General features: G+C 66.5%; 225 protein-coding genes, 8 pseudogenes and 2 riboswitches (2 of these 235 cut by a window edge). Of the genes and pseudogenes, 108 read left to right on the forward strand and 125 right to left on the reverse strand.

Features of this window, described 5'->3' with window-relative positions:
* The 5 genes from I7X18_RS27500 to I7X18_RS27520 form a co-directional block, all read left to right on the forward strand.
* Positions 1-19 carry the 3' portion of a flavin reductase family protein gene (locus tag I7X18_RS27500; RefSeq protein WP_232375349.1) on the forward strand. It extends 383 nt beyond the left edge of the window, so 19 of the gene's 402 nt are visible here — the last part of the coding sequence; its start codon lies beyond the left edge, outside the window; the stop codon is at positions 17-19.
* Between the two features lie 50 nt (positions 20-69).
* Entirely contained in the window at positions 70-1572 is a 1503-nt protein-coding gene (locus I7X18_RS27505) for an MmgE/PrpD family protein (RefSeq protein ID WP_193045614.1), read from the forward strand.
* Between the two features lie 159 nt (positions 1573-1731).
* Positions 1732-2964, forward strand: a complete 1233-nt coding sequence (locus tag I7X18_RS27510) for an alpha-hydroxy acid oxidase (protein WP_193045613.1) — start codon at positions 1732-1734, stop codon at positions 2962-2964.
* Between the two features lie 32 nt (positions 2965-2996).
* Positions 2997-3890, forward strand: a complete 894-nt coding sequence (locus tag I7X18_RS27515; protein ID WP_193045612.1) for an alpha/beta fold hydrolase — start codon at positions 2997-2999, stop codon at positions 3888-3890.
* Positions 3887-4378 (forward strand): Lrp/AsnC family transcriptional regulator, encoded by a 492-nt coding sequence (locus tag I7X18_RS27520; protein ID WP_193045611.1) that lies wholly within the window; start codon positions 3887-3889, stop codon positions 4376-4378. Before I7X18_RS27515 ends, I7X18_RS27520 begins: the two co-directional genes overlap by 4 nt.
* A 58-nt stretch (positions 4379-4436) precedes the next feature.
* Here I7X18_RS27520 and I7X18_RS27525 read toward each other — a convergent pair whose 3' ends face one another.
* From I7X18_RS27525 to I7X18_RS27550, 6 genes are read right to left on the reverse strand one after another with little or no spacing between them, the layout of a single operon-like run.
* Positions 4437-5813, reverse strand: a complete 1377-nt coding sequence (locus tag I7X18_RS27525) for an MFS transporter (RefSeq protein WP_193045610.1) — start codon at positions 5811-5813, stop codon at positions 4437-4439.
* A complete protein-coding gene (locus tag I7X18_RS27530) occupies positions 5810-6883 on the reverse strand; it encodes an ABC transporter ATP-binding protein (RefSeq protein ID WP_193045609.1) in 1074 nt (357 codons plus the stop codon). Before I7X18_RS27530 ends, I7X18_RS27525 begins: the two co-directional genes overlap by 4 nt.
* A complete protein-coding gene (locus tag I7X18_RS27535; RefSeq protein WP_193045608.1) occupies positions 6880-7914 on the reverse strand; it encodes an ABC transporter ATP-binding protein in 1035 nt (344 codons plus the stop codon). Before I7X18_RS27535 ends, I7X18_RS27530 begins: the two co-directional genes overlap by 4 nt.
* Entirely contained in the window at positions 7911-8873 is a 963-nt protein-coding gene (locus I7X18_RS27540) for an ABC transporter permease (RefSeq protein ID WP_193045607.1), read from the reverse strand. The genes I7X18_RS27535 and I7X18_RS27540 overlap by 4 nt, the downstream gene beginning before the upstream one ends.
* A 3-nt stretch (positions 8874-8876) precedes the next feature.
* Positions 8877-9917, reverse strand: coding sequence for an ABC transporter permease (locus I7X18_RS27545; RefSeq protein ID WP_232375350.1), 1041 nt, complete (start codon positions 9915-9917; stop codon positions 8877-8879).
* A complete protein-coding gene (locus I7X18_RS27550; protein WP_193045606.1) occupies positions 9914-11548 on the reverse strand; it encodes an ABC transporter substrate-binding protein in 1635 nt (544 codons plus the stop codon). The genes I7X18_RS27545 and I7X18_RS27550 overlap by 4 nt, the downstream gene beginning before the upstream one ends.
* 366 nt (positions 11549-11914) lie before the next feature.
* Between I7X18_RS27550 and I7X18_RS27555 the strand changes: the two genes are divergently transcribed.
* From I7X18_RS27555 to I7X18_RS27570, 4 genes are all read left to right on the forward strand, one after another.
* A complete protein-coding gene (locus tag I7X18_RS27555; protein ID WP_193045605.1) occupies positions 11915-12751 on the forward strand; it encodes an SH3-like domain-containing protein in 837 nt (278 codons plus the stop codon).
* A gap of 68 nt (positions 12752-12819) precedes the next feature.
* Positions 12820-13482: a thiocyanate hydrolase subunit gamma gene (gene scnC, locus I7X18_RS27560; protein ID WP_226863442.1), complete on the forward strand. Its 663-nt coding sequence runs from the start codon at positions 12820-12822 to the stop codon at positions 13480-13482.
* A gap of 7 nt (positions 13483-13489) precedes the next feature.
* Positions 13490-13843, forward strand: a complete 354-nt coding sequence (locus I7X18_RS27565) for a thiocyanate hydrolase (RefSeq protein ID WP_193045603.1) — start codon at positions 13490-13492, stop codon at positions 13841-13843.
* Between the two features lie 61 nt (positions 13844-13904).
* Complete coding sequence (locus tag I7X18_RS27570) at positions 13905-16439, forward strand: DEAD/DEAH box helicase (protein WP_193045602.1); 2535 nt, start codon at positions 13905-13907, stop codon at positions 16437-16439.
* A 65-nt stretch (positions 16440-16504) separates the two neighbouring features.
* Here the strand turns inward: I7X18_RS27570 and I7X18_RS27575 are convergent, their stop codons facing one another.
* Positions 16505-17221, reverse strand: a complete 717-nt coding sequence (locus I7X18_RS27575) for an NUDIX hydrolase (RefSeq protein WP_193045601.1) — start codon at positions 17219-17221, stop codon at positions 16505-16507.
* An 18-nt stretch (positions 17222-17239) separates the two neighbouring features.
* A complete protein-coding gene (locus I7X18_RS27580; RefSeq protein ID WP_193045600.1) occupies positions 17240-18316 on the reverse strand; it encodes a threonine aldolase family protein in 1077 nt (358 codons plus the stop codon).
* Between the two features lie 58 nt (positions 18317-18374).
* On the opposite strand from I7X18_RS27580, the gene I7X18_RS27585 reads away from it, so the two are divergent.
* From I7X18_RS27585 to helR, 3 genes are all read left to right on the forward strand, one after another.
* A complete protein-coding gene (locus tag I7X18_RS27585) occupies positions 18375-18659 on the forward strand; it encodes an ArsR/SmtB family transcription factor (protein ID WP_193045599.1) in 285 nt (94 codons plus the stop codon).
* A complete protein-coding gene (locus tag I7X18_RS27590; protein ID WP_193045598.1) occupies positions 18656-19042 on the forward strand; it encodes a VOC family protein in 387 nt (128 codons plus the stop codon). Before I7X18_RS27585 ends, I7X18_RS27590 begins: the two co-directional genes overlap by 4 nt.
* A gap of 102 nt (positions 19043-19144) precedes the next feature.
* On the forward strand, positions 19145-21316 hold the full coding sequence (helR, locus tag I7X18_RS27595; RefSeq protein WP_193045597.1) for an RNA polymerase recycling motor ATPase HelR: 2172 nt from the start codon (positions 19145-19147) through the stop codon (positions 21314-21316).
* On the opposite strand, the gene I7X18_RS27600 is transcribed toward helR, so the two are convergent.
* Positions 21300-22127, reverse strand: a complete 828-nt coding sequence (locus I7X18_RS27600; RefSeq protein WP_193045596.1) for an SDR family oxidoreductase — start codon at positions 22125-22127, stop codon at positions 21300-21302. The two genes, helR and I7X18_RS27600, sit on opposite strands and share 17 nt — an antisense overlap.
* Before the next feature lie 121 nt (positions 22128-22248).
* On the opposite strand from I7X18_RS27600, the gene I7X18_RS27605 reads away from it, so the two are divergent.
* From I7X18_RS27605 to I7X18_RS27625, 5 genes are all read left to right on the forward strand, one after another.
* Complete coding sequence (locus I7X18_RS27605; RefSeq protein ID WP_193045595.1) at positions 22249-23166, forward strand: LysR family transcriptional regulator; 918 nt, start codon at positions 22249-22251, stop codon at positions 23164-23166.
* Between the two features lie 9 nt (positions 23167-23175).
* Complete coding sequence (locus tag I7X18_RS27610; protein ID WP_193045594.1) at positions 23176-23604, forward strand: hypothetical protein; 429 nt, start codon at positions 23176-23178, stop codon at positions 23602-23604.
* A 343-nt stretch (positions 23605-23947) separates the two neighbouring features.
* Positions 23948-25240, forward strand: coding sequence for an HNH endonuclease signature motif containing protein (locus I7X18_RS27615; protein ID WP_193045593.1), 1293 nt, complete (start codon positions 23948-23950; stop codon positions 25238-25240).
* 469 nt (positions 25241-25709) lie between these two features.
* The gene (locus tag I7X18_RS27620) at positions 25710-26639 is read left to right on the forward strand and encodes a serine hydrolase (RefSeq protein ID WP_193045592.1); all 930 of its coding nucleotides are present in this window, start codon (positions 25710-25712) and stop codon (positions 26637-26639) included.
* Positions 26640-26733: 94 nt separating this feature from the next.
* Positions 26734-27501 (forward strand): DUF1906 domain-containing protein, encoded by a 768-nt coding sequence (locus I7X18_RS27625; RefSeq protein WP_193045591.1) that lies wholly within the window; start codon positions 26734-26736, stop codon positions 27499-27501.
* A 6-nt stretch (positions 27502-27507) separates the two neighbouring features.
* Here I7X18_RS27625 and I7X18_RS27630 read toward each other — a convergent pair whose 3' ends face one another.
* Positions 27508-28611 carry a coiled-coil domain-containing protein gene (locus tag I7X18_RS27630; protein WP_193045907.1) on the reverse strand — a complete coding sequence of 368 codons (1104 nt, stop codon included), beginning with the start codon at positions 28609-28611 and terminating at the stop codon, positions 27508-27510.
* A gap of 99 nt (positions 28612-28710) precedes the next feature.
* Positions 28711-28914: pseudogene (locus I7X18_RS27635) on the reverse strand (FMN-binding glutamate synthase family protein); the annotation flags it as partial.
* A 109-nt stretch (positions 28915-29023) separates the two neighbouring features.
* On the opposite strand from I7X18_RS27635, the gene I7X18_RS27640 reads away from it, so the two are divergent.
* Complete coding sequence (locus tag I7X18_RS27640) at positions 29024-29494, forward strand: MarR family winged helix-turn-helix transcriptional regulator (protein WP_193045590.1); 471 nt, start codon at positions 29024-29026, stop codon at positions 29492-29494.
* 330 nt (positions 29495-29824) lie between these two features.
* A complete protein-coding gene (locus tag I7X18_RS27645; protein WP_193045589.1) occupies positions 29825-30652 on the forward strand; it encodes a CmcJ/NvfI family oxidoreductase in 828 nt (275 codons plus the stop codon).
* A 46-nt stretch (positions 30653-30698) separates the two neighbouring features.
* Here I7X18_RS27645 and I7X18_RS30185 read toward each other — a convergent pair.
* Both I7X18_RS30185 and I7X18_RS27655 read right to left on the reverse strand, forming a co-directional pair.
* A pseudogene (locus I7X18_RS30185) lies at positions 30699-31836 on the reverse strand (glutamate synthase-related protein); the annotation flags it as partial.
* Between the two features lie 12 nt (positions 31837-31848).
* Positions 31849-33003, reverse strand: a complete 1155-nt coding sequence (locus tag I7X18_RS27655) for a glycoside hydrolase 5 family protein (RefSeq protein ID WP_232375352.1) — start codon at positions 33001-33003, stop codon at positions 31849-31851.
* Positions 33004-33487: 484 nt separating this feature from the next.
* Here I7X18_RS27655 and I7X18_RS27660 point away from each other — a divergent pair, with 484 nt between their 5' ends.
* The 5 genes from I7X18_RS27660 to I7X18_RS27680 all read left to right on the forward strand — a co-directional run bounded on the left by I7X18_RS27660 (position 33488) and on the right by I7X18_RS27680 (position 40509).
* The gene (locus tag I7X18_RS27660) at positions 33488-34570 is read left to right on the forward strand and encodes a GGDEF domain-containing protein (RefSeq protein WP_193045587.1); all 1083 of its coding nucleotides are present in this window, start codon (positions 33488-33490) and stop codon (positions 34568-34570) included.
* A 117-nt stretch (positions 34571-34687) separates the two neighbouring features.
* The gene (locus tag I7X18_RS27665; RefSeq protein WP_193045586.1) at positions 34688-35779 is read left to right on the forward strand and encodes an acyl-CoA dehydrogenase family protein; all 1092 of its coding nucleotides are present in this window, start codon (positions 34688-34690) and stop codon (positions 35777-35779) included.
* Between the two features lie 3 nt (positions 35780-35782).
* Complete coding sequence (locus I7X18_RS27670; RefSeq protein WP_193045585.1) at positions 35783-36976, forward strand: acyl-CoA dehydrogenase family protein; 1194 nt, start codon at positions 35783-35785, stop codon at positions 36974-36976.
* Positions 36977-36979: 3 nt separating this feature from the next.
* Positions 36980-39382 (forward strand): CaiB/BaiF CoA-transferase family protein, encoded by a 2403-nt coding sequence (locus I7X18_RS27675; RefSeq protein ID WP_193045584.1) that lies wholly within the window; start codon positions 36980-36982, stop codon positions 39380-39382.
* 203 nt (positions 39383-39585) lie between these two features.
* Complete coding sequence (locus tag I7X18_RS27680) at positions 39586-40509, forward strand: LysR family transcriptional regulator (RefSeq protein ID WP_193045906.1); 924 nt, start codon at positions 39586-39588, stop codon at positions 40507-40509.
* A gap of 10 nt (positions 40510-40519) precedes the next feature.
* On the opposite strand, the gene I7X18_RS27685 is transcribed toward I7X18_RS27680, so the two are convergent.
* The 26 genes from I7X18_RS27685 to I7X18_RS27810 form a co-directional block, all read right to left on the reverse strand.
* On the reverse strand, positions 40520-41311 hold the full coding sequence (locus I7X18_RS27685; RefSeq protein ID WP_193045583.1) for an urease accessory protein UreD: 792 nt from the start codon (positions 41309-41311) through the stop codon (positions 40520-40522).
* Entirely contained in the window at positions 41308-41919 is a 612-nt protein-coding gene (ureG, locus tag I7X18_RS27690; protein WP_193045582.1) for an urease accessory protein UreG, read from the reverse strand. The genes I7X18_RS27685 and ureG overlap by 4 nt, the downstream gene beginning before the upstream one ends.
* Entirely contained in the window at positions 41916-43622 is a 1707-nt protein-coding gene (gene ureC, locus I7X18_RS27695) for an urease subunit alpha (protein WP_193045581.1), read from the reverse strand. Before ureC ends, ureG begins: the two co-directional genes overlap by 4 nt.
* Positions 43619-44284, reverse strand: a complete 666-nt coding sequence (gene ureB / locus I7X18_RS27700; protein ID WP_193045580.1) for an urease subunit beta — start codon at positions 44282-44284, stop codon at positions 43619-43621. Before ureB ends, ureC begins: the two co-directional genes overlap by 4 nt.
* Before the next feature lie 17 nt (positions 44285-44301).
* Positions 44302-44973, reverse strand: a complete 672-nt coding sequence (locus I7X18_RS27705; RefSeq protein WP_193045579.1) for an urease accessory protein UreF — start codon at positions 44971-44973, stop codon at positions 44302-44304.
* Positions 44970-45419 (reverse strand): urease accessory protein UreE, encoded by a 450-nt coding sequence (gene ureE / locus I7X18_RS27710; protein WP_193045578.1) that lies wholly within the window; start codon positions 45417-45419, stop codon positions 44970-44972. The genes I7X18_RS27705 and ureE overlap by 4 nt, the downstream gene beginning before the upstream one ends.
* 2 nt (positions 45420-45421) lie before the next feature.
* On the reverse strand, positions 45422-46828 hold the full coding sequence (locus I7X18_RS27715; RefSeq protein WP_193045577.1) for an amidase: 1407 nt from the start codon (positions 46826-46828) through the stop codon (positions 45422-45424).
* 26 nt (positions 46829-46854) lie between these two features.
* Positions 46855-47052 (reverse strand): hypothetical protein, encoded by a 198-nt coding sequence (locus I7X18_RS27720; RefSeq protein WP_193045576.1) that lies wholly within the window; start codon positions 47050-47052, stop codon positions 46855-46857.
* A gap of 26 nt (positions 47053-47078) precedes the next feature.
* On the reverse strand, positions 47079-48467 hold the full coding sequence (locus tag I7X18_RS27725; protein ID WP_193045575.1) for an amidase: 1389 nt from the start codon (positions 48465-48467) through the stop codon (positions 47079-47081).
* Between the two features lie 9 nt (positions 48468-48476).
* Entirely contained in the window at positions 48477-49283 is an 807-nt protein-coding gene (locus tag I7X18_RS27730; RefSeq protein WP_193045574.1) for an ATP-binding cassette domain-containing protein, read from the reverse strand.
* Entirely contained in the window at positions 49273-50178 is a 906-nt protein-coding gene (locus I7X18_RS27735) for an ABC transporter ATP-binding protein (protein ID WP_193045573.1), read from the reverse strand. Before I7X18_RS27735 ends, I7X18_RS27730 begins: the two co-directional genes overlap by 11 nt.
* Positions 50178-51125, reverse strand: a complete 948-nt coding sequence (locus I7X18_RS27740; RefSeq protein ID WP_193045572.1) for an ABC transporter permease — start codon at positions 51123-51125, stop codon at positions 50178-50180. Before I7X18_RS27740 ends, I7X18_RS27735 begins: the two co-directional genes overlap by 1 nt.
* On the reverse strand, positions 51122-52081 hold the full coding sequence (locus tag I7X18_RS27745) for an ABC transporter permease (protein ID WP_193045571.1): 960 nt from the start codon (positions 52079-52081) through the stop codon (positions 51122-51124). The genes I7X18_RS27740 and I7X18_RS27745 overlap by 4 nt, the downstream gene beginning before the upstream one ends.
* Positions 52078-53700 carry an ABC transporter substrate-binding protein gene (locus tag I7X18_RS27750; protein ID WP_226863307.1) on the reverse strand — a complete coding sequence of 541 codons (1623 nt, stop codon included), beginning with the start codon at positions 53698-53700 and terminating at the stop codon, positions 52078-52080. Before I7X18_RS27750 ends, I7X18_RS27745 begins: the two co-directional genes overlap by 4 nt.
* Positions 53701-53923: 223 nt before the next feature.
* A complete protein-coding gene (locus I7X18_RS27755; RefSeq protein WP_193045570.1) occupies positions 53924-54667 on the reverse strand; it encodes a response regulator transcription factor in 744 nt (247 codons plus the stop codon).
* Between the two features lie 92 nt (positions 54668-54759).
* Positions 54760-55533 carry a Rieske (2Fe-2S) protein gene (locus I7X18_RS27760; RefSeq protein ID WP_193045569.1) on the reverse strand — a complete coding sequence of 258 codons (774 nt, stop codon included), beginning with the start codon at positions 55531-55533 and terminating at the stop codon, positions 54760-54762.
* Positions 55533-57947: a N,N-dimethylformamidase beta subunit family domain-containing protein gene (locus tag I7X18_RS27765; RefSeq protein ID WP_232375353.1), complete on the reverse strand. Its 2415-nt coding sequence runs from the start codon at positions 57945-57947 to the stop codon at positions 55533-55535. The genes I7X18_RS27760 and I7X18_RS27765 overlap by 1 nt, the downstream gene beginning before the upstream one ends.
* Positions 57944-58384, reverse strand: coding sequence for a N,N-dimethylformamidase alpha subunit family protein (locus I7X18_RS27770; RefSeq protein ID WP_226863306.1), 441 nt, complete (start codon positions 58382-58384; stop codon positions 57944-57946). Before I7X18_RS27770 ends, I7X18_RS27765 begins: the two co-directional genes overlap by 4 nt.
* Positions 58385-58558: 174 nt before the next feature.
* Positions 58559-59161 (reverse strand): energy-coupling factor transporter transmembrane component T family protein, encoded by a 603-nt coding sequence (locus I7X18_RS27775; RefSeq protein WP_193045568.1) that lies wholly within the window; start codon positions 59159-59161, stop codon positions 58559-58561.
* The gene (locus tag I7X18_RS27780; protein WP_193045567.1) at positions 59158-59856 is read right to left on the reverse strand and encodes an energy-coupling factor ABC transporter ATP-binding protein; all 699 of its coding nucleotides are present in this window, start codon (positions 59854-59856) and stop codon (positions 59158-59160) included. The genes I7X18_RS27775 and I7X18_RS27780 overlap by 4 nt, the downstream gene beginning before the upstream one ends.
* Positions 59849-60487: a biotin transporter BioY gene (locus I7X18_RS27785; protein ID WP_193045566.1), complete on the reverse strand. Its 639-nt coding sequence runs from the start codon at positions 60485-60487 to the stop codon at positions 59849-59851. The genes I7X18_RS27780 and I7X18_RS27785 overlap by 8 nt, the downstream gene beginning before the upstream one ends.
* Before the next feature lie 21 nt (positions 60488-60508).
* Positions 60509-61366, reverse strand: coding sequence for a polysaccharide deacetylase family protein (locus I7X18_RS27790; protein WP_193045565.1), 858 nt, complete (start codon positions 61364-61366; stop codon positions 60509-60511).
* A complete protein-coding gene (gene speB / locus I7X18_RS27795; protein WP_193045564.1) occupies positions 61363-62343 on the reverse strand; it encodes an agmatinase in 981 nt (326 codons plus the stop codon). The genes I7X18_RS27790 and speB overlap by 4 nt, the downstream gene beginning before the upstream one ends.
* Positions 62340-63104 (reverse strand): SDR family NAD(P)-dependent oxidoreductase, encoded by a 765-nt coding sequence (locus tag I7X18_RS27800; protein ID WP_193045563.1) that lies wholly within the window; start codon positions 63102-63104, stop codon positions 62340-62342. Before I7X18_RS27800 ends, speB begins: the two co-directional genes overlap by 4 nt.
* Entirely contained in the window at positions 63101-63793 is a 693-nt protein-coding gene (locus I7X18_RS27805; protein WP_193045562.1) for an SDR family NAD(P)-dependent oxidoreductase, read from the reverse strand. Before I7X18_RS27805 ends, I7X18_RS27800 begins: the two co-directional genes overlap by 4 nt.
* Positions 63790-65256 (reverse strand): APC family permease, encoded by a 1467-nt coding sequence (locus tag I7X18_RS27810; protein WP_193045561.1) that lies wholly within the window; start codon positions 65254-65256, stop codon positions 63790-63792. The genes I7X18_RS27805 and I7X18_RS27810 overlap by 4 nt, the downstream gene beginning before the upstream one ends.
* Before the next feature lie 209 nt (positions 65257-65465).
* Here I7X18_RS27810 and I7X18_RS27815 point away from each other — a divergent pair, with 209 nt between their 5' ends.
* From I7X18_RS27815 to I7X18_RS27835, 5 genes are all read left to right on the forward strand, one after another.
* Entirely contained in the window at positions 65466-66809 is a 1344-nt protein-coding gene (locus I7X18_RS27815) for a PucR family transcriptional regulator (protein WP_226863429.1), read from the forward strand.
* A gap of 138 nt (positions 66810-66947) precedes the next feature.
* Entirely contained in the window at positions 66948-67787 is an 840-nt protein-coding gene (locus I7X18_RS27820) for an ABC transporter ATP-binding protein (RefSeq protein ID WP_193045560.1), read from the forward strand.
* Complete coding sequence (locus I7X18_RS27825) at positions 67784-68797, forward strand: aliphatic sulfonate ABC transporter substrate-binding protein (RefSeq protein WP_193045559.1); 1014 nt, start codon at positions 67784-67786, stop codon at positions 68795-68797. Before I7X18_RS27820 ends, I7X18_RS27825 begins: the two co-directional genes overlap by 4 nt.
* Before the next feature lie 136 nt (positions 68798-68933).
* Positions 68934-69569, forward strand: a complete 636-nt coding sequence (locus tag I7X18_RS27830; protein WP_404822799.1) for an ABC transporter permease — start codon at positions 68934-68936, stop codon at positions 69567-69569.
* A 37-nt stretch (positions 69570-69606) separates the two neighbouring features.
* The gene (locus I7X18_RS27835; protein ID WP_193045557.1) at positions 69607-71076 is read left to right on the forward strand and encodes an amidase; all 1470 of its coding nucleotides are present in this window, start codon (positions 69607-69609) and stop codon (positions 71074-71076) included.
* A gap of 7 nt (positions 71077-71083) precedes the next feature.
* Here the strand turns inward: I7X18_RS27835 and I7X18_RS27840 are convergent, their stop codons facing one another.
* Entirely contained in the window at positions 71084-71854 is a 771-nt protein-coding gene (locus I7X18_RS27840; protein ID WP_198730494.1) for a hypothetical protein, read from the reverse strand.
* Positions 71851-72057 (reverse strand): annotated as a pseudogene (locus I7X18_RS29765) (hypothetical protein); the annotation flags it as partial. The gene I7X18_RS27840 and the pseudogene I7X18_RS29765, both read right to left, overlap by 4 nt.
* A 555-nt stretch (positions 72058-72612) precedes the next feature.
* Between I7X18_RS29765 and I7X18_RS27850 the strand changes: the two are divergent.
* The 3 genes from I7X18_RS27850 (at position 72613) to I7X18_RS30190 (ending at position 75863) form a co-directional block, all read left to right on the forward strand.
* Entirely contained in the window at positions 72613-73707 is a 1095-nt protein-coding gene (locus I7X18_RS27850) for an NADH:flavin oxidoreductase (protein ID WP_193045555.1), read from the forward strand.
* Between the two features lie 39 nt (positions 73708-73746).
* On the forward strand, positions 73747-75300 hold the full coding sequence (locus tag I7X18_RS27855) for an FAD-dependent monooxygenase (RefSeq protein ID WP_193045554.1): 1554 nt from the start codon (positions 73747-73749) through the stop codon (positions 75298-75300).
* Positions 75301-75467: 167 nt separating this feature from the next.
* Complete coding sequence (locus tag I7X18_RS30190) at positions 75468-75863, forward strand: MmyB family transcriptional regulator (RefSeq protein ID WP_226863304.1); 396 nt, start codon at positions 75468-75470, stop codon at positions 75861-75863.
* On the opposite strand, the gene I7X18_RS27865 is transcribed toward I7X18_RS30190, so the two are convergent.
* Entirely contained in the window at positions 75770-76123 is a 354-nt protein-coding gene (locus tag I7X18_RS27865) for a Fe-S protein (protein ID WP_193045553.1), read from the reverse strand. The two genes, I7X18_RS30190 and I7X18_RS27865, sit on opposite strands and share 94 nt — an antisense overlap.
* 73 nt (positions 76124-76196) lie before the next feature.
* Positions 76197-77096: an SDR family oxidoreductase gene (locus I7X18_RS27870; protein WP_193045552.1), complete on the reverse strand. Its 900-nt coding sequence runs from the start codon at positions 77094-77096 to the stop codon at positions 76197-76199.
* 76 nt (positions 77097-77172) lie between these two features.
* Between I7X18_RS27870 and I7X18_RS27875 the strand changes: the two genes are divergently transcribed.
* Positions 77173-77736 carry a TetR family transcriptional regulator gene (locus tag I7X18_RS27875; RefSeq protein ID WP_193045551.1) on the forward strand — a complete coding sequence of 188 codons (564 nt, stop codon included), beginning with the start codon at positions 77173-77175 and terminating at the stop codon, positions 77734-77736.
* Positions 77737-77816: 80 nt separating this feature from the next.
* Here I7X18_RS27875 and I7X18_RS27880 read toward each other — a convergent pair whose 3' ends face one another.
* Complete coding sequence (locus I7X18_RS27880) at positions 77817-78170, reverse strand: VOC family protein (RefSeq protein WP_193045550.1); 354 nt, start codon at positions 78168-78170, stop codon at positions 77817-77819.
* Positions 78171-78415: 245 nt separating this feature from the next.
* On the opposite strand from I7X18_RS27880, the gene I7X18_RS27885 reads away from it, so the two are divergent.
* Positions 78416-78616 (forward strand): cupin domain-containing protein, encoded by a 201-nt coding sequence (locus tag I7X18_RS27885; RefSeq protein ID WP_198730496.1) that lies wholly within the window; start codon positions 78416-78418, stop codon positions 78614-78616.
* 11 nt (positions 78617-78627) lie between these two features.
* A complete protein-coding gene (locus I7X18_RS27890; protein ID WP_193045549.1) occupies positions 78628-79650 on the forward strand; it encodes a zinc-dependent alcohol dehydrogenase family protein in 1023 nt (340 codons plus the stop codon).
* Positions 79651-79662: 12 nt separating this feature from the next.
* Here I7X18_RS27890 and I7X18_RS27895 read toward each other — a convergent pair whose 3' ends face one another.
* The gene (locus I7X18_RS27895; RefSeq protein WP_193045548.1) at positions 79663-80292 is read right to left on the reverse strand and encodes a GNAT family N-acetyltransferase; all 630 of its coding nucleotides are present in this window, start codon (positions 80290-80292) and stop codon (positions 79663-79665) included.
* Between the two features lie 47 nt (positions 80293-80339).
* Between I7X18_RS27895 and I7X18_RS27900 the strand changes: the two genes are divergently transcribed.
* Positions 80340-80504, forward strand: coding sequence for a hypothetical protein (locus I7X18_RS27900; protein ID WP_193045547.1), 165 nt, complete (start codon positions 80340-80342; stop codon positions 80502-80504).
* Positions 80505-80538: 34 nt separating this feature from the next.
* Here I7X18_RS27900 and I7X18_RS27905 read toward each other — a convergent pair whose 3' ends face one another.
* Both I7X18_RS27905 and I7X18_RS27910 read right to left on the reverse strand, forming a co-directional pair.
* On the reverse strand, positions 80539-82203 hold the full coding sequence (locus tag I7X18_RS27905; protein ID WP_193045546.1) for an ABC-F family ATP-binding cassette domain-containing protein: 1665 nt from the start codon (positions 82201-82203) through the stop codon (positions 80539-80541).
* A 22-nt stretch (positions 82204-82225) separates the two neighbouring features.
* The gene (locus I7X18_RS27910; RefSeq protein WP_193045545.1) at positions 82226-83437 is read right to left on the reverse strand and encodes an MFS transporter; all 1212 of its coding nucleotides are present in this window, start codon (positions 83435-83437) and stop codon (positions 82226-82228) included.
* A 115-nt stretch (positions 83438-83552) separates the two neighbouring features.
* Here I7X18_RS27910 and I7X18_RS27915 point away from each other — a divergent pair, with 115 nt between their 5' ends.
* Together I7X18_RS27915 and I7X18_RS27920 are read left to right on the forward strand one after the other, a co-directional pair.
* Positions 83553-84119 carry a TetR/AcrR family transcriptional regulator gene (locus I7X18_RS27915; RefSeq protein ID WP_193045544.1) on the forward strand — a complete coding sequence of 189 codons (567 nt, stop codon included), beginning with the start codon at positions 83553-83555 and terminating at the stop codon, positions 84117-84119.
* 73 nt (positions 84120-84192) lie between these two features.
* On the forward strand, positions 84193-84864 hold the full coding sequence (locus I7X18_RS27920) for a cutinase family protein (RefSeq protein ID WP_404822788.1): 672 nt from the start codon (positions 84193-84195) through the stop codon (positions 84862-84864).
* Position 84865: 1 nt separating this feature from the next.
* On the opposite strand, the gene I7X18_RS27925 is transcribed toward I7X18_RS27920, so the two are convergent.
* The gene (locus tag I7X18_RS27925; RefSeq protein WP_404822787.1) at positions 84866-85828 is read right to left on the reverse strand and encodes a glycoside hydrolase family 6 protein; all 963 of its coding nucleotides are present in this window, start codon (positions 85826-85828) and stop codon (positions 84866-84868) included.
* A 74-nt stretch (positions 85829-85902) separates the two neighbouring features.
* Positions 85903-86907, reverse strand: coding sequence for a LacI family DNA-binding transcriptional regulator (locus tag I7X18_RS27930; protein WP_193045542.1), 1005 nt, complete (start codon positions 86905-86907; stop codon positions 85903-85905).
* 318 nt (positions 86908-87225) lie between these two features.
* Here I7X18_RS27930 and hisD point away from each other — a divergent pair, with 318 nt between their 5' ends.
* The 11 genes and pseudogenes from hisD (at position 87226) to I7X18_RS27985 (ending at position 97423) form a co-directional block, all read left to right on the forward strand.
* Positions 87226-88572 carry a histidinol dehydrogenase gene (gene hisD, locus I7X18_RS27935; protein WP_193045541.1) on the forward strand — a complete coding sequence of 449 codons (1347 nt, stop codon included), beginning with the start codon at positions 87226-87228 and terminating at the stop codon, positions 88570-88572.
* Between the two features lie 10 nt (positions 88573-88582).
* Positions 88583-89329: an SDR family NAD(P)-dependent oxidoreductase gene (locus I7X18_RS27940; protein ID WP_193045540.1), complete on the forward strand. Its 747-nt coding sequence runs from the start codon at positions 88583-88585 to the stop codon at positions 89327-89329.
* 88 nt (positions 89330-89417) lie between these two features.
* Entirely contained in the window at positions 89418-90788 is a 1371-nt protein-coding gene (locus tag I7X18_RS27945; protein WP_193045539.1) for an MFS transporter, read from the forward strand.
* Positions 90789-90850: 62 nt separating this feature from the next.
* A complete protein-coding gene (locus I7X18_RS27950) occupies positions 90851-91411 on the forward strand; it encodes a nucleoside/nucleotide kinase family protein (RefSeq protein ID WP_404822786.1) in 561 nt (186 codons plus the stop codon).
* A 46-nt stretch (positions 91412-91457) separates the two neighbouring features.
* Positions 91458-91569, forward strand: a riboswitch (TPP riboswitch).
* 98 nt (positions 91570-91667) lie between these two features.
* Positions 91668-92312, forward strand: coding sequence for an ECF transporter S component (locus I7X18_RS27955; protein WP_193045537.1), 645 nt, complete (start codon positions 91668-91670; stop codon positions 92310-92312).
* Positions 92309-93805 (forward strand): ABC transporter ATP-binding protein, encoded by a 1497-nt coding sequence (locus I7X18_RS27960; protein WP_193045536.1) that lies wholly within the window; start codon positions 92309-92311, stop codon positions 93803-93805. The genes I7X18_RS27955 and I7X18_RS27960 overlap by 4 nt, the downstream gene beginning before the upstream one ends.
* On the forward strand, positions 93802-94563 hold the full coding sequence (locus I7X18_RS27965) for an energy-coupling factor transporter transmembrane component T family protein (RefSeq protein ID WP_193045535.1): 762 nt from the start codon (positions 93802-93804) through the stop codon (positions 94561-94563). The genes I7X18_RS27960 and I7X18_RS27965 overlap by 4 nt, the downstream gene beginning before the upstream one ends.
* A 59-nt stretch (positions 94564-94622) precedes the next feature.
* Positions 94623-94713, forward strand: a riboswitch (glycine riboswitch).
* A gap of 196 nt (positions 94714-94909) precedes the next feature.
* Positions 94910-95098, forward strand: a pseudogene (locus tag I7X18_RS27970) (glycine cleavage system protein T); the annotation flags it as partial.
* An 80-nt stretch (positions 95099-95178) separates the two neighbouring features.
* Complete coding sequence (gene gcvH / locus I7X18_RS27975) at positions 95179-95580, forward strand: glycine cleavage system protein GcvH (RefSeq protein WP_193045534.1); 402 nt, start codon at positions 95179-95181, stop codon at positions 95578-95580.
* Positions 95577-95867, forward strand: a pseudogene (locus I7X18_RS27980) (serine hydroxymethyltransferase); the annotation flags it as partial. The gene gcvH and the pseudogene I7X18_RS27980, both read left to right, overlap by 4 nt.
* A gap of 152 nt (positions 95868-96019) precedes the next feature.
* Positions 96020-97423, forward strand: coding sequence for an L-serine ammonia-lyase (locus I7X18_RS27985; RefSeq protein WP_193045533.1), 1404 nt, complete (start codon positions 96020-96022; stop codon positions 97421-97423).
* Between the two features lie 135 nt (positions 97424-97558).
* Here I7X18_RS27985 and I7X18_RS27990 read toward each other — a convergent pair whose 3' ends face one another.
* The 4 genes from I7X18_RS27990 to I7X18_RS28005 all read right to left on the reverse strand — a co-directional run bounded on the left by I7X18_RS27990 (position 97559) and on the right by I7X18_RS28005 (position 100623).
* Positions 97559-98335, reverse strand: coding sequence for a class I SAM-dependent methyltransferase (locus tag I7X18_RS27990; RefSeq protein WP_193045532.1), 777 nt, complete (start codon positions 98333-98335; stop codon positions 97559-97561).
* Positions 98332-98853, reverse strand: a complete 522-nt coding sequence (locus tag I7X18_RS27995; RefSeq protein WP_226863302.1) for a molybdopterin-dependent oxidoreductase — start codon at positions 98851-98853, stop codon at positions 98332-98334. Before I7X18_RS27995 ends, I7X18_RS27990 begins: the two co-directional genes overlap by 4 nt.
* A gap of 254 nt (positions 98854-99107) precedes the next feature.
* Positions 99108-100286: an NAD(P)/FAD-dependent oxidoreductase gene (locus I7X18_RS28000; RefSeq protein WP_193045531.1), complete on the reverse strand. Its 1179-nt coding sequence runs from the start codon at positions 100284-100286 to the stop codon at positions 99108-99110.
* 25 nt (positions 100287-100311) lie between these two features.
* Positions 100312-100623 (reverse strand): cupin domain-containing protein, encoded by a 312-nt coding sequence (locus I7X18_RS28005; protein WP_226863301.1) that lies wholly within the window; start codon positions 100621-100623, stop codon positions 100312-100314.
* 347 nt (positions 100624-100970) lie between these two features.
* On the opposite strand from I7X18_RS28005, the gene I7X18_RS28010 reads away from it, so the two are divergent.
* The 6 genes from I7X18_RS28010 to I7X18_RS28035 all read left to right on the forward strand — a co-directional run bounded on the left by I7X18_RS28010 (position 100971) and on the right by I7X18_RS28035 (position 106873).
* Entirely contained in the window at positions 100971-101474 is a 504-nt protein-coding gene (locus tag I7X18_RS28010) for a helix-turn-helix domain-containing protein (RefSeq protein ID WP_193045529.1), read from the forward strand.
* Between the two features lie 65 nt (positions 101475-101539).
* Positions 101540-102652, forward strand: a complete 1113-nt coding sequence (locus tag I7X18_RS28015) for an ABC transporter substrate-binding protein (RefSeq protein ID WP_193045528.1) — start codon at positions 101540-101542, stop codon at positions 102650-102652.
* Positions 102653-102667: 15 nt separating this feature from the next.
* Positions 102668-103573 carry an ABC transporter permease gene (locus I7X18_RS28020; RefSeq protein ID WP_193045527.1) on the forward strand — a complete coding sequence of 302 codons (906 nt, stop codon included), beginning with the start codon at positions 102668-102670 and terminating at the stop codon, positions 103571-103573.
* Positions 103560-104360 (forward strand): ABC transporter permease, encoded by an 801-nt coding sequence (locus I7X18_RS28025; RefSeq protein WP_193045526.1) that lies wholly within the window; start codon positions 103560-103562, stop codon positions 104358-104360. The genes I7X18_RS28020 and I7X18_RS28025 overlap by 14 nt, the downstream gene beginning before the upstream one ends.
* On the forward strand, positions 104350-105435 hold the full coding sequence (locus I7X18_RS28030; RefSeq protein WP_193045525.1) for an ABC transporter ATP-binding protein: 1086 nt from the start codon (positions 104350-104352) through the stop codon (positions 105433-105435). The genes I7X18_RS28025 and I7X18_RS28030 overlap by 11 nt, the downstream gene beginning before the upstream one ends.
* 43 nt (positions 105436-105478) lie before the next feature.
* Positions 105479-106873: an NAD(P)/FAD-dependent oxidoreductase gene (locus I7X18_RS28035; protein WP_193045524.1), complete on the forward strand. Its 1395-nt coding sequence runs from the start codon at positions 105479-105481 to the stop codon at positions 106871-106873.
* Between the two features lie 28 nt (positions 106874-106901).
* On the opposite strand, the gene I7X18_RS28040 is transcribed toward I7X18_RS28035, so the two are convergent.
* From I7X18_RS28040 to I7X18_RS28050, 3 genes are read right to left on the reverse strand one after another with little or no spacing between them, the layout of a single operon-like run.
* Positions 106902-107756 (reverse strand): SDR family NAD(P)-dependent oxidoreductase, encoded by an 855-nt coding sequence (locus I7X18_RS28040; protein ID WP_193045523.1) that lies wholly within the window; start codon positions 107754-107756, stop codon positions 106902-106904.
* Complete coding sequence (locus I7X18_RS28045; protein ID WP_193045522.1) at positions 107746-107952, reverse strand: ferredoxin; 207 nt, start codon at positions 107950-107952, stop codon at positions 107746-107748. The genes I7X18_RS28040 and I7X18_RS28045 overlap by 11 nt, the downstream gene beginning before the upstream one ends.
* Positions 107949-109259 (reverse strand): cytochrome P450, encoded by a 1311-nt coding sequence (locus tag I7X18_RS28050; protein WP_193045521.1) that lies wholly within the window; start codon positions 109257-109259, stop codon positions 107949-107951. The genes I7X18_RS28045 and I7X18_RS28050 overlap by 4 nt, the downstream gene beginning before the upstream one ends.
* Before the next feature lie 129 nt (positions 109260-109388).
* On the opposite strand from I7X18_RS28050, the gene I7X18_RS28055 reads away from it, so the two are divergent.
* The gene (locus I7X18_RS28055; RefSeq protein WP_193045520.1) at positions 109389-109967 is read left to right on the forward strand and encodes a TetR/AcrR family transcriptional regulator; all 579 of its coding nucleotides are present in this window, start codon (positions 109389-109391) and stop codon (positions 109965-109967) included.
* Between the two features lie 78 nt (positions 109968-110045).
* Entirely contained in the window at positions 110046-110468 is a 423-nt protein-coding gene (locus I7X18_RS28060) for a nitroreductase family deazaflavin-dependent oxidoreductase (protein WP_193045519.1), read from the forward strand.
* Positions 110469-110533: 65 nt separating this feature from the next.
* On the opposite strand, the gene I7X18_RS28065 is transcribed toward I7X18_RS28060, so the two are convergent.
* A complete protein-coding gene (locus tag I7X18_RS28065; protein WP_193045518.1) occupies positions 110534-111508 on the reverse strand; it encodes an NmrA/HSCARG family protein in 975 nt (324 codons plus the stop codon).
* Between the two features lie 92 nt (positions 111509-111600).
* Between I7X18_RS28065 and I7X18_RS28070 the strand changes: the two genes are divergently transcribed.
* Positions 111601-112083 carry a MarR family winged helix-turn-helix transcriptional regulator gene (locus I7X18_RS28070; RefSeq protein ID WP_193045517.1) on the forward strand — a complete coding sequence of 161 codons (483 nt, stop codon included), beginning with the start codon at positions 111601-111603 and terminating at the stop codon, positions 112081-112083.
* A 6-nt stretch (positions 112084-112089) separates the two neighbouring features.
* On the opposite strand, the gene I7X18_RS28075 is transcribed toward I7X18_RS28070, so the two are convergent.
* Positions 112090-112950, reverse strand: coding sequence for an oxidoreductase (locus I7X18_RS28075; RefSeq protein ID WP_193045516.1), 861 nt, complete (start codon positions 112948-112950; stop codon positions 112090-112092).
* 88 nt (positions 112951-113038) lie between these two features.
* Between I7X18_RS28075 and I7X18_RS28080 the strand changes: the two genes are divergently transcribed.
* Positions 113039-113470, forward strand: a complete 432-nt coding sequence (locus tag I7X18_RS28080) for a MarR family winged helix-turn-helix transcriptional regulator (RefSeq protein WP_193045515.1) — start codon at positions 113039-113041, stop codon at positions 113468-113470.
* 15 nt (positions 113471-113485) lie between these two features.
* Here the strand turns inward: I7X18_RS28080 and I7X18_RS28085 are convergent, their stop codons facing one another.
* On the reverse strand, positions 113486-114670 hold the full coding sequence (locus tag I7X18_RS28085) for an osmoprotectant NAGGN system M42 family peptidase (protein ID WP_193045514.1): 1185 nt from the start codon (positions 114668-114670) through the stop codon (positions 113486-113488).
* Positions 114671-114889: 219 nt separating this feature from the next.
* Between I7X18_RS28085 and I7X18_RS28090 the strand changes: the two genes are divergently transcribed.
* Positions 114890-115921, forward strand: a complete 1032-nt coding sequence (locus I7X18_RS28090; protein ID WP_193045513.1) for a fused (3R)-hydroxyacyl-ACP dehydratase subunits HadA/HadB — start codon at positions 114890-114892, stop codon at positions 115919-115921.
* 126 nt (positions 115922-116047) lie between these two features.
* Positions 116048-116965 (forward strand): NADP-dependent oxidoreductase, encoded by a 918-nt coding sequence (locus tag I7X18_RS28095; protein WP_193045512.1) that lies wholly within the window; start codon positions 116048-116050, stop codon positions 116963-116965.
* Positions 116966-117018: 53 nt separating this feature from the next.
* Here the strand turns inward: I7X18_RS28095 and I7X18_RS28100 are convergent, their stop codons facing one another.
* The 3 genes from I7X18_RS28100 to I7X18_RS28110 all read right to left on the reverse strand — a co-directional run bounded on the left by I7X18_RS28100 (position 117019) and on the right by I7X18_RS28110 (position 120111).
* On the reverse strand, positions 117019-118266 hold the full coding sequence (locus tag I7X18_RS28100; RefSeq protein WP_193045899.1) for a DUF2252 domain-containing protein: 1248 nt from the start codon (positions 118264-118266) through the stop codon (positions 117019-117021).
* Between the two features lie 354 nt (positions 118267-118620).
* Positions 118621-119235 carry a TetR/AcrR family transcriptional regulator gene (locus tag I7X18_RS28105; protein ID WP_193045511.1) on the reverse strand — a complete coding sequence of 205 codons (615 nt, stop codon included), beginning with the start codon at positions 119233-119235 and terminating at the stop codon, positions 118621-118623.
* 24 nt (positions 119236-119259) lie between these two features.
* Positions 119260-120111, reverse strand: coding sequence for an oxidoreductase (locus I7X18_RS28110; protein ID WP_193045510.1), 852 nt, complete (start codon positions 120109-120111; stop codon positions 119260-119262).
* 120 nt (positions 120112-120231) lie between these two features.
* Between I7X18_RS28110 and I7X18_RS29900 the strand changes: the two genes are divergently transcribed.
* Positions 120232-120540 (forward strand): SDR family NAD(P)-dependent oxidoreductase, encoded by a 309-nt coding sequence (locus tag I7X18_RS29900; protein WP_226863420.1) that lies wholly within the window; start codon positions 120232-120234, stop codon positions 120538-120540.
* A 45-nt stretch (positions 120541-120585) separates the two neighbouring features.
* Here I7X18_RS29900 and I7X18_RS28120 read toward each other — a convergent pair whose 3' ends face one another.
* Positions 120586-121194, reverse strand: a complete 609-nt coding sequence (locus I7X18_RS28120) for a TetR/AcrR family transcriptional regulator (RefSeq protein WP_193045509.1) — start codon at positions 121192-121194, stop codon at positions 120586-120588.
* A 478-nt stretch (positions 121195-121672) separates the two neighbouring features.
* On the opposite strand from I7X18_RS28120, the gene I7X18_RS28125 reads away from it, so the two are divergent.
* Entirely contained in the window at positions 121673-122617 is a 945-nt protein-coding gene (locus I7X18_RS28125; protein ID WP_193045508.1) for an aromatic alcohol reductase, read from the forward strand.
* A gap of 38 nt (positions 122618-122655) precedes the next feature.
* On the opposite strand, the gene I7X18_RS28130 is transcribed toward I7X18_RS28125, so the two are convergent.
* The 3 genes from I7X18_RS28130 to I7X18_RS28140 form a co-directional block, all read right to left on the reverse strand.
* Positions 122656-123813 (reverse strand): alpha/beta hydrolase family protein, encoded by a 1158-nt coding sequence (locus tag I7X18_RS28130; RefSeq protein WP_193045507.1) that lies wholly within the window; start codon positions 123811-123813, stop codon positions 122656-122658.
* Entirely contained in the window at positions 123806-124600 is a 795-nt protein-coding gene (locus I7X18_RS28135; RefSeq protein WP_193045506.1) for an SDR family NAD(P)-dependent oxidoreductase, read from the reverse strand. Before I7X18_RS28135 ends, I7X18_RS28130 begins: the two co-directional genes overlap by 8 nt.
* A 194-nt stretch (positions 124601-124794) precedes the next feature.
* The gene (locus I7X18_RS28140; RefSeq protein WP_226863299.1) at positions 124795-125751 is read right to left on the reverse strand and encodes an N-acyl homoserine lactonase family protein; all 957 of its coding nucleotides are present in this window, start codon (positions 125749-125751) and stop codon (positions 124795-124797) included.
* Between the two features lie 208 nt (positions 125752-125959).
* On the opposite strand from I7X18_RS28140, the gene I7X18_RS28145 reads away from it, so the two are divergent.
* Together I7X18_RS28145 and I7X18_RS28150 are read left to right on the forward strand one after the other, a co-directional pair.
* Entirely contained in the window at positions 125960-126232 is a 273-nt protein-coding gene (locus tag I7X18_RS28145) for an SDR family oxidoreductase (RefSeq protein WP_193045505.1), read from the forward strand.
* 302 nt (positions 126233-126534) lie between these two features.
* Positions 126535-126981 (forward strand): cupin domain-containing protein, encoded by a 447-nt coding sequence (locus tag I7X18_RS28150; protein WP_193045896.1) that lies wholly within the window; start codon positions 126535-126537, stop codon positions 126979-126981.
* Between the two features lie 37 nt (positions 126982-127018).
* Here I7X18_RS28150 and I7X18_RS28155 read toward each other — a convergent pair whose 3' ends face one another.
* The 3 genes from I7X18_RS28155 to I7X18_RS30195 form a co-directional block, all read right to left on the reverse strand.
* Complete coding sequence (locus tag I7X18_RS28155) at positions 127019-127567, reverse strand: hypothetical protein (protein ID WP_193045504.1); 549 nt, start codon at positions 127565-127567, stop codon at positions 127019-127021.
* 56 nt (positions 127568-127623) lie between these two features.
* Positions 127624-128598 carry an aldo/keto reductase gene (locus I7X18_RS28160; protein ID WP_193045503.1) on the reverse strand — a complete coding sequence of 325 codons (975 nt, stop codon included), beginning with the start codon at positions 128596-128598 and terminating at the stop codon, positions 127624-127626.
* A gap of 202 nt (positions 128599-128800) precedes the next feature.
* Positions 128801-129025 carry an SDR family NAD(P)-dependent oxidoreductase gene (locus tag I7X18_RS30195; protein WP_193045502.1) on the reverse strand — a complete coding sequence of 75 codons (225 nt, stop codon included), beginning with the start codon at positions 129023-129025 and terminating at the stop codon, positions 128801-128803.
* A gap of 318 nt (positions 129026-129343) precedes the next feature.
* On the opposite strand from I7X18_RS30195, the gene I7X18_RS28170 reads away from it, so the two are divergent.
* Entirely contained in the window at positions 129344-129910 is a 567-nt protein-coding gene (locus tag I7X18_RS28170; RefSeq protein WP_193045501.1) for a dihydrofolate reductase family protein, read from the forward strand.
* A gap of 455 nt (positions 129911-130365) precedes the next feature.
* Here the strand turns inward: I7X18_RS28170 and I7X18_RS28180 are convergent, their stop codons facing one another.
* Positions 130366-131199, reverse strand: a complete 834-nt coding sequence (locus I7X18_RS28180) for an MOSC domain-containing protein (RefSeq protein ID WP_193045500.1) — start codon at positions 131197-131199, stop codon at positions 130366-130368.
* 69 nt (positions 131200-131268) lie between these two features.
* Positions 131269-132738: a UDP-N-acetylmuramoyl-L-alanyl-D-glutamate--2,6-diaminopimelate ligase gene (locus I7X18_RS28185; RefSeq protein WP_193045499.1), complete on the reverse strand. Its 1470-nt coding sequence runs from the start codon at positions 132736-132738 to the stop codon at positions 131269-131271.
* Positions 132739-132915: 177 nt separating this feature from the next.
* On the opposite strand from I7X18_RS28185, the gene I7X18_RS28190 reads away from it, so the two are divergent.
* On the forward strand, positions 132916-134547 hold the full coding sequence (locus tag I7X18_RS28190; protein ID WP_226863418.1) for an acetolactate synthase large subunit: 1632 nt from the start codon (positions 132916-132918) through the stop codon (positions 134545-134547).
* 22 nt (positions 134548-134569) lie between these two features.
* On the opposite strand, the gene I7X18_RS28195 is transcribed toward I7X18_RS28190, so the two are convergent.
* From I7X18_RS28195 to I7X18_RS28210, 4 genes are all read right to left on the reverse strand, one after another.
* Positions 134570-135403, reverse strand: a complete 834-nt coding sequence (locus I7X18_RS28195; RefSeq protein ID WP_193045497.1) for an NAD(P)H-binding protein — start codon at positions 135401-135403, stop codon at positions 134570-134572.
* A 190-nt stretch (positions 135404-135593) separates the two neighbouring features.
* Positions 135594-135821: a hypothetical protein gene (locus I7X18_RS28200; RefSeq protein ID WP_193045496.1), complete on the reverse strand. Its 228-nt coding sequence runs from the start codon at positions 135819-135821 to the stop codon at positions 135594-135596.
* A gap of 301 nt (positions 135822-136122) precedes the next feature.
* On the reverse strand, positions 136123-136560 hold the full coding sequence (locus I7X18_RS28205; RefSeq protein ID WP_193045495.1) for a hypothetical protein: 438 nt from the start codon (positions 136558-136560) through the stop codon (positions 136123-136125).
* Between the two features lie 54 nt (positions 136561-136614).
* Positions 136615-137199, reverse strand: a complete 585-nt coding sequence (locus I7X18_RS28210; protein ID WP_193045494.1) for a TetR/AcrR family transcriptional regulator — start codon at positions 137197-137199, stop codon at positions 136615-136617.
* Between the two features lie 88 nt (positions 137200-137287).
* Between I7X18_RS28210 and I7X18_RS28215 the strand changes: the two genes are divergently transcribed.
* The 5 genes from I7X18_RS28215 (at position 137288) to I7X18_RS28235 (ending at position 141420) form a co-directional block, all read left to right on the forward strand.
* Complete coding sequence (locus I7X18_RS28215; protein WP_198730497.1) at positions 137288-138334, forward strand: NAD(P)-dependent alcohol dehydrogenase; 1047 nt, start codon at positions 137288-137290, stop codon at positions 138332-138334.
* Between the two features lie 187 nt (positions 138335-138521).
* Positions 138522-139277 carry an SDR family NAD(P)-dependent oxidoreductase gene (locus tag I7X18_RS28220; RefSeq protein WP_193045493.1) on the forward strand — a complete coding sequence of 252 codons (756 nt, stop codon included), beginning with the start codon at positions 138522-138524 and terminating at the stop codon, positions 139275-139277.
* Positions 139278-139330: 53 nt separating this feature from the next.
* Positions 139331-140299 carry an SDR family NAD(P)-dependent oxidoreductase gene (locus tag I7X18_RS28225; RefSeq protein ID WP_193045492.1) on the forward strand — a complete coding sequence of 323 codons (969 nt, stop codon included), beginning with the start codon at positions 139331-139333 and terminating at the stop codon, positions 140297-140299.
* Complete coding sequence (locus tag I7X18_RS28230; RefSeq protein WP_232375355.1) at positions 140296-140967, forward strand: TetR/AcrR family transcriptional regulator; 672 nt, start codon at positions 140296-140298, stop codon at positions 140965-140967. The genes I7X18_RS28225 and I7X18_RS28230 overlap by 4 nt, the downstream gene beginning before the upstream one ends.
* 60 nt (positions 140968-141027) lie before the next feature.
* Entirely contained in the window at positions 141028-141420 is a 393-nt protein-coding gene (locus tag I7X18_RS28235; RefSeq protein WP_193045491.1) for an ester cyclase, read from the forward strand.
* Positions 141421-141527: 107 nt separating this feature from the next.
* On the opposite strand, the gene I7X18_RS28240 is transcribed toward I7X18_RS28235, so the two are convergent.
* Entirely contained in the window at positions 141528-142406 is an 879-nt protein-coding gene (locus tag I7X18_RS28240; protein ID WP_193045490.1) for an SDR family NAD(P)-dependent oxidoreductase, read from the reverse strand.
* A 124-nt stretch (positions 142407-142530) separates the two neighbouring features.
* Between I7X18_RS28240 and I7X18_RS28245 the strand changes: the two genes are divergently transcribed.
* Both I7X18_RS28245 and I7X18_RS28250 read left to right on the forward strand, forming a co-directional pair.
* The gene (locus tag I7X18_RS28245; RefSeq protein ID WP_193045489.1) at positions 142531-143079 is read left to right on the forward strand and encodes a TetR/AcrR family transcriptional regulator; all 549 of its coding nucleotides are present in this window, start codon (positions 142531-142533) and stop codon (positions 143077-143079) included.
* A gap of 75 nt (positions 143080-143154) precedes the next feature.
* A complete protein-coding gene (locus I7X18_RS28250) occupies positions 143155-144051 on the forward strand; it encodes an ATP-grasp fold amidoligase family protein (protein WP_193045488.1) in 897 nt (298 codons plus the stop codon).
* Between the two features lie 97 nt (positions 144052-144148).
* Here I7X18_RS28250 and I7X18_RS28255 read toward each other — a convergent pair whose 3' ends face one another.
* Complete coding sequence (locus tag I7X18_RS28255) at positions 144149-146035, reverse strand: hypothetical protein (protein ID WP_193045487.1); 1887 nt, start codon at positions 146033-146035, stop codon at positions 144149-144151.
* Positions 146036-146664: 629 nt separating this feature from the next.
* Here I7X18_RS28255 and I7X18_RS28260 point away from each other — a divergent pair.
* The 4 genes from I7X18_RS28260 to I7X18_RS28275 all read left to right on the forward strand — a co-directional run bounded on the left by I7X18_RS28260 (position 146665) and on the right by I7X18_RS28275 (position 151994).
* Positions 146665-148221, forward strand: a complete 1557-nt coding sequence (locus tag I7X18_RS28260; RefSeq protein ID WP_193045893.1) for a PucR family transcriptional regulator — start codon at positions 146665-146667, stop codon at positions 148219-148221.
* A 130-nt stretch (positions 148222-148351) separates the two neighbouring features.
* The gene (locus tag I7X18_RS28265; RefSeq protein WP_193045486.1) at positions 148352-149707 is read left to right on the forward strand and encodes a type III PLP-dependent enzyme domain-containing protein; all 1356 of its coding nucleotides are present in this window, start codon (positions 148352-148354) and stop codon (positions 149705-149707) included.
* 41 nt (positions 149708-149748) lie between these two features.
* Positions 149749-151140, forward strand: coding sequence for an amino acid permease (locus I7X18_RS28270; RefSeq protein WP_193045485.1), 1392 nt, complete (start codon positions 149749-149751; stop codon positions 151138-151140).
* Positions 151137-151994, forward strand: a complete 858-nt coding sequence (locus tag I7X18_RS28275) for a serine hydrolase (RefSeq protein WP_193045484.1) — start codon at positions 151137-151139, stop codon at positions 151992-151994. Before I7X18_RS28270 ends, I7X18_RS28275 begins: the two co-directional genes overlap by 4 nt.
* Positions 151995-152156: 162 nt before the next feature.
* On the opposite strand, the gene lerI is transcribed toward I7X18_RS28275, so the two are convergent.
* The 4 genes from lerI to I7X18_RS28295 form a co-directional block, all read right to left on the reverse strand.
* On the reverse strand, positions 152157-152948 hold the full coding sequence (lerI, locus tag I7X18_RS28280; RefSeq protein ID WP_269751285.1) for an L-erythrulose 1-phosphate isomerase: 792 nt from the start codon (positions 152946-152948) through the stop codon (positions 152157-152159).
* Positions 152941-153399: a ribose-5-phosphate isomerase gene (locus I7X18_RS28285; protein ID WP_193045483.1), complete on the reverse strand. Its 459-nt coding sequence runs from the start codon at positions 153397-153399 to the stop codon at positions 152941-152943. The genes lerI and I7X18_RS28285 overlap by 8 nt, the downstream gene beginning before the upstream one ends.
* 25 nt (positions 153400-153424) lie before the next feature.
* Positions 153425-155140 (reverse strand): L-erythrulose 1-kinase, encoded by a 1716-nt coding sequence (gene lerK / locus I7X18_RS28290; RefSeq protein ID WP_193045482.1) that lies wholly within the window; start codon positions 155138-155140, stop codon positions 153425-153427.
* 90 nt (positions 155141-155230) lie between these two features.
* Positions 155231-155944, reverse strand: a complete 714-nt coding sequence (locus I7X18_RS28295) for a GntR family transcriptional regulator (protein WP_232375357.1) — start codon at positions 155942-155944, stop codon at positions 155231-155233.
* Between the two features lie 190 nt (positions 155945-156134).
* Here I7X18_RS28295 and I7X18_RS28300 point away from each other — a divergent pair, with 190 nt between their 5' ends.
* The 3 genes from I7X18_RS28300 to I7X18_RS28310 all read left to right on the forward strand — a co-directional run bounded on the left by I7X18_RS28300 (position 156135) and on the right by I7X18_RS28310 (position 159508).
* Complete coding sequence (locus I7X18_RS28300; protein ID WP_193045481.1) at positions 156135-157055, forward strand: sugar phosphate isomerase/epimerase family protein; 921 nt, start codon at positions 156135-156137, stop codon at positions 157053-157055.
* 22 nt (positions 157056-157077) lie between these two features.
* On the forward strand, positions 157078-158040 hold the full coding sequence (locus I7X18_RS28305) for a 3-hydroxyacyl-CoA dehydrogenase family protein (RefSeq protein WP_193045480.1): 963 nt from the start codon (positions 157078-157080) through the stop codon (positions 158038-158040).
* A 67-nt stretch (positions 158041-158107) separates the two neighbouring features.
* Entirely contained in the window at positions 158108-159508 is a 1401-nt protein-coding gene (locus I7X18_RS28310) for a GntP family permease (RefSeq protein ID WP_193045479.1), read from the forward strand.
* 227 nt (positions 159509-159735) lie between these two features.
* Here the strand turns inward: I7X18_RS28310 and I7X18_RS28315 are convergent.
* Positions 159736-160845: pseudogene (locus I7X18_RS28315) on the reverse strand (GMC family oxidoreductase); the annotation flags it as partial.
* Between the two features lie 171 nt (positions 160846-161016).
* Here I7X18_RS28315 and I7X18_RS28320 point away from each other — a divergent pair.
* The 4 genes from I7X18_RS28320 (at position 161017) to I7X18_RS28335 (ending at position 165959) form a co-directional block, all read left to right on the forward strand.
* Positions 161017-161667, forward strand: coding sequence for an RNA polymerase sigma factor (locus tag I7X18_RS28320; protein ID WP_193045477.1), 651 nt, complete (start codon positions 161017-161019; stop codon positions 161665-161667).
* Positions 161668-161772: 105 nt separating this feature from the next.
* Positions 161773-162492 (forward strand): RNA polymerase sigma factor, encoded by a 720-nt coding sequence (locus I7X18_RS28325; protein ID WP_193045476.1) that lies wholly within the window; start codon positions 161773-161775, stop codon positions 162490-162492.
* Between the two features lie 532 nt (positions 162493-163024).
* The gene (locus I7X18_RS28330; RefSeq protein ID WP_193045475.1) at positions 163025-164623 is read left to right on the forward strand and encodes a class I adenylate-forming enzyme family protein; all 1599 of its coding nucleotides are present in this window, start codon (positions 163025-163027) and stop codon (positions 164621-164623) included.
* 43 nt (positions 164624-164666) lie between these two features.
* Positions 164667-165959, forward strand: coding sequence for an MFS transporter (locus I7X18_RS28335; RefSeq protein ID WP_193045474.1), 1293 nt, complete (start codon positions 164667-164669; stop codon positions 165957-165959).
* 31 nt (positions 165960-165990) lie between these two features.
* Here I7X18_RS28335 and I7X18_RS28340 read toward each other — a convergent pair whose 3' ends face one another.
* The 13 genes from I7X18_RS28340 to I7X18_RS28400 form a co-directional block, all read right to left on the reverse strand.
* A complete protein-coding gene (locus I7X18_RS28340) occupies positions 165991-167826 on the reverse strand; it encodes a sugar phosphate isomerase/epimerase and 4-hydroxyphenylpyruvate domain-containing protein (RefSeq protein ID WP_193045473.1) in 1836 nt (611 codons plus the stop codon).
* 5 nt (positions 167827-167831) lie between these two features.
* Positions 167832-168467 carry a 3-oxoacid CoA-transferase subunit B gene (locus tag I7X18_RS28345; RefSeq protein WP_193045890.1) on the reverse strand — a complete coding sequence of 212 codons (636 nt, stop codon included), beginning with the start codon at positions 168465-168467 and terminating at the stop codon, positions 167832-167834.
* A 65-nt stretch (positions 168468-168532) separates the two neighbouring features.
* A complete protein-coding gene (locus I7X18_RS28350; protein WP_193045472.1) occupies positions 168533-169222 on the reverse strand; it encodes a 3-oxoacid CoA-transferase subunit A in 690 nt (229 codons plus the stop codon).
* Positions 169219-170400: a bifunctional 3-oxoadipate enol-lactonase/4-carboxymuconolactone decarboxylase PcaDC gene (pcaDC, locus tag I7X18_RS28355; RefSeq protein WP_193045471.1), complete on the reverse strand. Its 1182-nt coding sequence runs from the start codon at positions 170398-170400 to the stop codon at positions 169219-169221. The genes I7X18_RS28350 and pcaDC overlap by 4 nt, the downstream gene beginning before the upstream one ends.
* Positions 170397-171602, reverse strand: coding sequence for a lyase family protein (locus I7X18_RS28360; RefSeq protein WP_193045470.1), 1206 nt, complete (start codon positions 171600-171602; stop codon positions 170397-170399). Before I7X18_RS28360 ends, pcaDC begins: the two co-directional genes overlap by 4 nt.
* Positions 171599-172165, reverse strand: a complete 567-nt coding sequence (gene pcaG, locus I7X18_RS28365; RefSeq protein WP_193045469.1) for a protocatechuate 3,4-dioxygenase subunit alpha — start codon at positions 172163-172165, stop codon at positions 171599-171601. The genes I7X18_RS28360 and pcaG overlap by 4 nt, the downstream gene beginning before the upstream one ends.
* On the reverse strand, positions 172162-172971 hold the full coding sequence (gene pcaH, locus I7X18_RS28370) for a protocatechuate 3,4-dioxygenase subunit beta (protein WP_193045468.1): 810 nt from the start codon (positions 172969-172971) through the stop codon (positions 172162-172164). Before pcaH ends, pcaG begins: the two co-directional genes overlap by 4 nt.
* A 20-nt stretch (positions 172972-172991) precedes the next feature.
* Positions 172992-174350, reverse strand: a complete 1359-nt coding sequence (locus I7X18_RS28375; protein ID WP_193045467.1) for an MFS transporter — start codon at positions 174348-174350, stop codon at positions 172992-172994.
* A gap of 47 nt (positions 174351-174397) precedes the next feature.
* Positions 174398-175291 carry a shikimate dehydrogenase gene (locus tag I7X18_RS28380; RefSeq protein WP_193045466.1) on the reverse strand — a complete coding sequence of 298 codons (894 nt, stop codon included), beginning with the start codon at positions 175289-175291 and terminating at the stop codon, positions 174398-174400.
* Between the two features lie 98 nt (positions 175292-175389).
* Complete coding sequence (locus I7X18_RS28385) at positions 175390-176031, reverse strand: TetR/AcrR family transcriptional regulator (protein ID WP_193045465.1); 642 nt, start codon at positions 176029-176031, stop codon at positions 175390-175392.
* Between the two features lie 59 nt (positions 176032-176090).
* Positions 176091-178469 carry a PEP/pyruvate-binding domain-containing protein gene (locus tag I7X18_RS28390; protein WP_193045464.1) on the reverse strand — a complete coding sequence of 793 codons (2379 nt, stop codon included), beginning with the start codon at positions 178467-178469 and terminating at the stop codon, positions 176091-176093.
* A 3-nt stretch (positions 178470-178472) separates the two neighbouring features.
* Positions 178473-179450: a TIGR03617 family F420-dependent LLM class oxidoreductase gene (locus I7X18_RS28395; protein ID WP_193045463.1), complete on the reverse strand. Its 978-nt coding sequence runs from the start codon at positions 179448-179450 to the stop codon at positions 178473-178475.
* A complete protein-coding gene (locus I7X18_RS28400) occupies positions 179447-180574 on the reverse strand; it encodes an Rv3169 family protein (protein ID WP_193045462.1) in 1128 nt (375 codons plus the stop codon). The genes I7X18_RS28395 and I7X18_RS28400 overlap by 4 nt, the downstream gene beginning before the upstream one ends.
* Before the next feature lie 40 nt (positions 180575-180614).
* Here I7X18_RS28400 and I7X18_RS28405 point away from each other — a divergent pair, with 40 nt between their 5' ends.
* Positions 180615-181256, forward strand: a complete 642-nt coding sequence (locus I7X18_RS28405) for a TetR-like C-terminal domain-containing protein (RefSeq protein WP_193045461.1) — start codon at positions 180615-180617, stop codon at positions 181254-181256.
* Positions 181257-181286: 30 nt separating this feature from the next.
* Here I7X18_RS28405 and I7X18_RS28410 read toward each other — a convergent pair whose 3' ends face one another.
* A complete protein-coding gene (locus I7X18_RS28410; RefSeq protein WP_193045460.1) occupies positions 181287-181877 on the reverse strand; it encodes a TetR/AcrR family transcriptional regulator in 591 nt (196 codons plus the stop codon).
* A gap of 116 nt (positions 181878-181993) precedes the next feature.
* On the opposite strand from I7X18_RS28410, the gene I7X18_RS28415 reads away from it, so the two are divergent.
* From I7X18_RS28415 to I7X18_RS28430, 4 genes are all read left to right on the forward strand, one after another.
* The gene (locus tag I7X18_RS28415; RefSeq protein WP_193045459.1) at positions 181994-182740 is read left to right on the forward strand and encodes an SDR family NAD(P)-dependent oxidoreductase; all 747 of its coding nucleotides are present in this window, start codon (positions 181994-181996) and stop codon (positions 182738-182740) included.
* Between the two features lie 55 nt (positions 182741-182795).
* Complete coding sequence (locus I7X18_RS28420; protein WP_232375358.1) at positions 182796-183875, forward strand: threonine/serine dehydratase; 1080 nt, start codon at positions 182796-182798, stop codon at positions 183873-183875.
* A 34-nt stretch (positions 183876-183909) separates the two neighbouring features.
* Positions 183910-184371 (forward strand): nuclear transport factor 2 family protein, encoded by a 462-nt coding sequence (locus I7X18_RS28425; protein ID WP_193045458.1) that lies wholly within the window; start codon positions 183910-183912, stop codon positions 184369-184371.
* A gap of 76 nt (positions 184372-184447) precedes the next feature.
* Entirely contained in the window at positions 184448-185230 is a 783-nt protein-coding gene (locus I7X18_RS28430) for an SDR family NAD(P)-dependent oxidoreductase (protein WP_193045457.1), read from the forward strand.
* A gap of 153 nt (positions 185231-185383) precedes the next feature.
* Here I7X18_RS28430 and I7X18_RS28435 read toward each other — a convergent pair whose 3' ends face one another.
* The 8 genes from I7X18_RS28435 to I7X18_RS28470 all read right to left on the reverse strand — a co-directional run bounded on the left by I7X18_RS28435 (position 185384) and on the right by I7X18_RS28470 (position 190958).
* Complete coding sequence (locus I7X18_RS28435; RefSeq protein ID WP_193045456.1) at positions 185384-186172, reverse strand: CbtA family protein; 789 nt, start codon at positions 186170-186172, stop codon at positions 185384-185386.
* A 22-nt stretch (positions 186173-186194) separates the two neighbouring features.
* Complete coding sequence (locus I7X18_RS28440; protein WP_193045455.1) at positions 186195-186404, reverse strand: CbtB domain-containing protein; 210 nt, start codon at positions 186402-186404, stop codon at positions 186195-186197.
* Between the two features lie 224 nt (positions 186405-186628).
* Entirely contained in the window at positions 186629-187099 is a 471-nt protein-coding gene (locus I7X18_RS28445; RefSeq protein WP_193045454.1) for a nitrile hydratase accessory protein, read from the reverse strand.
* Entirely contained in the window at positions 187096-187455 is a 360-nt protein-coding gene (locus I7X18_RS29905; RefSeq protein ID WP_193045453.1) for an SH3-like domain-containing protein, read from the reverse strand. Before I7X18_RS29905 ends, I7X18_RS28445 begins: the two co-directional genes overlap by 4 nt.
* A 1-nt stretch (position 187456) precedes the next feature.
* A complete protein-coding gene (locus tag I7X18_RS29910; RefSeq protein ID WP_193045452.1) occupies positions 187457-187771 on the reverse strand; it encodes an SH3-like domain-containing protein in 315 nt (104 codons plus the stop codon).
* Positions 187768-188394: a nitrile hydratase subunit alpha gene (gene nthA / locus I7X18_RS28460; protein WP_193045451.1), complete on the reverse strand. Its 627-nt coding sequence runs from the start codon at positions 188392-188394 to the stop codon at positions 187768-187770. The genes I7X18_RS29910 and nthA overlap by 4 nt, the downstream gene beginning before the upstream one ends.
* A gap of 28 nt (positions 188395-188422) precedes the next feature.
* On the reverse strand, positions 188423-190207 hold the full coding sequence (locus tag I7X18_RS28465) for a nitrilase-related carbon-nitrogen hydrolase (RefSeq protein ID WP_193045450.1): 1785 nt from the start codon (positions 190205-190207) through the stop codon (positions 188423-188425).
* 319 nt (positions 190208-190526) lie between these two features.
* Positions 190527-190958, reverse strand: coding sequence for a MarR family winged helix-turn-helix transcriptional regulator (locus I7X18_RS28470; protein WP_193045449.1), 432 nt, complete (start codon positions 190956-190958; stop codon positions 190527-190529).
* A 95-nt stretch (positions 190959-191053) separates the two neighbouring features.
* On the opposite strand from I7X18_RS28470, the gene I7X18_RS28475 reads away from it, so the two are divergent.
* Positions 191054-192142 (forward strand): substrate-binding domain-containing protein, encoded by a 1089-nt coding sequence (locus I7X18_RS28475; protein ID WP_198730498.1) that lies wholly within the window; start codon positions 191054-191056, stop codon positions 192140-192142.
* Positions 192143-192288: 146 nt separating this feature from the next.
* Here the strand turns inward: I7X18_RS28475 and I7X18_RS28480 are convergent, their stop codons facing one another.
* Positions 192289-192792 carry a TetR/AcrR family transcriptional regulator gene (locus tag I7X18_RS28480; protein ID WP_226863405.1) on the reverse strand — a complete coding sequence of 168 codons (504 nt, stop codon included), beginning with the start codon at positions 192790-192792 and terminating at the stop codon, positions 192289-192291.
* Positions 192720-193232 (reverse strand): hypothetical protein, encoded by a 513-nt coding sequence (locus tag I7X18_RS29780; protein ID WP_226863503.1) that lies wholly within the window; start codon positions 193230-193232, stop codon positions 192720-192722. The genes I7X18_RS28480 and I7X18_RS29780 overlap by 73 nt, the downstream gene beginning before the upstream one ends.
* A 77-nt stretch (positions 193233-193309) precedes the next feature.
* On the opposite strand from I7X18_RS29780, the gene I7X18_RS28490 reads away from it, so the two are divergent.
* Entirely contained in the window at positions 193310-193747 is a 438-nt protein-coding gene (locus I7X18_RS28490) for a PPOX class F420-dependent oxidoreductase (RefSeq protein ID WP_193045447.1), read from the forward strand.
* Between the two features lie 252 nt (positions 193748-193999).
* Here the strand turns inward: I7X18_RS28490 and I7X18_RS28495 are convergent, their stop codons facing one another.
* Positions 194000-194182, reverse strand: coding sequence for a nuclear transport factor 2 family protein (locus I7X18_RS28495; protein WP_198730499.1), 183 nt, complete (start codon positions 194180-194182; stop codon positions 194000-194002).
* Positions 194183-194411: 229 nt separating this feature from the next.
* Here I7X18_RS28495 and I7X18_RS28500 point away from each other — a divergent pair, with 229 nt between their 5' ends.
* The 3 genes from I7X18_RS28500 (at position 194412) to I7X18_RS28510 (ending at position 199047) form a co-directional block, all read left to right on the forward strand.
* Positions 194412-196445: a toprim domain-containing protein gene (locus I7X18_RS28500; RefSeq protein ID WP_193045446.1), complete on the forward strand. Its 2034-nt coding sequence runs from the start codon at positions 194412-194414 to the stop codon at positions 196443-196445.
* A 9-nt stretch (positions 196446-196454) separates the two neighbouring features.
* The gene (locus I7X18_RS28505) at positions 196455-198584 is read left to right on the forward strand and encodes a DNA gyrase subunit A (RefSeq protein WP_193045445.1); all 2130 of its coding nucleotides are present in this window, start codon (positions 196455-196457) and stop codon (positions 198582-198584) included.
* A gap of 271 nt (positions 198585-198855) precedes the next feature.
* Positions 198856-199047: a hypothetical protein gene (locus tag I7X18_RS28510; RefSeq protein WP_193045937.1), complete on the forward strand. Its 192-nt coding sequence runs from the start codon at positions 198856-198858 to the stop codon at positions 199045-199047.
* Positions 199048-199139: 92 nt separating this feature from the next.
* Here the strand turns inward: I7X18_RS28510 and I7X18_RS28515 are convergent, their stop codons facing one another.
* From I7X18_RS28515 to I7X18_RS28525, 3 genes are all read right to left on the reverse strand, one after another.
* Positions 199140-200069 (reverse strand): LysR family transcriptional regulator, encoded by a 930-nt coding sequence (locus I7X18_RS28515; protein WP_193045444.1) that lies wholly within the window; start codon positions 200067-200069, stop codon positions 199140-199142.
* A 161-nt stretch (positions 200070-200230) separates the two neighbouring features.
* Positions 200231-200665: a tautomerase family protein gene (locus I7X18_RS28520; RefSeq protein ID WP_193045443.1), complete on the reverse strand. Its 435-nt coding sequence runs from the start codon at positions 200663-200665 to the stop codon at positions 200231-200233.
* Positions 200666-200694: 29 nt separating this feature from the next.
* Positions 200695-201762, reverse strand: a complete 1068-nt coding sequence (locus I7X18_RS28525; RefSeq protein WP_193045442.1) for an alcohol dehydrogenase catalytic domain-containing protein — start codon at positions 201760-201762, stop codon at positions 200695-200697.
* 273 nt (positions 201763-202035) lie between these two features.
* Here I7X18_RS28525 and I7X18_RS28530 point away from each other — a divergent pair, with 273 nt between their 5' ends.
* Entirely contained in the window at positions 202036-202953 is a 918-nt protein-coding gene (locus I7X18_RS28530) for a LysR family transcriptional regulator (RefSeq protein ID WP_193045441.1), read from the forward strand.
* Positions 202954-202976: 23 nt separating this feature from the next.
* Here the strand turns inward: I7X18_RS28530 and I7X18_RS28535 are convergent, their stop codons facing one another.
* The 3 genes from I7X18_RS28535 to I7X18_RS28545 form a co-directional block, all read right to left on the reverse strand.
* Positions 202977-204155: an acyl-CoA dehydrogenase family protein gene (locus tag I7X18_RS28535; RefSeq protein ID WP_193045440.1), complete on the reverse strand. Its 1179-nt coding sequence runs from the start codon at positions 204153-204155 to the stop codon at positions 202977-202979.
* Positions 204156-204324: 169 nt separating this feature from the next.
* A complete protein-coding gene (locus I7X18_RS28540; RefSeq protein WP_193045439.1) occupies positions 204325-204822 on the reverse strand; it encodes a helix-turn-helix domain-containing protein in 498 nt (165 codons plus the stop codon).
* A gap of 423 nt (positions 204823-205245) precedes the next feature.
* Positions 205246-206277 carry an AraC family transcriptional regulator gene (locus tag I7X18_RS28545; protein ID WP_193045438.1) on the reverse strand — a complete coding sequence of 344 codons (1032 nt, stop codon included), beginning with the start codon at positions 206275-206277 and terminating at the stop codon, positions 205246-205248.
* 781 nt (positions 206278-207058) lie between these two features.
* On the opposite strand from I7X18_RS28545, the gene I7X18_RS28550 reads away from it, so the two are divergent.
* Both I7X18_RS28550 and I7X18_RS28555 read left to right on the forward strand, forming a co-directional pair.
* Positions 207059-207916, forward strand: coding sequence for an alpha/beta hydrolase (locus I7X18_RS28550; protein WP_232375360.1), 858 nt, complete (start codon positions 207059-207061; stop codon positions 207914-207916).
* A gap of 169 nt (positions 207917-208085) precedes the next feature.
* Complete coding sequence (locus tag I7X18_RS28555; protein ID WP_193045437.1) at positions 208086-208409, forward strand: EthD family reductase; 324 nt, start codon at positions 208086-208088, stop codon at positions 208407-208409.
* Positions 208410-208628: 219 nt separating this feature from the next.
* Here the strand turns inward: I7X18_RS28555 and I7X18_RS28560 are convergent, their stop codons facing one another.
* From I7X18_RS28560 to I7X18_RS28585, 6 genes and pseudogenes are all read right to left on the reverse strand, one after another.
* Positions 208629-209366 (reverse strand): SDR family NAD(P)-dependent oxidoreductase, encoded by a 738-nt coding sequence (locus I7X18_RS28560; protein WP_193045436.1) that lies wholly within the window; start codon positions 209364-209366, stop codon positions 208629-208631.
* 254 nt (positions 209367-209620) lie between these two features.
* Positions 209621-210028, reverse strand: a pseudogene (locus I7X18_RS28565) (YbhB/YbcL family Raf kinase inhibitor-like protein); the annotation flags it as partial.
* A 12-nt stretch (positions 210029-210040) separates the two neighbouring features.
* Entirely contained in the window at positions 210041-210382 is a 342-nt protein-coding gene (locus I7X18_RS30200) for a putative quinol monooxygenase (protein ID WP_193045435.1), read from the reverse strand.
* Positions 210382-211065 carry a type 1 glutamine amidotransferase domain-containing protein gene (locus I7X18_RS28575; RefSeq protein ID WP_198730500.1) on the reverse strand — a complete coding sequence of 228 codons (684 nt, stop codon included), beginning with the start codon at positions 211063-211065 and terminating at the stop codon, positions 210382-210384. Before I7X18_RS28575 ends, I7X18_RS30200 begins: the two co-directional genes overlap by 1 nt.
* 234 nt (positions 211066-211299) lie before the next feature.
* Entirely contained in the window at positions 211300-212001 is a 702-nt protein-coding gene (locus I7X18_RS28580) for an SDR family oxidoreductase (protein ID WP_332522607.1), read from the reverse strand.
* A gap of 99 nt (positions 212002-212100) precedes the next feature.
* On the reverse strand, positions 212101-212883 hold the full coding sequence (locus I7X18_RS28585) for a class I SAM-dependent methyltransferase (RefSeq protein ID WP_232375361.1): 783 nt from the start codon (positions 212881-212883) through the stop codon (positions 212101-212103).
* A gap of 239 nt (positions 212884-213122) precedes the next feature.
* Here I7X18_RS28585 and I7X18_RS29785 point away from each other — a divergent pair.
* A pseudogene (locus tag I7X18_RS29785) lies at positions 213123-213205 on the forward strand (TetR/AcrR family transcriptional regulator); the annotation flags it as partial.
* 35 nt (positions 213206-213240) lie between these two features.
* On the opposite strand, the gene I7X18_RS28590 reads toward I7X18_RS29785, so the two are convergent.
* Positions 213241-214392, reverse strand: coding sequence for an ROK family protein (locus I7X18_RS28590; protein WP_193045433.1), 1152 nt, complete (start codon positions 214390-214392; stop codon positions 213241-213243).
* Positions 214393-214490: 98 nt separating this feature from the next.
* Between I7X18_RS28590 and I7X18_RS28595 the strand changes: the two genes are divergently transcribed.
* Entirely contained in the window at positions 214491-215732 is a 1242-nt protein-coding gene (locus I7X18_RS28595; protein ID WP_193045432.1) for an MFS transporter, read from the forward strand.
* 21 nt (positions 215733-215753) lie between these two features.
* Here the strand turns inward: I7X18_RS28595 and I7X18_RS28600 are convergent, their stop codons facing one another.
* Positions 215754-216257 (reverse strand): MarR family winged helix-turn-helix transcriptional regulator, encoded by a 504-nt coding sequence (locus I7X18_RS28600; protein WP_193045431.1) that lies wholly within the window; start codon positions 216255-216257, stop codon positions 215754-215756.
* 83 nt (positions 216258-216340) lie between these two features.
* On the opposite strand from I7X18_RS28600, the gene I7X18_RS28605 reads away from it, so the two are divergent.
* The gene (locus tag I7X18_RS28605) at positions 216341-216985 is read left to right on the forward strand and encodes an FMN-dependent NADH-azoreductase (protein ID WP_193045430.1); all 645 of its coding nucleotides are present in this window, start codon (positions 216341-216343) and stop codon (positions 216983-216985) included.
* Positions 216986-217046: 61 nt separating this feature from the next.
* On the opposite strand, the gene I7X18_RS28610 is transcribed toward I7X18_RS28605, so the two are convergent.
* The 3 genes from I7X18_RS28610 to I7X18_RS28620 form a co-directional block, all read right to left on the reverse strand.
* Positions 217047-217685 (reverse strand): TetR-like C-terminal domain-containing protein, encoded by a 639-nt coding sequence (locus I7X18_RS28610; protein ID WP_193045429.1) that lies wholly within the window; start codon positions 217683-217685, stop codon positions 217047-217049.
* Positions 217682-219118 (reverse strand): MFS transporter, encoded by a 1437-nt coding sequence (locus I7X18_RS28615; protein WP_193045428.1) that lies wholly within the window; start codon positions 219116-219118, stop codon positions 217682-217684. Before I7X18_RS28615 ends, I7X18_RS28610 begins: the two co-directional genes overlap by 4 nt.
* A 477-nt stretch (positions 219119-219595) precedes the next feature.
* The gene (locus I7X18_RS28620; protein ID WP_232375362.1) at positions 219596-220621 is read right to left on the reverse strand and encodes a LacI family DNA-binding transcriptional regulator; all 1026 of its coding nucleotides are present in this window, start codon (positions 220619-220621) and stop codon (positions 219596-219598) included.
* A gap of 172 nt (positions 220622-220793) precedes the next feature.
* Here I7X18_RS28620 and I7X18_RS28625 point away from each other — a divergent pair, with 172 nt between their 5' ends.
* From I7X18_RS28625 to I7X18_RS28650, 6 genes are read left to right on the forward strand one after another with little or no spacing between them, the layout of a single operon-like run.
* Positions 220794-221792 (forward strand): ABC transporter substrate-binding protein, encoded by a 999-nt coding sequence (locus I7X18_RS28625; protein ID WP_193045426.1) that lies wholly within the window; start codon positions 220794-220796, stop codon positions 221790-221792.
* 11 nt (positions 221793-221803) lie between these two features.
* Positions 221804-222496: a M24 family metallopeptidase gene (locus I7X18_RS28630; protein ID WP_193045425.1), complete on the forward strand. Its 693-nt coding sequence runs from the start codon at positions 221804-221806 to the stop codon at positions 222494-222496.
* A 46-nt stretch (positions 222497-222542) separates the two neighbouring features.
* Positions 222543-223298 (forward strand): glutamine amidotransferase, encoded by a 756-nt coding sequence (locus tag I7X18_RS28635; RefSeq protein ID WP_193045424.1) that lies wholly within the window; start codon positions 222543-222545, stop codon positions 223296-223298.
* Positions 223295-224050, forward strand: coding sequence for an ABC transporter ATP-binding protein (locus I7X18_RS28640; protein WP_193045423.1), 756 nt, complete (start codon positions 223295-223297; stop codon positions 224048-224050). The genes I7X18_RS28635 and I7X18_RS28640 overlap by 4 nt, the downstream gene beginning before the upstream one ends.
* The gene (locus tag I7X18_RS28645; RefSeq protein ID WP_193045422.1) at positions 224050-224895 is read left to right on the forward strand and encodes an ABC transporter permease; all 846 of its coding nucleotides are present in this window, start codon (positions 224050-224052) and stop codon (positions 224893-224895) included. Before I7X18_RS28640 ends, I7X18_RS28645 begins: the two co-directional genes overlap by 1 nt.
* A gap of 14 nt (positions 224896-224909) precedes the next feature.
* Positions 224910-225107 (forward strand): hypothetical protein, encoded by a 198-nt coding sequence (locus tag I7X18_RS28650; protein WP_193045421.1) that lies wholly within the window; start codon positions 224910-224912, stop codon positions 225105-225107.
* Here the strand turns inward: I7X18_RS28650 and I7X18_RS28655 are convergent.
* Positions 225104-226180 carry a M20 family metallopeptidase gene (locus tag I7X18_RS28655; RefSeq protein WP_226863395.1) on the reverse strand — a complete coding sequence of 359 codons (1077 nt, stop codon included), beginning with the start codon at positions 226178-226180 and terminating at the stop codon, positions 225104-225106. The genes I7X18_RS28650 and I7X18_RS28655 overlap by 4 nt on opposite strands.
* A gap of 766 nt (positions 226181-226946) precedes the next feature.
* On the opposite strand from I7X18_RS28655, the gene I7X18_RS28660 reads away from it, so the two are divergent.
* A protein-coding gene (locus I7X18_RS28660; RefSeq protein ID WP_193045419.1) for a class I SAM-dependent methyltransferase crosses the window boundary here: on the forward strand, positions 226947-227634 show its 5' portion. Its footprint extends 155 nt past the window's final position; 688 of the gene's 843 nt are visible here — the first part of the coding sequence; the start codon lies at positions 226947-226949; its stop codon lies beyond the right edge, outside the window.

The following is a 227634-nucleotide window of genomic DNA, read 5'->3' on the forward strand; positions in this document are numbered from 1 at the left end:
TGATGACGATCGCACCTAGCCGCCGCTGCGGACCTTCGCCGAGCAGCCCCGACGACGCAGCGGTGACTCATGCGTGACCACGATGGACGCACCCGACGTAGCACCGAACACTCACCCCGTGAGGGCCACCTGGCCTGGAAGATCGCCGAACTGGCTGCAGACCCTGTGTCGGTGCCGGCCGCGACCCAGGCGATGGTCATCAACCGCATCATCGACAATGCCGCCGTTTCCGCCGCCTCGGTGACGCGACGCCCCGTGACGGTTGCGCGGGCCCAGGCGCGGGCACGCCGGAAGACGCCGGGCGCCGCAGTCTTCGGTGTCGAGGGAACATACTCACCGGAGTGGGCCGCCTGGGCCAATGGGGTTGCGGTGCACGACCTCGAACTCCACGACACGTTCCTGGCCGCCGACTTCACACACCCAGGTGACAACATTCCCGCCCTGGTGGCCGTGGCCCAGCAGACCGGACTCCGTGGCGCGGATCTGGTCCGAGGTATTGCGACCGCCTACGAAGCGCATATCAGCTTGGCCCGGGGAATCTCTCTGGGCGACAGAAACCTTGAGCATGTAGAACATGCGGGGCCCTCAGTTGTAGCGGGTCTGGGCACCATGCTGCGGCTGCCCCCCGAAATGATCTATGCCGCCATCGGGCACGCCGTGCACCTGACGACCGCCACCCCACAGTCCCGTGAAGGGCTGCTGTCTGGCTTGAAAGACCACGCCCCCGCAGCCGCCACCACGGTCGCGATCGAGGCCGTCGACCGGGCCATGCGCGGCGGGGGCTTCCCGGCCCCGATCGGGGAGGGTGAAGACGGCGCACCGGCCTGGCTGCTCGGCGGCCCCGACCCCAGCTATCAGGTGCCGCTGCCCGAACCGGGCGAACCGAAGCGGGCCATCCTGAACAGCTACGCCAGAGAGCATTCCGCCGCGTACCAGAGCCAAGCCCCGATCGACTTGGCTTTCCGTATGCGGGGACAGATCGGCGACCTCCGGGAGATCGAGTCCATCGTCTTGCACACCAGCCATCACACCCATGTGGTGATCGGCAGCGGGTCGGGAGACCCCGGCAAGTGGGATCCCGATGCGTCCCGGGAAACCCTGGATCACTCGGTGATGTACGCCTTCGCCGTGGCACTGCAGGACGGCGCCTGGCATCACGAAAGGTCATACCTTCCCGATCGGGCGCACCGGCCCGACACCATCGAGCTGTGGCGCAAGATCTCCACCGTCGAGGATCCCGCGTGGACCCGCCGCTACCACTCGTTCGATCCGGCTGACAAGGCCATCGGTGCGCGGGCGGAAATTACTTTGCGCAGCGGCGCGGTGATCGTCGATGAGCTCGCCGTCGCTCATGCACACCCGTTGGGCGCTCGTCCATTCGAGCGCAAACAGTACATCGCGAAGTTCACCGACCTCGCCGACGGCGTCATCGACAGGCGAGAACAGCAGCGCTTTTTGGACGTTGTGTCGTGCCTTGGAGACCTCAAGCGGGGGACGCTGGGCATGTTGAATCCGATTGTGGACCAGCGACTCTTGGACGAAGCGTCCACCATCTACGGAATTTCCCGGTGAGCGCGATCATCGCAAGTCCATCCCCGGTGGCCGAGAATCGCGTCACTCTCGCCTCCGCTCAACCCGTGAGTTCTCCGGCCCATCGGTCCCAAGGAAGCTCGCTGGGGCCCGGCGACGTTGCGCAGCTGCCCGAGCTGCCGAGACACTGAGGAGCTCCCCGTGCCCCACCGCCAGCTGCCTCGGCTTCGCGACGCGACGCCGTTGCTGCAGCTCCGCCGACCGGTGTTCAACCCCGTCGCGCGTCGGTTGTCGGCAGCGCTGACGATCGAGGATCTCAGGCGTATCGCGAAGCGCCGCACCCCGAAAGCGGCGTTCGATTACACCGACGGTGCTGCCGACGAAGAGCTGACGCTTGCGCGCGCACGGGAAGCCTTTCGCGACATCGAATTCCATCCGACGATTCTGCGCGACGTTGCCACGGTCGACACCTCCGTTGATGTGCTGGGCGGTCGTGCCGCGCTGCCGTTCGGTATCGCGCCGACCGGCTTCACCCGGCTCATGCACACTGACGGTGAGACTGCCGGCGCACGGGTCGCAGCCGAGGCTGGCATCCCGTTCTCGCTGTCCACTCTCGGCACCCGCTCGATTGAAGAGATTCATGCAATAAATCCACAGGGTCGCAACTGGTTTCAGCTGTACATGTGGAAGGACCGGGAGCGGTCGGCGGAGCTGTTGCAGCGGGCCTTGGCTGCGGGGTTCGACACATTGCTGGTGACCGTCGACGTGCCCGTCGCCGGCGCGCGACTGCGGGACACCCGCAACGGCATGTCGATCCCGCCCATGTTAACCGCGAGGACTGTGCTCGACGCGATACCGCGCCCACGATGGTGGTTCGACCTGCTGACGACCGAACCGCTGTCGTTCGCGTCGCTGGATCGCTGGTCGGGCACCGTGGCGTCGTACGTGCAATCAACCTTCGATCCCTCTGTCACGTTCGAGGATCTTGCGTGGATTAATCGCCACTGGCCGAACAAACTCGTGGTCAAAGGTGTTCAGACACTGGAAGACGCCAAGGCGTTGGTAAATCTTGGTGTGGACGGCATCGTGCTGTCGAACCACGGCGGCAGGCAACTCGATCGTGCACCGGTGCCGTTCCACCTGCTGCCGCAGGTGGCCCGTGAACTCGGAACCGACACCGAGATTCTCTTGGACTCCGGCATCATGTCCGGTGCCGACATCGTCGCAGCCGTCGCCTTGGGCGCCCGCTTCGCCCTCATCGGCCGTGCCTACCTGTACGGTCTGATGGCCGGCGGCGAGGCCGGGGTCCGGCGAACCGTCGAGATCCTCAGCGGCCAGATCACCCGCACCATGCAGTTGCTCGGGGTCACGTCGCTGAGCGAACTGACGCCACAGCACGTCACTCAGCTACAGCGAATGCGCCTGCGCCAGTGACTTTCTCAGAAACCAGTCGAACAGGAGAAGGCGTGGCAGACCGCGAGATCTGGCAAGTCAATGAGGTGGAGCTCGCCGTCCGGGCGGTCGGGCACGGACCCTTGGTGGTGCTGGCCCACGGTTTTCCTGACCTCGGAATCACCTGGAGGCTTCAGGTGGACACGCTGGTCGAAGCGGGATACCGGGTATTGGTGCCGGACCTGCCCGGCTATGGCGACAGCTCCAGACCCGCTACCCGGGCCGCGTATACGGCGTCGGCCATCGGTTTGGACCTCATCGGGTTGCTCGACCATGAGGGCGTCGCGCAGGCGCACATTGTCGGACACGACTGGGGTGCAGCGAGTGTATGGCCACTCGGCCTGACCCACGGCGACCGGCTTCTGTCGCTGACCGGTATCAGCGTGCCCTACGTGCGGCCGACTTCTGCGCCACCGATGTCCATGGTCCGATCCCGGTTGGGCGAAGATTTCTACCAGGTTCGGTTCCAGGACGACTCTGCCGCGGGACAACTCCAACAGGACGTGCGACACACCATCGCAGCGGCATACAGCGAACGCTTTCACAGCATGGGCAACAGCAACGACTCTGTGCGAGCGCCGGACTGGCTACCCCAGCCGATCTTCGAACGCTACGTCGCGACGTTCCGCGCCACCGGCTTCGATGGGGGTCTTGCCTACTACCGCAACATCGACGAGAACTGGCGCCAGGCTGTCGCACTCGGCGAACACCCAATCACCTGCCCGTCGCTATTCATCACCGGAAGCGCTGACCCCGTAGCAGAGTTCATGCGCGTCGAGGCCGGCGCGTCAGCCTTCGCCGATCTCCGGACAGTCGTCGTCGACGGCGCGGGCCACTGGGTCCACCAGGAGGCACCCGTCGACGTGAACCGCGCACTCCTGAAGCATCTCGAACGGGCGGTCTCGTGACCAAGAAAGTGCGCGTCGACGCGATCGACGCCAAGATCATCAAGGCCCTCAGCGATGACCCCCGGGCTACCGTCATCGCGTTGGCGGACACCACCAAGCTGTCACGCAATACCGTCCAGGCGCGCCTGACCAAGTTAGAGCACCAGGGTGGTGTACTCAGATCGTTCGAGCGCCGAGTCGACCCTGCCTCGCTCGGATACCCGCTTACTGCCTTCATCCTGACCCGGGTGACCCAGCGCAAGCTCGCGCAGATCGCGTCCGCCCTCCAGCAAGTTCCCGAAGTAGTCGAAGTGCACGGTCTAGGAGGAGTCACCGACATGTTGATCCACGTGGTGGCTCACGAGGCCGATGACCTGTACCGGGTGGCCGGCCGCATTCTCGATATCGACGGCGTGGAACAGACCACCACCTCGTTGGTGATGCGCAAGCTGATCGACTACCGGATCACACCGTTACTCAACGAGATCACCAGCGACGCCGGCAAGTAAGCGTCATTTGCCTGGAGGCGGAAAGGGTCTCGCAGATGATCGATGGCGCCGGCGTGACTCAGCGGGAAATGGACGGCGCGGGGAGGCCCCAGGCGTTGCCCTGCTCCCGGTCGAGCGGGGTGATCCCCTTGTTCTTCAGCGCGAAGATGTAGACCAGCAGGCTGACGCCGATCACCACCGTCACGTACACGATGAACAGACCGATGCGGTCGGCTGACTTCGCCCCCTGGTACAGCAGCGGCGCCGTTCCGCCGAAAGCCGAGTTCGCGAGCGCGTAACCCAATCCGACGCCCAGAGCGCGGATCTCGGCGGGGAACAACTCCGCCTTCACGATCGCGTTGACCGAGGTGTACCCGGTCAGGATGACGTAGCCGACGGCGGTCAGCGCGAACGCCGTCAGCGGCGAAGAGGTCTGCGGCAGGAACGTCAGGAGCACGTAGGTGTAGAGCACGCCGCCGACGCCGAAGAAGATCAGCAGGGGTTTTCGGCCGACCCGGTCGCTGAGCAACCCGCCCAGCGGTTGCAGCAGCATCAGGAAGATCAGGCCCAGCAGGTTGATCCACGTTCCGGTCAGCGCCCCTTCGGATCCGAAGGTCGACTTCACGATCGCGGGTGCGTTGATCGTGTACGTGTAGAACGCGACCGTGCCGCCCGCGGTGATGAGGAAGCACAGCAGCAGCGCACGCCAGTGCGTGGTGAACAGCGTCTTCATCGATCCGGCTTCGGGGTCCCTGCCCTCACGGATCGCCTCGAGGTGCTCGTCGCTGAGCGACTCGTCCATCGAGCGCCGCATCCACAGCACCACCAGTGCCGCGATCCCGCCGATGAAGAAGCCGATCCGCCATCCCCACGCACTCACGGCTTCGACATCGAGGACGCTCAGCGCGATGAGGAGGGTGAACTGCGCCAGCACGTGCCCACCCACCAGGGTGACGTATTGGAACGACGACAGGAAGCCGCGCCGGTGCGGGGTGGCGGCTTCGGACATGTAGGTCGCCGAGGTGCCGTACTCACCACCGGTGGCGAATCCCTGAAGGAGGCGGGCGAGGATGAGGATCACCGCCGCCCAGTAGCCGATGACCTCCCGCGTCGGCATGACGGCGACCAGGAATGAACACGACGACATCACGGTGATGCTGACCATCAACGCGGCCTTGCGCCCGCGGCGGTCGGCGAACCGGCCGAAGAACCAGGAGCCCACCGGCCGCATGATGAACGTCACCGCGAAGATGGCGTAGATGTACAGGGTGGAGTTCTCGTCGTCCTGGTCGAAGAACTGCGCCTCGAAGTACGTCGCGAAGACGGTATAGACGTAGACGTCGTACCACTCGACGAGGTTTCCCGCCGACCCCCTGACGGTGTTGAGGACCGCCCGCCGGGTGCTTGTCGGAGCCCGTGTCGGACCGGTCACGGACGGCGTCTCCCCATCGCTCATCCGGGGGACGATAACGGAATGTGTCGCCTGTCGCGACGGGTTGGCGGAGATCCCCCGGTCGGGGCGAGCGCGGTGGCCGCGTCGACGTTGCGCGGGTGGTGGCAGGCCGCCAGGTGCCCGGTGCCATGGTCCAGCAGGGCGGGCTCGTCGACGGTGCAGACGTCGGTGGCGAACTGGCACCGAGTGTGGAAGTGGCAGCCGGGCGGCGGGTCGCTCGGGCTCGGGACGTCACCCTCGAGCACGATGCGCTCGCGGGCGGTGTTGCGCCGCGGATCCGGAATCGGGACCGCCGACAGCAGAGCGTTCGAGTACGGGTGCACGGGGGCGCGATACAGATCGCCCGCGTCCGCGCTCTCCACCACCTTGCCGAGGTACATGACCGCGACCCGGTCGGAGACGTGGCGGACCACACCCAGGTCGTGGGCGACGAACAGATAGGACAGCCCGAATTCGTCCTGCAGATCCTCCATGAGGTTGACGATCTGCGCCTGCACCGAGACGTCGAGGGCCGAGACCGGCTCGTCGGCGATGATCAGCTTGGGTTTGAGCGCCAGGGCGCGCGCGATGCCGATGCGTTGGCGCTGCCCGCCGGAGAACTCGTGCGGAAACCGGTTGTAGTGCTCGGCCTGCAGACCGACCCGGTCGAGCAGATCCTGCACCCGGCGCTTCACCTCGGCACCGCTGGCAAGGCCGTGCATTTCGATTGGGTCGCCGATGATCTGGCCGATGCGCCGCCGCGGATTCAGCGACGCGAACGGATCCTGGAAGATCATCTGCATCTGGCGGCGCACCGGCCCTAGCGCGCGCCGGGAGCGGCCCACGAGTTCCTCACCGGCGAACCGCACCGAACCCGACGTCGGGGCGGTCAGTTGCAGGATGGCCCGGCACAGAGTCGATTTCCCGCAGCCTGATTCGCCGACCAGCCCGACCGTCTCCCCCTCACGCAGCGTCAGGCTGACACCGTCGACGGCGCGGACCCGGCCGACCTCCCGGTCGAACACCACGCCCGATTTGATCGGGAAGTGTTTGACCAGATCGGTGACTTCCAGCAGCGGATCACCCTTGCTCACCGGTTCACCTTGCTTCCCAATCCGATTCGTCCGTCGACCTCGCGCAGTTCGGACTTGTGCACCGGGGTGAGCCAGCACCGGTCCAGGTGTGTGCCGGCCTCCGATGCCCTGGCCTCCAGCGGCGGGATCTCGGCGCACTTGTCGAACGCATGCGGGCAGCGCGGGGCGAAGCGACACCCGGTCGGAGGGTCGAGCAGTGACGGCGGCAGCCCGGCGATCTGCGCGAGCCGTTCGGGCCGTGGCTGATCCAGGCGCGCCAGCGAGCCGAGCAGCCCCCAGGTGTACGGATGCTGCGGGTTGTAGAAGATGTCGTCGAGCGTGCCGTCCTCGACGATCTGCCCGGCGTACATCACGAGCACCCGGTCGGCGACCTCGGCGACGACACCCAGATCGTGGGTGATCAGCACGACCGCCAGCTGCCGCTCACGGTTGAACTGGTCGATGAGCCGAAGGATCTGCGCCTGCACGGTGACGTCGAGTGCGGTGGTGGGTTCGTCGGCGATGAGCACCTCGGGCTCCAGCGACAGCGCCATCGCGATCATGACGCGTTGGCGCATCCCCCCGGAGAACTCGTGCGGGTACTGACCGACCCGCCGTTCCGGGCTGGGGATCCCGACCAGCCGCAGCAGGTCGACGGCCTGGGCGAGCGCGTCCTTCTCGGAGATGTCGCGGTGGGCCCGGATCATCTCGGTCATCTGGTCACCGACCCGGTAGACCGGGTTGAGCGACGTCATCGGATCCTGGAACACCATGGCCATGTGCTCGCCGCGGATCCCACGCAGCTCGTCGTCGGAGAGGCCGGTGATCTCCCGGTCGCCGAACCGCACGGACCCCTCGATGGTGGTGTTGGGTGCGCGTGTCAGACCGATCAGCGTCTGAGCGGTGACGCTCTTCCCCGAACCCGATTCACCGACGATGGCCAGGATCTCCCCGGGCGACAACTCGAACGAGGCGCCGTCGACGGCCCGCACCACACCGTCTTCGGTGGCAAAGCTGACGCGTAGATCGCTGACCGCGAGGATCGGGTTCATGCCGGTGCCGCCTCTCCCAATCGGATTCGTGGATCGAGGACGGCGTAGAACGTGTCGACGATCGTGTTGAACAGCACGATGAAGAACGCGCCGAACATCGTCACTCCCATCAGTGGAGGCAGGTCGAGGGCACCGATCGCCTGCCCGGCGTAGAGGCCGACACCGTTGAGGTTGAACACCGTCTCGGTGAGGATGGCGCCGCCGCCGACCACCGCACCGAAGTCCAGGCCGAAGAGGGTGACCACCGGGATCATGGAGTTGCGCAACACATGCCGGACCCGGACCTGTCGCTCACTGAGCCCCTTGGCCCGCGCAGTACGCACGTAGTCCTCGTTCATCGCGTCGAGCATGTTGGAGCGCAACACCCGGCTGTAGAACCCCACGTAGAGCACCGCGAGGGTGATCCACGGCAGGATCAGGTGATACAGCCAGTCCAGCGGATCCCTGGTGAGCGGGATGTATCCGCTCGTCGGGAAGAGCTGGGCCTTGAAACTCAAGTAGTACAGCAGGATTGCGGCCAGCCAGAACACCGGCATCGAGATGCCGACCAGCGCCAGGATCGTCAGCGCGCGGTCGGTGATCTTCCCCGCGTGCACCGCGCTCAGGTAGCCGAAAGCCACTGCCAGGACCATCCACAGAACTGCGGCGCCGATGCACAGCGAGAGGGTCGCCGGCACACCCTTCCAGATCTGTTCGACGACATTCTGTGAGCTCGCGTACGAGGTGAGCTCACCGGTGAAGATCTGCTTCATCATCGCCAGGTACTGCACGGGCAGCGGTTGATCGAGCCCCAGGTCGGCGCTCACGCGGGCGATGAGTTCGGGGTTGGCGTTCTTGCCTGCGATCCGCGCGGCCGGATCGGAGTTCGGGATCACGTTGAAGATCAGGAACACCACCACCGAGATGGCGAACAGCACCGCGATCATCCCGATCACGCGGCGGGCGATGAATCTGGCCACGGCCTAGTGCTCCATCCGCAGCTTCGCCCGCGGATCCAGGGCGTCCCGCAGACCGTCACCGAACACGTTGAGCGCCAACACCGTCAGCATGATCATCAATCCGGGCACGATCGTCAGATGCGGTGCGGTGTAGATCGTCTGGTAGCCGTCGGCGATCATCGTCCCCCATGACGCGTTGGGTGCGCGCACCCCGGCGCCGAGGAACGACAGCGCCGACTCCAGCAGCATGTTGTTGGCGATGTTGAGCGTGAAGAAGACGATGATCGTCGATGCCACGTTGGGCAGCAGTTCGGTGTACATGATGCGGATCGGTCCTTTGCCCTGGGCGACAGCGGCCTCGACGAACTCCTTCTCGCGCAGCGCGAGGATCTCGCCGCGGATCGGCCGCGCCATATAGGGGACGTAGACCAACCCGATGATCAGGATCGGGATCCACAGCGAATCACCGGCGATCTGCGCCGGTCCGATCTTGAGCCCGCCCACGGCGAGCGCCGTGCCCAGCGCGATGCCGAGGAGCAGCACCGGGAACGCCCAGACGACATCCATGACCCGCGACAGCACGGCGTCCAGCCACCCGCGGTAGTACCCGCACAGCAGCCCCACGAGAACGGCCAGCACCGTGGTGAAAAGCGCTGCGACGACGCCGATGTAGATCGAGGTGCGCCCGCCGTACATCAACCGCACCATCACGTCGCGGCCGTTCTGGTCGGCGCCGAGCAGATACTGTCCGCGCAGGCCCGGGCTGATCGGGGTGCCGTCCGGCGAGACGACACTGACCTCCTGTCCGTCCACCAGGATCTTGTCGGTGATGTGGTTCTGGTTCGGTCCGGTGTGCGCGACGTGGTCCGCCCACAGCGGCGCGGCCAGACAGAACACCACGATCAGGACGAACAGCACCCCGAAGGCCAGCGCCATCTTGTTGCGCCGCAGCCGCAGCCACGCCAGATACCACGGGCTGCGTCCCCGAATCCGGGCTGCGGGCACCCCAGCCGGCAGCGGTGGGTCGGCGAGGACCTCCACCTCACCGGCAGGAACAGTCGTCACTTCAGCGCGAACGAGCTGTAGTCCTGGTGGAACAGCAGGTGGTGATAGCTCTTGTCGAAGTCCATCCGCTCCGACAGGAATGTGGTGAACTCCTCGTTGCCGTAGGGCGCCCACACCGCCTGTTCCATGTAAGCCCGGTCCAATGCGGCGTACTGGTTCTCGACGTCATCCGAAAGCTGCTCCTGGAGAAGCTCGTTCATCTTGGCGTCCAACTCCGGCAGGTTGACCCGCGAGTAGTTGTTGCCGTTGGTCGGCAAGATGCTCGCACCGTTGAGCAGCGGGCGGAAGAAGTCGTCGGGGTGCGGAAAATCCTGGAACCAGTTGCCGAAACCGGTGTCGAGGTCCGGTGTCGACTGGTTACCGATCGTCGTGAAGTACACGTCACCGGCGATGACCTTCAACGTGGCATTGAAACCCAGTTGGTTGAGGACGTCGTGGTAGTACTCACCGATACGCTTGCGGTCGGGCTCGTCGTTGGTCCAGACGGTGATGTCCCGGTCGACCGGATTGGCCTCGGCGATCAGCTGTCTGGCCTTGTTCATATCCGGTCCCGGATAGAGCTTGTACTCCTGGTAGCCGGGCATCCCCGGCGGCAGGATCTGCTGGGTCGGATGCATACGGCCACCGAAGATGCGGTTGAGCGCCTCCGGGTCGATGGCGTAGTTGATCGCCTGACGCACCCGCAGGTCGCTGAACGGGGCCACCTGGTTGTTCATCCAGAAGTAGTAGGTGTCGATGGATTCCTCCATCCGGAAGCGGTCGGAGAACCGGGACTTCACCTCGGCCAGCCGGTCGGCGTCGGGCGGATCGGTCATGAAGTCGATGGTGTTCTGCTCGACACCGGTCACCTGCGCGCTGTTGCTCTTGTTCTGGGTGATGGTGATCTTGTCCACCCCGGCGTCGGCGACCTCGGTCGCGCCGGCGTCCTTGACGGTCTGGAACTGCGGATTGCGCTCCAGCGTCATGGTCTGGGGCGCTTCGACGCTGGTGATCATGAACGGTCCGCTGGACGGCGGCGGATTGTTGGTGGCGTCCTGGTCCAGCGGCGTGCTCGGCGACACCGGCGCTGCGAAGGACAGCCCGAGGACCTTCTCGAAAGTGCCGTTGGGCTCGGTGAGCGCGATCGTGATGTCACCGGTGGCGTCGTCCGTGGTGATCCCACTGATCGTGTCGGCCCTGTCGTCGGCGTACTCGGCGGTGCCGACAATGGGCCCGAAGAACACCGAGCCACCCGAATCGGCCTTGAACAGGCGCTGGATCGCGTAGGTGAAGTCGGAGGCCTTGATCGGCGTGCCGTCGGAGTACTTCATCCCGGACCGCAGCTTGAGCTTGTAGGTCTTGCCGTCGGGCGAGACCTCGGGCATGTCCTGCGCCAGGCCGGGCACCACCTCCGTGCCCTCTTCGCCCTCGACGTGCTTGTACGTGAGCAGCGGCACGTACGTGTTGTACATGACTTCCCAGCCCTCCACCGTGTAGGACAGCTGGGGATCGATGTAGTCGGGGAACGAGGTCATCGACACGTTGATGTCGCCGCCGCCGCCGGAGCCGCCGCCGCTGTCGTCACCTCCGCAGGCCGTCACGCCCGACGCCGCCAGCACTGCGACGGTCAACAGCGTCGCCAACTTCTTCATATCGCTCCCGTGGGCCGTTCGGATTGGATCGTTTCAATCTGTCATTTTTTTCGACTAGGGAGCATCTTGCGGGAAAATTGTCGGTTGGCAAGTCGAGGCTCACAGGGAGTTCGCAGCCAAGCAGTTTCAGCAACGCGACACATCGCCCGGGTGCGCGTTCGTGACCAGGTGGCGGTTTCAGGGCGAATTTTCCGCCGTGCGGTCACGAACGCGAGCGGGCGACCGCTCAAATCCGTTGCCGGAGAGCCGATGTCCAGAAACGGATTACACCGCTTGTCGGCGTGGCTCAGAATAACTGTTGACGCGCGGCGCGCAGTCGCTCACCGTCGCCCGACCCGCACATCCCGCGCCACAAGGGGAACATCCGTGAGTACATCAGCCCAGCGCGTAGCGCAGTTGGATCTCGTCGCACGGCTCAAGTCGGCGTATCCCGAACTCCCGGACGCCCCGACACCCGATCAGCTCGACCACGGACGCATCACGGCGTATCTCAAACCCGTGCATGACGTCGGCGGTGAACCCGACGCACCGCACGACTTCCTGAACAAACAGGAAGAAGCGTGGGAGGAAGCCATCTACGTCACCTGCGAGGTGCTGGGGTGGCGCGGCATCTGGTTGTCGGAGGAGCGGCGCCGAATCGGCAATGTCGACGTCGGACGGGCGCAATACCTCGGCCTGCCCTACTACGGGCGCTGGGCCCTGGCGGTCGCCCGGGTGCTGGTGGAGAAACACCACATCGGCCTCAGCGAGCTGTTCGAGCGCATGGCCGAGGTCAAGGGGCGCTACGCCGGCGGTCTCGACGGCCAGAAGCCCCAGGCGCAGCCGAAATGCGAGGGCGACGGCGCCGAGGTTCCGCGCAACAAAAACCACCAACGCGCGGTCGGCAAAGGCGATCCGCAGGTCTACGCGGGACTCGCCCCGCCGGCGAAGTTCGCCGTCGGCGACAAGGTCCGCGTCCGCGAACTGCCCGTGCTGTTCTACACCCGCACCCCCGAATACGCCCGCGGCGCCACCGGGGTGATCGCAGAGGTCTCCTACGAGAGCCCGGCCGCCGAAGACGAGACCTGGGACCGCGAGGTGACCCCGGAGTGGTTCTACATCGTGCGCTTCACCCAGTCCGAGTTGTGGCACGGCTACACCGGCACCGCGACCGACACCCTGCAGACCGAAGTGCCCGAGCGCTGGCTCGAAGCGGCGCACTGAACGCGAAGGACACCACCGTGAGCCACGACCACCCCCACGACCACGACCATGACCGGACCGTCAAACCGATGGTCGACGAGATCACCGACTTCGAGGTGCTCGAGATCGCGTTGCGGGAACTGTGCATCGAGAAGGGCATCTTCACCAGCGAGGACCACCGGCGCTTCACCGAGTACGCCGAACAGATCGGCCCCACGCCCGCCGCCCGTCTCGTCGCGCGGGCATGGTCGGACCCCGACTTCAACGAACTGGCGCTGCGCGAACCGATGACCGCCAGCAAGGAGGTCGGTGTCGACTGGCTCGAACCGACCGGCTTCGGCACACCCAGCGATTTCACCGCGTTCGAGATCCTCGCCGACACCCCGACCCTGCATCACGTCATCGTGTGCGCCCTGTGCTCCTGCTATCCGCGGCCCATTCTCGGCAACTCACCGGAGTGGTACCGCACCCCCAACTACCGCAGACGTATGGTCCGCTGGCCGCGTCAGGTGCTCGCCGAGTTCGGGCTTTACCTGCCCGACGACGTCGACGTCCGCGTACAGGACTCGAATCAGAAGCACCGTTTCATGGTGATGCCGATGCGTCCCGACGGCACCGACGGCTGGACCGAGGACCAACTCGCCGAGATCGTCACGCGCGATTGCCTGATCGGTGTCGCTCTGCCCAGGCCGGGCGTCACCACCAACGTCATCGTCGAGACCCGCCCTGCCGTCCACCCGATCGGTGGCTGAGGCCGCCATGCCCGCCGATCAGCCGATCGAGACCCTGTCGCGCATCGTCGAACGCGGTCAGGTGTGGCCGCACATGGCCGCCAAGTACGGTGTCGAGAATCCGGTGCCGCCGTGGAAGACCAGCCTCGACGGCCTCTGCGACGCACTGGACCACGGCGGCTGCGCCTCGGCGGACGTCCCGACCTTCAAGGAGCGCCGCGACGAGGAGGACGAACTGTCCGCAACGGTCTACGCCGGCCTCCCCTACCCCGAGAACCAGCTCGTCTCGCTGGCGCATTCGCTGCTCGTGCGCGGCGTCATCGACGAAGCCGAACTGCGGCAGCGCCTCGCCGATATCCGGGAGCGACTCGAAGCCACCTGACGGCGGCGATCACCCGGTCAGGCAGGCTGGACACTGTGCTGGCAACCCACCCCGACGCCCGATGACCGTGCCGCTGCTCGATGATCCGAGTGATCTGTCCTCCCTGCGCGCGCGAGGCACCGACCCCGACGAGCTCTTCAGCGCCTTCGCCGCATGGGCCGAGGCCGCCGGCACCACGCTGTATCCGGCGCAGGAGGAGGCGCTGATCGAGCTGGTCAGCGGGGCGAACGTCATCCTGGCGACGCCGACCGGTTCGGGGAAGTCCCTGGTGGCGACCGGCGCGCAGTACGCAGCGCTGGCGGCCGGACGGCGCAGCTACTACACCGCGCCGATCAAGGCGCTGGTCAGTGAGAAATTCTTCGCCCTGTGCGGGCTGTTCGGCGCGGAGAACGTCGGCATGCTCACCGGCGACGCCGCGGTGAACGCGGGCGCGCCGATCATCGCCTGCACCGCCGAGGTGCTCGCCAACATCGCGCTGCGCGAAGGCGGCGAATCGAACACAGCCAACGACATGATCGTGATGGACGAGTTCCACTTCTACGGCGACCCCGACCGCGGCTGGGCGTGGCAGGTGCCGCTGCTGGAACTACCCTGCGCGCAGTTCCTGCTGATGTCGGCCACGCTCGGCGACGTCACATTCCTGCGCGAGGACCTCACCCGGCGCACCGGCAGGCCGACGGCGTTGGTGGCCCACGCCGACCGTCCGGTTCCGCTGTTCTACTCGTATGCGACCACCGCGATGCACGAGACGATCGCCGACCTGCTCGAGACGAAGCAGGCGCCGATCTACGTCGTCCACTTCACCCAGGCCTCCGCACTGGAGCGGGCCCAGGCGCTGATGAGCATCAACGTGAGCACCAAGGCCGAGAAGGCGGCGATCGCGGATCTGATCGGGGCGTTCCGGTTCTCGTCGGCGTTCGGCACCACGCTGTCGCGGTTGGTGCGCCACGGTATCGGCGTGCACCACGCCGGCATGCTGCCCAAGTACCGGCGCCTCGTCGAACAACTCGCCCAGGCCGGCCTGCTGAAGGTCATCTGCGGCACCGACACCCTCGGCGTCGGCATCAACGTGCCGATCCGGACCGTCGTGTTCTCCGCCCTGTCGAAGTACGACGGCACGCGCACCCGGTTGCTCAACGCCCGGGAGTTCCACCAGATCGCCGGGCGGGCCGGGCGTGCGGGTTACGACACCGCGGGCACCGTCGTCGTGCAGGCCCCCGATCACGAGGTGGAGAACCTCAAACAGTTCGCCAAGGTCGCCGACGATCCGAAGAAGCGCCGGAAGCTGGTGCGGCGCAAGGTTCCCGAGGGCATGGTGCCGTGGAGTGAGTCGACCATGACACGGTTGGTGGAGGCCGTCCCGGAGCCGTTGCACAGCAACATGCGGGTGTCGACGGCGATGATCCTCGATGTCGTCGCCAGACCCGGCGATCCGTTCGAGGCGATGCGCCGGCTACTCACCGACAACCACGAACCCCGCAAACGCCAGCTGCAGCTCATCCGTGAGGCGGTCGGCATCGCCCGCTCGCTGCTGCAGGCCGGCATCATCGAACGGGTCGACACCCCCGACGGCAGACGCTACCGGCTGACCGTCGACCTGCCGCGGGACTTCGCCCTCAACCAGCCGTTGTCCACGTTCGCGCTCGCCGCCATTGAAGTGCTCGACACCGCGTCGGAAACGTATGCGCTGGACGTCGTTTCGGTCATCGAGGCCACGCTGGAGGATCCGCGCCAGATCCTGGCGGCACAACTGAAGAAGGCCAGGGGTGAAGCCGTGGCCGCGATGAAGGCCGAGGGCATCGAATACGACGAGCGCATCGAACTCCTCGACGACGTCACGTACCCCAAACCCCTCGAGGAGCTGCTCGAGCACACCTACGAGGTGTACCTGCAGAGCAACCCGTGGGCCGCCGACGGGCAGCTGTCCCCGAAGTCGGTGGTGCGCGAGATGTGGGAGCGCGCCTTCACGTTCCGCGAATACGTCAGCGTCTACGGGCTCACCCGCTCCGAGGGTGCGGTGCTGCGGTATCTGTCCGACGCGTTCAAGGCGCTGCGGTCCGGCGTGCCGGCCGCGGCCCGCACCGAGGAGGTCACCGACATCGTCGAGTGGCTCGGTGAGCTTGTGCGCCAAGTGGATTCGAGCCTTCTTGACGAATGGGAGCAGCTCACCAGCCCCGATCAGCCACTCGATCAACCGGTGGCGGTGCCTGCGCGCCCGCGCCCCCTCACCGGCAACGAACGCGCGTTCACCGCGATGGTCCGCAACGCGCTGTTCCGCCGGGTCGAACTGTTCGCCCGGCGCAACTGGACCGGCCTCGGCGAGCTGGACTCCGCGGCGGGGTGGACCGCGCAGCGCTGGGCGGAGGTCGGGGAGGAATACTTCGCCGAACACGACGACGTGGGCACCGGCGCCGACGCCCGCGGGCCCGCGCTGTTGATCGTCGACCGGCAACCCGGTGTATGGCGGGTGCGCCAGATCCTCGACGACCCGGCGGGCGACCACGACTGGGGTTTCGAGGTGGAGGTGGATCTGGAGGCGTCCGACGAGGAGGGCGTCGCGGTCCTGCACCTCACCGACGCGGGCCGCCTCGACTGACGTCGAAACTGCTGTGAGATCGCGAAATCTGGCGAAACCGTGACCTGGCAGCAGTCTCGGCGACGTTACTTCCAGGCGAACACCGGCTGCTCGAACTCGTCGACGCGGTCGGGGCGGCCTTCGAGGGCCAGCCACCGCAGCTGCAGCAGGACCGCACCCGTCGGCGCGTGGATCAGGTCGTTGCCCAACGGGATCTGCACCACCGGGCGCGGGCTCTCCGGGATGGTGACGAACCGCGGTGATTCGTCGCGCTGAAGCTGGTGCAGTCCGACCCGGTACACCGCCACCACCTCCGCCGGTGCCGGCCGCAGGTCCAGCCGGCCACCACCCCACACGACCACGGGCGTGATGACGTACCCGGAACGGGTCGGATAGTCGTCGAGCAGACCGAGTACCGCCGAATCCGGCAACGCGACGCCGACCTCCTCGTCCAGTTCGCGCAGCGCGGCCTCGATCACGGTCTCCCCCGGGTCGATCCTGCCGCCGGGCAGCGCCCACTGAGCAGCATGCGACGAGAGCCGGGAAGCCCTGCGGCACAGCAGGAACGCCGCACCTCCCGAGACGTCGGTCATCCGGCCGTCCAGCCCTGCCTCCATCGGCCGGCCGTCGATCCAGTCGTCGACGGGCGCCGGGTCCACCCGGTCCTCACCGAGCTCGGAGTCGACGAGCACGACCGCCACCGCTGCGTGCTTCTTCGTCGGATCCGTCACGGTGCGGCGGTCGTGATGCGCCAGGTGTGACCGGATGCGCTCGCGCAGCGCCTCGTCGTAGGTGATCGTCACCGTCCCACCGTACGGGCGTCAGCCGCGCCCGAGTTCCTTGCGGACGACGGCGACGAAGGCGTCGACGTCGGCCTCGGTGGTATCCCACGAGGTCATCCAGCGCACCTCGCCCCGGGCCCGGTCCCAGTCGTAGAAGCGCACCTGCTCGCGGATGCGGTCCGCGACGGCGGCGGGCAGCGTCGCGAAGATCGCGTTCGCGGCGGTGTCCTGGGTGAACGCCAGACCCGGCAGTGTGCCGTCTGCGATGCCGTCCTCGAGTGCCGAGCGCAACCGCGCGGCCATCGCGTTCGCGTGCGCCGCACTGCGCAGGCCGAGGTCGTTGTCGAAGAGGGCCAGCAGCTGCGCCGAGGCGAACCGCATCTTGCTGGTCAGTTGCATCGTCAGCTTGCGCAGGTAGGTCAGCCCGGTGGCGCGCTCCGGGGCGAGGACGACGACGGCCTCCACGCCGAGCAGGCCGTTCTTGGTGCCGCCGAGGCTGAGCACGTCCACTCCGGCGTCGGTGGTGAACTCGCGGAACGGCACGCCGAGCGCGGCAGCCGCGTTCCACAGCCGGGAGCCGTCCATGTGGACGGCCATGCCGTGGCCGTGGGCGAGTTCGGAGATCGCGCGCACGTCGGCGGGACGGTACAGCGTGCCCAACTCAGTGGTCTGCGTGATGCTCACGGCGAGCGGCTGGGCCCGGTGCTCGTTGCCCCAGCCCCACGCCTGCTGGGCGATCAGCTCGCCCGTGAGCTTGCCGTCCGGCGCGGGGACCGTGAGCAGCTTGATGCCCGTCACCCGCTCGGGCGCGCCGGCCTCGTCGGTGTTGATGTGGGCGGTCGACGCCGCGACGACCGCACCCCAGCGCGGCAAGACGCTGGTGAGCGAGATGACGTTGGCTCCCGTGCCGTTGAACACCGGGAACACCTCGGCCCGTTCGCCGAAGTGGTCGCGGATGACGTCGCGCAGCCGTGCGGTGTAGGCGTCCTCCCCATAGGCGACCTGGTGTCCTCCGTTCGCCGCGGTGAGCGCACTGATCACCTCGGGGTGCACTCCGGCGTAGTTGTCGCTGGCGAAGCCGCGCCAGTCGGGGTCGTGCAGTGCAGAGATCGTCACCGGGTAATCCTTCCACCGGCATTGACATGCAAGCAGGTACTTGCCTATCGTGACCGGCGTGGGTGACGTCTTCAAGGCCCTGGCCGATCCCACACGCCGGACGATTCTCGACGAACTGGCCGACCGGAACGGGCAGACGCTGTTCGAGATCTGCGCGCGCCTGACCACCAAACACGGGCTCGGCTCGTCGCGGCAGGCGATCTCGCAGCACCTCGATGTCCTCGAGGATGCGGGCCTGGTCGAGACCAGGCGCGAAGGCCGGTACAAGTTCCACGACCTCAACACCACGCCGCTCGAACCGATCGTCGAGCGGTGGCTGACGAAGAAGGGGAAATCCCGATGAGAATCACCCTGGCGAGCGTCCTCGTTGACGACCAGGACAAGGCGCTGCGGTTCTACACCGAGGCACTCGGTTTCGCACCGAAGCACGACATCCCGATGGGCCCGGCCCGGTGGATCACCGTGGTGTCCCCCGACGACCCCGACGGCACCGAGCTTCTCCTCGAACCCGACGGCCATCCGGCGGTCAAACCGTTCAAGGAGGCGCTCGTCGCCGACGGCATCCCGTACACCTCGTTCGCGGTGGACGACGTCGCGGCCGAATTCGAGCGGCTGCGCGCCCTGGGCGTGCGATTCACCCAGGAACCCACGGACATGGGGCCGGTGACCACGGCGGTGCTCGACGACACCTGCGGAAACCTGATCCAGATCGCCCACCAGAAATAGCGTTGCCGACCAGTCTATAGGGCGGGTGGGGACTTGCGGCAAGGCCGGGGTCATCCCCCAAAATGGCTGCCTCCGGCCGGAATTGAAGGTGGTGAGGTGGTCATGACGTGCTACGAGGACGAGCTGCGCTCCGAGCGCGACTACGTGACCGGGCTCTACACCCGGCTGGACACCGAACGCGCACGCGCGAAGGAGCGGTACGCCGCCGCGCTGCGGGGCGACGGCACGCTGGTCGAACGCGACGCCGAGGTCCGTGCGCTGGCCAAGGAGATGCAACGCCTCGACGTGGCCGACGACGGGTTGTGCTTCGGGCGGCTGGACGCGGTGTCCGGTGAGCGGCTCTACATCGGCCGCATCGGCATCTTCGACCGGGACAACGATTTCGAACCGCTGCTGCTCGACTGGCGGGCGCCGTTGGCGCGCGCGTTCTACGTCGCCACGGCCGCCCATCCGGAAGACATGCGCCGGCGCCGCCAGTTCCACACCCGTGGCCGGCGGGTGCTCGACTTCACCGACGAGGTCTTCGGCCGCCCGAGCGGCGACGAACGCGGTGGGGAGTCGGCGCTGCTCGCCGCGGTCAACGCACCACGCGGTGAGGGTATGCGGGACATCGTCGCGACGATCCAGGCCGAACAGGACGCGATCATCCGGCACGACCACACCGGGGTGATGGTGATCGAGGGCGGTCCGGGCACCGGCAAGACGGTGGTCGCCCTGCACCGTGTCGCCTATCTGCTGTACACGCAGCGCGCCCGCATCGAGCGCCACGGTGTGCTGGTGATCGGTCCCAACCCCGCGTTCCTCAACCACATCAGCCGGGTCCTCCCGTCGCTCGGGGAAACGAACGTCGTGTTCATGACCACCGGTGACCTGGTGCCGGGGCTGGCCGTCACCGCCGAGGACAGCGCCGCCGAGCTGAAGGGTTCGCTGAAGATCCTGGACGTGCTGTCCGCGGCCGTCGCCGACCGCGAGCGAGTGCCCGAGCAGCCGCTGGTGATCGAACTGCCCGACGTCACCGTTCAGATCGACGTCGACACGGCCAAGTGGGCGGTCGAGGAGGCCCGCGGAAGCGGGCTGCCACACAACTACGCGCGCAAGGTCTTTCGCGAGACCGTCGAATGGGTGCTCACGGAGCGCGCCGTCTCGCGGATCGGCCGGGGCTGGTTGTCGCGCTCGGACAAGGGCGCGTGGGAGGAGCTGCGTGCCGATGTGCTCGAAGACCTCGAGGACAGCGCGCAGTACATGGCGGCGCTCGACGAGCTGTGGCCGGTGCTCACCCCGCAGACCCTGCTGGCCGAACTGTACGAATCGCGGGAACGCCTGCAGGCGGCCGGCGCCGACGAGAGGTTGTGGCGCGCCGACGGCGCCGCGTGGACGGTGTCGGACGTGCCGTTGCTCGACGAACTGGTCGATCTGCTGGGCCGCGACACAGCGGCCGACATCGCCGCCGCGAAGGCGTGGGAGGACGAAGCCGACTATGCCGAGGGCGTTCTCGAATCCATGGTGGCCCACGAGGATCTGATGGACGACGAAGATGTACTCCTCGCCACGGATCTCCTGCACGGTGAGGACCTCGCGGACCGCTTCACCGAGCGGGACAACCGCGAGCTCTCCGAACGCGCTGCGGCAGACCGGGAGTGGACCTACCGCCATGTCGTGGTGGACGAGGCGCAGGAACTGTCCGAGATGGACTGGCGGGTACTGATGCGGCGCTGCCCGAGCAAGTCCTTCACTGTCGTCGGTGATCTCGCGCAGCGTCGCTCGCCCGCGGGGGCGCGGTCCTGGGCCGCGATGCTCGAACCGTACGTCCCAGGCCGCTGGGTCTACCGTTCGCTGTCGGTCAACTACCGCACCCCCGCGGAGATCATGTCCGTTGCCGCCGCGGTGCTTGCCGAATTCGCTCCCGATGTGGAGCCGCCCGAGTCCGTGCGGTCCACCGGGGTGGCGCCGTGGCGCCGGCAGGTCTCCCCGGGTGAGTTGGCCTCTGCGATCGAGGAATTCGTCCGCACCGAAGCCGACCGGGACGGTACGTGCGTCGTGATCGGACCGCCGGATGTGCCGGGCGCGGTGGCGGCGGCGGACGTCAAGGGCTTGGAGTTCGACGCGGTCCTGCTGGTGGAGCCGGAGCGGATCTTCGCCGACGGCCCGCGCGGCGCTTCCGAACTCTACGTCGCGCTCACCCGCGCCACCCAGCGTCTCGGCGTGCTGCACTGTGGCCCGCTACCGTCCGCACTGGCCGGGCTGAGCGAGCCGTCAATCACGCTTCAGCCGTAGGGAAGTCGGCTGTCGCCGCATCGGCGCGCTGCGAGGAGATCTCGGCCAGCCTGCCGATGAGCGTCTCGGTCATCAATGTCCAGGCGTCGGATCCGAGGACGAGGCGCCGCGGGGAGTCGTCGGAGTCGGCGGCGCGCAGGATCGCCGCAACCGCGCGCTCGGGGCTGACAATCATCTCCTCCTCGGGCGTCGGGGCAGCGTCGGCAGGTCCTCCCTGATAGGGCGGGCTGGGCGGAACGCGGTCGGCCGCATCGAAGAAGCCCGTGCGCACGACTCCGGGCTCGACGAGTGTGGTGCGGATCCCGAAGGGGGCTATCTCGGTGGACAGCGCGTCGAAGAAGCCTTCGATGCCCCATTTCGTCACGTGATAGAGCGAGAAGCCCGGGAAGGTGAGCTGTCCGCCCATACTCGACATCTGCATCAGCAGGCCGCCGCCCTGCGCGCGCAGATGTGGTGTGACCGCCCGCGCGAGTTGGATCGAGCCGGTCAGATTCGTCGCGATCATCTGGTCGATCTGTTCGTCGCTCAGGTCCTCGGCGGTGCCGAAGACGCCGTAACCCGCGTTGGAGACGATGACGTCGATGCGGTCGTGCGCGCCGAACGCCTCGTCGACGACCGCGCGGACCGCGGCGCTGTCGGTGACGTCGAGCGCCCGCCGCCACAGCCGGTCGCCGTGGCGCTGTGCCAGGTCGTCGAGCTGCTCCGGTCGCCGCAGTGTGGCCGCGACGCGGTCTCCCCGGGCGAGGAGTTGTTCGGCCAGCTCCCGCCCCATTCCCCGCGAGGCGCCAGTGATGAGCCAGGTCTTCGTCATGTCGAACCCTTCTGTCGTGTGCTTCCGAGGGGTACAACTCGTCAACCGGGCGGAAGGATCCATGTGTGTAATGAGGGTTTCGGACATCATCCATGCGAGTCACGTATGCCTAGAGTGGGTCATGGCCGAAGTGACACTGGACGGGCTGCGGGTCTGCCGTGAGGTGGCGCTGCTGGGATCGTTCACGGCCGCCGCGCATTCACTCGGCTACTCCCAGCCCGCCGTCTCCCGCCAGGTGGCAGCCATGGAGTCGGCGCTCGGTCAGCGGCTCTTCGTCCGCGACGTGCGAGGAGTGAGGGTTACGCCCGCCGGTTCGATGCTCGTCGAACATGCCGCGGGCATCCTCGGCGGACTGACGGCGATGCAGCGAGATCTGCACGCCCTCGGAGACCGGCTCGGCGGACGTGTGTCCGTCGGCGCCTTCCCCGCCGCGATGTCGGTCCTGCTCCCCCGCACCGTCGCACTGTTGGCCGTCGAACATCCCGGCCTCGTGGTGGCGCTGACCGAAGCGTCGACACCCGCGCTGCTGCGCGACCTGCGCGGGGACCGGCTCGACGTCGCGGTCATCGGCGCAGGCGCCGGATTGCCCGACTACGACCTGCGCGGCCTGCACACCAGCCGCGTGTACACCGGAGACCTCGTCGTGGCGGTTCCGAGCGGGCACCGGCTCAGCGGGTCGGTAGAGGTCGGTGTGCGGGAGCTGACCGCCGAGCCGTGGATCGCGGGTACCGGGTCGGCGGGTGATCCACAGTTCACGGCTTGGCCGACGCTCACCGACCCGTTCATCCGGTATCGGGTGCGGAGTTGGCCGGCTCGCCTCGGCCTGGTGGCGGCTGGTCTCGGCGTCTGTCTGCTACCCGAGATGGCGGCCGGGTCAGTGCCCGCAGGCGTGACGACCGTGCGCGTCGACGATCCGGCGTGGCAGGGGCGCAGCACGGTCGCGGTGACGAAAGCAGGTGCGGACGAGACCGCACACGCGGTTGTCGCCGCGGTGCGCACGGCCGCCGAATCCCTCAGCAATGACTTAGTCGCGCGTTAGGGTCGACGGATGCGCATCGTTCGCCGGTCCGTCACGGCTCTCATCCTGACCGCCGGTTCACTCGGCACGGCGATACCGGCCGCAGCCCAGCCCGCGACACCGACCATCACCCAGGTGCCCGAACGTCCCCAGGCCGACGGTTTCACGTCGTTCGTCGACAACCCGGCGATCGTGGATCCCCGTCCGCAGGGCATCGAGTCGTGGAGCCGGCTGCCCGACGACCGCGCGATCATCGTGCGGTTCACAAGTGGCACGCCCGAGTGTTACGGCGTGCACGCCGAGGTGCAGGAGACGGCCGACATCGTCGCGGTGAAGCTGCGGCAAGGCACGCTGCCCGAAGCCGTCAACCGGGCGTGCATCGCGATCGGGGTTTTCGCCAGCCTGCCGGTCGGACTCCAGGCGCCGCTGGGAAACCGGGCGGTCGTCAGCATCACCTGATCAGGTGGGGAGTGCGATAACGGCTGACAACACACGCCTAGTCACTCATCAGTTGTTGTGTGCATTCGGACGGCGGAACCCAGCGCACGACAGTATGGCGGTGAACCTGTTGCTGTTCTCTGGTTTCGTGGCCCCGATTGGTTTATTGGTCGGGGTAGAGGGTTGGTCAGAATGGACTTTGGCGACGGTGGCGGGGTCGTCGACGGGGTGGACCGTCGCGTAGTCACGGCTTACAACCGACCAGGACAACCCGTCAACCTGCATCAGTCAGACCCAGAGTCACGACCCGTCGCGGTGACGCTCTTCCATCATCAATGTCAGACCCTGCTGCGATGATGGTGTTATGACTTCAGCCGCAGCATCTTTGGTCGATGGGGTGCGCCCTGTTGATCGTCTCGAGGTGTTGTTCGAGGAGTTGGCGGAGCTGGCGGGGCAGCGCAACGCCATCGATGGACTCATCGTGGAGATCGTCGCCGAGATCGACCGCGACGGATTAGGTGGCATCACCGGCGCTCGCTCGATTCCAGCGCTGGTGGCGTGGAAAACCGGGTCGTCGTCAACGAACGCCAAAACCATCACCGCCGTGGCGCAACGACTCGAAGAATTCCCGCGCTGCGTGCAGGGTCTGCGGGAAGGGCGACTGTCACTGGACCAGGTCGGGATCATCGCCGAGCGGGCCGGTGCGGGATCTGATGCCCACTATGCCGAGCTGGCCGCCTCTGCCGGCGTCAACCAGCTACGCACCGCGCTCAAACTCGAACCCCCACCCGAGCCCTCACCCGCCCCTGAACCCGAGCCCGAACCCGAGCCCGACGCCGAGCCCGAGCCCGAACCTGATCCGCGGCCGTGGATCACCAAGGACAGCGATGAGCAGTACACCTACTGGCACATCGCCCTTCCGCATGCGCAGGCCGCAGCATTCGATGCCGCCCTGCAATCCCATCACGACGGGCTGATCGCCCAGTGGAAACGCGACCACGGCGATAGCCCGGCGGCTGACCGGCCACCGATGCCCACCCGCGTCGATGCGTTCACCGCACTCGTCGAAGCCGGATGGGACGCCGAAGCGGCGCGGCGCCCCCACGGACACCGCACCACCGTCGTTGTGCACCTCGACCTCAAAGACCGCATCGCCGCACTGCATCTGGGACCGCTGCTCACCGATGCCGATCGCCGCTACCTCACCTGCGACGCCACCTGCGAAGTGTGGTTCGAACGCCACGGCCAGGTCATCGGCTCCGGACGCACCACCCGACTGATCAGCCGCACGTTGCGACGCGCGCTCGAACATCGCGACCGCACGTGTGCGATACCCGGGTGTGGCGCCACCCGAGGTCTGCACGCCCACCACATCCAGCACTGGGAAGACGGCGGACTCACTGAGCTGGACAACCTCGTGCTGCTCTGTCCCTACCATCACCGGTTGCACCACCGCGGCGTCATCACCATCACCGGACCCGCCAGCCGCCTGACCGTCACCGACAGCACCGGACGACAACTGGAGTCGGGATCGCTGGCCCGCCCACCCAACCAGCCCCCGCCCACGGTCGCGCCCTACCGAGGACCCACCGGAGAACGCGCCGACTGGTGGTGGTACACACCCTTCCAACCCCAGGCTCCGCCGACCACCAACTAGGCCGCGCCCGGCGGCTGCCATGCCAACACTGAACAGGTTGGCGCACACGGCTATTTGACGCGCTACCCGTTGGCACAGCGCCGCGGAATCACACCGAACCCGTACCGGCACGCCCGTTACTCTCGACCTTCGCGACGCCCGCCCCACAATCCGCACCGGCGGTACGCGCCGTGATCGAACCCCGAACCCTGCATCCTCGACCTAGTTGACCAGCTCGCGGCGCAGCCAGCTGCGCGTTGTCGGGCAGGGCGAACCGTCCGATGAGCGTTGGGTCATCAAGGGCGATTCCAGCGAGATCGCCCGCCCGCACGCAATCCACCGACGGGAGTCTGCCGCAGCGCAGCCGGCTCCCCCTAACGGGCCTCGACCTCAATGCACACCACACCTCTGCGTGAAGCCGCTTACGCTGGGTAACCCGTGGGCCAGCGTTGACCCCGCTTGCTGTTCAGGATCTGCTCGGAGGAGATGTATGCGTCAGCGGCTGCCGAAATGGGCGACGGCGAGAATGGCGATCGTGGGTGTGGCGCTGCTCGTAAGCGGCTGTGCGGCACAAGTCTGGGGTACGCCGCCGGCCGCTGAGAGCACCCCCCAGGCGCCAGTAGTCACCCCGCAGGCCTCCCTTCCCGTGCTGCCCGAAGCCCCACCCACCCCGCCGACGGCGCCACTTGCCGGACTCGACGCCCGCGTGCAGCAAGCCACCGCCGACGCGGCCGCTTCCGGAGCCGACATCGAGACCGTTGTGCTGGACCGCGACACCGGTCAGACCTTCGCCGGTGGGGGCAACAGCCCCTTCCCGATCGCGTCGGTGGTGAAGCTGTTCATCGCCGACGACCTGCTGCTGCAGGAGTCGGAGGGCAAGACGCAACTATCCGCTGCCGACCGCAAGTCGCTCGACATCATGCTGCGGTCTTCCGATGACAGTGCGGCCCAGATGTTCTGGGACCGCAGCGGTGGAAACGCCGTCATCGCGCGCATCAAGGCCCGGTACGGATTGGCGGGCACGACCGCGCCCTACAACGGGCATTGGGACGTCACGCAAAGCACCGCAAGCGATCTCGTCCGCTACTACGACATGCTGTTGGACGGCACCGGTGGCCTGCCACCCGAACAGGCCAACGTCATCATCAGCAACCTTGCGCAATCCACACCGACGGGAACCGACGGATACCCGCAGCGGTTCGGCATCCCCGAGGGACTTTATGCCGAGCCGGTCGCGGTCAAGCAGGGCTGGTTCTGCTGCTGGAGCGGCGGTAACCAGTTGCATGTATCCACCGGCACTTTCGGACCCGGGCACCGCTACGTGATGGCCATCGGGTCGCTGGACCCCACCGGCGCCGCCGCCGCCCGCGAGAACATCACTCAGGCCGTCAAGACGATGTTCCCCGGCGGCAAGGCCTGACGGCGCCGGATTCGGGATAACGGTGCGGTATCGAACCGGCGTGGCCCGCCCATGATCACCGCGATCACATCCGCCACATTGTTAACATCTCAAGGTGCTGATATCCCGGCGTGACGCACTGCGCTGCGCCGCCGCGGCGTCCGCGCTCGCCGGACTCAGCGCGGCAACAGGTGCCTGCGCACCCACGGCAGCGGCCGCCGCACCCACACTGATCGACTACGCGATGCGCCAGATCCCGGCACAGGACATCCGAGCCGCCGGGCACGCCGGCGTCATCAACTACGTCTCGACGTCGCGGCCTGGTTCGTCCTTCGGCGCCAAACCGATCACCCTGCCATACGCGAAGTCGCTGGCCGCCTCCGGTTTGGTGATTGTCAGCAACTACCAATACGGCAAGCCGGGCGGGACAGCGCCGTCGGACTTCACCCGCGGGTACCCCGGGGGCGTCGTCGACGCTCGCACCGCTTGGCAGCTGCACACCGCCGCCGGTGGCGGCCAGAGTGCACCGATCTTCTTCAGCGTCGACGACGACATCGACCGCGAGGCGTGGAATACCGTTGTGCTGCCGTGGTTTCGCGGAATCAATTCGGTGATCGGAGCGCAGCGCACCGGGATCTACGGGGGCATCAAGGCGTGTCAATGGGCTGCGGCCGATGGTGTCATCGGTAGGTCGCGTTCACCTGGCCACGTGTGGGCCTGGCAGACCCGGTCCTGGTCCAATGGCCAGATGTACCCCGCCGCAGTTCTTTACCAGCGCATCATCGACACCGCATCGAATCCGGGACCGGTGGTCGGGGGCATCCGCGTCGACGTCAACGACGTCCTGGCCCAGGACTGCGGCCAGTGGAACCTGCATCCGTGATTCGGGTCAGCGGCGTGGCGTCACGGTGATGTGCACGTGGTCGTAGTGGCCGTATCCCGATGCTTGGGGACCGGCCGGCGTGTAGTAGGTGCCGCGCCAGATCACGTCCTGTAACCCGAATCGGCCTGCATTACTCAGCGCGTACTCGAGGATCTGGTCGCCGAGCGCGATGCCCTCGGGGCTTTCGGGGTTCGGGATCATGATGTCGATCGCCAAACCGCTCGGATGCCACGGTTTCGAGTCCGGGCGGACTCCGTCGATGTCGGCGATCTGAGGGAACTGTTGGCTGACGGCCCTGGCGGCCAGGATGGTGTTCGGCTGCAAACCGGCTTCTGACGCGACGCCGCTTGGCAAAGCCTCCGGGTTGGCAGCTGCCGGGGGCGGAGCGACGTCGCCGGGGGGCACGCCGGGTAGCGCGGCGATCGCCGGGCCTGGCGGGGCGGCCGCATTCGGCAGAGGTGCGTTGTCGACGATCGCTTGTTGTTGCGGTGTCAGCGCCGCGTACTGCGCCTCCGCGGCGGCGATCTGACGCAGAAGTTCGCTCAGTTTGGCCTGCAGTTCTGCGCGAATGGCGGCGGCCGACTCGGCCGCGGCGCCGGCATCGGCGGCCGATCTCTCCGACGCCTGGGCGGCGGCGGCGGCACGCTCACGGGCCGATTGATAGGCCTTCATCTGATCGGCGATCCCAGCGCCCACCGTCCGTTGCAGCGACAGCTGATCGATCAGCTGTTGCGGGGAGCCCGCCGTCAGCACCGCCGCGAACTGACCGTCGCTCCCACTCATGTAGTTCATCGCCGCGATCCGGTCGGCAGCGGTCTGAAGGGGTGCCAGCTGCGAGTTCGCGATGTCCAGGGCGGCCAGGTCGGCACGATGGCGGTCAACGGCCGCCGTCTGCTCAGCGAGTTTGGCTTCGGCATCGCGCTGGGCGGCTGTGACGGCCTCGCGACTCTGCACCGCCTGCTGGGACAACTCGTTGAGCCTGGACAACGCGTCAGCCGCCGGGTCCGCCTCGACGTCGCCCACCGGCATGCCCATCGACGCAGCCACCACCAGGACTACGGTCGCAAGACTGCACATCGCTCGCCGAAGAGAGTGGCGCACCCCGGTCACGCGGATTGTCACGGCCCTTCGCTTCGAGGACCGATCTTTGGTCCGGCTGTCGATGTCCCGGGCAAGGCTACGAACCGACACCGACGATGTCTACTCGGCGTTAAGCGGCGTGGCTGTGGTCCGGCCGTCGAGGATGTCCACCGAATCGGTGCCGATCAGCCCGGGGTGGTGCACTCCGCAGGCCTCGGCCACCCTGACCAGATCGCGGCGCAACACCTTCTGCGCCTGGATGCATCCGATCGCGAGCATCGCCTCCCGCGCGACGTTGATCATGTCGCAGCCGAGCGCGAACGCGACCACCGCGGCCAGCAGCGCAAGCACGCCGATGAGTTGGGCTGAGGCGCACATGGCTCGGCAGCACCCGAATATCTATTCAAGGATTGCCTATGGATTCATAGCCTAAGATCGGGCTATGTCCGGCCAGGAACAGTCCGCTGATCCAATCTTGGAACTGGCCTCCGCTTTACGTGACCTGACTTGGACTGTTCAACGGATGGAGCCTGCGGAAACGGCTGGCCTGAAGGCTCTGCCGGCTCTGGATGTCGCCGTGCTGAAAACCATCTATGAGCGCCCTGGGATGAGCGTGTCGGCGGCTGCAGCTGAACTGACGATGCATCCCAATAACGTGAGTGCTGTTGTGAGGAAGCTCATGGTTGAGGGCTTGGTCAAGCGCAGGACCACGCCGACCGACAAGCGTGTGACGGAGCTGCATCCGACCGCCAAGGCCCTCAAGAATCGAGACAAGATCTCCGCGGCATGGTCGCGGCACATCGCCGACGTGATCGCGCGACTCGATGCAGAACGCCGCGAACAGCTGGTGTCCGCGATACCAGCCGTACAAGCGTTGGTCGCCGAATTGCGAAGTCTCGATACGCCGAAGTGATGCTCTTGGACACGCGGCACTCGGGCACACGCTGACGCCAAGAACTGCAGGTGCTCGCAGTGATCGCCTTCACCCTTCCGTTGTCGTCGTCATGCTCCCAGGCCCCCGCCCCCGGGGCGACGTTGCGAAGAGGCCATAACCGCAACCCGGCAAATGACCTGCGGCCGAGTCGAGTGGTTGCGCGCCGCGTCTGATGAGAGAGCCCCGCGATTCGCCTGCATCCGTTTGCGTTTGAGCAGATATCTATTTTGACATAGGTTTTCTGACAGCCTACTGTTCCCCATCGGATCGCAAAGGACTGTCGGTCCGAACTAGGCGAGAGGCGGAGCAATGACGTACGTGGACACGAAGACAGGAAAAACCTTGGAGGCGAACCTCAACTTCGCCGCTGACAAGTACCACGAGTCGACCGAGAAGTTCTTGATCGCCGAGATCGTTTCCGAGCCCAAACCAGTCAAGGTGACGATCACTGATGCATGCACCCTGGCTGATCCTCCACGACTCGAGCGCGAAGGATTTGAGGTATTGGATTCTCCAACGTCAGTGGTTGACTTCAGCGACCTGGAAGCTGTCGAAGAGGCGTACGTGCCAGAGATGTGTCGGTTCATCCAGCAACTGACCGGTGCCGATTGCGTCGTGCCTGCGGGCACGCACTACCTGCGCTACGGAAACCGATGGAACGCTGACGATGGCGTTGTCCTGGCGCCCGGAACGATCATGCACTCCGACGTCACGGACAAAGACGCCCAGTGGTTCATCGACACCCATCCGCCGACCGAGAACCGGAAGATCCGCCGAGCAGTTCAGCACAACATCTGGAGGGCGTTCTCGACGCCCCCGCAAGATGTGCCGCTCGCCGTCTGCGACGCGCGCAGTTTGGACCTCAACGACATCACCGTCGCGGAGTACCGGAGTGATCCTGACGCCCGAGAGCAATTGGTGTTCGAGACTCATGTTGCTCGGTACAACCCCTCACAGCGATGGCTCTTCTACTCGGAGATGAACCGCGACCAAGCACTCGTCTTCGTTCGTCATGACACCGATCCCTCGGAGAACAAGGTCCTATTGCACGGCGCCTTCGCTCACCCCGATGCAACGCCCGAGTGGACGCCCCGATCAAGCATCGAGTTCCGGACCCTCGCCTACTGGTACGAATGAGGGCCGGGAATCAAAAGTGTTGCGAAGTCCTCGACGAAGTAACCGATCACCCCACCGCCGTTGCGGACGGCGGAGCGGAGCCACCCGCGTCTTGCCTGCGGTCATCATCCGGGTGATCTCTTCGCAGTCGGCGGCCGACGGCAGACCCATGCCGGGCCTGTACCCGTACACATCGTGCAACGGCGTGGCTGTGGTCCGGCCGTCGAGGATGTCCACCGAATCGGTGCCGATCAGCCCGGGGTGGTGCACTCCGCAGGCCTCGGCCACCCTGACCAGATCGCGGCGCAACGTCTTGAGGTGATTCGCGACTCGCTCGGCCTTGACCTCCGGCACCAGACCGCGCGACAGCCAGGCGTTCTGCGTGGCGACACCGGTGGGACAGGTGTCGGTGTGGCACTTCTGCGCCTGGATGCAGCCGAGCGCGAACGCGACCACCGCGTTGTCCGGAAGGCCGAGCTTGCCACCCCCGATGAACGTGACCTGCTCGTGCAGATCCCGCTCGGCGAAGATCCGGTACACCTGCGCGAAGCCCAGCTGGAACGGCATCGAGACCGAGTCGGTGAAGATCAGCGGCGCCGCACCGGTGCCGCCTTCGCCGCCGTCGATCGTCACGAAGTCCATACCGCGCCCGCTCTCCCGCATGCAGTCGGTGGGCTCGTTCCAGAACTCCAGATCCCCGACGGCCGCTTTGATGCCCACCGGCAGACCGGTCTCGGCGGCGAGCAACTTCACCCAGTCGAGCAGGCTGTCGGTGTCGGAGAATTCGGATGCCGCGGGCGGCGGCGATCTCCAGGGCGCGCACCGGCGCCCCGGTTGAGCGCCTCAACGGCGTTGCCCGACAGCGAGCCGAAGCTCATCGCCGAGATGTTGACGACGGAGGCGGGCCGGAACGCCCCGGGACGGTTGCGTGCGGCGCCGTTCCGGCCGAACGTGCGGTGCTTGATCACCGGATAGCCGCTCGAGTGCTCGACGTCGTTATCGGTGCCGAAGCCGAAGTAGTTGTTCTCCTTCTTCGACGACGCGTACACCCAACGACGCTGGTCGCGGGTGAACGGGCGTTCCTCGTCGTTTGCCGCGACGATGTACTGGCGCAGCTCCGGACCGACGGCCTCGAGCAGGTACCGCGCGTGCCCGACGACCGGGAAGTTGCTGCGGAGGTGGGCGTGTTTGCGCTGGAAGAGGTCCCCCGGGTCGCCTCAGGTCGGGCCGACGCGGCCCGTCAGCCACCGGATCGTCCGGACTTCGCTGTCCCGATAGGGCTGTCCGTCGGAACGCAGAATGTCATGGAACCAGACGTCCGGTGGTGACGTGTACGGCCTGTCCCACGAATCCCACGGCAGTCGGGTCTGGGTCTTTCCCGCGATCAGACCCCAGTTGTAGGCACCGACGTTGCGCCGTCTGGCGACCGGCAGGACCCCCTCGACGGTGCTGCCCAGGTTCCGGGCCAGGTATTCGGTGCACACGATGGGCCGCCCCAGTGGCTGGAGTTCGGCGATCCGCGCCTCGAATTCGCTGGGATCGCCGTAGTTGTGGAACGTGATCACATCGGAGTTGTCGAGCTGGATGCGGTTGATCGTGTTGCGGCGGGCGGGGTCCGCCCACTCGCCGTCCCACACACCGCTGGTCAGCGGTTGAGCGGGAGCCACCTCGCGCGCCCAGCGGAACACCTGCGGGAGCAGTTCCGCGACCCGCTCGACCTTGTCTCTGCGTTCGACCGCGCGGTACTGCTTGGCCGGATTGTCCGGTTCGTTCCAAAGGTCCCAGCCCAGAACGCGCTCGTCGTTGCGGAATTGCCTGAGCACGCCGGTGACGTAGTCGCGCAGGACATGCCGGTAGCGGGGATCGGCGATGTACCGGGCGCCCGGACCCTGCACCCACCCGGAGTTGTGCACGCCGGGCCGCGGCGGGTGCTGACGGCCCAATTCGGGCAGCGGATCCCAGCACGAGTCGAACAGCACGAACAACGGCCTGATGCCGTGGCGGGCCGCGATGGTGACGAACTGCGCGAGACGGCGCGAGAATCCGTTGCGGTCCTGGGCCCACAGCTGGTCGTGCAGGAACACCCGGACCGTGTTGAGCCCGATCCGGCTGGCCAGCAGCAGTTCGCTGTCGATGCGCCGCCGGTCGAACGTGCTCGCCTGGAACATCTCGAGCTGGTTGACCGCCGTCGAGGTGATGTAGTTCGCGCCGACGAGCCAGCCCTGCCCCTGGTACCAGGCGTGGGCCCGGGCCGCCGACCACCGACCCGACTCGGCCGAGGCGCGGGGCAGCCGGGACACCGCGGCGGACGCCGTGAGCAGTGCCGGCAGCGTGAGCGCCGCGCGGCGGCTGTGCTGGGGTACGCGTGTCACGCAGCAGTGTCCTGCTTTCGGATCTCGGATTTGGGGCACCATCTCCCCGGCGGATGGCGGAGGGACGCGACGGTCCCATACTGCCGTCGGACCTGGGTGGGCCGAGCGCCACAACTCTACCGGTGCGGATTCGCCGGGCCGCCCGGAAAACCCCTCGGCAACAGGCGCTTTCAGGCGGCGGTGTGGCATATGTCACGGACAGGCTCCCAGTCGCAGGAGTCTCAGTTCTCCCCGACCGACACGGCGAACGAGTTGCCCGGCTAGCAGCGACAAAGTCGCTCGGTTGTCGCGGGAATTGGTCGACCGACGGTCACAGCGACGGTTCAGCGACTTTGTCGCTAACAGTCGGGCAAATTCCGTCAATAACTCCGGCGCCGCCGGGTGTTCCGCACAAAAGAATCCTGTCGTTCGAAAACTCCGACGGCCGGTCGCGCTGTAGCGTGGGCAAACACGCAGCGGGGCGTGGGGCCTAGGGGAAACGTCGATGAATTGGGTGGAAAAGTGGTGGCGGCAGCCGGACCACTTTGACTGGCTCAGCGGCTACCTGCAAATGCGCGGGATGGCGGGGCCGATGCGCCGCGGGCTGGCAGTCGTCGCGGCGTCGTTGGCGCTGGTGCCGGTGAACGCGTTGTGGGGGCCGGCGTCTATCGATGACCGGATTGCGCTGGGCTTCGCCGTCGTCGCCGCCCTGGCGGGGCTGAGCCTGGCCGTGCTGTGGTTGAAGCGCTGGCCGACCCGAACCCAGTCGGTCCTCTTCGCTGCCATCGGCAGCGTCACCATCGCCAGCGGATGCCTCTGGCAGGCCAACCCGCTGATCGGGTTGATGTCGTGCACGGCGCTGGCGGTGTCCGGGGGCTACATCGCGTTCTTCCACACGGCCCGGTACATGCTCATGAACTTCGTGCTGGCCATGGCGGTCGGAGCGTGGCAGGCGGTACGGGTGGCGCTGGAGGGGGAGCCCGTGCTCGCCCTCACCGGTTACTTCCTGGTCCTCGAACTGAACATCGGCGTGCCCTTCGCCATCCAGGTGGTGGTGCGCTCGCTGGGCACCGACCTGCTGCGATCCGACCGCGATCCGCTCACCGGGCTCCTCAACCGGCGGGCGTTCACCCACGCGGTGGTCGGGCGGCTGGTAGCCCGCGCCGACCGGGCACACCTGGCGGTGGCGCTCATCGACCTCGACCGGTTCAAGGCGATCAACGACGTCCACGGCCACGCCAGCGGTGACGCCGCGCTGGTCGACGTCGCCGACGCGCTGACGGCCGCGTGCGCGGATACGGCGTTGCTCTGCCGGATGGGCGGCGAGGAGTTCCTGATCGCCGACATCGTGACATCGGCGGTTCCGACCGAATGGGCTCAGGGCCTGTGCGCCGCGGTCCACTCGACACCGTTTCGCGTCACTGCCAGCGTCGGTACCGCCACCGTCCCGCTGCGCGACGTCAAACCGGACGCGGCCGACGAGACGTTCCACCGACTCGTCACCGACGCCGATGCCGCCATGTACACCGCCAAGCGGCGCGGCGGGAACCAGATCCAGCACGCCGGGAACACGCGCGCGACGACATAGCCGCACCCCGCGGTCCCGCATGTCGCCATCGGAAACGCGAGGGTGTCGCAAGTCGTGATGTACACCCGCCCGGTCGGCGCGGAAGCTGTCAGCGACGACAGGGAAGGCGGTCCGCCCATGACGATCGACGTCACCGAACGGGAAGCGCTGCGGGAGGCGGTCCGCGATCTGCTGCGCAGCCGGTGCACCGAGCAGGATGTGCGGCGCGTGCTGGCCGGTGACGAGGGTTTCGACCGCGACCTGTGGCGCCGGCTGGCCGACCAGGGTGTCACCGGCATCGTCATCGACAGCGACTACGGCGGGGTGGGTCTCGGCCCCGCCGAACTCGAGGCGGTCGCCGAAGAAGCCGGGGCCGCCCTACTGCCGTCGCCGTTCATCTCCAGCGCGGTGCTCGCCGCCACGCTCATCGCCACCGCGGGCTCTGAAGAGGACAAGCAGCGGCTTCTACCCGGCCTGGCCGACGGGAGCGCCATCGGCACGGTCGCGGTCACCGGGAAGGCGGGCACCTGGACCGCCGAAGGCGTCGACGTGCGGGCCACCGGCACCACGCTGACGGGTGCCGCGCACTACGTGACCGACGGACAGGTCGCCGACGTCCTCCTGGTGGTGGCCGACGGTCCCGACGGCATCGGCGTCTACGAGGTCGACCCCGACGCCACCGGCTTCCAGCGTGTGGCCGCGACGGTCTTTGACCCGACCGTGCGGCTGTCGACCTTCACCTTCGCCGACACCCCGGCGCGGCGGCTCGGCACGGCCGGCTGGGAGGCCGTGCAGCAGGCGCTCGACCTCGCGGTGATCGCGCTGGCCGGCGAGCAGTCAGGCGGGGCCCGCCGCATCTTCGAGATCACCGTCGCATACCTCAAGACCCGCATCCAGTTCGGCCGCCCGATCGGCAGCTTCCAGGCGCTCAAGCACATGGCCGCCGATCTCCTGCTGAAGGTCGAGTCCGCGACGTCGGCCGCGCAGAACGCCGCCACCCAGCAGGCCGCCGGCCTCGACACCGCGGGCGGGGCCGTCGCGCTCGCGGGGTTCGCCTGCGCGGAGGCCTATCAGGACACCGCTGCGGCGGCCATCCAGATGCACGGCGGAATCGGGTTCACCTGGGAGCACCCCGCACACCTGTACCTGCGCCGCGCCCGCACCGGCATGCAGTTGTTCGGTGGGCCCCGCCTGCACCGCGAGCGCTACCTTCTGTCGAAAGGCGCCTGACCCATGACCGACATCACTCCGAGCGCCGAGGACCTGCGCGCCGAGGTGCGCGCCTGGCTCGAGCAGAACTGGACCAGCCTGCCGAAGTCGAAAGATCCTTGGGTGGCGTCCCCGGAGCGCGTCGCCTGGCTCGAGAAGGTGCTCGACGCCGGCTACGCGGTCCCCACCTACCCGACCGAGTGGTTCGGCCGCGCCTATCCGAACCACCTGGCCGCCGCCATCGAGCAGGAGTTCAAAGCGGTCCGGGCCCCCGGCGCCCGCCGCGACAAATACAGCATCCCGGCGAACACCGTGCTGACGTTCGGCACTGACCGCATCAAGCGAGAGTTGTTGCGGGACTTCCTCACCGAACGGGCCAGTACCTGCCTGCTCTACAGCGAACCCGGTGCGGGGTCGGACCTCGCCGGGGTGCACGCCACCGCGGTCCGCGACGGTGACCAGTGGGTGGTCAACGGGCAGAAGGTGTGGACCTCGGGTGCGGCGACGGCCGACTACGGGTTGCTGCTGGCCCGCACGGACTGGGACGTACCCAAGCACAAGGGTCTGAGCTTCTTCATCCTGCCGATGAAGCAACCCGGTATCGAGGTCAGACCGCTGGTGCAGATCACCGGCGAGTCCCACTTCAACGAGGTGTTCATCAGCGACGCAGAGGTTTCCGACGACTTCCTCATCGGCGGCGCCGGCAACGGCTGGCGTGTGCTGCAGACGGCGTTGGCCTACGAGCGCTCCATCATGGGCGACGGCGGCCGCGGATCGCGCAACAGCTCACGCGCCGACAGCCTCGTCGAACTCGCCCGCGCTCACGACCGGCTCGACGATCCGGTGATCCGGGACTCGCTGGCAACGGTGCTGGCCCTGCGAGAACTCAACCGGCTCAACAACGCCCGCGCGAAGGCGTCGGCCTCCCAGGGCACGTCGAGCTCCATCATGTCCCTCGGCAAGCTCGCCATGTCCGGCATCCTGCACACCGAGGCGCGGGTGAAAACCGACATCATCGGGGCCGAGGCGCTGCTGGCCGGACCCGACAACCCGGAGGCCGACGACATCAACTTCCTCACGCTCAACGCGTATTTCACCTCGATCGGCGGTGGAACCGATCAGATCCAGCGCACCATCATCGGTGAGCGCGTCCTCGGCCTGCCCAAGGAACCCGAGGTCGACCGGGACATCCCGTTCCGCGACGCCCGGCGGAACTGACCGATGACCCAGCCCTACGACACCACCGCCTACGACCCTCCGCTGGCGGGCATCCGGATCCTCGACCTGTCCTCGGGACCCATGACCGCGGTCGGTCGTCTCCTCGCCGACCTCGGCGCGCACGTGACGGCGGTCGACCTGGCCGGCATCACCGCGGACACGCAGGTCGGTCCGCGGTTCGGACCGGTGGCGCTGGCGACCGCGATCAACCGGCTCGGTGTGGCACCCGCCGCCATCGACCCGTCCACCCCGGCGGGCCGGCACCAATGGACCGGATTGCTCGACACCGCCGACATCCTCATCGAGGGCTCCCGGCCGGGTTCCGGCGCCGAACGCCGTCTGGCGGTCGACGAGATCCGCGCCGCCCACCCGGGCCTGGTGGTGTTGTCGCTCAGCGACTTCGGCCGCGACAACGACTTCTCGAGTTGGCAGGCCACCACCCCGGTGCTGCACGCCTTGACCAGTGAGCTGTCCCGATCCGGTATCCCGGGCCGGGAGCCGCTGATCCCGCCGGGCGAGCAACTGCCGTACCACGTCGCGGCCGCCCAAGCGGCGGTCGCGGTGCTCAGCGTGCTGCTCGACCGGCTGCGCACCGGCATCGGCGACCGCATCGACTTCGCGATCGTCGAGGGCGCGATGCAGGCACTCGACCCGCCGTTCGGGACGATGGGGACGGCGTCGGTGGGAGTGCCCGTCGCTCAGCAGCGGCGCAATTGGGCAGCCGAGCGGCTGCGCTATCCGATCGTGCCCTGCTCCGACGGCTACATCCGGATCTGCCTGCTGGCCAAACGCCAGTGGCACGGGATGTTCGAATGGATGGGCCGCCCAGAGGAGTTCGCCGATCCCCGGTTCGAGGGTCTGCGGGATCGACTGACCTCGGCCCCGCTCTGGGCCGCCATCGAGGCGTTCTGCGCCGACAAGTCGCGCAACGACCTGGAACGTCAAGGGCAGCAACACGGTGTGCCGACCGCCGCGGTGCTGAGCATGACCGAGGCACTGACCACCGACCAGGTCACCGCGCGTGGTTTCTTCGGCGACGTCGAGTTCTCCCCCGGCCTCGTCGCTCCCGTTCCGCGCGGTGTCGTCGAAATCGACGGACACCGCGCGAGCACCACCACCGCACCCGGCGGCGACGACGAGCGGCCGGCCGGTGCGCCGATTCTGTTGCAGCGCAATCGGACCGACCAGGGTCTGCCGTTGGAAGGACTGCGGGTGCTCGACCTCGGCGTGATCGTCGTCGGCGCCGACACGGGGCGGCTCTTCGGTGATCTCGGCGCCGATGTCATCAAGATCGAGAACGCGGGGTTCCCGGACGGCATGCGCCCTGGCCGCAGCCTGATGAACGCGAGCTTTGCGGGCGGGCATCGCAACAAGCGCTCGATCGGCATCGATCTGCGGGCCCCCGAAGGCCAGGCCCTGGCGCACCGATTGGTGCGCGACGCCGACGTTGTGCTGACGAACTTCAAACCCGGCGTCGCGGCGGGACTCGCCATGGACTTCGACGTGCTGAAATCGGTCAACCCCGGTGTCGTGGTCGTGGACAGTTCGGCGTTCGGCCCCACCGGTCCGTGGGCACAGCGCCTCGGCTACGGCCCACTGGTCCGCGCGGCTGCCGGCTTCACGAAGCAGTGGGTCTACCCGTCGGATCCGGATGCGTTCTGCGACACCGTCACCGTGTATCCCGACCACGTGAGTGCCCGTATCGGCGTCCTGGCCGCACTGAGCCTGCTGGTGCGCCGCGAACGCACCGGCCTCGGCGGCGCGGCCAGCATCGCGCAGTCCGAGGTGATGCTCAGCCACCTCGCCGCCGAGATCGCCGGCGAGGCGCTCGTCCGCAGCGGCCGCGTACGCTCCGACGTCCCTACGCACGACGCACCGTGGGGTCTGTTCCGCGCGGACGGCGACGACGATGCGTGGGTGGCCGTCACCGTCCGCGACGACGCCGACTGGCAGGCGCTCTGCCGGGTGCTCGACCGCCCCGACCTGGCAGCCGACCCGGAGCTGAAGTCCCGCGCCGGCCGGGACCGCAACAGAACCCGCATCGATGCGGCCGTGACCGAATGGACGGTGCGCCACCCACCCACCCGCGGCATGGAGCTCCTGCAGACCGCCGGCGTGCCCGCGGGCGCCGTCATGCACGCCGCCGACCTGCCCGGGTGGGATTTCTACGCGCAGCGCCGCGCCTTCCGCGAGGAGCTGCATCCGCACGGCAGGGAGCCGTACGTCCTGGAGAACGCCCAGCTGCACTCCGAGCGGATCGCCGACCCGCCGCTGGGCCAGGCGCCTCTGCTCGGTGAGCAGACCATCGAGATCGCCACCACGCTGCTCGGTCTCGACGAGGCGGCCGTGGCTGATCTGCTCGCCCGCGGCGTACTGCAGACGGCACCGGAGGCACATCGGCTCTGAGGGGCGGTGTCGGTGCACGCGCCTTGTGCTGGGTTTCGACACCACGGCTGTCAAAAGCCCGCCCGACGCACCGATCCACAGCCCTGGTGTCGAAAACCAGCACAAGCGCGGTGAAGACACTCCACTGGGAGACAGCCGGTGGGTGCAGGACGGCGGACGCGTTTCCGTACGATTCAGTCAAACGAACTGTCGGACGAGGTGTGTTGGAACTCGATTTCACGCGACTGAAGTATTTCGTCGCCGTCGCCGACGAACTCCACTTCAAGCGTGCGGCGGACCGGCTTCGGATCACGCCCCCACCGCTGAGTAAACAGATCAAACTGCTGGAGCGCGAACTCGGCGGCGCCCTGTTCGAGCGGAACTATCACGAAGTCCGGCTCACCCCGCTGGGTGAGCGGCTGGTCGGTCCGGCCCGCGACATCCTCAGACAGGTCGACGACTTCAAGGCGACGGCGGCCCAGACCCTGCACGGTGCGACGACGCTGCGGATCGGCGCGACGGCGTACGCGCCGTCGGACCTGCTCGGCCAGGTGGAGGCGGCCGTCGCCGACCTGCCGAACCCGTCGGTGTTCAGCGTTCCCGGGTCGGCCGCCGAGGTCATCGCCAAACTGGTGTCCGGGCACCTCGAGATCGGCGTCATCCACCTCCCCGCGAACGACAGACGCCTGGCGCACCGGGTCATCGCCACCTATCCCGGTGCAGTGGCGGTCCGGTTCGACGATCCGCTCGCCGCCTACGACACCGTGACGGTCGAGCAGCTGCGGGACCGTGAGGTGGTGATCGACTACGCCCGTCCCAACCCGGTGGTGTTGGCCGCCCTGACCCGGCAACTCAACGCCCGCGGTGTGAACCGGATCGTCCGCACGACGAATCAGCGTGGCGGCGAACTGGAGATGGCGGCGCAGGTGTCGCACCGGCACCTGGTGGCCGTCCTGACGTACGCGCCTGCCTCGGCGATCGGCCGGATCTTCTCGCCACCGGAGTTCAAACTCATCCCGATCGACGAAAGCACCTGGCCGCCGGCCGAGATCGCGCTGGCGTGGGCGCGTGAGCGGTCGACGTCGATGCCGGAGATCGAGCAGGCAGTGGACCGGCTGGCGGGTGCGGTGGCGACGGCGCGCACCTGAGGGGCGCGGGTCATGCCGGGACGGGCTGCGCTGCGACGACGGACGTCACCGTCGCGATCGCGGTCCGCAGGATTCCGCCGTCGGACGCGGCCATTCGCACGGCCCACCCGGTGCCGTTCGGCAGGTCGCTCACCCCGACGTAGAGACGCCGGTCGCCGGTGAGGACGGACAGTGATTCGATCTCCGGAGTCAGCGCCGTCATCGTCGTGTCGCATCCGGCGCCGCCGAGGTACACGGTGGCAAAAGCCGTTGGCGCACGCCGTACCCGGGGCATGGCGCCCAGCCGCTGCGCATCCAGTGCGAGCAGCGTTCCGTCAGGGCCGGCGAACTCCACAAGGGACTCGTAGCTGCCGAATACGTCATCGGTGAGTTCGGGGTGCAACACCACGGCGTCCACGATTACCGCCCGGCCGCCCGGCGAGACACACACCCGGGTGCGCTGCCGGTAGTGCGCGTGTGGGGTGAGGATGCGCGGAGCCGCCTCGAACTGCAGCCGACTGGTCGCATCGACGCGAATCTCGCTGTCCTCCATCGCGACAGCGCCACCGGGCACTCCACTGACAGTGGTCGCGCCCTGCCCGCGGACCACCGCGGACCCGCCGTCGACGACCGCGATCCGCTGCGTGACGACGTCACCGGGAATGACGGTGCCCGCGGCGTTCTGGATGATCACCGAGCCCACCGACCGCCGGACCGGGTCGGGGAACACCCGGCCGATCAGCAGCGGCCAGCGGTAGCGGCGGCGGGTCAGCACCGTGCGTCCGCCGACGTCGGCGAAGGTCAGATCGAGCGCGTGCGTCACACGAACAGCACTTCCCGTTCGAGCACGTCCATCAGCGCCTCGACGCCGTCGCCGCCGCGGGCGCTGATCGCGAGGACCGGGCGGCCGCCACGGACGTCGTCGGCCTCCTTGAGCATCAACGGCAGGTCCACCCCGACATACGGCGCCAGGTCGACCTTGTTGACCACCAACAGATCACACCGCACCACACCCGGTCCGCGCTTGCGAGGGATGTCGTCGCCGCCGGCCACGTCGATCACGAACAGCCAGTAGTCCACCAGGTCCCGGGAGAACGTGGAGGCGAGGTTGTCACCTCCGGATTCGAGCAGGATCATCTCGGTGTCGGGGAACTCGGCCTCCAAGGCGTCGGCGGCGGCGATGTTGAGCGACGGGTCCTCGCGGATCACGGTGTGCGGGCAGCCGCCGGCTTCGACGGCACGCACCCGGCGTGGGTCGATCAGCCCGGACCGGCGCACCCGTTCGGCGTCCTCGGCGGTCACCAGATCGTTCGTTATGACTGAGACGACGCGGCCGCGGCGGGCGAATCCGGCCAGCAGCGCCTCGACGAGTGCGGTCTTCCCCGAACCGACCGGCCCCCCGATGCCGATACGCGCGGCCTTCAACGTCATCGCAGCAGATACCTTCTCGAGAAGGGCACGGTGACAGCCGGTTCCGCGGTGAGCAGTTCGCCGTCGGCGCGCACGTCGAAGGTCCGCGGGTCGACCTCCACGTGCGGCAGCGCGCTGTTGCGGATCATGTCCGACTTGCGCAGTCCGCGAACGGACTTGATGGGCAGGACGTTCTTGCGCAGCCCGAGTCGCTGTGGCACCCCCGCGTCGACGGCGAGCGAGGACATGAACACGAACCCCAGTTCGGCGGCCGCGTCGCCGAGGGCGCCCCAGTTCGGTCGCTGGATCACCGGCTCCGACGACGAGATGGACCCGGCCGCGTCGCCGAGCGCCGCCCACGCGATGAACCCGTTCTTGAGCACCGTCTTGGGTTTGACGCCGAAGAACGCGGGCTGCCAGATGACCAGATCGGCGACCTTGCCGACTTCGACCGACCCGATGTGCGCATCGGCGCCGACCGAAATCGCCGGGTTGATGGTCAGTTTCGCGATATAGCGCTTGACGCGTTCGTTGTCGGCCGCGGCCGTGGTCTCTTCGGGCAGCCGCCCTATCCGGTCCTTCATCACCGCCGCGAGCTGCCAGCAGTTGGCGATGTTCTCGGCGACCCGGCCCATGCCCTGGGTGTCGCTGCCGAAGATCGAGATGGCACCCATATCGTGCAGGAAGTCCTCGGCCACCATGGTCTGCGGCCGGATCCGGGCCTCGGCGAACGCGATGTCCTCCGGCGCTTCCCAATTCATCAGGTGCGCCAGCATCGTCATCGGCACGCCCTCGTCGAGGCCACCGAGCGTGTAGGGGTTGGTGGGGTTCGTGGTGCCGGGAATGACGTTGTCGTAGCTGACGCAGCGGATCAGGTCGGGCGCGTGGCCGCCGCCCGCCCCCTCGATGTGGTAGAGGTGGATCGTGCGGTCGCCGATGGTGGCCATCGTCGTCTCGGAGAACCCGAACTCGTTGATCGAATCGGTGTGCAGGTGCACGGCGAAGTCGGCGGAATCCGCTGCCACGAGGGTCTTGTCGATGATCGCCGGTGACGCACCGAAGTCCTCGTGGATCTTCACCGCACCCGCCCCGGCGGCCACCATCTCCAGCACCGCAGCCGGATCCGACGAGCCGCGCCCGAACGGAACGTAGTTCATCGGCGTGTACTCGCCGGCCTTGAGGAACAGTCCGAGGTTGCGCGGCCCGCCCGTGGCCACCTCGAAGGTGGGGCCCAGCGAGCCACCGATCAGCGTGGTGGTGCCGGTCGACAACGCGTGCTCGGTCTGCTGGGGCGAGATCAGGTGGGCGTGCGTCTCGATGGCGCCGGCGGTGACGATCATGCCTTCGGCCGGAATCGGTGTGGTGGCGGTGCCGACGACCATCCCCTCGGTGATTCCCGGCATGACGTCGGGATTGCCGGCCTTGCCGATGCCGACGATCCGGCCGTCGCGGATACCGATGTCGGCCTTGATGATTCCGCTGACCGCGTCGATGATCAACGCATTCATGATGACGTAGTCCAGCGCGCCGTCTGACACCTTGGTCGCCGGCCGGTAGCCCTCGCCGTCGCGTACGGACTTACCTGCCCCGCTGAGCAGTTCGTATCCGGGGATCGTGTGGTCGTGTTCGACCTCGACGAACAGGTCCGAGTCCGCGAGCCTGACCCGGTCCCCCTTCGTCGGCCCGAACACCCGCGCGTAGGACTGCCGGTCGATCGTGGTCACGATGCTCCTCCTGTCAGGGCCGCCTCGAGTGCGCCGTCGGCGTCGAGAGCGCCGTCGACCAGACCCGAGAAGCCCTGGGCGACGCGGGCGCCGGCCATCGGGATCAACTGCACGTCCACCGGGATGCCGGGTTCGAATCGGACACCCCCGCCGGAGGGCACGTCGAGTTTGTGCCCCCACGAGGCACGGCGGTCGAACTCGAGCGCCGGATTGGTCTCGAAGAAGTGGGCCTGGCTGCGCACCTGGATGTCCCGGTCACCGCGATTGACCACGGTCAGCGTGATCCGCTCGGCGCCGGGGAACAGTTCGACCGGGTCGTCACCGACGATGACCTCGCCGGGACGGATGTCGCTGGCCGCCGGGGTGATCGGGTCGATCAGCGTCACCAACTTCGTGCCGTCGGGGAACGGGGCGTCGACGGCCACGATGCGCACCATGTCCGGTACGCCCGGTTCGCACTGCTCGGCGCGCAGGAGCGTCGTGGCATGGTCGATCACCGCGTCGTAGGCCAGGTTCTTGCGGGCGGCGAGCATCACTTCGTCGGCGAGCAGGGCCACCACCTCCGGGTGGCTCAGGACAATCCCTTCACGCAGGTTGCGCCGGGCCATCTCCGCCGCGCTGAACAGCGTGAGGCGCTCGATCTCGGTGGGGGTCAGGTTCACAGATCTCCTATTGCGTGCTAGCTGGCGAACAGGCGTGCACCGTCACCGCGCCGCTGGGCGGCGATGTCGGCGTAGGCGGTGAATGTGGCCGGGGTACTGGGCGGTTCGCGGCCGAGCAGGGTGAGCAGCAACGGCGTCAGCGCGGACGTGACGCGCTGGGCGCCGAGGTGTCCGACGATGCCGAGGCGCAGTGCCGCGCCGGTGATCCCGGACAGCGCCTGCCACGCCGCGACGGTCTCCGCCGTATCGAGCGTCAGACCGGCGGCGCGCAGGCAGACCGCCTGCGCCACCGCGAGGTGTCCCGGCGCGGACCCCGTCAGCACCCGATCCCGGTACCGGGTGACAGTGGACCCCGACGCCGTGTGGAGCACCGCCGCAAAGGTGGCGAGCGTGGCCGCACCGGCACGCCGGGACGCCTCCCGCAACACCGACATCGTCGCGACGGCCTCCGCCAGGGCGTCGACACCGGCAGGGTCTCCCGCCGTCCACGCTTGACGCATGAGCACCCGATCGCACGTGTGCCACCGGCCTTCCAGCTGTTCGGCCGCGAAGGCACCCACGTCCTCCTCGTCGAGTACCAGGCCGTCTCGGTGCGAACCCTCCAGACCCGACGAGAACGCGAACCCGCCGGAGGGAAAGCCGCTGTCGCCGAACCGGATCGCGGCGAGCAGCTGAGCGAGGTCGGTCATGCGTGCGGCACCCGTTCGACCCCGCCGCTCGCGAGCAGGTCGGCGATGCGCGCGGTGTAGTCGGACTCCGGCCCCTCGAGATGAACGACGAGGGTGTCCCCGCGCTGATCGATCTTCCAGTGCAGGTGCCCGGCGAGGAACCCCAGCCGAAGCGCTGCGGGCAGGTCGGCCGCCCGCAGCACCATGGTCTGCGGTGCGCCGGCTCGCACGACCACAGCGCGGCCGGCCTCGAGCAACAGCACCGCCCCGTCGGCGAGCGCGGTGTCCCGCGGCAGCACCACCGCGTACTCGGCGCCCACGTCCGAGGTGACGCGGAGTCGCTTGCGGTCCAGGTCAGCGGCGTCGAGGTGCACGTATTCGACGGCGTGCCGGTGCCGCAGTTCGTGCAGGCAATCCGCGACGGCCTCGTCGTCGGCCCACCCGACGATGCGGTCGAGGATGTGCATGGTCAGGCGGCCCCGGCGAGCACCGGGGCAATCCTGCCGACCACGTCCGAATTCTGCTCGAGCGCATAGCCGACCTGCAGGATCTCGGGTTCGGCGAACGGCTTGCCGAGGATCTGCACCCCGAGCGGAAGACCTCCGGAGGTGAAGCCGGCGGGCACCGACAGCGACGGTAGCCCGGTGATGTTGGCCGGTGCCGAATAGCGCACGTACGCACCGGTCGCCCCCTCGACGGTGCCGTCGGGCCAGGTGATGAACGGGTCGGCGCGCAGGGTGGCGGGGGCGACCACGGTCGGGGCCAGCAGCACGTCGATCGCCGAGAACATCTCCTTCCACGCCGCCTGCATCAGCGTGCGCAATCGCAACGCGTTGACGTAGTCGGTGGCCAGCTGCGCGGCGCCCGTCTCGAGCAGCGTGCGCACTTCGTCGGTGTATTTCTCCGGTGAGTTGCGCAGGTAGTCCTGATGGTAGGCGGCGGCCTCGGGCATCATGATCGCCCACTCCGTGGCGAGGATGACGTCGGCCATCGGGATCGTCACCTCGACCAGCTCCGCGCCGAGGCTTTCGAGCAGAGCGGCGGAGGCGCCGGCGGCTGCGGCGGTCTCGGGGTCGAGCTGTTCGGTGTAGTAGTTGGTCGGGATGCCGATCTTCTTCCCGGCGACCCCGGCGCCGATCTCGCTCACCATGTCGGGCACGGGGATGTCGACGGTGGCCGGGTCTCGGCGGTCATATCCCGACATCGCCGCCATCACCAACGCCGAGTCGATCACGTTGCGGCTCAACGGGCCCACGTGGTCGAGCGACCACGACAGTGAGGCGACCCCGACGCGCGGGGCACGACCGTAGGTGGGTTTCAGCCCGACGGTGCCGCAGAGCGCCGCCGGGATACGGATCGAGCCACCGGTGTCGCTGCCGAGGGCGACGGGCACCACGCCTGCGCCGACCGCAGCACCTGAGCCACCGCTGGAGCCACCCGGTGTGCGGTCCGGCGCCCACGGATTTCCGGTGGTGGGAGTTGTTGCCCCGTAAGCGAACTCGTGGGTGTGGGTTTTGCCGATCAGGATCATGCCCGCGTCGTAGAGCTTCGCCACCGACACCGCGTCGGCATCGGGCACGTAGTCGGCGCGTTGTGCCGAACTGGACGTGGTCAGCACCCCGGCGGTGTCGTAGAGATCCTTGACGCCGAGCGGGATACCGTGCAACGGCCCCCGGTACTCGCCGTCACCGATCTCCTTCTCGGCGATCCTCGCCTGCTCGAGGGCGATCTCAGGAGTGGTGGTGACGAACGCGGTCAACGTCGGCTCGGTCTCCTCGAGCCGAGCCAACGACGAGTTGACGACCTCGACCGGTGATACCTCCCTGGCCTTGATCTTCGCCGCAACCTCGATCATCGGGAGTTCGTAGAGTTCCACGGGTATACCTTTCGCTCAGTCTCGGGTCACTGCCAGCCGGCGTTGAAGCCGACGGCCGGGACGGTCTCGCCCAGCCCTGCCACCGAAGCGCGCCGGATCAGGGCGAGCGTGGACGAGTAGATCTCGTAGTGCTCCGCCAGCCGCTCGGGCGGCACGGTCAGTTCGGCGAAGTCGAACGCCGCCGCCACGGCGGCTTCCGAAGGGACGAATTCGTTGTCGGACATGGGGTCTCCTATGGTCGGATCGAAGTTCAGAATGGAAGTGGTACGTCGACACACCCCGCGAGCGATTCGAACGCGCGCCCGGCGCCCAGCACGGTCGCATCCGCACCCGGGCGGCCCATCAGCTGCAGCCCGATCGGCAGACCGTCGTCGCCGAACCCTGCCGGCACCGTCAGCGCCGGCATTCCGGTCACGTTGGCCGGCACGGTCAGTGTGTTGATGCCGTCGAGGATGGGCACCGTGGCGCCGCCCAGTTCGACCTCGGTGGCCCCGTACGGCGGAGCGGTCATCGCGATGGTCGCCGAGATCAGCACGTCGATCCCGGAGTCGAACATCGCGGTCATCCCGGCGATGACGGCGGCGCGGGCCCGCAGGCCGGCGAGGTAGTCGACGCCGCTGTAGGCCGCGCCGACGGCAAGCGCATCCTGGACGTCGGTGCTGAACTTGTCCGGGCTCATCCCGGTCTGCACCCCGTGCCATGCGGCGGCCTCGACGCCGCAGACGACGTGCACCACCTCGGGGCACAACTCGACGTCGGTGAACGTCACCCGGCGGATGGTGGCGCCCGCGGCTTCCAGAGTGCGCACCGCGGTCTCGAAGGTGGCGGCGACATCGGGGGCGAGCCGGTCGCAGAAGTACGGTTCGGCGATACCGATCGTCAATCCGGCCAGCCCGCGGTCGAATTCGCTGCGGAAGTCCGGGATGGGCGCGGTGCTGCTGTAGGGATCACCCGGATCGTGGCCGGCGATGACTTCCAGCAGAGCCACGGTGTCGTCGACGGTGCGGCCCAGTGGTCCGGCGTGGTCCAGCGTCGAACTGAGCGCGCTGACACCGCGGCGGCTCACCATGCCGAAGGTGGGTTTGTGGCCGGTCACCCCGCACAGCGCCGCCGGGATGCGGATCGAGCCGCCGGTGTCGGTGCCGAGGGCGGCGGTCGTCACGCCCGCTGCGATGGCGGCGCCGCTGCCCCCGCTGGACCCGCCCGGGATGCGGTCGAGGCCCCAGGGATTGCGGGTCGGCGGGGTGTTGACGCCGTAGGCGTATTCGTGGGTGGTGGTCTTGCCGAGGATGACCGCCCCGGCCTCCCGCAGTCGCCGCACCGCCTCGGAGTCCTCTGTCGCCAAGTGCTCGGGCGCGCCGAGCGAGCCGTTGCCGGTGCGGTACCCGCCGACGTCGTAGATGTCCTTGACCGCGACGGGTATCCCGCGCAACGGGCCGCCGTCGGCCTGCGCCGCACGCTGCTCCTGAGCGACGGCGAGCGCCTCGTCGGCGAACACCGCGGCGAACGCCTGGATCTCGTCCTCGGTCCGGGCGATCTGCGCGAGTGCGCCGCGAACCAGGTCCACAGGGTCCACCTCGCCGCGGTCGATCGCCACGCGGAGTTCGGGAATCGTTCGTTGCGCGAGAGTCTCGGTCACGGGTGCCTCTCAGTTGTGGGTGCCGGCCAGCTCGGGTTCGAGCACGGCGTCGACGAGTTTGCGGGTGATCTCGGTTTCGGGTTCGGTCAGCAGCCGGTCTACCGGGCCGGTCTCGACGAGCCTGCCGTGGTCGAGTACGCCTGCGTGCTCACACATGTGCTCGACCAGAGCGAGGTTGTGGGTGATGAGCAACATGGTCAGCTTCCGTTCGCGCTGAAGGTCTTTGAGCAGGTTGAGGATCTGCGCCTGCACCGAGACGTCCAGCGCCGCGGTCGGTTCGTCGAGGACGACGAAGTCCGGGTCGGTCACCAGGGCGCGGGCGATGCCGAGGCGTTGACGCTGCCCCCCGGAGAATTCGTGGATGTAGCGGTCGTAATGCGAAGGCAGCATCCCGACGCGGTCCAGCAATTCGAGGGTCTTGCGCCTGGCCTCGGCGGCTGAGGCGGTCCGGATCAACCGCAGGGGGTAGGCGATCTGGGCGCCGACGCTGCGGCGTGGATTGAACGCCGAACCCGAATCCTGGAACACGATCTGGATCTGCTGGCGGTAGCGGCGCATGGCCAGGTCGGAGAGGCCGACGAGTTCGTTGCCGTCGAAGGTCACCGACCCGGACGTGGGCGTCTCCAGACCCATCACCATCCGGCCCGTGGTGGTCTTTCCCGAGCCGGATTCGCCGATCAGGCCGAATGTCTCGCCGCGTTCGACCGCGAAGCTGACCGAGTCGACGGCCACGAACTCACCGCGTTTACCGTCCTCGCCGCGGACACTGAACACCTTTGTCAGGTCGGTGACCGTGACCAGCGGATCACGCGACATGGGGTTGCTCCTTCGTGGCGGTCAGGGTGGTGTCGCCGTGGAACTCGAACAGTCGCCGGTCCGCCCGCGGTACGGAGCGGGTGCCGGGGTCGAGGTGCAGACGGGGCACCGCACGCATCAGCCCCTGCGTGTACGGGTGCTGGGGCCGGTTCAGCACCTGGTCGACGGCGCCGGATTCGAGCACATCGCCGCGGCGCATCACGGTGTCGTCGCTGCACACGTGGGCGACGACGCCGAAGTCGTGGGTGACGAGCAGGATCGACGTGCCCAGTTCGGCGTTGATGTCGACGAGCAGATCGAGGATCTGTTTCTGCACGGTGGCGTCGAGCGCCGTGGTCGGTTCGTCGGCGAGTAGGAGCTCCGGCCGGCACGACAGTGCGATCGCGATCACCACGCGCTGGCGCTGCCCGCCGGACAGTTCGTGCGGATAGGACCGCATCCGCCGCTTGGCGTCGGGCAGTGCCACGAGGTCGAGCGCTTCGAGCGCCTTCGCCCTCGCCGTCGCCTTGTCGACCCGCTGGTGCAGGCGGATCACCTCCATCAGCTGTGCACCGACGGTGAACGACGGGTCGAGCGCCGACAAGGCGTTCTGGGAGACCAGTCCGATGTGCGGGCCGCGGATGGCGCGCATCTCCTTGTCCGTCTTGTCGAGCAGATTCTCGCCGCGGAACAGGATCTCGCCGCTGGTGATCTCCGCGCGGGTGCTGCCGAGCAGGCGCAGCACCGCCAGGGAGGTCACCGACTTGCCGGACCCCGACTCGCCGACGAGGCCCAGAATGCCCCCCTCTCGGACGGTGATGTTGGCGTTCTTCACCGCGTGCACCACACCTCCGTCGGTGTGGAAGTCGACCGACAGATTTCTGACATCCAGCGCCGCTGGGGTTTCCGGGCTCATCAGATCGTCTGCTTTCGCGGGTCGAGGGCGTCGCGGATGCCGTCGCCGATCAGGTTGAACGCCAGGGAGACGACGAGGATGAGCAGACCCGGGATGGTCGCGACGTGGTAGATGCCTTCGAGTAGGACGTTCTTTCCGTCGGCGGTCATGATCCCCCAGTCCGGGGTGGGCGGGATGACGCCGACCCCCAGGAAGCTCAGACCGGAGGCCACCACGATCATCAGGCCGCACAGGGTGGTCGCGTACACCAGCAGTTGGACGACGACGTTCGGCATCAACTCCCGGAACATCAGCAGCAGCGGGTTGGCGCCGTACGCACGGGCCGCTTCGACGTAGTCCTTCGAGGATTCCTGGACGGTCGCCGTGTAGGCGACGCGCGCCATATAGGGGACCAGCGTGATGCCGATCGCGAGCATCACGTTGCCCAGACCGGCGCCCAGCACGGCGGACAGCGCGATGGCGAGCAGCACCAGGGGGAACGCGAACAACACGTCGAGGATGCGCATGAGGGTCTCTCCGGCGCGGCTGCGCCGGAAGCCGGCGAACAGCCCGATCATCAGGGCCAGCGGGAACACCACGAGTACCGGGACGACCGCCACTGTCAACGAGTTCCGGCCGCCGTAGAGCAGGCGGGTCCAGATGTCGCGGCCCTGGCCGTCCAGCCCGAGGAGGTGCCCGTCGGTGCCGACACCGGCGAGCCGGTCGACCGGATCACCGGCGACGGGACTGTAGGGCGTCAACAGCGGCGCGAAGATCGCCGCGAGCGTGACGGCGACGAGCACCACGAGTGACACCACCGCCCACCTGTCCCGGCGGAAGGCTCGTACTGCCAAGCGCCACGGGGGTTTCGGGACGTGCGTCTCGGTCGGGGCGTGCCCACCGGCCGACGTCCGGCGTGCGCCGATCAGTGAGCGGCCTGTACCGACCGCCTGGGCGAGTGCACTCATGCGCGAACCGTCCTTCGAGTGCGTGGATCGAGCAGGCCGACGGCCGTGTCGGCGACGAGGTTGATGATCACGAAGGCCAGCGCGATGAACAGCACACCGGCCTGCACCACCTGGATGTCGCGCTGCGTGATCGAGGTGTAGAGCTGCTGGCCGAGCCCCGGCCAACCGAAGACGACTTCCACGAAGACCACCCCACCCAGCAGGTAACCCACCTGAAGACCGATGACGTTGACGATCGGTGGCAACGCATTGCGCAGTGCGTGCCGCCACAACACCGACGAGGTCGACAGGCCGGAGGCACGCAATGTGCGGATGTAGTCCTGCGCCAGGATGTCGACCATCACGCTGCGGGTCATCCGGGCGATCACCGCGAGCGGAACAAGCGCCGCCGCGATGGCGGGCAAGACGAGATGCGCCAGCAGATCTCCGATTCCGCCGGGGAATCGCGGGTTGTACATGCCCGAGGTCGGCAACCAGCCCAGCCCGATGGCGAAGATGCCGATCAGCAGCAGACCGAACCAGTACACCGGCACACTCGCTCCGGCGAGCGAGATGACCATGGAGGCGCGGTCGAAGATGCTGTACTGCTTGTGGGCGGCGATGACGCCGAGCGGTACGGCGATCACGATGCACAGCACCAACGCCGCGCCCGTCAGGATGAGGGTGTTGACGAAGCGCGGCACCATGATGTCGGTGACGGGCGCGTTGACCGTCAGTGAGCGTCCGAGATCCCCCTGCAATAGCCCGCCCAGGTAGTCGAAGAACTGCACGGGCAGCGCCCTGTCGAGGCCGAGTTCGGTGCGCAGCGCGGCGACGGTCTCCGCGGTCGCCCCGGTGCCCAGGATGGTCACGGCGGGATCGCCCGGGACCATCTGCAGCAGCAGGAAGACGATGAGGGCCACCCCGAAGAGCACGAGAAGCGTGGAGAGCAGGCGGTTTCCGATGACACGGGTCACTGTTCGAGCCTCACTTCCGTCAGGTCGTACCACTCCTCGCTCGCCGAGACGAAGCCGGTGACGTAGGGCGCCAACATGTACGGCGCCTTGTCGTTGACGATCGGCACCAGGGCGGCGTCGTCGCTGACGATGTTGTTGGCCTCTCGCCACCACTTCTCGGCCTCGGCCGGGTCGAGCGCGGTGATCGCGTTGTCCATCGCCTCGTCGAGCACCGGATTGTCGTAGTACCCGACGTTCGGGCCGTTGGGCGCCTGCAGTTCCGAGGAGGTGACGATGTAGAGCCAGTACGGGCTGGTCATACCCCACGACATCTGCGCCATGCCGACCCCGTCCTGCATACCGCGTGCCCATACCCCCAGATACGAGATCCACTCCTGGGTCTGGATTTTCATGTTGATCCCGACCTCGGCGAGGTTCTGCTGGATGAATTCGGCCATCTGCGCCGGCATGATCTGCCCGGATCCGTCGGTGGAGGTGATGAGGGTGGTCTCGAATCCGTTCTCAAGGCCGACCGAGGCCAGCAGTTGCCGCGCCTTGTCCAGATTGCGTTCGTAGACGTCCCGACGTTCGACGTAGCCGCCGGCCGAGATGGCCTGCACGCCGTACGCCGGGGTGACCGAGCCGCGCAACAGATCCTGCGCCATGCCCTCGCGGTCGACGGCGAGGTTGATCGCCTGGCGCACCTCGGGTATCGAGGTGTACCGGTCCTTCATGTTGAAGGACAGGTACCAGGTGTGCGGCGGGATGCCCTCGGACAGCTGGTACCCCTCGCTGACGAGGTTGTCGATGCTGTCAGGGTTGGGCACCGCGATCATGTCGACATCGCCGGACCGCAGGGCGGCCGTCCGCGCCGACGGGTCGGGAAGGGGCCGGAACACCACGCCGTCGATATAGGGCACCTTGCCCCAGTAGTCGTCGTTGCGGACCAGGTCGATGCGCTCACCCCGGATGCGTTCGGCGAACTTGAACGGTCCGGTGCCCACCGGGTGGTCGGCGACGTCGTCGCCGTATTTCTCGAGGGCGGTGGGGCTCATGATGGCCGTGGAGCCGTTCCCGCCCTGGGTGAGCATCCGCAGGAACTCCGAAAACGGTTGCTTCAGAATGATCTTCACGGTGTGCTCGTCGACGGTCGAGACGGACTCGACGAATTTCCACACGAAGCCCGTCTGTCCCGCCGCCCGTGCGGAGTACATCGGTGAACCCTTGTCCCACATGCGGCGGACGTTGTACTCGATGGCCTTCGCGTCCAGCGGGGTGCCATCGTGGAACCGGACACCCTTGCGGATGTGGAAGGTGTAATCGAGCCCGTCGTCGGAGACCTCCCACGACTCGGCCAGGCCGGGTTTGAGCGGGGGGATCGTCGCCTGGTCCGACGGGATCGTCAGGTCCTGGTCCACCAGCGGTTCGAAGATCTGCCGGTTGATCCGCCACGACACCCACCCACCGGCAACCTGGGGATCGAGGATGTCGGCCTCGGATTCGATCGCGACGACGAAGACGTTGCCCGTCTGGGCGGGCGGGCGTGAGCATCCGGCGACGGCGGTGCCGGCACACATCGCGGCCACGCATACGACGAACAGACGCTTTGCGTTGCGCCACAGCCTGTATCGAGGCGTCATCCGCGAATCCTCCGGGTAGAGCGAGTGATCGGCCGCTGTACGCGCTGCACCCCGGTGAGCAGTGGCATCCGCCGACATCGAACTCCACGGTAGGAGATCCGCCGCGTCTGCAACATCCGTCATCCGACGTATTCGGTTGCAGCCGAGCCGAACCCGCAGGCAGCACGGTACTCCGGATCACCTCTGTGGTCCGGGTTTCCGGATTCGGTTGTTCAGAGCGTCTTTACGGTGCGCGGTGCGGGCACCGTGACGACGGGGCGTTGGGGGCGGCAAGACCCAGTTCGGTGGCGTGGACCGCGGCGGCCACCCGGTTGGCGACACCGAGCTTGCGCAGGACCCGTTCGACGTGGGTGCTCACGGTGCGCGGCGACAGGAAGAGCCGGTCGCTGATCTCGGCGTTGGACAGCCCTCCGCGAAGCAGCGCGAGGATCTCCTGCTCCCGCGGGGTCAGCCGGGCGCGCGCCCTGGCCCGCTGCCGCGTCACGTACTTGGTGAACAGGGGTCGGGCGGTTTCGATCATGCAACGGCTGCGTGCGGAGAATTCCGGGCGCTCCATGTTGGCCTGACACATCCCGACGACCTCACCGGCGCCGTCGTGCAGCACCATGAGGAAGCCGTTGGTGAACCCCTCCGGTCGCAACACCTGCGCGCCGCTGTAGGAGTCGGGGAACTCCGGCACGTCCACCCAGTCCGTGATGCGGTTGTGGTCGGAGAACTGCTTCTGGAATTCGGGAAGCGACTGGATGTCCGAACTCAGATAGCTGGCGACGGCGTCGGAGTAGCCGATCGATTTGACCAGGCTGAACCCCGTGCTCTGTGGCGCCTTGTAGGCGAGCAGGAAGCTGTCACAGCCCGTCTCGACACGGAGGAAGTCGATGGCGCCGCGGATGCGCACCTCGGTGTCCGGGGACACCATCGCCGTCGCGATCGAGGAGAAGTCAGGAGTGTCGATTCCCGCACGGGTCATCTCGTCGTTCTCCCTCCGAACTCACGTCTGCTGATGTGGTCCAGTCGACTACGAGCGGAGGTCGGGGAGGTTCGGGATCTGTTTCGGAGCCGTTAAGTCCGTCGTGACATGGCGCACAGTTCGCCGCGGATCAGTCGGTCGTCGATGGTCGTCGCGCCGTCTGACGGCGAATGCAGTCCCCACACGACGGTGCTGCGGGTCGGGCCTGCCGGGCGGCTCAACGCGGTGAACGCGGTCGTCCCCGAGCGCACGATCGCCACATTCGGCGCGACGGCCGCGAGCACCGCGTCGGCGCCGAGCATCCCCGCAATGGCCGAGGCGGCCCGTTGCGGGGTGGTCAACCAGTTGCCGGACAGCAATTGCGAGCCGATCGCCGCCACGCGCCCGGGTGGGACCGCGTCGGCGATGGGCAGCGGCGCCGGCTCCTCCAACGTCACGTTCAGGAACAGCAGCGGCCCCCACTGCGCCAGGGGCAGTCCGACGGTTCTGCGTCCGTCGCCGATGAATTCGACGCGGGCCCGTCCGCCCGGGTCGGTGGCGCTGTCGAGTACCCCGCCGTCCTCGCTGAACGCGCACGCGAGGTGAGGGCAGCGCACGTTGCGGGTGCTGCCGCAGTGCACCGGAATCGACATGCACCCCCCGAACGGTCTGGCGTTGATCGCGGCCGTGAGCCCGTCCTCGGTACGTCGCACGTGGGCGGCGTGGTGGCCGATGGTCGCGGGCAGGACGGCGCCGACCTCGGTCAACTGGTCGGCGAAGCCGACACCGACCCACGTGCCGGTCCAGTCGGCGGTGTCGGCGCTGCCGTGCCGGCCCGCCGGCGCAGACTGCAGAAGCAGATTCCGCCTCGCCGCAACGGGTCCCATCAGTGCGGCAATTCCTCGGGCAGCTGGAAGTTCAGCGCCGGCGTCGAGTCGAACCGGCCCCTGGACCGGACTTCGGCGGCGTCGGGTGCCGGCAGCGGTCCGTCGGCCCTGAAGTGGTCGAGGACGTTCGCGGTCAGCTTCGAGATGTTGTTGTCGTACCCGTTGTGAGACAGGCTGCCACAGTAGGAGATCGAACTGAACGCCCACACTGCGCCGCCGTTCGGGGTCTCGTGGAACGCCATGTCGGCGCGGATGCGCGGGTTCTGCGTTCCGGTGTGGCCGGGGGAGTTGGTCAGGATGAGCTCGGTCACCGTGAGGTAGGCGTCGGTGTGCAGTCCCGCCGACGTTGCCACGAGCAGGGTGTGCGGCGGCGACCCGAGCGTGGTGTCGACGGTGTCGAGTTCGGCGCCGGCGGCGCCACCGCCGACGAGCCCGAAGTCACCGAGCCGTTCGTCGTAGCCGATACCCTCGAACGCCCACGCCACCCGCGGATCGTCGCTCTCGGGTGTGCGCTTGAAGTAGGTCGAGATGTCGAATCCCTGTGCCACCATCGACGTTCCGCTGACGGCAGCCATATCGCGGCCGAGGAACCGCCACATACCGCCCAGCTTGCCGTCGCTCTGGTGGTGGTACTCGCCGGGTTGCGCCTGCCAGGGCCTGATGCCGGATTCGCAGCGCCGCATCTCGGTGAGCTCACCGCGTCCATAGGCCGGGTGGAAGGTGTGCCGCCAGTAGAACCCGTCGCCGCCCATGTACATCAGCCGTCCGCCGCGGTCCTTGTAGGTGTGGATGGCGTCGAGGTAGTGACTGTCCTTGTGTTCGGGGTGCGACCCGGTGATCAACACGTTGTACCCCTCGATCCGCTCGAGGCCGTCGTAGCTGATGTCCTCGTCGGTGATGACGTCGAACTCGTACCCCAGCTCGGTCAGCCAGTCGATGAGGTGCAGATCGGCGTTGAACTGCCACGGCGACTGGGTCAGCCACGAGTCGTACTTGGGCCGCACGTTGAGGATCGGCCGCAGGCGCGACGAGATGTGCACGCCGGAGCCGTCGCTGTGGGTGTCGTACAGCGAGTAGCCGTACTCTCGGTGCACGGACAGGAAGATGTTCTGCGGCGCCATGATCGGGGTGCGGTACAGCAGGGCTTCGGCGCTGCCGAAGTTGGTGGCCTCGTGCTCGTTGGCGTAGGCCATGTAGTCGGTCGTCGACATGATGACCGCGATCTTGGCCTGCGGCTTGCCCAGCGGGGTGCGCACCATGAACGGGATGTAGTCCTCGTCGCCGTCGTCGGTGGTGAGTTTGACGGCGTAGACGGCGCTGGGCAGGTGGTCGGGAACGTCGAGGGTGAAGTCGGTGTCCCAGCGGGCGTCGTCGACGTCGTCGTCGTGGAAGTGGATGGCGCCGTACTCGCGGTGGTCCACCGCCCACGACGTCTGGGCGCCGCTCCAGTTGTGGCCCGTCATGGCCCGGGCCGGCATGCCGACGAGTTCGCCGTCGAGTCGGTAGGGCCCGCAGTCAACGATCGCGCGGGTGGGGATCTGCAGGCCGAAATCCCAGGCGGCCACCAGAGCGGCGCCCAGATCGGGTGAGGGACCGACACCGCGCCGTTCGTCCATCCCCGGCGCCGCACCGAGTTTCATCGTCTCGATCTCGAGCCGGGTGAGCGCGCGTGAGCACAGCCGCACCGCGTCGATCTTGCCGTTGTAATGGTCGGTCATCACCCAGCCGTGCGGTTGGCGCGACGCACGGTCGGGTTCGGTGTGCCCGGGGTGCGCGGCGAGCGTGAACGGCACCGCGCTGTGCGCGATCGTGTCGGTGAACGTGGTCCTGGCGGGTGCGGGCACCGGATCGAGGGCGTAGCGGATCTGCGGCTCGTGGTGCAGGACGGCGTGTCCGCTGGGGGCGTCGAACGTCGCGGCGATGAAGTGCCAGGCGCGGTCCCGGACGGGTTCGGCCGCGGTCAGCGTCTGGTCGTTGATCCGCAGGCACACGCGTCCGGAGAGGTCGAGGAACAACCCGTAACCCGTGCCGTCGGACCACTTTCCGGCGATCATCTGCTCGCCGGGAGACCAGTAGCCCTCCACCTTGGTCGGCATGGTCGGCCAGATCCAGCACTGCAGGGTGAAGCTGTCCACGCGCAGCGGGCGACGGTCGAGCACCATGCCGTAGGAGCCGGCGTGGATGGTCTGCGGGCGGCCGGGGTAGTCGCCGTTGACGGGCGAGTCGATGGTTTGCTCCTTGAAGCCCGGCCCACTCGGATGGGTGTCGCCGTGGATCAGCTTGACCAGTTCGGCGCGGTACGTGGCGGGCCCGTCGCAGTGGACGAAGAAGTCGAGGCTGTCGCCCTGTTCGACCGACCACTTGCTGCCGTAACCGGTGAGGCGCAGCAGGTCCGGGTACATGTCGGCGCTCACCCCCAGTTCTCCCCTCGCGCCTTCCACGCCGGGTTGTAGTGCTCCGGCATCCCGTCCTCGGTCGGGTACTGGTCGAGTCGCATCGTGAAGATCTCGGCCTGTGCGGCATGCTCGTCGGTGAAGACACGATCGTCGACGAACTTCGGTGGCACGCCGCGGACGCCGGACAGCCGGACGATCCGCCACTCCCGCTCGGGCTTGGTGCACAAGATCACCAATTTGCCGCCGAAGGCGCCTGCAGGTTGCATCCGCATCCGGGTCAGCACCCGGTCGAGTTGCATATCGTCCTGGATGCCGCCGTGAGCGCCGATCGCGGTGCCCGGTCCCTCGGTGCGCACGACGGAGAAGCCCGGCACGCCCTGGAAGTCCTCGACGCTCGCCTCGACCGCCTTCCGCATCTTCTGCCGGGTGGCGTCGTCCTCGGGGATGGGGATCATGCGGCTTCACGCTATGGGCGTTGGCCGCGCCGCACCATCGGGTGTTTGACGGATATTTCGCGGCGCGTCGAGTTCCACACCACGGTCGTCGCCCGCGCGATCCCACGACCCTGGTGCAGATCTCGTCGCGGGATTGGTCGCGCTAGTCGACCGCTCAGCGCGTTTCAGCCGATCTCAGTCGAGGCCGCGTGCGGCGAGCGCCTCGGCGAACCCGTCGGCGGTGCGCAACGCCGCGACGACCACCGGCGCGACCGCGATGCGCGGCGAGAAGCGCAGCCCCCGGGCGCGGCGCGCCTCGTCGACCTGGCGCACCGTCTCGACCATCAGCGGAATCGCCCGGATCGTCAGAGCCAGGGCCAGCGCGACCTGTTCGACCGGGAAGCCGACCCGACCCAGCGGCCGCATCGCCCGGGTCATGGCGGCCAGCATGTCGGTGGTGCGGGTGCTGGCGGTGACGGCTGCCGCCAACGCCACCGACAGCAGCAGCACGCCGCAGACCACCAGCGCACGACGCCAATCGGTGAACAACAGCTGGAAGCCGAAGATGAAGACGACCACCCAGAGGACGGGACGAAGTTGGGCGGCAACCTCTTTCACGCTCATGCGGGCGGACGCGAAAACCACCGCCACACCGGCGGCCGCCACGCCGAGCTCCGCGGGTGAGTCGACAAGGACCGACATCAGCGCGATCAGCGCGCCGAGCCCGACGAGCTTGACCCCGGCCGGCAACCGGTGCAGCAGCGACCGGCCCGGCCGGTAGACCCCCAGCACCGTCACGTCATCAACCGCCGGTAGGCGCGCAGCGCGACCGACGGGACGTCGTCGGCGACCACCTCGCCGTCGTCGAGGACGATCACCCGGTCGAAGTCGTCGACCAGCGCGAGGTCGTGGGTCACCACGATCAGCTGGGTGTCCAAGGTGGCGAACGCGGCGCGCAACATCGCGGCGTTGCGCAGGTCCAGCAGCGTCGTCGGCTCGTCGGCCACCACGATGCGCGGTTCGGTGACGAGCACGGCCGCCAGCGCCAGGAGTTGCTTCTGCCCACCCGACAGCAGATGTGCGGGGTGGTCGGAGTGCCCGGCCAGGCCGAACCGCTCGAGCACCCGCCGGATGCGCTCGGTGCGCTCATCGCGGCTCAACCCGTGGCGGGACAGCGACAGTTCGATGTCCTCGGCGACTGTCGGCATGAGGATCTGCCGGTCGGGGTCGGTGAACACGAACCCGACCCGGCGGCGGACCTTGCGCGTGGACCGCCGGGTGTCCAGACCGTCCACCCGAACCGTGCCCCGGTCCGGCAGCACCAGGCCGTTGATCATCCGCGCCAGCGTGGACTTGCCGCTGCCGTTGGCGCCGAGGACACCGATCCGGCGCTCGGTGAGGGTGAGGGAGATGTCCCGCAGGACGGGGCGGCTGCCGAAGGAGTGGGCCACCTCCTCGAAGACGATGCCGTCGAACACGATCCCGTCACCCATCGGCGGTAGCGGCCCGGCGCCGCCCCCACGGGGCGATCAGGCCGGGCCTGGCGCGGTGCACCTGCGCGGCGACGAAGGCGGTCACCACCGCCTTGGCGAGGTCGCCCGCCACGTAGATCCCATTCGTCGACAACGCGGCCCACCACGACAGGTCGGTGCGGATCATCAGGCCCACGGTGCCGAACGCATAGATCACCGCCATGCCGCCGACGACGTTGATCGCGATGCCCCACACCACGCGGTACCGCGGCATCATCAGGGCGGTCAGCGCACCGATCACGACCGCGGCGGGCAGCCACCCGACGAAGAATCCCGCGGTAGGGGACGCCAGCGACACCAGACCGGTGCGGGCGCCGGCGAGGATTGGCAGCCCGGCGATGGCGAGGATCGCGAACAGCGCGACGGCCAGGGCTCCCTTGCGCGGGCCGAGGATCGATCCGGCGAGCATCACGCCCAGGGTCTGCACGGTGATCGGCACCCCGCTGGGCCCGACGGTGATCGTGCCCGGCAGCCCGAGGGCGGCGATCAGCGCGGCGAACACCGCCGCCTGGGCGAGGTCGCCCGCCGATACGCTCCACCGTCCACCCCGGGCACGTGAGTGTCCGGTCTGCTCAGCCGCCTTCCCTGCCATGCCGGAGATTATGGTCGCGCGTCAGCGCGGCACGTCGGGCGGTGTGATGCTCCGGGGTTGGAGTCCGAGTGAGCGGACGTGTTCGGCGATCGCGCCGAGGTTGGTGGTCCACACGTCGTCGTGGTCGAGCACGTAGCGCATCAGGTCGTCGAGCTCGGCGGCCCGTGACGTTCGCCCGGTCAGGAACGGATGGTTGGTCAGCACCCAGCAGCCGCCGACCCGGCGCAGGCCGTCGAATTCCAGTTGCCACAGTTCCCGCGCCTTTCGGGGGCTCTCGATGAGACCGCTGCCGGAGATGTCGGGGAGGAAGCAGTACTGCTCCCAGTCGTCGAGCGCCCACTGGATCGGGATCTCGACCAGCGGGTCGTGGCCCGCCACCGCCAACTCGTAGGGATGGTCGGCGTCCATCAGGCTCGAGTCGTAGAGGAATCCACGCTCGGCCAAAAGCGCGGGCGTGCGCCACGACAGGTCCCACATCGGCGCCCGGTACCCGACGGGCCGCACCCCGGCGACGTCGGCGAGAGCGGCCAGGCCCCGGTCGATGACGTCGATCTCCTCTTCGAGGGTCAGCGCGGTCGGCTGTTCATGCAGGTACCCATGGTGGGCGATCTCGTGCCCGGCGGCCACGATGCTGCGGATCGCCTGCGGGTAGCGGTCGGCGGTATGGCCGGGCACGAAGAACGTCGACGGGATCTGGTGGCGCTCCAGCAGATCGAGGATGCGGGGGACGCCGACCAGTGGGCCGTAGGCCTGGTGGCTCATCACGCTCATCCGCGCACCGACGGACTCGTTGTTCCACAGCACCGCGGATTCGGCGTCCACGTCGAACGTGAAGGCCGCCGCCGCGGATTTACCGTCCGGCCACCGCAATTCGCTCATCGGTCCGCCATCAGCGTGATCAGCTCGTAGGCGAGGTTGGCCCCGGCGACCGCGGTGACCTCGGCCTGGTCGTAGGCCGGCGCCACCTCCACGATGTCGGCGGCCACGATGTTCAGCCCATGCATGGCCCGCAGCACCGCGACCAGTTCGCGGCTGGTCATCCCGCCGATCTCGGGTGTTCCGGTCCCCGGCGCGAACGCCGGATCCAGCACGTCGATGTCGATGGACACGTACACGGGGTGCTCGCCGACCCGCTCGAGTATCCGCGCGATCACCCCGTCGACACCGATGCGGTCGATGTCGCGGCAGTGCACGACGGTGAACCCGAGTTCGGCGTCCTCGAGCAGGTCCGCCCGGTCGTAGAGCGAACCGCGGATCCCGACGTGCGCCGAGTGGTCTTTGACCAGCAACCCCTGCTCGGAGGCCCGCCGGAACGGTGTGCCGTGGGTGCAGGGGGCGCCGAAGTAGGTGTCCCAGGTGTCGAGGTGGGCGTCGAAGTGCACCAACGCCACTGGGCCGTGCACCTGGTTGACCGCCTGCAGGGCCGGCAGCGCGATGGTGTGGTCGCCGCCGAGGAGCACCACGCGCTGTTCGGGCCGGGTCAGAAGCCCCAGCACGCCGGCGCGGATCTCGTCGACGGCGGTGGTGATGTCGAACGGGTTGGCTGCGATGTCGCCGGCGTCGACGACCTGGGCCGCGGCGAAGGGCGCCACGTCGAGGGCGGGGTGGTACGGCTTGAGCAGCCGCGACGCCTGACGGATCGCGGCGGGGCCGAAGCGGGCGCCCGGACGGTAGGTCACCCCGCCGTCGAAGGGCACGCCCGCCACGGCGATGTCGTAGTCGCCGACCTCGTGGCGCTGCGGCAACCGTGCGAAGGTTGCGATGCCGGCGTACCGCGGTACCGCCTGCGCGTCGATCTGACCCAACACACCGCCGGCCGATTGCACGTACTGCACGCCATCTCCCCCTGTCGTCATACTCGCCCCCTCGTCGAACCGCCGTTGCTCGAGAGAATCTGTCCGACAACGGCTTCCATGCTGAAATCGCAGAGCAGTTCGATCGCGGCGGACACCTCGGCGGGTGCTCCGATGCGGCCCAACGGAATCCATTCGGCGTACCGCTGATGCATGGTGGCCAGATCGACGCCTGCGGCGTCGGCGTCCACCTGCAGTTGCGGGGTGTCGATCACCCCGGGTGCGACGGCGTTGACGATGATCCGCTCGGGGGCGAGTTCGCGGCCCAGCGTCTTGACCAATGCGATCAGCCCGGCCTTCGACCCGGCATAGGCGGTGGCCTCCGGCCAGCCGGTGACACCCCATTCGCTGCTGACGACCACGATGCGTCCGGCCCCGAGCGCCCGCATGTGTGGCAGCACAGCCTGCACCAGGAAGAAGGTCCCCCCGAGGTTGGTGTCGACGACCTTCCACCAGTCGTCGGGGTCGTGGTCGAGCAGCGGCGCCATCGCCATGTAGGCGTGGTTGGCCACCAGCACGTCGAGCCGCCCGGCGATGCCGGCCACGTGGTTGGCGATGCGGGTGCACTCGTCCGGATCGGACACGTCACCGGCGGCGGTCAGCCCACCGATCTCGGCGGCCAGCGTGCGCAGTGCCTCGCTGTCGCGAATGTCGTTGACGGCCACCGTCGCTCCGGCTGCCGCCAACCGGCGGGCGTGGGCGGCGCCCATACCCTGCGCAGCACCGGTGACCAGGGCGACCCGGCCGGTCAGATCCGTGCTCATATGACGGCTCCAGAGTTGACGTTGACGACGTCGCCGGTGCTGAACGTCGCGTCGCACACCAGGTATTCGACGCAGCGCGCAACCTCCTGCGGTGTGGTCAGCCGCCGCAAAGGTAGCGAGTTGAGGTATTCCGGTGTGCGACAGGGATTATCGGCGGCCAGCAGGGGCGTGTCGGTCGGGCCGGGCGCTACCGCGTTGACCCGCACACCACGGGCGGCCACCTCGGCGGCCAGGCTGCGGACCACGCCGATGACCGCGCCCTTGGCCGCCGCATAGTGCGCGTCGTCCTCCCCGCCACCGACGGCCAGCTCGCTGGCGACCGCCACCAGGGTGCCGCGGCTCTCCAGCAGGTCGGGCAGGCAGGCCCGCGCGACGTTGACCAGCCCGCCGAGGTGCACGCGCAGCATCGTGTGCCACGCCTCGCGGGTGATGTCGGCGACCGGGACCATCTCGTAGTGGCCGGCGGAGTTCACCACCGCACTGATCGGGCCGAGCCGGTCCCGCAGTTCGGCGACCGCAGCCGCGACCGCACGCCCGTCCGAGATGTCCACGGCGACAGAGTGTTCGATGTTGGGTGCTGGGTTGCGGTCCAGACAGCCGACGGAGTATCCGCGCCGAGTCAGCGCGGTGACGACCGCGGCGCCGATACCGCTGGCGCCGCCGGTGACCAGAGCTACGGGGTTACTCATGGGCGGTCGGCCAGTTCGTCCTCGGCCTCGATGTCATCGATCACCGAGGTCGCCACGATGTGCGACCGCACCGACGCGAAGATGGCCGCGCCGAGCAGGAACAACACCGCGATGCCGATCCATACCGACCAGTCGAGATAGCGCTGCTCGAAGGCGACACGCGGCCAGGCGATGTTGATGAACTGCAGCACCGCCCACACCACGGCCGTCGCCGCGACCGGCAGCGTCCACGCGCCGAGCGAGAAGCGGGCGGGCGTCCACTGGCGGCGCACCAGCACCACCAGGAAACCGATCAGCGGGAACAGGAATGCCAGGTAGAAGCCCCCGGAGGTGAAGTTCACCATCAGCGTGTACACATCGTTGGCGACAATGCTCAGGGCGAACAGCGCCGCGCCGACCACGGTGGTGATCAGGATCGCGACCGTCGGGATGCGGGCCTGGCCGCGCAGCCGCGCGAGGGCACCCGACGCCGGTAACGCACCGTCGCGCGCATAGGCCCAGATGACCCGCGAGGCGGACGTCTGCAGCGCCAGGAAGCTGGCCAGGAAGCCGATGACGAAAAGCAACTGCACCGGTTTGGCGATGCCTGCGCCCAGCGCGTCGGTCAGGGTGTCGTACACCGGGTCGGCAACGCTGCCCTCGGCGACCGCATCGAGATCCGGGATCGCCAGGATGATCGCCAGGCTGGAGTAGCCCACCACGAGCGCGATGAACGTCAGCGAGAACAGCACGGCCTTGGGCAGGTGGCGCCGCGGCTCGTGCACCTCCTCAGCGATGGAGCCGGCGCTTTCGAAGCCGACGAACGAGAAACCGATGAACGCCACCGCCAGCAGGAAAGGCCCGGACAGGTAGGCGAAGAAGTCGACGTCGGGCCCGCCCCCAGTGAAGAGCACCGACAGCGAGTTCTGGCGGTGGAACAGCAGCAGCCAGGTGCCGAGCCCGACCGAGCCGATCACCTCGGCGATGATGCTGGCCGTCATGAACGCCTTGAGCGCGCCACGGCCGATCAGGTTGACCCCGGTGCCGCCCAGCAGGATGACCAGGGCGATCAGCGCGAGTGTCCCGCCGGAGGGTTCCTCCAGCCCGATGATGTTGGCGATGAAGCCCGCCGCACCGAGCGCGACGGTGGCCATGGCGATCACCAGCGTCCACATGTACGCCCAGCCGGCGAACCAGCCGTAGCCGTTGCCGAGCAGCCGCCGCGACCACTGGTAGATCGAACCTTCCAGCGGCCAGCGCGACACCAGCTGGGCGAAGACGAGCGCGACGAGGAACTGGCCGCCGAACACCAGCAGGAAGCCCCACCAGAAACTCGGCCCGGCCGCCGAGAGCGCCAGGCCGAAGATGGCGTACAGCGCGACGATCGGTGAGATGAAGGCGAACGCGAACGCGAACGCCGACCACAGCGAGAACTCCCGGCGCAGCTGTTGGGGCTGCTCCACGGGGCTGATGGGTGACGACATGTGCTGACTATCACGCCAGGTCAGCGCGTACGCCAGGCAATGTGCCGAACACGCAGCGATTCCACCGGGTGACCGCGCCGCATTGGACGATCGCACAACGCCGACCCGCGTTGATATGACAGTGGCGTTACGCTCGTCCAATGATGGCGCCGCTGCCGGGCGTTCCGGCGGAGCCCGCGACCGGCTCCACCGACGGAGGAACCCCCACCCTGCGCGCCGTGGTCGACGCGTTGCGGCTGGGGCTCGCCGTCCCCGACGTCGCCTCGGGCCACCTCGACCGGCCCATCAGCTGGGCGCACATCACCGAGATGCGCGATCCGTCGCGGTATCTACGCGGCGGCGAGTTGGTGTGCACGGTGGGCCTGAGCCTGCAGACCCCGCAGGATTGCCGGACCTTCGCCGACGCGTTGGCGAACGCGGCCGCGGCCGGCGTGTGTTTCGGTATCGGCGACGGCCACGACGAGGTGCCCGCCGCCCTGCTCGACCAGTGCCGGCGCCACGGCCTGCCGGTGCTCGTCGCGTCGCCGAGCGTGCCGTTCAGCGACGTCAGCCGGTTCATCGCGGAATACGAGCTCGGTTCGGAGATCGCCGTGGCACGCGCCACGAATGCGCTGGTGCCGGAGCTGCTGTCGGCGCTGCGGCGGCATGCGTCAGCGCGTGAACTCCTCGATACCGCCGGGCAGCTTCTCGGGTGTTACTTCCTGCTCGCCCCGGACGGGGAAGCCGAGCCGGCGACGGTGTCGGTCGACGTGCCGGGTGTGGGCAGCCTGGGCTGGATGGGCGGTGGCGACCCGCCGGAGCCGGCACTGCTCGACCTGATCGCGCGGTTCGTGCGCGCCACCCAGGGGGAACGGGACGTCGAGTCGGCGCTCGCGCGCGAACGCGTCGGTCAACTCCTGTCGCTCGTCGAGCGACGGATGCTGCTGCCCGACGCCCTGGGTCAGCTGCTGGACTGGCCGGGGTTCGCAGCAGGCGAGGTCACGTGTTCGGCGTGGCCGGCCGGGGCGGGTGCACTGCTGTCGATGGCGTTCCCGGAGGCGTTGGTCGGCGACGCGCCCGATCTGTGCCTGATGGTCACCACGCAGTCGCTCGACGTGACCGACGACTTGTCCTTGCCCTCGGGGCATTCCGCGATGGTTCCGCTGACGGAGGTCGGTTCGGCCATCGGCCAGGCGCGCATCGCCCTTGATCTGGCTCAGCGCCGCGGCCGTCGCGTCGGACCCGATCAGTTGAGCACGCTCGACAGCCTCCTCGACCAGCTCCCACCCGCCCAGCTCGCCCCCTTCCGCCAGCAGCTCATCGATCCGCTCGCGGAGATGGACCGGCGGCGCGGTACGCAGCACGTGCGCACGCTGCGGGCATTCCTCTCCGCGAACGGTTCGCTCAGCGATACCGCCAAAGATCTGTATCTGCACACCAACACGGTGCGTCACCGACTGGCCCGCATTCTCGAACTCACGGGCCGAGACCCGTTGAACCGCAACGATCAATCGGCCTTCGCGATCGGCCTGCACGCTGCTGACCGGGACGGCCGGCGGGCGTCGGCCGGCTGATCGTCAGAAGAGGTCGAGCGCGGACGCGCCGCGGCGATCGGCAACAGTTCAAACCACCGTGGGCAAAACCCGTGACGCCGCATGAGATCTCGACGAGCATGCGGAAGTCCCTGACAACCCTCTGGCTGGAGTCCCCGTATGTCCGCGAGTACCCCGGTCACACTCGACCGCGTCACCGACCAGGCATTCGCGGTGTCCTGCGAAGGTCTCGGCCGCGCATTCACCGGCGGCGACGGCGACATCCGGCCCGTCCTGCGCGATATCACCCTCGACATCGCACCGCGGGAGATCATCGCGATCCTCGGCGCCAGCGGCTGCGGTAAGTCCACGCTGCTGCGCATCGTCGCAGGTCTCGATACCCCGTCCGCAGGCGCAGTCCGCATCGACGCCACCCCGGTCAGGGCCTACGACCCGCGCTGCGCCGTCGGCTTCCAGGAGCCGCGCCTGCTGCCGTGGCGCACGCTCGCGCAGAACGTGGCGCTCGGACTGCCCAGGCACACACCGGCGGCGTCCCGCCGCGAGACCGTCGCCCACCTGCTCGAACTCGTCGGGCTCACCGAGTTCGCCGGCCACCGTCCACGGGAGGTGAGCGGCGGGATGGCGCAACGCACCTCGCTCGCGCGCGCACTGGCGCGCAATCCCGGTGTGCTGCTGCTCGACGAACCGTTCGGCGCACTCGACGCGCTCACCCGGATGAAGATGCAGGATCTGCTGCTCGACGTGCACGCGGCCGCCCCCGCGACGGTGCTGCTGGTCACCCATGACGTCGACGAGGCGCTGCAGTTGGCCGACCGGGTGATCCTGCTCGGCCGCGAGGACGGAGTGGCCGGCGCCACGATCCAGCAGACAGTCGTCGTCCCGGGACGCCGCCCGCGTGACCGCGGTTCGGCGGAGCTCGCCGAACTGCGCGGCCGCCTCCTCGACGGCCTCGGCGTCGATCGCCACGGCACCACCACCACCTACGGAAGCAGAGTATGAAGGTCACCGCACTCAAGGCAGTCGTCGTCGCACTGGCCCTCCTACTCACCGGCTGCGTCTCCGGCGAGAACCAGAGCGCACCGTCGTCCACCGAGGACGGCAACGCGCTCGACGGTCAGGTGCTCGACATCGACTTCGCCACCTACAACCCGCTCAGCCTGATCATCAAAGACCAGGGCTGGCTGGAAGCCCAAGGCGTGCAGGTCAACTGGGTTCAGTCGGCGGGATCGAACAAGGCCAACGAAGCCCTGCGGGCCGGCGCGATCGACGTCGGTTCCACCGCAGGCTCGGCCGCGCTCCTCGCCCGCTCGAACGGTTCGCCCATCCAGGTCATCGCGATCTACTCCCAGCCCGAATGGGCTGCGCTCGTTGCCCCCGAGGGCAGCGACATCACCACCGTCGAGCAGCTGCGCGGTAAGAACGTCGCGGCCACCAAGGGCACCGACCCGTACTTCTTCCTGCTGCAGGCATTGGAGGCGCACGGCCTCACCGCCGACGACGTGACCGTGCAGAACCTGCAGCACGCCGACGGCTGGGCCGCGCTCCAGAACGGATCGGTAGACGCGTGGGCCGGCCTCGACCCGATCATGGCAGGCGCCGAGCAGACGGGCGCGACACTCTTCTACCGCAACGTCGACCTCAACAGTTTCGGCTTCCTCAACGCCCGCGAGGACTTCCTCGCCAACAAGCCGGAACTCGCCCAACTCGTCGTCGACTCCTACGCGGCCGCTGCGGCCTGGGCCGCCGAAAACCCCGACCAGACAGCGCAAATCCTCGCCGACGCGGCAGGCATCGACCTTCCCGTCGCGCAGAAGGTCATCCGTGAGCGTTCGAACCTCGACGTCGACCAGGTGCCCGGCTCCACCCAGCTCGCGGTGCTCGAGAAGATCGGGCCCATCTTCGTGGATCTCGGCGACGTGCCGAGCCAGCAGCAGGTCGACGACGCGCTCGGCTCCATCGTCAACGACACCTTCGTCCAGCAGGCCGATGCCGCCCGTATCCAGTCCTGAGACGATATCCGATCTGACACAGCGCCGAGGCGTCCGTGTCGTCGGCGGCGCGCTGATCCCGCTATTCATTCTCGGTGTGTGGCAGTGGGTTTCGACGAGCGGTCTGGTGGCGGCCTCCGTGCTGCCCTCCCCCACGATGGTGTGGCTTGCCGCCGTCGACCTCACCGAGCGTGGGCTCTACGGGCACTACGTGGCGATCTCGACGCAGCGGGTGCTGGTGGGCTTCGCGTTCGGCGCGGCCATCGGGCTGGTGCTGGGCGCCGTCGTCGGCCTCTCCAGGCTGGGCAACATCCTGCTCGCGCCGACACTCGCTGGGGTGCGCGCCGTTCCGTCGCTCGCGTGGGTGCCGCTGCTGATCCTGTGGTTCGGCATCGGCGAGGAGTCGAAGATCATCCTGATCGCGATCGGCGCGTTCTTCCCCGTCTACACGATCGTGGGGGCGGCGCTGCGGCACGTCGACGGCCACCTTCTCGAGGCGAGCCGCGCGTTCGGGCTGCACGGGCTGCGGTTGTTCGCGACCGTGCAACTGCCGGCCGTCGTCCCGTCGACGGTCTCCGCGCTGCGCCTCGCGCTGGCCCAGTCGTGGCTGTTCCTCGTCGCGGCCGAACTCATCGCGAGCTCGATGGGCCTGGGCTTCCTACTGCTCGACTCGGGCCAGAACGGGCGCATCGACCGGATCTTCCTCGCGATCATCTCGCTGGCACTGCTCGGCAAGCTCACCGATTCGCTGCTCGGCCTGTTCGAGAAGTGGGCCATCGCAAAGTGGACGTGACGTCCCGCCCCGCGGCGGAGGCACATACGGTTTGGGCGTGAACTTCGACGAATACCGCGCCCACGACGCGACCGGGCTGGCGAAGCTGGTCGCCGACAAGGAGGTGACGGCGGCGGAGCTGCTGGACGTCGCGAAGCAGCGGGCAGCCGCTGTCAATCCGCGGATCAACGCGATCGTGCGCGACATTCCGCCCGCACCGTCGGGTGAGCGCGGTGGCCCGTTTGCGGGTGTGCCGTTCCTGATCAAGGACCTCGCGCAGGATTACGCCGGTCTGTCCACCTCCGCGGGCTCGCGCGCCCTGATGTCGACACCGGTTGCCGAGCATGCGGCGGTGGTGCAGCGCTGGCTCGACGCCGGCCTGGCCATCTTCGGCAAGACCAACACCCCGGAGTTCGGGGCGAAGGGGATCACAGAGCCGGTCGCCTGGGGACCGGCGCGCAATCCGTGGGACCTGGCGCGGACGCCGGGTGGTTCGTCGGGTGGTTCGGCGGCGGCGGTGGCGGCCGGGATCGTGCCGTGTGCGGGGGCCAACGACGGAGGCGGGTCGATCCGGATTCCGGCGGCGTGCTGTGGACTGGTGGGCCTCAAACCGGGCCGCGGGCTCACTCCCTCGGGGCCGGCGACCGGCGAGTCCATGCACGGCGCGGCGGTGCAGGGCGTGGTGTCGAGGACGGTGCGCGACACCGCGGCCATGCTCGATGTCCTCAGCGGTGGCGAGGCATGCGGTCCGTATGTGCCTGCCGTGCCGACCGAGTCCTTCGCGTCGAATGTGGGCGCCGATCCCGGGACATTGCGGATCGGGGTGCGGGTTCCGTCGGCGATCACGCCGGTCCCTGATCCCGAGGCGTACGCCGCCGTAGCGGCCACCGTGCAGGCGCTGACCGATCTGGGTCACCACGTCGAGGAGCTTCCGGTCGCGCCGTTCGACGATGCCGCGCTCGCCCGCGATTTCCTGCTGACGTGGTTCGTCTACACCGCGTGGGAACTCGATGAGGCCAAACGGGTTTCGGGCGCCGGTGACGAGGCGTTCGAGCGCGACACCCTGATCCTGGCGGCGCTCGGCCGGGCAACGAGCAGTGTGGCGTACGTCGACGCCGTCCAGCGGCGCCACGAGCACACGCGCCGGCTGACCACCTTCTTCGAGTCCTACGACCTGCTGTTGACGCCCACGCTGGCGACTCCGCCTCCGAAGATCGGAGAATTCGACCTGCCCGTCGCGCTGCAGCACGCCTCCGACGTGCTCATCAAGACGCGCACCGCGCGATTGCTGCGCTACACCAAGATCGTGGACGACATCGTGGACAAGAACCTCGGGTGGGTTCCGTACACGCAGCTCGCGAACTTGACTGGGCGACCGGCTATTTCACTGCCCCTGCACTGGACCGCCGACGGTCTGCCGCTGGGAGTCCAGTTCGTCGCGCCGCTGGCGGGCGAAGCGCTGCTCATCCGGCTGGCCGCACAACTCGAGCAGGCGCTGCCCTGGGCGGATCGCGTCGCGCCGATCTAAGGTTCGGCTAGTTGGGCTCGAACTGCTCGTCGCGCAGCCGGTCGAGCGCTCGCCCGTCGGTGAGCTCGTCACGATCCTCTGGATGCCTCCAGTAGTGGCGCGTCATCCAGTACAAGGCAGCGCCACTGGATGCATAACGGTCGGCGTTCGGTACGACGACCTGCTTGGCGTCCTTCAGAGTGAAGACAATCGGATTACGGGCTTTTTTCTCCGCTTCGTCTGTGATGTCGACAATGTCAACCCAACACGCAGTTCGGGTACGGAACATATCGGCGTGCGTGATGCCGTCTATTCCAACCCGGAGAAACCCCGGCTCGCGACTGCGGAGCAGCGCAGCCAAGCTGATGGCACAGATCGCCAGAAGAGCGGCCATGAGGTACCGAGTGGCGCCACCACCCCCAGCGGCGGCAAAAGGTAGGTCGACGACTCCGCGTGCAACGAAGGCGAGATAACAGGTCGAGCCGACGATCCCGCCAAATAGAGCAACTCCATACGACCACGCGATGGAGGGGTTGAGCCGCACTGTCGTTCCCGAACTGCTCCAGCCGGCGTGACTCTCGGCTCTCGCCAGCAGGCTGATGGCGAGAGCCACGACCAATCCGCTGAAGAACAGCGCGAGCCCACCAGCGATCAAGGCGGCTAGCGGCGAGCTGTCCCGCAGTGCCACCACCGTTTGTGCGGCACTGTACAGCGCCGCACCGATGCAGATCAGGAAGCCGACATATGCCAATGGCGACGGCCCTGTGACCCATTTGGGCGGGCCCGGCAGAGACCTCATGCGCCGCATAAGACGGTACCCACCTTGGTGCCGATCGTTTTCATCCATTCGCCGGCGGCATAGCCGGCGCCGAAAGCAAGAGCGCGCCCGTACCAGTCACCGTCGATGATCATGAAGCCCGCGATGAGATCCTTGGTTTCGGCAAACGGTCCGTCGGTCACCGGGGGCCTGCCCTCACCGTCGTCGCGGACCCACGCGCCGCAGGCGCGCCTCGGTAGTGCTTGAGGAAAGGGTACTTGGCCATCGCTTTCTCGCTCCAAAGTGGCGACCCTCGTTGGTCGCTCGCCACTGGGACGGAGCCATCACGACATGCTCGTCCGGATCGCGGCCGGTGTCTCGGCGGGTGGTTATCACTGGACGCGATCGGGTAGAAGGTGAGCATGACATCTCCAGATGAGAATGTAACGCCTGAGTCCGGCCAGAAAGATGAAGAAGTGCTGGCCCCCGCCACACCGGGCGCCGAGGCACGCCCCCTGCCCGAGGGAGCAGTCGACAAACCCTCGGAGGGGTGACGGGAGCGCGGCCAGATTGAACTCACGCAGGTCTGTTCTCGAACTTTTCCTGCGTGAGCTCAGCCTCGACGCGCCGACCACGCGAATCCGCTCCGGCACGCACCGCCCTCCGCGACAACCGAGCGACATTGTCGCTAACAGCCGGGCAACTCGCACCCAAAGCCACCGAGAGGCTGCTGGGACCGGTGTGACGAAGGCCGGCCCCGGCGAGGAATCACCGCGGCGGCCGCCGTGTTGCACACCGTCGTGGCTACCCAAGACTTGTTCCAACCCCTCACCGTCGGCTCGTTGACGGTGCCCAACCGGTTTGCGATGGCGCCGATGACCCGGCAGGCGTCACCTGGCGGGGTTCCCGGCGCCGATGTCGCCGAGTACTACCGGCGACGCGCCGCAGGCGGGGTGGGACTGATCATCACCGAAGGCGTCCGGTTGCCGGACCCTGCCGCGGCCCATCCGTTCTCCATCCCGACGCTCGCCGGCGACGATGTCCTCGCCGGCTGGTCGCGCGTGACCGAAGCCGTGCACGCAGACGGCGCCACCATCGCCGCGCAGCTGTGGCATCAGGGTGCGCAGCGCGATGACGCGGACGGCGTGGTGCCGGTCGGCCCGTCCGGCGTCGACGGCCTCGGGCAACCCAGGGGACGGGCGCTCGAGACCGACGAACTCGAGCGCATCGCCGAGTTGTTCGCGCAGAGTGCCCGCACAGCCAGGGATGTCGGGTTCGATGCCGTCGAGCTCCACGGTGCACATGGATATCTGCTCGACGAATTCCTCTGGGAACGAACGAATCTCCGCACCGATGGCTATGGCGGCTCCCTCTCCGCGCGGACCCGCTTCCCCGCCGAGGTGGTGGCCGCAGTGCGTGGAGCAGTCGGCCCGGACTACCCGATCATCTTCCGCTTCTCGCAGTGGAAGGGCGTCGACTACGCGGCATCCATTGCCGATGACCCTACGCAGCTTCAGGAGCTCCTCACTCCCCTGGTGGAAGCGGGAGTGGACGTCTTCCACCCCTCGACACGCAGGCATTACGCGCCCGCATTCCCCGACCACGACGGCGAATTGAGCCTTGCCGGGTGGACCAAGAAGGTCACCGGGTTGCCGGTGATCGCGGTCGGTTCGGTCGGGCTGGAGACGCAGTTCCGAAGTGAGAAGCGGGGACAGATCATTCAGCCCGCGTCCGTCGACCGCCTGCTCGAGCAGTTCGACGCCGGTGAATTCGACATCGTGGCAATCGGACGTGCCCTGCTCGCCGATCCCGGGTGGGTGAATCGGCTGCGTGCCGGCGAGCTCGATGGATTCTCCGGCTACGACCCGGAGACCGCGCTCTCTGCACTCGCCTGATCGGGTCCCCACGCCCTGACTCGTGACTACGGTGACCGTATGTCACCCGGCTACAGCGTCGACGATCTGCCCCTCATCGACACCGAGGTGCTGATCATCGGGGCCGGTCCCACCGGCCTGATGGCCGCTCTGGTACTCGCCCGTCGTGGTGTGCCCGCAGTCGTGGTGGATCGCAAAGCGGGCCCGACCCGGGAATCTCGGGCGTTGGCAGTGCAAGCTCGCACGATGGAGGTCTACGACCAGCTCGGGTTGGCCGGCACCGTACTCGAAAAGGCCAACTCGGCGTTGCGGATTCAGGTCGGCGGATCGTCCCGCGGGATCGGTCCGAACCTGATGAATCTGCAGGATGGTGCCACACGATTTCCGGGCATCCAGATCTTCGAGCAGAGCCGGAACGAGGAGTTGCTCGTCGGCGCGCTGACCGCGGGCGGCGGTGACATCCGCTGGCGGCACCGTCTCGTCGACCTGCAAGACAAGACCGCGGAGCCAGACGGCCGCGTCGAGGCGTTACTCGAAGACGGCGAGGGCAGCCTCCATCGCGTACGGGCCCGCTGGTGCATCGGAGCCGACGGAGCCGCATCAGCGGTGCGGCGCGAACTGAACCTGCCGTTCGAGGGTAAAACCGACGACGCGACGTTCTGGGTCGCCGATGTCCGCGACGTGCGCGGGGTGCCCGACGGGGCGGTCAACATCCGGCCGGGCAAGCGCACCTTCGTCGCGGTCTTCCCGCTGGGGCCCGGCGGTCACGTCCGGCTGTTGGGTCTGGCCGCCAAGGACACCATCACGCAGGACGAAGCGCTCAGCGCCGTGGCTGCCGAGTTCGGGCTGACACACGGTCCGGTGGAATGGTTTTCGACGTACCGGGTGCATCACCGCGTGTCGGCGAAGTTCCGTGTCGGGTCGATCTTCCTGGCTGGGGACGCCGCACACGTGCACTCCCCCGTCGGCGGTCAGGGGATGAACACGGGTCTGCAGGACGCTCACAACCTGGCGATGCTGCTGGCGGATGTGGCCCACAACCGCGTGGACGGGCACGCACTCGACCGCTATGAACGGGAACGCCGGCCTGTGGCGCTGACCCTGGTCAACGTCACCGACCGTGCCTTCACCGTCATCGGCCGCCGCGGACCGTCGGCCGGACTGCTCCGAACGGCCTTCGGCGCCCTGGCATTCGGGTTCTTCCCCCTGGTCACCCGCACGTCGCTCGGGGCCCGCCTCGGCGGCTACATCGGGCAGTACCGCATCCGCTACCACTACACCGCGGCCGCAGATCAGACTGAGTGGGCGCGCGATCCGGTGGTGGGTCTGCGGCTACCGCCCGTCGCCGACAATCAACGGGCCCTCGACACGATGAACTGGCAGCTGCACACCTACGGCGCGGGCACGATCGTCCGCCCCGACGTGCCGGAGTGGATCGTCGGCCCCCAGGAGTTCGGTGACGATCCACACGGCCGGCTGCGGTCCGACCGGCTCTACCTCGTCCGACCGGACCATTTCGTGGCAGCATCTTTTCCGTTGCAGGGCAACAACGTCGACGGCGCACAGCTCAGCGACGCGCTGACGGGCCACCGGCTCGTGCACGTCGGACACTAGGCGATCCTCGCGATCATCTTGCCGACGGTCCCTCGGCATCACCAAACTCTTGTCCGGATTGACCCAGCCGGCCTTCGTCGAGGGCCGCTACTTCGACATCCTGGCCGCCAACTCCATGGCCACGGCACTCTCCCCGCGCCCCCGACTGGGACGGCACCATCGAGTGCTTGATCTCGAGCCTGCGCCAAGGCGTCGGCGCCGACACCGACGACCCCCGCTTCATCGAACTCGTCGGGGAGCTGTCCCTGGCGAGCCCGCGCTTCCGCGCTCTGTGGGCACGCCACGACGTGGGCGTACAGCGTGGGACCACGTCCGTATTCGACCACCCTCAGGTGGGTGTCCTACGCCTGAATCGCGAGTGGCTGGCCATCAGCGGGACGGACGGCATCCATCTCGTCGTCTACCACGCCGACGCCGGGTCAGATGACGCCGACAAGCTCGCGCTCCTTGGATCCGCGACGGCCGCGGGTCACCACAGCACCGCGATCGCCGCTGCGCTGAACGAGAGTGCGCCGATGGCGAAGAACAGCGGACGCGGAACGGACGCGTTACGTTTGCGCTGACGCGCATTGCTCATCCCGACGACCGCACTCAGCACGACGAGGATCGCCAGTTTCACCCCGAGCTTGGGGTAGTTGAGGACGATTCCGGCGGGCCACGGCGCCGCCAGCGCGATGCCGGTCACCAGCGATACCAACAGCCCGTAGTCCATCAACCGCGTGGTGCGGAAGCGATGTGCGGCAGCCTCGGCCGCCCATGCACCGAAGGTGATGGCGAACCCGACGATGTGGATGAGCACGACCGCGTCACGCAAGAACTGCATGCGCGCAACCTACCATCCGGATTCGCCGACGATCGCGTGAAGCGCCGTCAAAGCTGTTTCCGCACAGCGTGTCTCACACCCGTACCGCGGCGTCGAAGTAGTGGCCATGCTCGAGGTCGTCGATCAGGCCGACGTGCGTAGGGCTCCAGCCGGACGATTGTCGCGTGCGCTCGCTCGACGCCGGAGCGTCCATCGAGAACAGGGGTCCGATCCATCCGAAGTGGGTCGCCACCGCGTCGGCGGGGATCGACGTGACGGGCACGCCGAGGTGACGGCCGATGATCCCGGCGATGTCACGGACGGGGATTCCTCCGTCGTCGACCGCGTGCCAGATGGCACCCGCCGGCGCGGATTCCACCGCCTGCCTGAAGAGTCCGGCCGCGTCGAGGCGGTGTACGGCGGGCCACCGGTTGGCGCCCTCGGCTGGGTAGCCGGACACCCCGTTGTCCCGCGCGATCTCGATCAGATGTGGGACGAAGCCGTGGTCGCCCTCGCCGTGCACCGTCGGCGGCAATCGCAGGATCGAGACCCGAACACCCCGATCGGCCCACGGCAGCGCCGCGGTTTCGGAGAACCGCGGTGACGTCGACGCCGCACCGTCGAACTCCGTGATCACGCCACTGGCACCGGTCAGGCCGATCATCCCGGAGGTGACGACGAACGGCCGGCCAGATCCGGCCAATGCGGACCCGAGTGTGTCGATGGCTTGCCGGTCCAGCTCGGCGGCGTTCGCGTAGTCGTCGAAATCGTGGCGGAACGCCAGGTGGATGACCCCGTCGGAGGCGTCGGCACCGGCCCGCAGCGCGTCGAGGTCGTCGAGGCTGCCGCGGTGGACCTGAGCCCCGGCCGCCGCTACCGCATCCGCCGATGCGTCGGAACGCGCCAGCCCGACCACGCTGTGTCCGGCGGCGACGAGTTCTGCGACGACTGCCGATCCGATGAACCCCGACGCGCCTGTGACGAAGATCTTCATGGTTTCCTCCTGATGTCAGCTTCTGTCATCGAGACAACGCTGATGACAGTCCCTGTCATCCCCGTAGGATCGTGGGATGGTCCGGTGGCAGCCCAATGCGCGCGGTCGTCTCGAGCAGGCGGCCTTGGAGTTGTACGCCGAGCGCGGGTTCGACCAGACGACGGTCGCCGAGATCGCCGGCCGCGCCGGACTCACCGAACGCACATTCTTCCGGTACTTCGCCGACAAGCGGGAGGTGCTGTTCTGGGGCCAGACCGCACTGACCGAGGTCATGGTCACAGCGATCGCCGAAGCGCCGGATTCAGCATCACCGATCGAAATGGTCGGGATGGCGTTGGTGGCGGTCGGGCCGACCTTCGAGGGGCGCCGCGACCGGGCGCGTCAACGACAAGCCGTCATCGCTGCCACCCCGGGACTCCAGGAGCGTGAGCTGATGAAGCTCGCCTCGATGGCGGCGGCGATGACCGACGCGCTGCGTGCCCGCGGGGTCGCCGAGACGACCGCCCGACTGGCCGCGGAGTCCGGTGTGGCCGTCTTCAAAATCGCTTTCGAGCGCTGGCTGGGTCCCGACGCGCCCGCAGATCTCACCCAGAACATCCGTGATCTGCTCGACGAGTTGACCTCGCTCAGCGGCCACTAGGGCGGCAGGCTGAGCTACGCCCACCGCTGCGGACCGGTCCCGGGTTTGTACGCCGTAGGCCTTAACGCGCTCGGCGACCCTCAGCGGTTGAGCGGGCTGTAGAACACCAGACTGTTGCCCTTGTTGTCGTAGACGACGGCGCGGCGCTCATGCGCATCGTCGTACGGGCCCTTGACGATTCCGCCGCCGGCCGCCTCGATCGCTTTCGCGGCGCCGTCGACGTCGGTGGTCTTGATGCCGACGACGACCTGCCCGGGGATGGGATGGTCCACGTCGGTCGCCAGAGCAAGCGTCACCGGACCGCCGTCGAGTGCGGCGAAGTGGGCGCCGTCGCGGAACTTCAGCGCCATTCCCAACGTCTCGCTGTAGAACTGGATCGACCCGTCGAGATCGTCGGTCGACAGAATGATCATCTTGACTTCGTGGCCGATCACGGTCGCCTCCTCCATTGAGATCGTCGGCTACAGCATGGCATCGGGGGTGATCTGGGATTCATCGCGTGGTCACCCGACGAGGGGTTGGTGAGCGACGACCTCCTTCGCGGCGCCGCCCCGACACGCGGCGCTGCCGGTCTTCACCCACCGCGTCACGAAGAACTCGCGGATGTCGGCATGACCGGCACTTCCGCGGGTACCAGACGTGAGGAGGGCCGGCGCCGAAGCGGAGGGAGATCTTCACGATGGAGTCCACCTCGGGTATCGACGTCCCCCGTGACCCCGGTGACGTCATCTGGACCCCGCCCGGCGACAAGCACTGGCGCGGCGCCACGCACACCACGGCGATGACCCACATCGCCGTCCAGGCCTTCGTCGACGGTCGACCGGTCGACTGGATGGAACACGTCACCGACGACGAATACCTCGATCAGCGGACCCAGTAAGGAGCACCATCATGCGCGGTGTGGTCATGCACGCCCCCGGCGATATTCGTGTCGAAGAACGCGACGACCCGAAGATCCTCGAGCCGACCGACGCCATCATGAAGGTGTCGGCGGCATGCATCTGCGGATCAGACCTCTGGCCCTACCGGGGCATCGGTCAATCCGGTGGAGAATCCCCGATGGGTCACGAGTACGTGGGTGTCGTGGAAGAGGTGGGACCCGATGTCACCACCGTCAAGGCGAGTGACTTCGTGGTGGGGTCGTTCTTCGCCTCCGACAACACCTGCGAGATCTGTCGGGCGGGCTACCAGAGTCGCTGTGTCCACGCGGTATCGATGGGCGCCATCGGCACGCAGGCCCAGTACGCCCGGATTCCCCTGGCCGACGGCACTCTCGTCGCCACACCCGACCATCCGACGGCCGATCTCATGCCGAGCCTGCTGGCGGCATCGGACGTATTGGGCACCGGCTGGTTCGGTGCCGTGGCCGCCGACGTGGGTCCCGGCAAAACGGTCGCCGTCGTCGGTGACGGTGCTGTTGGACTGTGCGCCGTCCTGGCCGCCAAACAGCTCGGGGCGGACCGCATCGTCGCGATGAGCCGCCATGCCGACCGCCAGGCCCTCGCCCGGGAGTTCGGTGCCACCGACGTCGTCGCCGAGCGCGGTGAGGACGGCGTCGCCGCCATCAAGGAACTCACCAACGGGCTCGGCGCGCACAGCGTCATCGAGGCCGTCGGCACCCAGGAGTCGATGATGCAGGCGATCCGGTCCACCCGCCCCGGCGGTCACGTCGGCTATGTCGGTGTGGCCCACGGCGTCCAGTTGCCCGGCGGCGAACTGTTCTTCTCCGCGACGCACCTGCACGGCGGTCCGGCGCCGGTGCGCAGGTTCCTGCCCGATCTGATCGATCTGATCTACAGCCGTGAGATCGATCCGGGACGGGTGTTCGACCAGCAACTGCCACTCGAGGATGCCGCAGCCGGCTACGAGGCGATGGACGAACGCCGCGCCATCAAGGTGTTGCTGACGCCGTAACGCGGGGCGCGGCTACCAGAGGTCACCGGGACGCCAGTCGCAGACGAGCGGTGCTGTCGTCGCCAGCGGCGGTTGCGAAGGAGGCAGCAGGACGAAGATGCGGTCGGCGCCGTCGTAGGTGTCGACGACGCCGTCCGGGGTCTCCGCTTCGGTGGGGCCCGTCCACAGTCGCCAGCCGCGAGCGGCGTAGAACGGCGCAGCGTCGTCCACGGCGTTGAGGGCACCGATCTGGTGGCGCGTACGGACGATCGACTCGACGTGGTCCATGATCAGGCTTCCGAGTCCTCGCCCCTGTTGGTCGCCGCGGACAGCGACACCCTCCACGTAGCCGGTGTCGAAGAACTGATCGTCATGCCTGAGCGCGCGGGCGACGACGGCAGCGTGGGCCAGCAACGTGCCGCCTTCGGCGACCAGGACATGAACTCCTTCGACGGCATGGGCCCAGTCGTGGGCCCGGAAGTTGTCACCGAAAGCGGTCCGGACCAGCGTCTGGGCGGCGGTCAGAGCCTGTTCGCCGAGCTCACCTGGTTCAGCAATCGACACGTCGAGCACATCGAGCCACGATGCCACGGCGACGAGGCGGCGCAGTGCCACCACGCCCGCTTCCCGCGGGTCCGTCAGGAAAAGTGCGCGCCAACTCACTGCTAGCTACTGCTAACAATTGCTAGCACTCAGGTAGAGTGGACAGTATGCGAAGTTTGCCGATCACCGCTACCGGCCGACTGCTGTGCCACGTCCACCGCGCTCTCGACGTCACCGCCGTGGGACGCAGCTTGGTCGACCGGTACCTGCCAGAAGACGAGACCACTCCTGAAGACGTCTGCATCGTCGATCGCGAGCTGACGCGCTGCTAATGCAGGGCTGGAACCCCGCGGGGTGACTGACCGGCTACAGCTCGAGGACTCGGCCGTCGTCGACCAGCCAGGAGCGATCCAGCCGAACGTTCTGCAACATCCGGCGGTCGTGAGTCACCAACAACAGCGCCCCGTCGTAGGTCTCGATGGCCTGTTCGAGCTGCTCGATGGCGGGGAGGTCGAGATGGTTGGTCGGCTCATCGAGCACCAGCACGTTGGTACCCCGCGCCTGCAGCAGTGCCAGGCCGGCACGGGTGCGCTCACCGGGTGAGAGATCGTCCACCGCGCGTTCCACGTGGTCGGAGCGCAGCCCGAACTTCGCCAGCAGGGTTCGTACGTCGGCGGTCGTCCATTCCGGCACACGCTGCTCGAAGCGATCGACGAGTCGGTCTTGACCGGTGAAATCAGCACGGGCCTGGTCGATTTCGCCGATGGCGACATTGGCGCCCAAGCCGGCGCGGCCCTCATCGGGCCGACGGCGTCCCAGGAGCAGCCGCAACAGCGTCGACTTGCCCGCTCCGTTGGGGCCGGTGATCCCGATCCGCTCGCCGGCATCGACCTGCAGCGACACCGGGCCGAGGACGAAATCGCCCTGCCGCACCACGGCGTTGTCGAGTGTGGCCACCACCGAACTCGACCGCGGCGCGGCGCCGATGGTGAACTGCAGTGCCCACTCCTTACGGGGCTCTGCGACTTCGTCGAGGCGTGCGATCCGGCTCTCCATCTGGCGCACCTTCTGCGCTTGCTTCTCGCTGGACTCGGTGGCCGCGCGTCGTCGGATCTTGTCGTTGTCCGGAGCTTTACGCATCGCGTTGCGGACGCCCTGGCTGGACCATTCGCGCTGAGTGCGTGCACGTGCCACGAGGTCGGCCTTCTTGTCGGCGAACTCCTCGTACTGCTCGCGCCGATGCCGTCGACCGATCTCCCGCTCTTCCAGGTAGCTCTCGTATCCACCGCCGAAGACGGTGGTGGTGTTCTGCGCCAGATCAAGCTCCAGAACATGGGTCACGCTGCGCGCCAAGAACTCCCGATCGTGACTCACCAGCACCACACCAGCCCGGAGATCACTCACGAACTGCTCCAGCCGGGCGAGGCCGTCGAGGTCGAGATCGTTGGTCGGCTCATCGAGCAGGACGACGTCGAAGCGCGAAAGGAGAAGCGCCGCAAGCCCCACCCGCGCCGCCTGCCCACCCGACAGCGCGGTCATCGGGGTCGATCGCGGTTGCACGGCATCGGAGTCGAGGCCCAGGTCGGCCAGTACCGCCGGCAGCCGTTCGTCGAGATCCGCCGCGCCGGTCGCGAGCCAGTGATCGAGCGCAGCAGAGTAGACGTCGGCCGGATCCCCCTCGGCCGGACTGTGCTTCGGGTCCGCCAACGCCTCGGCCGCGGCGTCCATGGCCAGCGTCGCCGCGGTGCATCCGGTACGGCGCGCGATGTAGGCGGCGACCGTCTCCCCCGGTACCCGCTCGTGCTCCTGAGGCAACCACCCGACGAACGCGTCGGCGGGCGCGAGGCTGACCGAACCCTCGAGCGGCTCGAGATCCCCGGCCAGGATCCGCAGCAGGGTGCTCTTACCGGCGCCGTTGGCACCCACCACTCCGACGACGTCGCCCGGCGCCACGGTCACGTCGAGCCCTTCGAACAGGGTGCGATGGGCGAACCCGCCTGCCACGTTCTTCGCGACAAGGGTTGCGGTCATGGGCTCATCGTCCCACTAGCGGTCAGCGCTGAGCCGTGCAGAGGTCGTCGTCGGCGGCCCGGGTTTCCGGATCGCCGTAGAGGCCGTCCAACGGCCCCGTCATCCGAGCGATGATCGGGCTCACCGCCGTGAGCAGGGCCAGCACCGCCGCGACGACGATCGCCCCGCGGAATCCGTGGGCCTCGGTGACGACGCCCGCGAGAGCGGTACCGATCGCGCCGCCGACGAACATGGCACTGTTGAGCCAGCCGAACGCCTCTGTGGCGACGTGCTCTTCAATCTCGCCGGACACCATGATGTAGAGCGCCGACAATGCGGGGGCGAAGCCCAACCCTGACATGAACAAACTCGCGAACTGCAGCACCCGGTTGTCGAAGACACCGAAGAGGACGATCCCCACGCACAAGAGCGCCAAGGCGGCGACGACGCCGCCGACACCGAGCCGTCGGTGTCCGAACGCCAGGCCGCCGATGAGTGAGCCGACGCTCGCGATCGCGATCGCCACACCCGCGGTGACGCCTTCGCGGCCCAGCGCGGCGACGATGCCGACCTCCAACGCCGTGAACGAAGCCACCAGGCCGAGGCTCGCCACCATGGCCAGCATGACGGCGCGATTGACCAGCACGCTGCCGAAGACCGCCTTCTGCTCCGCGATCCGCGGGCGAAGGCCCCCTGTGCCGAGGAGGAACCATCCCGTGCCCACCACGGTGACGGCCGCCGAGACCACCAGCGGGAACGCGGTCGATACCGCCGAAGCGAGGAAGGTCGCGGCGACGGGCCCGATCACCCAGATCAATTCCTGTGCGGTGGTGTCGAGGGCGAACAGCGCCCGCACCCCGTCGCGAGGCACCATCTGCGGGTAGAGCGCGCGGACCACCGGCATCAGCGGCGGGACCGATGCGCCGACCAGCAGGCCCAGCGCCATCAACGTGGCCGGGGACGGGCCCGCCCAGGCGAGCAGCAGCATGCTGACGCCGTTGACCAGCGCTGAGACCACCAGCGTCGGCACCATGCCGACACGCCCGGCGATGCGTGCGGTGACCGGCATGGCCACCGCTTGGCCAACGCTCATCCACGCGACCACCGCGCCGGCCACGGCGTACGACCCGGTCAGCCCGTGGACGTGCAGCAGGATTGCCAGCGACATGATGCCGAGTGGCAGACGCGCGAACAGCTGTGAGGCCGTCAGGTTGAGGACACGCGGCGTCCGCACCAACTCGCGATAGGCCCGCATCAGCCACCCCCTCTTCAAGCATGGCCGAACTGGCCCAACTCAACCCGACCGACTATACCGTCCAGACGGTACAGCTCGTGTGCCGTCACTCCCGGTGCCGTCGTAGGGTGGCCGAATGACGTCTTCGCGGGACCGGATCCTCGACGCCTACGAGGATCTACTCGCTGTCGAAGGTGAGCGTTACGCGACGGTGGAGGCGGTCGCGGCCAAGGCCGGGGTCTCCAAGGGCGGGTTGCTCTACCACTTCCCCGCCAAGGACCAACTGGCCGCGGCAATGTGCGACCGGTTGGTGACACTGGCCGCCGACGAAGCCGAACGCATGCGGACGGCGGACGAGGGGCCGGCGCGGTACTACGTCCGGTCCTCCCACTACGCCGGCACGCCCCTGGACCGCGCCCTGATGGCAGTTTCGCGGCTACAGCAGGCCGGTGATGCCCGGGCGAGGGCGGTCATCGAGTCGGTGTCGGGACAGTGGTTGAGCATCCTGCGCGACGCACTCGGCAGTCTCGACGCCGCGCGCGCGGTGAAACTGATCGGCGACGGGCTGTACTACCACGCCCTGCACAGCGCACTCGGCGGCCACCCGGCGACGACAGAAGCCGACGAGGGCTTACTCGAAGTGGTCGATCGAATCACCGACGGCCTAAGGGTGTCCGGGGGACAACACCCATCCGGCTTGTGACTGGAGTGAATTCTGGGACTATTGGGTACAGACCGGACAACCTGTCCCCGATCAACCCGGCCGAGAGGCAACAGTGCTCGTCGACAACGCGGCGCGATACGCGAGAGCGGCGATGGTTCTCGCCGCTCTTGTCGGCCTCGCCCTGATCGGCGCCCCGGCGGCGTCAGCCGCGGCGAAGTGTCCGGACGTCGAGGTCATCTTCGCCCGCGGCACCGACGAGCCGCCCGGGCTCGGGGTGGTCGGTAAAGCCCTGGTCGATGCGCTGAAGCCCATGGTGAAGGGGAAGTCGGTCAACACCTACGCCGTGAAATACCCGGCCACGTGGGACTTCGCTCAGGTGGCCGTCGGCGCCAACGATGCGAGCGTGCGTGTCCAGACGACCGCGGCCAGATGCCCCGCCACCAAGATCGTCCTCGGCGGTTACTCGCAGGGAGCGGCGGTCATCGACGTCGTCGCGACCTCACCCGTCGCGGGACTGGGATACCGCGCGCCGCTGCCGGCCACCGCCGTTCCCCACGTTGCCGCCATCGCTGTCTTTGGTAACCCGTCTGCGCGGATCGGCCAACCGCTGACCCGCATGAGCCCGGACTTCGGCGCTCGTACCGCCGACCTGTGCAACACCAACGATCCGATCTGCTCGCCGGGGCAGGACTTCGACGCGCACGTCACCTATCCGCAGTCCGGTCTGGTCAAGCTGGCCGCACAGTGGGTGACCGCTCATGTGCAACCACGGAAGACCGACTGAACTACCAACCCGCGTTGCTGGCCAGATCGGTGGCGTACTGGGCGACGAACGTGCCCGCGCTGGGTGCCCCGCCGCCGCACGAGCCGTCGGACTCACCGGGCCGCTTGACCCACAGATAGGCGTCGGCGCGCGGGCCTGCGGTGGCGGTGGTCGGGGCGGCGCCCAGGGCCCGCCCGGGGGGATTGCACCACGAATCGCTGTCGAGGGGTCCGGCGCCGTTGCGCGACGTGTCGATCACGTAGTTCGACCCGTTGGTCATATTCGAGATCGTCTCGCCGTAACCCGTCGACTCCTCGGTGGTGAAGAAGTTGGCGGTGTTGAGGCTGAAGCCCCGCGCCTTGTCGACGCCGACCTGATTCAGCCGGCCCGCCATCACGTCGGCGGGCACCCAGCGCGGATGACCGGCATCGACATACACCGCAGTGCCCGGGTTGCGGGTCAGCGTGTCGACGGCGTAGCCGATCAAGTCGAGGCGTTCCTGCTGCTGACCGGGTGAGAGGCAGCCGATCATGGCCAGCGCGTCGGGTTCGAGGATGACCGCGGCCGGTCCGGGGCCGATGGCGGCCGCGACCCCGTCGATCCAGCCCCGGTAGGCTCCGGCCGACCCGAAGCCGCCCGCGGCAAAGCTGCCGCAGTCGCGGTTCGGGATGCCGTAGAGCGCCAGAATCGGGATCGTGCCGGCGCCTTGCGCCGCGGCGATGTACTTCGCGTCGACCGACGGAGTCGACAGATGGTCCATCCAATACGCCGTCGGAGTGTTGACAACAGCGTTCAGTTGCGGGTTCGGCGGCTCGATCCCCCGCGCAGCGCGCATGCCCTTCGACTCCGGGTTCACGTAGAAGGGCTTACCGACCAGCGGGTTGGCGTCACTGGCCAGGCGCACCGCCGAGGTGGGGCCGGCGTGCTCAGGAACGACCAGAGCCCCCATACCGGCGACGGCCGCAGCCGTCAGGAACGGAGCCATCCACCGTGCAGCTGAGGACATCACCCCCGGAAACTTAATGGTGCTTCACAACCGGCGCCAAACCGACCCGGAAGTCACAGCGTCGACGGGAGCGCTGCGCTCGTCGTGCCTCTGACGACGAGGTGCGAGCGGAACGTCAGCGTCCGGTAGGGCGCGGTGGGCTCAGCGATGCGGTCGAGCAGCGCTCGGGCGCCCGCTTCTGCCATGGTCCGGCTCGGTTGATGGACGGTGGTGAGGTCGAACGCCGGCCAGGCCGACATGGCGATGTCGTCGTAGCCCACGATCCAGAGGTCATCGGGGACGGCGACGCGCTCGGCTCGGGCAGCGTCGAGTGCGCCGAAGGCAACGAGGTCGTTGCTGCAGAAGATGGCGGTGGGCGGGTCGTCGGCACGCAGCAGTCGCGTCGCTGCGCTCAAACCGAAATCGTGGCTGAAGGGTCCTTCCAACACCTGTTCGGCGGGCAGCGGTGCGCCGGCTTCGGCCAGTCGCTGCGAGAAGCCGCGGAACCTGTCGCGGGCGGTACTGGCTGTGGATGGGCCGCCGAGGAAGGCGATTCTGCGGTGGCCGTTCTCGAGGAGGTAGTCCGCGACAGTGCCACCGCCGGCCACATTGTCGCTGGACACCTGGTCGCACCCGAGGGTTTCGACGGTGCGGTTGATGAGCACGACCGGACTGTGCCTGCGCAGAGCGGCCCGCAGCGGAGCGGAGGCTTCTGTCACGGTGGTGAAGATGACGCCGTCCACGGAGCCGGCATTGATCGCCTCGAGCGCAGCGTCGTTACCCGGACCGTCCGAGTTCCAGAGTGTGACCTTCTGGCCTGCGGCATCCAGATAGGACGTGAGCGCGTCGAGGATCTCCGGATAGAACGGATTCCTCAGATCGGCGACGACGACACCGATGGTGTTGACTCGGCCGGTCTTCATCGCACGGGCGCCCAGGTTGGGCACGTAGCCGACGGCCTTGGCCGCCTCGAGGATCCTCTTCCGCGTCTCGGCGCTCACGGTGCCCCCGCTGAGCGCCCGGGACACGGTGGCTTGCGAGACTCCCGCCAGTCGGGCGACGTCGTAGCTGGTCGGCATTCGTATCCAATCCTCCCCTCGCAATCCGAGGGGCCGATCGCGCCCCGGTCATTCTCACCTGCATGTCCGATCGTTCCATGCTGGGTTCCATCAGTGCATACGGATTCATGTTCTCCGCACAGCCTCTGAATACGCAACCACGCAGATCACCTGGCTATTTAGCTGGTCAGTGCCTACGCATACTCGTTCTATGCCACACTCTTGCATCTATTACTGCATACGAATACACTGACCGAGGTAGGTGACAGCGGGCACAGCGTTCGCAGTACGTGACCGACAGCACCGCCGGTCAAGACCCACCTCGACGGAAGGACGTTCATGACGATTGCGGCCGCGCCACGAAGCGAGATCGCCACCACAGACCTCAAGCTCCCCCAGCGCGAGAGCGTCGAACGGGGAAGCACCGCGTCCGTGCGCTCCACGGTGGAGAGCGTCATCGAAGACATCCGCACCCGTGGCGACGCCGCAGTGCGCGAGTACTCGGAGAAGTTCGACAAGTACTCAGCCGAGAGCTACCTGCTCACTCCGGAGAAGATCGACGAGATCATGGCTCGCGTTCCGCAGCAGGTCATCGACGACATCGAGTTCGTCCAGGAGCAGGTTCGGGTGATGGCCCAGAAACAGCGGGACTCGCTGACCGATTTCGAAATCGAAACGCTCCCCGGTGTTTTCCTCGGCCAGAAGAACGTCCCGGTTCAGGCTGCCGGCGCGTACATCCCGGGCGGAAAGTACCCGTTGCTGGCGAGCGCCCACATGACGATCGTGACGGCGAAGGTCGCCGGGGTGAAGCGAATCGCAGCCTGCACGCCGCTGATCCGGGGTGAGGTGCCGGACGCCACAATCGCGGCCATGCACCTGGCGGGTGCCGACGAGATCTATCTCCTGGGCGGTATCCAGGCGGTGGCGGCCATGGCCGTCGGCACCGAGACCATCCGCCCGGTCAACATGCTCGCCGGTCCCGGCAACGCGTTCGTCGCGGAGGCCAAGCGCCAGTTGTTCGGCGAGGTCGGCATCGACCTGTTCGCCGGGCCGACCGAAGTGCTCATCGTCGCCGACGAGCATGCCGACCCGTTCATCGTCGCCGTCGACCTGCTGTCGCAGGCCGAGCACGGCCCGGACTCACCGGCCGTGCTGATCACCACCAGCGAGGAATTGGGCCGCAAGGTCATCGAACACATCGACACCATCCTGGTCGACATGCCGACCCGCGACTTCGCCGAACCGGCCTGGCGTGACTGGGGTGAGGTCCGCGTGGTCGAGACCCTGGACCAGGCCTACGCCCTCGCCGACGAGTACGCCTCCGAGCACGTGCAGATCCTGACCGAGAACCCGCGCGAAGCGCTGGACAAGATGCACGACTACGGCGCTTTGTTCCTCGGTGAGGGAACCTGTGTTTCCTACGGCGACAAAGTGATCGGGACCAACCACGTCCTCCCCACCCGCGGCGCCGCCCGCTACACCGGCGGGCTGTGGGTCGGAAAGTACCTGCGCACCGTGACCTATCAAGAGGTGACGAACACCGAGTCGAGCGCGTTCTTCGGTGAACTGTGTGGGCGTGCTGCCCGGGTTGAGCTGTTCGAGGGGCATGCGCGGTCCGGCGACGTGCGGGCTGCGAAATACCGCGGCGAGAAGGTGTCGTGGTCTGACCACGACTTCACCGGATAGCGGACAGACCGTGGTCAGTTTCGATCTGAAGGGCAAGTCTGCTCTGGTGACAGGGGCCGGTCGCGGTCTCGGTAAGGCCATCGCCGATGGCCTTACCGAGGCCGGCGCGGTCGTCTACGGAACCAGCCGTGACCGTGACGCTGCGCAGTCCATCGCCCGTCGGTACGGAACGCACCCTGTGGCGGTCGACGTGACCGACACGGCGGCGATGCGCACCAGCGTCGCCGAACTGCTCGACCACAGCGGCGGCATCGACCTGCTGGTCAACAACGCCGGCGTCAACATCCCCAAACCCGCTGTCGATGTCACCGAAGAGGACTGGGACACGGTCCTCGACACGAACCTGCGAGGTCAGTTCTTTCTCACCACCGAGCTGGCGAGGACATGGCTCGCCGCATCACTGCGCGCCGCGGTCGTCAACGTCGCCTCTCAGGCCGGTGTGGTCGCCATCGAAGAGCGGGCCGCATACGGAACCAGTAAGGCCGCACTGATCCATCTGACGAAACAGCTTGCGCTGGAATGGGCTCCGCACGGCATCCGGGTCAACGCAGTGGCCCCGACGTTCGTGCGCACAGAGCTGACCGAATCGACCCTGAGCCGCCCGGAATGGGCCGGTGAACTACTGTCCCGGATTCCCTCGGGCCGCTTCGGCGAACCCGACGACATCGTCGGTGCCGTCGTCTTCCTCCTCAGCGACGCGGCCGCGCTGATCACCGGTCACACCATCGCCATCGACGGCGGATACACGATCCGCTGACCCAGCCGTCCTCAAGCAGCGGGGACCAGCACCGACAGCACAACCAGACGTCGCCGCGAACCGACGTCATCTCATCGATCGGAGAATCATGGCCACCGCCACTCTGACGCCGGAGCAACTCCGTCGGCGCTCCGTGCAGTCCGGCACCATCGGCGCGATCGTCGAATGGTACGAGTACACCGTCTACGGTACGTCGGCCGCGCTCGTCTTCGGACACTTGTTCTTCCCGAATCTGCCTGGCGCCGTGGGACAGATCGTATCGCTGGCCACCTTCGGTGTCGGGTTCCTTGCCCGGCCGGTCGGCGCCTTCGTATCCGGTCACCTCGGCGACCGGATCGGCCGGAAGGCCACCCTGATCATGACCTTCACGATCATGACGGTGGCGACGGCGGCGATCGGTTTCCTGCCCACCTACGCACAGATCGGTGTCGCCGCACCCTTGCTGCTGTGCATCTTGCGGTTGGCGCAGGGCTTCGCCGTCGGCGGCGAATGGGGTGGAGCGGCGATCATCGCCGTGGAGAACTCCCCGCGTGCGAAGCGGGGGCTGTTCGGTTCATGGCCGCAGGTCGGCGTGTCCGCAGGACTGCTGCTGGGCACCGCCGTGGTGTCGTTGTCGTCGTGGATCTCCGGTGACGCCTTCGACGAGTGGGGTTGGCGCATCCCGTTCCTCATGGCCATCGTGCTGGCCTTCGTCGGCCTGTACATCCGTCTCCGGGCCGCCGAAAGCCCGGCATTCCTGACGGAGAAGGCCAAGATGGAGTCGGAACTGGAGAAGCGCAAGGCGCCCGCCGTGGTGCTGTTCCGCAACTACAAGAAGCCGTTGCTGATCGCGATCTTCGGCCGCTTCGCCGAAGCCGGAAACTACTACCTCTTCACCACTTTCGTGCTGTCGTACGTGACGACCACTCTCGACGCGCCACGGTCCTACGGTCTGATCGCGTCCATGGTCGGCGCCACGGCGAACATCATCATGATCCCGGTGTTCGGCCGGCTCTCCGACCGCATCGGCCGGGTGAAGACCTTCCTCATCGGCGGTGCGTTCATCGTCGTCACGGCGTGGCCCATCTTCGCGCTGGTGCACACCGGTCAGCTGTGGGGCATCATCGCCGGCGTCACGATCTTCCTCGCCCTGGGACATGCGATGGTCTACGCACCGCTGCCCGCCCTGTATTGCGAGTTGTTCCCCACGGCGGTGCGCTATTCCGGGATCTCGATCGGCTACCAGATGGCGTCGATCCTGCTGGCCAGTTTCACCCCGGCGCTGGCCAGCGCCATGGTCCTGTGGGCAGACGGCGGTCTCTGGATGGTCATCGTATTCGCGATCCTCACCACCGTCGTCGCGATGATCGCCATTTCGTTCGCCCGCGACCGCAGGCATCTCGAACTCGACGAGATCGACGCCGAATTGGACGGCATCGCCGAGGATCACGCGCAGAACCGGTCGCCGTCGCACGGCTGAACCCGAACCGGGATCGACGGCGAATCGGCGCTGCTACGTTCGACGTCGACATGGAGACCGGCGTGCCACTAGAGAGCGTCGTCCGCCGCTTGACCGCCGCCGGCGCCACCACCGTTTTGATCGACGGGCGGTCCGGGTCGGGCAAGTCGACCCTCGCTGACCAGTTGTGCGCGCGATGGGAATCCAGCGTGGTGGTTCGCCTCGACGACATCTACCCCGGGTGGGACGGACTGGCCTGGGCCATCGACCACATTTACCGGGAACTGCTACATCCGCGCGCCGACGGCCGCCGGGGATGCTGGCGGCGCTGGGACTGGGCCACCGGTACCGCCGACGACTGGAACAGCGTCGAACCCGGCCGGCGGCTGATCGTCGAGGGGGTCGGCGCGTTGTCCCGCGCCAGCAGCGCGGTGGCCGATCTCGGTATCTGGGTCGACGCCCCCGACGACGTCCGCAAGCAGCGGGCGTTGCAGCGTGACGGCGACTCCTTCCGTCCGCACTGGGAGCGGTGGGCACGACAGGAGGACACGTACATCGCCGGTCACGCACCGCGTTCGGCAGCCGACATCCTGGTGACCGAGACCGCGTCCGGGCTGATCTGGACCGAGACAAACACGCGATAGCGCCTGCCCCGGTGTAGCGGCGGCGCACTCCCTGCGCTAGCTTGAGGCGGAACCACACGGGAGCGCACACCGAGTGCGCTGAGAGGACGGCTGACGCGCCGTCGACCGTACGAACCTGACCGGGTAATGCCGGCGTAGGGAGATGCGTATGAAGACCGTCATCGACACATCACTGATATAGCAGCGCCTCGGGCAGCACCGCGCCCGTAGCCAATGCCGCTGTGTACCAGCACATTTCGAACTTCAAGGAGGCCTCATGGGCCGGCAACACATCACGGACCCCGCAGCACCTGATCACACCACCACGACCAACGCCCCGGGGCGGTGGCGGGTGGTCGACATCGTCGTCGCGAGCGTGCTCGCAGTGGCGGCGGGCCTGGTCTTCGTCTTCTGGAACATCGCATCAAACCCGATCACCGCCCCGCTGGAGGCGGTGGTCCCAGGCCTTCAGGCGCTGGCCGGTGGTGGGTGGCTGTTCGCCGGCGTGCTCGTGGCGCTGGTGATCCGCAAACCCGGTGCAGCCCTATTCGGTGAGATGGTCGCCGCGACCGTGTCGGCGCTCGTCGGCAACCAGTGGGGAGTCCTGACCATCGAATTCGGGCTCGTGCAGGGTCTGGGCGCCGAACTGATCTTCGCGCTGTTCCTCTACCGCCGCTGGAATCTGCCGGTGGCGATCGCCGCCGGGGCGTTCGCGGGTCTGGCGATGGGCGTCAACGAAGTCATCCTCTGGTATCCCGACGCGACGACGGCCTTCAAGGCCATCTACACGGCCTCAGGCGTCGTGTCCGGCGCCGTGATCGCGGGCGTCGGTTCCTGGTTCATGGTCAAGGGCCTGGCGAAGACCGGGGCGCTCAGCCGGTTCGCGTCGGGCAGGGTGATGCTCAGCCGCAAACCCGAATGACCCCGGCCGCGCAACCGGCCCGCGGGGCAGGGGTGACGGCCGAGAGTTGGGGCTGGCAGCACGCCGGTCAGCGCGGCTGGGCCGTCCGCGACCTGGACCTGTCCATCGAACCCGGACAACGGGTGTTGCTACTCGGACCGTCGGGGTCGGGGAAGTCCACGATCCTGCACGGACTCGCCGGGCTCCTCGGCGGTGCAGAAGACGGCCGGGAGGCGGGGCGTCTGCTCGTCGACGGTGCGCGACCGGCCGAGCGACGCTCCCGGATCGGGATGGTGCTGCAGGACCCCGACTCACAGGTGATCCTCTCCCGCGTCGGCGACGACGTCGCCTTCGGCATGGAGAACTTCCGCGTTCCGCGCGCTGCGATATGGCCGCGCGTTCACGACGCGCTGCGCGCAGTGGGGCTGAGCCTGCCGCTCACCCAGGACACCGCGCACCTGTCCGGTGGGCAGAAGCAACGTCTCGCGCTGGCCGGTGTCCTGGCGATGCATCCGGGGCTGATCCTGCTCGACGAGCCCACCGCCAACCTCGATCCGGCCGGTGTCGTCGAGGTTCGGGATGCCGTCGCCGCCGCCGCCGACCTGACCGGCGCCACCCTCGTCATCGTCGAACACCGCACGAAGGTGTGGCTGCCCGTCGTCGACCGGGTCGTCGTGGTGGGCGAAGACGGCGACATCATCGCCGACGGAACCCCGGAGCAGACGGTGCAGCGGGAGAGCGCGCACCTGGTCCGTTCCGGCATCTGGGTTCCGGATGCACCTGCGCCCACAGTCCATCGCCATCCGCCCGCGCACGCCGAACCGTTGCTGGCCGCCGCCAAGCTGTCGGTGGGTCACCGCACGGGACCGGCCCTGCAGAGCGGGCTCGACCTCGAATTCCGCCGGGGCCGCATCACGACGGTCAGCGGACCGAACGGTTCAGGTAAATCGACCCTCGCCCTGACGCTGGGCGGACTGCTGCCACCGCGCGACGGCACCCTCGAGGCCGTGGGCGCCTTCGCGCCGTCACCGAAGAATCGGCAACCCGTCCGGTGGCGCTCCAAGGAACTCCTCACCCGGATCACCAGCGTGTTCCAAGACCCCGAACACCAGTTCCTCACCGCGACGGTGCGTGACGAAATCCTGCTCGGGCCCAGGGCGCTCAAACGGGGCACGGCCGAGACAGCCACGCTGGGCGACGCCCTGCTGGAGCGACTCCGCCTCGCCCACCTGGCTGACCAGAGCCCCTACGCCCTCTCGGGTGGCGAGAAGCGGCGACTGTCCGTCGCGACGGTGCTGATGACGCGACCCGGCGTCATCGTCCTCGACGAACCGACCTTCGGGCAGGACCGCCGCACCTGGGAAGAGCTGATCCACCTGCTCGCCGAGATCGCCGACGAGGGCACGGCGGTGGTGGCCGTGACCCACGACGCCGAGTTCGTCCACATACTCGCCGACGACCGCATCGACCTTCCTGCGCTCGCCGCGCCCCAGCCCGCCGGCGGTACACGATGACCCTCGGCGCCCGCCGGACGGTGAACCCGGTCGCGAGGCTCCTGACCGCCGGTGTGATCGCCGTCGCCCTCGTGTTGAGCGTCGACTGGGTCTCGGCGCTCACCGCGCTCGTGCTGGAGATTCCGCTCCTGGTGCTGCTCGGAGTCCGGCTGCGGTCCTTCCTGATTCGCGGCGGATTGATCACCGTCGCAGCCGGGCTGACCGCCCTCACCAACCTTCTCTACGGTGAGGTCAGCGGCACCGTGCATTGGCATTTCCTGTTGATCAACGTCAGCGACGGCTCCATCGAGTTGGCGTTGGCCATGTTCCTGCGCGTCCTGGCGATCGCGCTGCCGTCGGTGTTCCTGTTCCTCGATGTGCAGGCGACGGAACTGGCGGACGGACTGGGTCAGATCTTCCGACTGCCCTCCCGTTTCGTCGTGGGGGCGCTGGCGGGGATGCGGCTGGTCGGGTTACTGCGCGAGGACTGGCGCTACCTGGGCTACGCGCGCAGGGCCCGCGGCGTCGCTGATCATGCCCGCGTGCGGCGAGCGCTGGGCCAGGCGTTCGCGTTGCTCGTCTTCGCACTGCGCCGCGGCTCGAAGCTGGCGACCGCGATGGAAGCGCGCGGATTCGGCGCCTACTCCGACCGCACCTGGGCCCGGCCCTCGAGGTTCGGGGCGCCGGAGTGCACCCTGGTGTTCGCGGGAGTCGCCATCGCGGCGGCGTCGATCGCCGTCTCGATCGGCTATGGCGCCTGGGAGTTCATCGGAGCGTAGTGGGCTTGCCGCTGATCGAGCGGGTGTATGTTGTGGACTCAACAAACTGAATACGCCGTTGACGCGTTGTGGGAGAACCTCGAACTCGAGGCGCCGTAGGAGCAATCTCCTCCCCGGGAATCTCTCAGGCCCAAGTACCGCGACGCCGAGGCAACTCTGGAGACAAGATCCGCCCGCGAAGGCGGCTCTTACCGAAGGTGTACGACGCCGTCCGCGGCGTCCCAGACTCTCAGGTTTCAGGACAGAGCGGGGAGGGCGCCGGCCCGGTGCGCACCGGGCTTTCGAACCTTGGAGCTGCCCTCATGTCCCGACATCCTTTCGTGCCGACCCCGACATCGGCAGACGCATGAACAACCACCCCGCGCTGTATGACGAGCACGCCGCACTGAACGCAGCGTTCACGGACTTCGCCGGATGGCAGATGCCGTTGAAGTACACCAGCGAGCTCGCCGAACACCACGCCGTGCGCACCGCCGCCGGCCTGTTCGACCTCAGCCACATGGGTGAAATCGCCGTCCGGGGCCCGCAGGCGGCACGGCTGTGGACTACACGGTGACCGCACCCCCGTTCTACACGCGCCCCCGCTCCTGATCGATTGCCGCCGAGAGGATTACGATGACCACGTCCGACCTTCCCGATGACCGCCTGTACAGCTCCGACCATGAGTGGGTGACCCTCACCTCCGCCGAGGTGCCCGCTGAACCTGTCCGAATCGGTATCACTCGCGTCGCCGCCGAAGCCCTCGGCGACCTGGTATTCCTCGACCTGCCCGATGTCGGCGCCGAGGTCACCGCCGGTGCGGCGTGCGGCGAGGTGGAATCCACCAAATCCGTGTCCGATCTGGTCGCCCCGGTGACCGGAACCGTCACCGAGATCAACACCACCGCCGTAGAAGACCCCAGCATCGTGTCGGCGGACCCGTACGGGGAAGGTTGGCTCTTCGCCGTCGAGGCGACGGCGCTGGGAGCCCTGATGACCGCCGCCGAATACGCCGAGGCGAACGAACTCTCGTCATGACCGTCCTCAACGAACCCCTAGCCGGCTTCGACCCCGAGATCGCGCATCTGATCGACCAGGAGCGGCTACGCCAGGAGACAGGCCTGGAGATGATCGCTTCGGAGAACTACGCGCCGCTGGCGGTGATGCAGGCTCAGGGGTCGGTGCTGACCAACAAGTACGCCGAGGGGTACCCGGGTCGGCGCTACTACGGCGGATGCGAATTCGTCGACGGCGTCGAACAACTCGCGATCGACCGGGTGAAGGCGCTGTTCGGCACGGAGTACGCCAACGTCCAGCCGCACTCCTCCCGCAGGTTCACCCTTGACGACTTCCGGACCGTCGCCGACCTGATCGCCAAGGCGCTGATCGCCTCTGGCGCGGACGAATTGGCCGCGCTCCGCGGTGAGGTCCATGACCTGGCCACGCGTTATCCGCTCTACCCGGAGCTGGCACGGCCATGACAGTCAGCGTGTTCGACCTGTTCTCGATCGGCATCGGCCCGTCGAGTTCGCACACGGTCGGTCCGATGCGTGCGGCCAATCGGTTCGCCGCCACGCTGCGGGATCGGCACCTCCTGGACCGGCTCGCCGACGTGCGCATCGACCTCTACGGATCGCTGGCCGCGACGGGCGCCGGCCATGGCACGATGTCGGCCATCCTGCTCGGGTTGGAAGGGTGCCGGCCGGAGACGATTCCGACCAGACACAAGGAATTGCGCTCCCGCGAGATCGCGCAGACCGGCATCACCCGTGTCGACGCGACCGTGCCCGTGCGGCTCAGCGAACGCGATATCGCCTTGCATCCCGAGATCGTGCTGCCGACGCACAGCAACGGTATGCGCTTTTCGGCCCTCGACGCCCGGGGCGATGTGTTGGCCGATGAGACCTACTTCTCCGTCGGCGGCGGATTCGTCGTCACCGACGATTCGGCGCATGACGACGATTCGGCGCATGACGACGGCGTCGCCGCGCCGCCGGTGCAGCTGCCGTACACCTCCGGCGACGAGCTGCTCGGCATCTGTGACCGCTTGGACGTCCCGATCAGCGAGGTCGTGCTGCGCAATGAAACCTACAGCCGCACACGGGGAGAAGTCCGGACCAGATTGCTGCACATCCGCGATGTCATGATGGAGTGCGAACAGCGCAGCATCCGCCGCGACGGCCTGCTCCCCGGTGTACTGGGTGTGCGGCGTCGGGCCAAGGCCTGGTTCGAGCGCCTCGATGCCGAAGACCCCGACCGCAAACCGGAATTCGCCGAGGACTGGGTCAACCTCGTCGCACTGGCGGTCAACGAGGAGAACGCCACCGGCGGGCGCGTGGTCACCGCACCCACCAACGGGGCGGCGGGCATCGTTCCCGCCGTTCTGCACTACGCGGTGCACTACACCCGCGCCGGAGCCGCGGATCCCGACGAGACCACCGTCCGCTTCCTGCTGACCGCGGGTGCCATCGGGTCGCTGTTCAAGGAGCGCGCCTCCATCTCCGGCGCCGAGGTCGGTTGTCAGGGCGAGGTGGGTTCGGCCGCGGCGATGGCTGCGGGCGCGCTGGCCGAAGTGCTCGGTGGCACACCGCATCAGGCCGAGAACGCCGCGGAGATCGCGATGGAGCACAGCCTCGGCCTCACGTGTGACCCCATTGCGGGGTTGGTGCAGATCCCGTGCATCGAACGCAACGCCATCTCCGCCGGCAAGGCGATCAATGCCGCGCGAATGGCGCTGCGGGGCGACGGAACTCACCGCGTCAGCCTCGATCAGGTCATCGAGACGATGCGCACCACGGGCGCCGACATGCACACCCGATACAAGGAGACCTCGACGGGCGGTCTCGCCATCAACGTGTCGGTGAACCTGGTCGAATGCTGAGCAGCTAGAAAACCCAGGCCACGAGGAAGCTCACCAGCACGCCGAGCAGAACTACGGTTCGGATGACCGAAGCGACCGTACGGCTGCATGATTCGCTGCTCTGCTCGAACACCAAAGGTTTTGTGTTCATCTGTGTCACGCGGGCCGCCGCTGTGCGGTGATGACCCGGTACGGCGCGTCGAAGGCCACCCGGCCGTCCGCACCCACGTGTCCGGCGAATGCTGTCTCGAAGGCGTCGATCAACGTCTCCCGCTCGTCGCCGGCACGGTTGACGGCGCTGACGTGCATCGGCGACTTCTCCGCAATGAAGCCTATTGCTTCTGCTACAGAGGCGAACTCCCAGCGGTGGGAAGCGGTGGTGATGCGGATGTCGGTGAACGCGGACCACAACCGTGCCAGAGCGGTGGCGGTCTCGCCCCATTCATCGGGGGCGAACGCACTGCCGGGCGCGGGCCCCAGAACCCTCTCCATCGGATCGATCAACGGGTTGTGCTCCACCCGGACCCACGCCGAGAGGCCGAGCAGGCCCCCCGGTTTGAGGAGTCTTGCCAGCTCTGCGACTTGAGCAGCGGGCTCGACGAAGATGATCCCCACACTCGAGACCACGGCGTCGATCGAGCCGGATTCGAGGCCGGTCTCGGTGGCGTCGGCGACCGCCCACGCCACGTCGAGTCCGTCGTCGCACGCTTGTTTTGCACCGATGGCGACCAGCTCGGGCGTCAGATCCACACCGATCACGTGCGCTCCGCGAGTGGCTGCGGCGCGTGCGGCCGTGCCGGTGCCACAGGCTAGATCCACCACCGCCGCACCCTTCAGTGGGTACCGCTCCCCGACGGCGTCCACCACGTGCTCGGCGATCCCGGCGATTCGCCGGGCCACCGCTTCGTAGTCACCGCACGCCCATACCGTCATTCCGGGGCCAGCTGAACGACGCGCAACTCGCTGAGGCCCTTCACGTAGCGGGCGCCGCCGACATCGCCCGGGACGACGAGACGAGGCCCGTCCAACCACACGCCGTCCTCCATCCAGGCGACGAGCGCCGGTCGTCGCGCCAGAGGCGGCGCCGCGTCGGCCCACGACAAGGTGGCTGCGTATCCGTCGCCGCCGATTGCGACGATGGCGACGGTGAGGAGGGGATGTTCGGCCGCGTCGTCGACGATCGGTTGTGAAGCGGTGATCAACGCCTCGAGTGGGGCGCCCTCGTAGACGTGGGTCTGCGGACCGGCATCGGTCACGAATGTCACGAGCTCGGTCCGGCTCGGATACGCACGCAGTTCAGATGTCGTGAGGTCGAGGGCGGCGTGCACGTCCCCGGACACCGTCAGGCTCCGATCGTGTGGGGATTCCGCGTGCGAAACGGGCGCACCGAGCAGTAGACCGAACGTCGCACACAGGACCGCGCAGATCCGTCGCGTCGGCGATCCGCCCATCGGATACCTCTTTCGCATGGCGCCATTCGCAGCTTGGCCCTGCCATAGGGGTGCGAGCTCCCTGGCTATCGCGGTCGAAGCGGTCACACAGGTGAAGACGCCCGACGCGGCGGAGTCATTTCATGGTCGTCGCCCCACTCACCTCGGCAGCGGCTGCGCGGAGTGCTCCTCATGGAGATCGGCACGGCTCACTTAAGCCGAGCGGACGCGGACAGCCTCGCTTCCGCTGATGCACCTGGGCTCGAGAGCTAGCCTTACTCCGCCGGGGTGGCCGGGACACCGGTCGAGCCGAGATGCGTGGGGGTGCGTCGAGCGGGAAACGACCGGCCGCGGAACCGTGCGAGGCGGAACGATCTCACATCGTCGTCCTGAGGTCGCCCTTCCGCGAGGTCGGCGAGAATCTCGCCCATCAGCGCGGAGTACTTGAACCCTTCGCCGATGCATCCGCATCCGAACACGAGGCCACTGGGCAGCGCGTCCATGATGAATTGACCGTCGGCCGTGTCGGTCCAGGAGCACACTTGCGCATCGACGACCGTGGCAGGTATCGACGCGAAATCACGGGATACCCGTCGGCGGATCCCTTCAGTACGTTCGGGTCTCGGCGTGCGGTCAGGCTCACCAGCGTGATAGTCGCCAATCGGCTGATCCAGGCCGACCTTGTATCCGAGGCCAGGCGTGGGCATCGCGTAGATCCTCCCCTCGCCGTCTTCGACCTCTCCGTCGAACAGGCACGGGAAGCCGTCGGTGCGAGCCCCGCCGTCGGCATCGCCGAAGTGCACGACTTGCTCGAGGTAGGGATACAGCGGCACCTCGATACCCAAGTGCTGCAGCAGAAACGCCGATTCGGGGCCGGCCGCGACGACGATCGCATCGGCGTCCTCCCGGGTCCGATCGGAGTAGGTCACCGACAGACCATTCGGCCGCTCGTCGATCTCGACGACACCGCGGGCGTGGCCGTAGCGACCGCCGGCGCGGCAGAACCGCGCGTATTGCGCCTGAAGCGCCCGTTCGGCGAACACGATGCCGGCGTCGGGCAGCCACACCGCGTCTCGCCCGTCGGCACGGAGACCCGGCAGGTAGTTCGCCACATCCGCCGCTCTCACTCCCTCGTGCGCGATGCCCAGTTCGACGCAGGTCGACGCGGTGGCGTTGTTCGTCGCCGTATCGCGCCAGAGCAGACCACGACGTTCGTGAACGGTTGTGGCCGTGGCTTCCTCGAGACGCTTCATCGCCGCGACCGCCCGCACCGCCAATCGGACTCGGACCGGATCGGGGTCACCGAGCCGCCACATGCGCGTCGGACCGCACGACGACGACAAGGGATTGCCGATCCCGTGCCTGTCGACCAGGCGAACCTCGTGGCCGCGGCTCGCCAGCTCGGCGGCGGTCGGCAAGCCCCACGCCCCGGCTCCGATGACGATGCACTTCATGCGTCCTCCGTTCGATCGCAACCTCTCAGAAGACGGTGTACGCCTTGCGAATCGTCTCGATGACGTCCCACCGGCCGGACCAGCCCCTTGGCAGAATGACGAAGTCACCGGCGCCGACCTCAACCACGCGACCCGTCGCGTCGTCGGTGATCCGAGCGCGACCCGAGATGATGTAGCAGGTTTCGGTGTCCCGCCGGTTCACGATGGGCCAGCCTCCGGGCTCGCATTCCCAGATGCCCACCTGCGCCTCGGTCCCCGATTCGGCCGACAGGGTTCTCAGTTGGGGGTCTCCGCTGTCAGCGCCGGCGCGCTGCCCACTGGGCTCGAGGTCGCCCATGACGATGTGACGTGGCAAATGAGTTAGTGCTCCCATGACGGCCTTCCCGTGCATTGTCGATCGCGTGCAGCGCACCTTCACTCGAGGCGTCGCCTCGCTGAGCCGGCGGTCGGGATCGGTGCCCCGCGGTCATGTTTCCTGCAGACGATTTCGCCGTATCGGTTGCCGATCCCTGCCGGTGGACATAGTGTGACACGCGTACGAACACTTTGTTCACCAATGACGAACGTGTGGTTCTGCAGGACGAGAGTGGATGTTCGCCTATGGCGTTGGCCGAGGAGAGACCCGGCTCGGCTGCGTCGAGCGCCGAGGCCGAAATGGGCATCCGCATAAGAGAATTCAGACTCATGCGCAAGCTCAGCCTGCGCGATCTCGCGGGCCGCGCGAAGATTTCGCCCGGGTTCCTGAGCCAGCTGGAACGGGGTCAGGTCAATGCCAGCGTGGGGACTCTGCGGCGGCTGGCCGAGGAACTCGGGATCACTCTGCCCGACCTGTTCGGAGACCACCGCGCCCAGGGGGCACGGATCCTGCGCAAGGCAGAGCGGCCGGAGATCCACGTGTCCGATCTCAGCGCCAAGTACCTGCTGTCCCAGAAACCGTTGATGAATCTCGAGGTGTACTCCGCCGAGTTCGCCCCAGGCGGTTCGGCGGGCGAGGCCTACGTGCACGGTGATTCTCAAGAGGTGCTGATCGTCGTGAGCGGCTGCCTGGCGCTCGAACTCGACGGCAAGCTGCACCGACTCGACGCCGGCGACTCCGCGGAGTACCGGACCTCGATACCGCACACCGTCCACAACCACAGCGACACCTCAGCGGAGCTGCTGTGGATCGTCAGTCCCCCGACTGCGTGAGCGCAGCCGGAAAACCCTATCGCCCAAGCCCGTACCGCCCGCCACGCTTCACAGAAGGAGTCCACATGCCCACTGCACTCAAGACGATCGGGTGTGGCGTTGCCGCTGCCCTGCTCACCGCCGCGTGTTCCTCGGGGCCGGCTCCCAGCGCCGAGGTCGACCTCGGTAGCGGCCCGCCGAAAGCAGGCACCGTCAAAGCCGACGCCCTCAAAGGCGTCACCCTGACCTTCGTGTCCTACGGCGGCATCTTCCAGGACGGCCAGACCGAGGCGGCCGTCGACCCGTTCGCCAAGGAGTCCGGTGCGCGCATCCTGCAGGACGGCCCCACCGAGAGCACCAAGATCAAGTCCCAGGTCGAGTCCGGCAATGTCACCTGGGACGTAATCGACACCACCAACGTCTTCACCGCCCAGCACTGCGGCGAACTCTTCATGCCGCTCGACACCAGCATCGTCGACATCAGCAAGATCCCGGCGGGCGCAAAGACGGACGACTGTTCGGTACCGGCCATGGGATACGGCCTCATCGTGGTGTACAACACCGAAAAGTACGCCGCCAACCCGCCCAAGACCTGGGCCGACTTCTACGACACCACGAAATTCCCCGGCAAGCGGGCCGTTCAGGGCATCGCGGGCGAACTGGACCCGGGCGTACTGGAGGGCGCGCTCCTGGCCGACGGGGTCGCCCCGGACAAGGTCTATCCCATCGACGCCCCCCGCGCGCTGGCCAAGCTGTCCTCGATCCGCGACGACATCGTGTTCTGGAACAGTGGCGCGCATGCCCAGCAGCTCATCGAGGGCGGACAGGTCGACATGGCGTTGGTCTGGAGCGGACGTGCCTATTCCGCGGTGAAGAACGGCGCGCCGTTCGCACCCATGTGGGAGCAGTGGATGCCGGAAGCCGACACGATCGCCGTGCCGAAGGGCGCGAAGAACCCGAAGGCGTCCATGGCGTTGATCAACTACTACCTCGGGGCCCAGCAGCAGGCCAAACTGACCGAGCTGACGTCCTACAGCCCCGTCAACGTGGACGCCAAACCGCAGCTCGACGCGCTGGCCACCAGTTACCTCACCACTACCCCCGAGCGCCTCGAGGACCGGTTCCCGGTCGACCTCGCCTGGTGGTCCAAGAACAACGACGACATGGTCGGGGCCTACACGGATTGGCTTGCCAAGTAGAGGGTCCGGCAATCCATGACCGTAGTCGACGTTCTCTCCGGGACAGCGGCACCGCCGCGCACCGGTACCGAGGCCGCAGGAGCCCAACGCAGGCGCCGCGCCGCCTACGCCCTGCTGGCGCCCGCGCTCGTGCTCGTCATCGGGATCTTCGCGGTGCCGCTGGCTGTGATGCTGTGGCGTGCGTTCACCGATCCCTTTGCCGGACTGGACAACTTCACCTGGTACATCGGCGATGCGGTGCAACGACAGGTGCTGTTCCGCACGTTCATCACCGGCCTCGAAGTGACCGTCATCTGTCTGGTGCTCGGCTACCCGTACGCCTACGCGATGGTCGCCTTCGGACCGAAGGTGCGGGCGGTGCTCACGCTGTTGGTGCTGGTTCCCTTCTGGACCAGCCTGATGGTCCGCACGTTTGCGTGGGTGATTCTGTTGCAGGACAACGGCCCCGCGCAGAAGGCGCTCGGCCTGGTCGGCCTTGACGGCGTCCAACTGATCCGGACCAATCTCGGAGTCGTGATCGGGATGAGCCAGATCCTGTTGCCGTTCATGGTGTTACCGCTCTACGCGGTGATGTCGGGTGTGGACCGCCGGCTCATCCTGGCATCGTCGAGCCTGGGCGCCCGTCCGCTGACCTCGTTCGCGCGGATCTGGGTGCCGTTGACGATGCCCGGCATCGGCGCAGGATGTCTGATGGTGTTCATCAGCAGCCTGGGGTTCTACGTCACGCCGGCTCTACTCGGGGCACCGGACAACGCGCTCATCAGCCAGCAGATCTACGTCCAGGTCAACGGCCTGCTGCAGTGGGGCCGGGGCGGCGCGATGGGCGTGGTGCTGTTGTTGCTGACGCTCCTGGTCCTCGCGGTGCTGATACTGGTGTTGCGCCGCGCCTCCCGACAGGAGCAGCCTCATGATCCGGCGTAGCAGCACGTTGTGGCGTGCGGTGCTTCTGGTGTTCTGCGCGGTCGTGGCGGTGTGGCTTGTCGCGCCGTCGCTGATCGTCATCCCGCTCAGTTTCACCGACCGACCGTCGTTCAATTTCCCACCCACCGGATGGTCCACCCAGTGGTATGCCAACTTCTTCACTGATCCCTCGTGGCTCTGGTCGCTGGAGGCCAGCCTCCGCGTCGGCGTGCTGGTGGCCATTGTGGCGACGGTATGTGGCACCGCGGCCGCGGTGGCTTTCAGCAGGACGCGCTTCTTCGGCGACCAGGGAGTACGCGCGCTGCTGCTCTCGCCGATGATCGTCCCGGTGATCGTGGTGGCGATCGGCATCTATGCGATCTATCTGCGGCTCAACCTGCTCGGCACCACAACAGGTTTCGTGGTGGCACACAGCGTGCTGGCCCTGCCGTTCGTGATCATCCCTGTGAGCGCCAGCCTGCAGGGGTTCGACCGACGGCTGGAAGATGCCGCGGCGATCTGCGGAGCGAACCGGTGGACGACGTTTCGCACCGTGACGCTGCCCCAGGTGGCCCCTGGCGTCTTGTCTGGGGCGCTGTTCGCGTTCGCCACCAGCTTCGACGAGGTGGTGTTGTCGCTGTTCATCCAAAGTCCCTATCTGCAAACACTTCCGGTGCGCATGTACGCGTCGGTCACGCGAGACACCGACCCCACGATCGCCGCCGCGGCCACCGTGATCCTTGCGCTCACCACGGCGCTGACCATCCTCGCCAGCATCTTCGTCATCAGGAGGAACCGTGTCCGATGATCACCCGCCGCACGGCGCCGCCATCAGACTGCGGGGACTGACCAAACGCTACGGCTCGGTCACCGCGGTCGACGCCATCGATCTCGACGCGCGTCCTGGCGAATTCCTCACCATGCTGGGGCCCAGCGGCTCGGGCAAGACGACCACGCTCAACATGATCGCCGGCTTCGTCGACGTCACTGAAGGCGAATTGACGATCGACGGCGACGACGTCGCCAACCTCCCGCCCAACAAACGCAACATCGGCATGGTGTTCCAGCACTACGCGCTCTTTCCGCACATGAGCGTCGCCGACAATGTCGAGTATCCGTTGCGACAGCGCGGTATCGGCAAGACGCAGCGCGCCACGATGGTGGCGGACGCGCTGCGTACCGTCGGCCTCGAACATCTCGGGCGACGCAAGCCCAAGGAGCTGTCGGGCGGTCAACAGCAACGGGTCGCCCTGGCGCGCGCCATGGTGTACAACCCCCGAGTGCTGCTGATGGACGAACCCCTCGGCGCCCTCGACAAGAAGCTGCGCGACACGCTGCAACTGGAGATCAAGCGCATTCACGCCGAACTGGGCACCACGTTCGTCTACGTCACGCACGACCAGGACGAGGCTCTGGTGCTCTCCGACCGGATCGCGGTGTTCAACGACGGCCGGATACAGCAGATCGGTACCCCGTCAGAGCTGTACGAGTACCCCAACAGCCTGTTCGTCGCACAGTTCCTCGGCGAATCGTCATTGTTCGAGGGCACACTCGAGGGCGGCCGAGTACACACCAACGGTCGTGCGCTGACTGCCACCCGCGGCGACCACCCCGACACGCAGAACGTCACCGTGATCGTGCGGCCCGAGCGGATCTGCCTCCACGCCGGCGACGGCGAACCGGCAGCCGAGAACGCGGTGCCAGGCCGCGTCATCCAGCACATCTACTTCGGCAACGCGCGCAAGGTCGAAGTACGTCTTACCGACGGCACCACCGTGCTCGTCCGCGAAAGTGCCACAGGGACACTGGTTCCTGTGCATGCCGACGATCCCGTATGGCTGACCTTCCGCGCGCAGGACGCCTCGGTCCTTGCTACCGCCTGATCCCCACCGGGGCCCTGACCCCATTCACTCTCGAGAGGAAAACATGGCTTCCCTAGGCCAGCGTCCCGTCAACGGCGGCGTGTCGTTCTGGTACCGGTCGATCGGGCTGCCCCAGCCGCGCCCCGCGCTACCAGGCGACCGGGACGCCGACGTGTGCATCGTCGGAGCGGGATTCACCGGGCTGTGGACGGCCTACTACCTCAAGCGCCAGCAGCCCGACCTTCGCATCGTGATACTCGAGAGCGAGTTCGCCGGCTTCGGCGCGTCGGGTCGCAACGGCGGATGGCTTTCGGCCGAACTCGCGGGCTCACGGGACGCTTACGCCTCGACCCATGGTCATCAAGGCGTGGTCGACCTGATGCGCGCCATGCGCGAGGCCGTCGACGAGGTGATTGCGGTCGCCGAGGCCGAGGGCATCGAGGCCGACATCGCCAAGGACGGGCTGCTACACGTGGCACGCAACCGTGCGCAGCTGGAGCGGCTGCGCGCCGGTCTGCAGTACGAATACGCCTGGGGCGCAGGCCCGGAGGATTTCGCCGAACTCAGCCGCGCCGAGATGGACGACCGCATCCGCGTCGCTGGGTCCCTCGGTGGCGTGTTCAGCCCGCACTGTGCCCGCGTGCAGCCAGCCAAACTGGTGCAGGGACTCGCCGAGGTCGTTGAGCGCCTCGGCGTCACGCTGTACGAGCAGACCACCGTCAGGCGTATCGAGGCGGGCCGCGCCGTCAGCGACCGAGGCACCGTCCGCGCCCCAACGGTGTTGCGCTGTCTGGAGGGATTCACCGGCAGCATCGAAGGGCAGAAGCGAAGCTGGCTGCCGATGAACTCATCGATGATCGTCACCGCTCCGCTGCCCACGGACGTGCACGACCGGATCGGCTGGCGGGGTGCGGAATTGCTCGGCGACTACGCGCACGGCTACATGTATGCCCAGCGCACGGCGGACAACCGCATCGCCCTCGGCGGCCGCGGGATTCCCTACCGCTTCGGCTCACGTCTGGACGACCGCGGCGCGACCCAGCAGTGGACCATCGACGCGCTCACCGCACTGACCCGCGACATGTTCCCCGCGACAGCCGACGTGCCGATCGAGCACGCTTGGTGCGGCGTGCTCGGCGTACCCCGGGACTGGACCGCAACAGTCGACTTCGACCGCACCACTGGGCTGGGCACGGCAGGCGGCTATGTGGGCAGCGGGCTCACGACCACCAACCTCGCAGGCCGCTCGCTGGCCGATCTGGTGCTTGGGCGGCAAACCCACCTCACCGGGCTACCGTGGGTCGGCCGGCGAGTGCGGCGTTGGGAACCCGAGCCGTTACGCTGGCTCGGGGTGCAGAGCATGTACGCGCTCTACCGCACCGCCGACCGGCGCGAAGCAAAAGGCCTCGGCCACACCAGCAGAATCGGCACCATCGCCAACAAGATCACAGGGCGCTGAATCGGCACTTGTGCCGGAGACCGCCGGATCACCGCACCAGAGTGGCGCCGCCGTCGAGGCGGATCTGCTGGCCGGTCATGAATCGTGACTCGTCGGCGAGTAGATAGAGTGCGGCATAGGCCGATTCCCAGACGCTGCCGCGGCCCATCTTGAGCTTGACGACCTCGTTGTGTCGCTGCGTCGCCTCGTCGGCGTCCAAACCGAACAGCGATTTCGAATCCCGGTTGGCGAGAACGGAGTTGATGGGACCCAGCATGAGCGTGTTGGCGCGGATGCCCGCCGCCGCGAACTGCACGGCGGTAAGTTCGGTGATCTGGTTGAGGCCGCACTTGCCCAACGCGTAGGGCATGATGCCGATGTTGAGCCCGAGTTCGTTCTTCATGCTCGCGATCGACGAGATGTTGACGATGCTGCCGGTGGAGTCCCCCGGGTTGCGCTCCATGCATTGCGCGGCAAAGAGATTGCAGTAGTAGCACCCGAGCATGTTGACGTTGATGCCGCGGTTGAAGTTCTCGACGGTCATCGAGTTCGTCTCGAAGTCGAACGGCGGATTGGTCGCGACGCTGTAGACCATGCCGTCGACGCGTCCGCTGGTCGCCATCGCCGTGTCGAAGATGCGTTGGCAATCGTCCTTTTCGGAGACGTCCGCCTCGATGGCGTAGGCGTTACCCCCCTCGGAGAGGATCATGTCGACGGTCTCCTTCACCGCCGCCGGGTTCAGGTCGACCGCCACGACTTGCGCACCGTGACGCGCCGCCAGGATGGAGATCGCGCGCCCGTTACCCATGCCGGGCCCCGGGCTCTGTCCCGCTCCCACCACCACGACGACCTTGTCGGACAGGTCGAAGGCCTTACGTTCCCTGTGGTCGAAATCAGTTGACATGGTTCTCCTCTTTGACGTGGATGGCGCGTTCGGGGCAGCCGTCGACCGCCTCGCGCACCGAAGACTCGAGCTCGGGCGAGATGTCGTCCTCGACGGCCTCGGCGTAGCCACCGTCGGTGATGACGAAGACCGAGGGGCACACCGCGGCGCAGACGCCGTGGCCGCGGCACGAATCGTCGTCGACAAAGACCCTCATTCGACGCTCACGTGGAGCTTCATGAGTCCGCGCAGGATGTAGGTCGGTACGTAGTCGAAGCGGCGATCATGGACGGGGCCGTGCGCGTCGGCGTCGAGTGTGATGTCGGCGGTCCGCTCGAGTAGTCGCTGAATGATCACTCTGCCCTCGGCGCGGGCAAGCGGCGCGCCGATGCAGCTGTGCACGCCCCTGCCGAACCCGATGTGGCGGCGCGCATTCGGACGGTCCGGGTCGAACACGTCTGGATTCTCGAACTGACGGGGGTCGCGATTGGCGGCGCCGTAATGCGCCATCAGCGTCGTGCCCGCGGGGATCTCGACCCCGCCGACCGTCGCCGCGGCCCGCGCCAGCCGGAAGTCACCCTTGATGGGGCTCTCGAACCGCAGCGCTTCTTCGATGAAGTTGGGGATGTCGTCCGGAGTCGCCCGCAGCCGCTGCTGGAGCTCGCGGTCCTCGGCGAGCAGCTTGAGCGCAGAGGACAGCAGCCGCACGGTCGTCTCCTGGCCGGCCGAGAACAGGTTGGCCGCCACGCGGACGACGTCGATGACCTCGGGCGTGGAACCGTCCGGGAACGTGGCGAGCGCCATCTCGGTCAATACGTCACCGCCCGGCGTCCTGCGCCGCTCGTCGATGTAGTCGGCGAAGCGCGTGTAGAGGTACTCCAGCGGAGAGTGCGCCATGACGGCCTCGCCGTCGGTACTGCCCAGGGAGTTGCCCCCGGTCAGCACCTCGGTGAGTTCGGCATGGTCTTCTTCGGGCACACCCAACAGATCGGCGATGACGAGGAGCGCAAAGGGGCTGGCGACCTCGCCGATGAACTCACCGCCGCCGCGCGCCACGAACGAGTCGAGCACCCGGTCGGCAAGCCGCCACATGAACTCCTCGTTCGACTTGAGCCGCTTGGGCGTGATCAGACGCGACAGCAGCGACCGATGCGCGGTGTGCACGGGTGGGTCGAACGACGGGAGCTGATCGCTGAACGGCAGCTCGTCGCGGTGCGCGTCGATCAGCGCACTGACCTCGGCCCCGTCGAGCCCCTCCAGGGGAACGGGAAAGCCCGGGATGGGCCCGGTCGTCGAATTGCACGACGAGAACGTCTCGGGGTCACCCACGATGGCGAGCACTTCGTCGTAGCCGGTGACCACCATGACGCCGTGTACCGGTTCGCGGAGCACAGGGCTCGCCGCGCGCATGCGGTCGAGTACCGGATACGGGTCCACGTTCAGTGTCGGGTCGTGAAAGAAGTCGAGAGTGTCCAGCACGTGTGCGGAGCTGGGGGCCGCCTCCGGCGAATCATAGGTCGTCATCCTGGGCTCCTCGAACTCGCAACACCTGACCATTCGTACAGTTGTCTACTGACCAAACGTACAGGAGACGGCTGTACGGTCGGTCAGTTAAGGTGAGGGTGTAAGGGACCCGACAATGGGGGCGGAGATGTGAGCAGCCACTCAGTGGAGTCCGGTGGCCCCACCCGGCAGCGACTCATCGAGGTCGCGATCGAGTTGTTCAAGCGACACAGCGTCGCGGGCACGTCGTTGCAGATGATCTCCGACGAACTCGGACTGACGAAATCGGCCATCTATCACCACTTCCGCACGCGCGACGAACTCTTGAGCGCAGTGATGGAACCGGTCATCGCCGAGGTCACCAAGCTCGTCGAGGCGGCCGAGACACATCGCACCCCGCACGCACGCGCCGACCACATGCTGGGCGGCTATGCGGATGTCGCCGCACGGAACCGCGCGCTGATACCACTACTGTCCGGCGACCCCGGCGTCGTCGAGCTCCTGCGCAGCCGAACGGAGTGGCGCACTCTCGTCGAGCGGCAGCTGATGCTGTTCGCCGACGTCGAACCAGGTTTGAGCGGGCAGGTGAAGGCCGCGCTGGTCATGTCGGGAATCGCCTCCGCGGCGGGCGTCGACTACGGCGACGTCGACGACGAGACCCTGCGCGACCAATTGATCGCAGCGGGCCGCCGCACGCTCGGATTGCGCGGCTCTCGTGCCGGCCGCTGATGGCGCGGGCTGCGATGGCCGCGCCCCGAAGCGCAGCGTCGGGGAATGTCTCGGCGACGCGGTGGGTTGCTGACCGACATGAGTGAACAAGCTGAACTGAGCCCCACCGACTGGGTCCGCGAACAGACCCAGCGCATCCTGGCGCAAGGCACCACCGACGGCGTCGAGATCCTCGACCGGCCGGTCGTCCTTTTCACCACAACGGGTGCGCAGTCGGGCAAGAAGCGGTACGTACCGCTGATGCGCGTCGAGGAGAACGGTCGGTACGCCATGGTGGCGTCAAAAGGCGGCGATCCGAAGCACCCGAGCTGGTACTTCAACGTCAAGGCGAACCCGTCGGTGACCGTTCAAGACGGCGACAAGGTGCTCGAGGGCACCGCGCGTGAGATCGAGGGCGACGAACGCGAGCACTGGTGGGCGCTGGCCGTTGCGGCCTATCCCCCGTACGCCGAGTACCAGACGAAGACCTCGAGGCAGATTCCGGTCTTCATCGTCGAATAGTCGACCTGCTGATCGGCGGACCATCCGAGGGCAGCGAGCAGGCCGGAGACTTCCGTCGACGATTCTCATTCAGTGGTGTGAAGTGCGTTGCGGCGCAGCTCGAGCCAGTCCCGAAAGGACTGTAGTTCCGGATTGAGTTCCCGCACCTGGGCCAGCTCGCGGTCGCCGACGAATCGGGCGGAGTTCTCCGCGTAGTACTGAAACATGTTGCCCATCTCCACGGCGCCGGGAAACCCCTGCGCGCGGAACTCGTCCCAGCTCACGGGGCTGTAGGCGACCTCCTCGCCGAGATCCTCGCTCAACGCCGCCGCGTACTGGTCACCCGTCAAGTGGTCACCCGCGATGCTGACGGTCCTGCCGATGAACTCGGTGCCGTGGGCGAACAGGTGCAGCGCCGTTTTTCCGATGTCGGCGACGGCGATGCCCGACATCGGTTGGTCTGCCATCGGCAGCGTCAGCCGCAGCACGCCGTCGTCACCTCGGATCGGGGCCAGCGCGCCGGCGAAGCCTTCGAAGAAGAGCGTGGTGCGCAGGAATGTCGTCGGCAGGCCGTGGGAACGGAAGATGTCATCCGCCTCCGCTTTGGCGTCGAAGTGCGGCACCTTGAACCGCCCGTCGACGGTCGGCACGCGGTCATCGGTGCCGAAATGGTCGCGGGTGTCTTCCAAGGTGGACCACACCACGTGTCCGACGCCGGCTTTCTTGGCGGCGAGCGCGGCCGTCTCGACCTGTGCGATCTCCCTGGCGGCTCGCGTCCGCCGAGCTTCGTCCTCCGCAGACTGCTCGGCCCAGTAGTTCGTGACGATGAAGGCGCCGTCTGCGCCGTCGAAGGCGCGGAGCATGCTTTGACCGTCTTCCAGGTCAGCCTCCACCACTTCGGCCCCGGCACCGGTCAACTCCCGCGCCGCGGTCGACTGCGCACTCCGGGTGATCGCGCGCACCGTGAACTGCCCGCGGGGATCGTCGAGAATCGCGTGGACGAGACCGCCTCCCTGGGATCCGGTCGCCCCCACCACGGAGATCACTTTCTTGGCTGCCATGAGTCGCCACCTTCCATCGGGTTGATATGTCAACCAAACCCACGGTAGCGCGCCTGGTTGATATGTCAACCCGAATCGATAGACTTCCCCTCATGGCCGACCGATCGCGACTCGACCCCGACGAGTTGGCTGCCTGGCGCAGCTTCGTCGACATGCACCATCGCCTCGAAAGGCACCTCGCCAGGCGCCTGCAGCGCGACTTCGGACTGTCGGACTCCGACTACGAGATCTTGGTGAACCTCTCCGAAGCGCCGGGCGGACGGATGCGGGCCTACGAACTCGGCCGGGCCACGCTGTGGGAGAAGAGCCGGCTGTCCCATCACCTCAGCCGGATGGAGAAGCGCGGACTCGTCAGCCGCGAGGCGGATCCCGATGCCGGCTCGCGCTACCCGTCCGTCGCGCTCACCCCGGCCGGCCGCACCGCCATCGAGTCGGCCTCCCCCGCCAACGCCGCCCGGGTACGCGAACTCTTCATCGACGTACTGGGGCCGAAACGCCTCGCGGTGTTCCGCAAGGCATCCGATGACGTCCTCGCCGCCATCGAGGGCAACCACCCGGCGCAGAGCGACGAGTAGTCACCACTAGATCGCGAGATCGGTGGGCAGTTCGATGTCGGCGACAGCCAGGTTTTCCTCCAGGTGGGCCACCGACGACGTACCGGGGATCAGCAGCACGTTGGGCGCCACATTCAGCGTCCACGCCAATGCGATCTGCGCGGGGGTACGGCCCAGTTCGGCCGCGACCCGCCCGATGGCGGGGTTGCCCAGAACCGGGTTGTCCGCGACGAACGCCGACCCCAGCGGGAAGAACGGCACGAAGGCGATGTTGCGTTCGATGCAGAGGTCGAGGACGGGTTGAGAGGTCCGGTCGGCGAGGTTGTACGCGTTCTGCACGCAGGCGATCTCCGTGCGTTCCAGCGCGATCTCCAGATGCTCGCGAGAGATGCTGCTCAGCCCGATACCTGCGATGAGGCCTTCGGCGCGGGCAGCGATCATCGCGTCCAGCTGCCGCTCGAACAGGCCGCGGTCGACCTTCGTGGAACCACCGTCCTCCCCGAAGACGCGCAGGTTCACCGCCGCGAGCCGGTCCACGTCGAGGGTGCGCAGGTTCTCTTCGATGTCGCGGCGCAGATCATCGGGATCCTGGGCAGGCAGCCAATTGGCCTGGTCATCCCGTGTGCCACCGACCTTGCTGACCAGCGCCAGGTTATCCGGATACGGGTGCAGCGCCTCCCGGATGAGTTCGTTGGCGACCTCCGGGCCGTAGAACTGCGCGGTGTCGATGTGATCGACACCGAGTTCGACTGCGCGCCGCAGGACCGAGATGGCCTGGTCGTGGTCGCGCGGCGGTCCGAACACGCCAGGTCCGGGCAACTGCATGGCGCCGAATCCGACGCGTCGGACGGTGATCGCACCGAGTGGGAACGTCTCAGGGTGGGACATGGGAGGCCTTTCCTTAGGTATCTAACTATATGGTCTCGAACTATATGGGTGCTGATATTCTGCGTCAACCGATCAGAGGAGATCCGCAGTGGAGGACGACAAGCGGACCGCCGCAGAGGCCGTCGACGCCTTCGGTCGGGCCGCCAAATTGGTCGTTCGAGCCTTCGACGAGCGCCTCGGCGACCGCGGGGTGTCGACTCCCCGATCCAAGCTCCTCGCCGAAATCGAGCGTTTGCAACCAGTGCGCTCGGCAGACGTGGCGCGGGCGGTGGGCATCACCCAGGCCACCGCATCAACGCTTGTCGACGCCCTGGTGCGCGAGGGCCTGGTGATGCGGGCCCCCGACGAAAATGACCGCCGTGCAGTGCGATTGAGCACCACGGACGCAGGTCGCCGGCAGGCACGGGATTGGCGGGCCGATTACACGGCTGCCGCGCACGAGATGCTCGCCTGCTTGAGTCATGGCGAGAAGAAGCAGCTGACCGAACTACTCACCAGGCTCGGCGATCACCTGGCCTGACGTCCGGTCGCCGCATCATCGAGACGCGTCGCGCGACAGCGGAACCCATTTCTCCCGCGGGGCAGGCTGCTTCGACGACGGAAAGTCGTGCAGGTCTCCCTCGCCGGAGGGGTTCGCATCCCACTCGGCGAATGTCAGCGGTGACTGGATCCACGCGCGGAGCAGACGGTAGGTGGCCTTCATCGAATCGATATGGGTTCTCTCCCAGCCGTGGCTGCCGTCGACGCCGAAGCCCACGAGCGCGGCCCGGGTGTTCGCGCCGGCCTCGATCGCCGCAGCCGCGTCGGATCGGTAGTAGCGGAACACATCACGTGTGAACGGGATGTCCTGCTCCTCCGCGAGTCGGCACAGCTTCCGGGTCAGGTGGTAGTCGTAGGGCCCGTGCAGATCGGACATCGGCACGGTCACGGTGTCTTCCCTGGAGTGTTGCCCGGGCGCGCACACCGCGTTGTCCACAGAGATCATCTCGGCGATGTCTGCGGGCAGGCCCGTGCTCGCGCCGTAACCCACCTCCTCGGCGATCGTGACCATGATCGTCGTGCGGTGCGGGAGTTGCACCGAATTGTCGGTGAGGTTCTTGACCAGTGCGAGCACGACGGCCACTCCGGCCTTGTCATCGAGGTGGCGGGATACGACGAACCCGTCCTCGGTCAGGACGGGGTTGGCCATCAACGGGACGTAGTCACCGATCCGGACGCCCAGCCGGATCAGGTCCTCCGGAGAGGAGACCTTGCGATCGATGCGGACTTCGACGTGGTCCCAATCGGTGGGCTGAGTGTCCACCTCGTCGCCGAAGGCGTGCCCACTTGCCTTGAGCGGCATGATGGTGCCGGTGATGAACTCCTCGGAGTCCTCGCAGAGAATTCGCACTCGCGCCCCGGCGGCGAAGCGCGCCGAGAAGGTGCCGACGGGAATCACCTCGAGTCGGCCGTTGTCCTTCAGCGCTCGAACCATGCAGCCGGTCGTGTCGGCGTGGACCACCAGCGCCCGGTCGGTCGTCGCCGACTCCCCTGGGAGTTCGACGATCAACGCGCCGCGGCGGGTCAGCGAAAACGACAAGCCGAAGCCTTCGAAGATCTCGCCGATCATCTGCATCACCGCATCGGTGCGCCCCGTCGGGCTCGGGGTCTGCAGCAGCGTGAGCAGCGTGTCGATCATCCAGCCGCTGTCCGTCTCGGACATCACTCCGTCTTCGCGCATGGTGCCCCCTCCGCGCTCAGACCCCCGAGTCGCAGTCGATCACTTGTTGCGCCGCGCGCTGAGGACCCGATGTCCGAGTTTAGTGTCGTCAGACGGCAACGCACACCGCATTCCACCACCCTCTCGCCGGTGCATCGCCATGCGTTGCCCCCGAGCGCGCGCGTTAGTGTGCTTTGTCGGCCTCAGCGACAAGCCGATAGAAGAGTTGAGAGAGAACTGATGACCGCAGCACCAGAAGCGTCGCCGCTCGAAGCCCGGGTCGGCCACTACTACCAGATGGACGACACCTACCTGGTCGGCCGCGAGAAGGTCCGCGAATACGCCCGTGCAGTGCAGGACTATCACCCCGCGCACTGGGATGTCGCGGTCGCCGCAGAGCTCGGTTATTCCGGCCTGGTGGCGCCGCTGACGTTCACATCCGCCCCGGGCATGTCCTGCAACCGCCGGATGTTCGAACAGATCGTCGTCGGTTACGACACCTATCTGCAGACCGAAGAGGTCTTCGAGCAGCACCGTCCGATCGTGGCCGGCGACGAACTCCACGTCGACGTCGAGCTGACCTCGGTGCGCCGGATCGCCGGCCGGGACATGATCACCGTCACCAACACCTTCACCGACACGGCCGGCGAGCGGGTGCACACCCTGCACACCACCGTTGTCGGCGTCACCGCCGAGGATCTCAATCCCGAGGTCAAGACGGCCGTGCAGAACGCGATGATGCACGACGTGGACTTCTCCGGCGTCAACACGTTGGACGGCGACTACGAGAAGACCGTGCGTCCCGAGAGCGAGGTCCGGATCGCCGACGGGGGCACGACCCGCACGCCGGGTACTCCGTCGTTCGACGACGTGAAGGTCGGCGATGAGCTGCCACCGCGTCACACCCGGCTGTCCCGCGGTGACCTGGTGAACTATGCCGGCGTCGCCGGCGACGCCAACCCGATCCACTGGGACGAGGACATCGCCAAGCTGGCCGGGCTGCCCGATGTGATCGCCCACGGGATGCTCACCATGGGTCTGGGTGCCGGATTCACGTCCGCGTGGACTGGCGACCCCGGCGCGGTGACTCGCTACGCGGTGCGACTGTCCGCGCCGGCGATCGTCCCGGCCAAGGAGGGCGCCGACATCGAATTCAGCGGACGCATCAAATCGCTGGACCCGGAGACGCGCTCAGGGGTCATCGTGGTCGGCGCGAAGTCCGACGGGAAGAAGATCTTCGGTCTCGCGACGATGCACGTCCGCTTCAGCTGACCTGGGGCGCCGCGCTACATCCTGTGAGTGCGGGTCCGCACAGGGCCTCGCCTATCCCTCACGGAGTAACGCGCCGTCCGTCGTGGTTGTACCCGTCCGAGACGACAACCGATCGGAGACCAGCAGATGCCACGAACCGCGCAGTTCCCCGACTACGGCGACCCCGACGTTCTGGAATTGGTCGACGCGCCACCGCCGACACCCGGACCCCGCCAGGTGCGCATCTCGGTGCGAGCCGCCGGAGTCAACCCGATCGACTGGAAGATCATCGCCGGCTTCATGCGCGAGCAGGTGCCCCTGGATCTCCCGGCCGGCGCCGGGTCCGATGTGGCCGGGGTCGTCGACGAGATCGGCTCCGAAGTCACCGAATGGGCCGTGGGAGACGAGGTTCTAGGTGTGTCGACGACACCCTCGTTCTCCGAGTATGCGCTCGCCGAGGCGGACGACCTCGTCCGCAAACCCGACGGCATGAGGTGGGAGGTGGCCGGCTCGCTTGCGGGTGCGGGAGGCACCGCTTACGCGGTACTGCAGAAACTCGGTGTCGAAGCGGGTGAGACGCTGCTCATCCACGCGTCCGCCGGCGGTGTGGGAACCTTCGCCGTCCAACTCGTCAACGCCCGCGGTATCCACGTCATCGGCACAGCGAGCGAACGCAACCACGACTACCTGCGATCGATCGGCGCGACACCGGTCACCTACGGCGACGGACTGCGGGAACGCGTGCACGAGGCCGCACCGCAGGGAATCGACGCTGTGCTCGATGCCTCCGGCCGCGGCGAGATCCCCCTGTCCATCGAACTCACCGGAGACCCCGCCCGGGTCCTGTCACTGGTCGCCTTCGACGCCGCCGACACTGGGATCCAACTCCACGTAGGCGGTGCGGGAAGCGCTCTCGGAAACGCTCTTCGTGAACTCGTCGCGCTCATCGAGCAGGGACGTCTCACCGTATCCATCAGCCACACTTACCCGTTGGAGGAGGTCGCCGCCGCACTCGACGCCAGCCGCACCGGACACCTCAACGGCAAGCTGGTCATCGTTCCGTGACGCCGAGAGACTGCTAACAAGCCGCGGCCCGTTGCTCTTCCGGAAGTAGCAGGCTACGTAGCGCTGACACCGGGAATCCGACCTTCGCGGAACGCCTCGACGAAGTGCCGATGGTCGTCTCGAACAGTGGCGGCGTATTGCAGGCCGAACGCCACGATGTCAGCGACGAATGCGGACTCGTCAGGTCCGACCACCTCGACAATCGCTTCCTCGGTCTGGAAAGCAACCAGCGACTGGTCGCTGTCGGAATCGCTGACGCAGTGCATCTTGGCCACCGCCCGGCCGAGTTGCTCGATGACTTCGGCCAGCTCGTCCGGATCGGTGAGCTCGCTCCAGTTCAGATCTGCCTCATACGGCGATATCTCACTGACCACGAAACCGACCCCGTCGATGTCGGTGTAGCCGAGCAACGGATCGGCATGCGCCTGCAGCGCGCGCTGTGACACGGCGGTCCGGTGCCCATGGTGCCGGAAGTACTGCTGCACTTCGGTGTCGTCAACCACGCGACTCGGGGCCGCCACGTTGCCCTGTTTCATCGACAGCACGGCATCGTTGTCCAATGCCTGATTGAAGCCTTCGATGAGAACGGTGTAGGCGGGTAGCCCGGCGCTGCCGATTCCGAATCCTGTCTTGGCGATGACATCCTTGACGTCATAGGCGATTCCCCGGAATCGCTGCGCCTGCGGGATGGTTTCCAAGTAGCGGTTGAACGCCTCCACGACCTTTTCGCGCTCGGGCGCGTCGAGTCGAATGACCCCGGGCAGATCGCGAAAGCGACGGTCCCACTCGTCGACAACGGTGAGGCGGTCGAGCATGCCGGCGCGGGTCGACAGCCGTGCCGATTGCAGCGCGGACAACACCGCACCGCGCGCCGTACTCAGATTGAGAGAGAAATCCACATCGTTGTCGGCGTGCGCGAACCACCGAACCTGGCCTAGGTACGCGCGCGTGAACGTCTCGATCAGTCTGGTGATCTGCTGGTCCGAAAGCGCCTTCTGCCAACACATCAGAGCGACGCTCGCCGCGAAACGCTTGAGGTCCCAGGTGAAATGACCGACGTACGCTTCGTCGAAGTCATTGACGTCGAAGATCAGCGTCCCAGCGCCGTCCATGTAGGTTCCGAAGTTCTCGGCGTGCAGATCCCCCTGAACCCACACACGGCTGGTGCGCTCGTCGACCCATCGGTCCTCCTGCAATGACACGTCGGCGTAGAACAGGCAGGCGCTGCCGCGGAAGAACGCGAACGGATCCGCCGCCATCTTGCGAAATTTCGTCCGAAACGCACCCGGGTCCGCCGCCATGAGATCGGCGAACGCGGCGACGAGACTTTCCACGATGAAGGATTCCCGGTCGCCTTCACTGGCTACGCGCTGGGTCACCGTTCATCCGGGCGATTATTCGACATGCCCAACTATACAAAGCGCCCATCGCCGACGCCGGGTGCGCCGGATACGACGAGCTCCTCAGCCCAGGGCGGCGATGTGCTGCGTCCCGACCACCGACAGCAGTCGCATCGCCTCCTCTGAACGCGATCCAGGTTCTGCGGTGTAGATGAAGACACGTTGATCTCGATCGGCGATATCCCTACGCGAGATTGGAGCAGGCGCGCGCGCCGCGCCCCTCTACCTGACGATGGCCACCGATACCCGGCAACCTCAGTGTGGCAGCGCTATTCGCCGCCACGCCACCTGACAGGTGAGTTGTGCCCGGTCGAGGGCGTCGACCGATGTCTTCGACGCCTGATAGAAACTGCGCTCGATCATCCAGCACAGAGCAGCCGCCAGTGCGGGCGCATCACCTGGACCGTCGCCGGGCTGGATCCCGGCGCGGATCAGAACCCCGGCGATGGCCTCGATGAGACTCGCGGCGGCGTGGGTCCACAGATCGCCGATCTCAGGGATGGTCGAGCCGAGGTCGACGGCCGCGCGCATGACCACTCCGTGCTCGCGCCACAACAAAGCCGTCCGCTCCAACGCCGTAGCGATGACGGCGTCGGGTTCACTCGACTCTGCAAGCGCTGCAACCGATTCCTCTTGCAACGCGTCGGTTGTGCGCCGAACCAAGGCGGTGACGACATCCTGTTTGGAGCCGAAGTAGAAGTAGAGAGCGCTTCGGGTGATCCCGGCTGCCGCCGCAATGTCGTTGACGGTCATCTGCGCGTAACCGCGTTCGGCCAGTACGGCTTCGGCCGCATCGAGAAGTTGGCGCTCCCGGAGTTCGCCCTTCCGGGCGCCCACCGGCGGGCGGCGCGAGGGCCTCGGTGCGGTCACGGTGGTCCTTCGTACCGGAGCTTGTCAACTCGACGCAAGCTGCGCGCCGTCGGGAAAGTCCGTGCTGCGGGATATGCTTTCCCACCGGCGGATGTCCTCATCGACAGCAGCGCGAGCGCTGCCGATCAGCCGCAATGCGTCGGAGCCGAGCACGAGATGCGCCGGCGCCTCCGGCTCGTCGAGAATCGCCAGGACGGCCTGCGCCGCCATCGCCGGATCACCCAGCTGATGGCCGCTTGCCCGGACCCGCGCCTCGCGGATTGGCTCGAACAGCTCGTCGTAGTCGGGAATGGACCGGTCGGTACGGATCATCGACCGGCCTGCCCACTCGGTACGGAAGGATCCCGGCTCGATGGCGGTGACATGGATACCGAAGGCGGCGACCTCTTTTCGCACACTCTCGAGTAGCCCTTCCACGGCGAACTTGCTCGCACAGTAGGCCGACATCCCCGGGACCGCCATCAGGCCTGCCATCGACGTGACGGCCATGAGATGACCCGCCCTCCGCTGCCGGAAGTATGGCAGGACGGCATGCAGCGTTGCGGCGACCCCGAAGACATTGGTGGAGAACTGATCTCGTAGATCCGACAGAGGCGTCTCCTCGAAGATGCCCTCCAGGCCATAACCGGCATTGGCGATGACGACGTCGATCGCGCCGACCGTGGACTCCACGTCCGCGACGGTGGACGCCACGGCGTAGTCGTCGGTCACGTCCAACAAGCGAGCATGGGCGCGGCCGGGCGCCAATGATTCGAAGCGTTCGGCGTCGTCAGCCCGGCGGACGGTGCCCACCACGCGATGGTCGGCGTCCAGTGCGCCGATGGCGACTGCGCGCCCCAGACCGCTACTCACTCCGGTGATGAAGAAGGTCTTCACGTGTACTCCCAGCTCGAACGGCGCGTGCCCGACTATTTGACACAGTGTCGTGAATAACCGACATAGTGTCAACAATGTTCCCTACCCGGCCTGCGGCCTGCCGACGGTCTGCCGTTCGCGCTGGTATCACCTACTCGCGCGCCGACCTACGGTGCCGTCAAAGCCGGACTACACGGATTCGCCGAAGGGCTGCGACGGCAGCTTGGACCCACCAAAACCCATGTCCTCGAACTGCTTCCGCCCACCACGGATACACCCATGAACGCGAACCTCACGGGGAAGAAGATGGCTCCCGCCGATGTAGCCGCAGTCACCCTGAAGGCACTGGAACGCCGCCGGCCGATGGCTCTGCCGGGCCCGACCAGGCTTCTGCCGACGATGCTGCGGCTCACGCCGAAATCCATCAGGCGCAGCGTCGCAGCGATGTGAGGTCCACGACGCGTCCCGTCGATGGTCGCTGCTGCTGACCCGGCATCAGGCCGGCGGCCAGCTCCGCAGGGCGGCGTCAGCTACTTGCTGGAGGTCATCACGGCTGGCGCCACTCGCAGCTTGGACGGCAATGCCGTTGGACAAGGTGACGATGTAGCGCGCAAGCACGCCGGGATTGGCGCTGCAGGGTAAGTCGCCTTCGTCGACGGCGAGTTGAAATCGCCTGCGGAGCTGAGAGACTCCGTCGTTGCGCCAGGCGATGAGCAAGTCACGTACTTCGCGGGCCGGCGCACCGGCTGCCAGGGCACCCTGGACGCCCAGGCACCCTGCCGGACCGCCCGGGCTGGTGCTGGCCGTGATCGCCCCCCGCAAGACCGCGGCGGCCACATGACGTGCGGTCGGTTCCTCCAGGGCACGCGGACCGTAGGAGGCGGGTCCTTCGGTGTAGCGCTGCAGAACTCGGGCGAACAGCTCTTCCTTGTTGCCGAATGCTGCATACATGCTGGTACGGCTGATGCCCATCGCTTCTGTCAGGTCGGTGAGGCTGGCGCCTTCGTAGCCCTGTTCCCAGAAGACCCGCATGGCGCGATCGAGGGCCTCATCGGCGTCGAACGCCCGCGGCCGCCCCATCGGGGCCTTCGTGCCACTCTTCATGGCGTCGACGGTACCCGTTTTGCACCGATAGGTACGGAAGTGTCCGCGCCGATCGGCGGATGACGCCCGCGCACCACCCATGACGTCGACGAGACCTGCTCAGGTCCGTCTACTCCCTCGATCAAGGTGTGCGAGTGGTCGGCATCATCCCGGACCCGTCCGCACCGACAGGTTGCTGACCGCATTGTCTTCCTCGGCTCGCCGCGCAGCAGCTACACCAGCGGCTGCATCCTCACCCTCGACGGAGGAATGGCCTGGCCCGTTGATGAGCCCCTGAATGGAACTCAACGGCGAATCGAGCTGGCGCGCAATGTCCGTCAGTGTGAGGCCGTCATGGTTGGAGACGGTTACGTCATACAGTCGGAATTCCGCCGCCGTATCCGGTGTTGTCCCTGTCGTCTGACGCGGAGCCGACGCTCGCTACCGGGCCCCGGCCGCCGAGCCCATGACACCAACCCCCGATACCGAGGACTGATACATGACTTCCCCAGCACCAGCGACCGCATTCCTCGTCATCGGGGCCGGTGAACTCGGGACGGCGATGATCGACTCGCTCACCGCTCACATCGCCCGAAACGAGCTGTCCGACACGGTGAGCGTGCTACTGCGGCCCCCGACTGGAGAGCCCACCGCGCAGAAGGCCCGCCAACTCGAGGAACTCCGCGCCACCGGTGTGGCGGTCGTCCACGCCGAGGTCGCCACCGCCTCCACCTCCGAACTCGCGGAGATTCTGGGCCAGTACGACACCGTGATCAGCTGCCTCGGCTTCGCCGCAGGCGCAGGCACTCAGCGCAAGCTGACCGAGGCGGCCCTGGCCGCGCGGGTCCCCCGCTATCTGCCCTGGCAGTTCGGGGCCGACTACGACCTCGTCGGCCGCGGCAGCCCGCAGAACCTCTTCGACGAACAACTCGACGTCCGCGACCTGCTGCGGGCCCAGCACGACACCCACTGGATCATCGTCTCCACCGGAATGTTCACCAGCTTCCTGTTCGAGCCGGCTTTCGGCGTCGTTGACGCCGCGACGAATACCGTTCACGCACTGGGCAGTTGGGACAACGCCGTCACGCTGACCACACCCGAGGACATCGGCCGGCTCACCACCGACGTGCTGTACGCCCAGCCACCGTTCGTCGACGACGTCGTCTACCTCGCCGGCGACACCATCACCTACCGCCAATTGGCCGACATCGTCGACGACACCCGCAACACCCGGGTGCGCCGCGTCGAGTGGACCGTCGAGCACCTGCACGCAGAACTCGCCGACGATCCCACCGACACCATGAAGAAGTACCGTGCGGTCTTCGCCGGCGGAATTGGCGTGGCATGGCCTCTGGAACAGTCTTTCAATCACGCCAACGGCATTGCCACCACAACAGCCGGCCAATGGGCCCGCGAGCAGCTGCGCTCGAACCTGGCGAGCTGAGAAGGCGCGACACGGAGCGCCCGGCCGTGTCGAACCCGTCAGCGCTGACAGGTATCGGTCGGTTGACCGCTGATGACCCTGCTCACGAAATCCTGTGCATCACGCAGTGACGCGCCGATGACACCACGGTGGTCCTGCCCCGGGTACACCCGGTAGTCCACGGCGACGGCCCTGCCGCACATGGCCTCGGCCAGTGCATCGACGCCGGGTTTGGCCACCGCGGTGTCCGCGGTGCCCTGGGCGATCATCACCGGAACCCGGGGGTGGAGGTGGGTCGGGTCCTGACGGTCGAGATGCTCACGAAACACCGTCAGATCTGCGTCGGGCGCGAAGACCTGCGCCGCCGGCACGGGGGGAACCTGCCGGATCTGGGCGAGGCATTCGGTGCGGGCAGCGGTCAGCAGCGGGCGGGCCTGGCCCGTGAAGACCTGCTCGGGGACGATGGCGGGCTCGACCACGGCTGATCCGAGCACGAGAAGCGGCAGAAATGCTTGGGTGGCAACGGCTTCCGGTCTCTCGGAACGCACGAATTCGACCGCCTCGCTCAGCCCCACACCGCCGGGGGCAATAGCCACCGCCCCCTTCAGATCGAGTTCGGGTGCGCGCTCTCCGGCGTCCTGCGCGGTGAACAAAGCAGCCTGTCCACCTTGACTGTGGCCGATGGCCACCCAGTCGGTGCCGATGCCGGGGTCCAGTTCGCGGGCCGCCGTCACGATGTCGGTGGTCGTGTTGGATTCGCTGGTGCCGTCGATGTAGGGATGCCCACCGGGGGTGCCCAGCCCCTGATAGTCGGTTTGGACGACGGCGAACCCGCGCTCCACCCAGGTGTCCAGGACGGGGGTGACCAGCCCGACGTAATCGTGAACGAGACCGTCGGCGGTATCCGCCGACGGGGCGCAGGTGTCGGCGTAGCCGGTGGTGCCGTGGGCCCAGCTGATCACCGGCCACCCGCCGTCGGGGGGCGGGGACTTCGGCACCGCCACGGTGCCCGACACCACGATGGGCTGACCGTGCGAGTCGTCCGAGACATAGGTGATCAGCCGGGTATCGGCGCTGGGCAGCGCAGCGGTGGTGGTCAGCGGCCGGGCGGTGAGCAACTGCCCGGGCTGCAGTCCAGGTTCGGCGGCCTTCGAGCACCCGGCCAGCAATGCCACTGTGGCCACTCCGACGAGCACGCGGCGGGCGCGCTCAGTCATGGAGCAGCGCACGTCGGCTCGACGCGATCGGACTCTGCGCGGTCAGGCCGCCGTCGAGCACCAGGGTCTGCCCGCTCATATAGCGGGACTCGTCGGAGGCCAGGTAGACCATCGCCCACGCGATGTCCTCGGGTTCGCCGATCAGATCCAGCGCGTTGTGGCTGCGAATGTCGGCGATCGTGTCGGCCGATAGGTTGTCGCGTAGCGCGGGTGTCATGATCGCGCCCGGGGCGATGGCGTTGCAGCGCACTCCATGTCGGCCATACTGGGTGGCGATGTACTGGGTGAGCCGGATGACCGCAGCCTTGGCCGCACCGTAGGCGCACTGAAGGGTGTCGCCCACCAGACCGGCGACCGACACGGTGTTGATGATCGACCCACCACCCGCGGCGATCATGTGTGGCAGCGCCAACCGGGAGGCGACGACGGTGCTGCGCGCGTTGAGCGTCATGGTGCGATCCCATTCGGCGAGGTCCAGGCGCAGCAGGTCGAGGTCCTTGCGCGGGTTGCTGCCGCCGACGTGGTTACACAGCACGTCGATGCCACCGAACTCCGTGACGGCGCGGTCGATCATGCGCGCCACCGAGCCCTCGTCCATGACGTCCACCGCCACCCCGACCGCCTTGTCGCCGATCTCGGCGGCCGCCGCGGCGGCCGCCGCCGCGTCCAGATCGGCGATGAGCACCCGGGCGCCTTCTGCGACCATCAGCTCGGCCGCAGCGCGACCGATGCCACTGGCCGCGCCCGTGATGACGATCCTCTTGTGCTCGAGACGGTTGCTCGACATAGCTCCCCCTTGTGAAGGGGTGATTGAAGCCTCGGACCTGTTGAGGATAGTCCCGACGCCGCGTGCACCTCTATCGATTCCAATTCATGTTTGGTACACCGGTGGGCGGCCTCGCTGCGGGCGCCCGGGCCAGCAACGACTCTCGGGAGCGTCGGCCGCCACTCCACATCACGCGTGGCGAGCTCCGCACCTGTTCACTCGAGTGCTTGGGGGGATTGTCTGATCATTGCGCTTTGTCGGGCGTCGTGGTTGATGAGGAGCGTCGCATTCTCGGTACGTACGACCTCATCGACTCTGTCCATGGAAACCCGAGACATGCCGTGGTCTGCGTTGAACGTCGGGACCCGCCGATGTCGAAAGTTGTCACAGAAGTGCGTGACATCGCCGCTGAGGACGAAAGAACCAGCACCTCGAAGTCGTACGAGAAGTGACTGATGGCCAGGCGTGTGTCCTGCTGTGTCGAGCACGATCGCCGATCCATCGCCGAAGACATCGTGGTCCCCGTCCAGCACAACGGTCTGATTGTCGGCCATGGTGGCGTACAAGTCCGGAAGGAATCCGTAGTCACCGAAGTCACTCCCGAACATTGCCGCGTGTTCTTCTCGTTGCACATACCAAGTGGCAGAGGGAAACAAGCGACTGTTCCCCACATGGTCGAAGTGGGCATGCGAGAAGGCGATGTGCGCAACGTCCGTCGGATCAACGCCGATTTCGTCGAGCTGATCACTGAGCCGGCGGGTGACCACCCCCCGCACGTCGTGGGCGAAGATCCGCCCCTCAGGAATGTCGATCAAACTTTCGTCGAGGCCGGTGTCCCACACCATCCAGTCGTCACCATGCCCAATGAGGTAGACGTTGTTGCTGAAGGTGGCCGGCTGACCGACGTTCACCCCGGGCGACCACTGTGAGATGTCGGTTACGTGAGCGGTCCCGCCGTCAAGCACGAACATCCGGTCGGCGAAGGCAGGGGGACGGGGGCTAGCGGTCGCGTTGGGTTGCTGGTCGAGGCCACATGCGGCGATCAGGACGGCGGCCGCGGAGGCTTTGAGACCCAATGAGCCCGCACGGCGCAGTGCCTCACGTCGAGAGAAGGTGCCGTCGCGCTGGGCGATGGCGATCTCCGTGACCATGAAGTGTTGCGCGCGTGTCATTCGTCATCCTGTCAGAATCGTGAACCGAGAATTTCGCCGTCAGGTGGGCGGGCAACTCCACGGGTGTCTTGCCTACGTCGAGGATTTCAATTCTCGGCCACCATTTCTACGAAAAGGGCTCCATAACAGGTCCTTTCGAGCCCAGGACTACGGCACCTGGGACTCACAGAACCAGGCGGACAGAGCGGCACTCTGAAACCATAGAGCGATGGCGGCATCACCATCGTCGGCGACCGGGTGGTCGTCGGCCGACGTGGCGGAGTTCGGCATCACGGTCAATGCGGTCGGACCTACCGCGTCGAAGACTCCGGGTGGACTGGCCGGCATCCCGCATATCGACGAGATCGCCCAGCTGCAGGCCATCAAGCGTCCCGGGACCGCCAAAGACATTGTTGGCACTGTGCTCTTCCTCGCCAGCGACTCCAGCGAGTTCGTCACCGGACAAGCCATCATGGCCGACAGTGGCCTCCACCGGCTCTGATCCGAGCATGCGTGGTCGCGGTATTGGCAGAGACCTGGTGCGTTCAAGCGGTTCCTGGCAGCGTGGCACGGCCGCATCGGTTATCAGCTTCAACGGGTCGGTCGGATCGAGGAATCCTATCCGGGGCTTGCGCCGATGCCGTGCACGCCAGCGGACTTTCGAATCTACCGAAAGACGTTGTGAACGAGTGCACCTGGCGCTCCCGCCGATACGCGGCGGCCGCGCAGATCATGTTGTACAGACACACTGGAGGCGATACGCCAGTGGTGAACCATCCATCCCCGATGAAAGCGATGAACCCGATGCCGGATCTTCCCGACTGGGCCCGACCACTCGACCTGTCCCCACATCCGGAGGGTGGCTGGTTCGCCGAAACGTGGCGCAGCGACCTGAGAGTCCCCCAGGCCGTGCTGCCACCCGACTACGCCGGTCCGCGCAGCGCCGGAACGGCGATTCTGTTTCTACTGATGCCCGGGCAACAGTCGGCATGGCACACCGTGCGTAGCCCCGAGCTGTGGTTCTACCATCGTGGCAGCCCGCTGATGCTCGATGTGGGCGTCGAAAGAGACTCGGCAACAACGCTTCTGCTCGGCCCTGATGTTGCTGCCGGCGAACAGCCGCAGGTCTTGGTCCCGCCTGGGCACTGGCAGCGTGCCCGGCCACGTGATGGTGAGCCGACGCTGGTCTCGTGCTTGGTCGTGCCGGGCTTCGACTTCGCCGATTTCACACTGCACGCCCCTCCCGATTGAGCGACGCGTCTCCTCGGGGCTTACTCGACGCGCCAGATCACCGAGCGCTCGGTGGATTCGGTGCCTGGCGGAAGGAACCGGCCGCGTTCGCAACGGATTCCTGTTTGGCGTAGAAGGCGATGAGTGCGAGCCACACGATAAGAAGCAGGGACGCTGGGGCGAGTGCTTGCCTAGGCAGTACATTGCCGACGAACGAATACCCGGCCAACCAGATGCCGGTGACAGCGCCGCTGATCCGGATTGGCCACCCCGCCGAATGTGCAGCACATGTGATGATCCACGTTCCGGCCAAGACGTGGCCTCCCAACCGCATAGGGCCGCTGAAGTCATCGGGGACTCCGTTGATGACCAGTACTCCGACCGTCACATCGATGGTGACCCAGCCGAATCCTGCTGCACGAGCCCAGGCAGGTGCTGGTAGTCGCGAGATAAGGCAGAGCATCGAAAGATGGAAGAAGACACCGAAATACTCCGCCCATCTGGCTCCGGGATCGGTGAGGAAAGAAGCAACTGGAGGGAGGAAGAGAAGAATCGGAATCAGTGCCAGCGTGCGCGTACTGACATGTTCTCGACTGGGATCAAGCACGCTGAGAAGTCCTTCCAATGAGTCGGTTGAGCACAGCGTTGCCGCCTTTCGCTCATTCAGTGCTCGATGATTGCCATGTCCCCCTCGCTGTGGCGTGCCCCGGCTGCTGGGGTGAGGTTGTTGAGTCGGTTGATGTGGTCTGCGGTGAGTTCGACGGTGTCGGCGCCGGCGTTCTCCTCGACCCGCGAGGTGCGTTTGGTGCCTGGAATGGGTGCGATGTCGTCGCCTTGAGCCAGCAGCCAGGCCAGGGCGATCTGTGCCGGTGTGGCGCCCACCCCTGCGGCGATGGACTCGACCTCATCAACGATACGTAGGTTTGCCTGGAAGTTCGCGTCCAGGAACCGGGGGTTGTTCTTACGCCAGTCGTCGTCGGCGAGGTCGGCGACGGTGCGAATAGCGCCGGTGAGGAAGCCGTGCCCCAGGGGTGAGTAGGGAACGAAACCGATCCCCAGTTCACGCAGCAACGGGAGGATCTGCGCCTCGGGATCGCGGGTCCACAACGAGTACTCGGTTTGCAACGCCGCCACTGGGTGCACCGCGTGGGCACGGCGGATGGTGTCGGTGCCGGCCTCCGACAGCCCGATATGTAAGACCTTGCCCTGGGTGACGAGTTGGGCCAGCGCTCCGACGGTGTCCTCGATGGGGGTGTTGGGGTCGACTCGGTGCTGATAGTAGAGATCGATGTGATCGGTGCCCAGGCGTCGCAGCGAACCCTCCACTGCGGCAATGATGTTGGCCGGTGTGCTGTCGAGCACGCCGGGTCCGCCACCGGAGTGGGAGATCACCCCGAACTTCGTGGCGATGACCACCTGGTCGCGACGGCCTTTGACGGCCCGTCCTACCAGTTCCTCATTGTGGAGGTATATCTCCGCGGTGTCGATGTGGGTCACGCCCAGGTCGAGCGCACGGTGGATGGTGCGAATCGATTCATTGTCGTCGACGCCGCCGCCGGTGGTGTATCCCCCGGCCATGGTCATAGCTCCCAGGCCGATGCGGGATACGTCGAGGGCACCTAGTCTGGCATGTTTCACTGTTTTCCCTTCTTGACGGCTTACCGACGAGTGAACCGACATGTTGGCCACAGTGGGAGGGTCTGTCGGTCCTAGTTATGGCGGAGCGCCGCCGCGCGATGGAGATCGCTACTACGATAATGCCGTGTCGCACAAGCGATCCGGTTCTCGCACCCACATCACAATGCAGAGTCTGTACAGCCATCATCGGTCTACCGATCGGTTATTCGCACACACAACTTGGCTGCTGTCGCTGATGTCGCAGTCGTACACCGCCACCTCGGCCCCGTTGGCCCCCAGAGTGGTGGCGGCCTGTGTCCAGCCGGTCTCGTCGCCGGCCGGCCAGAAGTACCCGTGCGCCCTGCGCAGCGAACTGCTTGGCCAGCGCGTAACCGATACCCGTCGCTGCGCCGGTGATCACTACTGTCTTGTCCGATACATCATCCATTGGACGTCAAACCTTCGTTGCCTGCGTGTTCACGTCTGCCTCAAGTGTTTTCACAGATCACCCCACGTGTGCGGCCGTCGAGTTCGCGGCCCGAGCTGGGCTCGGCGCAGCCCCAGACTCCCGGTGGGACGTTGCGCCTACGCGACGTCCTCCCGCAACACGGAGGAGCAGCCGTTGTTGGTTCCACAAGCAGGCGACTGCCCCGGCTGCGCTCCCGAAGTCGACACATCCGGGCGCGCTGGCGGCGATGAAGGGAGATTTGACGGTATCTCGTGTGGCGTCGCGATGAGTTCTGCCCGCTGGTGCAGTCTGATCTGCATGGGCAAACTCATCTATGGCTTCAACGTGTCGGTGGACGGATACATCGCCGACGCACAAGGCAACATCGACTGGTCCGATCCGAGCGAAGAACTGCACCAGTACTGGAACGACTTCGAGCGGGAGACCGCCCTGTCGATCTACGGGCGGCGGCTCTACGAACTGATGTCCGCGTACTGGCCGACCGCCGACAAGGCCCCGGACGCCACCCCTCTGATCATCGACTTCGCCCACATCTGGCGCGACATGCCCAAGGTCGTGTTCTCGCGCACCCTGGAGTCCGTCGACTGGAACTCCCGCCTGGAACGCGGCGACCCGGTCGAGGTGGTGACGAAGCTGAAAGCCGAAACCGACGGCAGGCTGGAGGTGGCCGGCGCGACGCTGGCCGCGCCGATCGTGCAGGCCGGACTGGTGGACGAATACCGGATCGTGGTCGCGCCCACTGCCGTGGGCGGCGGCACCCCGTTCTTCCCGACCCTGCCGTCATGGATCCCGCTGCGGCTGTCGGAGAACCGCACCTTCCCGTGCGGCACGGTCCTGCTGCGCTACGAGGCGAAACGCGACTGATCAGACGTATGCAGCCAGGCGAGCTGCGGATGCGCTACCGAGAGACACGACCGAGCGGCACATCGTTGCGACTCACCCCGCGCAGCGTGTCCGACGGGGATTCGCCGTACCGGTCGCGGTACTGGTTGGCGAAACGACCGAGGTGAAAGAACCCCCGCCGGCGAGTGCGACTACGGATTCTTCACCCTGGTCGACGATCTCGAGAAGGTTCGCGGTCCTGTCGAGAACATTCCGCGCCTGGCCTCGGATGCGGGGCGAGACCCCAACGAGGTCAACCTGATCGGGACTGTCGCCGTCGTGGTCGGCGAGTCCGCAACGGCCGCCGAGGACCGGTTCGCCGAGCTGCGCGATTCCATTGACATGGATGCAGCTCGCGCGTGGGCGAAGAACTTCATCGGCCGCAGCGGCACCTATCAGGACACTCACGGCGGTGCTGAGCTCCGTCGCCGCAGGACTCATTCCGGATGGAGTTCCACCGCCGCTCCGACGCTGATGGTGCCCTCAGTGACCACCTCGACGTACGCCCCGGCGCACGGCAGCCGTCCCAGGCCGAAGGATTCGACGCGGTTCTCAGCTGTCGGAGTGCGAAGGGCATGCGGTGCGCGGCCGAGGTCGCCCTGCTCGAGGGTGGGTATCACGCACCGTGGCGTGGGGCCCATACCCTTGAGCTGCACGCTCCCGACGGTGAGGATGCGGTCAGTCCACTCGTTCTCGGCGTACGCGGGATAACCCGGGGGCGTCGAGATCACGATGTTGGGTCGGTAACGCTCTGCCTCGGTGCCGATACGTTCGAGCGTCGCGGTGGTGATCACGTGCAGCGGGGCCAGATCGACGAAGGAGTCGCCCGGCGTCCCCTCGGCCAACTCCAGCAGTGGAGCATCGACGTCGGCGTCCAGGCCCTGCTCGAGAACCTGCTCGGGATCGGCGCGCTCCACGCTCGCGCCCTGTGGCCGGTGGTCGGCCACGCGAACGGGTCGCGACAGCAGATTCGAGAGCAGATCCTCGACGCCGTCCTCGTCGGCCGCCACGTCGGTGCCGTCGGGCATGCGGATCCACACACGGCCGCCGTCGATCCTGGCGCTGCACTGCAGCAGTTGGCGCCACAGGCGCGCTTGTTTGGCGCTTGCCACCCTGCCGGTCTCCTGGTCGATCAACGCCACTCGGCGATCACCTTCGGCACCCCCGAAGCCGACCGGAAGCGCGGTGACGGTTTCCCCGAGCATCGACTTGACGGGATAACGGCGCAGGCTTCCCACGTGCATCTGGTGCTCGACGCTTCCGGCGGTCATATGCGAACGATAGTTGGCCGGCAGACCGAAGCGTCGCCAAGCTGGTGCCCCCAGCGGCTCCCACGGTGGTCAGCACCCGTTCGCGGCCGCGATGACGTGGTGGAGATGGGCGTGGTCGCTGAAGTGCGACTCGTGGCGGCCATAGCGTTGAACGCGGTCACTACCCCTGCCCGCCACCACCACGACATCCCCCGCGCGGGCAGTGGACACCGCCAATTCCAGGGCGCGGTGGCGATCGGGCTCTTCGAGTACGCGGGCGTGATTGGCGTGGCGGGCGCCGTCCAGGACGTCGGCGCGCAGAGCCGCCGGGTCCTCGTCTCCTGGGCTTTCATCGGTGACGATGACGACGTCCGCGTAGGTGGCGGCGACCTGGCCCAGCGGCCTGTGTTTACTTCGATCGCGGCCACCGGTGGCGCCGATGACCAGAATCAGTCGGCCTGTGGCCATGGACCTCAGGTACGGCAACAGCGCGTGTTGGCCTGCGGTGTTGTGCATGTAGTCGACGATCGCGGTGAAGGGTTGCCCGGCGTGCACGGGTTCGCACCGGCCCGGGACGCCCGTCAGCGTCGAGATCCCGTCGGCGGCGGCGGCGAGGTCGACGCCGTCTGCGATCACGCTCGTCAAAGCCAGTATCGCGTTGGCTATCTGGTGGGGACCCAGTGTCTGTAAACGCACGCGCGCGGTGCCGTGGGGAGTGTGTGCGGTGAAGGTACTCCCCGCTTCGCTGCACGTGATGCTGTCGGCGTACACATCGGCCCCCGGGCTCATGGTCGAGCACGTCCAGGTGGTGGGTGTGGTGTTGGCGGCCAGGCGTGCTCCGTGGGCGTCGTCGATGTTGATCACCGCAAGCTGTGTGCGGTCGGCGCCGAACATGGTCGCCTTGGTCGCGTAGTAGGACTCCATGGTCCCGTGGTAATCGAGGTGGTCGTGGCTGAGATTGGTGAAGGCCATCGCTCTGAAGCCGGTGCCGTCCACTCGATGCTGGTGCACCGCGTGTGACGAGACTTCCATGGCGCAGGCGGTGACACCTTGTCGATGGAAGTGAGCCAGGGTGCGCTGCAACGTGGCAGCTTCCGGTGTCGTGCGGACCGGAACCACATCCCAGTTCGGTCCTCGGATGCGGACGCCGGAAATCAACCCGGTGGCTTCGCCTGCAGCGGCCAGGCCGGCGTCGATGAAGTGGGCGGTGCTGGTCTTCCCGTTGGTGCCGGTCACCCCGAAGACCCGGACCTCCTTCGATGGGACGCGATGAAACCAGGCGGCCAAGGGCCCGACCACCGCCCGGGGGTCGGCGACCACCACGGTCGGTAGCACCGCGGACGGCCGATCGCTCACGGCCACGACCGCCCCGGCCGCAGCCGCCTGATCTTGAAAATCAAGCCCGTGCCAGCGCCGTCCCGGCAGGGCGACGTACGCATCTCCCGGACAGAGCGTCCGCGAATCATCCACCAGATCACGCAGTAACGCCCCGCCGACGTCGGCCGATCCGATCACCGGCGCATGGAGGAACGCAGCGACCTCCGCCACGGTCACCGCCATACCGGAACCACCACCTGTCCCAGACGCTCCTGCCCGCGCGGTGTACTCGACCACGCCGGCCGGCATGCTCTCCGTCGAGTCATTACCCGCGTGGGTTTCCCTCAATCTGCCAGTTCGTGACATCTGGTGCTGTGGTTAGCTCGGGTGGTGTCCGAGGTCAGTCGCACCACCGCCGAGTTGATCGTCGAATGTCTTGAGAACGAGGGCGTCACGCACGTGTTCGGCATCCCCGGAGAGGAGAACATCCGGTTGGTCGACGCCCTGTCGAGATCCTCGATCAACTATGTCCTCACCCGCCATGAGCAGGGCGCGTCGTTCATGGCCGAGGTCTACGGCCGGTTGACCGGGAAGGCCGGCGTGTGCTCGGCAACCCTGGGTCCCGGCGCGATCAATCTGCTACTCGGCGTCGCCGATGCCACCACCAATTCGACTCCGCTGCTGGCGCTTTCGGCGCAGGTGGGGATGCGGCGCAACTACAAGGAATCACATCAGAGTGTTGACCTGGTGTCGATGTTCGCACCCGTCACCAAGTGGTCGGCTCTGGTCGCCACCCCGGGGTCGGTACCGGAGATGGTCCGCAAGGCGTTCAAGCTCGCACAGACCGAACGGCCCGGAGCGGTCTACCTCGCGGTGCCCGAGGACGTCGAGGCCGCCGACGCTCCCGAGGACGCCACCCCGCTGCGCATCAACGTGCCGCGACCGGACGACCCGTCGGCGGCGCAAATCGCGCGGGCCGCCGACATTCTGCAGTCGGCACGCAATCCCGTCCTGCTCGCCGGCCACGGCGCGGCGCGCAGCGACGCCTCGGCGGCGGTTCGGCGGTTCGCCGAGTCCCTCGGCATGCCGGTCGCCACGACGTTCCACGGCAAGGGCGTCATGCCCGACGACCATCCCCTGGCCCTCGGGGCCGTCGGCTTCATGCGCCACGACTACGTCAACTTCGGCTTCGATCAGGCCGACGTCATCGTCGCCGCCGGCTACGAACTGCAGGAGTTCGATCCCGTCCGCATCAACCCGCGGGGTGACACCAAGATCATCCACGTGCACCGGTTCCCGGCCGAGGTCGACGTCCACTACGACGTCGCCGTGGGGTTGCACGCCGACATCGGGCGGTGCCTCGACGCCCTGGCCGCCGCGGTGGGTCGCGACGAGCCGTATTCGGTTGGCCAGGAACGGATTCGAGGGCTACTCGCCGACGAACTCGACACCGGCCGTACCGACGACAGCTTCCCCTTGGCGCCCGCGCGCATCGTCGCGGACACCCGCGCGGCCCTGGCCCGCGACGACATCGTGCTGGTCGACACCGGCGCGTTGAAGATGTGGATGGCCAGGCTCTATCCGACGTTCGAACCGAACACCTGCCTCATCTCCAACGGGCTCTCGACGATGGCGTGGACGCTCCCAGGCGCGATCGCCGCGAAGATCGCCAGACCGTCGGCCAAGATCCTCGTCGCCACCGGCGACGGGTCGTTCCTGATGAACTCGCAAGAGATCGAGACCGCACTGCGCGTCGGCACGCCTATCGTCATCCTCATCTGGGTGGACGACGCGTACGGACTGATCAGCTGGAAGATGGATCTGGAGATCGGCCACAACGTCGACACCCGCTTCGGCAACCCCGATTTCGTCTCTTACGCAGAGAGTTTCGGCGCAAGGGGATATCGCATCTCATCGGCCGACGAGCTGCTGCCCACCCTGAGGGAGGCACTGGCCGCCGACACGGTGAGCGTCATCGCCTGCCCCGTCGACTACAGCGCGAACAGTGCCCTGATCGCCTCACTGGGCGATCTGGACGAATCCTGGTCGTAGCGCGACTGTTGCCGGTCGGGCATCACCCCCACGCTCCGGTCGCCGCAGTCCGCACGACGTAGTCCTCGAAGGTCCGGGGTGGCCGTCCCAGCACCGTCGCGACGCCGTCGGTCGTCGTGGCGATCAGCCCGCGTTCCATCAGCACGTACATGTCCGTGAGGTGATGTGCGTCCTGCTGGCTCATGCCGTCTTCGACCAGCGCAGCGGTGTACTCAGCGGGCGAGACTCGCTTGTAGGTGATGGGCCGGCCGGTTGCCCGGGCGATCAGGTCGACGGCCTCGGCGAAGGTGATCGCGCGCGGCCCGGTCAGCTCGTAGGTCTGGCCCGCATGCTGTCCGGGCTCGGTCAGCACCTTGGCTGCCACGTCGGCGACGTCCTCGATGTCGATGAACGGCTCGGGGACGTCGCCGGCGGGAAGCGCCAATTCGCCCGCGACGACCGGGGCGTGGAACCGTTCTTCGTCAAAGTTCTGGTCGAAGTTGTTGGACCGCAAGATGGTCCACTCCAACGTCGAGGCGCGCACGGCGTCCTCGGCGTCGCGCATGTCGAGGCCGAAGGTGGAGTCGCCGTAGGTGTCGGCGCCGCGTCCGGACAGCAAGGCCAGGCGAGTCACTCCCGCCGCTTGGGCGCGGGCCACGAAGTCGTGCACCGGCCCCGGCACTGGCGGGGGTACGACGTAGGCGGCCGTGACTCCGCGCAGGGCTTCATTCCAGGTATCGGGGGCCGACCAGTCGAACAGGGTCTGGCTGGACCGGGACGCCGCACGCACGGGTGTGCCACGCAGTCGCAAGCGGGCAGCGACCCGCCGGCCAGTCTTGCCGGTGGCCCCGAGGACGAGCGTGATGTCGTTGCTCATGACATCGATTGAACGCGGCTGCATTGGACACCTCCATGGGTGAATGGCCGAATTGCATGTCTCATCGTCCAGCTCAGAGGGGAATGGTCCTCAAGCCTTTCGACTCGCCACCTCCGCGGCCTTGGACGGAACGTGCCGCTGAAAGCATGAAGGGCCCGCAGCGCGGGCGCCCCTCTGTCATGCCTGCCGATCAGTTGCGCACGGTCGTGTCGACGTGCGGCACCTTCACGTGCGGGAAAAGCTGGTCGATCCAGGGGTAATTACGGTGGTCGCGCCCGTACCCGTGGTGATAGCCGTAGTCATGGTCATGCCCACCGACTCCGAACCCATTCCCGTCGGCCTGCGCCGGACCGGCAAAGCCAATCACGGCTGCAGATAACGCGCCGGCGACAATGCCTACCAATCCGATCTTCTTCATCGATCTCGCCTCTTCTGTCTCTCTACGACTCCGTCGACGGGCAGAACTCCCGCAACTCCCTTTCAAACAGGCGTTACCGCTGATTGATTCCCAACGATGAGCGGTCTCCGGGAGTACCAGGAGACAGTAGGAGACAGTAGGAGGCAGTAGGAGATCCGCACCGGGACTCGCTCCTATGATGTTGTCCCGCAGATTCGTCCAGCGCCGATGCGCCGCAGGGGTCAGATTCGTATCCCGCAAGCCCGCCCTTGCAACGCGCTCGCCGAGGCCCGTGCCGGTCGTGACCCGCGGCAGCAAAAGCTCACGCCGTTATCCGCATTTCGGCACCCGGGTGCGAGCTGAGCGCGACGACCACCGTGCCGCTTCCGGTCTCGAACGTGGTGTTGGCATAGCCGATGAAACCGTAGTGCCCGTCAATCGTCGACACCGCGGTGATGTCACTGCTCCCTGAGCCGCCGGTGTCGAGATTCGCCCACGCCGCGGTCACGGTGAGCACGCAGGAACCGTCGTAGATGCCGGCGTCGTAGTGGATCGCCACGCGGACACCATTGTCGACGCGGTCATCGACCTGTACCGGCGTCACCTGGGCCTCGGCGCTGACGCTGCCGGCACACGTCGAGGACGCCACCACCGGAACTCGACCCAGTTGCGCGAAGCCCTCCGCGTGGGCCGCTGCCGCCCACACCCACGGCGCAGCCAGCGCGACGGCGAGCGCTCCGGCAGCACGCAACGGGGTCATGCCCTTGTTATCGACGGCCGCGAGTGCGGCGTTAGCACCTCAGGAGTCATTCCCCTACGCCGGCCGGACGAACGCCTGGCGCACGGCGGTGGCCAGTGCGGCGCGGCGCCGATCGTGGATGGCATCAGCCTCGTCCGCCGACGCGGCGATCTGAAGGGACGCCGGAGACCAGCTCAGCGCCATGGCGGTGATCATCGACAGGATGTCGGCCGGATCGATCGCGGGGTCGACGCGGCCTGCGGTTTGTGCCGCGGCGATCGCGGAGATTCTGCCGGCATCCGGGTTGCCAGGCCGCAGGTCACCAGATGGGTTGCGCTCCAGGCGCATCCATGCGGCCAGCCGGACCAACTCCGGCCGTCGCAAGGACACGTCGTAGAGCGCGACCGCGTAACCCGGTAGATCGCGCTCGTCGAGGTGCACTTCGGCGATCAGCCACTCGATGTGGACGGAGAACACCTCGTCGAAGAGGCGCTCTTTGCTGCCGAAGTACTGGTAGAGCTGCGCCTTGTTGGACCGCGCCGTCGCAACGATGCGGTCCACCCGGGCACCGGCGATACCGCGTTCGGCGAACTCGGCCGCGGCGGCCTCCAGTAGACGTTGGCGGGTGACCTCACCGCGGCGGGTGGGCGCAGCAGGCATACCCGAGATTCTAAACAGACTGGTTGGTCTAGTCGATCAGGACGCGCTACGCTAAACAGACTAGTTGGTTTACTTACAAGGAGTAGTCATGCCGCGACGAGTACGAGGGATGGCCGCCAGCGGCCAGGCTCAACCGCTCCACGAGTGGGAGTTCGACCGCCGGGACCTGCGCCCCGACGATGTGGCGGTCAGCATCGACTTCTGCGGCGTGTGCCACAGCGATCTGCACGCCTGGCACGGCGAGCCCAGCTACGGCGGCGCCACTTTCCCGCTGGTGCCCGGCCACGAATTCGTCGGCACCGTCGCGGAGGTGGGTAGTGCGGTGACGGACTTCGCGGTGGGCGACAAGGTCGCGGTGGGCAACATCGTCGACTCCTGCCGGGTGTGCCAGATGTGCACCGCCGGGCACGAGCAGCTCTGCGTCGAGGTCGCCACTCTGACCTACGGAGGGGCCGACCGTCGTGACGGCTTGCCCACCTATGGCGGCTACTCCACCGAATATGTGGTGACCGAGGCGTTCGTGTACCACCTGCCCGACGGGCTGGATCCGGCCGGCGCTGCGCCGCTGATGTGTGCAGGCGTCACTGTGTGGGAACCGCTGGCGCAGTGGAAGATCGGCCCTGGCATGACGGTCGGTGTCGTCGGCCTGGGCGGGTTGGGCCACCTCGCCGTCAAGCTCGCCCACGCCCTGGGGGCCGACGTCCACCTCTTCACCACGTCGCCGGCCAAGTCCGAGGTGGCACAGGCCCTGGGCGCGACGAACGTCGTGGTGTCCACCGACGCCGCCCAGATGGCCGACGCGCGCGGCCGGTATGACTTCATCCTCGACACGGTCCCTGTGGCCCACGACATCTCGAGTCACCTCGCCACCGTGCGGCCGGGCGGCACGCTGTGCCAAGTGGGGGCTCTCGATGCCGTCACCTTCGAACCGATGGCGCTGCTGGGACGCAGTGTGGCGATGTCCGGCAGCGGCGGCCGGCCCGGCACCCGTCAGATGCTGGAATTCTGCGCAGCACACGGCATCACCGCGGATGTGGAGGTGCTCCCGGCGAACGCGGTCAACGACGCCCTGGCCCGGCTGGAACGCAACGACGTGCGATTCCGGTTCAGCCTCGACATGACCACCATGCGCTGACCCCCGGGTTGGGCCGACGGTGGGCCGAGAACGCCTCGATCGGTCGCTTCGGCGGACCGATGAACCCGCATGCCCTCTGGTGGCGGCAACCCGAGAAGTAGCCGGGGCGCACAGACTCTGCTACTTTCACTACCGTGCGTTACGATAACGCTCGGTACGAATTCGATCCGCCGTGAAAGGGTTCCAGATGTCGGACGCATTGAAGGGCAAGGTAGCGCTGATCACGGGAGGTTCTCGTGGCCTCGGCGCCACGATCGCGGTGGCACTGGCCGAACTGGGCGCCGACATTGCGATCAGCTACGTCTCGTCGGCAGACAAGGCGGAAGCAGTGGTTGGTGAAGTCGAGGCGGCCGGCGTGGGCGGCCTTGCCATCAGAAGTGACCAGGCCGACCCGTCGTCGGCCGAATCCCTGATCGACGCGGTCATCGCCCACTTCGGCAGGCTCGACATCCTCGTCAACAATGCGGCTATCACCGTTCAGGGCCAACTGGTCGATGATCCGGAACTCAACACCACGGACTTGGACCATCAATGGGCGACCAACGTGCTGGGCGTGGTGGCCACCACACGAGCCGCGGCGCGCAAACTCTCCGACAACGGCCGCATCGTCTTCATCGGCTCGGCCATCGCCAGTCGAGTGGCCTTCTCCGGGGTGGCCGATTACGCGGGTACCAAAGCGGCCATCGCGGGATATGCCAAAGGCGTTGCGCGTGATCTCGGCCCGCGCAACATCACGGTGAACGTCGTGCAGCCAGGTGTCATGCCGACGGACATGGCAGCCGCAGCAGCCCACAACGTTCCGGAATCGATGATGGACTTTCACGCGATCCGGCGGATCGCCACGCTCGAAGAGGTCGCGGCGACGGTCGCCTTCCTCGCAGGACCGCACGCTGATTACATCAGCGGCAGCGTTCTGGACATAGCCGGTGGCTTCCACATCTGAGACATCGGATGGATCGAAATGACACCCCCCGCAAGCGAAATGAAAGACAAGCGATGATCACGAAGTTTGGTTCGAAGTCGACTGCCGACGACGTGCTTTCCAACGTCGACCTCAAAGGCAAACGCTTTCTCGTCACCGGCGCATCGTCCGGTATTGGACTCGAGACGGCAGGCGCGCTGGTCGCCCGAGGTGCTCACGTCGTCGGCACAGCCAGGAATATCGCGAAGGCGAAGACGGCCACCGCATCGGTTCTCGACATCGCACCTAGCGGCAGCGGAGGGCTGGACTGGATCGAGCTGGATCTGGCATCACTGCACAGCGTCCGCGCCGCCGCCGACACATTGTTGGCCGACGGCAGACCGTTTGATGCCATCATCGCCAACGCCGGTGTCATGGCCACTCCGTTCGGGCGGACCGCCGATGGCTTCGAAACCCAGTTCGGCACCAACCATCTCGGGCACTTCGCGCTCGTGACCCGACTCGAGCCCCTGCTGGTCGACAACGGGCGCCTGGTGGTGCTGTCCTCGCAGGCTCACCGCGTCTCCGACATCGACCTGGAAGACCTGAACTTCGAGAACCAGGAATACGACCCCATGGTCGCCTACGGCCGATCCAAGACCGCCAACACTCTCTTCGCCGTCGAATTCGATCGGCGCCACCGTGAACGTGGCATCCGAGCCGCCGCCGTGATGCCCGGCAACAGCCTCACCGACCTCCCCCGGCACTTCCCCCCGGAGGATCTACAGAACCTCTTCAGCACCGCCGGTAAGGCCCGAGCCGACGCCGGCCTCCCACCGGGGGAACTGAAGGAGATCTCGCAGGCGGCGGCCACATCGGTCTGGGCCGCAGTCGTCGCTGACAAAGACGAGATCGGCGGACACTACCTCGAAGACTGCGCCGTCGCACCGGCCGATGACATCCCCAATCCGTTTGCCGACGGTGTGCGCTCCTATGCGCTCGACGCCGAGCGCGCCAAACAGCTGTGGGAGAAGAGCGAGAAACTGATCACCACAGTGCCGTGAAGACCTCGGCGCGGACCTGGTCGCGGACGCAGGAGCTGGTAGCATTCGGTAATGGCCATTATGGAAACAGGTCAGAGGCTCTGATGGGGCGCCATCGCGAATTCGACGTGGACGAAGCGCTCGACGCGGCGCTGCGCGTCTTCTGGCAAAAGGGCTACGAGGGTGCCTCCTACACTGACCTGACCAAGGCCGCCGGCGTCGAAAGGCCCGCCCTCTACTCTGCTTTCGGCAACAAGGAAGCGTTGTTCCGCCGGGCCCTGGAACGCTACTACGAGAAGTACATGGACTACATCCCGGAAGCTCTGGCAATGCCGACAGCGCGAGAGGTGGCCGCCCACTTCCTGTTCAGCGCAATCGCGCTCAACACGCGGTACCCAGATCACATGGGATGTCTGGGCATCAATGGTGTGCTTGCGGGCTCGGATGGCGCGGAACCGGTGCGACAAGCGTTGATCGATGCCCGCGCCGGCGGTGAGGCGCAGCTCCGTGACCGCTTTGAACGGGCCAAGACCGAGGGCGATCTACCAGCGACGGCCGATCCCGAGGCGCTTGCGGCATTCATCCTGGCGGTCGGTCACGGCATAGCGGTCCAGGCCAAGGCCGGTTTCTGCCGCGCTAAGTTGGAAGCTGTTGCGGAGCAAGCGCTTTCCACGTTCCCGACCGCATGACGGCCCCAACACACGTGGTCCGGGGGCCATTACCCCTGCTCGGAGCAAGAGAGGTAAGTCATGTCTGACATCGATCTACGCGAGTTCTACCGCCGCTATATCGAGGCGCTCAACGCCCACGAGTTCGACCGGATGGACGAGTTCATCCACGATCAGACCATCCACCACGGCCATCCGGGTACCCGGGATGATGTCATCGCCGACCTCAACGGCATCGTCGATGCAGTCCCCGATTTTCACTGGGAAGTACTGGAATTGGTGATCAATGGCGATCGCCTGGCTGTGCGCGCCACTAATACGGGCACGTCCGTCAAGGAGTGGCTCGGTGTGGCGCCCAACGGGAAGTCGTTCGAGATCGTCGAATACGCGCTTTACGAGGTACGCGACGGGCGGTTTTTCCAGATGTCGAACGTGCACGACGCCGAGGATCTCAGGAAGCAGTTGAGCACCTGAGTCGATGGGGCGGCCGATCTGACTGCGTGGCTTGCCTTGTGGGGATGTCGAGGTGGGCGATCAGGTGCGCCCGGCCGCATAGTTGAGACCGCGAGCGGATCGCCGGTTCACCTGTCGCCAGCGGGTTGCAGCTCCGAGGGGAAGTCGACGGGATAGTCTTCGGCGAAGTCGGCGGACCTGCCGACGGCAGCCCACTTGCGATCCTCGGCGAGGAGGAATTCGTCCTGACGTATCGAGCCTTCGACGGCGTTCACGCCAAGGGGCAGGTGGTAGGGCAGGTCAGAGCGCCGTGACAAACGGACCAGAATGTCCGCGGCGCGGGCCGGATCGCCAGCGGTGATGGCATCGCTTCTGCGGACGGTTCGCATCGCACCGACGGTGTCCGCATAGCAGTCGGGGATGTCGGCGACGTCCATGGACGACCCGGCCCAGTCGGTGGCGAATCCGCTCGGTTCGACGACGAGAACTTTGACGCCGAACGGTGCCGTCTCGGTCTGTAGGACGCGGGAGAAACCGTCGATGGCGAACTTCGCGGCCTGATAGGAGGCGATGCCCGCCGAACCACCAACCCGCCCGCCCATGGACGAGAACTGGATGATCACGCCGCCGCCCTGTTCTCGCAGCACGGGGATGGCGGCCTTCGATACGTTGTAGACGCCCCAGAAGTTCGTCTCGAACTGCGCGCGGAAGTCCCCGTCGTCAACGGTCTCGATCGGCGCGACGTTGGCGTACCCGGCGTTGTTGACCACGACGTCTATCCGGCCGAACCGCTTCCGCGCCGCCGCGATCGCCGCGATCGCCGCATCGGCGTCGGTCACGTCAAGGTTCAGCGGCAGGATGCGATCCCCGTAGCTGTCGACCAGCGCGGCCAGTTGTTCGGGACGCCGCGCGGTCGCGGCCACCGCGTCACCGGCGTCGAGCGCAGCCTCGACCAGTTCGCGTCCGAAGCCGCGTGCCGAGCCCGTGACAAACCAAACCTTGCTCATGTTCTCCTCCGATTCGAGCATGGCGACCCTCGCCTATCTGATAGATACACTCTCAGATATGGTGAACTCGTCGGTGCAGGAGTTCATTCCCGCGGTGACGTGATCGAAAAGTGTGAGGAGCTAGGTGCGTCGTGACGCTACGAACAACCGCGAACGGATCGTCGCTGCAGCCGAAGAGGTGTTCGCCGAACGTGGGCCTGCCGGCACGCTCGAAGATGTCGCCAACGCGGCCGGCGTGGGACCCGCGACGCTGTACCGCCGTTTCGCCAACAAGGACGCGCTGGTCGAAGAAGTCCTCACCGGATTCTTTCAACGATTGATCGACGCCGCCGAGGCCGCCATGGCGGGGCCCCCTGACGCTGGCGTCGAGGTTTTCCTGCGGACAGTCGGAGTGGAACTCGCCGAAAAGAGGGGCCTTTCTGCGCCGATCTGGGGAGAACTCGCACCTGGACTGCTAGTCGAACGGTTGCGTGGGCTGTGCGCCAAGCTGCTCATACGCGCTCAAGGAGCAGGCTCGGTGAGCGAGGATGTCACCCCCGACGACATCGCGGCTGCCGTCTGGGCACTGCGCGGGGTCATTCATTCCGAGCGGACTGACCCGAGCCGACACGGCCGCGACCTGTGGCAGCGCCATCTGGAGACGATTCTGCGGGGCTTCCGCAACGCGTCGTGAATCAACGCGATCCGACACGTTGCCGTCGGCCCGCCCAGCCATCAAGCCGAAGTGGGCAGACCGTAGCCTGAGCCGGTGCAACCCACCGACGTTCCCTGGCGCGAACGCAGCAGCATCGTGCGCGCGGTGCGGCTCTGGCGAACGCGCAATCCCCGCACGTTCCGCGAGAAGGTGCGCTACAAGATGCTGCACGACCACCGCCCGCTGGTCGTGACGTTCGCCGACAAGGCGGCGGTGCGCGACTACGTGGCGACAGTGGTTGGCGGCCAATACCTTCCGTACGAGTACGCAGTGGTCGGCGACCCTCAAGCCCTGTACGACGTGAGCCTGCCGGACGCCTACGTGGTCAAGCCGACCCACGGAAGTGGAGCGGCCATCGTCGTCTCCGGCCGTGCACCGTCTGAGGCGCGCCTACCGAAGGAGCCGGGCAACTGGAGTTACCAACACGTCCGGCCTGAATTCGCCTCTCGCGAGGACGTCGTCCGAATCGCCCAGGGATGGGTGGCCCAACTCTACGGCCAGGGACCGAACAGAGAATGGGTGTACGGGCAGATGCCGCGGCAAGTCATCGTCGAGGAACTGCTCGCCGGCGAAGACGGGGCGATCCCCGACGACTACAAGTTCTTCGTCTTCCATGGCAACTGCGCCTACGTGCAGGTCGACGCCGGACGGTTCGACCGGAGAACGCAGGACTTCTTCCGACCCGACTGGGAACACGTCCCGCTCAGCGGCGGGCCCCCCTGGGCAGACCCCAGACCGGAGAAGCCCGCTCGACTGAGTGAGATGATCGAGGTTGCCGAACGGCTCGGCGTCGGCACCGACTTCGTTCGCGTCGACCTGTACAGCATCGACGGACGCATCGTCTTCGGCGAGCTGACCAGCTTCCCCGCTGGAGGTGACAGCCACTTCGATCCCGAGTACTTCAACGACGAGTTCGGTGCGCATTGGACCGTACCTCGGCGATACCGGTAACGGGCGGTCGTCGACCGAATTCCACACGGCGGCCCCGAATTGAGCACGAGCACAACGGTTCCGACTTCGTAAGTGTGGCCCATTCGGGAGCGAGCCGTCATGGCTTGAAGAGAATCCCGTCATCCGACGCCGCCTTCATCAGCTCAGGAATCGTCAAGACCCCGTAGCCGGTGTGGACGGGTCCCCGTGCCGTGCCCAACCAGAGCACCACACCGGGATCGGGGGTGACATCCAGGTGGTAGGCCTGCACGCCGGGCAGGTGGTACTGGAAGAAGTTCCCGAGGTAGTCCACCAGGAAGATCATGCTGCCGATCAGGCTTTCGCCCCATAACGTCGAGGCGTTGTACAACGGCGTCATGGCAGCGGGATCTCCGATCATGACGATCGGACCGTAATGCGGCTTGCTGCCACCTCCAGGCACGTACGGCGGCATGAACGGTTGCAGGCCAGGAAGATCGGTGGACATGTACGGCGCGGAACTCCCGTAGGTGCCGATGTTGACGAACATCGAGTCGGCACCGTTGCCGGGTACGACGGTGTTGATACCGGGGGCCTCGAAGCCGATGCCGGCAAGACCGGTCTGCTGCGCGACGAACTGCGCCTCCCAGCCGCCGAGCGAGTGACCCGTTACGAAGATGTCATCGGAGGCGTAGCCCTGTACAGCCGCCTCGGCCTGTACCCGCTCGGCGAAATCGAGGGCATCGTAGAACGCCAACGGCGTGGTGCCCGTGAACACCACCTGTAGGTCGGCGATGATCTGACTAACCGTGATGAGTGGGTTGAACAGCAGATTCGTCCCGCCGGTCGTGCCCTGGTAGGCGATGATGACCTGGCCCTCCGGCGTCACCCATGCCCTTCCCACCATGCCCGAGAAGACGTTGGTGGAGGACATCTGGAATCCGTCGACGGTGAAGGGCATCAATCCGCCGGGCGTTGATCCGAGGACATATCCGGCCGCGGAGGCGTTGAGGAACTGGGCCACAGTCGGAGTCGGTCGAGTCGTAGGGCCGGTGTAGGTCAAAGTCGGAACCGCTGGTTGCGGCGCCGGCGTTCGATGCAGCCCCAACAGTCGCTCGATTTCTCGGAACGTGGCGAACACCGCGTCGTTGATCGGCGCGAAGGTGATCGGGCTTTCAGGGCTGTTCGCCGACGCGGTGAAGCCGAACGCCTGCAACAATGCGTTGACCAAGCGGCCAGGCACTTCGAGCAGCTCGGCGATCGGCGACAACGGTTGCGGCGGGAGGGGCACCGTCTTCTCGACAGTGGCTGGGCCTATCACGGCGTCGAGCGCCGGTGCGGTGGCGTCGTTCTGCGCGGCTGACGCGGCGTCGGTCGGATCTGGTTGCGCGCGTGCGACCGTTACGATCATGTGCTCGGCTGGCGGGGTGGGCGTCGCCACCGCCACGCTGTCCTCTTCGCGCGCCGCGCGACCGAACTTCGTCACCGGCCCGCTGTCCCCGACGGGCTCCGCCTTCGGCGCCGCGTCCTTCCCTGCGGGCGGAGACAGCTCCGGAACAACAGGTTCCGTAATCACAGGTTCACCGGAGGTGGTATCGGGCGGCTGCACCGGCTCCGGTGATCCCCAGCCTGGTACCTGCTCTGGCGGCTCCGTGGTGTCCGAGGGCTCGTCGGCTTCGGCTTCGGTGTCGGTGACGTCGGCGTCAGGATCCGGATCGGCCCCGGGGACGCCCGTCTCGTCCTTCGCGACGGCGGGGGGTTCCGTCGGCTCCGGGTCTTCGTTCGCGGGTTTGTCTGTGGTGATCGCCCTGTCGGAGTAGGCGCTACGGGACGACCCGCTGCCGGCCGGACCGGCATGCGAGCTCGCGCCCGGCGTCGAGTCGGAGACGGTGGAGTCGGTGGAGTCGGCCCACGCCACGGCCGGCGCGGGCGCGGCCGCAAACCCCGCGCAGAGCGCTACCGCCGCGACGCCGTACCGAAACGACCTGTCCTTGCGCGGGCTTTTCGCCCGCTTGACCTGTATCACCGCGATGACTCCCCCTTAGGCACCGACATCAACGCTGACAACATACATTGTCAGTGATGGCGGTCACAGGAGAACGAGATGTCCGCGTCGCCGACGCACCGTGACTGCGTGTGCTCGCGTCCTTCTATCCCGCTGATCTCGGCTGTTGATCAACGGCGTGCGCACCGGCACCTAGCCTGACGGGGTGGTCCAGGCGCCTCTCCCTGCGCTGTCGGGCCTGAGCGGTCTCAATGGAGGAACGGCGACAAACGGAATGGTCAGCCGCCGCGCCGCGGAGGCGACGCCGGGTACCACCGCGCGCGACGCCTCCCTTTCGTAAGGTCGCGACCTGAATGCTCAAAGCCTTCATCAGCGCTAGGAGATCTGAGCGCGAGTCTGTCGGTCACCAGTAGCGGCGTAGCGCGAAAGCTGTCACCGCTCAAACAATTTCGTAGCACGCGACGTTAAAGCTCTCGCTCACATGAGACCGTCTCGCATGAAGCCGGTGGGCGCCCGGGCCTTACCGACGCGCATGGATCAGCGGCGCGCAGTTATAGGATATCGATTGTGGCACATGGCTATCGGGGACGACCGTGACCGACTCTGACTCAGCACTGACGCTCTCCGCGCTCATTTCCGGTGCCGCCGGCATGCTGGTGCCGTTCGTGGGGGGTACTCAACCGGAAGGTGATCCGGTGGTGCGGGACGTCGCGCTGCACGAGCCAGGCGCGCGGACTGACTACAGCGGCAACATCGTGCTGGTCAGCGCCCGCATCGAGGATCGGTTCGCCCTCGGCTCACTGCTCGACGAGATCGGAACCGCCGTCGCCGTCGTGCTCCCACCGGACGCGACCAAAAACGTATCGCTGCTGGGAGGCAATCCGGCCCACCTGTTTAGCCGGTCCCCGTGGGTGGATTGGACTGAGCTCTTCAAGGTCCTGATCGGGCTTCTCGGCGCTGGTCGCATCGTCAGCCCGGCCCCTCAGGTGGACAATCTGCACACACTGGCCCGCTGGATCAGCACCAGAAGTGGGGCCGCGGTGACGATCGAGGACCTGGATTCGCGGGTCCTGGCGTACGCAGTTGTCGGCCATGACGTCGATCCCATCCGGAACCAGACGATCCTGGGGGGCGCGGTGCCCGCGTGGCGGGTCGAGCGGCTGATGGCCAATGGCTTTCTGCCCGCGATCTGGCGGTCCGACGATGTGGTGGTGCGCAATTCCGAGGATGAGGACCCGGCGCGCATGGTGATCGCGCTGAAGTCCGGGACCGAGACCTTGGGCACGATCTGGGCGGCGTTGGACGATGACACCAACCGTGAGGAGCTGCGACAGATACTCCTGGAGGTGCGCCAGACGGCCGCCGCCATGATGCTCCGCGAAGTCCACCGCGCCCAGTACGAACGGCGGCTTCAAGAGTCAGCGCTAGCCGACCTGGTCTCGCGTGGAGTGGATCCCGCAGTTCCCGCGTCCCTGCTCGGGCTGCAACGCGATGCGCGACATACCGTGGCCACCTTGGGAACCGATACTCCGTCTTCCCGCTCCCTGATGTTCCACGTTCAGGCGTTGCGCGCCGGAGCGAGAACCGCACAGGTAGGAGCCGACCTTCTTGTTGTCCTGCCCCTTCTGGACGGCGAGGTCGAGGAGACGGACGTTGCCCACTCGCTGATGGCGCAGCTGGCTCGAGTGTCTCGCGGCCGCGCGGGCCTGGTGTCGGTCGGGCCTGTCGTCCATGACCTATCGGATCTGCGGCACTCCGCACACGTCGCCCGCCAGGTTCTGGATGCTGCTTCGATGGACGGTGCCGCACTTTCGCAACCGGGGCGCGACGGTCCCACGGTCCTCACGGCTGCCGATGTGCCGGACGCGTTGACCCTGATCGAGGTGACCGACCTCCTGGCTCCGATTGCGGCCACCATCACCGAGCCTTTGGAGGCCCTCCGCAGGCACGACCTCGACCATGGAACCTCGTTCGTCGACACCATCGCGGCGGTTCTCACGCGTCCGGGCAACCTGACCGAAGCGGCGCGCGAGCTGGGTATCCACGCAAATTCGTTGCGCTACCGCTTGGACCGCATCAACGTGGTCTCCGGCATCAACCTGCAGGCGGCGCCGGCTCGACTCCGGACGGCGCTCGGCCTTCTGCTGTGGCAACGGGGCCGGGAGCAACATCCCCGCCCCGCCGGAACAGACAAAAACCGAGAATGATGTTAGTGCCTTTCGGAGAGGCCGGCGGCAGCGTCGCTGCAGAAATCTCCGAATCCGACGAAGATCCGAGGAGAATTCCTCCGCCCATGCAACTCTCGGTGACACCGATCTCTTGCATAGATTTTCTAATGTGATTGACGTACCACTGTGCATCGGACGGACACTGCCCAGTCCGGACACGCTGCTGGGCCGCCGCGCTGAGGTTGTCGCGGATGTGGCTGGCCGAGGATTCATCGACGACGCACACCCGTTGTGTGGAGTCATCGACCTGGACACGCTCGACGAACTGATGGCTGCATTGACCGAGGCGTATCCGACGGACATGCCGGCGCTGCACACCATTGCGGCCAAAGCGATCACTCTGCGTCCGGTCCTCGCGCGTTTCGCGGACGCCGGATTTGGGTGCGAGGTGGCCAGCCCCGGCGAACTCGAGCTCGCCCTGGCGGCCGGCTTCCCTGCGGAACGCATCGTGTTCGACTCCCCGGCCAAGACCACGCCGGAGATCGCCCGAGCGCTCGAACTGGGGATGTCGTTCAACATCGACAACTTCGAGGAACTCGCGCGAGTCGACGAAGCCATCGCAGAGTTCGGCGAGCACGGGTCGAACGTCGGGATACGACTGAACCCGCAAACCGGTACGGGTGCCATCGGCGCCATGAGTACGGCAACCACGACGTCCAAGTTCGGCATCGGGCTGTCCGATGACCGGGAACGCATCCTCGAGGCGGTCGCGTCCCGACCGTGGATAACCCAACTGCACGTGCACAGCGGTTCCCAAGGACTCAGCCTCGGCCACGCCGCCGAAGGGGTGCGGTTGATCGCCGATCTGGCGCAGGAGATCACCACTCGTGTTGGGCGTCAGCAGATTCGGCGGATCGATATCGGTGGGGGGCTACCGGTCAACTTCAGCTCCGACGACATCACACCGACCTTCGCGGATCAGCGGGCCGTGCTGAAGGCTGCAGTTCCGGCGTTGTTCGACGGGACCTACACCCTGGTCACCGAGTTCGGCCGGGCGCTGACGGCCAAGACCGGCACCATAGTCGCCCGCGTCGAATACACGAAGCAGACCGGCGGCCGGCCGATCGCCATCACCCATGCCGGGGTCCAAATCGCCACGCGGACAGTCTTCACGCCCGATGCGTGGCCACTGCGCATCGAGGTGTACGACCCTCATGGGCGGCGCCGGGAAGAGGAGCCGCAAGTTCAGGACGTGGCCGGTCCGGCGTGCTTCACCGGAGACATGTTGGCGGTCGGGCGGGACCTGCCGCCGATCCGCCAGGGTGATCTGGTGGCGATTCCGGATACCGGTGGCTACTACTTTTCCACCCACTTCTCGTACAACGCGTTACCGCGGCCTGCCATCTACACAATCGGATCCGACCCTCACGGCCGCCGGCGCTGGTCTCTGGCCCGGCGCGCCCAATCCATCGAACAAATCCTCGCCGAGTCCGGCGAGCCGTCCCTGGTGCCATTGCCCGCCTGAATCCCTTCCACACCAACCCATCCCGAAACGAGAACCGATCTATGTCTTCATCCACAGAGCCCCGGTTTGACTTAGCCAGGTCGTTGAAAACCCGGCACATGACCATGATCGCCATCGGAGGCGCCATCGGTGCCGGCCTCTTCGTCGGCAGCGGCGCAGTCATCCAGACCGCCGGCCCCGCAGCGATCATCTCGTACTGCATTGCCGGGGCACTAGTCTTGTGCTCGCTGCGCATGCTGGGTGAGATGGTGGTAGCCAAGCCCACGGCCGGATCGTTCGCCGACTACGCCCGCATGGGGATTGGGCCGTGGGCGGGGTTCACCATCGGCTGGCTGTACTGGTACTACTACGTGATCATCATCGCGGTGGAAGCGGTGGCCGGCGCCCAGATCCTGCATGTGTGGGTCGGGCTACCGCTCTGGGTGATGGCCATGCTGTTGATGGTCGTGATGACCGTCGTCAACCTGATCTCGGTGAAATGGTTCGGCGAATTCGAGTTCTGGTTCGCCGGCATCAAGGTGGCAGCCATCGTGGCCTTCATCATCTTGGGCCTGCTGTGGGTGGTCGGGGTATGGCCCGGGGACACCGGCGGCCTGGGTAACCTCGTTGACCACGGCGGGTTCGTCCCGAACGGATTGGGTTCGGTGTTGAGCGCCGTCGTGGTGGTGATCTTCGCATTCGGTGGAGCCGAGATCGTCACAATCGCTGCCGCCGAGAGCGTCGAGCCGGCGAAGTCGGTGGCCAAAGCCACCACCGGCGTCATCTGGCGAATCATCATCTTCTACGTCGGCTCGATATTCCTGGTCGTGTGCATCCTGCCCTGGGGTGACGGATCCGTGCTGTCGAGTCCGTACGTCGCCGCCCTGGAGAAGCTGGAGATTCCCGGGGCCGCCATGATCATGAACTTCGTCATCCTCACCGCGGTGCTCTCAGTGCTGAACTCGTCCATCTACACGTCGTCGCGCATCCTGCGGGTCCTGGCATCACACGGTGACGCGCCTGACTGGCTCGTGAAAACAGATTCCCGAAGTGTTCCGGCGCGTGCCGTCCTCGCCAGCACGGCGATCGGATGGATTTCCGTGGGCCTCGCCTACATCGCACCTGACTCGCTGTTCCTGTTCCTGGTGAATTCCTGCGGCGTCGTCGCCATCTTCATGTATGTCATGATCGGCGTCTCGGAGTTGCGGGTGCGCCGTGCGCTGGAACGCGAAGACCCGTCGCAGCTGACGTTGCGGATGTGGTTCTTCCCCTACCTGACCATCGCGGTCATCGTGGCTTACGCAATTGTCCTGGTAGCCATGGTGTTTGACGCCGATCAGCGCGTACAACTCGCGGCCAGCGTGGTCAGTCTGATCGTCGTCCTCGTCTCGTACACACTGCGCAGGCGGTTCGGGAAAGTGCCGGTTGAGGCGGAACTCGACGAAGTGGCATGAGTGCTTCGTCAGGCAAGGCGGTGTGGGGGCTGCCCGACGCGGTGACATGGTCCGCGCGCGTCGTCGATCTACCTAGCGGCGAAATCTTGTGGGAGCACGATGCGGGACGCGTGCTCAAGACGGCGAGCGTGGGCAAGATCTTCCTGCTGACCGAGGTGGCCCGGCGGTTCGAAGACGGAACGTTGGATCGGGGTGAAGTCCTCGCCGCCACACCGGAGGATTGCATCGCGGACTCCGGCGTCCTCTATCTGCTTGCCCAGCAAGAACTCCGGATCGACGACCTGTGTCTGTTGATCGGGGCGGTCAGCGACAACATGGCCACCAACATCCTGTTGCGCCGACTCGGGTTGGACGTGGTGCAGGGCGCGACCCGAAGCCTCGGGTTCGCCCATAGCGGTCTACGGGACATGGTGCGGCTGAACCGTTACCACGACGATCCGCTGACCCTCTCGGTGGGCAATGCCGCGGAACTCTGTGACCTCGTCGCTCGGCTCGACGCCGGCACCGTTCACAGTCCCGTTGTCTCCGAGCAGGTGCGGCGATGGCTGGGCGTGAACACGGACCTGTCCATGGTGGCCCAGGCCTTCCACCTCGACCCGTTGGCGCACACCGAACCCGACGCCGGCTTCGAACTCTGGAACAAGACCGGCACCATTTCCGATGCCAGAATCGACATCGGGTGCGTCCGACGCAGCGCCAGCGGTCGCAAGGTGGGCTACGCAGTCCTGGCGAACTGGCCCCAGACCGAGGATCATCGCGGCCCTGCGCTGGAGGGGATGTGGCGAGTAGGTCTCGACATCCGCCGGTATTTGGAGGACGGCACTCCGCTCGCGTCCGCGACACCGCTGCTCTGATCCCCGATCGCTGCTGCGCTTCGGTGCAGATGGTTCGACCTCATACTGCGTCGCGCTTACCCGTCCGTGACTCGGTTCGACGCGTTGGCGAGTTGGATCTGGCCTGGGCCCAACGTCGCTCGCACCTAGTCGCCGAGTCTCATCGTGGTCACCCTGCGATGGTCAGCCGGCCGCCTTGGGGTGAGCTGCGGCGATCTCGAGAAGTCGAAGGTAGCCCGGCAACTGCCACGCGGCTCGACCGATGAACAGCCCGGTGACGTGGTCGATGCCGAGCAGGTCCTCGGCGTTGTCGAGATTCACCGAGCCGCCGTAGAGCAATCCTTTTGTCCGGCCGCCGTACTCGCGCCCCAGGGCGGCGAAAGGCTCCCGCAGTTCCGCGACTGTGGCGGGACGACCGTTCTCGCCGATCGCCCAGATGGGCTCATAGGCGATGAGGACGCGCCCCACCTGTTCGGCGGTGAGACCGTCGAGCGCGCCGGCGGCCTGCTCCAGGATGAACCGCGAGGATTCGCCGGCCGTCTTGACCTCGGCGCTCTCGCCGATGCACAGCAGTGGGACGAGCCCGTGGGCCAGGACAGCGGCTACTTTGAGACGGGTCGTCGCCACGGTCTCGCCGAAGTGCTCGCGCCGCTCGGAGTGGCCGATCTCGACGAGTTGGGCACCGGCGTCCTTCGCCTGAGCGACGGATACCTCACCGGTCCAGGCTCCCTGGTCCTCCCAATGGGCGTTCTGCACCCCGAGCAGCACCGGCGAATCGGCTCCCAATTCGTCGCGAGTGGCGGCGAGCGCGGTCAACGACGGGATGACGAAGGGCTGTACCCCCGGCAGACCGGTCCGACTGACGTAGTCGGACAGCGCACTCACGTAGGAACGGGCCTCAGCCAGACCCTTGTTCATCTTCCAGCTGGTGCCGATCCACAATCGGCGCACGCCGAGCACCGCCGTGTCAGTCACTCTCGTAGGCGCAGATGTCGTCGACCTTGGCCGCAGAGGAGGACTGCGGGTCGAACTGCACCTCAAGCCACTCCTTGACCAGGACTCGCGCCAGCTCCAGCCCCACGACCCGCTCCCCCATGCACAGCACCTGCGCGTTGTTCGACAACACGGAGCGTTGCACGGAGTAGAGATCGTGGGCGGTGACGGCGCGGATTCCCTTGACCTTGTTCGCGGCGATGGCAACGCCCAGGCCGGTACCGCAAATCAGCAGCGCTCGGTCCGCCTCGCCTCGAGCGACCTTCTCGGCGGCCGCGACGGCGACGTTCGGATAAGACGTTTCGTCCTCGGGATCCTCCACACCGACGTCCGCCACGACCTCCACCCGTTCGTCAGCCTCGAGGTCCTTGCGCAGCGCCTCCTTGTAATTGAATCCGGCGTTGTCGCCGCCGACGACGATCCTCAGTGCCATGCTTCGCTCCTTCGTAGGGTCTCGTTCATCGGGTCAGGTGCTCGCCGAGGGCTGCCATCAACAGCGAGAACGACAGGGCGCCAGGGTCTGGGGTGCCGACGCTCTTCTCGCCGAGTACCCGCGCGCGGCCCAACCGCGCCGCGATGTCCGCTGTCTTGTCGGCCGCTTCGCGGGCCACGCGGGCTGCGGTGGTGATGGCGGGGCCTGCCTGCGTGTCGAACGCCTCGGCCAGTGCGTCGCGGAACGGCGCGGCGGCGTCGACCATCGTCTTGTCACCCGGCTTCGCACCGCCAAGACGGATGACGGCGTCGATCCCGGCGCTGACCGCATCGACGACGTGCTGGTCGCTGCCGCCCTCGGTGTCGGAGAAGACACCCCCGGCGCTGGTCAGCGCCGCACCCCACAGTGCGCCCGAGGTGCCTCCGGCCGAGTCGGCCCACGCCTGACCGGCCAGCAGCAGCGTGGTCCGAGCGCCGGCATCGTCTTCTGCAGCAGCACGGGCCGCTCGTGCCGCGCCACGGGAGCCGAACGTCATGCCCTGGCCGTGATCGCCGTCGCCGGCGACCGCGTCGAGGCGGCCGAGCTCGGCTTCGTTCTCGGCACACACCTTCTGAAAAGTCTCCAGCGCTGCGGCGATGTTCCGAGAACAGGCTCGGGAGTCCTCGCTCGACGGCGGGATCTCCGTCTCCGCCGCGTCCCAGATGCTCGTACGCGGGGTACGGTCCACATCCGGCATCGCCCCGCGGCGGTAGGCCGCCGTTTCCACCGGCGCCAGCCACAGGTTTTCGAGTTCCTCGTCGAGGAACACCAGGGTCAGCGACAGGCCGGCCATGTCGAGGCTGGTGACGAACTCACCCACCTCCGGGCGCACGGCGGTAAGCCCCTTCTCCTCGAAGCGTTCGGCGATGCGCCCGTAGACGACGAAGAGCTCTTCGTACTTCACCGTGCCGAGCCCGTTCAGAATCACGGCGACACGGCCGTCGTAACCGTTCTCGCCACGCGGAGGCTCTTCGGCCGTGAGTTCTTCGAGTAGTAGGTCGGCGACCTCGGCGGCGCTGCCGATGCGGTCGTCCCGGACGCCCGACTCGCCGTGAATGCCGAGTCCCACCCCCATCCGGCCCTTCTCGATGCGAAACAACGGCTCATCGGCCCCAGGCAAGGTGCACCCGTCGAAGGCCAAGCCGAATGAGCGGGTCGCGTCGTTCGCCTTCCAGGCCAGACGCTCGGCCTCATCGAGGTCCGCGCCGGCTTCGATGGCCGCTCCTGCGATTTTGAAGACCGGCAGATCACCGGCGACGCCCCGGCGGTCGCGATGGTTGTCCGGACCGTTGGAGGCAATGTCGTCACTGACGGTGACAATGCGCACGTCGATTCCTTCGTGACGCAGCTTTTCAGCAGCGAGGCCGAAGTGCAGGACGTCCCCGGCGTAGTTGCCGAACCCGAGGATGACGCCTCCACCGTTCTCGGCGTTGCGCACCACGGAGTACACCTCGGAGGCAGACGGAGAGGAGAAGATGTTGCCGCACGGTGCACCATGGCCCATGCCGGGCCCGACCCACCCGGCGAAGGCCGGGTAGTGCCCGGATCCTCCGCCGATCACGAGTGCGGGCTGGCCGTGCGGAGTCTGCGTCGAGCGAGCCACGCCACCGGGGACCTCGGCGAGGAGGTCGGGGTGGGACGCGACCAGGCCGCGGACCGCCTCGTCGGCGAAGTTGTTCGGGGAATTGAGGAGGTACGTCATTGTTCCGTCCTTCGCGATCGCCCACCACCTCGCGGAGCTGGTCCCGCGACCCGGTGTCGGTCATTCAATCGTATAGGATTCGCCGTCGCCTCAGCCGCGAGTGGTGTGCGTCGCCCTCGTGCGCTCGGCCTGTGCGTGTTCAGCCAACGCCCGTTCCTTCACGCCACTGATATGCGCGTGCATGATGCGGTACACCTCGGGTCCGCGACCTCGCCGCAGCGCAGCCAGGAGCTCTCGGTGCTCGGCGATTGCGTGTGCGGAATCCTGGACGCCCACTCCTACGAAGAGCCGGAAGCGTTGTCCGTGGCCGCCCAGTGCGTCATAGGCCCGCAACAGCGCGCCGTTGCCGGCATGTTCGGCGATCAGCCGGTGAAACCGTTCATCCGCGCGGTGGTACTTCCTGATCGCCGCGGCATCGGAAGTATGAGGTGCCCGCTCCTGCTCCTCGATCGCGTCCTCCAGGGCGTTTAACAGGCCGACATCGACTCGGGCACAAGCCAACTCCGCCAGCTGGGACTCGATGAGCAGACGAGCGTCCATGATGTCGGCGATCTCCTTGGCATCCGGCATTTCCGGCACGCGGTACCCGCGCATGGCCACACGAATGACGTTGCCCGTGGACTCCAGGCGGGCCAATGCCTCACGCACCGGTGTGGGCGAGACGCCCAGGTGTCGAGCCGTCCCATCGATGCTGATCGGATCTCCGGACTGCAGCGTGCCGTCGAGTAGGAGCTCCATCAGGCGCTCGTAGACCTGGTCGACAAGCGTGCTGCGTACCGGTATCGCGTATTCGTGGTCTCCCACTTCAGGCCTTTCCGCATCCCGGCGGCGTAACCGCCCGACGGACACGTCGGGCTCGTGATCATGCCGCCGCTGCGCACGACGCACTGATCAGGGAGTTGAGTTTACCCGGCATTGACATAGGTCACGGATCGGCCTATATCCTATGTGATCGAGAGCACGAATGTGATCTAGACCACGACGGAGGTCCGAGATGTTCTCGGCTGATACCTGGCCGATCGCGGCCAACATGCTGGGGTTCGGCAATCGCGCACCCGATGGTGGCCACATCAAGGATGCGCCCTCCACTGTGTGGGCCTCACAGCTGCGGCAGGTCCGCGAGCTGGGCTTCGACTACATCGATCCCACCGACGCCTGGGTGCCGCTCGCCGCCCTCTCGGACAGCCGTGTCGAAGAGTTCCGCACAGTCCTCGGCGATGAGGGTTTGGCGATTTCGTCGATTTCCATGACGCGCAACTCGGTCGTCGACGTTGCAAACGGCTCCCAGAACCTCGCCGACGCTCACCGCCTCATCGACCTGGCACCGTCGTTCGGCGCGACCATCGTGAACACCGGTTTCATGCAGGCGGTCACTCCCGAGCAGAGCGAGCAGATCTGGTTCTGGTTGGTCGAGGGTCATGTCGACGACCCGGCCCTACGTGACCTGGCGGTCGAGCGCATCCGCGAGCTGGGTGACCACGCGCGGACCAACGGAATCCAACTCAGCCTCGAGATGTACGAGGACACCTACATCGGGACACCGGACGACGCAGTGCAGTTCGTCCGCGACGTGGACCACGACGCGGTAGGACTCAACCCGGACCTGGGCAACCTCATCCGACTGCACCGGCCCATGCCGCATTTCGCCGAGATGTACGCCAAGGTTCTTCCGTACTCCAACTTCTGGCACATCAAGAATTACTCGCGCGACTACGACCCGGCGACCGGCGCGTACAGCTCTGCCCCGCTGCCGTTGAAGTACGGATACATCAACTACCGCCAAATGATCCGTCTAGCAATCGAACTCGGCTACTCCGGGCCGTTCTGCTGCGAGCACTACGGCTCCGACTCCTTGGGCGTGTGCGCCGAGAACCGGGAGTACATCGAGCAGGTCCTCACGTCTGCTCTCGCCTGACCTCCAACCCGAAGGGCATCGCATGCGCAAGATCAACACCGTCACAGTTGTCGGCGCCGGTTACATGGGCGGCGGAATCGCTCAGGTCCTCGCCCTGAACGGGTTCAAGGTGCAAATCACCGACGTCAGCGTCGAGGCGACCCACGAGGCCCTCAAGCGGCTGGAAAGGGAGGCAAGGGAATTCGAGGCACAGGGATTGTTCGACCCGGGCAGCGCAGAGACCATCATGAGCAACCTCGCGGCTGGCGAGAGCCTTGACGACTCCGTCTCCGACGTCGACTTCGTGATGGAAGCCGTCTTCGAAGACCCTGACGTCAAAAAGGAGGTGCTGGCACGGATCTGCGCGAGCGCTCGGTCCGACACGATCATCGGCACCAACACGTCCACCATCCCGGTCAAGGTGCTGGTGGACGCGGTCAGCAACCCCGAGCGCTTTCTCACCGTGCACTTTTCCAACCCTGCACCGTTCATCCCCGGGGTCGAGCTGGTCGCCGGCGAGGCCACCTCCCAAGAGGTCATCGACTCGGTCAAGGACCTCCTCGTGCGTGCCGGGCGCGAGGGTGCACAAGTCGCCGACACACCCGGCATGGCACTGAACCGCCTGCAGTACGCACTGCTCAAGGAGGCGACTCTCATCGTCGAGCAGGGCGTGGCCTCGGTGGAGGACGTCGACACCATCGTTCGCACCACCTTCGGCTTCCGGCTCGGTTTCTTCGGTCCGTTCGCCATCGCAGACCAAGCCGGACTCCCTGTGTACGCCAAGGGTTTCACCACCCTGGAGAACGAGTTCGGTGAGCGCATGGCCACCCCGAAACTGCTCACCGACGCCGTCGCCGCCGGCCGCGAAGGGACCAAGAACGGCAAGGGGCTGACCGGGGACTTCGATGACGACACGAAGGCAGCCGTCATCGCCTATCGAAACAAGGCGTATTCCCGCATGGGTGATCTGCTGCGCGAACTCGGGCCTGCGCCGAAGGGATCCTGACAGCCTGCACATCCGGCGTCTCCGCTGACGACCGCCTCCCGCGTCTGCCATCCCCGAAGGGAACCCCATGGATGAAATAGTCCTCGCGGAGCGGCCCGCCGCCCTGCTCATCGTCATCGCCGTCGTCGCCATCGCGGTGCTGCTGTTCCTGATCATCAAGGTCAGGCTCCACGCCTTCTTCTCGCTGATCGTGGTCAGCGTGCTGACCGGCCTCGCCGCCGGCATCGGGATGGGCGACGTCGTCACCGTCGTCATCGCGGGCTTCAGCAATACCGTCGGCACCGTCGCGTTACTCGTCGGCTTCGGTGCCGTACTCGGACGGCTCGTCGAAATGACCGGCGGCGCACAGACGTTGGCCGACAGGATGCTGAAGAGGTTCGGGGAGAAGAGGGCGCCGCTGGCTCTCGCCGTGGCCTCGCTGTTCTACGCCTTCCCGATCTTCCTCGACGCCGGATTCATCGTCATGCTGCCCATCATCTACACCGTGGCTCGGCGCCTTGGCGGATCGTTCATGCTGTACGTGTTGCCGTCCATCGGCGCATTCCTGATGATGCACGCCCTGACACCGCCCCACCCGGGCCCGACGGCCGCAGCGACGGTGATGGGCGCCGACGTCGGCATGGTCGTCATCGTCGCCTTGCTCGTCGGCCTGCCGACCTGGTATCTCGCCGGCTACCGGCTCAGCCTGATCATCGCCAAGCGCTACCCGAACATGCCGGTGCCGACCCTGCTCGGCGAACCGAAGGACTACCCCGAGGACGAGCGCCCCGGTTTTTGGACCGTCATCCTCGTCCTCCTCCTGCCATTGCTGTTGATCTTCTTCAACACGGTGTTCTCGACTCTCGAGGCAGATGGCGCCGTGACCGAAGACAATCTTGCGTACCAGCTCTCGCGCCTGATCGGAACCACCTCGATGGCGCTGTTGATCAGCGTCTTGTTGGCCATGGTGTTGCTCTACGTTCGGCCACGACGACGACGCGGCGAGCCGATCGGCGGGCTGTTGGAGAACCTCGTCGACGATGCGCTGGCACCTGTCTGCTCGATCATCCTGATCACCGGCGCAGGTGGCGCCTTCGGCAGAGTCCTCACCGAGACGGGCATCGGCCAGACCCTGGCCGACGGCCTGGACGCCCTGGGCCTGCCGGTCATGCTCTCCGGCTTCCTGATCGCCATCGCGTTCCGGGTCGCGCAGGGCTCGGCTACCGTCGCGGCGACGACCGCGGGCGCGATCATGGCCCCCGCCGTGACGTCGATGAACCTCGGCGCAATCGCGCTGGCGGCGGTCGTCATCGGCATCTGCGCCGGCTCGATCACGTTCTCGCACGTGAACGACTCCGGATTCTGGCTGATCGGGCGCTTCTGCGGGTTCGACACGATGACCACGTTGAAGACGTGGACGGTCGTCGCCACGGCCATCGGCTTCCTGTCCTTCGCACTGGCTTCAGTGGTCTACGTGGTCGCCAGCTGAGCGGGTTCGCCGCCGCTGAGCCGGCGCCTCGCAAAGGAATGCGAGGGAATCGGGGTCGTATTGCGGATCGTCGACACGATGGCGTCCGCCCACCAGGGCGTCCATGGTGGTCGGCACTGGGTCGCCCGGCACTCGGTCAGCCCGGACAGGCTAACCGTATCGACGCGCCTCAGCTCACCGGCGAGATATCCCGAAGTCAGAGATGGCAGATGCGCGGCGTTGGAAAGCTACAGCCCGTGTGCGTCCTTGAGTAGTTGTGCTGCACGTTCCCCGATGATCACGCAAGGCGCCATGGTGTTGCCTGTGGTGACGCGGGGCATGATCGACCCGTCCGCTATCCGCAACCGCCCGATCCCGTAGACACGCAGGTCTCCGTCGACCACCGACATATCGTCGCGGCCCATCTTCGCGGTGCAGGTTTGATGCCAGTACGTGGAAGCGGCGTCGCGGATGAACGCTTCGAGTTCGCGGCCGATCAGGTTGCCCGGCATCACTTCGCGTTTCGCATAGGGACCTAGCGGAGCGGCGTTGCCGATCTCGCGGCAGAGTTCGACACCGGCCACTGCGGCCGCCAGGTCGGCGGGGTCTGCCAACAAATTGGCTTCGATGCGAACCGGATCGGTGGGAGAGGGTCCGGTCAATCGGACACTCCCCCTGCTCTGTGGCCGCACGACACCCACATTCAGTGCCCATCCTGCCTCGGGCAGGCCGAACCGTGCGGCGTTCGCCGGGCTGGCCACGGGAAACTCGCTTTGGCACGTCTGGAGGTCGGGGGTGGCGACAGCCGGGTCGCTCTTCCAGAAGAAGGTGGCTTCCCCGGCGTTATTGCGGGGAACGAGCGGCTCCGGAGACTCCCATACGCAGGCGATACCCGGATGGTCCTGCAGATTCTGGCCCACACCCGGAAGGTGCTGCACCGGTGTGATCCCCAATCGAGCCAGCTCAACGTGGTCACCAATGCCCGACTGCATCAACACCTTTGGAGTATGGATAGCGCCGAGACTCAAGATGACCTCCGAGCCGGCTTCGATTCGGTGCGTAGTGCCTTCGTAGGCGAACTCCACACCGCCGGCCCGCTTGCCTTCCAGAGTCACCTTGGTCACGAGAGCCTCGGTGAGCACCGTGAGGTTCGCTCGGTCCATGTAGGGGTAGGTGTACGAGCGGAACACCGATTCGCGAATGCCCGCTCGAGCGCGAATGTCGGCGATCGAGACGCCGCCTTCACCTTCCATCATGACGCCGTTATGACTGTCGAACGTTGGAATGCCGGCCGTCCCTGCGGCATCCAGCAGATTGTGCGCGACCTGATGGGGGTCCGGTGCAGGTTGCACGTACACGAGTTGTTACCCATGAGAGGTTCGGGGCCGCGACCAGCTGCCGTCGAACCTACGGGGGGTGCCGACTTTCACGACCGGCACTCCGCGGCCTCCCCTGCGTTGCTCAGTTTTTTGCTCAGCAATGTCAACGGGCGACGGGTGATCACTGCAACGGTGCGCGGGAGATGTTAGATGAGCTGTGACCTCGCCGAGGGCGTCGACGATTCGGCTGAATGGCTACGACAGTTGCTGGACGAGCGGTGCCCAGGCCACCGCTCCGCCGTGACCAGGATGCACGACTTCTTGGTCAGGGTCGCCCGCCGCGAGCTCTATCGCGGACGCGCGCCGTTCACCGGCAAGGAGGTCGACGACATCGCGAATCAGGTGGCCGCGGATTCGTTGTTGGCGGTATTGGGCAAGCTCTCCAGCTTTCGCGGTGACAGCAAACTCACCACGTGGGCATACCGGTTCGTCGTCTTCGAGCTGTCGAGCAGGCTCAAGTGCCTTCGCCGCCATTCGTGGACGCCCCACCTCCAGATGGACCACGGTGATTGGGACGCGTTCGCCGACCGGCTCCACCACAATCCGAGCCGCCACGCCGAGGCCCGGGAGATGATGACGGCGGTCGGGAGAGCGGTCATGACAGTGCCCACCGACCAGCAGCGACAGGTGTTCATCGAAGCGGTCGTCGAAGGCGCTCCGCCGAACGCAGTGGCCGACAAGTACGGGGTTTCGCGAAATGCGTTGTACAAGAGCATTTTCGACTCGCGCCGTAAGATCCGAAGTTATCTGACTGCTAACGGTTTCGAAGTCGAAGGTTCCCCACTGACCGACCCACTGTGATCTCGTTCGGCCACACCGGCCGAACCGTGTCGTGGGTAGTGGCTCCGCCCATCGGAGAGTGACCGCTTCGGCTTCACGGGTCAAGCGAACTGCTTACCCGATCGGATGTGCTGCGCACCGACGCTCAGTGAATGGACAGAGGTCGGTCGTTCGCCAAATCTCACCAAGAAGCAGGGTAATTCGATGAGAACCGTCAATCAGAGCGCTGGCACGACGAGGGAGGCGGAGCAGGCCGCCGCCGCTGCAGAGGCGCGCTTCACCACTGAAGTCATACCCATTCGTGCGGATCTCCTGCATGCCGCGTACCGCTACACCCGGAACAAGCACGACGCCGAAGACCTCATCCAGGAGACCTACGCCAGGGCTTGGAAGAAGTTCGGAACGTTCGAACAGGGCACGAACGTCCGCGCGTGGATGTCGCGCATCATGGTCAACATCTGGATCGATACGCATCGGCGGACGACGCGGCGGGTGCAGGAAACGCTTGCCGGATCCTTCTGGGAGGAGGAGCATGCCGGCGAGGCGCTGACCGCCACACCATCCGCGGAAGACGTGGCGTTGCAGGATCACACCGACGATGTCCTCAAGCAATGCGTCGGAACACTCCCGATGGGCTTCCAGTCAGTCATCTTCTACGCAGACGTCTGCCAGTACTCCATGAGGGACGTCGCCGCGATCGAGCGTATTCCCCTCGGAACAGCGATGTCTCGGCGCCACCGGGCGCATCATCGACTGCGCGCACAACTCATCTCGAGCGGTCACGAGGGTCGCGGAGAATCGGGTGGCCCGACGGGGGACGGACGCGTCGTCCCGCAAACGCATTGACCCGGGGTTGCGATCCGTCCGGGCATGCGTCTTCACTGTCGGGCTCGTGGCGATGCTGGTCGCACTTGTCGTGGTGTCGTACTGACCCCTTTCTGCCGATGCGGTGACCAGCGCCGGTGACGGCGTTCATCGATCACCCGACCCCTCCCAGAATGCCCGAACTGAGTGCGGTCCCCTCGGTGATGGTTCCCGTCTCGGTAAAGTCCGGTTTGCGAGACGCCCGGGCGGCCGGTTTACCGGCGAACACCAAGGGTATGCGCCACGGATGGTCAGAGCATTCGGATACAGCAGCAACGGCGGCCCGGACGTGCAGGAGTTTCTCGATCGGGAGATGCCGACGCCACTTGGTGGTGAGTTGCTGGTGGAGGTTCGTGCCGCCGGGGTGAATGCGGTGGCCTGGAAGGCCCGCGCCGCGGAAGCCCCTGCGGCAGTGGCCATTGTGGACACCAGCGGCAACGTTCGTGATCGAGGTCAGTTCCTCGTCACCTGTCGATGCACTCGGCGAATCTCATAGTGGACAGGCGGAGTTGAGATGCCGGAAGAGGACAGCGCGTCGCCCGCGCAAACCGTCGTCGATGCGTGGCGCACCCGCGTCGAGCGTTATCCCGACCATCCCGCCGTCGCGTATTTCGACACAGTTCTCACTGCGGGCGAGGTCGACGATGCATCCGACGCACTCGCCACGGCGTTGTCCGACAAGGGGGTCTCTCATGGTGACCGGGTGGGAATCTATCTGCAGAACATCCCCCAGTACGCGATCACGTTCCTCGCACTCTGGAAGATCGGTGCGGCCGCGTTGCTCCTCAACCCGATGTACCGCGGACGCGAACTCCGTGCCATCGTCGACGACGCGCAACCGGTAGGAATCTTCTGCGACGAACACGACCTCGATGCCACCACGGAAGCACTGCGCGGAAGCACCATCCGGTTCGCCATCAGCACCAGTGGCCTCGATTTCCAAACGCGTAACGACCCGCGTGTGTTCCGGTCGACGACGCGGCTCACGTCGCCCGTCTACGATCTGGTGGGCCTGATTGGACGGAACCGCGGTCGCAGGCCCGCCGATACTCCACTCGTCGGTGAAGATCTGGCGGTTCTTGCATACACCTCGGGTACCACGGGTCCACCGAAGGGCGCGATGATCTCGCATGCGAATGCCCTGGCCACGGCAGTCGACTTCGGCGATCACGTCCGCCTCGCGGACGGCGATGTGGTCTTCGCCGTCGCTCCGCTGTTCCACATCACCGGTGCCATGCTCAACGCCGCAGTGTCCCTCATCCGCGATTGTCTGCTGGTGTTCGCGAACAGGTTCGATGCTGCAGTTTCCCTCGACGCCTTCGTCGAGCATCGGGTGACGTACACAATCGGATCCATCACGGTGTTCAATGCGATTTCGGCGCTCCCGAGTGCAAGCGCCGCGCACTTCGAGTCGGTGAAGACGTTGTACTCCGGTGGCGCGCCCATCCCTCCCGCCACCATCAAGGCGTTCGCGGCTCGGTTCGGCCACTACATCCACAACGCCTACGGCATGACCGAGACCACCGCCGGCGTGATCGCCGTACCCCCGGGCACGGAGGCCCCGGTTGATGAGACAAGTGGGTCACTGTCGGTGGGACTACCTCTACCCCGGGTGCGGCTTCGGACCATCGACCCGGCGGGGTCCCCGACCGCGCCGGGAGTCGCAGGCGAGCTCGAAATATCCGGGCCACAGGTAGTTTCAGGCTACTGGCGCAATCCGGAGGCATCCATGTCGACAATGCCCGGTGGTCGGCTTCGCACTGGTGACGTCGCGATCATCGACGAGCACGGATGGGTCTACATCGTCGACCGGCTCAAGGACCAGATCAACGTGTCGGGCTACAAGGTGTGGCCTCGCGAAGTCGAGGACGCCCTCTACGAGCATCCCGCCGTGTTCGAAGTCGCAGTCGTCAGCCGCCCGGATGACTACCAGGGCGAAGCCGTGGTCGCCTTCGTCGCGCTGCGCCCCGGCGCGACCGTCACCGAAGAAGAATTGATCGACTTCACCCGTGATCGACTTGCTGCCTACAAGCGGCCGCGCAGCGTGCACATCATCGGTGAACTCCCCAAGACCCCCACCGGAAAGATCAAGAGAGCCGAGCTGCGGCAATGACGACCACACTGCCACTGCATCGTTCTCGGGAAAGTGACCCATCATGAGTGCCAGGACCGCCGGCGAGACGCAGGACGCGCCAACCATCTCCTCCCGTAAGAAGTCCCTCGTCGCGAGTTCCGTGGGCAACGTCCTGGAATGGTACGAGTGGAGCGCCTACGCGGTATTCGCACCGTTCATCGCGGCGGCGATGTTCAGCCAGGCTGATCCGGTCTCAGCGCTGCTGTCGACGCTCGCTGTGTTCGCCGTCGGTTTTCTGATGCGGCCGCTGGGCGGCATAGTGTTCGGACGGATAGCGGACAAACGCGGCCGAAAGTTCGTACTCATCACGACCATGCTCATGATGGCCACCGGCAGCTTGCTGATCGGAATCATGCCCACCTACGCTGCGATCGGCGCTTGGGCGTCGGCATTACTGTTGCTGGCCCGGATGATGCAGGGCTTCGCTCACGGCGGCGAGTCGGCGACCGCGTACTCCTACGTCGGCGAAATCGCTCCCCCGAATCGTCGCGGCATGTGGGGAAGCGTGGCCTTCATCGCCATCTTCGGCGGCTCGGTCCTGGCCTACACCGTAGGCGGAGTCATCACGACCACACTGACCGAATCGGCTGTGGGTCAATGGGGTTGGCGTATCCCGTTCCTTCTGGGCTCACTTCTCGCTCTGTTCGCACTGTACCTACGGCGCAGCATGGACGAGAGTGACGTCTTCGACGCCGGCCAGCAGCAGGACGATCGACCTTCCGTTCCGCGCAGGACGGTGGTTCGAGCAATCCTGCTGATGATCGGTATGACCTCGGGAATCACGGCAGCGCACTACACATGGACTTCGTATGTTTCGACGTACGCGATCACGCAGCAGGACATGGATCCGGACACCGCCTACTGGATGTTGGTGATCGCGCAGCTGGTCGCGTTGGTGTCTCTGCCGTTCCTGGGCCGCCTGTCCGATTCGATCGGCCGCCGACCCATGCTGGCCGCGTTCGCCGGGTTGATGTTCGTCCTGCAGATTCCGTTGACGATGCTCATCTCGTCGGAAGGATGGACGTTGCTGCTGGCAACAACGGTGGCGCTGTTGGTGGTCGCGATTCCCGCGTGCATCCTGTCATCGACTCTTTCCGAGAGCTTTCCCACCCACCTTCGTACGCAGTCCATCGGGTTCGCGTACTCCTTCTCAGTCGCGGTCTTCGGTGGTACTGCGCCATATCTGAACCAGTTGCTTCTCGGGTTCGACCTCGGCTGGGTCTTCGGCGTCTACATCATGGCTCTGGCGGCACTCACCGGCGTCGCGTGCTTCTTCATGGCGGAAACGAAGGGTGTCAGACTGGAGGACGTGTGAGCGGGTACCCGCTCGTCGTGCCGGCCTGCGGTCAGCGCAACGTTCCCCGGCGCGCGGCAACGTGTGCGGCCATGCGGACCGGGGCATCCGCAAGTGGCCGCCCCCGATAAGTGCCCCGCCGCTCGATGATCTCGAAGTAGACCTGCGACCCGATGACCGTGGTGTAGGCGTGCAGGTACTCCCCGTCGGCGCTGCGGTCATAGAGCATGTCGAGCTGCTGGAGTTCGTCGACGAACTCATCGCTGAGGTGCAGCCGAGCCTGCAGATCGACGTAGTAGTTGGCGGGGATCCGCAGGATCGGGGCGTCCGTCGGTAACGCATTCAGTGTGCCCACGAGGTCGTCGGTGGTGAACGCGATGTGCTGGGGAGATTGCACTCCGGGCGTCCACTTCCCCCGCCGCAGGAGCGGACCGTTCAGCGCCACACCGAAACCGAACGGGCGCGACACACGCAGGAGATGACTGCGCACCAACCCGTAGGGGCCGGGATACTCGGCCACCTCGTCAGTACACATCCCAAGCACCGAGCGGTAGAACAGCACGCTTTCGTCGTAACTGTCGAAGGGCGCCGTGACGGAGACGTGGTCGATTCCGGTGATGCCGGCGCCGACGATGGCGTCGAACCCGGACACGAGCTCGAAGTCCCGCCGCCAATCGAGGCCGCCGCGGTCGGTGGAGACGAAGAAGATGGAGAGGCCGTCGGGTGCCGCGACGGCGGGCAATTCGGCTTCCCCGGGCCGCACCACGCGCGGGAGGGCAGCCACATTCAAGCCTTCCGCCGAGGCGGCGAATGCCGTGGGATCCTCGGCGTCGAACGCGATCGCGGCGATTGTCGACGAGTCATCCTCGGGCGCATCGGTGGTGACGGTCACCAGGATGGTGGCGTTGGCTTGCGTCCACGCAGTGACCCTCTTCGATCGGTGCGTCGCCGACCGCCCGAAACCCAACGTCGATAACGCGTGCTCGGCGATGTCGAGGTTGGTGGGGGTGACACTCAGTTCGACGAAGGCTGCGTCGATGCACTGCGCCGGTCGGCTGCCGTCGAGGCCGGCTTCCAGAGCCCCCAGCGAACGCACCGCATCGATCGCGGTCCGGACGGGCGAGGACTGGCGGAAGACGTCGTTGAACACCTCCAGCGACAAGGGTCCTCGATACCCGGCCTCGAGTACGGCGGTGGTGAAGGCGACGAGGTCGAAGGCACCTTCGCCCGGGAACAGCCGATAGTGCCTACTCCACTGCAGTACGTCCATCTCCTTGTGCGGCGCATCGGCGAGTTGGAGGAAGAAGATCTTGTCGCCGGGGACTTCGCCAAGCGCCTCCACCGTGGAGGATCTCGACAGGATGTGGAAGCTGTCCAGGCACAGGCCGACGGCGGGATTGTCGGCTCGGCGGACCGCGTCCCAGGACTGCTGCCACAGATCGACCGTGCGCCCCCATGCCAGCGCCTCGTAGGCGATCCGCATTCCCCGGCGCTGCGCAAGTTCCCCGGCCGAACGTAGTTGCGTGGCCAACTCGTCCATGTCGGAAACGGCATCGTCGGATGCATTGGAGCACACCAGGATCAGGTCGACGCCGAGTTCGGCCATGACGTCGAACTTGCGGTCGAGTCGGCGCAGGTTGCGCTCGAACTGCTGCGGGTCGGTGCTGTCGAGATCCCGAAACGGCTGGTACAGCACGATGTCCAACCCGAGATCGTCACACCGCTCCCGGATCTGCTTCGGGCTCGACGTCGACGCGACGAGGTCGGGCTCGAACAGCTCGATCCCGTGGAATCCCGCATGGGCGGCGGCGACGAGCTTGTCTTCGAGCGTTCCGGACAGACAGACCGTAGCGATTGTCTTCGAGTGCGGTTCCTGCGTGAGAGTCATTGCTTTCAGCCTTCTTTCGCGTGCTGGTCCTCGACCCGTCTCAACGGCGAGCTGAGTCGGCTCTCGAGATCGGCGACGGACACGCCGTAGGTGACGATCACGCGGATACCGTCGGGCCCGACGGCGAAGGTGCCCAAATCCGTGTACACCCGGCTGACACAGGCCAGCCCAGTCAGAGGATAAGTGCACTCAGGCACCAGTTTCGGGCTCCCGTCCTTGGCGAACAACGTCATCATCACGAAAACGTCCTTGGCACCGATGGCGAGATCCATGGCACCACCAACAGCCGGAATCGCCCCGGGCGCCCCGGTATGCCAGTTCGCGAGGTCGCCGCGCTCGGAGACCTGAAAGGCGCCCAGGACGCACACGTCGAGGTGTCCCCCGCGCATCATCGCGAACGAGTCGGCGTGGTGGAAATAGGCCGCCCCGGGCAATTCGGTGACCGGGACCTTGCCCGCATTGGTCAGATCGGGGTCGATCTCCTCGCCGACGGCCTCGGGTCCCATGCCCAACATGCCGTTCTCGGTGTGCAGGACGATTCCGCTGCAGGGGTCCAGGTAGTCCGAGACCTTCGTGGGCTGTCCGATACCCAGGTTGACGAACGACCCGTGCGGGATGTCGGCGGCGACGGTCTTGGCCATTTCGTCGCGGCCAAGCGGTCCGCGGTCGAGGTGCTCGACAGTTCGAGAGACGGTGAGTGCGATGGTCACGACGCCTCCGCCACTGCGGCTGAGGCGCCGCTGAGATCCAGCACCCGGTCGACATAGATCGACGGTGTGACTACCACTTCCGGGTCGATGTCCCCCGTCTCGACGACGGCCGATACCTCGACGATGGTCAGGTCGGCGGCCGTCGCCATGACCGGTCCGAAGTTCCGTGCCGTCTTACGGTAGACGAGATTGCCCATCCGGTCGCTCCGGTGGGCCCCGATCAGCGCCACGTCGCCATGGATCGGGTACTCCAGGACGTAGTCGCGACCGTCGATCGTCCGCGTTTCCCGGCCCGCTGCCAGATCGGTGCCGAACCCGGTCGGGCAGAAGAACGCCCCGATTCCCGCACCCGCGGCTCGCATTCGCTCGGCGAGATTGCCCTGGGGAACCACTTCGAGGTCGATCTTGCCCGCGCGGTACAGCCCGTCGAACACATAGGAGTCGCTCTGCCGCGGGAACGAGCAGATGATCCGGCTGACCCGCCCGGCGGCCAGGAGCGCGGCCAGCCCGGTGTCGCCGTTACCGGCGTTGTTGCTGACGATGGTCAAGTCCGTCGCGCCCTGGGCTATCAACGCGTCGATGAGTACCGTCGGCATGCCGGCCATACCGAACCCTCCGACCAGAACCGTTGCGCCGTCACTGATTCCGGCGACCGCCTGCTGCGCGTCGGCCGTGATCATGGTCATCGTCTACCGCCCTCCGGGTCGGCGTCGGCCAGCACCTCTGAGGCGATCCGGAATGCGGTGTTGGCGTCGGGGACGCCGCAGTAGATGGCGGTCTGCATGATCAACTCCTTGATCTCGTCGTCGCTCACGTTGTTGCGGCGCGCAGCGCGCAGGTGCATGGCGAATTCTTCATGGTGCCCGCGCGCGATCAGTGCGGTCAGCGTGATCATCGAGCGACTGCGGCGGTCCAGCCCGGGGCGGGTCCAGATGCCGCCCCACGCGTACTCGGTGATCATGCGTTGGAAGTCGGCGGTGAGGTCGGTGGTGGCGGCCACGGCCCGGTCGACGTGGGCATCGCCGAGCACCTCGCGCCGCACCGCCATGCCCGCGCGATACCGGTCATCCACGGTCCCGCTGGCGGGTCGATGCTGAAATCCGGCGTGCTTTGCGACCAGAGCCGCGACCCGGTCGGGCGCCTCCGCCGGTGCGAGGTGGCCGACTCCGTCCAACACGACGCACTCGCCGTCCCGGACGCCGGATGCAATGCGGTGCAGCGACTCCGGGGGGGTGGGCACGTCGTCGCGGCCGGCGACGGCGAGCACGGGCGTGGTGATCTCGGGCAATCGCTCGACGACATCGAATACGGCCAGCGCCTCACATGTGAGCGCATAGGACTCCGGATCCGTGTGGTAAAGACTGTCCACCAGCATTGCAGCGACGCCCGGGTGACGCTCGGTGAAGCCAGGCGCAAACCAGCGTTGGGGCGCCACCGCAACCATCGGGGCGATGCCGTCGGCGCGCACGGTGGCGGCACGCTCGCACCATCCGTCCGGAGACCCGATCACCGCGCCGGTGCACAGCAGCGTAGCTGTGGCCAGCCGATGCGGAACGTCGAGGGCCAGCTGCAAACCCACGCAGCCGCCGACGGAATCACCCGCGTAGTGGAACTTCTCGGCGCCGAGTTGGTCGGCCAGTGCCAGCACCGCGGCGGCGAGGTCGCCGATGGTGAACGGTTCGGCAGGAACGCTTCGTCCGTGTCCGGGAAGATCCCACCCGACGACGTGGGCATGCGCGGTCAACGCCTGTGCGACGCCGCCCCACAGGGTGGCCGCCGAGGTACCCAGCGACGGACCGAGCAGAATCAGGGGCCCTGTGTCAGGTCCACCGAAGTCGACGGATGCGAGGGTGGGAACGGTCACGATAGCTCCTTGGTGAAGCTTCGGGCCCGACTCAGCGTCGAGTCGACCAACCGGTTCGCGGCGCCCGTGTATTCGGAACGCATTGGCTGACCGGTCAACTCGGTCATGGCGCGCTGTTCGGAGAGCAGTCCTTCGGCGGCGGCCAGGTTGGCGGCGGCGCGGCTCTCGTCGACGAGCAGCCCCGAGACGAGTTCGGAGGTGTGTACAGCGGCGACGGCTGTGTGGCGCGCCAGCGTCCGCAGGGTTGCCCACTCCGCGTGCCAGGCGCCGTCGGAGCGCTCGTCGACGCTCCCGGCCGACGCGGCGTGCAGGGTGGCGCTGAGCGGTCCCGCGGTGAGGGCGGCCCGTCGGATCAAGACCGAGCGGACCGGATTGTGCTTGTGCGGCATGGTCGACGAGCCACCGCCACGTCCCTCGGCGAATTCGCCGACTTCAGGGCGACTGCCGGTCGCCACGTCCGCGGCGATGTGCCCCCAGGCGTCGCAACAGGTCACCAGCGCGTCTCCGATCCGGGTGATGTCCGAACGCGTGGTGTGCCAGGGCAGCGAGGGGGCCAGGCGCAGTACGTCGGCGAGCGAATCGCTCAGGGCGATGGCGCCGTCTACCGACCCCGCCAGTTCGGTGGAAGCGGCAAGCGTCCCCGCTGCGCCGCCGACCTGCACGGGCAGCGAGGACAGCAACCCGGCCAGCGGTTCGGCGGCGTCCAGCACGCCGTTGAGCCAGCGGGCGACCTTGACGCCAAGGGTGCTGGGCAGCGCCGCCTGGGTCAGCGTCCGCGCGAGCGCCGGTGTGGCCCGGAATTTTTCGGCTAGTCCGGCCAGTGCACGGACCTGAACAGCGCACTCGTCGGTGATCCTGATCAACACGTCTCGAATGCAGATGATCAGTGCTGTGTCGAGGACGTCCTGACTCGTCAAGCCACGGTGCAGCCAGCGGGCCGTCGTCGCGTCCGACCGCTCCCGCAGTAGCGCGACGAGGGCGCTGGCGGGGTTGCCGTCGACGTCTGCGCGGCGGGCGATCGTGACGGTGTCGTTCTCGGCGAGGAGACTCGTGAGATCGACTCGGGCCTCATTCGGGGCTATGCCCGAGTCCACCAGCCCGTCGAGCCATGCCTGCTCCACTGCCACCATGGCGATGAGGAAGGCGTGATCGCTCATCAGGTCACCCGCGAGGTGGTCTCCGGGCCAGAACAGGTCGGTCATCGTTGGTGCCCCGGGTAGCGCAGGAAGACGGTCTCGGGTTTGCCTGGCGCGTCTTGCAATTGGATGTCGAAGCGCAGCCCACCGGCGTCTCGGGCCGCAATCAGGGTGTCGCGCCGTTCGGGGGGAAGCGACGCCAGCAGCGGGTCGTCGGAGAGCCGGTCGCCCGGTACGTAGGCGCGGGTGAACACCCGGTTGAGCAATCCTCGCGCGAACACCGCGACCGCGATGAACGGCGCGGCCCCGGGCTGACACGGGCCGGGGATCACGGTGGAAAAGCTGTACCGCCCGTCGTCACCGGTGCTGGCCCGGCCCCATCCGGTGAAGGTGAAGCCGTCCCGGCGAAGAGAGCCCGGGGACGTAGGGACCGTGCCATCGGCGTCGGCCTGCCAGATCTCGATCAGTGCGTCGGGGACGGGCCGGCCGTCACCGTCGGCGACGATGCCCGACAGCTGGACGGCGTTCGGCGAGCCGGGCGGGACCAGTGCACTGCACCCGTCGAACGGCAGCGCGTAACCGAAGAACGGCCCGATGGTCTGGCCCGGCGTCGCGGTCAGGAGCGTCATCGGTGGTCGCCTCCGTCGTCGGGGTTCTCGATCGGAGTGCGCGTGGCACCGGTGAGCACGATGTCCCACCGGTATCCGGTGGCCCACTCATGGGTGGTGACGTCGTGGTCGTAAGTGGCCACCAGCCGGTCGCGAGCCTTCTGGTCGGTGATCGCCTGGAAGATCGGATCGAGGGCGAACAGCGGATCGCCCGGGAAGTACATCTGGGTGATCATCCGTTGCGTGAACTCCGTTCCGAACAGCGAGAAGTGGATGTGCGCAGGCCGCCAGGCGTTGCGGTGGTTCTTCCACGGATAGGGCCCCGGCTTGATCGTGGTGAACCGGTAGATGCCGTCGTCGTCGGTGAGGCAGCGGCCGACTCCCGTGAAGTTCGGGTCGATTGCGGATGGGTGCTGATCGCGCTTGTGGATGTAGCGCCCGCCGGCGTTGGCCTGCCAGATCTCGACGAGTTGGCGCCGCACGGGCCGTCCTTCGCCGTCCACCACCCGACCTGTCACCACCATCCGCTCGCCGATGGGTTCACCGCCGTGCTGGATCGTGAGGTCGGCTTCGAGCGGGTTGACGTCGCGGTCGGAGAAGCACGGCGCCCACAGTTCGACACCCTCCGGGTCGGCGTGGTGCAGGTCCTTGGTCGGGTGGCGCAGCAGGCTGCTGCGGTAGGGCGCGTAGTCGAGCCGTGGCTGCGTCTCCTCGACCCCCGACCGCTCATAGGTAGACGTGATCGCCGCGATCTCCGCGTTGATCGCCTGCTGGCTCGCGATGGCGCTGTCGGGATTGGCGTCGATCGTCGCCGTGAGGTTCTGCACGTTGATGACTCCAGGTGTTTTCAGTGGTCGACGAGTTCCCGAGCGGAGCCGGGAGTCTTGCCGCCCAGCAGCGCGGTCGGCACGTCCTTGGTCTCCTTCGCCGTCAGCGCGGCACCCGTGGCGATCAGGCAGACGACCCCGGTGAAGATGCTGATGACCACCCAGCCGCCTTCCTCCACCCCACCGAGGGCAGTGACGATCGCCGGAGCGAAACCGGCTAACAGGAAGCCTAATTGGGTGCCGATGGCGAGTCCGGAGAATCGCACCTGGGTGGAGAACATCTCGCCGTAGAACGACGGCCACACGGCGTTGGCGGCGGCGTACCCGAACGAGAAGGTGGCGATCGCCAGCGCGAACATCAGCACGACGTTGTCGCCGCTCATCGACAGCAGGTAGAACGGCATGAGCACTGCCGAGGACAGTGCCCCGTAGATGAACACGGGCTTGCGGCCGATGCGGTCGGCGAGCTTGCCGAACACCGGTTGCGTGCCCAGTGCCACGATGTTCGCGATCACGACCAGCCACAGTGTCACGTCGGAATCCAGGCCCATCTTCTTGCCGTAGGCGATGGCCAGGTTGGCGAACACCGTCGACACGGCGGCGATGAAGGCGCAGAAGATCACGCGGATGACGTCGCGCCAGTGGTTGCGCATCAGGGGCATCAACGGCATGCGGGCGATGGTGCCCGCGGACTTGGCCTCCTCGAACTCCGGAGTCTCGTGCAGCCGACGACGGATGAAGTACGCGACCACGACGACGAAGGCGCTGAGCCAGAACGGAACCCGCCAGCCCCACGAGTACAGGTCCTCGTCGGGCAGCGCCACGATCGGGATGACGACCAGCGATGCCAGGATCAGGCCGCCCTGGGTTCCGGTCAGCGTCCAGGAGGTGAAGAAGGCCCGCTGGTGGTCGGGAGAGTGCTCCAACGTGAGCGAACTCGCGCCGGCCTGCTCGCCCGCAGCGGAGAAGCCCTGCAGCAGCCGACAGGTCACCAGCAGTATCGGAGCGAGCACCCCGACCGACTCGTACGTCGGCAGGCAACCGATCGCGAACGTCGATACGCCCATGAGGATCAGGGTGAACATCAACACGTTCCGGCGCCCTATCCGATCGCCGAAGTGCCCGATCACGAAGGCGCCGATAGGCCGGGCGATGTAGGCGACTCCGAGGGTTGCGAATGACTGGGCGAGCGCGACTGTCTCGTCACCCTCGGGAAAGAAGACCTTCGGAAAGACGAGGGCGGCAACGAAACCGAATACGAAGAAGTCGTAGTATTCGACGGCGCTGCCCATGAAGCTGGCCAGGGCGGCTTTCTTCGGCGTCCGTTCCGGTGCGCCCGAAGGTGCACCGTCGGACGGGTTGCCATTGCTGACACTCATGGGGTTTCTCCTACATTCCTCGTTGAAGTGGGATGGGCGTTGGTGAATCAACCTGCGAGACTGCGGAAATGTCGTGACATGCGGTCGGCGTCCGGAGTGATGTCGGTGATGAGTTCGAAGGCGGTGGTCGCCTGGTGCACCGCCATGTAACCGCCGTCGAGTGTTCGACATCCGGCCGCGCGTGCGGCGGTGAGCAGCGCGGTGTTCAACGGCCGGTAGACGATGTCGGCCACCCATAGCCGCGGGTGCAGAAGCGCTGCGTCGAACGGCATACCCGGGTGGTCGGCCATGCCGGTGGGGGTGCAGTGCACGACACCGTCGCTGTGCGGCAACAGGATCGACAGCTTGTCGAAGGCTGACGCGTCGACGTGCGCGTCGCGATGCCGGCCGGCGAGCTCCCCGGCAAGGATCGTGGCACGCTCGACGTCAAGGTCGACGATGGTGAGGTGCTCGGTGCCCAGCTCGAGTAGCGCATGCCCTACCGCGGCACCCGCGCCCCCGGCTCCCAGCAGCACCACATTCGAGGTGGCGGCGCCGGGCAGACCTTCGGCGAACCCCCTGCGGAAGCCGGGTGCGTCGGTGTTGTAGCCCACCGTGCGGTGGTCTGGTCCATTCCCCGGTCGCTCCGCTCCCGCCCGCCGTTCGAAGACCACGGTGTTCACCGCGCCGAGCGCGGCCGCGTCCCCGTCGAGTACATCCAGGTGCGGAATGACCAACCGTTTGCACGGATGGGTGACGTTGAGTGCGTCGAAGCCGAGGGCGCGCGCCCAGGTCAGAACCTCCCCGATCCGATCAGCGGTGAGGCCGACCGCGTTGAGATCGATGGTCCGGTAGACGTAGTCGAGGCCATGGGCCCGACCCTCGGCCATGTGCAGCGCCGGTGTCAGGGACGGACCGACGCCCTGACCGACAAGACCGACCAGATAGGGGTGGGGAGGCATACTTCACCGTCCTGCCTAATGTACGAACTAGTACGTTCAACCAGTAGAACAGTGTGGGCTATGTCTCGTCAAGAGTGCGATGTGAGCTGGGTCGCCCGTCAGGTGGCCGTGAGCCACCCGACGACGACGTCACCGATCATGCGGCGCAGATGCGCCCGCTGAGACGCCTCGGTGAGGTCCACGTCGAACAGGAACCCGAAGGTGTACTTATTCGCCACCTGGAAGACGCAGTAGGAACTGATGACGAGGTGCACGTCGAGCGCTTCCACGTCGGCGCGGAAGACGCCCTGGTCACGTCCCCGGGCCAGGATCTCGTCCAACAGTGTGGTCGCGGGTTGTGCCAGGCTGCGGAGGGTGTCGAGGCGGCGGATGTGCTCACCCCGATGAATGTTCTCGATCGCCACCAGGCGAATGAAGGCCTGGTGGTCGAGGTGGTGATCGAAGGTCAGTTCGGCCACCCTGCGCATGGCGACAACCGGATCGACGTGGTCCACCTGCAGGCGCTGTTCGGCTTCGCGGATTCCCCGGTAGGCGTGCTCGAGCACGGCCATGTACAGACCCTCTTTGCCGCCGAAGTAGTAATAGATCATCCGCTTGGTGGTGCGGGTGCGTTCGGCGATCTCGTCGACCCGCGCGCCCGAGTAACCCGACTCCGCGAACACTTCAGTGGCAACGGCGAGGAGGTCGGCCCGGGTTCGCTCGGCATCGCGAGGCAGTTCGGGACGGGGCTCGACGGTCACGCCGCGAGCTTACGGGCGAATGCGGTGACTCAGCGACGAGACGTTTTGACCCCCGCGGGTCAGCCGGATGCGAGTCGGGTGATCAGCCCTCGGTCGCCGTCCACCCTGACGCGATCGCCAGTCTTGAGCACCTGGGTGGCCACCAGTGTGTTGACGACGCATGGAAGTCCGTACTCCCGCGCGACCACCGCGCCGTGCGATACCGAGCTCCCGATGTCGGTGACCAGTGCGGCGATCACGGTGAAGTACGGCGTCCAGCCCACATCAGTGACAGGTGCGACGAGAATCTCCCCACGCTCCACGTCCCGCGCATCCTGGATCGACTTCGCCACGCGCACAGTGCCCTCCGCGATACCACGGCTTGCCGGTCGTCCCGAGATCTGGTCGTCGGTTACGCTGCCCGACGGCCGAGCCAGGATGGGTGCGGGCCGGCCGACCGAGACGTCCTCGAACTCCAGTGATTGTTGGAACGCCAACGCATTGCGGCGCTGCAGGGCACGCTGCACGAGGTCCGAGATATCAGCGTCGCCGACCACCCGGGGCAATTCTGTGCGATCGAAGAAGTAGACCAGGTCAGCATCGGGAAGGCGTCCGGAGTCGGCCAGCACCTCGCCCAGATGGCGGTATCCGAGCTTGAGGCGGTGTGCCATGAGCGCCATCTTGGACTTGGTCTCCTCGCGTCCGCGGGCGCCGCCCTGCGCCAGGCGCGCAAGCAGCCTGACCGTCCGCGACCCGGATGTTTCGACGCGTTTGCGCGTTGGAGTCTCGCCGGCGGAATCGCGGGCCGCCTGCACCATGACCTGCATCATCGACCCGAGCCCCTCGGCGTCCTCGGCCCACGCGGGGTCACGCATGCACAGTTCTCGGTAACCGCGGTGCCCGTGTCGAGTCAGGAACTGCCGCAACGCCGCAGCGCCGGCGCTGTCCGAGTTCCGTAGACGGATCAGTGCCTCGGGTGGCGCCTCGGCGAGGAACCGTTCGGCCGCAGTGTCGTCGGCGGCGATCTCCCGCACCACCGCATGCAGTTCGTCGACCATCACGGCGCTCTCGACGTCGGCAGCGCCCGCCATGAGCCGGGCGGCCTCAGCCTGGCCCTCGTTCTCATCGCGCCCGTTCTTCACGGCATTGCGCACCATATAGCTCTCGAGGACATTCGCGCCCACCGCAGCGCGTGACGAGGACCGGACGTGGACCAGCGTGACGTGGCAGTACAGCTCGACGCCTGCCTCCAGCTGCTGCAGAACACGTTTGGCGTCGTGGCTGGTGGGGATGGGGAACGCGGAGATCTGATCGCCGAGCCGCCGGATCGCCGGCCCGGCGAACAGCGAATAGGACGTGAGCCGAACCGTGTTGATGAGTTTGGGGACAAACGGTTTTGGCGGTTTGGCCTCGAGTTCGTCGATCACGCGACCACAGATCGACATGGAAAACTGCTCCAACGAGTTCCCGAGGATGCCTGAGCTCAGTGCCGTTCCCTCGGTCATGTTCAAGAACATGTGTCCGTAGAAGTAGCCCACTTGAAGCCACGGCTTGTCATAGCGTTCCTGCGCCCGCGCTATCACCTGGGTCATCTGCATCGCGTAGTCGATCGCATATCCCGACACCGATGCGGTCAGGGGGCAGAAGGCCCCCGGCATCATCTCGCCGATGTTGCATCGCGTGTAGACGTGCCTCGGGCCGGCCACCGGGGTGTCCATCTCGTTGAGGTCTCCGGGCAGCGTGGTGATCGGCCGGGCCTGAAGCCACCACAGCCGCCCGGCTTCGTCGATCGCCCATTCCAGATCCATTGGCCTGCCCCAGTGTTCAGAGGCGCGCAACGCGCCGGCGCGAATCTGGGTGACATCGACGTCAGACAGGACGGGGACGTCACCGACCTCGCGCACCGCCTGGGTGCCGTCTGGCGTCAGCACGAGATGGTCGGAGATGGCAGATCCGTCGACGAGCGCTTCGCCCAGCCCGGCGATGGCATCGATCACCATGAGATCCCGGCGGCCGGTGGCCGGGTCTGCCGTGAAGACCACCCCGGCAGCGCGCGCATCGACCATCTGTTGGACGACCACGTGCATGGTGGCCGCCCCTGTGCCGGCATCCTGGCCGGCGTAGGAGGAGGCTCGTTCGGACCCGACGGAGTCGACGCACCGGCGGACCGCCACGGCGAAGCCATCAGTGGAATCGACACCGAGCACGGTGTCGTATTGTCCGGCGAACGACTGCTCCGCTCCGTCTTCTCCGGTGGCCGAGGACCTGACGGCTACCGGCCCCTGAATCTGGGTGAAGCGGTCTGTCACCGCGTCCGGAAGGGGGCGCCGGGTGGCCTGCGCGATGACGAAACCCGTTGGAACGGAGAGTCCGAGGCGCGTCAGTTCGGCCAACCCCAGAGCCTTTCCGCCGAACCGGTCGTCGACGATCTCGGCGAACTCGATCGTTGTGGTGTCCATTCGTCATCCCAATGCGTCGATGATCTCGGCCAGCGCTTCCACAGCGATAGGCCCGGGTTGATAGAGACAGATTCGATCCGAAACGGCGCCCACGCGGTCTCGGATGTGGGCGGCTACCTCGGCAGGAGTGCCGCAGGCGGCGATCGTGTGCAGTACCTCGTCATCGATCAGCGTGGCCATCTCCCGCCATCGCCCCTGCTTGGACATGGCGTTCAGTTCCGGTTGCAGGTCGCCCCACCCGTGGGCATCCAGCACCGGCCGGTAGGCGGGCGTGGAGCCGTAGAACGCGAGGAGCATCCGCGTCGAGGTGTGATCCTCACCAACCGACACGATGATCTCGGGTACCACCGCGAACTCGTCGGCGTCTCGTCCGGCGGCCGCCAATCCCTCGAGAACGGCCGGCATGGTCTTCTCGTGCAGGAACCGCTTCGTCCCGAACGGCATCACCAGCAGGCCGTCGGCCACTTCGGCTGTCGCCCGGGTCATTCGCGGGCCCAGCGCGCCGAGATAGATCGGCGGTGGCCCGAACGGGTTCGGCCCGGGATTGAACGTCGGTGTCATCAGTGTGTGCCGGAAGAATTCACCGCGGAAGTCGAGTCGTTCGCCGTCGTTCCAGGCGGCGAAGATCGCCCGTAGCGCGCCGACCATCTCCTGGATTCGCGCAACGGGACGGTCGAATTCGGCGCCGTAGCGCTTCTCGATCTGCGCGCGCACCTGGGTGCCGAGGCCGAGGATGAAACGTCCCTCGGAGATCTCCTGGAGGTCGTTTGCCTGGTGGGCCAGATGTATCGGGTTGCGGGGCAACGCAATGGCCACGTTGGTCATCACGTCCAGGCCCTTGACCGTCGACGCTAGGACCAGGGGGGTGAAGACCTCCCGCGGACCCTCGAAGGTGAACACCCCCGAGGCTCCGGCTTCACGCAGAAGCGCCGCGCGTTCGACCGCATCCGTCGGGCCGAACAAGGCTGTCATGACCTTCACGGCGTCGCCTCTGCCAGGACGTCGGTCCAGTCGGTGAACCCCGACGGGTGGTGCGGGCCGATGACGGCATGCTCAAACAGTCCCGCGCCCTCCTGCGTGCTGCCGTCGGACTCGGTGCAGACGGCCCGACCGACATGGTCGATCAAACTGAAGGGGGCTCGCGCGAGGACCTCGGGGTCTGTCATGTCGTAGGAGACGCGTTCCACGAATGGCCCGCCCTTCCAGGTGCCATGCGCCCAGGAGGAGTCCCCGCCGTAACCGGAGCCAAAGGCGATGGGCGCGAAGAGCTTCGACTCGACGTCGAGCTGCAGTCGGCTTCCAGAGCGCGTGAGCATCTCGATGTGCGCACCGTGGGGGATCCGGGTGCCGGGCGTGTAATGAATCGTTGCGCGCACGCCGTCGAGCTGTTCGACCCTGCCGTCTGGCCAACGTCGGGTGCAGTCGTAGAGGCTGCGATGGCCATCCGGGTCCTCCTGGATGATCAGGAAGATCTGGTAGTCGTCGAATGCCAGCGGTAGATACAGCCACCACATTCCGCCGAAAGCGGTGTCCGGTCGACCGACGGGCTCCGGCTCCCCGATGGGCCGAATGCCCCAGGACCTGTCGCGGCTGGCCACCGAGGTGGTCGGGTCGACGTTCAGGCGGTCGCCGTCGATGTCGATCCAGCCCTCCCACGTGCCGAGCTGGGCAAAACGGCATGCCTGCAACGTCACTCGTCGCTCGGAGTGCATCTGATGCGGATGTTCCAGGGCGGCCGGGAACAAGCCGCGCCACCGGAGATCGACCGCGATGCCCTCGGTTTCGGAGACGGTGAGATGCAGTTCCTGCAAGGGCTCGACGACGTCGAGCCGGTACCCGTTGACGTGCTGCTGGAGACGGTCGCCGTCGATCGCGTCACTGAACCGGACGGCCGTCTGAGTGTCTCCACGCCGGATGACGACGTAGGCGTCCTTGACCCCGAGCCGGGGGTAGTAACCGATTCCGGTCAGCGCCATGAAACGGCCCTCGCGGTCGAGGACATTGAAGTACGAACGGTCGTAGAAATTGCGGTCCGAGGTGGCGGGGGCGCTGATGGGCACGGGCGCCTGGTGGATCGGGTACTCGTCGAGCGGGCTCAGGAACACGACTCTCCAATAACGATACGATGCGGGTTATATTGGAATCATGAGAACAGATCGACCCGAAGATGACAAGGGATCGACCCGGTCGTCTGCGGGACGGCCGCGCGACAGCAAGATCGATGCCGCGATCATCGACGCGACCCGGGATCTATTGCTCGAGACGGGCTATCCCGCGCTGTCGCTGTCTGCGATCGCGGCTCGCGCCGGAACCACGACCGCCGCCATCTACCGGCGCTGGTCGGGCAAGGCGCAACTCGTGCACGAAGCGATACTGCCGGCCGAAGTCATGGCCATGCCGAGTGCTTCTGGAGACGTGGAGGGCGACATCCGGGCGCTGGTCGAGGCGACGCGCACCATGTTCGACCGCCCGGAGGTCCGGGTCGCGCTACCGGCGTTGATCGCCGATACCGTCGCCGATCCGGATGTACACAGCAGAATGACCTCTCGCTTCGCCGAAAGTCTCGCTACCTTCCGGACCAGAATCGACCAGCAGCCCGACCTATCCGGCGACCCGCCCTCTAGCGAAGGCGACCTGCCCCTGCTTGCCGAAGTCGTTGTCGGCAGCGCGATCTTCCGCATCATCGTGCGACACGACGCCCCCCTGGACGCAGCGTGGGTGGACGACCTGACCACGCTGATCAGCTCCGGCTGGAAGTCGATGTCGCGTGGTTCGGCGTCCCGGTAGAAGTCGCCCCTCGACGTCCGGGGCAGTCGATCACTCGGCCCTCGAGCGCGGCCGGGAGTTCACCCCCGCAGATGCTGCGCTCGACCAACCCGCCAACGCCAGTTCCGCGACGGCATGCAGATCTGCCCGGCTTGCGCCGCTGCGGGCTTGAATGGCGATCCCCTGGCACACGGCGGCGATCCAGCGGGCCAGCAGCAGAGTGTCGACGCCAGACAATTCGCCGTCGGCGACCGCGTCGTCGAAGCGTTCGGCGAGTCGGTGCACCGCCGCATTGCGGAACTCGGCTAGTCCCGGCGCCTCACCGACGGTGAGGCAGCCGTTGACCTCGCCGCTGACCGTGTCGGCCGCACCATGCACCATCGCCTCGGCGACCTCGCGGGCCGTCGGCCGGGTCAGTGCATCGGTCGTGTACGCGCTGGGGCCGGCGAGGTAGCGCCGCAAGGCGCGGTCAAACAGATTCTCCTTCGACCCGAACTCGACGTAGATACTGCGACGGTTGACCCCGGTCGCGGACGTCACGTCCGAGATCGAGACCCCGTCGAAGCCGCGGTCCCAGAACAATTTCATCGCCACGTCCTCGACGTGCTCGGGGTCGAACTCGCGTGGTCTACCGACTGTCATCGCCGACCCGCCTCTCATGTGATGCCGGTCACACCGGGAATGCCGCCGCCGCCCGAGCGCTTGACCTCAGCGTACTAAGCAACACAACGGTTCGTAATTATGAGGAGGCCATCGCGATGAGCACAGCACCCCTGACCGGACGGCGGGCACTGGTCACCGGAGGCTCACGCGGAATCGGCGCGGAGATCGTCCGGCGACTGACCGCGGACGGCGCCGCGGTGGCGTTCACCTATTCGGCCTCGGGAACCAATGCCGAGAAGCTGGTCGCCGAGGTGACCGCCAACGGCGCCAAAGTCGTGGCCATCCAGGCCGACGCCGCTGATCCGTCCCAGAATGCGAGCGCGGTCGATCGGGCCGTCGCCGAACTCGGCGGCTTGGACGTGGTGGTGAACAACGCCGCTGTCGCCCACTTCGATGTGATCGGCGACTACCCGCCCGAGCAGTTCGACCGCATGGTGGCCATCAACATCGGTGGCATGTTCTGGACGACCCGCAGCGCGATCAAGCACCTCAGTGAGGGTGCGCGGATCATCAACATCGGCAGCAGCAACGCCGACCGGGTACCCGGGCCCGGGGTGTCGGTGTACGCGATGACCAAGGGTGCGGTGTCCTCGTTCACCCGTGGACTGGCCCGCGAACTCGGCCCGAGCGGCATCACTGTCAACAACGTGCAGCCGGGGCCTGTCGATACCAACATGAATCCTGACAAAGGCGACTTCGCCGAGAGCCTCAAGCAGATCACCGCGCTAGGTCGCTACGGGCACACCGGCGACGTCGCCGCCCTCGTGAGCTTCTTGGCCGGCCCGGAGTCCGGCTACATCACCGGCGCACACCTCAACGTCGACGGCGGCTTCACCGTTTGAGGACCACCGGCGGTTCGCGTCGACACAAATCTTTCGACTGAAGGATCCTTTCCTGGTGAGCATTCCTCCACCAAGTACCGATGTCCGGCGCGATGACGTGCTGGAAGCCCGACGGCGAATCGAGGGCTATGTGCGTCACACGCCGCTACTCAGGGCGGAGGCCGCCGGCATTCGCTTGTTGCTCAAGTGTGAGTTCATGCAACACGCGGGGGTGTTCAAGACGCGTGGCGCATTCAACCGTCAACTCGCCGCCCGGGAGCGCGGTGAACTCGATCCGGAGACGGGCATCGTGGTCGCCTCGGGAGGGAACGCCGGATTGGCACATGCTTATGTGGCCCAACGACTGGGCGTCAAGGCGACGGTCTTCGTTCCGGTGACTGCGCCGCAGGTGAAAGTCGACCGCTTGACTGAATACGGCGCTGAAGTACGGCAGATCGGTTCGGAATACGCCGAGGCGTACGACGCTGCCCGCGACTACGAGGCAACGTCCGGCGCCCTGTTCTGCCACGCCTACGACCAGGTAGAGATCTGCGCCGGAGCGGGGACCATTGCCGAGGAGATCTTCGAGGCCGCTCCCGACGTGACGACCATCGTGGTCGCCGTCGGCGGAGGCGGCCTGTTCAGCGGGTTGTCCGCTGCAGCTGACGGGCGAGCAGAACTTGTTGCCGTTGAGCCGCAGGCCATCCCGACGATGCACGCCGCTCTGGCGGCGGGTGCACCGGTGGACGTCGAGGTGTCGGGGGTCGCCGCGGACTCCCTCGGCGCACGACGAGTTGGCGATATCGCTTTCACACGAGCCGCTTCCGCTCCCCCACGGTCGGTGCTGGTGTCGGATGAGGCAATCGTTGATGCGCGAAACGAACTGTGGCAGTCGTTCAGGATCCCGGCCGAGTACGGCGCAGCGGCGGCTTATGCCGCCCTCACCTCCGGGGCTTACCAACCCGCCCAGGACGGGTGCGTAGCCGTGATCATCTGCGGCGCGAACACCGACCTCAGCACGATCGCCAACCCGGCGTTGAACCCCGCGCCTCGGAACTCAGGTAAACCGCCGAGATACGACACTGCGGCCCGCGGGGAACACCGCGAGGACGGCGGCAGTAGTAGTAGTAGAGGTGGTCGGAATGGTTCGTGGTGAGAGGTGGCCGCGAGGGCTGCTGACGGCTGTCGCGGTGGGCATCCTGGGCGTCGCGCTGGCCGCCTGTGGGACCGTGGCGCCCATCTCGTCCCCACCGCCACCGGAAACCACGGAAGAAACCGAGATGCCTGCCCATACCGCTTCCGACCCACTCGTTCTCGACCGTCTTCGCGAGGCGATCAATTCTGGTGACCCAACGCGGGTGGCGGACTGCTTCACCGCCGACTTCCGGGCCGAATTGCCCCATCATCCCGAGCGGAGCTTCATCGGTGCCGAGCGAGTCCATGCCAATTGGACGGCGATATTCACCACCGCGCCGCATCTGACCGCCGAAATACTGCGCACCGCCGTGAACGGGGCTGAGATCTGGTCGGAATGGCAGATCACCGGCGTCAACACGGCCGGTACTCCGGTAACGTTCGCGGGCCCCGTGATCGTCACAACCCGTAACGGCCAAATCAGCTGGGCCCGATTCTATCTCGACCCCGTCGGGTAATAGCAGGCTGAGCGCCTGCTGCGGCGCTCGGCCAATGGCGGGCGCACATCACGTCTCTCACAGGAAGGACTGTTACATGAGTCAAGTCGTGACGTCGGACAGTTCTGTGCCGCATGGTTCTTGGGCCATGGTCACCGGTTCCACAAGCGGAATCGGACGGGAGACCGCCCTGCGGTTGTCCGACGATGGCTACTCGATCGTGGTCTGTGGCCGAGATAGGGACCGGGCCGCTGAGACTCGGAAGCTGATCGAGTCGGCCGGCGGGCGCGCGGTGGACCTCGTTGCCGACCTCAACGACCCTGCGGCGGCACACGATTTGGTTGCCGAGACGCGCAAGGCGATCAACGGCGGCACCTTGGACGTGCTGGTCAACAACGCCGGCGGCGGCGGGTTCGCGCGAACCGAGGACACGACCGATGAAATGTTCGACACGGTGTTCAACCTCAACGTCAAAGCGCCGTACGTCCTGACCGGAGCATTCGCGCCCGCCATGGCCGAGCGCGGACGAGGAGCCATCGTCAACGTCGGCAGTCTCAGCACCACCATGGCCGCCGCCGGGACGAGTGCCTTCCAGGCTGCGAAGGCGGCCCTCAGCATGTTGACGAAGTCGTGGACCGCGGAATATGGGCCCCGGGGTGTGCGGGTCAACTCGGTCGATCCTGGCTACATCCTCACTCCGATCAACGAGCACATGCGCGACATGTACCAGGGATACCTCGCGAGCGTGCCTGCGGGCCGCGGGGGCCGCCCCGAGGAGGTGGCCGAGGCCATCCGATTCCTCGTCTCGCCAGGTGCTTCCTACATCCAGGGCGCCGTCCTCACCGTTGACGGCGGCAAGAACGCTGTCGTTGCAATGTGAGCCGCCGCCGTTCCGTATGGGCCAGGGGTCTTTCCCCCTGCCGGCGCCGCACCACTGCCCGCTGACGATCTGGCGCGTGACCTGACCGTCGTTGATGACTAGCACGCCGCCGGGGGCTGGCTCGCCTTGGCTGGCGACACCTACAGCATGTGGCTAGACGACGATCGTCTGCTTTCGTCGCTGCCCCAGCAATCTGGAGACCGACGCGGCGAACACCAGGCCGATGGTCACCCACATGACCAACTGGGTGCCCAGTGAGAACAGCCGGAACTCGTAGAGATCGTCGGCCGGGAAGCCGCCGAAGACAATGGAGCCGTCAGCGCCGAGGATCGGACCGGGAGTCTCGTCGATCGAGGGCAGGACGAGCATGACCACTGCCATCGCGGCGACATAGCTCGCCCCGGCTGCCAGAGCCGCGTTCCAGGTGCCCAGCTTCGACGAGAGCCGACGTCCGACCTGTGTAGCCGCGGTCAGTGCCACCACTGACAGCGCGACCATCAACAGGTACAACAACGTGCGCTGTTGAAGGGTGCCGTCCAGGCTGACCGCCGGTGGGTTGGGCGGATACTTCAGCGCCGGAACAACCCACAGCGACAACAACAACGCCCCCGCCAACGACACCGACAGTGTGCGCGCCGAGATGTCGCCGACCCTGCCGTAGGCCATGCAGAAGACAACGGCCAGCAGTGCGCCCATCGCGACGGAGAACCCCAGCACCCCGAAGCCCATCCCGACATTGGCCTGCGCGGCGCGGGTGAACAGTTCCACACCCTCCCCATGGGAATGACCGCCATGCGCCGACTCGTGCGCCGCGCTGACTCCTTCCTCGTATGCGATCGCTCGTTCGATGACCGGCTCGAGGCGGAATCGTGCAAATACGAACGCTGGTACCGCGCCGGCGACGCCGGCCAACAGACCGCGTCCGATGATGTGCTTCTCCATGTTCAACTGATTCGTCGGTGGCTCAGTGGCACGGAAAGCCGAGCAGATGGCGTGCGTCGTGGACGAATTCGTGCACGTAGGTGTTGCTGCCGAACACCGACGTGGCTCCCTGGTCCATGCCGACGAAGTAGAGCGCCAGCAGCGCGAAGAATACGGTGAGTGACAACCAGGCCACCGCCTTGACCGCGCTGAGGTCCAGTGCGGTGGCGCCGCGTGCCTTCGTGTTTTCCATGGTGTTTACCTTTCCGAGGTGTGATACGGGGAAGCCGTTGCAGTGCTGAAGAATCCGATCATGCTGGAGCGTTACCGGCCATTTCCGAAGGTGACGAGGCCGTCCGGCTCAGTGCGCCGGCCAGCTGTTCGGCGACTGTCTAGGAACGTTATTGGGCGCGACGGATCCGGGCCGGTAGTCATCACCGGCCGGGACCCACCGTGGGTGTGTCAGGTGATTGGCGCTCAGGCCGACGCGGCGGAACGTCCGCCGTACACCGCGATGGGCTTGATCCGGTCTCGGATCTCCGCCAGCGGGGTCATCGGATGATCATGGTCGTGATCATGTGCCGGTGTGGGGCAGTTGGGTTGCACCCGAATGTGGTTGGTCAATTCGATGGGCTGGCCGTGCGGGGTGCCCAGATAAGCCAGACGCCACTGTTCATGCCGTTCGTCGACCATGTCCCCGGACAGCCCCACATGGCGGTCGATCATCCGGCTGACTGTGGTCAGCCACTGCCGGTAGTAGGACTCGGTGACTGTCTCGTCGTTGCGCCGCGGCGCACCGTTGATCTCGGCGGAGAACTCGTCGACCCATTCGGTCCAGGTGAACAGCTGCTGGCGGGTCAAGGCCACCACGATCGCGAACGCCTCGACCTGCCAGGGCTCTTCGAAGGCGACCTCAGGGTCCTCGTCGATCGCCAGAAGCGCGTTCACGACGCCTGCGCCGGGTCGAGGTAGCTGTCCCACAGGTCGATGTAGATCCACGAGTTGGGGGTGCCGCGGTCACCGAACAGTTCGCTGCTGCTGAACTTGATGGAGTAAAGGTGTTCCGGGTTTTCGCCGAGGCCATGCGCCATGGTGTCGGGATAGATGAAGAACCCTTGATGGCGGTCGACGATGCCGACGTGCCCCTTGGCGTAGCCGGGCAGGCGGGTGTGCCCGATCGGATTGTGGTTGCGGACCACCACCGTGTCACCCGCGGAGAAGCGGGGTGCGACGGTGACGGGCCGGGTGAAGTCGCCGGGGGTTCGAATTGCACCGAACACCTCGGTAGGCGCTAGTTTTTGCATGTCAGGCGATTTCCTTTGCTTCGATCTCGGCGATCCGCTCAGCCAGCTCTTCTTCGGTGAACAACCCGTTGGCGAAGCCGAGGTTCTCCGCAGCTCGTAGCCAGTGCACGTAGTAGGGGGTGCCGAGGTACTCGGCGGGGTCCATGATCTCGATGGAGTGCCGGAACTCATCCAGCGGGCACAGCCCGGAGGCGAAGTACATTCCGATGACCGAGAAGATGTCCTTCTCCCAGTCGCCGTGGAACACGACTTCCTCGTCCTCGGTCTTGACGGTGCCCATGCCGTCTTTGCCGCCGACGTCGTGAATTCCGTTCATGCCGCGACTCCTTCGGGGGTCGAGGCCAGTTTGGTGCCGATCATCGCGTCTCGGCTCACCAGCTCGGCGAGTTGTTCGATGGTGAATTCCTCTGTCCCGGAGGGTCGTTGTGGGATGACGATGTAGCGAATCTCGGCGGTGCTATCCCACACCCGGATCTCGATGTTGTCTGGCAGTGTCGTTCCGAACTCGCCCAGCACCACCCGTGGCTCGAAGACCACCCGGGACCGGTATTGAGGCGCTTTGTACCAAGCCGGCGGCAGTCCCAGCACGGCCCAGGGATAACACGAGCACAGCGTGCACACCACCACGTTGTGCACTTCGTCGGTGTTCTCGACGAAGATGACGTGCGCTCCCTCGAAGCCTGTCATGCCGAGTTCGGCAAGAGTGGAGGTGCCGTCACTCAGCAGCTTTGCCTTGAATTCCGGTTCCACCCACGCCCGGGCGATCACCGCGGCGCCGTCCTTGGGACCGATGCGGTTCTCGTAGATGTCGACCACTTCGTTGAAGGAGTCGGGGTCGATGATGCCCTTTTCCACCAGTAGTGACTGCACCGCTTTGATCCGTAACTGGGCATAGGGCGGCGGCGCGGTGTAGCCGTCACTGCGTGTGATTTCTTCCATCGTGTGGTGGATCCTTTCCTCGGTTCGGTCAGCGGATGCTGGCCAGAGCGGCGTCGGTTGCGGCGTCGGCGGTTGTGGGCCGGTCCGGCGCGGATAGGGCGCGGTAATGATGCGGCAAACGCATGCTCACCAAGTCCTTGCGGCGGACGACATTCGCCGGGTACGGACCGGGGCCGTCGCTGGTGTCGATGGGTGCCAGCAGCACCTCGGCGGCGGGCCCCGCCACTCGCTCACGACGCGGGAACTCAAAGGTGTCGGGCCCGAAGACCCCACTGCGGCCACCGAACTCAGGCGGATTGGCATACGCCAGATACACGTTGTTCTCCCCCGCCCGCACCCGCATGTGATGCCAGTGCAGGTGGCTGGCGGCGCGGGGAATCGGATAGTTGAGCGGTACCGTCGTGCCGGGGTGACCGTGGTGCAAGGTTGCGGCGATACGCGCGGGCACCGCGATCACGTCGCAACCCCGAAGGGCCGCCACCCGACCCGACTCGGGGCGCAGAACATCGTCGCCGTGCAGCAACGCCACCCGACCCACCCGGATGTCGGCGTGGGTCCAGGAATCGCCGGCAGCGAAGTACATGTCGTCGTCGTCACTGAGGTGGATCTTGCGGTGGACCGCGACGATCCCTTCCGGCCCGATGAGCACCGCGCTGTTGTAGGGAGACATCCCGGCTGCACCGCGCTCAGCCATTCCGACCACCAGGTAGCCGTTGCAACCGGCCGCGGCATCCAGTAGAGGCTGCAGAATGCCCTCGGTATCAATGCTTTCCGCGTAGTCGGCCGAGGCGCTGGGCGGACCCGAGACACTGAGCTCGGGAAATACAACCAGGTCCGCGCCGTCACCGACCGCCTCGACGAAGGTCGCGCGGATCTGCGCGATGTTCGCCGTTGCGTCGGAGGTGCTGTCGTGCTGGGCCACTGCGAGCACCGAGGCCCGGCCGGGCGGCATCGGGGCATTGCCGTAGAGGGTGAAGAAATCCCGGGGATTCCACAGGTAGCTGTTGATGTGCAGATCGCGGTACAACTGAGGCCGGCGTCCCGAAAGTCCGGACGCCCCCGTCGCCCTGGCGGCTTGCACCGCTGCGAGGTTGATCTCTGCGGTGACCACACCGTCACCGCTGTCGCAGGAGGCCAAGACCCCTGAATCCGGTGCGATGATGCATGATCCGCCGCTGAACTGCACACCGCGTTCCAAGCCCCACCGGTTGCTTTCGATCAGGTAGCAGGAGTTCTCGAAGGCCCGGCTGATCCAGTACGGCGCAGGGGTGCGCTCGGCCAGCCAGTTGCTGATGTGGCAGATCACGTCGGCACCGCCGAGCGCCACCACTCTGGCGGTCTCGACGAAGTGGATGTCCATGCAGATCAGCAGCGCGATCCGGCCCAGCGGTGTGTCGAAGACCTGGTGTCCGAGGTCGCCGGGGGCCGCCCATTTGGGTTCGGCGATGTAGCCGTGCGTCTTTCGGTGGGTGCCGATGATCCCCTGCGGCCCGATGAGGACTGCCGAGTTGTACAGCAGACCGGTCTCCAGATCGCGTTCCGGCATGCCGATCACGATGTGGCAGTCGTGGATTGCGGCGAGCTCGGCGAAGATCTCGGTGCTGGGCCCTGGCACCGGCTCGGCCATGGTCTCGGCCTCGGCGGTACCGAAGAAGCAGTAGCCGGAGATACCCATCTCCGGTGTGGTGATGAGCTTCGCCCCTCCGACCGCGGCCTCTTCGACCAGTTCGACGAGCCGGGTGATGTTGCGCTGCTTGTCGAACAACACTGGCTCGAACTGGACCGCCGCCGCCACATAGGTCGTCTCCGACACGGGTTTCCTTCCGTCGTCATCGCTACCACCACCGCGAAAAGCGGCTTTGGTGACGGCGTGAACGTTAGGAATCTCGTGTGTCTACTGCGTACGAATCAGGTTACGTACGTGTTGAAGAAACCACATTATGTTTCGGTCATGTTGCCTACAGTGCCTTGAACTGGCATTTTCATTTGGCCGAAACATTTTTCGCGGCGAACCTATGGGCCTGAATTGGGCAGCGACCTGCGTCTGAAGCGATGCCACGGGCACTGGGAACCGATGGGCCGATGACGTCGCACGGCGGTCCAGGGGCCTCCAGCCCGTTATCGGCGGGCCGCTACACCGAAGCGTCGGTGGCGACCGCGGCAGAGCCGTCGAACAGTTCGGCCACCAATTCGCACAGTTCGGCCAGGCGCTGTAGTTGGCTGACGCCATAGAGGGTGTCGCATCGATCCAGCGCTTCCGCCAGCATGCGGTGTGAACTAGTCCCCCGGGGCGTCAGGCGGACGTTGATCCGGCGCCGGTCGACCGTGTCGATTCGGCGGTATACGAGGTTGTTGGCGACCATTCGGTCGACCATTTTGGTCAACGCCGGCGGCAGAATCGATGTCGCGTCGCTGATCGAGGACATCACCCGAGGTTGTCCGTCTCTCAACAGGTCCAAGATGCGCCACTCATCGAGCGAACAACCCTCGGCCGACAGGACCTCGCGGACGCGCTCCAGCAACACGTTCTCCGCGGCGCTGAGAGCGAACGCCGCCCGGCTCACCGTTCCCAATTGTCGTCACCTCCGGTTTCGTTTACCGTAGCGGTTTGTCGGGCACGTTGCGCCAGGGAGTCCGAGTGGACGGGATGGCTCGAGTCATGAAAAGTTCTTCCACCAAGAGCGATGCCATCGTGGTCGGTGTCGTGAATCCGATGCAGGGACCGCTCGGGATAATCGGGCCTGCGGCGCAGATGTGTGCGGAGTTGGCGGCCGAAGAGATCAACGTCGCGGGTGGGATCCTTGGCCGCGAGCTCGAGCTCATGCATCTCGACGGTGGTGCTCCGACACCGGCGATACGCGCCGAAGTCACCGAACTCGTCATGTCCGGATCAGTGCAAGCGATCGCCGGCGTGCACACCTCTGCCGTGCGGGAATCCCTGATGACGGCGATCGGCGGAACCATCCCCTACATCTACAACTCCCTTTATGAGGGCGGCGAGCGCACGCCAGGCCTGTTCGTCACCGGCGAGACACCGGAGTATCAGCTTCTGCCGGCGTTGACCTTGTTGAGCAGGGAACGCCACATCGAGCACTGGGCGCTGGTGGGCAACGATTACGTATGGCCACGTCGCACCGCCGCAGCGGTACAGCGGCATTTGGCGGCAACCGGCAGCGGCGTGCTGCTCGGCGAGATGTACACGCCCCTAGGGTCTCCCGACTTCGGACCGGTCCTGGATCGTCTCGGACGCTCGCAGGCCACCGGCGTCATCGTGTTACTCGTAGGGCAAGACGCCGTAGAGTTCCACCGCCAGTATGGAGCCCGAGGCCTCCATGCCAAGGCGCTGCGCGTCACACCGCTCATGGACGAGAACATGCTGCTCGCGGCCGGCGCGCACGCCTGCCGCGATTTGTTCGTCGGCGCCGGATACTTTTCGTCGCTGCACACCACCGACAGCCTCGACTTCATCAGCAGATTCGCACGTCGTTTCGGTGTCGAATCGCCCATCGTCGGGACCATGGCCGAGTCCTGCTACGAAGGCCTGCACCTCTTGGCCACCCTAGCGGGCGCGGCGGGCACGCTCGACGTTGCAGCGATGCAAACCCTTTCTGACACAATGGTTTACGAATGCGCACGTGGTGTGCAGCGCTTGCATGCCGGCCACGCTGCTCCCACGACATACCTAGCCGAAGTCGACGGACTGGAGTTCGACGTGCTCACCGAACTGACCCCTGTCACACTCCCCTAACCGGTACGTGGGGCAGCCACCCCCACGGCGTAACGAACGGATCGGCGGACACAGCGATGGTTACGCCGGTTACCCCCCGCTGACGCGAAACCAGTTGACTGCCATATCTATTGGAGGGCAACAGTCCGAATACCAGTCAGATGCGGTCAGGCGTGCGAAACGTCGAAGACCAATTCGATTGCCTGCTCACCTGCGGTACTGATCACAGAAGTCGATGCGCCTTGGGTGCGGGTGGACTCCATGCCGCGCAGCAGCGTCAGCAGCAGGCTGGCCAGTGCCCGCGTGTCTCGGCCCGCGGATATGTCGCCGTCGGCCTGTGCCTCCGCCAAGGTGGCGGCCAGATCCCGGCGCCAGGTGTCCAGCATGCGTTTGGTGTGCTTGGCCACTTCCCGGTCGGAGGATGCCAACTCCGCGGCGCTCTTCGATACGAGGCAGCCCCGCCGGTTGTGGTCGGCCAGCGTCATCTGCACGAGCCGCCTAATGTGGCCTGTCAAGCGCTGTTTCGCAGAACCATCGGCCAGGCGCAGTTCGTGGTGATTGTGCTCGACCATGGATTCCACGTAGCCATCCAACGCCTTTACGTACAGGGAGTGCTTGTCCCCGAAAGCCCCGTACAGGCTGCCGCGACCAAGCCCGGTGGCCGCGACCAGATCATCGACGGAGGTGGCGGCGTAGCCGTGCGACCAAAAGACGTCACGCGCGCCAGATCCCGATTCTGATCGCTGGATCCGGCGCCAAGCGCACACTGCCCGCCGTCGCAGGCCACGCCGATATCTGGCATACGTTCCTGGAGATCGACGACTTCAAGAAGGCAACCAAGATCGTCGACGAACTCGCCGAACAGGCCGGCCGATCTGGCAGCGAGATCGAACGCTCCGTCACCTGGCGCAGCGCGGACACCGTCGACGCCTACCTCGACGCCGGGGCGACCACCTTCATGTGCGAGATCCACCCCAACCCCACCGACGGATTCGACTTCACCGTCCTCGAAGAGATGCTCACCTGGCGCGACCGCCAACGCTGACACCGGCAACACCGCCGGAGCGGCGAGATTCTTACTCGTGTCCGGGCCGACGGAGTCGTAGGCCATCAGCGGGGTGGCCACCGTTCTCGGAAACAGCCGGAAGTCTGGGAATAAGAACGAGCGGCGCCGCGGCTATGCACCACATGAATCTCGACGGGTCCGCTCGCGCGCTCATCGGCTCCGGGGCTGACGCTACGCTGGTCACCCTGAACCCCGACGGCAGCCCGCAGGTCTCGGTGGTCTGGGTGGCGTTACGGTCGGCGCCCGAAGGCGATGAACTGGTGGCCGCTCATCTCCACGAGTACCGCAAGACGCGCAATATCCGCCGCGACGGGCGGGTCGCCGTCACCATCCTTGCCCCCAAGATTTCGGGACAGCCGACGCCGTACCTGTCGATCATCGGTACGGCACGAATCATCGAGGGCGGAGCGCCCGCACTGTCCGCCGAGTTGGCTGAGGCGATGCTCGGTTCGAGCGAGCACTTCCCTCCTCCCAACGCGGACCCTGGATTCGTTACACGCATCCAGATCGAGAAAGTCGGCGGAAGCCTCGTCGACCCGCCCATCGCCCGGAGTACATGACCCGGTGATTTCACCGTCTGCACCATCCAGCGTGGCTGCAGCTATGGGGCGAGCTGACGTTCGAGTTGCTCGACATCGTGCAGGTTCGACATGTGCACGAACCGTCCGCCTTCTACTTCGTAGAGCGCGACCTCGCTGATCTCGAACGACCCACCCGGTGGGTTCCACGCCCAGCCACTCCTTCACAGGGGTGCCAGTATTGGTCAGTCGTGCAGCCAAGCGACTGCCGTGTACCAGCGATTCCTCTAATTCTCAGTGGAAGTCGGGGACTGCATCGACGATGCTCATGAGGTCCGCAATGACGTCGTCACGGGTCCCCGGCTTGCCGTGGTGAGCGGTGCGGTCGCTGATGAACTCGTCCATGCGTTCAAAGGCACGATCGTTGATCGCTTCAATGTAGCGACGGTACATCTCGCGTAGATCGATGTCGGACACGGCCTGCCTCAGCCTCCTGCGCTCGCTCGACCATCGCGGGAGAGACTTCAGCCGTCAACGGTCCATGGTTCAATCGGTGTCAGCCATCCATGTCGAATGGTCACACCACACCGACCTTCGACTGAACCGGCTGATTCCCCGAATTCGGCCCCGGAGTGCGCTGAGATGTCGGACCTGCCGTCTACGATTCCTGCGGCACCCCACCCGGCATTGATGGAGAAGACGAGCAGTGAGTTACACCGCCGCTGACATCACCGAGCTCGACGATGTCCAGCACACACGCCTGCGGCCGGCGGTGAACCTCGGCCTGGATGTGCTCAACACCGCATTGCGCGAGCTGGTGGACAACGCGGTCGAAGAGGTCGCCGATCCCAGCCACGGCGGGTCGACCGTGACGATCACCCTGCACGCCGACGGGTCGGTCAGTGTCGCCGACGACGGCCGCGGCCTGCCCGTGGACTCTGACCCGGTGAATGGGAAGAACGGCATCGTCAAGACGCTGGGTACCGCGCGGGCGGGCGGCAAGTTCTCCGTGCATGCCGACGCGGCCAGCACGGGCGCCGGTCTCAACGGAATCGGCGCCGCCGCAGCGGTGTTCATTTCCGCGCGGACCGATGTGACGGTGCGCCGGGCCGGCAAGAGCTACCTGCAGAGTTTTGGCGGCGGCTACCCTGGAGTGTTCGACGGCAAGGACTTCGACCCGAACGCCCCGTTCACCCGTGCCGATACGCAGAGGCTGCGGGGCACCGGCAACCGCAAGCCCGACGCGCACGGCACCACGGTCCGCATCCTGTTCGATCCGGCCGTCGTGCCGGATTCCAGCGTGGACATCAACGAGGTGCTGCTGCGAGCGCACGCCGCGGCACGGATGTCGCCGGGGGTGCACCTGGTAGTTGTCGACGAAGGCTGGCCCGGCGACGAGATCCGGCCCGAGTTGGTCGAGCCGTTCAGCGGTCCCTGGGGTACCGACACATTGCTGGACCTCATGTGCGTGGCCGCCGGCACGCCTGTGCCCGACGTGCGGGCTGTGGTGGAGGGGCGCGGTGAATACACCACCGGGCGTGGCCCGACCCCGTTCCGTTGGTCATTGACCGCCGGACCTGCCGAACCGGCCACCGTGGCCGCATTCTGCAACACCGTGCGCACCCCCGGCGGTGGGTCCCACCTGACGGCCGCGGTGAAAGGGCTGTCGGAGGCGTTGGCCGACCGCGCTTCCCGCATGCGCGACCTCGGCCTGGCCAAAGGTGAAGACGGTCCGGAGGCACAGGATTTCGCCGCGGTCACAGCGCTGGCCGTCGATACCCGCGCGCCCGATGTGGCCTGGGACTCCCAAGCCAAGACCGCGGTGTCATCGCGGTCGCTGAACCTCGCGATGGCCCCGGATGTGGCGCGCGGCGTCACCATCTGGGCGGCCAACCCCGCCAACGGCGACACCGTGTCACTGTGGACCAAGCTGGCGCTGGAGGCCGCCCGAGCACGGCGCAGCGCCGAAGGCGCCAAAGCGCGGTCCCGAGCGGCGTCGAAAGCCAAAGGTCTCGGCACGAACCTGTCCCTGCCGCCGAAGCTACTGCCCAGCAGGGAGACCGGGCGCGGGTCGGGAGCCGAGCTGTTCCTGTGCGAGGGTGACTCCGCACTCGGCACCATCAAAGCGGCACGCGACGCCACCTTCCAAGCCGCTTTCCCGCTGAAAGGCAAGCCGCCCAACGTGTACGGGTTCGCGCTGAGCAAGGCGCGGGTGAAGGACGAGTTCGACTCGATCGAGCGCATCCTGGGATGCGGGGTGCGCGACCACTGTGACCCGGAACAGTGTCGCTACGACCGGATCCTGTTCGCCTCCGACGCCGACCCCGACGGCGGCAACATCAACTCGAGTTTGATCTCGATGTTCCTGGACTTCTACCGCCCGCTCATCGAAGCCGGAATGGTCTACGTGACGCTGCCGCCACTGTTCGTGGTCAAGGACGGCACCCAGCGGATCTACTGCCAGGACGAATCCGAGCGCGACGCCGCCGTCGCCCAGCTGCGGGCCACCTCCAAACGCAAAGTGGAAGTGCAGCGCAACAAGGGACTCGGCGAGATGGATGCCGACGACTTCTGGAACACCGTGCTGGATCCGCAGCGGCGCACCGTGATTCGAGTGCACCTCGACGATGGTGAAGCAAAGCTGCACCACACTCTGTTCGGCGGGCCGCCGGAGGGCCGCCGCACCTGGATGGCCGATATCGCTTCCCGGGTCGACACCTCTGCTCTGGACCTCGACTAGGAGAGCGATGTGACCGCCGTCATCGAGCAGAACCCCGACCTGGTGCTCGAACAGAGTGCTGACGACTACTGGAACCACTATCAGCTGACCTTCGCGCTCTACAGCGTCAGTGACCGCGCCATCCCGTCCGCGTACGACGGACTCAAACCGGGCCAGCGACGTCTGCTTTACCAGATGCACGACTCGAAACTGCTGCCCGGCAACAAGCCACAGAAGTCCTCCAAGGTCTGCTCCGCAGTCACCGGCAACCTGCACCCGCACGGTGGCGCGTCGATGTACGGGGCCGCGGCGCTGATGGCCGCCGAGTTCCAGCGCGTGAAAGTCATTGACGGGCAGGGCGCTTTCCCACGCATCCAGGGCGACATTCCTGCCGCTGACCGCTACACCGAGATGCGGTTGTCCGCACCCGGCGCGGCACTGACCGCCGAACTCGACGACCACGCCGTGCCGATGGTACCGACGTTCGACGGTGAGTGGACCGAGCCGACGGTGTTGCCGGCCCGGTGGCCGGTGCTGCTCTGCAACGGCGCGATGGGCATCGCCGAGGGCTGGGCCACCAAAGTGCCAGCCCACAATCCACGTGAGGTCATGGCCGCCTGCCGGGCGCTGCTGAAAACGCCGAACATGACCGACGACAGGCTACTCAAGCTCATCCCCGGTCCGGACTGGGGCTGCGGCGCGACGGTGGTCGGCGAGACCGGGCTGCGGGAGTACATCACCACCGGACGCGGCGCCTTCACCGTGCGCGGCACGGTGTCGGTCGACGGAAAGAACGTCATCGTCACCGAGCTACCGCCCGGCGTCGCGAGTAACACTGTGCAGGAGCGGATCCGAGCCCTGGTGGAGTCCGGCGAGATGTCCGGGGTGGCGGACATGTCGGATCTGACCGACCGCCGCAACGGACTGCGCATCGTGGTCACCGCCAAACGTGGCCACAGCGTCGAGCAGATCCGGGAACAGCTGCTCGCGCTGACCCCATTGGAGTCGACGTTCGCCGCCAGCCTGGTCGCACTCGACGAGAACCGGGTGCCGCGCTGGTGGTCGGTGCGCGAATTGATCGCCGCATTCCTGTCCCTACGCGACTCAGTGGTGCTACACCGCAGCGAGTATCGGTTGGAGAAAGTCACCGCGCGACGCCATCTGGTGTCCGGTTTGATGACGATCCACCTCGACATCGATGCCGCGGTCGCCGTCATCCGCGGCTCCGACACCGTCGACGAGGCCCGCCAGGGCCTGCAGCAACGGTTCGCGATCGACGCGGTGCAGGCCGATTACGTTCTGGCGCTACAGCTTCGACGACTGACCAAGCTCGACGTCATCGAACTGCAGGCCGAGGCCGAGAGACTGGATGCTGAGTTCGCCGAATTGACTGAGCTGGTGGGCGATGCCGACGCCCGCCGGAAGGTGATCGACCAGGAGCTCGTGGAAACCGCAAAACTGTTCAAAGGCCCCGAGTTCGACCGTCGCACCGTGCTGGACTTCGAGGCCACACCGGTGACCTCCAGTGCCAGTGAGGACGGGCAGCGCGAGCGGAAGGTCAACGCGTCCTGGCGCCTGGATGACCGCGGAGTGTTATCCGACAGCCACGGTGAGCTGCTCACTTCGGGCCTGGGTTGGGCGGTGTGGACCGATGGTCGCGTCAAGTTCACCACCGGCAGCGGCTTGCCGTTCAAGATCCGCGACATCCCGGTCGCCCCGGACATCACGGGGCTGCTGAGCTCGGGGGTGCTCCCGCTCGGTCACCATCTGGCGCTGGTGACCCGGCACGGGAAGGTGCTGCGCATCGACCCCGCCACCGTGAATCCACAGGGTGCGGCCGGCAACGGCGTGGCCGGAGTGAAGTTGACGGGTGACGGCGACGAGGTCATCGCGGCGCTGCCACTCACGTGTGAGAACGGCGAAGCTCTCCTGTCTGTCTCCCAAAAGGGTTGGAAGGTCACCGAAGTCGCCGACATCCCGGTGAAAGGCCGCGGTGGTGCCGGCGTCGGGTTCCATCCGTTCGCCAACGGCGAGGATGGGCTGCTTTCGGTGTCCGTGTCGGCGACCGGGTTCGTGCGCGCCGGAAAGCGGGTGCGTGCCGAGGGGCGCGCGAAGGCTTCGGTCAAGAGTTCCGGGAGGGACATCGCCCCTGCCGGGTAGACGGCACAGATCTCGTAGCCGTCCTGGATTACATGCTTCCCGCCACGTTCGCGTCGTCGCGAGCGATCGGCTGCTTAGCCCGCGATCGAGTCTCGAGCGTCTAGCATCGCCAGGTCCGCCGCCGAGCGCCCGGCGCCCAGGCCGACGGAATCGTAGGCCACCAGCGGAGTCGCCATCGTTCTCGGGAACAGCCGGGTGAATGCCTCGTCGGCCGCGACTTTACGCCACCAGTACGGGCAGCAGCCGCCGGTCGTCGCGTTGCAGTTCGTCGGTGACCGAGGAACTGGCGGCGGTGGCGCTGGTGCAGACCGTCGCCCAGGCCAATCGGTGCCGGACCGTCTGGATCAAAGACTTGGGTTGCGTCGTCACCGTGGGTTCAGAGACCGACCTGAACCTCGTCGATGTGCTCACAACGTCACTTCTGCTGCAGGCGAGCCGGGCGATGTTGATCGCAGCCAGGTAGGGGTGGTCGATCCAGATTCGGCGTGAACTGGCGACGGGTGCTCGGCCTCTCCGACACACTGGTCTACGAGTGTGCTCGCGGTTGCCCCTGCGTCATATCGGGTCCGGGGTAGTCCGGAACGGATCACCGGGAGGTAGCCAACCCGTCTCGCCATCCGATTGCGGGGTGACCACACCACGGGTGAGCGCGTCGATCACTGCGTGCACCGCCGGTCGATCGTCATCGAGCCGCCAGACCAGCGACCACGTCCACATCGGAGCGGGTTTGACGATCGGGCGTTGGACGAGATCGCGTGGCAATTGCGCGGTCTGGCCCATCGGCGAATTCAGGACCGGCCGCCGCGTGCGGCGCACGTGTTCGAAGAACGTGGGCCCGGTGATTCCACCGTCGGCAATATCGAGTGTGGATGCACCGGATTCCTCTGCGAACATTTCTCCGTAACGGTTCCACGACCACCAACTCGCCCCGTCTGCGTCGAGCAGTACCAGTACGTCTTTGGCCCGTACCGGGGACTCGTCTACCCCGACGCTCACCGCGTACAGACGGTCCATACCGATCAGGTGCGCCCCGAGGCCTGAACTTTCCAGGTCCGCAGTCTGCACCCAACAGATAGCAAGGTCGAGGCTGCCTTCTGCGACCCGTGCAGCCTGGATATGGGACGGCATGACCCAGTTGTCGACCTGCAGATGTGCCACTGTCGCAGTGCGTTCCGCCCAATCGATGGGGCACCAGGCGACGTATCCAAGGCGAACCGGCGCCGTGGAGGTCATGCCAATCGCTTCTCTCCGCATCTCATCTGCTTGATCCACCAATGCCCGGATATGGGGCAGAAGTGCCGCACCGCCCGGCGTGAGGGATACGCCCCGTCGATCTCGATCGAGCAAACGCACCTTGAGATCACGTTCGAGCACCTTGATCTGCTGCGAGAGCGACGGCCCTGCGATGTGCAGCCGTTCCGCGGCACGGCCGAAATTCAGCTCTTCGGCGACGGTCACGAAGTAGCGCAGGTGTCGAAGCTCCACCCTCGCGATCCTAGTCCAGCTCGGAACTCATTGCGCTCAAACCGATTACATCGACGATTTGCCAATCGGGCCGGTCTACGAAGGGAGGCGCGCCGGGTTCAGCACCCGGCGCGCCTCCCCCGTTCATCGGGTCCAGCTTGGTGGCGTCGCGCCAGAAGCCGCTACACAGGCTTTTCGTCGTCGGGCGGATTGCGCAGGTCATCCAGCACCACCGGGACTCCGAACAGACCCCAGTCCTGAGCCGGGACGTCGCGGATCAGGACATAGGCGGGTACGCGTTCATCTGCCGGGATGTCGGCATGTTTGCGAACGCTGTCGGTGATCGACGCGATCAGCTTCTTCTTCGCCTCGGCATCCAAGCCGCCGTCGACGATGTTGACCTCGAAGCTGATGACCTTCGTCCCACCAGGCTTCCCACCGTGATAGACCCTTCCGGCAGGAAACTCTCTGGCGTAGACCCAGGTGGTGCTACGGACGAAGGGCGTGTTCGGCAACCCCTCGCACTCCAGTCCGGCCGTCGTGATGTCGTCGGCAAGTGCGTCGATCGCGCCGTCGGCGAACGTCCCCTCGGGGTAATTGATATAGATCAGTGGCATTGATTCACTCCCTTAATCGGTTGATACGCTCAGAATTTCGTGATGACGACGTAGCCGCGGGTTCCGAAGTCGGGCAGCACGTCGAAGACGCCCTGCACGTCGTCGAAACCGATTTCACGGCGGACGTGTTGGCGAGGGGCCAGTTTCCCGTGCTGGATCATGGCCAGCAGTTCGGGGTAGTCCGCGTGGGGATTGCCGAGACTGCCGGAGATCGACCATTCCTTGGCGACGATCTTGTCGATGGGGATGGTGAGATTGCCGTCCTCGCCGCGCGTGGTCAGCCCGACCGTGGCCAGTCGGCCTCCCTTCTGCAGCGACTCGAGCGCTGTCAGGGTCGCGTCGTTCATCCCGACCGCATCGATCGATACCTCCGAACCAATGCCGCCGTTGACGGCCTGAACACGCTCGCCGACTTCAACCGGAGTCAGGCCGTCGGAGTTGAAGACCTCCATCGCACCGAGTTTCGTCGCCTCAACCAGCCGATCCGGCTGCTTGTCGACAGCGACGACCTGCGCACCCAGGGCAGACGCGATCTCGACTGCGGCGAGCCCCACACCCCCGAGGCCCACAACCGTGACAGTCTCGCCCGCACGCACCGACGCTCGTGTGCGGACTTGACGGTAAGCCGTCATGTAGCGACAACCCAGCACCGCCGCGTCGAGTTCGGTGACCTCACTTGGAAGGGGAATGCAATTCAGGTTGGCGTTCGGTACGCGGACGTACTCCGCGAAACCACCAGAGCCTTCGATCAGAAACGGCCAAGCCCAGTTGTCGCAGAGATTCTGGAGGCCCTTCCTGCAGTATCGGCAGCCACCACATGCGAGATTGAACGGCACAGTCACTCGGGTGCCGACCGGCAGCGCAATCACCTTGCTGCCGACGCTCTCGACCACGCCGCCGATCTCATGACCCAACGTCGTAGGAAGCGGAGGATGAAGCCCGATCCACGTCCAGTCGCCGTTCCATACGTGCCAGTCGGTGCGACAAACTCCGGACGCAGTGACCCGGATGAGCGCGTCCTCATCCCCGATCTCCGGAACAGGTACATCGCGTACCGCCAAGCGTTTTCGAAAATCATCCATCTGCACAGCGCGCATGTGGCCTTCCGTCCCTTCGTACTTTTCTGCGGTTTTCGGGACCTGGCACGGCCGGACCATCGGATCAAGTTCCGGCTTCCTGTGCCGCGTAAATCGGCCCCTCGCCAATCCTCAGCGGCGCCGGCCCAGAATGAAAGGACGGCGTTCCTCTCAGCTTGGAGCTAGGACCTCACACGCGAGATTGGCGAGACCGCCTACGTCGCCCAATAGGCTGGGCACCGACTCGACAAGTTCGCCGTCATCTGCCGCTATTCTGAGATAACGTGGCCTGCTATGGAGTTCAGGCAGCTGCGGTACTTCGTCGCAGTCGCGGAAGAGCTGAACATCGGCCGCGCAGCGCAGCGCCTGCACCTTGCTGCTCCGTCGCTCTCGCAACAGATCACGGCGCTCGAGAACGACCTCGGCGTACAGCTATTCGACCGAAGCCGCCAGGGCGTCAGTTTGACGCCAACCGGTGCTGCGCTGTTATCCAAGACCCGGGCACTGCTCGACAGCGCAGACGATCTGAGTGAGCGCGTCGCCAGCGTCAGAACAGAATCGCCGGTTCGACTTGGATACGTGGTGTGGTGCCCGTCTGATTGGGCCGAGCGTGTCGCCGGCGTCGCGCAGATGGCGATCGACGTGTGGACGTGCCCCTCGCACATGTTGGCGGTAAGAGTTGCCGAGGACACTCTCGACTTGGCCATCTGTTGGGTGCAGACCTCAGACCTGGAGACCTTGGGTCTAGAGGCGTATCTGTTGGGGGTCGAGGAAATCTCCGCGTTGAGTACGGGGCCGGGCTCCTCACGAGTCCAAGCGGCCGATGCGGTGGTGCTGACCGACAGCAGTAATGACAGCTGGTCATCGTGGAACCGTTACGCCACCTTGTTCGCGAAGGACACTGGTGCCGCCCTGGAACACATCCACGACGGTGGCATCACCGGCACGGCGTTCTTCAACCATGTCCGTCGACTCCACGGCCCGGTGTTGAACTCCCCAGTGGGACAGTCCATGCCATTTCCCCGCGATCTACACCGGCGCCCGATCGTCGCGCCTACGCCGCTGTGGACGTGGTCGCTTGTGGTGCGCCGAGATTGCAAGCGCGCTTCGGTACGTGCCGTCATAAAGGCTTTGACCCGGGATGTTCAGCATCCTGAGCTCGCCGATGGCCAGCACTGGTTGCCGCCTGGTGACCCACACGGCCGGCCATAGCGCTGCGCATCGATCTTGGTCGGCTACTCGACACCAACGAGGCTGCGCGCGTACGCCTCGGCAGTCATATACGAAGTCAGCGCGCCGTGGCGGGTTCCGACCGCGAGGTCGCGCCACATCCGCTGCAACGGATTCGACGTCGCGAAACTGCTCGACCCGTGCAGATCCAGCAGCAGCTCGACGGCTTGCCGGCACTGCTTGGCCGCTGAGATCAACTCCATCCGCAGCTCCGCCTCCTCGACCGCGCTCAGCTCACGCTGCCCGGGACTCAAGCCGTCGATCGTCGCGGCGATGTGCAAGACGCTCCGGCGGGCGCCCGCGAGGAGTAGCGTTGCTTCGGCGAACAACTGTCTGGCCGTCGGCGACTCGGTCATGTTCGCATACGCCGACATCGGCGGACGGCGCTCGGTAAGGATCGAGGCGACGTGGTCCAAGGCGGCCTGCGCAACCCCTAGCAGCGGTGCGAACGTTCCCACGGAGACGGCCACGAACCGGCCCATCGCCTGGGCATCAGCCAAGTCCGGCTGCATCACGTGCGACGCCGGGACGAACACGTCGTCGGCCACCAGGGTGTGACTGCCGGTGCCGCGCAAACCGGCCATGTCCCATGTGCGATCGATGGCCAAACTCGACGTCGGTACCAGTACCGTTGTGGACGCCATCGGCCCCATCGGTTGGTCGCGCATCCGATCGCCATCGAAGATCGGGGCACCCAGCACCGCCCACTGCGCATCCTCACAACCAGAGGCGTAGCTCCACCGGCCCGACACCCGCAACCCGCCGCCCGGCACCTCGGTGGACCGCCCCGTCGGATGCGCTGAACCGCACAGCCGGACGTCGGGATCGGCGAAGAACTCGTCGCGGGCCGCCTCGCTCATGAACCGCTGGAACATCCACTTCGCGTCGCCCGAGACCGCCGCGACCCAGGCCGTCGACCCGCAGCCCCGGCCCAGTTCGGCCACCACCCGCACCGTCGTCGTGGTGTCGGCCTCGACGCCGCCGTAGCGACGGGGCGTGGACAGCGCGAATGCACCGGCTTCGGCTGCGGCGGCCGCACTTTCGGGTGCCACGCGTAGGTCGCGCTCGGTCTGCTCGGCGTGTGCGGCCAGCGTCGGCACCGCAGCGCGCGCCCGGGCCACCAGTTCCTCGGTTACCGCCAGTTCCTCGGTTACCGCGTCCTGGCGTTCAACGATCTGTGTCATGCGTCCTCCGATGGGTACTGCTCGTTCTGCGTGGTCGGAAGCCCGATCCTCACGAGCCTCACCGCAAAGTAGCGCCAACCGAGCGCGTGCCGCCGAGATCGTTGCCGGTATGGCAACGCCCCTCGATGCGGCAGCGATCAGACCCGGCGCCGAGACGTGATCTCGGCTTTCACCGCACGACGAACCTCTCGCCAGCCGGTCCGATGAGCATCAGGATCTCGGTCACGCCCTCCCCGGTCGATCCGGTCCAGTGCGGCTCGGTCGTGTCGATCTCCATGGCCTCACCGGACTCGAGAACAACGTCGCGGGCCCTCAGCCGCACCCGCAGCCGCCCGGAGAGCACATAGACCCACTTCCATCCACTGTGCGTGGGCAGGGGCTGCGGAGGCACCGAATCAGTCGGCGAGTAGACCACCTTGTACGGCTGCGGAGTCACCGTGCTGCGGGTCAGCCGCCACGCCACCATGTCGGTCGTGTGGATCACCCGCTCGCTAGGCACCTCGTGGCCGGCGTATCCCGGGAACCCGAGCACCTCGTCGAGGGTGATGCCATAGGTCAAGGCGATCCGCAACACGAGTTCCAGGCTTGCCCGCCGATCGCCGGTCTCGATGCGAGACAGCATGCTCGCCGAGCTGCCGACATGGGCTCCCAGAGTGCTGAGCGACATGCCGCGCTCGCGGCGCAGAGCGCCGAGCCGAGGGCCCAAGTCGGCCAGGATTCCGGAGAGACTGTCTTCGTCGCCGTTTCGAAGCCCACGAACGTGACTCGCAGACGAACTCCCGTTGCCTCGACCGCTCAGCGGTGTGCCATTGTCGCCTTCTTGCACTAGTCATTCCTCGTCAACTGCTCGGTCGCTATTGCGCCAACTCACCGCGGCGCCGTTACGGAGAACAACATCAAGCACGTGGCATTACTTCCTCGAAGTCCCAGTTGGGCCGCGGGGAAGGCGCGTCGTACTGCGGGCCCCCTCCATGCGGGCATCCCGGTTGCGCGCCGGCCCGTCGAGTCATCCGAAGTCAACCTTCTGCCATCGATGCAGAGTGTCGTTGGGAGGCGGCCGGGACGTTGGAGCGCTAGCGCCCGTGTCTGATCACCCGCATCGGCGGGAACTGGTGACCGCGTCGGTCCGAGTCGGCGAAACCGACCCCATGTTGGGTGCCTGGTACACCATGGCCCGCGCCATGCCAGGTGTGATGCCGAATCGGCCGCGGAATTCCCGTATGAAGTGCGAGGCAGTTGTGTACCCGACCGCGCGCGCCACATCGGTGACGCCGAGGTGGCCCTCGTCGAGCAACCGCTGAGCCCGCTCCATTCGCAGGGTCTTGACGAACTGATAGGGCGATTGGCCGGTCATGTCGCGGAACGCTCGGGAGAATGCCGACGGGCTCAGGCATGCCTGGGCGGCCAATGCGTCGACCGTCAGCGGCTCGGCCAGATGTGTGGAGATGTAGTCCACGACTGCTGACATCGGGGCCCCGACGGGTTGCCTTGACGCCAGTTGCAGCACGTTCGAATCATGGTTTCGCTGCACCAGGCGGTACACCAATTCCTGCACATGAAGCGGTGCCAAGACGTGTCGGTCGCTGACGTTCCACAGTGATGCCAAGAAACGCAGGACCGTGTCGGCGAGCTCCGGGTCGAGTTCGGATACCGCGGCCCGCTGGTCCGAATCGCCGAACTGCCCAGCCGCCGGCGCCGCGCCGCGCATGTTGGATGCCACCGACCGGATGAGCTGCGGATTTAGGTGCAGGACAAAAGACAGAACTGGCTCTTGTGGTGAGGCTTTCACGATATGGCAGTCGAGATGTCGTGCGCTGTCGAATACGACATAGCTGGAGTGGGCGGATAGATGCTGTCCACCGATGCGCACATGGGTTCGCGGTGCTCGGATGATGACGCCGACAGACAGTCGTCGACTTTCGTTCCAGCGCAGTGGACTTGGACGCGATAGTCGATAGGTATGGGAGTCAGGCCATAGGCCGGCGTTGACGCCTTCGGTGTGCGCATGGGCGCTCAGTACGTCCAACAATGACGGCCCATAATCAATCTGTCGGTCCGCGAACAACCCCCGCCTGGCCGAAGGAGCCTGGGGCGTGAGGCGAAAATCGCTGCTGTGCGACACAGTAGCTCCGTCGTCGCATCCAAGACCTGGTACGGCCGGCGCGTCACTTCCGCACACTGGCCGTCCCTCCCTTTCTCTGGCTGCGCTTGGCACTAATGGATTCGAGACAGGAGCCTGATCCGAGATGCGGCTGGAGATTGCTCCCTCGGCGCCGACGAACCTCGGCTGCCTGGGCAGCCGCCATGGACTTCGTCACGCCTGGCCCGTCGATACCTGTAGTCATGTCCGCGCGATCATCGGAGTCGGATCGTCCTCGGCACCGATACCACGGAGATCGGTTGCTTGTTCGGGTCTACGATGGCGGTCCCCACATCGTCGCCGCGTTGAACAGGTCCCGCACCAGGCGACAACCCACACCCCGGGTTGCACCGGTTACGAAGATCTCCATCCACGCACCTCCCAGTAGTCCTGCCTGACCGTCGAATTCGCATTCCATGATGAGCCCCCGCTCGGATTCCGGAAAGAAGGTAAATACTTCCACCAGAGAGGGGCAGACTCAGAACCGAAACCGCTGCAGGGTCTCATACGAGGAGTCTCGCCACCGTTGGCCCGTCGCCAGCTCACTTGTCGGAGCTTGGGCGCCCATCGCACTGGCCATCCTTCGCCTACTGCAGGGGCTGGGCGTAGGTGGCGAGTGGGGGCCGCCCTGCTCGTGGTCGAGCACGCAGACAACACCACCGGTCGCAACGTGGCGGCACTGCAATCGAGACTGGAATGCGCTATCAAACAGTCGTTTTCGATGGTCATCGGCGCGTGACGCAACGTTAGGCTCGCAGTTGGCGTGACGATCGCCCTCAGCAGCAACCACCCAAGGAACGAAGGTCGGATGAAGAACGTGATTCGTTGTGGTGCGGCCGCGCTGGCAACCCTCGCGGCCATTGCGGCCGGCACGGTTCCAACGTCGCAAGCCTCGCCCCCCGAACGACCCACCGTTGTGATGGTGCATGGCGCCTGGGCCGACACCTCGAGCTGGGATGGCGAGCTCAATGCGCTGAAGGACAAGGGATACGCAGCGCGAGCGATTGCCAATCCGCTCCGGAACCTGATCACCGACGCCCGCTCGGTGGCCTCGTTTCTTGCGACGATCAATGGGCCCGTCGTCCTTGTCGGGCACTCCTACGGGGGCGCGGTGATCAGCGAGGCGGCGGCCAGCAGCCCAAATGTGAAGGCGCTGGTCTTCGTCGACGCGTACATCCCGGAAGTCGGCGAATCCGTCAGCACCCTGAACGGCGACGGCTCTGTCATCTACTCCCTGACAGAGCAGCAGCTCTTCGACACATTTCCCGACCGTGACTCCCCAGACGGGGCCATCGACCTGTTGCTCAAGAAAGACGTCTTTCAGCAGCACTTCGCGAGCGACTTACCGGCTGAGCACAGTGCAAGACTGTGGGCCAGCGAACGGGTGACTTCGACTGCGGCGCTGAAAACCTCCAGCACGACGACCGCATGGAAGACAGTGCCCTCTTGGGCCTTTGTGAGCACCGGTGACCAGATCATCACAGCTGGCTCTAAACACGCGATGGCGCAGCGAGCAGGCGCCCACATCACCACCTTCGAAGGCGGCTCACACGTCACGCTGATCAGCCACCCCGACGCGGTTGCAGCGGTCATCGAATCCGCCGCCACCGGCGTTGCGTGACCTCCCAGAGGCCGCCAGTACGGTGCCCACTTAGCGGTCGTTCCTACTTACTGGTCTGGTGTGCGCGTTTCTGCCTCCACGCCCTGAGCCGGGAAACGTTGAGTAGCGCTTGAACGTCGTTGTCCAATAGAGAGATAAGCTCGCAGAGCCGACTTCCAGGGAGCCCACCATGCCAGAAACCAAGATTACGGCCATCTACGACAACCCCCGCGATCCCGCGGCATTCGAAGCGGCCTACGAGTCAGAACAATTGGAAGCTGCCCGTCGCATTCCAGGACACATACGCTTCGAAGCATCCAAGGTCTGGCCGAAGGAGGACGGCAGCCCTACGCCTGCCTATCGCATGATCGACCTCTATTTTACGGATTACGCCTCAGCAAGTGCTGCGGTGCAGACGCCGGAGGCGGGCGCATTCTTTGAGGCGCTGAGCCGGTTGTCCACAGGCGGTTTGCGAGTCCTGTTTTCGGAAATCGAGATCTCCACGGGCTACTAAAGGACCTGGAGCGGTTCAGCTGGTCCTGCAGCCTCCGTCTACCGTCTTCAGCGTCAGGAACACATCTCCAGCGACGCCGGTTCAGGACGCCCGGATCATGGCGTAATCCCCTGGCGTAGTGGAAAATCGAGTACGTCGGTGGCAGGATCACCCAGCCCATCCACTTCGCCCGCCACAGCACCGGCATGAGGGTCCGCAGGAACACGCTCCGCTCCCGCGTCAAATTGCCCCGGCGCCGCCGTCGACGTGGAGTAACTGGCCGTTGACATAGCTGGAGTCATCGGAGGCAAGAAAGAGGGCGACCGTCGCAACCTCGTCCGGCTGGCCGACCTCGCCGCGCGGAACCATGGCCTCGACCTGCTTCCGCGTCTCGGGATTCGCCGTCGCTTCTTCCATCGACGGTGTCAAGACCAGGCCCGGACTCAACACGTTCACCCGGATCCGCCTGTCCTTGAGCTCGTTGAGCCATACCCGGGCGTAGGCGTGCAGCGCAGCCTTGCTCGCCGCATACACACTCCAGCCGGGCAAACCCTTAATCGAGGAGACCGAAGACGTCATGACGATCGAACCGCCGTCGTTGAAGAGCGGCAGAGCCTTCTGCACCGTGAACAAGGTCCCGCGCGTATTCAGCCCGAAGGTCTGATCGAAGTGCTCCTCGGTGATCTCACCCAGCTTGACTTCCTCGCCCACTCCGGCGTTCGCATAAAGCACGTCGATACTGCCCTTTTCCTGCTTGACCGTCTCGAACAGCCGGTCGAGGTCCGCCAGGTTGGCGGCGTCGCCTTGCACGCCAGTCACGTTCCGGCCGATCAGCTCCACGGCCTCGTCCAACGCGTCCTGTCGCCGGCCCGTGATGAAGACGTAGGCCCCTTCTTCCACGAACAGCTTTGCGCTGGCCAAGGCCATACCGCTTGTCGCGCCGGTGATCACCGCAACCTTGCCATCGAGCTTTCCCATTTCAACTCCGTTCTCGTTCTGATCGTCGATCAACCCGACGGGTCGTCTCCGACTGTCAACCGCGGGCGCCTCGGCCTTATGCCTGGAGCCTCTGCGGCTGAGGGTGTTGTTGACGGGCGTCTTCGCATATCTCATCGCGCACGCCTGCCGCGGGCCGACTCACCGCAGGGAGTCGGTGGTGCGGCCGGGTTGTTGCGGCCGACTCGGCAACGCTCCTGTGGTCACTACCCGCTCCATCCCAACGCCGTTCGCCGTTACTTCTGTTCGTAGACGCCATGAATCACCGCGCGCGCGATGGCCGATCCGTACAACTGAAAGCCGAGAAATGCCGGTGTGGACTCCGCGGTCACATCCAGCTTCTCGACACCGACAGCGTGTACGGCCACGTAGTATCGGTGGGGGCCATGACCTGGTGGCGGGGCCGCGCCGATGTATCGCCGGTAGCCCGCGTCATTCGCCAAGGTGATGGCGCCGCTGGGCAGACTCGTGGGCCCGCCGTCTCCGGCGCCAGCCTCCAGTTCGTGGACAGTGGCAGGTAAGTGAGCCACCGCCCAGTGCCAGAATCCGGACGCGGTGGGCGCGTCGGGGTCGAACACGCTCACGGTGAAACTACGGGTGCTGTCGGGAAGGCCAGCCCAGCTCAGCTGAGGCGAGATGTCTTCGATTCGGACTGTTCAGCGTTCGGGTAAGGGTTGTGTTGGGCTGTGAGCTCCCCCCGCGTCGCGGGGTTGCAGTAGCTCTACTGTTCTATCCGTCAGTAGCGGACGGATTCGTCCGACGACCAATTCCTGGTAGTGAGACGAATTCATGTGCGCGTCGAGGGCGGTGCTGTCGCGGTAGTGCTCAACAAGCACGACGTGCGTCGGTTCTTCTGTGTCTTGAAGGATCTCGTACCCCAAGCAGCCAGGCTCGGCTAGTGACAGCGGACGCACGGCAGCCGCATACTCGAGGACCTCGGGCAGGTCAGCCTCGGTGGTTCGCCAGTGCGCGACGACGACGATCGTCGGTGCGGGCATTACGAGGCCCTGAGCGCGTCAGCGAGCGCTTCGCCGATGGCGGCGCCCGATTGTGGATTCTGCCCCGTGATCAACCGACCGTCGACTACTGCCTTGGAATGCCAGGGCTCCGCCGCTTCGAAGAGGGCGCCTTCGTCACGGAGCGCGGTTTCGAGGTCGAAAGGCACATCTTCCTTGGCGTAGCCATCCTCTTCGGCTTTGGAGAACGCGGTGAGCTTGCGGCCTCGCACAAGCGGAACTCCGTCTACGGTGACGCCAAGGAACGCCGACGGGCCGTGACACACGGCGGACACGATCAGACCTGCTTCCCAGGCGCGGGTGACGACCGCTTGCACCTCGGGATTGCCCGTGATGTCGACCATGGGGCCCAGGCCACCGGGGAAGAGGACGGCGTCGTAATCGAGCACGTCGACCTCTGAGAGCTTGCGGCTGCGCGCAAGCCGGCGATAGGCCTTCGAGTCACGGAAAGCCCGCTGGGTGGGATCGTCACCGTCGAATCCATCCTCCGGCGGTTTCCCGCCCAGCGGCGAGGAGAACTCGACTGCTATGCCGGCTTTGTCGAGTTCTTCTACCGGGTGGGCGATCTCGGGGAAGAAGTAGCCTGTTGGTCGGTGGTTCGGGCCGATGACAGCGGCGTTGGTGGCGACGATGAGTACGTAGGGAACAGACATGACGTGCTCCATTCAATTGGTGAGTTCAGGACACTCAATCGCGAGCCGCATGACCGCATCCGCAGTGTTCTGGTGATGCGGGCGCCGGTGACTTCTGCGGTGCGTGACTGCAATGACAACACACAGGCCGGTGCATAGATACTGGTTGAGTCCGCATCACCCCAGAACCGATCATCATACGGTCGAAACACGATAGTGAGCTGCTGTATCGCCCTGCCACCCTCCATTGGTGTGGCGGGATTCTGCTCAAACCTTCAGCGCCTGGATCGCTTCGGGGATCCGGTGCGGGCCGTCGGTGAGTTCGAGGACAAGGCGAGAGACCGTTGGGTGGTGAACCAGCTCGGCCAAAGTGGCGGCCACGTTGTCGCGAGACACCGTCGTATGTATCAGCGCGCGCGATAAAGAGACCGTGCCGCTGCCGGTGCGGTCAGTGAGTTCGGCGGGACGCAGGATCACCCAGTCGAGATCGCTGGCCGCCAATTCGACGTCGGCCTGCTTCTTGACTGCGAGGTAGTGTTCGAACCCTTCGGAGCGTGGACGCTCGCGCCAGGCTTCCGGAAACGCCGACACCAGAATGAAGCGTCGGACATCGGCTGCTTGGGCAGCCGCGATGGACTTCGACACGCCGTGCCCGTCGATACCTGTCGTCATCTCCGCGCTACCGCCACCGGCCCCAGCGGTAAAGACCAAAGCATCCGTACCGGCGACCACCGAAGCCAGGTCGCCCTCGGTCATGGTCGCCAAGTCGGCATCGAACGGCTCGGCACCCATATCACGGAGAGCGCTTGCTTGGTCGGGTCGCCGGTGCAGGCCCCCCACATCATCGCCGCGTTGAACCAATTCCCTCACTAGGCGGCGACCCACACCCCCGGTTGCACCTATCACGAAGACTTTCATCCTGGCACCTCCCAGTAGCCCTGCTCGCCAACCGAATTCGCACTCCATCATGAGCCCCGGATCAGACGCCGGAAAGGAGCAAAAGGCTCCCACCAGAGAGGGACAGCCTCAGAGCCGAAAACCGCTGTCGAACAAGGCTCGATTGCGGGGTCAGGCGCGACGGCCGATTCCGGCCACCATGAGCGGCGTGCTCAGGCGGACGTCTTGTGTGAAACGGGCAGCCGTCGCCGCGGCCTCCCCGGCCGAGATCAAGCCCTCGCCGACAAGCTTGTCACGCACACTAGCGAACGAGAGCCTGAAGAAGTCGAATCCCGGCGAGCCGGAGTCGATGATTCGAAAGCGGCCTTCTCCTCGGACGTCCGTCAGCCCCGCGTCAGCAAGGTCACCGATGACGCGTCGACCGTAATTCCTCTCAAAACCCGCTCGGGCCATGAGCTCCATAAGAGCCTCGGCGACATGGACCAACGCCCCTCCGTCGTCATCATCATCAACCAGCCCGAAGGTAGTCCAGTCCATGTCCTCGACTACCATCCAGCCCCCGTGCCGCAGCGTTGCAGCCAACCGGCCCAGAATCTGTCGACGGTCGGGAAGGTGTTCCAATACGAGGCGGGCGTGGACCAGATCGAATTCCGCATGCGGGAGTTCCTCCTGGCCGATATCCGCACGAAGCACGGTAATCCGTTCGGACTGCATGTGATCGATGAAGCGGGTGTCGATGTCAATCGCGGTCACCGCGGCGCCGCGCTCAGCTATCCACTCGACGAGCGATCCGCCACCGGCGCCGATCTCGAGGCAACGCCAACCCTCGCCGAGTCCCAGTTCGGCCATCACCTGCTTGCTCCCCGGATCCCATAGTGCTTCCATTGCCCCCAGCCGAGAGCGTTCCTCGCTGAACTCGCTGCTGAACAAGTAGCCCTGTGTTTCATTCGCCACAGTCCTGTGAACGATTCTGTCGAACAATCGATTCCGATTCAGCTGGTTCTATGACTACCCGGAAACGGAGGGGCTGGTGCAAGGAGTCGCTGGTTATCTGGACTAGCCGGGGGCCACCTGGACGTCAGACGGTGAAGCCGCCGTCGACGTTGAGGTGCGCACCGGTGATGTAACCGAACTCCAGCCCCGCCACGAAGGGCCCGCGGGAGTTCGATCCCGACCAGGTCGAGGACGCGGCGATGAGTTGTTTTGGCAACACGGCTTCGCTGGCGTGCCCATCTGCGACCTCACGGCCGCGACGGGCGTCAGTCGTCGGAGCATCTAGGCCGAGTTCGGCTCCAAGGTGAACCTGGCTACCTAGCCGAGGGCCACCAACTTGTCGACGGCGCTGGGGCTGAGCACCTCTTCGAGCACCATGGTCGCCGTGCCGACCACGGCCGAGTGCCCGGCGTGGGCGGCCTGTACGACCTCGAGTTCGCGAGTGGACATCGCGGTCGCGTTGCGGTACAGGGTTTCTCGGAGTCCAGCGACGAAAATCTCGTAGGCCCCCGCTAGATCGCCGGCGATGACGAGCACCTTCGGGTTGAGCAGGTTGACCGCCGCGGCGACGACTTCGCCTATGTGCCTGCCACTGTCGCGGATCATGCGGCGGACCTCCGGATCGCCGGCGTGCGCGAGTTCGACGACGTCGCGCATGTGCCGCACCGAGTACCCACGCTGCTGTAGCGCGTGCACCACCGCCCAGCCCGCCGCGATCGCCTCGAGGCAGCCCGTGTCACCGCACCGGCACGAAAGTCCCGCTGCCGCAGGGGTCTTGTTGTGGCCGAACTCGCCCGCCGCCTGGGAGGCACCCCGCTGCAGCGCGCCGCCGGCGATGATGCCGGCGCCCAACCCCGTCGAGAGCTTCAGGACCAGCAGGTCGTCGATGCGCTCCAGTTCGCCGCCACGCTCACCGAGGGCGATGGCGTTGGCGTCGTTGTCCAGCAGGACCGGGGCGTTGGAGAGTCCCTCGAAGTACGGCCGCAACCTGACGCCGTCCCAGCCGCGCAAGATCGGCGAGTCCCGGCTGCAACCCCGTTCACGGTCGACGGGCCCTGGCAGGCTCACGCCGATGCCGTACACCGGCACGTCCGCGTGATCGGCAAGGAGCACGTCGAGCTGCTTGACCACATCGGGCAGCAGGTCGTCGGGGCCGAGTGCGACCTCTTGGTCAATGTCCGCGGTGGCGACGATCTCACCGGCGAGGTTGCAGACCGCCATGCGTGTGCGGCTGATCCCAATCGCGACGCACAGCACGATGCCTGCGTCCGCGTCGAAACTCAGCGTGGTGGCGGGCCGTCCCCCGGTCGAGGGCGCACGCTCGGCCTCCGCGACCAGCCCGAGTTCCAGGAGCGTGGCCACGCGGGCCGTCACCGCCGTGCGCGACAGCGACGTCCTCGCCACCAGTTCCGCGCGCGTGGTGACCCGCAGTTCACGGATCAGGGCGAACACTTCGCCGACGCTCGTCACCCCTCGATTCAACCCCACCGACGTAAGCTTCGCCACTTTCGCCCGTCAAGGACGAAAGTTTGTTGTTGACATGCATAAGTAGGTCTACCGTCGAGACCATGACCCGAGCCCTGTCGCGCCCGTCTGGACCCATGTCCGTCGTGGCACCCGACCCGACCGTCCGGTGGCTCGCCGTGATGGCACTCGCCCTGGGCGGGTTCGGCATCGGCACCACCGAGTTCGTCGCGATGGGCCTGCTCCCCGACATCGCAGCCAGCTTGCGCATCACCGAACCGGTCGCCGGCCACGTCATCTCCGCTTACGCCCTGGGCGTCGTCATCGGCGCGCCCCTGATTGCCGCGCTCACCGCGCGCATGCCGCGCAAGACACTGCTGCTCGGGCTGATGGTCCTGTTCACCGTCGCCAACCTGGCCAGCATGTTCGCCCCGTCCTACGCCACGCTCATGGCGGCGCGCTTCATCGCCGGCCTGCCACACGGGGCGTTCTTCGGGATCGCAGCCCTGGTGGCCGCACACCTGATGGGCCCGCGTAACCGGGCCAAGGCCGCCGCCTACGTGCTGAGCGGACTCACCGTGGCGACCGTCCTCGGCGTGCCCGTGGCGTCGTGGCTCGGGCAACACTTCGGGTGGCGCAGCGCCTTCGCGTTGGTCGTCGCCGTCGGCGCCATCACGCTGGCCGCGATCTGGTTTTGGCTGCCCGACATGCGCGGTATGCACGTGACAAGTCCTCTCACCGAGCTCGGCGCACTCAAGCGAATACAGGTCTGGCTCGCCCTGCTGGTGGGGATGGTCGGTTTCGGCGGCATGTTCGCGGTGTACACCTATGTGTCGACCACGCTGACCGACGTCGCCGGAGTGTCACGCGGCCTGATCCCGTTGGGCCTCATGGCGTTTGGTTTGGGCATGGTTATCGGCAACCTGGTGGGTGGCCGCATGGCCGACGTCTCGGTGGTCCGCGGCCTCTACGCGTCGCTGACGTCCCTGGGCATCGTGCTGGCGCTGTTCGTCTTCGCCGCCCACAACCCGTGGACGGCCATGCTCGGCCTGTTCTTCATCGGCGCGACCGGTTCGTCGATCGGGCCCGCCCTGCAGACCCGGTTGATGGACGTTGCGCACGACGCACAGACCTTGGCGGCCGCGCTCAACCACTCCGCGCTCAACATCGCCAACGCGGCAGGCGCCTGGATCGGCGGCATGGTGATCTCCGCGGGTCTCGGCTACACGGCACCTGCCGCAGCGGGCGCGGCGCTCACGCTCGCAGGTCTGGTCGTGCTGACCGTGTCGGTGCTTCTGCAGCGATGGACCGACCGCCGACTCAATGCGCCGACGGATGGACGGTGACGGATCCGGGTGTGGCGCTGATCAGCAGTGCGAACCGGAGTCGTCGTCGGCAAGGCACGGGTGACTATTGGCCGGTGGCGAACACGCCGCTGTTTCTCCAACGGCACGGATCAGCAACCGGTACAACACCGCGTGCTCGTCGTCATCGAGCGTGCTGAGCATCTGCCGCTCCACATCGAGGAGCACGCCTTCGACCTCGCCGAGACGGGCCGCCCCGGTGGCGGTCAAAGCGACAGTGTGCCGGCGGCGGTCCTGGGGCGAGCGTCGGCGCTCGATGAGTTCGGCGGCCTCGAGTTCGTTGAGCAGTCCGACCACATTCGTCGGGTCGATCCTGAGCATCCCGGCGAGATCGGATTGCGGCCGTTCGCCGAAGTCCCGCAGCAGCGTCAGGGCGACCACGTGACGCGCGCGCAGGCCGAATTGCTCGATCTCCGACTCCGACGCCGCCCGTAAGCGGCGGGCCAGGTGTTCCAGGAGTGGGCCGACCAGCTGCCAGTTCGGCGAGACGATGGGCAACTCGGTCACAGGGCCGAGTCTAGGGGAATGGATCAGCGGTCGATTTGGTATAGATAGTTTGCGTACGACAAACTATCTATGGAGGATCTGCCATGTCCAACCTGTTGCACATCGACACGTCGATCCAAGCCGAGCGATCGGTCACCCGGCAACTGACGGCCAGGGCGGCAGCCCGCTGGCGTGCCGCCAATCCGGCGGGCACCGTGACCTACCGGGATATCGGCAGCAACCCGGTGCCGCATCTGGACACCGCCGGTGGATCGGCGGCCGCGGTCCCGCCGCAGGACCACACCCCCGCGCAGGCCGCCGCGTACGCGCGCAGCGTCGCGATGATCGACGAGATCAAGCGGGCGGACACGGTGCTGCTGGGCCTGCCGCTCTACAACTTCGGCCCACCAAGTGTGGTCAAGGCGTGGGTCGACCGCATCGTCGTTCCCGGCGTCTCGTTCGATCCGGCAACTCACCAGGGCCTGCTCGCCGGTACTGAGTTGATCGTGCTTGCCGCCCGCGGTGGCGGGTACGGCACCGGAACCCCGCGTGAGGGTTGGGATCACGCCGAACCCTGGCTGCCGCACGGTCTTTCGCTGACGGGGCTGGTACCTCGGTTCATCACCGCGGAGCTGACAATGGCCGCGGACAACCCCGCGATGGCCGAACTGCGCCCGCTGGCGGCCCAGAGTCTGGCCGATGCCGAGGCAGAGATCGACACACTGTGGGCGGCACGCATGAGCGCGTGAAACGCCGGGTGGTGTCCAAGCCCGGTCGGGCCGACGGCGTTCGGCAGGGTTGCGATTCGAATCAGTCGGTCGGTTCGTCGATGTCACGAAGGCCGCGGAGCAGCAGAGTGATCATGTGTTCGTAGGTGTCACTGGGGTTGTCGGTGCGACCGATGTTGGCGTGTTCGATTGTGATCGCGCCGTGCAGGGCATTCCAGACGATCTGTGCGGCCTCTGTGGCGTTGCGGTTTCCCCGAGAAATCGCGTGTGAGGGGTTGAGGTCCTCCACCGCATCGACGAGATATCCGAACGCTTCATTGCCTCGGTCGGACGCCTCCTGTGATTCGGGAAGCTTGACGGGGCTGCCGATCGAGAAGATCAAGGCGTAGCGTTCGGGATGCGTGAGGGCGAACGTTCGGTAGCCGCAGCATATCTGGCGGAATCGCTGCTCCGGGGTGAGGTCGGCCGGCGCGACCAGCGACCCAGCGAGTTCGGCGAAGGCGCGGCCTGCCAACACGACGAGAAGGCCGTCGCGGCTGCCGAACCGGTTGTAGACACTCATCGGCGCGACGGCGGCCTCGCGGGCTACGGCCCGGATGGTGACGCCGCGCTGGCCGTCCCGATCGAGGACAGTCTGTGCAGCCTGCAGCAAGGCAGGTGCCACCTGGTCGCTGGCCGTTCGGTGCCGGGTGGGCGTCTGCTGAGATTGTCGGGCGTTCACGACGTGGGCTCCAAGGCTTGATCGACGGCGGTTGTTGATTCTGTGGTGCCGTCGCGTCCGTCCCGGCCGTCCCGACGCAACACCACGTTCACGGCCAGCAGTGCCAGGATGGACACGCCGCCTATCGCCGCGACGATTCCGATTTGGGCAGTCATCGTTTGAGTCCCGTCTTGACCTGGTTGGTACGAGTGATAGCCGAACGCGGACAAGACAAGTGCATAGAGGCCGGCGCCGAGACTCCCCGATACGGTTTCGGCGGCATTCGCCGCGCCGGTGAGAAGGCCGGCCCTCCGCAGGCCTGAAGTGGCCGCCTCCCGGGCCACCGCGTCAGCCAGCATGGCCAGCGGCAGCATCGACGTGCCGGCGAAGCCCACGCCAAGGACAACGGTCGCGCACAGCGTTGCAATCAAACGGCTTTCGGGCGGAGTGAAGGGCAAGGCCAGCAAGACCGCCGCCCCGGCTGCGAAAACGATGCTCGCCCATCTCAAAGCCGTGCGCTTGGTGTGGCGATTGGCGATGCGCGACCACAACGGCATCGTCAACAGCATGGGGACGATCACGGAAATGAATACGTATGTCGTTGCATCGGGGGAACCGACGACATGATCGGCGATGTAGGGGACCGACGCCAAAGACGTGGCGGCGGCCGCCTCGCACAGGATCACGACGATCAGTACCGTGCGCAAGGCAGGGTTGCTGCGCACCAGACGCGCCGCGTCACGCAACGATCCCGTCTCGCTGACAGCGGTGGCGCGCTGCGCGGACCGACGTGCACCGAGGAACACCGCCACAGTCACAGCCAGCACGATCAACGCTGCCATGAACAGCGCCATGAGCCGGTATCCCTCGGTACCGCCGCCCTGCCACTCGACAATGGTCGGTGCCAGGCCGCCGGCGATCAGGATGCCGATCGCCTGAAAAGCGACCCGCCACGACATCATTGTGGTGCGCGCCTTGTCAGTGATCCCGATCTCGGCCGGCAGGGTTGACCATGGGACCGCAAACATCGCGAAGCACACCCCGCCGGCGGCGAAGGCACACCCCACCCATATCGCGGCGGCGTTGCCGAGCCAGGGTGACCAGAACAGCAGTACGAATGTGAGTGGCAACAACAGGCCACCCGCCACCATCCAAGGTCGTCGCGGCCCCCAGCGCGTGGTCGTCCTGTCCGAGAGTCGTCCCACCATGGGGTTACTCAGCAGGTCCAACAGGCGCGGCACCGCGACGACTAAACCCGCCAGTCCCGCGGCCACACCCAGCGTGTCGGTCAGGTAGTACAGCAGCACCAGACCCGGGACGGTGGTGAAGATCGCGCTGCTCAACCCACCCGCACCGAAAGCGGCCTGCTCAGCAGGCGACGGGGGCCGCCGAACAGCATCGGACGGCCCCGCCGCCTGGTTCTCGGCTCGCTTCGGCGTCACCTTGAACCACATCCTTCGACGAAGATAACTAATGAACGCCGTTCCATAAGTGCGATATAGCACAGTGTTACATGGAGTCCGGCGATGCGCTAGTAGTTGGTGACCGCCACGCGCTCGCCACTGGCGGCCCTCCTGTCACAGCATCGTTCAAGCTGCGCAGGGAGTGCGGGGACGGTTCGGCATCCATGGATGCCCACTCCTCAGCGCACTCGATGATCCCCTTCGGCGGGGTGAACAAATCGGGCTACGGCGTGGAGTTCGGCGTCGAGGGTTTTGCAAGCGGTTTCAGTGCCGCGAGTCATCAACGGGTGAACAGGCACACCCGCCGGAGTCCACACTTCCAGGTCGCCGGTTCAGGTCCGGTGATTAGCTCAACCGAGGAGATCGACTGCGAGTCTCAGCACGAATCTCACGGTCTCTCTTCCGTGTTGCACCGCTAAGCATCTGTTTGCCCGCGAGTACTCGCGGTGGAGGTGTCCTGTCTGCCGGTCAACGCTTTCCTTTCGACGCCGTCGGATCGGTGGAGCTGCGGACCACCAGTCGCGAGCCCAGCGACGCGCGGATGGTCTGAGTGGTGGCCTTGCCCTCGATGGCCTGCGCCAGCAGCCGTACCCCCTCGGCGGCGATGTCGGTCAGCGGTTGCGCGACGGTGGTCAGCGGCGGCGTGCTCAGCGCCGCGAACGGGATGTCGTCGAATCCGGTCACCGCCACTTCGCCCGGCACCTCGACACCCGCCTCCCGGCAGGCCTGCAGGACACCGAGTGCGATCAGGTCGTTGCCGCACACGATCGCGCCCGGCCGACGTCGCGAGCGCAGGATCTGGGCCCCCGCCCGCTGCCCCCATTCAACGGAGTACTCCCCCAGCAGGACCGATGCGGTGTCGATGCCGATCCCCTGTGCCTGAGCGTGTTTCAGCAGGCCGGCTTGGCGTGACTCGGTGGAGGAATCGGTGGGCGCCGCGCTGACAAACGCCGCACTGCCGACCCCCAGCTCGGCGAGGTGACCCACGATCAGCGATTCGGCGAAGTCGTCGTCGATGCCCACCCAGTCGGTGTCGGTGTCCCGGGCCCGCCGGTCGATCTGGACGACGGGCACGCGGGCCGCCGCCGCTCGCACGGCCGCACCGCTGTCGACCTCGTTCGCGGGGCTGATGATCACCCCGTCGACACGTCGATTGATCAGCGAGGCAAGACGATCCGCCTCGATGCGCGGATCCGATTGTGCGTCGCACAACAGCATCTGCCAACCGCGTTGGGCTAGCACGCGGTCCACGTTCTTCACCAGCGACGTGAAGAACGGGTTGGCGATATCGGGGACCACCATTCCGATGGTGTCGGTGCGGCTACGCCGCAGTGAACTGGCGATGCCGTTGCTGGAATAGCCCAGCTCGGCCACCGCGTCATCGATGCGGCGCGCCAGCTCCGGCGACACCGGCCGGGTCCCGGACAGCGCACGGGACACCGTCGCCGTCGACACTCCGGCATGCTCGGCGACCTGCCTGATTGTCGGACGCACAGCCCCCCTTGCGGTCGATCGCCCCATGCGAATGCTCCTAGTGTGTAACACGAAGGGCGCCGCTAGGCAATCGTTTACATTCCTGAAACTGCTGGCCCTTGACCCGTGATCATCGGGGGTGCTTTGGTGGTCGACACCAGCTTTGTAATCGATTACACAATCGAGGAGACGCATGACCCGCACCTTCCGCTCCCGCCTGGCAGCGATGTTGATGACCACAGTCGCCGCGGCGGGCCTCACCGCCTGCGGCAGCGAGTCCGAGGAACCGGCAGCCGACGGCACCACGCCGGTCAATCTGATCATGGAATGGCCCGTCGCCGACGCCTTCTGGACACCTTTTGTAGTCGCAAAGGACAAGGGCTACTACTCCCAAGCCGGGATGGACGTGACGATAACCCCACCACCCACCGTCGCGGACACGATGAAGTTCCTCGGGACGGCCGAAGCAGACATGGCGTTCACCACCACCCTTGATGTGCTGTTCGCCAAGGACCAGGACGCACCCGTGATCGCCACCGGCGCCTACGGGGACCAGAACAACTGGGGCTTGATCGCGCGCGAACCGTTCGAACTCGCCGATATCAAGGGCAAGACCATCGGCATCTACAACGACGCCTGGTCCAAGGCGCAGCTGACCATGATGCTGAACTCGGTGGGCCTGGCGCTTCCCGACGTCCAGCTGGTCACCGCCGCCGACAACACGGTGCCGCTGCTGCTGGAGAACCGTGTCGACATCATCACCGGCGTCACCAACGCCGAGTCGGCCGATGTGCGTGTCAATGGCGGTTTCGATCCGTTCTTCATGGCTGCCAGCGATCACGGCGCACCCAACGCGCCCATCTTCGTCGTTGCCGGCAACACCGAATGGCTGGAGCAAAACACCGACACCGCAAAAGCTTTCATGTTGGCCACCAAGCGCGGCCTTGACGATGCGCTGAACGACCCGGAGGGGGCCATGGCGATCTTCGACAAGACCTACCCGGGCTCGGACATGGGCTTCATCGTCGACTCCTGGAACGCGACTGCCGAGATCCTCAAAGCGCAGGTGCCCCCGTTCGAACAGAGCGACGAACAATGGAGCGGTCTGCTGGATGCCGCCGTGGCGCAGGACCTGGTGAAGTCCGTGGACGAGCCCAGCGCCTACTGGACCAACGACTACCTGCCCGAATAGAGGCCTGCGTGATGTCTTTCCCCGACGACTCGTTGGTGACCCCGGACACCGTCAGCGTGGCACCACCCGACGGGCTGGTGAAAGCCCAACTCCTGGCTCGTGACGTCGCTGAACTGGCGGCCGACGCGCTATGGGCGGGCATGACCGAACGCGAGCTGGCCAGGTGGGCAGAAGAGACGCTGCGGGCCCGCGGATCCACCGGATTGTGGACCATCGTGAACGTGGGTTTCGGCTCGGGCAGCCTCGACTGCTTCCCCACGGCGGCGCCGACGGGAAGGATGCTGTGGAACATCGACGCCGGCTTCATCGACGTCCACCCCGTGGTCGACGGTTGGTGGGGGGACTGCACCCGCACTTTCGTCATCGGCGACCAGCCCGACTACCTCGAGGCCAAGAACGAGATCCAGCGGATCCACGACACCGTACTCAGCGCGGCCTACCCGGGGATGCGGGCCAACGCACTGTGGTCGGTGTTCCATGACTGCATTGCCGGCACCGCGTGGAACCACCTGGACCGCCTCGGCAACATCGGCCACTCTATCGGCCAAAATGTCTCGTACACGCAGGGTTACATCGACCGCCACAACACGACAAAGATGTGGGGAGGCTGGGCGGTCGAACCCTACATCGGGAACCACCTCTACGGCGTGAAGGTCGAGGACGTCATCTGGTTCGGACCGGAGGGTTGCACCGTCATCCGGTGACCCCGTCGCACTTCGACACCCCACCACCAACGAAAGGAGTCGGCACATGGCCCGAACGCTCATCGCCGGCGAGTCCTGGACCACGACGTCGATCCACACCAAGGGGTTCGACTCATTCACGACCGTAGCCTACGAGGAAGGGGTCAAGGATTTCGCGGCGGCGCTGGAGTCCGCCGGCCATGACGTGACGTTCATGCCCAATCACGTTGCCGCCGCGCATTTTCCCTCGGCCAGCGACGAGTTGGACGGCTACGACGTAGTCGTCTTGTCCGATATCGGCTCCAACACCCTGCTGATGCCCAACGACGTGTTTCTGCGGGGTAAGCCGCACCCCAACCGGTTGCTGGTGCTGCGGGACTGGGTGCGCGCCGGCGGGGCGTTGATGATGGTGGGCGGTTACCTCAGCTTCCAGGGTATCGAGGCCAAGGCGAACTACAGGAATTCGGCTCTGGCAGAAGCGCTTCCGGTGCTCATGGAAGACGGCGACGACCGCGAGGAGTGCCCCGAGGGCGCCGTTCCGCGGCTGTTCGGGCCGGAGCATCCCTGCACCGCAGGATTGCCCGACACCTGGCCCGCTCTCCTGGGCTTCCAGCGACTGTCAGCGCGATCGGCGTCGCAGGTGCTGGCCCAGGTCAACGGCCATCCCCTGCTGACCGTCGGCAGGTACGGCAGGGGCCGCAGCGTGGCCTTCGCCAGTGACATCGGCCCACACTGGGCGCCAACGGAATTCACCCAGTGGGACGGCTTCGCCAGGTTGTGGTCACAGACGGTGTCCTGGCTCGCGGCCAAGGACACCCCGTGAGCCTGCGGCTGGCCGGCGTCTCACACTCGTTCGACGGTGTGGAGGCACTGGCGCCAGTGGATCTCACCGTCGAGGCCGGAGAGTTCGTCTGCATCGTCGGGCCGTCCGGGTGTGGTAAGTCGACCATCTTCAACATCGTCTCCGGCCTCCTGACCCCCACAGCCGGCTCGGTCAGCCTCGACGGCAAGGACATCAAGGCGAAGACCGGACACGTCGGCTACATGCTGCAGAAGGATCTACTGCTGCCCTGGCGGACGGTGCTCGACAACATCGTGCTGGGCGCAGACGTGCGCGGCCGAGCGTCCCGCGACGACCTGAGCTCGGCCGCCCAGATGGCGCAGCGCTACGGCCTGGGCGGCTATCTCGACCACTACCCGCACGCGCTGTCGGGGGGTATGCGGCAGCGCGTGGCAGTGATGCGCACCCTGGCCCTCCACCACCCGGTAATGCTGCTCGACGAACCGTTCGGCGCCCTGGACAGCCACACTCGGATGATGATGCAGCAGTGGCTGCTCGAGGTCTGGCGCGAGCAGCGCAAGACGATCATGTTCGTCACGCACGACGTCGACGAGGCACTGTTCCTCGGCGATCGGGTGGTGGTGATGACACCTCGGCCCGGACGGGTGGCGGCCGTCATTCCGGTGGACCTGCCGCGTCCCCGGGATATCCACCTGAGCACAGACCCGCGCTACGTCGAGCTGAAATCGACCGTTCTAGACCTGATCTACGGCCGCCCGTCGGAGGTAGCGTGATGCCGGTGCTGAACGCGGGCCTGCCCCAGCGCCTCAAAACGCTCGCCCTGCCGGTCCTGGGACTGGCGCTCCTCGTGGTGATCTGGGATCTCGCGGTCCGGTTGTTCGACATCGCGCCGTACGTCCTGCCCAGCCCCCAGCGCACGTTGGAGGCACTGCGTGACGACTGGGACAAGCTGGGGCCCGGCACCATCATCACCAGCAAGGAGTTCATCCTCGGCTTCCTGATCGGTGCCGCCGCGGGCTTCCTGTTCGCCCTGGTGATGTCGTGGTCGAACACCATCCAGCGCTTCCTCTACCCCATCCTGATCACCTCGCAGGCGGTGCCGATCATCGCCGTCGCACCCGCCCTGGTGATCTGGATGGGATTCGGCCTGGCCCCCAAGCTCACGATCGTCGCGCTCATCGTGTTCTTCCCGGTCGTCGTCAACGTGCTCGGCGGCCTGGCCTCCGTCGACAAGGACCTCATTGCCCTCGTTCGCGCCATGGGCGGAACACCGTGGCGCATCTTCCGAACCGTGACGCTGCCGGCGACGCTGACGCCGCTGTTCTCCGCCCTGAAGATGACCGCGACCTTCGCCGTCACCGCCGCCGTACTCGGCGAGTGGACCGCATCCACCACCGGGGGCCTCGGGGTCTCGCTGCTGGAGGCCCAGTCCCGCCTCGACGTGGCCTCCGTTTTCGCCGCCATCATCCTGCTGGTGGTCTTGGGGCTGTTGGCGTTCGGAGCGGTGGCAATGGCCGAGGTACTGCTGACGCCGTGGCGACGCTCGTCGGTCAAACCCGCGTGGCGGCGGCGATTCCTTGCGCACGCCGCCGAGCCAGAGAAAGTGGAGAACCCGTGATCAGAGTCGCCAGTGTGCAAACCAACCCGAAGATGAACGACGTCGCGCACAACGTCGACGCGATGGTCAACGCCATCGCCGAACTAGCCGCCGCCGACGTGCAATTGGCTGTTTTTCCCGAATGGCCACTGTGCAGCGCCACCTCTCACAGTAACGGTGTGCCAATCGTGGCCGCGGACCGGTGCGGCACCGAACCGGGGGCAGGAATCTAGTCGACCGCGCCCCACCGGCCGACGACCCGGCGGTAGTGGTGCGCCGCCACGTCGAGATTGCTCAGCAGGATCGATTCGTCCGCGGCGTGCATCGTCGCCGGGTCGCCGGGACCCCAGACCACAATCGGCACACCGGGAAGCACGGCACTGAACGCGGAGCCGTCGGTGAAGTACGGCACCGGTTCGGTGCCGGCGGCACTCGGCAACTGTGCCACCCAGGCATCGTCAGCCGGCGTCCACATCGCCGGCAGATCTATCAGGGCCTCGACGTCGTGGGCCTCGGGTTGCGCGCGCCACCAGTCGAGGAGTTCTCCGCCGTTGCCCACGGTGCGGTGGTCGACGACGCAGCTGGCTTGGGCTGCAACGATGTTCGGCGCCGCCCCACCCGCGATGGTCCCGAGGTTCCATGTCGAGGGACCCAGGTGGGGATCGGTGGTGCGGGGCAGTTCTGCACGGGCGCGCTGCACCAGATCCATCAGCAAGAGGATCGCGTTGCGGCCCAGATGCGGGGTGCTGCCGTGAGCGGCCACACCGGCACTGTTGATCCGCAGCCACAGCGCACCGCGATGCCCAAGCCGGACGCCATTGGCCGTGGCCTCCGGGATGATCACCGCCCCGACTCCCGCTTCGAGGACAGCGTGACGGGCGCGCTGCGCCCCCAGTGCACCCACCTCTTCGTCGGAGGTCAGCACCAGCGCCACGGGCACACCGGTGTCCAGGGCGTCCTCCAGTGCCGATAACGCGGCGACCAGGCCGCCTTTCATGTCTGTGGCGCCCCTGCCGATCAGCCGGCCGTCGTGCACCTGCGCGGCGAACGGCGGCCACGACCAGGCGGCCAGCGGGCCCGTCGGCACCGTGTCCACATGACAGCAGAACGCCAGCCTGGCCGCCCCCGGTGGCGCGTCATTGGTCAAGACCGCCCATGGGTGCGGGCCGTCGAGGTCGGCGTCCACGTGCGTGTGGGCGCCGCGCGCCCGAAGCAGAGACAGGCACAGCTCGATGGTCTGACGTTGCGGGGCGGCATCACCGGAGATCGTCTGCAGCGCCACCAGCTCGGTGAGCAGTCCCGACATCTCCACCTGCGCGGCCCCTTTGATCAATTCGATTGAGCAGCAGGATTTCTCACCTGCAGGTTCGATCTTACCCGGCTCTCGTCGTAGGGCGCGGTCGGAGATGAACCCCCCCGACGTGTACCGCCCTCCCCTGCATTCTCCGTAACGGCATCGCCGCCGCGGTGGCCCACGTCGGCGGGTCTCACGAACATTTCTCTTTGATGGCGGCCACCCGTGAGAGTGTGAGACACCCGAGAACTGGCCGATCACGGCTCTTCGACCGGATTCCGGATTCACTGAATCGTCTCCTACCGGTGGGCTCTACCAGAGACGGCGAATTTGGATGATCGCGTCTGAACCGTCCACGATCTCTACGCGCTGGATGGTGCAAGGGTCGGCGGTGGTCGCGTCTTGACCGGGCAGCGAATAATTCTTGGGTCGATAACGTTTTGTTGGTAGGAGGAGTCGGCTTCTCAAGCGCAGACGTCAGCCATCACGCCAGAGCCCGCGTCGCGTTGGAGTGGCCGGCGTCGGACTGCCGAAGAAACGGAGTTGAAGTGGAGACACCGGATGACAAGGCTGCGGTAGTCACCGGGGCGGGTGGCGACATGGCCATGGCCAGCCCGCAGCTGTTCTCGACCCCTATAGGCCGGGCGCACCCCCTAGGCTGCTGGAGGGCGTCGCCCGCAAGGCCAATCTCGCCGCCTTCTGCGCCGTTGCCCCGCAGCGCAGACTGCCTTCTGCGAAGAGCCGTCGGCCACGTCGGCACAGCTAGCAGCTCGACGAAATGACGCAGGACAGCCTTGACTTCACGTCTACTCTGCAAGTGCCTGAGACGGTGGAGGATTGCGAAAAGTGCCTGCACTACCTAGAGGCGTCGACCCAGGCGATCTCCGAGCACATCCGCGATCTCGAGGCCGGATCCACGATACTTGACCTCGCCTGCGGTACCGGCGAGCCGGGTTTGGGTCTCGTAGAACCCCGGGCGGGCTGGCGTCTCATCGGGATTGACGGGTCTCTGCCATTGATCGAAGTCGCCAGGATGAAGGCCAAGCAAGCTGGACTCGAGGACCGCGCCGCGTTCGAGGTGATGTTGATGGACGCCCTCCGGCTGCCGGATGCGTCGGTCAATGCAGTGATTTCCAGAATGGGTGCCCTTCTGCTCGGCGACCCGGCCGCGACGGCGCGAGAGATCGCTCGGGTACTGAAGCCAGGCGGTCGCGTCAGCATCGCCGTATGGGCCGAAGCCGAACTGAACCCATTCGTCTTCCTCACCCAGAGGGCTCTGGCAACCGCCGCTCCCGGGACGTCGCTGCCCGATTTGTCAGGATGGTTCCGGCAGATGGCGACACCCGGGATTCGAGAGCGTTGGTTACTCGACGCCGGACTGATCGACGTCCAAGTCAAGCCGTTCGAGTGGAACGTGGTGTTCGAGGACTTCGAGTCGTGGTGGAGCTTCGTAAGTGGAGGACCGC

It is taken from the genome of Mycolicibacterium baixiangningiae, assembly GCF_016313185.1.
In the GTDB taxonomy this organism is placed as follows: Bacteria; Actinomycetota; Actinomycetes; order Mycobacteriales; family Mycobacteriaceae; genus Mycobacterium; species Mycobacterium baixiangningiae.

Bases quoted from the DNA above. Each gene is read 5' to 3' on its own strand.
- I7X18_RS28595 (WP_193045432.1), top strand. From the start codon at position 214,491: ATGACCCGAGCCCTGTCGCGCCCGTCTGGACCCATGTCCGTCGTGGCA.
- I7X18_RS27805 (WP_193045562.1), bottom strand. From the start codon at position 63,793: ATGAGTAACCCCGTAGCTCTGGTCACCGGCGGCGCCAGCGGTATCGGC.
- I7X18_RS28285 (WP_193045483.1), bottom strand. From the start codon at position 153,399: ATGGCACTGAGGATCGTCGTCGGCGGCGACAACGCCGGATTCAATTAC.
- helR (WP_193045597.1), top strand. From the start codon at position 19,145: ATGACGTGCTACGAGGACGAGCTGCGCTCCGAGCGCGACTACGTGACC.
- I7X18_RS27675 (WP_193045584.1), top strand. From the start codon at position 36,980: ATGACCCAGCCCTACGACACCACCGCCTACGACCCTCCGCTGGCGGGC.
- I7X18_RS28180 (WP_193045500.1), bottom strand. From the start codon at position 131,199: ATGACCGCCGGAAGCGTCGAGCACCAGATGCACGTGGGAAGCCTGCGC.
- I7X18_RS28205 (WP_193045495.1), bottom strand. From the start codon at position 136,560: ATGACCCCGTTGCGTGCTGCCGGAGCGCTCGCCGTCGCGCTGGCTGCG.
- I7X18_RS28060 (WP_193045519.1), top strand. From the start codon at position 110,046: ATGAGTGAACAAGCTGAACTGAGCCCCACCGACTGGGTCCGCGAACAG.
- I7X18_RS27885 (WP_198730496.1), top strand. From the start codon at position 78,416: ATGGAGTCCACCTCGGGTATCGACGTCCCCCGTGACCCCGGTGACGTC.
- I7X18_RS28015 (WP_193045528.1), top strand. From the start codon at position 101,540: ATGCCCACTGCACTCAAGACGATCGGGTGTGGCGTTGCCGCTGCCCTG.
- I7X18_RS27615 (WP_193045593.1), top strand. From the start codon at position 23,948: ATGACTTCAGCCGCAGCATCTTTGGTCGATGGGGTGCGCCCTGTTGAT.
- I7X18_RS28150 (WP_193045896.1), top strand. From the start codon at position 126,535: ATGCCGGATCTTCCCGACTGGGCCCGACCACTCGACCTGTCCCCACAT.
- I7X18_RS27770 (WP_226863306.1), bottom strand. From the start codon at position 58,384: ATGATCCCCATCCCCGAGGACGACGCCACCCGGCAGAAGATGCGGAAG.
- I7X18_RS28220 (WP_193045493.1), top strand. From the start codon at position 138,522: ATGTCGGACGCATTGAAGGGCAAGGTAGCGCTGATCACGGGAGGTTCT.
- I7X18_RS27610 (WP_193045594.1), top strand. From the start codon at position 23,176: ATGCGCATCGTTCGCCGGTCCGTCACGGCTCTCATCCTGACCGCCGGT.
- I7X18_RS28135 (WP_193045506.1), bottom strand. From the start codon at position 124,600: ATGTCGAGCAACCGTCTCGAGCACAAGAGGATCGTCATCACGGGCGCG.
- pcaG (WP_193045469.1), bottom strand. From the start codon at position 172,165: ATGACGCTCCTGACCGCGACGCCGGGCCAGACCATCGGGCCGTTCTTC.
- I7X18_RS28325 (WP_193045476.1), top strand. From the start codon at position 161,773: ATGTGCTGCGCACCGACGCTCAGTGAATGGACAGAGGTCGGTCGTTCG.
- I7X18_RS28350 (WP_193045472.1), bottom strand. From the start codon at position 169,222: ATGACCATGATCACGGCCGACGCGCAGCAGGCGGTCGCCGGAATCAGT.
- I7X18_RS28390 (WP_193045464.1), bottom strand. From the start codon at position 178,469: ATGGACACCACAACGATCGAGTTCGCCGAGATCGTCGACGACCGGTTC.
- I7X18_RS27905 (WP_193045546.1), bottom strand. From the start codon at position 82,203: ATGACCGCAACCCTTGTCGCGAAGAACGTGGCAGGCGGGTTCGCCCAT.
- I7X18_RS28490 (WP_193045447.1), top strand. From the start codon at position 193,310: ATGAATCTCGACGGGTCCGCTCGCGCGCTCATCGGCTCCGGGGCTGAC.
- I7X18_RS28625 (WP_193045426.1), top strand. From the start codon at position 220,794: ATGACCCGCACCTTCCGCTCCCGCCTGGCAGCGATGTTGATGACCACA.
- I7X18_RS28200 (WP_193045496.1), bottom strand. From the start codon at position 135,821: ATGAAGAAGATCGGATTGGTAGGCATTGTCGCCGGCGCGTTATCTGCA.
- I7X18_RS28020 (WP_193045527.1), top strand. From the start codon at position 102,668: ATGACCGTAGTCGACGTTCTCTCCGGGACAGCGGCACCGCCGCGCACC.
- I7X18_RS28010 (WP_193045529.1), top strand. From the start codon at position 100,971: ATGCGCAAGCTCAGCCTGCGCGATCTCGCGGGCCGCGCGAAGATTTCG.
- I7X18_RS28305 (WP_193045480.1), top strand. From the start codon at position 157,078: ATGCGCAAGATCAACACCGTCACAGTTGTCGGCGCCGGTTACATGGGC.
- I7X18_RS27645 (WP_193045589.1), top strand. From the start codon at position 29,825: ATGACGTACGTGGACACGAAGACAGGAAAAACCTTGGAGGCGAACCTC.
- I7X18_RS27720 (WP_193045576.1), bottom strand. From the start codon at position 47,052: ATGTCCGACAACGAATTCGTCCCTTCGGAAGCCGCCGTGGCGGCGGCG.
- I7X18_RS28360 (WP_193045470.1), bottom strand. From the start codon at position 171,602: ATGACCGACCTGTTCTGGCCCGGAGACCACCTCGCGGGTGACCTGATG.
- I7X18_RS27910 (WP_193045545.1), bottom strand. From the start codon at position 83,437: ATGCGGGCCTATCGCGAGTTGGTGCGGACGCCGCGTGTCCTCAACCTG.
- I7X18_RS28605 (WP_193045430.1), top strand. From the start codon at position 216,341: ATGTCCAACCTGTTGCACATCGACACGTCGATCCAAGCCGAGCGATCG.
- I7X18_RS28215 (WP_198730497.1), top strand. From the start codon at position 137,288: ATGCCGCGACGAGTACGAGGGATGGCCGCCAGCGGCCAGGCTCAACCG.
- I7X18_RS27525 (WP_193045610.1), bottom strand. From the start codon at position 5,813: ATGAGCGATGGGGAGACGCCGTCCGTGACCGGTCCGACACGGGCTCCG.
- I7X18_RS27740 (WP_193045572.1), bottom strand. From the start codon at position 51,125: ATGAGTGCACTCGCCCAGGCGGTCGGTACAGGCCGCTCACTGATCGGC.
- I7X18_RS27620 (WP_193045592.1), top strand. From the start codon at position 25,710: ATGCGTCAGCGGCTGCCGAAATGGGCGACGGCGAGAATGGCGATCGTG.
- I7X18_RS28000 (WP_193045531.1), bottom strand. From the start codon at position 100,286: ATGAAGTGCATCGTCATCGGAGCCGGGGCGTGGGGCTTGCCGACCGCC.
- I7X18_RS28340 (WP_193045473.1), bottom strand. From the start codon at position 167,826: ATGACTCTCACGCAGGAACCGCACTCGAAGACAATCGCTACGGTCTGT.
- I7X18_RS28040 (WP_193045523.1), bottom strand. From the start codon at position 107,756: ATGTCAACTGATTTCGACCACAGGGAACGTAAGGCCTTCGACCTGTCC.
- I7X18_RS28120 (WP_193045509.1), bottom strand. From the start codon at position 121,194: ATGAAGAGTGGCACGAAGGCCCCGATGGGGCGGCCGCGGGCGTTCGAC.
- I7X18_RS27870 (WP_193045552.1), bottom strand. From the start codon at position 77,096: ATGAAGATCTTCGTCACAGGCGCGTCGGGGTTCATCGGATCGGCAGTC.
- I7X18_RS28210 (WP_193045494.1), bottom strand. From the start codon at position 137,199: ATGCCTGCTGCGCCCACCCGCCGCGGTGAGGTCACCCGCCAACGTCTA.
- I7X18_RS28335 (WP_193045474.1), top strand. From the start codon at position 164,667: ATGAGTGCCAGGACCGCCGGCGAGACGCAGGACGCGCCAACCATCTCC.
- ureG (WP_193045582.1), bottom strand. From the start codon at position 41,919: ATGACGTTGAAGGCCGCGCGTATCGGCATCGGGGGGCCGGTCGGTTCG.
- I7X18_RS28440 (WP_193045455.1), bottom strand. From the start codon at position 186,404: ATGGAAAACACGAAGGCACGCGGCGCCACCGCACTGGACCTCAGCGCG.
- I7X18_RS28555 (WP_193045437.1), top strand. From the start codon at position 208,086: ATGCCAGAAACCAAGATTACGGCCATCTACGACAACCCCCGCGATCCC.
- I7X18_RS27755 (WP_193045570.1), bottom strand. From the start codon at position 54,667: ATGACCCGTGCGGGAATCGACACTCCTGACTTCTCCTCGATCGCGACG.
- I7X18_RS28045 (WP_193045522.1), bottom strand. From the start codon at position 107,952: ATGAGGGTCTTTGTCGACGACGATTCGTGCCGCGGCCACGGCGTCTGC.
- I7X18_RS28415 (WP_193045459.1), top strand. From the start codon at position 181,994: ATGAGCACAGCACCCCTGACCGGACGGCGGGCACTGGTCACCGGAGGC.
- I7X18_RS27855 (WP_193045554.1), top strand. From the start codon at position 73,747: ATGTCACCCGGCTACAGCGTCGACGATCTGCCCCTCATCGACACCGAG.
- I7X18_RS28300 (WP_193045481.1), top strand. From the start codon at position 156,135: ATGTTCTCGGCTGATACCTGGCCGATCGCGGCCAACATGCTGGGGTTC.
- lerK (WP_193045482.1), bottom strand. From the start codon at position 155,140: ATGACGTACCTCCTCAATTCCCCGAACAACTTCGCCGACGAGGCGGTC.
- I7X18_RS27535 (WP_193045608.1), bottom strand. From the start codon at position 7,914: ATGAACCCGATCCTCGCGGTCAGCGATCTACGCGTCAGCTTTGCCACC.
- I7X18_RS28240 (WP_193045490.1), bottom strand. From the start codon at position 142,406: ATGAGCAAGGTTTGGTTTGTCACGGGCTCGGCACGCGGCTTCGGACGC.
- I7X18_RS27865 (WP_193045553.1), bottom strand. From the start codon at position 76,123: ATGCAGTTCTTGCGTGACGCGGTCGTGCTCATCCACATCGTCGGGTTC.
- I7X18_RS28630 (WP_193045425.1), top strand. From the start codon at position 221,804: ATGTCTTTCCCCGACGACTCGTTGGTGACCCCGGACACCGTCAGCGTG.
- speB (WP_193045564.1), bottom strand. From the start codon at position 62,343: ATGACGACAGGGGGAGATGGCGTGCAGTACGTGCAATCGGCCGGCGGT.
- I7X18_RS28575 (WP_198730500.1), bottom strand. From the start codon at position 211,065: ATGGAGCACGTCATGTCTGTTCCCTACGTACTCATCGTCGCCACCAAC.
- I7X18_RS28070 (WP_193045517.1), top strand. From the start codon at position 111,601: ATGGCCGACCGATCGCGACTCGACCCCGACGAGTTGGCTGCCTGGCGC.
- I7X18_RS28085 (WP_193045514.1), bottom strand. From the start codon at position 114,670: ATGCGCGAAGACGGAGTGATGTCCGAGACGGACAGCGGCTGGATGATC.
- I7X18_RS27665 (WP_193045586.1), top strand. From the start codon at position 34,688: ATGACGATCGACGTCACCGAACGGGAAGCGCTGCGGGAGGCGGTCCGC.
- I7X18_RS28560 (WP_193045436.1), bottom strand. From the start codon at position 209,366: ATGGGAAAGCTCGATGGCAAGGTTGCGGTGATCACCGGCGCGACAAGC.
- I7X18_RS27925 (WP_404822787.1), bottom strand. From the start codon at position 85,828: ATGGCTCCGTTCCTGACGGCTGCGGCCGTCGCCGGTATGGGGGCTCTG.
- I7X18_RS28235 (WP_193045491.1), top strand. From the start codon at position 141,028: ATGTCTGACATCGATCTACGCGAGTTCTACCGCCGCTATATCGAGGCG.
- I7X18_RS28405 (WP_193045461.1), top strand. From the start codon at position 180,615: ATGAGAACAGATCGACCCGAAGATGACAAGGGATCGACCCGGTCGTCT.
- I7X18_RS27640 (WP_193045590.1), top strand. From the start codon at position 29,024: ATGTCCGGCCAGGAACAGTCCGCTGATCCAATCTTGGAACTGGCCTCC.
- I7X18_RS28580 (WP_332522607.1), bottom strand. From the start codon at position 212,001: ATGATGGAGTGCGAATTCGGTTGGCGAGCAGGGCTACTGGGAGGTGCC.
- I7X18_RS27875 (WP_193045551.1), top strand. From the start codon at position 77,173: ATGGTCCGGTGGCAGCCCAATGCGCGCGGTCGTCTCGAGCAGGCGGCC.
- I7X18_RS27780 (WP_193045567.1), bottom strand. From the start codon at position 59,856: ATGGGTGACGGGATCGTGTTCGACGGCATCGTCTTCGAGGAGGTGGCC.
- I7X18_RS27825 (WP_193045559.1), top strand. From the start codon at position 67,784: ATGAAGGTCACCGCACTCAAGGCAGTCGTCGTCGCACTGGCCCTCCTA.
- I7X18_RS27670 (WP_193045585.1), top strand. From the start codon at position 35,783: ATGACCGACATCACTCCGAGCGCCGAGGACCTGCGCGCCGAGGTGCGC.
- I7X18_RS28260 (WP_193045893.1), top strand. From the start codon at position 146,665: ATGCTGGTGCCGTTCGTGGGGGGTACTCAACCGGAAGGTGATCCGGTG.
- I7X18_RS27995 (WP_226863302.1), bottom strand. From the start codon at position 98,853: ATGGGCGGATCGCCGACGCGACGGATCTGCGCGGTCCTGTGTGCGACG.
- I7X18_RS28075 (WP_193045516.1), bottom strand. From the start codon at position 112,950: ATGTCCCACCCTGAGACGTTCCCACTCGGTGCGATCACCGTCCGACGC.
- I7X18_RS27660 (WP_193045587.1), top strand. From the start codon at position 33,488: ATGAATTGGGTGGAAAAGTGGTGGCGGCAGCCGGACCACTTTGACTGG.
- I7X18_RS28375 (WP_193045467.1), bottom strand. From the start codon at position 174,350: ATGAGTGTCAGCAATGGCAACCCGTCCGACGGTGCACCTTCGGGCGCA.
- nthA (WP_193045451.1), bottom strand. From the start codon at position 188,394: ATGGAAGAAATCACACGCAGTGACGGCTACACCGCGCCGCCGCCCTAT.
- I7X18_RS27790 (WP_193045565.1), bottom strand. From the start codon at position 61,366: ATGAGCGAATTGCGGTGGCCGGACGGTAAATCCGCGGCGGCGGCCTTC.
- I7X18_RS28225 (WP_193045492.1), top strand. From the start codon at position 139,331: ATGATCACGAAGTTTGGTTCGAAGTCGACTGCCGACGACGTGCTTTCC.
- I7X18_RS28145 (WP_193045505.1), top strand. From the start codon at position 125,960: ATGGCGGCATCACCATCGTCGGCGACCGGGTGGTCGTCGGCCGACGTG.
- I7X18_RS27785 (WP_193045566.1), bottom strand. From the start codon at position 60,487: ATGGCAGGGAAGGCGGCTGAGCAGACCGGACACTCACGTGCCCGGGGT.
- I7X18_RS27965 (WP_193045535.1), top strand. From the start codon at position 93,802: ATGACCCTCGGCGCCCGCCGGACGGTGAACCCGGTCGCGAGGCTCCTG.
- I7X18_RS28270 (WP_193045485.1), top strand. From the start codon at position 149,749: ATGTCTTCATCCACAGAGCCCCGGTTTGACTTAGCCAGGTCGTTGAAA.
- I7X18_RS27890 (WP_193045549.1), top strand. From the start codon at position 78,628: ATGCGCGGTGTGGTCATGCACGCCCCCGGCGATATTCGTGTCGAAGAA.
- I7X18_RS27550 (WP_193045606.1), bottom strand. From the start codon at position 11,548: ATGAAGAAGTTGGCGACGCTGTTGACCGTCGCAGTGCTGGCGGCGTCG.
- I7X18_RS28635 (WP_193045424.1), top strand. From the start codon at position 222,543: ATGGCCCGAACGCTCATCGCCGGCGAGTCCTGGACCACGACGTCGATC.
- I7X18_RS28065 (WP_193045518.1), bottom strand. From the start codon at position 111,508: ATGGCAGCCAAGAAAGTGATCTCCGTGGTGGGGGCGACCGGATCCCAG.
- I7X18_RS28275 (WP_193045484.1), top strand. From the start codon at position 151,137: ATGAGTGCTTCGTCAGGCAAGGCGGTGTGGGGGCTGCCCGACGCGGTG.
- I7X18_RS28095 (WP_193045512.1), top strand. From the start codon at position 116,048: ATGCCACGAACCGCGCAGTTCCCCGACTACGGCGACCCCGACGTTCTG.
- I7X18_RS27955 (WP_193045537.1), top strand. From the start codon at position 91,668: ATGGGCCGGCAACACATCACGGACCCCGCAGCACCTGATCACACCACC.
- I7X18_RS28530 (WP_193045441.1), top strand. From the start codon at position 202,036: ATGGAGTTCAGGCAGCTGCGGTACTTCGTCGCAGTCGCGGAAGAGCTG.
- I7X18_RS30195 (WP_193045502.1), bottom strand. From the start codon at position 129,025: ATGGATGATGTATCGGACAAGACAGTAGTGATCACCGGCGCAGCGACG.
- I7X18_RS28125 (WP_193045508.1), top strand. From the start codon at position 121,673: ATGACTTCCCCAGCACCAGCGACCGCATTCCTCGTCATCGGGGCCGGT.
- I7X18_RS27600 (WP_193045596.1), bottom strand. From the start codon at position 22,127: ATGACGAAGACCTGGCTCATCACTGGCGCCTCGCGGGGAATGGGGCGG.
- I7X18_RS27800 (WP_193045563.1), bottom strand. From the start codon at position 63,104: ATGAGCACGGATCTGACCGGCCGGGTCGCCCTGGTCACCGGTGCTGCG.
- I7X18_RS28430 (WP_193045457.1), top strand. From the start codon at position 184,448: ATGAGTCAAGTCGTGACGTCGGACAGTTCTGTGCCGCATGGTTCTTGG.
- I7X18_RS28090 (WP_193045513.1), top strand. From the start codon at position 114,890: ATGACCGCAGCACCAGAAGCGTCGCCGCTCGAAGCCCGGGTCGGCCAC.
- I7X18_RS27590 (WP_193045598.1), top strand. From the start codon at position 18,656: ATGAGAATCACCCTGGCGAGCGTCCTCGTTGACGACCAGGACAAGGCG.
- I7X18_RS29905 (WP_193045453.1), bottom strand. From the start codon at position 187,455: ATGCAAAAACTAGCGCCTACCGAGGTGTTCGGTGCAATTCGAACCCCC.
- I7X18_RS27915 (WP_193045544.1), top strand. From the start codon at position 83,553: ATGACGTCTTCGCGGGACCGGATCCTCGACGCCTACGAGGATCTACTC.
- I7X18_RS28380 (WP_193045466.1), bottom strand. From the start codon at position 175,291: ATGCCTCCCCACCCCTATCTGGTCGGTCTTGTCGGTCAGGGCGTCGGT.
- I7X18_RS27990 (WP_193045532.1), bottom strand. From the start codon at position 98,335: ATGACGGTATGGGCGTGCGGTGACTACGAAGCGGTGGCCCGGCGAATC.
- I7X18_RS28520 (WP_193045443.1), bottom strand. From the start codon at position 200,665: ATGCCACTGATCTATATCAATTACCCCGAGGGGACGTTCGCCGACGGC.
- I7X18_RS27505 (WP_193045614.1), top strand. From the start codon at position 70: ATGCGTGACCACGATGGACGCACCCGACGTAGCACCGAACACTCACCC.
- I7X18_RS27730 (WP_193045574.1), bottom strand. From the start codon at position 49,283: ATGTCGCGTGATCCGCTGGTCACGGTCACCGACCTGACAAAGGTGTTC.
- I7X18_RS27810 (WP_193045561.1), bottom strand. From the start codon at position 65,256: ATGTCGTCACCCATCAGCCCCGTGGAGCAGCCCCAACAGCTGCGCCGG.
- I7X18_RS27840 (WP_198730494.1), bottom strand. From the start codon at position 71,854: ATGAGGTCTCTGCCGGGCCCGCCCAAATGGGTCACAGGGCCGTCGCCA.
- I7X18_RS27960 (WP_193045536.1), top strand. From the start codon at position 92,309: ATGACCCCGGCCGCGCAACCGGCCCGCGGGGCAGGGGTGACGGCCGAG.
- I7X18_RS28005 (WP_226863301.1), bottom strand. From the start codon at position 100,623: ATGGGCGACCTCGAGCCCAGTGGGCAGCGCGCCGGCGCTGACAGCGGA.
- I7X18_RS27830 (WP_404822799.1), top strand. From the start codon at position 68,934: ATGGTGTGGCTTGCCGCCGTCGACCTCACCGAGCGTGGGCTCTACGGG.
- I7X18_RS28435 (WP_193045456.1), bottom strand. From the start codon at position 186,172: ATGGAGAAGCACATCATCGGACGCGGTCTGTTGGCCGGCGTCGCCGGC.
- I7X18_RS28025 (WP_193045526.1), top strand. From the start codon at position 103,560: ATGATCCGGCGTAGCAGCACGTTGTGGCGTGCGGTGCTTCTGGTGTTC.
- I7X18_RS28170 (WP_193045501.1), top strand. From the start codon at position 129,344: ATGGGCAAACTCATCTATGGCTTCAACGTGTCGGTGGACGGATACATC.
- I7X18_RS29780 (WP_226863503.1), bottom strand. From the start codon at position 193,232: ATGGCCTACGACTCCGTCGGCCCGGACACGAGTAAGAATCTCGCCGCT.
- I7X18_RS27750 (WP_226863307.1), bottom strand. From the start codon at position 53,700: ATGACGCCTCGATACAGGCTGTGGCGCAACGCAAAGCGTCTGTTCGTC.
- I7X18_RS28330 (WP_193045475.1), top strand. From the start codon at position 163,025: ATGCCGGAAGAGGACAGCGCGTCGCCCGCGCAAACCGTCGTCGATGCG.
- gcvH (WP_193045534.1), top strand. From the start codon at position 95,179: ATGACCACGTCCGACCTTCCCGATGACCGCCTGTACAGCTCCGACCAT.
- I7X18_RS27945 (WP_193045539.1), top strand. From the start codon at position 89,418: ATGGCCACCGCCACTCTGACGCCGGAGCAACTCCGTCGGCGCTCCGTG.
- I7X18_RS28310 (WP_193045479.1), top strand. From the start codon at position 158,108: ATGGATGAAATAGTCCTCGCGGAGCGGCCCGCCGCCCTGCTCATCGTC.
- I7X18_RS28140 (WP_226863299.1), bottom strand. From the start codon at position 125,751: ATGACACGCGCGCAACACTTCATGGTCACGGAGATCGCCATCGCCCAG.
- I7X18_RS28050 (WP_193045521.1), bottom strand. From the start codon at position 109,259: ATGACGACCTATGATTCGCCGGAGGCGGCCCCCAGCTCCGCACACGTG.
- I7X18_RS27605 (WP_193045595.1), top strand. From the start codon at position 22,249: ATGGCCGAAGTGACACTGGACGGGCTGCGGGTCTGCCGTGAGGTGGCG.
- I7X18_RS27900 (WP_193045547.1), top strand. From the start codon at position 80,340: ATGCGAAGTTTGCCGATCACCGCTACCGGCCGACTGCTGTGCCACGTC.
- I7X18_RS27820 (WP_193045560.1), top strand. From the start codon at position 66,948: ATGTCCGCGAGTACCCCGGTCACACTCGACCGCGTCACCGACCAGGCA.
- I7X18_RS28195 (WP_193045497.1), bottom strand. From the start codon at position 135,403: ATGAGCAACGACATCACGCTCGTCCTCGGGGCCACCGGCAAGACTGGC.
- I7X18_RS28035 (WP_193045524.1), top strand. From the start codon at position 105,479: ATGGCTTCCCTAGGCCAGCGTCCCGTCAACGGCGGCGTGTCGTTCTGG.
- I7X18_RS27570 (WP_193045602.1), top strand. From the start codon at position 13,905: ATGACCGTGCCGCTGCTCGATGATCCGAGTGATCTGTCCTCCCTGCGC.
- I7X18_RS27930 (WP_193045542.1), bottom strand. From the start codon at position 86,907: ATGCCGACCAGCTACGACGTCGCCCGACTGGCGGGAGTCTCGCAAGCC.
- I7X18_RS28475 (WP_198730498.1), top strand. From the start codon at position 191,054: ATGAAAAGTTCTTCCACCAAGAGCGATGCCATCGTGGTCGGTGTCGTG.
- I7X18_RS28655 (WP_226863395.1), bottom strand. From the start codon at position 226,180: ATGTCGGGACTGCTCACCGAGCTGGTGGCGCTGCAGACGATCTCCGGT.
- I7X18_RS28345 (WP_193045890.1), bottom strand. From the start codon at position 168,467: ATGGCCAAGACCGTCGCCGCCGACATCCCGCACGGGTCGTTCGTCAAC.
- I7X18_RS27735 (WP_193045573.1), bottom strand. From the start codon at position 50,178: ATGAGCCCGGAAACCCCAGCGGCGCTGGATGTCAGAAATCTGTCGGTC.
- I7X18_RS28535 (WP_193045440.1), bottom strand. From the start codon at position 204,155: ATGACACAGATCGTTGAACGCCAGGACGCGGTAACCGAGGAACTGGCG.
- I7X18_RS28525 (WP_193045442.1), bottom strand. From the start codon at position 201,762: ATGCGCGCTGTGCAGATGGATGATTTTCGAAAACGCTTGGCGGTACGC.
- I7X18_RS27985 (WP_193045533.1), top strand. From the start codon at position 96,020: ATGACAGTCAGCGTGTTCGACCTGTTCTCGATCGGCATCGGCCCGTCG.
- I7X18_RS27705 (WP_193045579.1), bottom strand. From the start codon at position 44,973: ATGACCGACCTCGCTCAGCTGCTCGCCGCGATCCGGTTCGGCGACAGC.
- I7X18_RS28320 (WP_193045477.1), top strand. From the start codon at position 161,017: ATGAGCTGTGACCTCGCCGAGGGCGTCGACGATTCGGCTGAATGGCTA.
- hisD (WP_193045541.1), top strand. From the start codon at position 87,226: ATGACGATTGCGGCCGCGCCACGAAGCGAGATCGCCACCACAGACCTC.
- I7X18_RS29910 (WP_193045452.1), bottom strand. From the start codon at position 187,771: ATGAACGGAATTCACGACGTCGGCGGCAAAGACGGCATGGGCACCGTC.
- I7X18_RS28100 (WP_193045899.1), bottom strand. From the start codon at position 118,266: ATGGCGGCGGACCCGGGTGCGTTTCGGACGAAATTTCGCAAGATGGCG.
- scnC (WP_226863442.1), top strand. From the start codon at position 12,820: ATGGTCGACGAGATCACCGACTTCGAGGTGCTCGAGATCGCGTTGCGG.
- I7X18_RS27565 (WP_193045603.1), top strand. From the start codon at position 13,490: ATGCCCGCCGATCAGCCGATCGAGACCCTGTCGCGCATCGTCGAACGC.
- I7X18_RS27760 (WP_193045569.1), bottom strand. From the start codon at position 55,533: ATGGGACCCGTTGCGGCGAGGCGGAATCTGCTTCTGCAGTCTGCGCCG.
- I7X18_RS28130 (WP_193045507.1), bottom strand. From the start codon at position 123,813: ATGACTGAGCGCGCCCGCCGCGTGCTCGTCGGAGTGGCCACAGTGGCA.
- I7X18_RS28645 (WP_193045422.1), top strand. From the start codon at position 224,050: ATGCCGGTGCTGAACGCGGGCCTGCCCCAGCGCCTCAAAACGCTCGCC.
- I7X18_RS28185 (WP_193045499.1), bottom strand. From the start codon at position 132,738: ATGGCGGTGACCGTGGCGGAGGTCGCTGCGTTCCTCCATGCGCCGGTG.
- I7X18_RS30200 (WP_193045435.1), bottom strand. From the start codon at position 210,382: ATGCCCGCACCGACGATCGTCGTCGTCGCGCACTGGCGAACCACCGAG.
- ureE (WP_193045578.1), bottom strand. From the start codon at position 45,419: ATGCACATCCTCGACCGCATCGTCGGGTGGGCCGACGACGAGGCCGTC.
- I7X18_RS28540 (WP_193045439.1), bottom strand. From the start codon at position 204,822: ATGTCGCTCAGCACTCTGGGAGCCCATGTCGGCAGCTCGGCGAGCATG.
- I7X18_RS28615 (WP_193045428.1), bottom strand. From the start codon at position 219,118: ATGTGGTTCAAGGTGACGCCGAAGCGAGCCGAGAACCAGGCGGCGGGG.
- I7X18_RS28410 (WP_193045460.1), bottom strand. From the start codon at position 181,877: ATGACAGTCGGTAGACCACGCGAGTTCGACCCCGAGCACGTCGAGGAC.